This window comes from Nocardia sp. NPDC049526, from assembly GCF_044465765.1.
Taxonomy (GTDB): domain Bacteria; phylum Actinomycetota; class Actinomycetes; order Mycobacteriales; family Mycobacteriaceae; genus Nocardia.
Genome location: NZ_JBITMA010000003.1, coordinates 168,911 through 399,596 on the forward strand (window position 1 = coordinate 168,911; position 230,686 = coordinate 399,596).

Sequence of the window (230,686 nt, forward strand, 5' to 3'; positions counted from 1 at the left end):
TTCCGGGACCGAGATCCAGCTGCCCGCGGGCGGATCACCGGTGTGTACCCGCGCGAACAGCGCTTCGGCCGGTATCACCCCCGCCTGCGCCTGTGCCGCCGCGGCGACCACCTCGATGGCCTCGATTTCCGGTGCGGCCGCGCGCACCGCATCCTCCACCGCCAGTTCCAGGGTCACCGACGATGAAGGGCACGTGCGACAGCTACCGGACAACTCGAGCTGCACGACACCGTCGGCGACGTCGATGAGCGTCACATCGCCGCCGTGCGAGCCGAGGTAGGGGCGGACGCTGTCCAGCGCCGTCGCGACCCTTGTTCGCACGTCGTGCGGGTGCAGGCCGTGTACCAACAGCAGGCTCGCGACCAGATCGTCGCGGGTCAGCTCCTCGACGGTCCGGTCGTCGAGCACGGCCATGACCCGGTCGAGTGCCGCGCCGTAGAGGTCGACGACCTCACGCAGGAGACGCTCGGCGCGCTCGCGCGCCACCGGGCCGCCTGCCGAACAGGCGTCCAGCAGGGTGTCGATGCGATCACCCGCGCCCCGCCACTGGTTGTCGTCGATCGGTCTGGCTCGCTGCTGCGGGCGACCGTCCACGCTGTGCCTCCCGTCGTCGGCCCGGCCTGTCATTCCGCGGTGAGCGCCTGCGTCGGTGAATGGACCTTGTCCAGGGTGACGCCGTTGCCCAGATACATGTGCACCCCGCAGGGCAGGCACGGATCGAAGCTGCGCACCGTGCGCATGATGTCGATGCCCTTGAAGTGCTCCCGGTCGTTCTCCTCGAAGATCGGCTGGCCCTGGACCGCGTCCTCGTAAGGCCCCGGCGTACCGAAGGAGTCACGCGGACTGGCGTTCCACGGCGTCGGCGGATACGGGTGGTAGTTGGCGATCTTGCCGTCCCGGATGACCATGTGGTGCGACAGCACACCGCGCACCGCCTCGGTGAAACCACAGCCGATGCCCTCGTCGGGCACCTCGAAGTGTTCCCAGGTCTTGGTATGGCCCGCTCGGATCTCACCGAGCGCCTGCTCGGCGAAGTGCACCGCACATGCCGCCGCGTAGGCCTGGAAGTAGGTCCGCGCCCGGTCGCGTTCGATCGTGTTGCTGCCGTGCGCCGGAATCTTCCATTCCAAGGTGACCGGGCCCTTCAACGCGGTCTTGGGCAGGTTGATCTGCACGCTGGATCCGGTGGATTTGACGTAACCGATGTCCACCAGCCCGGCCAGCGCCGTCGTCCACAGGCGAGCCAGGGGCCCACCTCCGGTGTCGAGTGCGAGATGGTCCTTGCCATCGAACCAGCGGGGGGACATCACCCAGCTGTACTTGTCGTCCAGGTCGCGCTTCTGCGGTCTCGGGTTGGTGTGCTGATTCCATGGGTGGCGCCGGTCGACCGGATTGCCGAGCGGATCGGTCGTGACGAACATTTCCTGATCGGTCCAGTCCTCGTAATACGAACTGCCCAACAGGATCCGGAGGCCGAGATTGATATCGACCAGCGAGGTGGTGATCAGCTTCCCGTCCACGACGACGCCAGGGGTGACGAACATCTCCCGGCCCCACTGCTCCATGTCCTTGTACTCGAAGTTGCATACCGCTGGATCCTGGAACGATCCCCAGCAGCCGAGCAGTGTGCGGCGCAGACCCACCTGCTCGTAGCCCGGCAGCGCCTCGTAGAAGAAGTCGAACAGGTCGTCGTGCATCGGCACGACCTTCTTCATGAACTCCACGTACCGCATCAGCCGCGACATGTAGTCGGTCATCAGCTGGATCGTCGCGACCGTGCCGACCCCACCGGGATACAGCGTCGACGGGTGCACGTGCCTGCCCTCCATCAGGGAGAACATTTCGCGCGTGTACCGGCTGACCTGCAGCGCCTCCCGGTAGAACTCGCCGGTGAACGGATTGAGCGCCCGCATGATGTCGGCGACAGTGCGGTAGCCGTGGTCACCGGCGTGCGGAGCCTCGGTGCGCTCGGCGAGTTCGAGCACGCCCGGGTTGGTCTCGGCGACCATCTTCTCGCAGAAATCCACCCCGACCAGGTTCTCCTGGAAAATGTTGTGGTCGAACATGTACTCGGCGGCCTCGCCGAGGTTGACGATCCACTCGCCGATAGGCGGTGGTTTGACCCCGTAGGCCATGTTCTGGCAGTAGCACGAGCAGGTCGCGTGGTTGTCACCGCAGATGCCGCAGATGCGGCTGGTGATGAAGTGCGCGTCGCGCGGGTCCTTGCCCTTCATGAAAATCGAATAGCCGCGGAAGATCGACGAGGTGCTGTGGCACTCGACGACCTCGCGACTGGAAAAGTCGATCTTGGTGTAGATGCCCAGGCTGCCGACGATGCGGGTGATCGGATCCCAGGCCATCTCCACCAAGGAGTCGGGTTCGATCTTGCGCAGCGACGGATCGGGAATGATCTCTGTCATCGAAATGTCTCCCTACCAGGTGCGTGTCGCGCCGGATTCGAGCTTCCCGCCCTTGTGCCGCCAGCGCGGTTCCTTGTCGACGGTACGGCCGGTGATGTGGCGAAGGCTGCGGATCACCGACCCGTACAGCCCGGAAGCGGTCGAGGAGATCTTGCCGCCCGGCGGTTCGTCCATGAACGGCATGAACTTGTCCGGGAATCCCGGCATCGTGCAGCCGATGCAGATGCCACCCACATTCGGGCACCCGCCCACGCCGTTGACCCAGCCGCGCTTGGGCACGTTGCACTTGACGACCGGACCCCAACAGCCCAGCTTCACAATGCATTTCGGTGATCCGTACTCTTCGGCGAAATCACCCTGCTCGTAGTAGCCCGCTCGGTCGCAACCTTCGTGCACGGTGGCGCCGAACAACCACTTCGGGCGCAGCGCATCGTCGAGCGGAATCATCGGCGCCTGGCCCGTGGCCATATAGAGAAGGTAGGTAAGGGTCTCGGACAGATTGTCGGGCTGGATCGGGCAGCCGGGCACGCAGACGATCGGGATGCCCGCTTTGCTCTTCCAATCCCAGCCGAGATAGTCCGGGACACCCATCGCGCCGGTCGGATTTCCCGCCATCGCGTGGATACCGCCGTACGTCGCGCATGTGCCCGCGGCGACCACTGCGGTCGCTTTGGGCGCCAGCCGATCGAGCCATTCGCTCGTCGTCATCGGCTGACCGGTCGCAGGGTTGTTGCCGAAGCCGCACCAGTAACCCTCGTCGTGCAACTGCTCATTGGGGATCGACCCCTCGACGACCAGAACGAACGGATCGAGTTCGCCCCGATCTCCCTTGAAGAACCACTCCAGGAAATCGTCCGCGCCGCCGGTCGGACCGCATTCGAAATCGATGAGCGGCCAATGCACGGCAATCTTCGGCAATCCCGGGAGTGATCCGAGTGCGATCTCTTCGATGCTCGGCTGGGTGGCGGCGGTGAGGGCCACCGAATCGCCGTCACAGCTGAGTCCCGCATTGATCCAGAGGACGTGGATCAGTGTGTCTTCGGCTTTTACTGCTTCCTGAGTTGGCATTGGACTGCCACCTTCCGCAGCGGGGGCACGCGGTATGTCTCCGGTCAGCTCAACCGACCCGTCCGCGTGTGACTCTGATCACATGAGTCTAGGTCTGAGAGCCAACGGCTTTCAAGGTATTCGGTATGCCGACGGTTAGCCTGGCGCTGAGCCAGTCGTACCAAAGGGCTAGTCCATCGCCCGTGGTCGCCGATACCGGAAGGATCTTTACGCCGGGATTCACCGACTGCGCGTACTCCACGCATCGCGCTGAATCGAAGTCCACATACGGCAGCAGATCGGTCTTATTGATCAACACCAGCTCCGCCGCGGCAAACATGTGCGGGTATTTCAACGGCTTGTCGGTGCCCTCGGTGACCGAGATGATCACGACCTTGCCCGCCTCGCCGAGATCGAACAATGCCGGACAGACCAGATTGCCCACATTCTCCACGAACAGCAGGCTGCCCGGCCCCGGATCCAGCGCGTCGAGAGCGCGCCGCATCATGTCCGCGTCGAGATGGCAGCCCGCGCCGGTATTCACCTGCACGACCTTGCAGCCGGTTGCCTCGATGCGCTGCGCATCCAACACGGTTTCCTGATCGCCCTCGATGACGGCCACCGGAACCGAGTCGAACTCGCGAATCGTCCGCTCGATCAGGGTCGTTTTCCCCGCGCCGGGCGAACTGGTCATATTCAGCGCCAAGATCCCGCGTTCACGCAATCGCGCACGGTTCGCCGCGGCGAGCTCGTCGTTCTTGGCCAGCACCTTCTGTTCGAGGGTCAGCGTGGTCAGAGCGTGTTCGTGGTGGTGCTCGTGTTCATGCCCGGGACCATGCTCATGGTGACCATGATCGTGCGGGTGTTCGTGGTCCTGATGTCCGACGGTGATCACAGCGACCCCGTCGCCCTCGCATCCGCAGGTTGCGCACATCGCTCACTCACCTCCATCGATACGATTCGAAGTTCCCGCCCCGCAGTTATCTCGACATCGGCGCTGCCGCAACGACACAGCACGATGAGGTCGGGCAGAACGAATTCCGCCCCGCAGTTCCGGCAGCGCGCCGTCCCTTCGACAATGCGCAGGTCCAGCTTTGCTCCCTCAGCGATCGTTCCCTCGGTGGCAAGCTCGAAACAGAACTGCATCGACTCGGGCACCACAGCGCACAGCGTGCCGACCTCGACCGTCACGTCATGCACCACGCGCCCTTGCGCATGCTCGCAGACGGCGTCGACAAGGTACTGGGTTATCGCCATTTCATGCATCCCGACCTCGCCTTTCGACAAGCCCCGGGATGAATCCTACGCCGCGGGCGAACTCGCCTCGGCAATATTCTGCTGCCGGGCCGATCGGCAGCGGTGAACCTACCTACAGCGCCATCGCCGCCGCGGGTGGCACGGACGCGCCGGTAGCCGGAACTCTCCCGCCGCTGCTGAATACCTTGCAGGCCAAGCGGATTGTTGCGGCGGATCTGCCGCTGTCCACGAAACCGGACAGCAAGAACAATCCGTATCGCTTCCGGCTTCTCCTCAGCGAGAATCAGGCTTTTGCAAGACCACCCGCTCGAGTGCGCGCAGGTCTGCATCCAGCTTGCGGAACAACCAATAAGCGGCGACGAACGCCAGCCCAGAGGCCGCGCACAACCCCACAACCGAATCGCGCACGAGCGGAAGCTCCTCGGGTTCGAGGGCGGTGAATCCGGCCAGCACCCCGACCAGCGGCACCGACGCCGTCACCGCAAGATAGGCCGTGAGTCTGCGACGCAGTGCACGCAGGTAAGCGGCGTCGTGCGCCGATGTGCGGCCGTGGCGCAGGTAGATGGGATAGACGCAGCGGACGACGTAGAACGTGGAAAGGAAGAATGTATAGGCAACGGAGATGGTGCCCGCCACCAGAACGGTTGCCGCGGCATGAACTATCAGCCGCGCCGGTAGGTCGGTAAACCAGCGAAGCAACATCACCCCCGTCACGGTTGCGCAAACCGCGAACAGCAGGGTGTTCATTGCACACAGGTCGCCCCAGAACAGTGTTCGCGACCGCACGCGCGCGAGCACTGCCTCGTCGTAGCGTCTGCCGGCGCGCAAGCCGCGAGGAACCGCGAGCAAATTACGCGACATGTATGCGTAGATGAGGATGGCAGGTGGCGACGCGCAGAGGATGAAAACGATGACACCCTTGTCCAGCTGCGCGTTGGTGGCATCGGAGAGCTGCTCTCTGATCAGTTCCTGGACGTGCACAGCCAGGTAGACCGTAGCCAGGGTCACCCCGACCAGCGAAGATACCCACAGGACGGGGGTGGGCCAGCGCGAAAGTCGGGCCCGCCAACTGTTCGGCGGCGGATAGACAAGGTCGCGGGCCAGTTCCTCGAGGCACAAGTCGAACTGCTGGACCAATTCCGAACCGCAGGCGTAGCGGTCTTCGCGGTCGGGTGACAGGCACTTCAGCAGCACACGGCGTAACGCCACGGGACAATCCGGCGGAAGCTCCGACAGGAACGTCGATTCGACGGGTCTGCGCCGCAGTTCGAGCATGCGGGCCAGCGAGGTCTCCGATTCGCCCGCGGAGGTTTCGTCTGCGAATGGCCGGTGGCCCGTCAGCAACTCCCACAGCATGACAGCCAGCGCGTAGATGTCGCTTCGAGTATCGAGGTCGGCGGCGGTCGCCGGGAGGTCCGGATGGCAGGCTTCGAGCTGTTCGGGTGACATGTACGCCAGTGATCCGCCGAAGTACGCGAGGGGACTTGTCCCCTTGAGGTGTTTGCTGGAGCTGACATTGAAGTCGGCCAGCTTCGGGATTCCCTCGGCGCTCAGCAGCACGTTCGCGGGTTTGATGTCTCGATGCAATACCCCTCGGTCGGACGCGTGCTGCAGTGCGTCCGCGAGTCGGCGGCCCAGCCAGGCGACGGTCTCCGGCCACGTCAGTGCGGCGGTCCGTGTCCGAACCGCTGATTCCGTCGGCCGAACCTCGCCCTTATCGGCGAGCACCTTGTCGATGGCATCGAGCAGCAGTTGCCCACTGCGGTATTCCGGCGGCCTCGAGCGCTGTAGGCGCAGCACGTCGAGCAGCGTTCCCCCGGGTAGGTACTGCATGTACAGCAGCTTCAGCTCGCCGTCGGCGATGAGTCGCTGGTCGAAGATGCGCACGATGTATTCGTGGTCCAATTGCGCGAGGGTCTGCGGCTCGTTGCCGTGGTTATGGGAAATCTTGACCGCGACCAGTCGCTGCATTGATTGTTGCCGCGCGAGATACACCTGGGCGAAGGCGCCGGCCCCGATCCTCATCAGGAGGTCGAAATCGTCGATATGGTGGCCGACATCTATGGCGTCGAGAACCATTTGGGCACTCGGACGAGCAATCATCGTGCTGCGGTAGTCGCTCGTGAGCTGTGCGAGATCGGGACCGGCCGCCGTGGCGGTGGCCTCGGCGAGGGTAGCCGCATCGGCTGCGTGCGAACCGCGGCGCAGGGCGTGGAACTCCTCGTAGACCAGTTCGGCCGGAAGCGGACCATCTTGCAGCTCTACGAATTCCGCACGGTATTCGATCAGTCGTTTGGGAAAGTGATAGCGAAGCCAGCGGAATTCGAGATCGATCTTGATCAGTTCGATCAGTATCGTGCGCCGCTCAGCCGGTTCGCGGGGCAGGTACGCCGACAGGTCTGGTGGGGACCCGGACGCCCAAGCCTTGGAAAACCGTGCCACCACAGCGGCAAGTGCTGTGCGGGTTCGCTCAGCTGGATCGACCAGATCGGTCGGCTCGTACATCGGTCGCTCGGAGATCAGCGCCAGGCGCTCAGCCGGCGGCTAGGCGCGATACGGCCTATGTCGTAGTTGCCCCACATTATTTCCTTTCCGCCAAACCTCCCTGCCCAAGGGTATCGCCCCGATACGAGGGCGTGGTCGACAAAATCGTCGAGCCGAGCATGGTGTGCGCGAGCCAGGGAGGTGCGATATTGGAGGTGAAGCGACACAGTCCCCACTGAATCTGGAGGGCAGTGCGAATGCCGTCGAAAACCTGGAACATCTCCATCGCCATCGAAGAACTCGACCGCCTGACCAAGGTAAAGGCCCAGCTGATCGGCCGCGGAGATGAGCCGTTGATCGCGGCCGGGTCAGCTCACACCAATCCCGCCGACCAGAACGTTCCCGCCATCGGCGATGAGCTCGCGTGTGCCCGTGCACTGCAAGATCTGGCCCACCAACTGCTCCACGCGGCAATAACAGATATCGAAGCCCACACGCACAAACCGGTTCAGGGCTTGCAAGGCTGACATCTGACCTGAAACCTCAGTGGTCGACCGACGGTCTTGGCCACCGCATGCAAATGCCCTGATCGCGCGGGCGGGGGTAAACCTGGACCGGGGTCGCGTCACGAGCGTTCTGCGGTTCCGCCTTCGGTGTCGCGCGTTTCGATAGCCTTGACGGTCTTGTCGAGGGCCTGCTTCAGGACGCGTTTGCCGACGGTCCCGACCACGACTCCGAGGACCCGTCCCTTGAGGTTCTTGCCCTCGCGCACCACGACGACATCCAGATCGGTCTTCCCGTCAGGTCGGCGCGTGAAGGTATAGGTGTGACCCGAGTGGCCGCCCCATACGTTCGAATCGGTGGTTGTCATGACGACGCGGTCGGGGTTCGACCAGTCGTAGTGCAGGCGTTCCCAGATGCCATGCGAGCCCTCGGTGACGTCGGCATCACGTCGGCCCCTGTCGTGCACCTCGAGGTATTGGTCGGTGCTGTTGCCGAACACCTGCGAGCGGCCCGGCCCGAAATCGGTGAGCGCCGCCACGAACTGCTCCGGTGTCGAGCTGGTGGTCTCCTTGAAGTGGATGGTGGACATTGTTTGCTCCTTTGCTTCAGGGGTGGCGGGTCAGGGCCGCTGTTCGGGCGTCGTGTCCGCAGCAGTCGAGACCCTGGGCGGCTGGCAGGCCCGTGTTGTTCCGTCGGTATCGACGGCGCTGGTTCAAAGCCAGGAGGGTGAGAACGATCTGCGCGAGGTCCTCCTCGGGGTATTCGCGCACGCCGTAGAGCACGCCGGCACCGTCCGCCGGAGGTATATCGGACCGAATGATCGCCCTCGACGTGCGCGGTGTTCCTATTGATGAAGCATGAGCTTCGGGCACATGCCGGCGCAAGGCCGCCCGCGATGGCATCGAGTCCAGCTCGACAGAATGCTGCCGGTGCCGGGGTTGCGGGTGGTCACGGTCAGGGTGTCGGACACAAACAGTGACCCCGAAGATGCGCGGCAGGTCGTCTCGGTAGCGCTCGAACTGCGCGAACTTCTCGAGCATCGGCACCAGCGTGCGGGACCATCGGCGTGGCGGTGTCGAAGACGATTGTCACCTGATGGCAAGACCGGCGGACGTATGATTTCCACTGGCATCGTTTTGGGCCGGTGCCTTTTGCAGTGTGTCGCCGACGCCGCGCGGGACTCGTCGGCTGGCCATTTCAGGTAGTGCTACGACCGTGACAGGGCGCTGCTGGCACCGTATTTGCAGGCGATCGCAGCGTCGATGGCATCCAGCGTTGGCCGATTACCGTTCGAGAATTGTCGGCGTCGCTGGCTCGGTCGCTGCGGTGAGGTCCCCGACGCTCCCCAGGAAAAGCGAGGATACCGATGTCTACTCATCAGGCTGTTCACGTGCAGTCCGCCGGTGCGGCGCTGAAACTGGTCGATGTCGAGACGGACGCACCGGCGCGCGACCACGTGCGCCTCGCGGTCTCGGCATGCGGGATCTGCGGCACCGACCGCGCGTTCGTCAACGGAGCATTTCCCGGCATGTCGTGGCCGCTGACACCGGGGCATGAGATCGCAGGCACCATCGCCGAACTCGGTGCAGGCGTCGACAACTACGCCGTCGGTGACCGCGTTGCCGTGGGCTGGTTCGGTGGGCATTGCGGCAAGTGCGTGCCGTGCCGCGAAGGTGACTTCATCCACTGCCAGAACATGCAGGTCCCCAGCTGGCAGTATCCGGGCGGATACGCCGAGTCGGTGACCGTACCGGCCAATGCGCTGGCCCGCATCCCGGACGCGCTTTCCCTGGCCGAGGCCGCGCCGATGGGTTGTGCCGGGGTTACCACCTACCACGCGCTTCGCGAAACCCGGGCGGTACCCGGCGACCGCGTCGCCGTTCTGGGAGTCGGCGGATTGGGCCACCTCGGCGTGCAGTTCGCCCACGCGATGGGTTTCGAAACGATCGCGATCGCGCGCGGCACCGGCAAAGCCGAGGACGCCCGCGCGCTCGGCGCTCACCACTACATCGACTCGACCGCCGGCGAGGTCAGCCGAGCGCTGCGGGGACTCGGCGGTGTGTCGGTTGTTCTGGGGACCGTGGGCAACGCCGAAGCCATGGCCGAAACCGTCGATGGGCTGCTACCGCGCGGTGAGCTCATCGCCATCGGGGTCTCCGCCGAACCGCTGCCGATCAGCCCGATGCAGCTGATCGGCCGCGGACTCAGCGTCACCGGCCACGCCTCCGGCACCGCCCGCGATATCGAGGAAACAATGCAATTCGCGGTCCAGTCCGGCGTGCGCACACGGATCCAACAACGGCCGCTGGATGACGCGGCCGAGGCATACAGCGCAATGGAACAGGGACGGGCCCGATACCGCATGGTTCTCACGGTCTGACTGATCAGGGTTGGCCGCACCGCGATGCTGATCCGGCAGCAACGGAAGTCGTCGGCATCCACGCTGTATCGATAGCTGTGTAGTCGCAGGTCATCAGGCCTGTTCGGAGGCGCTGGCGGGCGATTTGATCTGAACGAATCCAGGGCAGCGCCTTCCCTTGTGACGTACCATCGATTAATGTGTCGTTATATAGCGGTACGTTAATTAAGGGGAAGATGACTCATGGAGATCGCGACGAAGTTCTGGACGGTGCGTCGTGTGGTGGTCGCGACGCTGTTCAGCATCGCGCTGGTGCTGCTGACGATCGCCTCGCCGCACCTGTTCGCGGCCTCGGCCGGGCCGCGGGATTCGCACAGTCCCGGGGGCGGTCACGGCTACGGCTCGGGAACGCGTCCCAACAGTACTGACCACAGTCAGCACAACAGTGGTTACGGCTACGGAGCGCGCTCCAACAGCGACGGCCACGATCAGTACCGGGGCCGCACCGAGAACCCTTGCCAGTACACCCCAACGGGGACGTGCGGAGCGCGCTGACAACGAGGTCGACGCGCTACCTGCCACGCCTTCAGGTCTGGATCGCAGCGGGCGGTCGTCGGTTTCGTCGAGCCGCCGCCGGGCGGTAGCGGACCGACAACGGGAACGGCGCACTTCGACGATCTGACCTCAGGTCGGTGCCTGCAGGCTGTGCAGGACCCAATGGCCCTTTTCGTTGGTTTTCGCGTAGTAGAGGCTGGCGTCGGCGGCGTCGAGCAGGGATTCGGCATTGGCGCCTGCGATCGGTGTGATCACCGCACCGATGCTGGCGGCGACTTTCAGTTGCTGGCCGTCGATGGTGATGGGGTCGGGAAATACCGACAACAGTTGGTCTGCGATACCCGTTACCTGGTCAGTGGTGGCTGGTGGCGGGATCAGGACGACGAATTCGTCGCCGCCGAGCCGGGAAACGAGGCAGTCGTATCCATGCAGTTTGTCATGCAAACGGGCGGCCACCGCAGCGAGGACTTTATCGCCGGTTCCGTGGCCGAAGCGGTCGTTGACATGTTTGAAGTGATCCAGATCGGCGAAACACAGTCCGGCCCGGTCGCTTTCGTCGGCGGTCGCGATGAGTTCTTCGATCCGCTCGAGCAGGTAGCGTCGGTTCGGGAGGCCGGTGAGGGGATCATGTCGGGCCTGCTTATGCAGTTCGAGTTGGAGCCGGTGTTCTTCGGTGATGTCGGCTCCGATGGCCAGCAGGTAGTCGGGTTGTCCGTCTATGCCTTTGACGTAGGAGATGGCGAATGACATCCAACCGACGCTGCCGTCGGCGCGTACCAGTCGACGTTCGAGTCTGACCGTGCCTTCCCCGGCGGGAACAAGCTTGTCGTAGAGCACGGCGCGGATATCGTCGCGGTCATCGGGATGGGCGAAGTCGTACACCGATATCCCACGCAGCGCCTCGATCGGTACGCCGATCATGTCGGCCAAGCCCCGATTGGCTTCCAGCAGTGTGCCGTTGGTGTCGCCGATGGCGATCGCGACGGCCGTATTGTCGAACAGGATGCGATATCGCGCATCCTGCTCGTCGCGGTCGTTCTGCTCGGCTGAATAGTGCTGTGCACGAGACTGATGGCCTTGTCCGAGAGCGGCCAGCAGGCCGGCGAGGCGTTGCCGGGCATCGGGTCGATCGGAGTAGTCGGCCAGCCGGTACAACACCTGTGCCGATACCGCGGGCACCCGCTCCTGGGCCAGCTGCGCAGCCGATAGCGCCGCCCCGACTCGGCTGCCCACGGTCACGTCGAAGGGTTCGGCCTCGATGGCTGCTGAAAGGTCGTCGATCAGGCCGGATAACTGGTTGTAACCGAAGTCATCGGGCATACGCATGCCGTCGGCGGCGGCAAGTGTTTGCCACCAGGTTCGAGCCAGTGCACCACACTGGGAGTCGTCCACCACAACCCTTCGATACCTTGCGCCGCTCGACAACCCCTGACCGAGAGCGGCGTTGCGTTCAACCGAACGATAGACCGTGTAGACCGTTTCGTGTGGAAATTTCCGGGTTGGGCAACATTCACCAGAGACGGTTTTCGCCGAAGATCGACGTCCCCTTATATCTGAGCGTTGTTTTCTGCCATACCCAGGTGGCTTGCACACACCCGAGCAGGTCCTCGATATGGGCCGATACCGGTTCGGCGACGGATCTGTCGGTGATCTCCCCGCACTGGCGATCGATCCTGGCTCGAATCCTGCGGAATTCGGTCAGGCGGTCGCGCACGAGTCGTGCGGCGTCGTGCACAGCGTCGGCAAGGGTGGCACCCGGGGTGTTCAGCAGGCAGACCGGGATCAGATTGAAATCAGCGCGGTCATGGATGCATTCCTTTTCGAAGGAGAACATATCGTTCATCAGCGCTCCGATCTCTACGGTCGAGCGCCGTAACTGCCGCAGATCGGCGTCGAGCCCGACGGCGCGAATCCGATCCCACGGCAGATACTCGTCGCGGCCGAACTCGCATAGTGCGATTGCTGGATACATACCCGACACCTGCGCACGCAGGTCGATGTAGTCCGCTACGGTGAGCAACTCGCCGCGCGCACGAGCGTTCTGATCCTGGATCGCCGGACGCAGATGGTCGATGGTCGAATCGAGGAACCGATTCAGCCAGTCCGGGTCCGCCCAAGCCCCCACCCGCTCCACGAATTCCGCTGTCGCGACCTCCACCGGAGTCGGATTCGTTGCGGCACAACGTGTATCGAGCAGTCGGCACAGGTGTTCCACGGTCGCGCGAGCCTGGTGCTTTTCGGCTTCGGTCAGGTGGGCGAACTTCTCACGGCCGACAGTATCGTTGAGCCAGAACAGGATCGCGTTGTAGATCCCGATGACGGTCATCCGCTCGGCGGTGACAGCATGTGGATGCAGGTATGGAGTCATGCTGTTGTAGTGCGCGCCCCCGGCGTCCAACCAAATCCCGTACCGGCGGCAGAACTGTTCCACCTCCGCACATGCCTGCTCCCCGAACGGATTCGGCGCGAAACCCGCACAGAAATCGACGATGTCGCAGTCGGGCGTACCGAACAGCTCCCGCAGCGACCATCCCTGCCGTGACCGGACCAACGCCGCATACTCTGCCTGCATCGTGGCGAGCTGCGCCTCGATCACCGGCGTGTACTCGCCAACCACAGAGAAACTCCCTCCCCGACCACACTGCGTCCCACCTCGACAGAGTGCCGGACCGAATCCAGCATTGGCCGGATCCGGTCATTGAATGATAAACGACCGCAAGCCAGATAGCTCTACTCGATTATCTGGTGAAAGGTCTTGTCGGAGAACGGGTGTACTTCGAGGTGCAGCTCGGGGCGTTCGCGAGTGGATGGCGCCGCCGTAGCTGAAATCGACGGCGACTTCACCGCGTGAGGTCGATACGACGACGTGCAGGTCGAGCTGATAGCTCGCGACGTCGACGAGGTCGACACGGGTGATCTGCTCGCCGGACGATCGGGCCCGCAGGGTGCCCCTGCCCGAAGGGACATCGACGATCACGGTCGTGATTCCGCACGGGTCGTGGGCGACTCGTCCGGTCTGCACCGCACATACCGCCAGGGGCCGGCCCCAGTTACATCACGACCCGGGACTTGGCGCTCGTCGGCGATACGCTGAGCATTAGCGAAAGGTAAGCGCATGTTGCCTGGTGACCGAAGACATGTCGGTAGTGAGAGCATTCGACAGGTAGAGCAGCGCCACGGCTTCGCGGTCGGTGAGACGGGCCGGCAGTCCGATTCGATTGTCGAGAATCGACACCAGGATCCACTGACGAGGGGATGGCGCCCGCTGCCGGCGGCCGGCGCCATGGACAGTGGTGGCAATCTGCCGCTCGAGCTGAACACTTTCGTCGGTCGACGCACCGAGTTGTCGGCGGTAAAGAATCTGCTGTCCACGTCCCGGCTGATCACCTTTACCGGAGTCGGGGGTGTCGGCAAGACGCGGCTGGCGCTGCGGGCGGCTTCGCAGGCGCAGCGGGATTTCGCCGACGGGGTGTGGTTGGTCGAACTGGCCGAGGTCTCCGATGCCGCCCTCCTGGTCGATGTCGCGGCGGCCACGCTGGGTTTGCGGGACGAGTCGCCCGGTCGTTTGCGCGATGTTCTGCTCAAGTTTCTGAGCTCGCGGGAAATATTGCTCGTTCTGGACAACTGCGAGCACATGGTGGATGCCGTGGCGAAGTTGAGCGAGGCGTTGCTGCGAACTTGCCCGGAACTGCGGATTCTCGCCACCAGCCGGGAAGCGTTGAATATCTCGGGGGAGGCGGTGCTGCGGGTGGCGCCGCTGACCCTCCCGGATCAGGACCGGGAGCCGACGCTGACGGGGCTGCCCCGTTTCGACGCGGTGACGCTGTTCGCCGACCGTGCCGCGGCAGCCGTGCCGGGATTCGAACTCGACGAGAACAACGTGGCTGTCGTGACCCGGATCTGTGCCCGGCTGGATGGGTTGCCGCTGGCGATCGAACTGGCGGCGGCTCGGATGCGCGCGATGTCACCCGAGCAGATACTGCAACGCCTCGATGATCGGTTTGCGCTGCTCACCCGTGGCAGTCGTACCGCGCCGACCCGGCAGCAGACGCTGCGATGGTGTGTCGACTGGGGCTACGAGTTGTGTACCCCGGCCGAACAGCGCCTGTGGGCCCGGTTGTCGGTATTCGCCGTGAGTTGCGAACTCGACGCCGCAGAACAGGTATGCGGTGCCGACCTGGCACCGCACAGCCTGCTCGATGTGCTGTCCTCTCTGGTGGACAAGTCGATTCTGATCCGGGAGGAATCGCACACCATCGTGCGTTTCCGAATGCTCGAGACAATGCGTGACTACGGTCGGCAAAGGCTGCAGGAGTCCGGCGAAGACACCGAGCTGCGCCGACGGCACCGCGACTGGTACCAACAATTGGCGCTGGACGCCCAAGCGGGGTGGATCAGCGACCGGCAGACCTACTGGATCGCCCGCCTCGAACGCGAGCTGCCCAACCTACGCGACGCGCTCGAATCCTGCCTGTCCGAGGACACCGACGAGGCAGCCGAGGCCGGGCTGCGAACCGCCGCCGCGCTGCACGAATTCTGGGTCCTTCGCGGAATGTACGGAGAAGGCCGAACCTGGCTCGACCGCGTTCTCGGCCACCCCCGCGCGCGATCGATACCCGACCGCATCAGTGCGCTACGCGCGGGCTGCGAGGTTGCCGCACCACAGGGGGATTTCCGAGCTGCCGCCGCCTTTCTGGAGGAGGGGCGGCTGCTTGCCGAACAGGCATCGACCCCCGCCATCGAAGGACAGCTCGCCTACGCTGCCGCCATCGTCGCACTCGCCGGCGGCGCGGCGGTCGAGGCGTCCTCCTTCCTGGAACGAGCTGTCGCACTGCTCAGCTCGGACCCGACTGGAGAGCTCTACATCAGTGCGCTGACCATCCTTGCCTGGTCATACGAACTGCGCGGCCACATGGACCGAGCGACCGAGCATTACCGCCGAGTACTCTCCATCACCGAAGGGCAGGGCGAATTGCTCTATCGTTCTGTTGCGTTGCGTGGCTTGGGTGTTTCCGCATGGCTGCAAGGCGAACTGGACCGTGCCCAACGGTTGCTCGAGGCGGCATTGCGAATCAACCGGCGACCGAATAGTCCGGTGTTCACCGCGTTCAGTCTCGAGGCGCTGGCCTGGATTGCCGCCGACCAGGGCAATGCCGAGCGCGCGGCCGTGCTTATGGGGGCAGCCCAGGGAAAATGGCTGGTGAGCAACAGTGTGCGGGCCGTCCTGCGGAATATGTCGCGCTTTCACGAGGAATGCGATCGGACGACGCGTCAGACTCTCGGCGCTCGCAGATTCGATGGGGCCCTTCGGCAAGGCCGGGAGATGAGTATGGATGCCGCGATCGCATACGCGCTCGGGGAACAACCCGTCGAGGCGGCTCCGGCGTCGGAGGCTTCCACGAAATTGACCAAACGTGAGCGGCAGGTCGCCGACCTCATCGCCCAAGGACTCACCAACAGGCAGATCGCCGCCGAGCTGGTGATCGCGCAACGTACCGCCGAAGGTCACGTCGAACACATCCTGACCAAGCTCGGATTCAACTCCCGCGCTCAGATCGCGGCCTGGACAGCGGAGCAAACCAAACAGTACTGATACTTGCGTTAACCGACAGTACCTGGACCGTACCGCCGATTTCCGCGCGGCAGGTGACCTGGTCTGCGGCGGCGGAATCGACCCCGAGGCGCATCCCACTACGGCGATTTCATCAGTGCCGCAGTGGGATTCAGGGCTGCGCATTTCTAGTCTGGTGAGTTCGGGCCGCCGTCGCTGCCCTGCCGAACGCACGCCGGTCCGCTAGTTTGGTGGTCGATACCCGTTCGGCGATCAGGAGATGCGATGGAGCTCAAAGCGGTGCTGGGGCCTGTTGCGCGCGGATTCAACGCGGGCGTCATGGCGTTGACCAAGGCGCCATGGATCGGGCCCCGGGTGAGCCGGGCGATCACCGAGATCACTTACGTCGGCCGACGTTCCGGACACACCATCAGCACACCGGTGGGCTTTCGACGCTCTGGCGACGAGATCACCATCGCGGTCGGCATGCCGGACCAGAAGTCGTGGTGGCGCAACTTTCTCGGCGCGGGTGGCCCCATCTCGTTGAAGCTGGACGGCGCCGAACGATCCGGGCACGCCGTCGCCCGACGCGATGACAAGGGCCGCGTCAGCGTCATCGTGCACTTGAACGAGGTCGGTTAGCCCGCAGCAACGGTGTTCTCCGCGGTCGCGAACGCTGGCACGAACCCGTGATTCAAGGACGTTCGTAGAAGGCATCTATGCGGGCTCGGGCGAGGGACCGTCCGGCCGTGCGGTTTCGCGGATGTTGGTGGTCGAGTTCGCGCGATTCTGCACCGGCACAGGCCTGGTTGCCTGGTGAAGTCGGCCGAATACCTTTACCAGCGCACCGGCGGCGGTGCCATCGCGAGCTCCCCCCGTCGGGCGGCCCGCCACCCCCGCTGTCCGGAGTCGATGGCACGCCGGATCCTGCGCACAGTCGGTACCTGTGTGAGCAGGTGTAGCTGATATCGCCACGGCATTTGTGGTCCGTGCCGAGCCGCCATCGCATAGGCGAACTGCACGGCGCTGCGGTCGAGATACCGGTCGGCGTGTTCGAACCAGATCATGCTGGTACGGGCGGCGGCCTGGATCGGGCGCAGCGCAGCGCGCCGCTGCGCATCGTAGTTCTCCAGCGCGTCGGCGACCTCGGCATGCTCGTACAGATTCTGTGCGAGCACGACGGCGTCGACGATTGCCAACCGGGTGCCCGAACCGATGGTGAAGTGCGTCGTGTGCGCTGCATCGCCGAGCAGCGCCACGTTGTCGTGATACCAGGTCTTGTTGGTTATCTCGGGAAAGCGGCTCCACCTTGCGAACTCGCCTCGTGTCTTGCTGATCAACGAGTGACCGTCGAGAAGGCGCGCGAATATGTTCTCCAGAACACGCAAGTTCTCCAGGTTGTCCAAGGAATCGAATCCCAGTCCATGCCAAGTCTGCGGTTGGCACTCAACGATGCAGGTGCTGATTTTTTCGGCAACCGAAGGGTAGGCATGGAACCAGATCCAACCGGCCGAGGTGTGTTCGAAGGCGAAGGTAAATCGGGTGAAGACCTTGTCCGTCCCGAGCCAGATATATCGATTCTCGCCGAGTGTGACGGACGTGCCGAAACGGTGATTACCCAGCTGCCGTACCCGGCTGTTCGCGCCGTCGGAGGCGACGATGAGATCGGTGTCGTCGAAGCCGGACAGATCGTGGACCTCTCGCCCGTGCTGGACATCGACGCCCAGGTCGCACGCCCGTCGGGAAAGTACGTCGAGCAGTGCCGCGCGCCCCGTGCTGAACCCGTAGCCCCCGAAATGTGCGGTCTGGTCGTCGCGCACATGGATTGCCTGTTCACGCCATAGGACCGACTCGGCACGCACCGCCTGGGCGCTGTCGGGGTCATTCCGATACAGAATGTCGAGCAGGTCGTCCCAATACACGACGCCCCAGCCATAGGTGGACCCGGGAGGATCACGGTCGATCACCGTGATGTCATGGGCCGGGTCGCGCCGCTTCATCGAAATAGCGAAGTACAAACCGGCCGGCCCGCCACCGACACACACGATCTTCATCTCGTCACCAGCTCCAGCCCGGTCGGTCGAACCTGGCTTCACATGATCGGTACTCGATGCAACCGAGCCCGGCACGCTGTGCGTGTCCGGGCTCGGTCACCGGCGCTAGAAGCTGCCCCAGCCGCCGAACGGGTTCCACCAGCCGGGATTCCATCCCCAACCGCCGCCGTTACCCCAACCCCAACCCCCGCCACCCCAACCCCCGCCCCAGCCACCCCAACCGCCGCCGTGACCCCAGCCACCCCAACCCCCGCCCCAGCCACCCCAACCGCCGCCGTGACCCCAGCCACCCCAGCCGCCGCCGTGACCCCAGCCGCCGCCGTGGCCCCAGCCGCCGCCGTGACCCCAGCCTGGGCCGTCGACGAGTTGGGTTGCAGACGTGGGTGTCGTTGCGCGCGCGGTAGGCGCTTGCGCCGCGGCTGCGACGACCGGAATCGCGGCAACTGCGGCTATACCGGCGGCAGCCGCCAACCGGGCGAACTTCGTGTGTGAATTCTTTCTTTCGGTCATGATAGGGCTCCAAATGCTGTCCCGACCTGCTCGAATTCTACGCGGTTTCGCCGAACTCCATAAGTCGCCGCGTTGACCCATCTATAATTCCCGCCACATTCCCCACCGGTGCCCGATCCCAGGATGCGCGTACTCCGTGGCGGAGGGAGCCGGTGGTGAAGGTCGCAAAAGGGTCGTCGTGCGCCAAATGCCTTGGTAGGTACCGGAATTCTTCACCGGCAACCCGATCCAGACTGTCGATGTTCGGACATGCCGCCGGTTGCCGGCCGCAACGCGTATCCCGGCGCTTGGCTTACCAGCACGGTGGCCGGCGAGCGGGGCAGCCGATCCGGCTCGAGGAGCTTGCGCAAGTGCGAAATGTAGGCCTGCAACGCGCCGAGTGCGCGCGGCGGCGGCTCACCGCGCCAGAGATCGTCGATCAGCCGGTCGATCGGGACGACCGCGCCGCGGGCCACGATCAGAAGGGCGAGCACACCGCGCCGGCGTGGGCCGCCCAGATCGACGCTGCCGCGCTCCGTCTGCGCGGCCAGCGAGCCGAGCACCTGAATCCGCACCATGAGCGGCCAAGTCTATTGCAAGTGCGCTACAAGCGGATCGACACACAGTGAGAACCATGAACACCCAGACCATCGAACGCCCCGATACCGCTGACATGGTGCTTGTCCACCGCGCCTTCCGCCGCCACTTCGACGCGCTGCCCGGTCTCGTCGGCGGTGTCGCCGACGGCGACACCGCCCCCGCGGGCCGCATCGTCGAGTTCCTTACCGAACTCGATACCGGCCTGCATCACCACCACGCAGCCGAGGACGAGTTGATGTGGCCATTGCTGCTCGGGCGGGCGAAGACCGATGGCGCACTGATTCTGCGGATGGAGGAACAGCATGAGCGAATCGCCGAACTGATCGCCCGCGCGGGCCGACAGCGCCGAGGAATTCGCCGCATCGACGCATCCTGAAGCGCGCAGGCATCTCGCGGCCACGCTGTCGTCGCTCGCCGCCGCTCTCGACGAGCATATGGCCGAGGAGGAGGCACTCATCCTGCCGCTCGCCGGACGCGTCATGACCGCCGGCGAATGGGCGGCACTCGGCGAACGGGGCCGCGCCGCCGTGCCCAAGGACCGGCAGTTGGTCTTCCTAGGATTCATCCTGCAAGGGGTACCGCACGCCGAACGCCGAAAGTTCCTCGCCGACATGCCGTTCGCCGCCGGACTCGCCTGGCGCCTGCTCGGCCGCCGCGCCTTCGCCAAGGAGTACCGCTCCATCTATGGGACAGATCCCGAATAGATCTTCGCGCGGACTGGGCGCCTACAGCCCGATGATCATCGGGCTAAGCGGTCTGGGGCGCCCAACTGCTGGTGAAAGCGATGCCCCGGAGTTTCTGGTAGCCCAGCGGCGATTGGATACTGCGTTCCAGAAGGGTTTGAGCGCGATGGTGGCGCCGGTGGATGTGCCAGCGCCAACCGGCGGAACACTTACGAGCGACCACACGTAACTGGGTGGCCCGCGGATGGTGCTGGCCCACCCGTTTGCGCAGGGGTACCTGTGAGCTCCGGCCATCCGGCGGCGCGGGCCGCCTCGGCGTTGGCCGTGTTGATGTGATCGTGCGCACTCATGTAGTCGATGGTGCGTCAGAGCACCGACAGAGTTGGTTCCCGTCATGCATGGCGGGGGGATTGCCCAGGGTATTTACTAAAGAGGACGGCCGAGTTCTCCGAGGCTCGCCGATGGCCGTTCGAGGTATGTATGCCGGTATGGCGACTACGCGAGTTCCGTGACGAAGATCTGGATCAGGGGATCCAGATCTGGGAGCAGAGCCGTGTGCCTGGTGTCGGCGAGCCGGTCTTCGCGCTGGCGGAGGTGATGGCGGCTGCGCGCGCGGGGCAGTCGGCGGTAGTGGCCGAGGTCGGCGGCGAGATGGTCGGGATGGCGGTCGCCCAGACCTATGGCGAGCGGGCCTGGGTCCTGCTGGTGGCGCTGGCGGCAAGGTGGCGGCGGCGCGGTATCGGCAGTGCCCTGCTTGCCGAACTGGAGCGGCGGCTGCGGTCCAACGGTGTGCGGCGGATCTGCACGCTCGTACCCGAGGGCGCCACTGGATCTGTGGCGTTCGAGAATTCCGGGTACTTGCGCCGCGCCGGCCTGGTCTACTACGAGCTGCTGGAACCGTTGGCCCCCGCGCAGTCCACCCTGCTGACCGAACTGGGCGGGCGGCTGCTTCCACCGGGACTGTGGCAGTCGATGGCTGGGATGGACCGAGAGAAGGGGATCATCGAACGCCGGGTCGTGTTGCCTTTGGAGAATCCCGATATGGCCGAACGTTATCGGGTTTTGCCACCCAAGAGCGTCATCCTGTTCGGGCCGCCGGGGACCGGCAAGACCAGCTTCGCGAAAGCGGTTGCGTCCCGACTCGGCTGGCCGTTCGTCGAATTGTTTCCCTCCCGGTTGGCCGCCGCGGGGGCGGGCGGGCTCGCGGCGTCATTGCGCGAGGTATTCGCCGACCTGGCCGAACTCGACGAGCTGCTGCTGTTCATCGATGAGGTGGAGGAGATCGCGGGCACGCGGTCGGGCACGGCGACAAGCCCTGCGCACGGAGTCACCAACGAGCTGCTCAAGCTGATACCGACGTTCCGGGAAAACTACAGTCGCCTGCTGATCTGCGCGACGAACTCGGTCCGCTCATTGGACTCGGCATTCCTGCGGCCCGGTCGATTCGACTATGTGATTCCGGTCGGCCCGCCGGACACACTGGCACGGAACGCGATCTGGCGACGATATCTCGGCCCCGCTGCCGAAACCATCGACCTCGACCGTTTGGTGTGCGCCACAGCGCAATTCACCCCCGCCGACATCGAATATGCGGCCCGTGCAGGCGCGCAGTCCGCGTTCGAACGCGCAATGCGCGACGACACACGCGTACCCGCGACCACCGAGGACTACCTGACCGCCGTCGCCGATACCCGCCCGACCCTGACACCGGAAATCCTGAGCGCGTTCGAGCAGGACCAGCAGGACTACACCCGACTGTGAGAAGCCGACATCAGGTAGCCAATTCAGCTGTTGCTCAATTTGTTTCGATGGTTCGGGTCGGCCGGGGCGGGGACCGCGCCGGGTAGATCGGACCCGAAATTCACCGGTCCACACTTGATGCAAACCGCCGCTGGCGCGATCGCTGATCATCATCAGCGATCGGCGGCTACACCACATCTACAAAGGAGCCGGATAGAACTTCCTCGACGACCTCGAGGGCACCACCAGCCACCGCACGCGACGGCTGGGCATCATCACCTACGGGTTCACCATGGCCCGATACGCCAAGATGTAGTCGGGCAGGGGGGTGCATGGGACTTGATGAGTGCGGTCAGCAGCGGCCCCGCAGGATCAAGTCGCCGTCGAGTGTTTCGTCGTAGCTGTGCAGGGACTGTGGTGCCCCATGTGCTTCGGCGGGCTCGCCTGCGGGTGAAGAACTCCGAGGTTCGGGATGGCGGCGGCTTGTTCGGCCGCGGAAATCATCGCCGGGCCCGAGTCTGTAGGGGCAGTTGGATCCGGGCACCGAACGACGCGCGGACAAGTGCCGCCGGTCGGGGCACGATCTTTGATGAGGTTGGAATCTGGTCGGCTCCTGTGTGTGCAAGGGCACTCGCACACAGAGCACGGATTTCTGTCACGTTGACGTGAATCCGTGCGCAAGAGGGGAATCGATCACCGATCCGCAACAATATTGGTGCAGATGTGTGCACGAGTGGTTCTATTGTGCTTTGCTGAAGCGTAGTACAGGCTCGGCGGTAACGCACTGATGTCTGTATTCCATTGAGCTGCAATGATTTTCAGTACTTCAGTGGAAGTAGCTGGATGGGAGACCGTCGTCGTATTCTGACGATTGGTTCGGCTTTGGTCCTGTACCCGGTCGCAAACATGTTGCGGTATGGGCGAAATCGTGGACCGGACGCTGTCCGGGTGGTGCCGTGAATCTCTCGATAAGTCCGAAGACTTACGAAATCCAGGACGAATCAAGCTATCCGATGTGTTTCGACTGAACGCTGTGCGTCTGTTTTCGACTGAGTGTTTTGCTTTCCCCTGCGGGATGCAAAGGGCTAGGCGCGCAGTCGGTATCGCGTCATCATGCATTCGTCCTCGTGGTCGATGAGGTGGCAATGCCAGACGTAGCCCTGCATCATCATGTGGTGGCCGGTGTGGAACACCGCGTCGGGATCGAAGCCCAGCTCGTCGGCGGTGGGGAAGGTGATCGATACTCGCGTGACCATGCCGGCCGGGCAGATGACGGTATCTTTGGCGCCGGTTTCCCACGGATGCGGCGGTTCGGGGGCGCCGTTGAGGAATTGGTCCGGCTCGGGCGCCCAGAACGTGCCTATCGGAGGCGCCGGATTCGCCGCGAGATATCCGACGGCATCGAGTGGTTGGCGATCGAGGATGCGCATGTGAACCAGGTGTAGGTGCATCGGATGGGAGTCGGGGGAGACGTTGACGAATTCCCAGATTTCGGTGCTGCCCTGCCGTGGTTCGGGTATCGGATCGTCGTGGTAGCACAGGTTGTTCATGACGTTGGTGAAAGGCGGCCACGTCGTCGCCGGCCACTGGCTGAGGGTAACGATGCGGCGCCGGTCCGCGGTGTGCACGAGTGGCAGAGCGGGAGACTGTTTCTGCCCGCCTCGCAGTGTGACCGGCGGTGCGGCGGTGAAGCCTGTGGTTCCAGTGCCGATGAACCGCATAAGACTGCTGATGGTCTGGGCGCCGATGATTTCGGCTTCACCCCGTGGATACTCGTACGTGTTCATCAACTCGACGGTGTCGCCCGCGCCGAGACCGGTGAAGTCGGCGACGATGTCGAGCCGTTCGCCCGGCGCGATCGCTGCTTCGTCGATGTACGCGGGTTCATCGAGTAGACCGCTGTCATTGCCGATGACCCAGAACCGAGTCCGGCTGGAGAACGAGAGCTGGTATTCGCGGAAGTTGGATGCGTTGAGTACACGGAACCGGTACATGCCGCGCGCCACCGACAAACGGGGATGGACCACACCGTTGACTGTGATCAGGTCGCCGAACATGCCGCCTTCCCAGCGGCCCTCTTGAATCCAGCGCACGGTCTTGAAGCGCAGTGAGCCGTCCTCGTTGAAACGGCGGTCGGCAATCGCCAGCGGTATTTCGAACTCGCCGCTGGGCAGTCCGAGGGTGTTGGCGGCGGTGCCGGTGTCGTACTCGTTGCGCAGCAGATAGAAGGCGGCCAGGCCTGCTACCACGTTCAGGCGGGTGATGCCCATCGCGTGGTCGTGGTACCAGAGAGTGGCGGCGTCTTGGCGATTGTGGTGGCGGTAGATTTTCGTTTCGCCGGGGCGGAAGGTGTCTTCGGGGTGACCGTCCATGTCCGGTGGGGTGACCGCGCCGTGCAGGTGCACCGCGACGCGGGGTGCGACCCGGTCCTGGTCGGTGGTTCCGTCCAGCGCGGTGTCGACCTCGCTCGCGAACAGATGTGCGCCGAGGGTATTGGTGAAGGTCAGCTCGATCGCCTCGCCGACCTGCGCTTCGATAGTTGGTCCGAGGTAGGGTGCATCGCCGTACGACCAGGTCTGGGCGACACCGAGATCGCGGTGAAAGCGGTGGGTGCCGGCGCCGACAGTCAGGGTCTGGTTGCCGCGCACGACAGCTGGGACGGGCAACTCGTCGACGAACGGCTCTACCCTGGGTGAGGGCGGCGCGTCGACGTCGACTGTTGGTTCTGGTTGCGGGACAAGAGGATCCGCCCCTGAGCCCGCTGCGCGGGTCGCCATCCATCCGCCGGTCGCCGCTGCGGCGGTCGCGGCCAGAAGACGTCGACGTCCCAGGTGGTAGCGCTGGCTGGTCACGAAGTCTCCTCGGTGCGGTGGTGAGCGGCACGGGTGGGTGCCGTGGGGTCGGCGACGAGAAGCGCGGGCCGGGCGAACCGCGACCGGGCGGCGCGGGGAATGAGCAGGCAGGACGAGCTGGCTTCTCGAACTCGAGCCATGCCGGGTTCCGGAGACTGTGCGCTGAGCATAATAAGGGTCACAGTGTGACCGTTATTACGGTAGGTGTCAAACCGGGCGAACCCTGGACGTTCGGGAAGAAGGAGCCGCTGGTCCGAGCTGTGACGGCGCGAGTGTGGCGCATGCGAGGTGGGGGAGTACGCCGCGGCGAACCTCGAGCACAGAATTGAGGACCGAATCCGTGGCCTTATCGGATTCGGTCCCCATCTCCGTTGCCTACGGCCTCATGGCCGTCGGTATTTCACGTGACGGGTTCGGATCGGGGAGTTGTGTGGGGGGTACCGGATTTGCGGCCGATGAAGGGGTGGATGAGACAGCGGCTACTGAACTCAGTGCGGTTTCTTTCGCTGATTCGTCGACTTCTTTCGCGGTGTCGGACGGCGGGGCTGCCTTGGTCTTCTTGCGTGCCCACCGGCGCATGATCGGCTTGTCCACCAGGTGGTAGAGCGCGGCCGCCAGTGGTAGCTGAATGACGAAGGTCAAGGCGGTGATGAACAGATAGCCCTGGAAACCCCAGCTGTGTCCAGCAATGATGTTGCGCTGCAAGAACAGCTGGACGGGATATCCCACCATGTAGAACGCGAAAGATACGTCGCCCAACCATACTCCGAGCCTGCTGCTGTATATGCCCTTGATGCCGCGGAGATCCCGCGCCGCATAGGTCGCGATGAGTGCTGCGAGGGGCAGCATCATCACTATGGATGTCTTGAACGCCATCGGTACGTAATAGGTCAGCGCGTAGGCCCCGGCGCAGGCGACCAGCGGCCAGCCGAGGTTGGTGTTGCGCCACATTCCCGATTTCACCAGGCGGCAGAACATGACGCCGACAAAGAATTCCAGCAGGCGGGTGGGCGGGAATTGGTAGGACAGCCATGCGCTGGTCGGCATCGTAAATGTTCCTGAACTACCGCCCGACCCGGGGGACATGGGCATACCAGGGGACGCGGACATGGCGGCCGAATAATCGTAGCCCGACCAGGTTATGTCCGGCGATTTCTGCAGGGGTGGATACATCGACGTCATGCTCGAAATGTCGAAGGGAGGATAGGCGAAATGGATTATCAGGTGTATCGCCAGCAGGATTCCGGAGAGAATTCCGATGGTCCACCAGATCGCTCGTCCGCGGATCCGGTTGACGAGCGGCACCAGGAATGGGAAGAGGAAGTAGAACAGCATTTCGGAGCAGAGGCTCCACGACGGGCTGTTCAATTCCGCACTGGTGCCCCAATCCTGCGACCAGGTATGGATAAGCAGGAAGTTCGGGATCTGACCGGCCAGTTCGGCGAGTGGGAAACCGAGCAGGACCACTACGATGAGGGCGGTGATCAGATGCGACGGAAAGATTTTGAATACCCGTCGCCGAAGAAATGCGCGGATGGTGTCCTTGGCGCTGTCGTATGACCAGTCGATGATGAATCCCGACAACAGGAAGAAAAATGCGACGCCGGTTGCGCCGAGTTGCAGCGGGACCACGTCCGACAGCTTTTTCGAGGCGTCCGAGGTCGAGAACGGAAATAGTTGGACCAGAAATCCCGAGTGCAAGAGAAATACCGCGAAGGCGGCAATAAATCTCAACCCGGTAAGGGAAGGTAGCGCGGGTAAACGGCCTTTCGTGGAAGCTATTTCCACAGCGGGTGCAGACATGGAAAGGTAACCACCTCTCGGGCGGGAGTGTAGTCGGTGAAATGTGGTGACACGTCGATTCGCCGCTGAGTGAAGTCCGGCTCGGTGTCCGTTCTCAGGCTAAGTCAAACTTGCATACCTCGGCAAGTTTGCACAGCCTGGCAAAATGCTAAGAGTCTGCTCCGGGTTGGTTCAGAGCAGGTCGCAGGCGCTCGAACGCCTCGCGCAGCAGCTCCTCGAAGTCGCGCCCGGATCCCTTGTCCGCCAACGCTACTGCGGCTTCGACCGCCGCCTCCGAAGCCGCGACCACGAGCATCGGATACAGATCGGTGGCGGCGTCGGTGCCGGTTCGCCGCGCGACGACCTGCGCCAGCCGCTGCTTATCGTCCATGCGGGCGAGGGTGTACCTGGCCATCATGGCGGGCGTCGATTCGACGGTCCGAATCATGGCGGTGACTCCATCGATGCCACCGGGTACCGCTTCGAACATTTCGAGAGTGACGGCCAGCAGCGCGTCCCACGCACCCTCCTCGGCGGGCCGGGTGGCCAGTGCCGAGACCATGTCGTCGAAGCTGCTGCGGACGGCGTGCTCGACGGCTGCTTCCTTGCTCGTGAAGTAGTTGTGAAAGGTGCGGACCGAGACGTCGGCGGCTTCGGCGATAGCGTCGATCGTGACCTTGTCCAAACCGATCTCGTTAGTCAGTGCCGCGGCGGCCTGGGCGATCGCGGTGCGGGTGGCAGCCTTCTTCCGTTCCCGCAACCCCGGTCGTGTACTCATTTCTCCCAGCTTAAGGCCGTTGCCAGGCGCTCGGATGCGCGGCGCGCGATCCCGCGTGGCGAGTTCTGTCCAACACAGTTGTACTGCATATGCAGTATTGCCAATAGCCTGCATGTGCACGATGTCGACTACGGATCCGCCCAGCGACGATCGACGTCGTGGCTGAATTCCTCGACCGACTGGGTCGGTTCTGCTTCGAAAAGCGGCGTATGGTCGTGCTGCTCTGGGTGGGTTTGCCGGCCGCGCTGGTGTTCGGCGCGGCAAGAGCCCCCGAGGCGGCCGAGAGCGAGATGTCGATTGCCGGCACGGAATCGCAGCAGGCTTTCGACCTGCTCGATCAACGGTTCCCGGGGGCAAATCCGATGGCGCCGACGCGCACATCGTTTTCGTGGCGCCGCCGGGTCAGCAGATCACTGCCGCCGGGAACCAGGCCGCGGTCGAAAAGGTGGTGGCCGATGTCGCACATGGCCCCCAGGTGGCGAACGCGCTCAACCCCTTTCGAGTAGGTGCGATCAGTAAGGACGGGATGATGGGTGTCGGCCTCGCCGCGGCGGTCTTCTTCGACGCGTTCATCGTGCGGATGACCATCGTCCCGGCCGTGCTGGCACTGCTCGGCGACAAGGCGTGGTGGCTGCCGCGTCGGCTGCAGCAGATCTTGCCGCACGTGGATGTCGAGGGCGAGCGCTTACGTCATCTCGATGTGCCCGAATTGGCCCCCACCCGCGTTTGAGCTGACCGGCGAGCGGTAGGCCACTGCCGGGTGGCCTACCGCATTCGCCTGGTTCAGCGGATTACCTCCGACACGACGACATGGAGATGGTCGGCGTCGCGGGAACCGGCAGACAGGCTCTGGAAGTCGTACGAGCCACGAAACCCGATGTCGCACTGATGGATATCCGCATGCCCGAACTCGACGGACTCGCCGCCACCCAGGAGATCTGCCGCGACGAGTCCCTGGCCACGCGCATCCTCGTCCTCACCACCTTCGAACTCGACGAGTACGTCGCGCGAGCCCTGCGCGCCGGTGCCGGCGGCTTCCTCGGCAAAGATGTCGGACCGCAGGAACTGCTCAGCGCCATCCGCGCGATCGCCGCCGGAGACACCCTGCTCTCCCCAACTGCCACAAAGGCTCTCATCGCCCGCTTCCTCACGCACCCTGAACAGCACACCGCACCCGCCGAATCTCTCGACGTGCTCACCGCGCGCGAACGCGAGGTCGTCGTGCAGGTGGCGCAGGGATTGTCCAACGACGAGATCGCCGAGCGAATGTATGTGAGCCCGTTGACTATTCGCACCCACGTTCAGCGTGCCATGACAAAACTCGGCGCTCGGCATCGCGCACAACTCGTGGTCATCGCATTCCAGACAGGTCTGGTACGCGTCGAACCGCGAGGCTGAGGTCTGATCACTTCGTACCTGCGGTGAGAGCGCCGCATAGTATTGACGAAATCGTCATCAAAGGTCGCCGGCTCGATGGCTGCAGACCAGGAAGGAGCGTGCGTGCCGATGACCTCGGCGTCCAGTGGTCTACTGCAGTGGGTGCGAGAGCTCGCCCCGGCGGATCCGGCGGCGCTGCGTCGCTCGATGCTGCCGCCGGAGAAGGTCGCGGAGTTCGCCGCCCAGGTAGGGACCGGTGCTGCCGGGTACGCCGTTGAGCTCGGTCAGGCGATGGCGGCACATATCCTGGTCGAGATCCCCGAGCTGGATGTGGACGGCATCGTGCAGATGGTGCGCGGCGGCTGCGAAGCGGTGGCGTTGGAAGCCGTCGGGGCGATCGCGGGTGTCAAGGACTTCACGGTCGAGGCTGCCCCTGGCGTCTTGCTGGGACCCGCCGAGGTGGTGAGCCGCGGCGTCGGCATCGAACATATGCTGCGCAGCATTCAGGTGGGCCATTCGATGGTCGTCGAGTACATCCTCGACGTCGCCGAACAACTCGTGCCCGCACCGCAACGGTTCGCGGAAATGCGGCGTATCACCGCACTGTCGTTCGGCATCGCCGATCGGCTCACGAGCGAGATGGCACAGGCATACGGCGATGCGCATGAGGCGTGGGTGGCGAGTTCGGCCGCGGCGCGGATGGAGCTGATCCAGGAGATCCTGCGCGGTGACCCGGTGCCGTTCGATCGGGCATTGCGCCTGCTGGGCTATGACCTGACCAGGCAGCATCTCGCTGTGATCGGTTGGTCCGACGAGCATGTCCCCATTGGTGCAACGCGGCTCGAAGACATGGCCGCAGGCTTGCTGGAATCGGCTGGATGCTCGTCGACGCTGGTGATACCGGTTGGAGGTCGCCGGGTGTGGGCGTGGGGTGCGAGCGTTCGCCGACCTCCGGCCATACCCGACCCGGCACAGCAGCAGCCGGCGGACGGTGTCCGCGTGGCGGTGGGCTTGCCGGCTGCGGGCGTTCGAGGGTTCGTCACCAGCCATCAACAGGCATTGGAGGTCGCCCACGTGGGCATGCTGGGTTCCGGCGAGCGCTGGCTGTTCGATTACGGCGAGCTCGATCTGGTCGCGATGCTCGGTAGCCGTTCGGACCGGGCCCGCGAATTCGTGCTCCGTGAGCTGGGTGCGCTGGCGGATCGGGGGGAGGCCACGGCTGTTCTTCGCGCGACGCTCAAGTGCTATCTCGATGTCGAACGCAGCCTCAGCGCGGCTGCGGAAAGGCTGCACGTAGCACGGAACACCGTCGCCTACCGCGTGCAGCGTGCGGAACAAATGCGAGGTCGCAAGATCGGTGATCGGCGCATGCAGTTGCAAGCCGCGCTCGCGCTGGCCGAGGAGTTGGGTGCGGTGGTTCTCGACGATGAGTGACCGGTCGCCATGCTGACTGCGGCTCTGCCTGTTGTATGGGTTCGGGTCCAAAGTGCCGACGAGTCTTTGCATGGCAGTCCAAGCGCCTCAGGGGCGCCCCGGGGTTGGCTGATGGGTATTACATATCCGTGTCCGGCACCGCTTCGGCGGAACATCGGTGCCCCTTTCGGGAGACCTGGTTGTCCGTGAATCCGGCGGCCGAGGCCCTCGAACGCATCGAGCAACGCGGTCGACCGAGAGGACAAGACACCATGACTCATGAGGCCACCCCGAATTCCACCAACCCGGCCGCACCCGACCTACTGGCCCACTGGGTGGTCAAGACCGCCCGAAGCAAAGAGATGATCGCTTGGTACGGCGCGGTTTTCGGAGCCCGCGTCGTGCATGAGGACAAGCAGATCGCATTCCTGGTCTGGGACCACGAAAGCCACCGCCTCGCGCTGATCAAAGTGCCGCGGGTGCTGCGCTACCTGTTTCCGCTGGCGCGTTTCCGCCGCAAGTTCTACGGAGTCGACCATCTGGCACTCACTTTCGGCTCCCTGGAACGTCTCCTGGTGAATTACGAACGCTTGAAGAAGATCGGGATCCGCCCGGTCTGGTCCATCAACCACGGACCGACCACCTCGCTGTATTACGAAGACCCCGACGGCATTCGACTGGAGTTCCAGACCGAGAACTTCGCCACGGCCGCCGCCACAGCCGACTACTTGGCCGGTAGTGCCTTCGCCGCCAACCCGGTCGGCGTCGAATTCGACCCCGATTACCTTCTGGAGCGACTGCGTTCCGGCGACGACCCCTCGACGCTGCTCGAACAGGGGGCAGGCACCCGTCCCGGTACGACATCGCGCAGCAACAAGACGACCATCACATGGAAGACGTTGTAGTCACGACGCCTTGGTGCTCGGGCGCCCGATTTCAACGCTCGGGTGCCGCGACCGGCGGAGTGGCCGCGTTGTCCAGGGGGTTCGATGGGCGCCCGTCGCCGGTCAGCAGATGGCGGCGCTCCGAACACACCGCGAAGTAGAACCGACTGCTACGCATCGAAGCCGAGCGCGGCCGAGCCGAGTACGCCGGAACATCCGGGCTCGCACCTCAGTTCGCGACCGGTGTATAGCGGCGAGGGCGCTTATGGTGCGACGCCTTCCTCGCCGGTGGAGATCACTGAGCCGCTGACCGTCTGCTCCAGCTCTACTGCGGCGGTAGTGGCGTCGGCCATGGTGCGCCAGACCACGTGCCCGTCGGGCCGGACCAGCACGGCGCCGTGTTCGCCGACCTCGAACAGGTCGAGCACCTGTTGCCGGTTCGAGGCAATCGCGGCGTCCAGACCCACCACCGTGACGGGCATCGTGGTGGGGACGGTGGTACGCCAGGCCTGTGGGGCGGGTGTGAACAGGGTGTAGTCACGCAGGTCGAGCAGGTCGTGTGTGGATACGGCGTCGCCGGCACCGGCCAGCCACGTGTGCGGTACGCGGGCACCGGGCCATGTCGTCGGCACGTAGTCCACCACGCCGTCGTCGTTCATCGGCTGCGGCGTCGGCTCGGTCCGGATGAGCGCCCCCGAGTAGGCGTAGCCGAATTCGAGTCCGGTGGAGGCGAAATGCTGTAACTGGGCCGGTATTCGGGATCCGACCGTGGCGCGTCGGTCGCGCGCCGCGGCGCTGTCGCCCAGCAGTTTCGCGGTCGGCCGCATCGCCAGGTTCATCATGGCGTCAGCGATGCGCTCCACGATCCCCGCCGAGCGGCGATCGACGGCAGGATGGGCGAAAGCGCGGGTTACCCGGGCGAGAGCGCGGTTGCCCGGGGCCAGCCCAGCCATGACCTCGTCGAGCAGGAAGTGGTTCTCGACGCTTTGTTCGGCGAACCGTTCCACGACAGGTCGCCGTTCCGGCTCGTAGCTGTCCAGTAGCGCGGTCGGCGCGCGATCTTCGAGAATGGCGGCGAGTTTCCAGGCAAGATTGTGCGCGTCCTGCACGCCGCTGTTGAGACCGAAACCGCCGGTGTGCGGAAACCGGTGGGCGGCGTCACCTGCGAGGATCACGTTGGCACGGGTGAAGGTCTCGGCGGTTTGGCTGGTCATCGTCCAGGTGCCGGTGGAATGCATTTGGAAGGGGACGTCGTGTCCGATCACTCGCGGTAGCGTCCGGGCCCAGAACGCGCGGCCGTCACGAGCGATCTCCTGGTGCTCGCTCAGGAACGGGGTCATGAGCACGTAGTCGTCGTCGGCGTGTGCTATCAGCACCCCGCACAGCGCGGGGGAGTAGATCCAGCTCAGCAGTGGGCGGATGCCGTCGGTGAACAGCTCGGCGTTGAAGAAGACGCTGCCCATGTTGGCCAGCACCGGCCCGCGCATCGCGATACCCGAAGCCGCACGCACCGCACTGTTGGCGCCGTCGGTGCCGACCATGAATCGCGAGGAAATCTCGGTCGTGCCGCCGCGCGGACCGGCCACATGCGCCGTGGTATGCGATGGCGTCATCGTCACGTCGCGAACTTCGACGCCGCGACGGAAGTCGACATGTGGATCCGCTTCGATGGCATCCCAGAGCACCGGCATGAGCTGGTGTTGGCCGATGTGCGAGATGAGGTACCGGCTGTGGTTCTGCACGCGTTCCACCTGCTCAGGGAAGGCCAGCAGGTCGATGTCACCGAGTGGCGCGGCGTTCAGTTCACTGAACCAGCGGATCACACTGACCTGCTCGGCCGGTGGCGCCAGCGCGCTGATCTGCTTGGCCAGCTCCGGGGAGGCGTGGTGCCAGATTTCCTGGGACCGGGCATTGATGACATGCGCGGCCGGATGGTTCAACGGGTCGGTCCGGCGTTCCAGGACGGTGCTGGCGATGCCGTAGCGCGACAGCAGCAGCGCCAGAGTGCATCCGGTCGCGCCGGCGCCGACGATGGTTACCTCGGACACGGCGGCGCCTCGAGGTTGGCCGGTGGTGTGGTCTCGGACATCGCTCGTTCTCCGTGGTTTCTCGGTCAACGCACGGTGTTGCGCTGCGTGCCGAGGTCGAGTGCGCCATCGTCGGTGCGGATGGACGCCGTGACGATGTCTCCGGGCGCGAGGTAGGCGGGGTTGCGGGACTGCATCCGTATGAACAGGTCCCACTTCTTTGCCTCGGGCAGCAGTCCGGCGAGGCGCTGCACGATCGGCTTGGGCGGGTGGATGGCCACCCCGCCGGGGGTGCCGGTGAGCAACAAGTCACCCACCGCGAAGTCCTCCAGCAGAGAGAACTCCGTGAGAGTTTCCGCGGGTGTGAAGACCATGTCGCCGGCCAGCGCCATCTGCCGGGTCTCGCCGTTGACCGCGAGGCTGAGCCGCAGGTCCTTCCACCTGTGCACCTCGCCGGGGTCCGGCACGCAGAGGTAGGGACCGACCGGGCAGAAGGTGCGGTAGCTCTTGCCCTTGTAGTACTGCCCCTGGGACAGCTGAACATCCCGGGCGCTGACGTCGTTTCCGACGACGAAAGCCCCGACGTAGTCCTCGAGGTTCGCCGCGGACACGGTCACGGGGCCGGCGATCGCCTTGCCGATGACGATCCCCAGTTCGATCTCGTAGTCCAGCAGCCGTACGTGTGGCGGAGTGACGATGTCGTCGTGCGCACCGGTAAGCGATCCCGTGGACTTGGTGAAAAACAGGTTGAACGGTTGGTCGGGGTCCATTCCGGTCTCGGCCATGTGCGCTCGGTAGTTCGTGCCCTGGCAGTTGACCTTCGCTCCGGGCAGTGGGTTGAGCGCAGTGACGCTTGCCATCTCGATGCCGGGATCACCGGATTCCGTCAGCAGGCGTCGAGCTACCGCGGCGCCTTCCTGAAGCACCTCGGTGGGGGTCGGGTACTCGCCGGGCAGCGGCAGTACTCGCTCACCACGAACGACGCCCCAACCAGTGGCGCCCGATTCGGTGGAGTAGCGGAGGAGGTTGATGCTCACCCCACCGAGTCAACCCGCGCCGGCCGGCCCCGCGCTTGGACCGCGCGCCAAATCGAAGCCGTCGATTTGGACTCTGATGCAATATCGATCGGCGGCACTTGGGTCGTGCTGGACATGCGGTCGTCCAATGTGCTGGCCGACCGAGTGTGCTCACCGCGGCCTGCACTTCCTGGTCGCGCACGGCCAACACTTCGTCGTTCGGCCGCACGCTGTTCGCCGAGAAATTGAATCCGCTGGACCCACTAGATCCGGCCTCGGTCCGCGCCCACGTGGAATTCATCGCCGATATTGTCGTCGCGGGGTTGCGCGCCCGGGGCGCCTGCCCGACGCCTGACCCGGAAGACACCATCACCGAGACCGGAGTCCAAGCGTCGCAGAGTGTTTCGGGCAGAACCACGGTGTTCAGCTCGAACTCTCGGGTCCTACCCGCACCAAGACGACCCCGTGTGGCGGGATGTCGTGGGCGGTGATCGGGCCCGTTGTCGTTGTGGTCGTGTGTGCCCATGGATCGCGGACCCGGTATCGCTCTGACGGTGCGAGTCCCGTTGCCGCGGTGGTGGTTTCGATGGTGGCGGGACTATCGGTGTCGTTGAACAGTGCCACCCCGACGGAGCCGTCGCCGAGTGGTTTGACGATGATGCGATGGTCATCCGGCAAGGCGGCACCCTGCGCGTCCGTCGGGTCCTGGTCGATGGCTATGACCTCGCGATTGGTGAGGATGTCGCGGGTTTCGGCGGACATGGTCCGCACGTCGTTGCCAGCGATCAGTGGTGCGCCGAGCATGGCCCACAGCGTGAAGTGGGCGCGTTGTTCGGCGATGGTCAGACTGTCCTGTCGGCGGAGCAGGTCGAGCAACTGCGGGGAAATGCGGAAACCGGTACCGAGACGTGCGGCGTCCTCGGCGGACAACGCACCCTGTTTCGCCGCCATGGCGGGCATGCCGTCGGTGTGCGCGCCCAAGAACTCGGCCATGGTGATCCCGACGACCAGCATGTCCGGATCGCGACCCGTCTGACTTCCGTGCGCGATTGTCGTCGCGAATTCATCCATGACGCCGACGAATCCGCGGGTGTCGAAGTCGCCGATCTTCGTTGCCGGTAGATCATTGCGCCACAACGGGATCAGGTCGCCGGTGCTACGCGTCAGATCGGCGATCTGTGACCAGTCGTAGGTGGTGCCTGCGTCGGTGTCCTCGGAACTGTTGGGGTTGATGCTGTAGACCACCGCGCGGCCGGTGGCGCGCAACGCGTCTCGCATCGCGGTGAATACCCTGACCTGTTCGTTGTGGTCGGCGTCGGCGCGGCACCAGTCGTACTTGAGGTAATCCACACCCCATGTGGCGAATTGGCGCGCGTCCTGGTCCTCGTGGCCGAGGCCGGCTGTGGCGAGTGTCTGCCCGCAGGTCTGGTTGTAGGGACTGGAGTACAAACCCAGGGACATACCGCGGTCGTGGATGTAGTCGGCGAGTGCGGCGATGCCGTGCGGGAACTTGTCCGGATCGGCCTGTAGGTCGCCGTGCGAATCTCGCTGGGGTGCCGCCCAGCCGGCATCGAGATTGATATACCGGTAGCCGGCATCGCGCATACCGGAGGCGATCATGGCATCGACTGTTTCCCGGATTGTGTTCTCGTTCAATGGAATTCCGGAATTCCAGCTATTCCAGCCCATCGTCGGGGTGGGGACGGCGTCGGGCTCGGCCGGGGACGCGAGCGCCGGTGCCGCCGCCCCGGCCAGGACCGTAGCTGCAACAAATGCTGCGAAAGTCATTCGCCGCCGCATCACCGCTCCGATACTTCCAGGGAAACCCGCTGGTAGATGCCTGCGGTACTGCTGACCATGACTGTCTCCTCTCGGGTTGTGGGTCACATGTGGACCGTCGGCGTCTCCGAATCGCTTTGTTCGAGAACACCGCGGCGGTACAGCAGAGCGGTGACGACCATGCCGGCGACGAGGATGGCGGCCGACCACCAGTAGGCGGTGGCGTAGCTGGTGAGCTGAGCGTTGGTTAGTACATCGGGACCGACGGGGCCGTGGGATGCCAGGTAGTCGTTGGCTGCGCTGGTCGACATGGTGGTGAGGAACGCGGTTCCGATCGAGCCGCCCACCTGCTGTGCGGCATTCACGGTCGCGGACGCGGCACCGGAGTCGGCGGCCGCGACTCCGAGGGTGGCGGCGCTCATGGCCGGCGCCACGATCAAGCCCATACCGAAACCGGCGACGAACAGTGCGGGCAGCACGTGGGTGAGGAACGCGCTGCTCACGTCGAAGGTGGTCATCCACACGAGTGCGATCGCGACGATCGCCATACCGGGTGGCACGACGAGTTTGGGGGTGATCCGGGGGATCAGAACATTGTTGGCCACCATGGCGGCGATCATCAGACCCACGACCATCGGCATGAACGCCAGGCCGGTACGGATCGGTGTGTAGCCGAGATCGAGTTGCAGGTAGTAGGTGAAGTACAGGAAGATGCCGAACATCCCCGCGCCGCTGATGAAGATCGCGGCCAGCGAGGCGGCGCGGGTGCGGTCGGTCACGATTCGCAACGGCAGGACGGGGTGGTCGGTCTTGGTCTGCCACCACACGAAGCCTGCCAAAAGGACGGCGCTGGCCACCAGCAACCCCCAGGCCGACACGTCCGCCCAGCCGTCGGTCTGCGCGTTGGTACAGCCGTAGACGAGACTGAACAAACCTGTCGACACCAATGCGATGCCGGGCAAGTCGAGCCGTGCGGTGCGGTCGCGGCGGGTACGCGGGAGCATCACGACCGCGCCGACGGCGGCCACGAGCGCGAAGGCCAGGTTGACGAACAGCGTCCACCGCCAGGTCAATGTCTCGGTGAGCACACCGCCGAGCAGCAGCCCGATCGCGCTACCCGCACCCGACACCGCGCCGTACACGCTGAAAGCGGTCGCCCGTTCCTTCCCCTCACTGAAGATGGTCGTCAGCAGCGACAACGCGGCCGGGGCCAGCAGTGCGGCGAAGAGGCCCTGTCCGGCCCGGGCCGCGACCAGCATTTCGAAACTGGGTGCGGCACCACCGACCGCGGATGCGACGGCGAAGCCGATCAGGCCGACGAGAAATGTGGCTTTGCGGCCGAACAGGTCGGCGATGCGGCCGCCGAGCAGCAGCAAGCTGCCGAACGCGAGGGCATATGCGGTGACCACCCACTGGCGCTGACCGTCGGTGAAACCGAGGTCGTGCTGCGCCGATGGCAGCGCGATGTTCACGATGGTCGCGTCGAGGACCACCATCAGCTGGGCGAGAGCGATGACGATGAGCAGCAACCACCGCGTGCCGCTAGGGCTTCGGGATGAACCTTCGGGAAAGCTCGGGCCGTTTTTGGACAGCGTGATAGTCGTGTGCTCCGGCATTGACCGCGCCTCTCGTATAGTACGAAGTCGTTCTATAAGAAGATTGGCAGCAGTATGGGAGAAACGCAACCGTACTATTTGAAGTGTGAGGTGCGTCTCACCGCTACGGCTCCGAGACGGTCCCTACCGAGGTGAACCGGATGTGGTCAATGAGAGCCGTAGTGCAATGCGGGTAGCAGGATGTCGTCGATGAAGCGGATGAGGTAATCGGTGTCGGCGAAGGAACCGTCGAAGACCGGTCGCGTGACGAAGACGCCGAACAAGAAGGGGGACAGTAACTCTGCGGCGGGGGGCCGGGTGGGCAATTCTCCGCGTTCTACCGCTCGGTCGATGAAGCGGGCGAGATCGGCGGTGTCGGGTTCGAGCAGGACGGTTCGGAGCGTGGTTGCCAAATCGGGATGAGTCAATACCGCGTGATTGAGGGCCGCGATCAGTGCGGTGTCCGGCTGTGCCCGCGGCACGAACCGTTCGGCCATGGCCACCAGGTCGCCCCGCAGGCTTCCGGTATCGATATCTTTTGCGTCGGTCGGCCCGGTGGCGCGCAGGGCGGCGGCGATCAGCTGTGGTTTGTTCGGCCACATCCGATACAGCGTCGCCTTGCTGCAATGTGCCCGCGCCGCAAGGGTATCCATCGACAACCCCTCGTAGCCGACCTCGCGAAGCAGATCCAGCGCCGCGGTCAGCAGCTCGTACTCGCGAGCAGGCGTCATGCGCGGCCGCCGAATGCGTGCGGTCTCGGTCACGTCGGATCCTCCCTGGGAAGTACGGTTCAGTACTTACCATAGTGGTCCGCTCGCTCGGGGGTACGTGCGCCTGGTTCGAGTCGCATTCGGCGAAGCGTCACCGCTGCCGAGGGCGTGGCCTGCACGCCCTCGGCGGATTGCGTCGGATCGGCCTGCTGCTCAGATGAGCGGTGTGATGTGTTCCGGGATGCCGAGCAGAGCCTTGCCGTAGGTTTCCATCGAGACGTGCGGCAGGGTCACCGCGTGCCGCGCGGCAACGTTGGAATCGCGCCAAATCCGCTGCATGGCATTGACTTCGGCGAACGATGCGGCGCCGTGCGCGTCGAGCAGGATGTTCAGCGCCTCGTTGATACTGCGCAAGGTGATCGCGACATCACCGCGAATCCGGGCGCGGGCGATGAGCTCCGGGAACACTCCGGCGTCCGCGTGCGCCTGGACGTCATCGGCTGCCCGGTAGGCGTGCAGGTGGGCGGTTTCGATCTTCATCGCGGCCTCGGCGACCAGCATCTGGAAGGCGACGGAGTCGGCTTGCCGAGTGACCGTGGTGTACGCCAGTGCCTTTTCCGCCGCCTTGGTGCGGACCAGGTCCAGCGCGGCCCGGCCGAGACCCAACTGCGGTCCCGTGACCGCCGTGTTCAGAAACGACGTCAAGGCCCCCCGGTAGAGGGGCGCATCGGGATGGGCGCAGATGTGCTCACCAGCCAGGTACGGGCCGAGCGAAGCAACGCGATGTTCGGGGACGAACACGTCCTCGACGACGATGGTGTTGCTGCCGGACGCGCGCATTCCCGCGACATACCAGGTGTCCTCGACCCGGAAGTCTGCCCGGGGGATCGCCACCGCGACCTGGTCGAGCACCTGATCGTTGTCGTCGACCAGTAGTGCCCCGTTGGTAGTCCAATCGGCGTGCAGACTGGCCGAGGCGTATGGCCAGCGTCCGTCCACCCGGTAGCCGCCGGGCACCTTACGAACTTTGCCCGAGGGTGCCAGCACGCCGGAGACAATCGTGTCGGGACCGTCGGCGAACGCCTCGTCGAGGCCGCGACCGGGATGCAGGGAAGTGGTCCAGACATTGGTGTTCGACAGCATGACTACCCATGCCGCGCCGCCGTCGGCCTCGGCGACCGCCGACGACACATCCAGCAGTGAGCGCAAGCCGGCCTCCAGGCCACCGAAACGTCGTGGCGCCACGACGCGGAACGCTCCGGCTTCCTTCAGCGCCGCGATCGTCTCCTCGGATACTCGCCGGTCCGATTCGCTGGCAGCGGCATTCTTCCGGATCAGCGGCGCCAATTCGGCGATGCGCGTGAGCACATCCTCGATGGTCTCGGTCCGGTCGTTCTCTACGGTGGTCATGCGTACTCCAAAATTACTGTGGTGGTCGAAAATTCGGCAGGTTCACGCCGGATCGGCGGCGACGATGGGGTTTCGCAGTTCGCCGACACCGTCGATCCGGCTGATCAGGGTCTGGCCGGGCTCCAGGAAGCGCGGCGGATTCATCGCGCTGCCGATGCCGGCGGGTGTGCCGGTGAACAGCAGGTCACCCGGCAGCAGTGGGAGCAAGGCCGACAACCGTGAGATCAGCTGCGGCACTGGGAAGATCATGTCTTTGGTACTTGTCTTCTGCACTTCCTCTCCGTTGAGCGTGCAGGTCATGTGCAGGTCGTCGGGATCGGGCAGCTCGTCGGGGGTGACCAACCAGGGGCCGATCGGGCCGTAGCCGGGAAGAGATTTGCCGAGGCTGAATTGCGGTGCGGGACCTCGAAATTGGACGGAGCGCTCGGAGATGTCCTGGGCCACCGCGACGCCGGCGACATGCTCCCAGGCGCGGTCGGCCGAGACGTTGCGGGCACCGACACCGATCACGACCGCCAGCTCGATCTCCCAGTCGGCGGTTCCGTCGGTCGGTACGGGAATGCTGCTGTGGGCACCGGTCAGGCAGCTCGCGAACTTGGTGAACACGAGCGGGTCGCTCGGCAGGTCGAGACCGGACTCGGCGGCGTGCTGTCGGTAGTTCAGTCCGATGGCGAAGATCTGTGGTGGGCGTGGAGCCGGAGGGCGCAGGAGTGTGGGGTCCAACGGCTCGGCGGCGGACAGGTCGGCGCTGTGTGCCCACTCCCGGAACGCGGTCCAGCGCTCGTACACTGCTTGCGGCTCGGCGGCGAAACGCCCGCCGCTGGCGCGTTCGACGTCGACGGCTCCGGCTGCCGTCACGATGACCAGGCGATCACCGAGGTTACCGATCTTCATTGTCGCTCCTTGGATGAAAGATGGTGTGGTACTGCTGAATTCGATCTCCGTCAAGTGGTGATACGGCGATACCGCGAGCCGTGGAAAACGAGGGGGCGTGCGGTGGGATGTGCGTGCAGGCCGCGGATGGCGAGCACGACGATCGTGTGATCGCCTGCGCGGAACTCGTCGTGCAGGGCGCAGTCCAGCCAGGCTGTCGCGCCGGATAGCAACACGGCGCCCTCGGCGGTGCACTCGTATTCCACGTCCGCGAACCGATCCGGGGAGCGCGACGCCAATTGCCGGCACGTCGGCTCCTGCTCGTCACCGAGGATGCTGAGCCCCAGCCTGGGCGCATCGCGCAGCGACGCCCAGGTCTGGGAACTGTTCATAATGCAGATCGACACCAGCGCTGGGTCCAGCGACACCGAGGTGAACGAGCTGACCACCATGCCTGCGGGCCGTTGGTTGCGCATTGCGCAGACCGCGATAACGCCACTGGGGAAGCAACCGAACGCCAGCCGCAGTTGGTCCGGACCGCTGGGCGTGGTCAACGCTGACGGCGTGGCTTCGGTCCCGAAGCTGTTGCTCATCCAATAACTCCACGAGAACCCTGGGGGTTGGGCATCCATGGTCGCCTCCTTGTGCGATCCGCCCTGACCGGCGCACGGCAACGGTGCGACGTAGCCGTCCTGCTACCGCGGCGGGCGGGTGATTCGGGCCACATCATGTGCCCTGGTAAGCAGGGTAGCCATTTGATTGATTTCATGTCAATGACTTGAAATCAACTTGTCTTTTCCCAGGTCGACGGGCACTATCGGGCGGAGAGGTGTTCGGCGATGGAGGGCGCAATGACTAAGACGACCGATAAGAGCCGACTGACCTCGCGCGCCGCGCAGGCCGCCGAAACCCGGCAGCGCCTCGTCGATGCCGCGGTCGAGTTGTTCGCCGAGCGCAGTTATGACGAGGTGGCCGTGGCTGACATCTGCCGGGCAGCCGATGCCGCCCATGGGCTGGTGTTCCATTACTTCGGCACCAAGCGTGGCCTCTATTTGGAGGTGATACGGGACACGTCGAATCGCATCTTGCGGACCCACGTGCTGCGTCCCGAAATGTCGCCGGTCGAGCAGATTCGCAGCGCGTTCACCGCGCAGTTCAGGTTTTTGGCCGCACATCGGGGGCTTGCATTGCGCCTGGTGCTGGGTGGTCGGGGCGCTGATCCCGAGGCCTGGGAGGTGCTCGAGGCAGGCCGGTGGCAGACCATCGAGGCCTGGATCTCGCTGCTGGGGCTCGACCCGCAGAATCAGGCCTTGCGCATGATGATCCGGTCGATTGCCGGCGCGATCGACGAGGCCGCCGTCTATTGGCTACAGAACGATGAACCGTTCGACGTCGACGCTGTGGTCGACTGCCTCATGCAACTGACGCTGGCGGCGCTGCGTTCGGCCGCTGCGCTCGACCCCACCCTCGAAGTGGAAGCGGCGCTCGAGCCGTTCCTTGATGAGCTCTCTGGATACTGAAGTTCAGCAAGGGTTTCCGTATATCTCGTCGAGTGGGTGACTCCGCGCTGGTGGAGCTGAACTCCGTAGCGGCGGCATTCAGTCAATTCGTCGACGGGCGGGTGCGGCAGCTGCGTCGTGGATGGTGGCGGCCGCTCTCGGCAGCGAGTCGATACTGACGAAATATTCAGTTTGCTTGACCGATTAAGCCTTCATGATTGACGATATCGTCAGGAGATTGAAGGGAGAGTGGAAACCGATGCCGCCGATGACGGCCCACGAGGAGCTCTGGCCCCGCTACGAATTGCCGGCAGATCTGCTCGACATCGAATCGGTGCCGCTTGCCGAGCGCGGACTGCCCGAATCGACCTACGCTCTGCTCACGCGGGCAGCAGAGTTGTGGCCTGACAAAACAGCGTGCACGGTGCTGCCCGATGCGGCGCGCTGGCGTGAACCCACGCACCGCGGTTATGCGCACTTGCTTGCCGATGTGCACCGGTGTGCAAACCTGTTGCACGCCCTCGGTATTCGACGCACCGATGCGGTGGCGTTGATCGCTCCCAATTGCGCGGAGCTGATATCTGCGACACTGGCCGCTCAGTTGGCGGGTATAGCCGCTCCGATCAACAGCGGCTTGTCCCGGGAACACATCGCGCAGCTACTCGAGCGGTCCGGGGCCCGCGTGCTGATCGCGGGCGGACCCGAATTAGCCACTGGCACATGGGAATCCATATGTACTTTGGCTGCCGATGGATTGCTGGACGCGGTGCTGATACTGCGCCCGACCGCTGCGACAGGTGCACCGCCGCCGCTCGCGGAGATCAAGGGTGTGCGTGTCGCCTACCTCGGTGAGCTTGCGGCCGAATACGATTCGGCGCGGTTCACGGGCGATCCGCCTGCGGCAGGCGATCTGGCAGCACTCTTTCACACCGGTGGGACCACCGGTGTGCCGAAGTTGGCTGCGCACACGCACTGCGCCGAGGTCGCCAATGCCTGGATGATCGCGGCGAATTCGCTGCTCGACGAGGAGGCCGTGGTGTTCGCGGCGCTGCCGCTGTTCCACGTGAATGCGCTGGTGGTTACGCTGCTCGCACCGCTGTTCAAGGGACAGTCGGTGGTTTGGGCGGGTCCGCTCGGCTACCGGGATTTCGTGCTGTACAGCGAATTCTGGAACATCGTCGAGCACTACCGAATTTCGGCCATGAGCGCGGTGCCCACGGTGTACGCGGTGCTGGCCCAAGTGCCGCTCACCGCCGACATCTCCAGCCTGCGCTACGCCATGGTCGGAGCGTCACCATTGCCGCCCGCGGTCCGGCAGAATTTCCACGCCCACACCGGCGTAACCCTGGTCGAAGGCTACGGCCTCACCGAGGCGACCTGCGCCAGCGCGCGCAGCTTCCCCGAACGGCCGCGCCCCGGCGCGGTCGGCCAGCGCCTGCCCTATCAGCAGGTGAAGGTCGTTCGTATCGAAGCGGACGGCTCCTGGACCGACCTGCCCTACGGCCAGACCGGCGTCTTGGCGATCAGCGGCCCAACGGTTTTCCCGGGTTACGTAGTGGATCGTGGCGAGCACGGCTATGTGCTGGACGGGCTGGGCAAGCTGGTCGACGGTTGGCTGGACACCGGGGATCTCGCCCATCTCGACGCCGAGGGGTTCATCCATTTGCACGGTCGTGCCAAGGATCTCATCATCCGCGGCGGGCACAACATCGATCCCGCGGTGATCGAGGATGCGCTGCTGTCGCATCCGCAGGTCACCGCCGCCGGTGCCGTTGGCAGGCCTGACATGCACGCGGGTGAAGTGCCGGTCGCGTACGTCACCCTCGTGACCGGCGCCGCGATCACTGCCACGGAGCTGGAGGAGTGGGCGCGGGCGCGGGTCGCCGAGCGCGCTGCCGCGCCCAAGACGGTGACCGTGCTCGACGCGCTGCCGGTCACTGATTGGGCAAGCCCTACAAACTCGGTTTGCGCGCGGACGCGACCCGCCGCGAATTGACCGACGCGCTCGCCGAAGTCGCCGGCGTGCGCGACGTCGCCACCACAGTCACCGCCGGTGCTGTCGTCGCGACCATCGAACTCGCCCGGCGCCGACAAGGTGCTCGGTGGTTGGAGTGCTGGGCCGCTACGCAATCGAATGGAAGGTAGGTGTGGGTCGGTGACAGTCGCATCCGTCGTGTTCGCCGTGCTGTTGGCGATCGGGTTTCTGCCGCTCGGGGTAGTGAAGGTGCTTGCTGTGGCGGACATGCGTCGGCGTGCCGAACATTTCGGTTACTCGGTGAGCGCCTTCCGCGGCATCGGCGTGCTCGAGATTGCCGGGGCGCTGGGTGTGCTGGCGGGCTTGGTGTGGTGGCCGCTCGGGGTGGCGGCCGGAATCGGGTTGGTGTTGTTGATGATCGGCGCTGTCATCACTCATGTGAAGGCCGGTGACGGTGTGGGCGAGTACGCGCCGTCGATCGGCTCCGGTGTGCTGGCCCTGGCCTATGTCGTGACTGTATTCGGTGCGCATCTGTGACCGCGCGAAAAGAGGTTGTGATGCGTAATCGAGCCGACGTCCCTGTCTACCGGCCCGATATCTATTCGCGCCAGGGCATTCTCGACCCTTATCCGCAGTATGCGCGGTTGCGCGAACTGGGGCCGGTGGTGTGGCTGGCCAAGCAACGCGTCTATGCGCTGCCGCGTTATGCCGAATGCAAGACCGTCCTGCTCGATGATCGGACATTTGTCTCCGGGGCCGGTGTCGGTTTGAACCCGGTGGCCAATCGGCTCTCGAAGGGCACCACGCTCAATAGCGACGGTGAGGATCACAACCGTCGCCGCGCGTTGCTCGCCCGTCGGCTGGCCCCGCGGGCACTGCGCGCGATGCGCGAATCGATCGACCGGCAGGCGGTCGCGGCTGTCGAGCGGGCGGTCGCGCGGGGGCGTATTGATGGTGTCGAATTGGCGGCCGCGCTGCCGATGTCGGTCGTGCCGGATCTGATCGGCTGGCCCCAGCACGGTCGGGACCATTTGCTGCGGTGGGCGGGAGCGACATTCGACGCGCTCGGGCCACTGAATCGGCAGTCTGTTTGCACCGCGCCGTCGGGCATCGGGATGATGCAGTTCACCCGACGGCTCGCCCGCGAGCGGGACCTGCTTCCGGGCAGTGTCGGGGAGGAGGTGCTGCAGGCCACCGACGACGGCAAGCTTTCCGACACCGAATGCCCTGCCCTGCTGATCGATTACCTGGCCCCGTCGTTGGATACCACGATCAGCGCGATAGCCAGCGCGATGTATCTTTTCGCGCGCCATCCCGAGCAGTGGCAGCTGCTGAGGGATGAGCCCACCAGGATTCCGAATGCGGTGAACGAGGTCGTGCGTTTCGAATCACCGCTACGTGGTTTCTCCCGCAAGACAATTCGTGATGCCGAGATTGCCGGAACCCCCATCCCGGCGGGTTCACGGGTGGTGGTGATCTACTCCTCGGCCAACCGTGACGCGCTGGAATGGGACGACCCCGACACCTTCGACATCGGCCGCGACGCGACCCGTCAACTCGGTTTCGGTCACGGCGTACACGGTTGCGCCGGTCAAGGTCTCGCACGGTTGGAAACCCAGGCCATGCTCGCCGCGCTCGTCGAGCGTGTCGATCGCATCGAGATCGCCGGTGCACCCGAATGGGCGATCAACAACATCATCCACCGCTTCGAACATCTTCCGCTGCAACTCAATCCAGCCTGATAGAAGGAATCCATCATGAAGATCTCCGTCGACTACCCCCGGTGTGAAGGGCACGGCATGTGCGCCGCGCAAGCGCCCGAGGTGTTCAGCCTCGATGACGACGCCGAGCTCGTCTACCGTTTCGACGGCGCCGAGGTACCCGGCGATCTGGTGACCGTCGCCCATACGGCCGTGAACTCCTGCCCGGTCGCCGCCCTGCGAGAGATCTCATAACCCCGCCGCTGTCGAAATGCGCTACCCGGTTCGGGGTCGAATGACCCGTGCGGCGGCTTCTATTGCACTTGCGCGGCGGTGCGCGATCACCGCCGGGTTGTCGGTGAGCGTGGTCGGGTCGGGCCATTGCGCCCAGGAAAGTCCGATGCCGAAGAGCATGACGAGCAGCTCGAGCGGGTCCCACACCGGATCGACAAGGTTTCGCTGTTGGGCTTGCTCGATCGCGGCGAGGGTCTGCGCGGGGATCGGTTTGCCTGCAGCCTGAGGTTCGTCGAGAGTCAACCCTTCCAGGTGGGCCCAAGTGATCATGCGCAGGAAGTCGGGTCGCTGACGGGCGAGATCGTAGAGCTTGCCGACGAATTCGGGGACGTCGTCGGGCTCGAGAGTGACTATCTGGAAGAACTCGGCGCCGTCTCGGGACGCCACTTCCCGGAACAACGCGGCCTTGTCGCCGAAGTGGGCGTACAGGCGTTCCTTGCTGGCGTGGGCGGCGTGCGCGATGCGGTCGATACGCGCACCGGCCAGGCCGTACCGCGCGAACTCGTCCCGGGCGGCGGACATGATCGCTTCGCGCAATTCGGTCGTGCTTCGCATCGGCTGAGCATAGGCTGAGAACAGTCAGAAGAACTAGTTCGTTTGTTAGCCTGGTCTCATCAGACGTGACGAGTCGCTTTCCAGAGGATGGCAAATGACGGATGCAAGTGAAGTCGAGTCGGCGATCGCCGCTATGCCGCGAGGTGGGCCGAATGCGTCATGGCTGGATCGGCGGATGCAGACCGATGTGTTGGAGTACACCGACCGCTACGACATTCCGGACGCGCTCAAACAGAAGGTCATCACGAGCCTGGATCGCGTGGGAACACTAGAAAAGGCGCATGAGAAGAGTGCGCGTGCGGCGCTGCGGGTGGTCTCGCATATACCCGCGCCGCGCATACTCGAGATCGGCGCCGGCCATGGGAAGCTTTCCGCCAAGATCGTGGAGTACCACCCCCAGGCCGCCGTCACCGTGAGCGACCTGGACCCCACCTCGGTCGCCAACATCGCCGCCGGCGAATTGGGCGCACACCCGCGGGTGCGCACGCAAGTAGTCGATGCGACCGCGATAGATGCCCCCGACGACAGCTACGACCTTGTCGTTTTCGCTAGGTCGTTTCATCACTTGCCGCCGGTTGTGGCCTACAAGGCGATCGCCGAAGCCACTCGGGTGGGGAAGCGATTCCTGGTCATCGACCTCGATCGGCCGTCGCCGAGCAGACTTGCGCTGGCTCTGATTCTGACGCTCCCTCTGTGGGTCGTTGCTCTCCTCCCGCCGGTGCGCCCGCTGCTGCACGACGGATTCATCAGCATGTTGCGTGCCTACAGCCAGTCGGCATTGACGACACTCGGCCGGGCCGCCGACCCACGGATGCGCATCGAATTCTTCCCCGCTCTGTCGCGGTTCGGGCCGCCGTCGACAACCGTTTTGTTTTCGCGCCCGGACGTCACGCCGGATCAGTAACCCACTGCCACGAGGCTGCGCGCCATCGAGGGGCGGTTCTGCGATGCGGCCGAGCAGGGCGGCCCCGAGCTGGATTCATGTGCAGATAGCTTTCTACCTGGTAATTAATTCGGCTATGGTGTAGCCGAATAATCTCGGCAAAATAACGGCAACAATGTTGCTGAAACCTGTTGACGGCTCCGGTGATAGCGGTCACACTGTATCCATTATGAGTGGACGAGCTACTGTCGAGGACCAGATCGACCCGGAATCCGCTCTTCGTGATCAGCGTGTCCACGGCAGCTCCGAGGGGGTGGAGTCGCAAGAGACCGACGCGGTGAACGCCCGGGCGCGAGGCGCGCTGCGCACACGCGCCGCGCTGATCCAATCAGGCCGTCAGGCATTGGGTAGCGGCCGGGCCGAGCGGCTCGGTATCGCCGATCTGGCACGTCACGCCGGCGTCGCGGCCGGATCCTTCTACAACCACTTCCGTGGCAAAGATGAGTTGCTCGACCTGGTTATCGCCGAGGTGGTCGAGGACCTTGCCCGGATCCTGGACAACGCTGCCGCGGGCATCGATGAGCCGGTCGAGCTCGTCCGGGCGCAGGTGCGGGCACTCGGTGCGCTCGGCGTCGCCGATCCCGACACCGCCGCGATTGTCCTCGCGGCGCGATACCGAATTCTCGACAACCCCGACATCCGCTCACGCCTGGCGTCCGGCATTCGAGCAGGGCTATCGGCGGGGTGCTTCCACGTCCACGATGTGGGAGCCGCTCTGGATCTGACATGCGGGGTCGTTCTGGCGATCCTGCGAACTTCGCGGCGTGATCCGGCCGCTGTGACAGCCGAGTGGATCGAGACCCTCGCCCAGCAGGTGCTCTTCACCCTGGGACATCCGGTATGCGAGAGCATCCCGAGCGAAAGATAGATTGTTTTGACTCTGGCACCCAACGTGTCGATCGAACAGCGCAAAGATTCATCCGCGCTGCGAATCGTGCGAGCAAATTTCTCCGATACCGTTGTATCGGGCTTACGCACCTGGGGACGGACGGTCGATCTCGCGATCGAGTCCGTCCGGGAGGGGCTGTTGGATCTGGTGCGTGGCCGATTCCAGTGGCGAGAGATGCTGCATCAAGCGTGGTACATGGTCACGGTCACGGCATTGCCCGCGATCCTGATGGCGGTTCCGTTCGGTGTGATCGTCTCGGTACAGATCGGCAACATGATCCGAGAATTGGGCGGTGACTCGCTGCTGGGGGCGGCGAGCGGGCTCGGAGTCATCAAGCAGGGCGCCCCGATCGCGACGGGACTGCTACTCGGCGGTGCCGGCGCCGCGGCGATCGCCGCGGACCTGGGCGCACGCACGATCCGCGAGGAAGTGGACGCGCTGCGGGTCATGGGCGTGAGTCCGGTCCGCCGCCTGGTGATTCCGCGCATTGCCGCGATGGTGTTGGTCGCACCGCTGTTGAACGTGCTGATCATCTTCACCGGTGTGGCCGCGGGTTACATCGTCGCGATCAGCGCGCAGGGCGTGACCTCGGGAAGTTATTGGGCGACTTTCGGTTCCTTCACCACGGTCACCGATGTGGGGATCTCGCTGCTGGAGGCGATCCTTTTCGGGTTCATCGTGGCGGTCATCGGCTGCCAGCGGGGGCTGGAGGCCAGGGGCGGGCCCCGCGGCGTGGCCGATGGCGTGAATGCCTCGGTGGTGCTGTCGGTGGTGTCGGTGCTTGTCGTCAATCTCGTTGTCAGTCAATTGGTTCAGATGTTCGTACCGACGAGGATGGCCTGATGACCGCGACGCCGTACGCGCCGAAAGGACTGCGCTGGGCGTATCGGGTGATCCGTCGGCGGCAACGGCTGCTGCTACCGATCGACTCGATCGGGTTCATGTTGTCGTTCTGCTGGCAGGTGCTGTCGGCGATCCCGTTGACGCTCAAGCACTATCGGACCCAAACTATTCGCGCCATCAGCGAAACGACCTGGGGAAGAGGCTCGCTGATCGTCGGCGGCGGCACGGTGCCGATGCTGATCGTGCTGGGTATGGTGCTCGGCGCGGCTGTGGGTATCCAGTCGTACGGCACGTTGAACATGATCGGGCTCGGCCCGCTGACCGGGATCGTCTCGTCGTTCGCGAGCACTCGGGAGCTGGCGCCGATCATCGCGGGTATCGGATTCGCGGCGCAGGCCGGGTGCCGGATGACCGCGGAGATCGGGTCGATGCGCATCTCCGAGGAGATCGACGCGATCGAATGTCTCGGTCTGCGGTCGATTCCGTTCGTGGTGACCACCCGGGTGATTGCCGGCGTGGTCGCGATCGTGCCCACCTTTCTGATCACACTGATCCTCAGCTATCTGTCCTGTGCATTGGTCGTCGTCGGCGTCCACGGCCAGGCATCGGGGGTCTACCAGCACTATTTCAGCCAATTCGTCAGTGGTCCCGATATTGCCGCTGCCGTGCTGAAGGTGATGGTTTTCGGAATCGCGGTGATCCTGATCCATTGCTATCAGGGGTTTTTCGCGACCGGTGGACCGGAAGGCGTCGGTATCGCCTCCGGACGTGCGGTGCGAGCCAGTTTCGTCGCGATCATCACTTTGGACATGCTGTTGAGCCTGGTCATCTGGGGTTTCAGCGCGACGATCACATTCACGGGGTAGCGAGAATGCCAACGTATGGGTTGCCAGGGGCGGCCACCACCGGGAAGTCCGCACGGCGGACGGGCGTGATCGCGCTCGCCGTTGTAGCGGTCGTGGCCGCGGTCTGGGCCGGGGCTCAGGCGGTGCGCGCGGATGATCGAATGCGGGTAACGCTGCGCACCGAGCAGATCGGCGACGGCATTGTCACCGGAGCGCGAGTGCGGCTGGACGGGGTGAATATCGGTGAAGTCACCGGCATCGAAAGTGCCGGGGCGGGGCAGCAGCAGATCACGCTGCGGTTGGATAAGTCCCAGCTCACCGGACTCACCGACGCACTCGTCCTCGACTATGCGCCGTCGAACCTGTTCGGCATCAGCGAGGTCGAGTTGCGCCGCGGCCAGGGCGGTGTCCCGTTACACGAGGGCGGGAACGTCGATCTCACCGGCGCGTCGGCGTCTCGGGTCTCGAATGCCACGATGGGCACACTGATCCGGTCGCTGGGGCAAACCACCGACCGGGTACTGACGCCACAGCTGGCCGATGTGCTGACCGCTCTGGCCACCGATGCCAAGGCCTTCACCCCGATCTTGGAAGCCGTCGTGATGCTGAGCCGTGCGGTCGCCGAAACCCAGCGCTACGATCCGTCCTTTCTGATCGGGCAGTACGCCTCCACACTGCATGGAACGGCCGAATTCGCCGGTGCCACTATCGATCTGCTCGACCACATCAACAACATCGAAGTCCTGCGCACCGACCAGCCGCTATTCGACTCCGGAGTCGATATGATCGCCAACAAGCTGTTCCCCGCGATCACGAACCTGGGTTACACCGGGCAGCGGCACTACACCGGCTACAGCGACATGCTGACACCGTTGCTGAACGTCACGGCTCAGATGGTGCCCACCCCACAGCGGTCGAGTGCGGAACTGCGAACCCTGTTGGAACGCATCGATAATTCGTTCGTCGACACCCCCGAGGGCCCGGTTCTGCGACTCGAGCTCACCTTGCGTGGGTTTCCGGCGCTGGCCGCCCCACTGCTCGGCGCAGTGGGCAAGGGAGTCGCTGTCGCGACGCCTGCACCGGGCGATCCCGCCGCGATTCCGGGAGGTACACGATGAAGTCGACTGTCGGCGTGGTTTTGCGGCTCGTGGCATTCGCGGCAGTGATGGCGGTGCTGTTGGCCACGGTGGTGGCAGCGATCCAGCGGCCGGTCTCCGGGAACACCGACTCGTTCCGCGTAATTTTCACCGACGCCAATGGTTTGAAGGCCGGCGACGATGTGCGGATGTACGGCGTGCAAGTCGGCAAGGTACTGACAATCGCGTTGGATCAGGGACGAGCCTCGGTAGGTGTGAGCGTGCAACGCGACCACCCGGTGTTCGAGACGAGCACCTTCGCGATCCGCTACCAGACGCTGACCGGCCAGCGGTATATCGACCTACGTCAACCCGCCGCGCCGGGGGAGAGGCTGGCGGCGGGCGCGACCGTCGCGCCCGAGCACACGATCCCGTCCTTCGACATCACCACCCTGTTCAATGGGCTGCAACCGGTACTTCGGGAGTTTTCGCCCAGTGCCCTCAACCAACTCGCCGAAAGCGTCCTCGCGTTGATCCAGGGCAACGGCACCGGTTTGGGGCCGGCGCTGGACGCGGTGGAACAGCTGAGCCGCTATGCCGTCGATCGGCAGGTCGTGATCTCCACGCTGGTCCGCAACCTGCATGCCATCGACGACCGGGTCGGCGGTAAGTCGCCGTATCTGGAAACTCTGATCCAGGGGCTGACCGACCTGTTCACCGTGCTGGAGGACAAACTGAAAGGCCTTGTCGACTTCGCCCTTGCCGCACCGCCGGTGCTCGGCCCCATCGACGATATGCTCGCGACCCTCGGATTCACCCCCGACACCAATCCCGACCTCGAAAATGCCTTGCACGCCGCGTTTCCCGATCCGCAGGCGGCGACCGAAGTATTGGGCAAACTCCCCGGACTACTGCAGGCGTTCGATGCGATGTTGCCTGCGGCCGGACCCGAAATGAACGGGACCTGTTCGAAAGGAAATGCGCCGGTGCCAGCGCAGCTGCGGGTATTCATCGGCGGTCAGAGGATCGAGCTATGCAACCGTTGATTTCAGGACTCCGCAAACGGATTCGCCTCGCCGGCGATCGCCCCGTCGCCGACGACCGATCGGTGCGCCGCCGCGAGCTGCGACTGGGCCTGATCGGCGCGGCCGCGGTGGTGCTGGTACTGGCTGCCTGTGGCGTCCTGTACGCGATGCCACCGGGCCGGGCGGAATACGGCGCCGATATGACCGAGGCCGGAGCCATCCGCGCCGGTGAGGACATACGCATGGCGGGCATCACCGTCGGAACGGTCAAATCGCTGGAACTGCACGACGATCGGGTGCACATGACCTTCACGGTTGATTCCGATGTATTCGTCGGCGATCAGTCCACCCTCGACATCCGCATGCTCACCATCGCGGGCGGCCACTATGTGGCACTGACATCGGCTGGTTCGAAACCGTTGCGCCACAAAGTGATTGCGAAAGATCGGGTGCGCCTTCCATATACGCTCGGTCAGGCATTCCAGGACGCGGTGACCCCGATCCGCGAGGTCGATGGTGAAACCCTGCGGCAGAATCTCGGCGAGCTGCAGACGGCACTCGTCCGGAGCCCGGACGGCCTGCGACAGCTGGGACGTGCGGTGGATTCCGTCGTCGATATCCTCGACAGACAGAATGCGGACGTCTCACGGGCACTGGCGGTTTCGCAGGAGTATTTGTCTGCGATCAGCGGCAACACCGCGCTGTACGGTCGACTCAATCGCGAACTCAACCTCACTACCGACATTCTCGTCGGCAAGCGGGCCGAGCTATACGCATCATTGGATCTGCTCGAACGGATGCTGTCGCGCCTCGCCGCGGCCGAACCGGCTTACGACAGCTCGCTGAAACCCATGCTCGACAAACTCGCCGAGGTGGTCCCCGAGCTGGAGAGGCTCACCGGCCGACTCGACCAGGTCGTGGCCACCGTCGAGCACTTGGGGCAGCAGCTGCAGCAGATCGCCGGTGGACCGAATGGTCCCGCCATAGACCGATCCGCGACAACTGTGCCCGCGCCCGCACTGTGCATTCCGGTGCCGGGGAGGTCTTGCTGATGCGCCGATTTCTTGCTTCCCGCGGATTCATGTCGGTTTCGGCCGTCCTGGTCATCGTCGTGCTCGCGGCCGCCGGGTACGTCGTGTTGACCGGCGCCGATAAGCCGATGCGCTCGTACTGCGCGATGATGCCGGACGCGGCGGGGCTCTACCTGGGCAGCCACGTCACCATGCTCGGCATCCCGGTCGGCTCGGTGACCCGGATCGAACCGTCCGGTGACGGGGTGCGGGTCGACTTCCGAGTCGAGTCCGATCACCCGCTGCGCGGCGACGTTTCAGCGGTGACCCTGTCCGACACCCTGGTCGCCGACCGTAACCTCGCGATGCTGTCGGCACCGCAACCCGCGCCGAAGTGGGACTCCGGTCGATGCATCACCCGCGCACTCACTCCGAAGAGCATGACCCAGACGCTGGACGCCCTGTCGAAACTCGCGACCGAGATGAGCGCTCCGGACGACCCGGCCCGACAGGGCACGGTCAGCGGCGGTGTTTCGGCCCTGGATACCGCCGTGTCGGGCACCGGCCCCGCACTCAACGAGTTGCTGTTCACGCTCGGTGACGCACTGAAATCACCGGACGCCGCGATCGGACGCATCGGCGAACTGATCGATGCGATCAACACACTCGCCGCGGCGATGAAGAACAACTGGGGCGATCTCGAACATATGCTCACCCGCCTGGCCGGCATGTTGGACCAAGCCAACAACGAGGTCATCGCGCCGTTCGTCGGGATCATCGACGCGCTGCGGGTACTGCTGCCCTGGTTCAACGACATCACCACGAAATTCGGGCGGCCGCTGCTGAACCTCGTGCGGGCGAGCGTGCCGCTGGTCCGCTGGGTCGGCGCGAATGTCGGCACACTCGAGCAGTTGGTCGACATGATTCCGACGCTGACCGACGCCTTCCGAAGGTCGGTCGATCCCGGCACCGGACAGGTCGCACTCGCCTACGCCGCCCCCAAAGTGGCGCTCGCCCAACCGGATGCCGATCAGCTGTGTGCGGCGATCAACGTCGCTGTTCCCGGCCGGTGTCGCAGCGCCGAGCACGGTTTGGCCGATGTCGATCTGGTTTCGCTGGTACTGGCCATCGCGGGAACGAAATGAGGACCGGGTTGCCGCTGTCGAAAACTTCGCTCTGCAACCGCGGAAGGCGCTGGGGTGCAATGAAACTCACGACGAAGCTGCTCGCGTTCGCGGTGACGGGATGCACGCTGGGAGGCTGCGCACTCGATCCGTCGGCCATTACGGTCCCGGGCATGGGCCGTGGCGACGGTTACCGGGTGCATGTCGAGTTCGCCAACGCGCTCAACCTGCCGGGGCAGGCGAAGGTGATGGCCAACGGCGTACAGGTCGGTGACCTCGCGAAAGTGCGCGTAGTGGATCCCGCGGCCACCGCCGCAGGCCATGTGATCGCGGATGTCGATATCGATCGCGCGGTGAAACTGCCCACTGCCACCACCGCACAACTGCGGCAGAACACCCTGTTGGGTGATGTTTTCATCGAGTTGACCACACCGCCGAACGGGTTCGACAAAACCATCGCCGACGGCGGCACCATCCCGATCGCACAGACGAAACCAGCTGTACAGGTGGAAGACGTCATGGCCGGGCTGGCGACATTCGTTCAGGGCGGTGCGGTGCAGCAGTTCCAGGACCTGGTGAATCGCATGAATGCGGTATTGCCCGAACAGCCTGCCGACAGCGCGCATATCGCGCAGGTCATCGGCGCGGACTTCACCGATGTCGCACGGCATCTCGGCGAGGTCGACAACTTCCTCGACGGTATGGAAGCCAATGTGGCCATGGTGCTCGACCGCGATCGAGCACTGAGCGGGCTGCTGAATGAGCAGGGCGCCACACATGTCACCTCGGCGCTGAAATCCCTGATCCTCGTGCTCGGGCTGGCCGGTGCTATGGGCGACATCGCCCACGCCCTGACCTGGATGACGCCGCTGGTGACGGCGGGCGACGCCGCGGCGAAAGCTTTTGTGCCATTGTTGTTCACCGATCGGCCACTGGACCTGAACGCGCCATCGAACCTCAACCGACTCGTGTCACTGCTTCGAGACCAGATCATCCCGTTCGTCGAGCACGGGCCCAAAGTGGACATCACCGGTGTCGACACCGGAAATGGAGTCCCCGCGCAGGAACAAACCGGTCGGATCATCGACACGTTGCGCATGATCGGAGCAGTGCGTTGAAATCACGAATCCTCGGTCCCGCACTGTCATTGAGCAGCATCGCCGCGGTAGCACTGCTCGCTCTTGCCTACCTCACGTTCGACGTAGTCGGCGTCGACTGGTTTACCAGCTATTCCAAACTGACGATGACACTGACCAATTCGGGCAGCCTCGGTCCGGCATCACCGGTATTGCTGTCCGGGGTTCGCGTGGGGAAGGTCGTGTCCGTGCGCAACGGCGACGGCGGCGTCCAGGTCAGCATGCGAGTACGCGACGATTACCACATCCCGGTGGCAAGCACGGTCAGCATCGAAAACCTCTCCGCGCTCGGCGAACCACAGGTCCAATTCACGCCCGTAAAGGACGCGGCCGCCCCGTATCTGCGCGACGGACAGCACATCGACACTCGGGCCATCCGGACGCCGACCTCGATACCCGAGGTGGCCCGGCAGGTGACCCATCTGATGGAACAGCTGGACCCGCAGGCGATCGGTGACCTCGTCGATACCTTCACCCGAGGACTGGCGGGCACCGAAGTGATCGTGCCGCAGCTGGCTCGATCCACCAGCCTGCTCGCCGCCACCCTGCTGTCCCGCACCGACGCCATACACAGCATGCTCATCGACCTGCAGGCGTTGGGCGCGGATATGGATTGGACCGGCCCGGCGATGAGCGCTGCCGCACCGGGCTGGAACCAGGTCGGTGCATCGGCGGACAACCTCGCGCAATCCATCGAGAGACTCGTCCGGATCGGACGGACGCCGGACATGTATGTCCAAGACACCGGCCTCATCCCGTTCGCCGCCGAATTCACCGACTACCTCGAGCAGATGGGTCCCGACATGGCGAAGCTGGTGCCGGTGCTCACTCCATTGACCACGCATGCCACCGGGCAGCTGAGTCGCGTCGACCTCAGCGCGCTGATTTCGCAAGCACTCGCCGAAACCGGGGACGGCGCCTTGCGTTTGCAGATCAACGTCAAATAACCGGCGAACAGATCGAAAACAACACCCCAGGAGCACACATGACCATCGATGCCAACGAACGAATCGACGAAGAAACGACAACTGACCGACCGGCACGGGCTGAGGACAACTCCGTAGCGACCGGGCGCGCATCGGGGACGGTGTCGATAAGACTGTCCGCCATCGCACTCGGAGCCGCGATTATCGCTCTGGTGGCGGCAACGGGCGTATTCGCCGCGCTGTGGCTTTCGGCTCGCGGTCAGCTCAGCGACCGTGACGCCACCGCCGCCGCCGACCGCCGTGCCGAGCAAGTCGCCACGGATTACGCGGTCGGCGCCTCCACCATCAACTTTCAGGACTACAACGCGTGGATCGCCAAGCTCAAGGCGAATACCAGCCCGCAGTTGGCGAATAAATTCGATGCCACCGCACCGAAACTGCAGGAAATCTTGGTGCCGTTGAAATGGTCCTCGACCGCAACACCGGTCAGTGCCGTGGTCACCTCGGAGACCGGCGGCGTATACAAGGTGAACGTCTTCCTGAATGTCAACTCCACCAACGCCCAGACTCCCGACGGAGGCCAAACGACGGTGACGTATAACGTCACCGTCGACTCGGGTGCGGGATGGAAGATTACCGATGTCGGCGGTATGGACGGCGCTCTACCGCTGAAATGAGCCTATTTTTGCTGCTGGAAGAGACTGGTGAGATGCTCTTCCAGGGTCGTCATATGGAACGACGGCGCATAGGCTCCGACAGTATTCTCCGATGCGACGGAGCCGTGGCTGTCCCAGTAACGAACCAGGGGAATGATCGATGAGAGTCGGTGTCCACGCCAGCGGAAATAAGGAAGGGCTGCCAGGAAAAGGTAATAGGTGGGGAACCGCGGCGACGCTTTGACCGTGCGGCCCGCCGCTGTCGTCAGCAATTGCTCGACCTCGTGGACGGCGTAACTTCGTGGTGCGACGAAGTCGATATCCCCATTCACCACACGATCCTTGCAGACCAACTCTTGCACGATGAACGGGGCCACGTCTTTTTGACTCACATAGCTGATGTGGCGCGACTTGTCGATAGGCAACAAGAACCTGCCCTTGTTGAGCAAATCCAGTCGCGGGTCGAAAACATCTTCCATATATGATCCGCATCGCAGCACGCTGTAGCCGATGCCACTCGACGCCAACAAGCGTTCGACCTCGAACTTGGCATCGAGAACACCGACGCCGGTGTTCCGGCCTGCTCCGAGCGCAGAGGTGTAGATCAGGTGCTCGAGTTCGGCCGCCTTGGCGCCGGCGATCACAGCGTTCGCTGCCTCGAACTCCGTCGACGGGTCATTCTGCCGCGCGATCGGTGTCAAGAAGAATGCCGCATCCGCGCCGTCCGCTGCCCGCGCGACATCGTCCGCGTTCATCATGCTGCCAGCGACGATCGTCGCTTCGGGATAGCGACGCGCAAGCGTATCGGCGTCGCGGGCGAGGAGACGGACCGAGACTCCTTGGGCCAGCAGGCCGCGTACGAAGACTTCGGCCACTTGGCCCGAACACCCGATCGCGGCAATGGTTTTCCTTGGCTCGTTCAATCGAACCACCTTTCTGGTACGACCGAATCTGTCCCGAACCGCGGGCCATAAACGGCGCGCGGTGCGGCGGACAGATATCAGGCGACGAGCCCCTGAGCCTTTTTCAGCGATTTGTCGAGGGCGCTGACGAGCGAGTTCTTGAAGACCCCGCCCATGGGGCCGTCGATCATCCCGCCGTCGATACTGGCTGTTAACTCGACCGTGGTGGTCTCGGCCTCGCCTCGCAGGCTGATGGCGAGTGCTAGTTTGACGCCGGCCCTTGTGGTTCCGCCCATGGCGATCGAGCGTGGCGCGTCGACATTCTCGAAAGTCCAGTCGATGGTGACCGGCATGTTCATCACGCTCGCACTTGCGGTAGCGGTGTCGCCGCTGGCGAGCTGGGCTGGGACGGCGCTCTTCCACGATTTGTGAATCACAAGCCAATCGCCCCAGCGCGACGGATCGCCGAGGACCTTCCAGACCTCGTCGGGACTGGCCTTGTAGCTGGCGCTGGTTTGCACGGTACGCATGCGATTCTCCTGTTCTCGGCACACTCGCGATCTCGCGCACGACGGCTGTCGCCGCGCGGAGTCCGGGTATCTAATTCGGCTACAGCGTATCCGAATTAAAACCGAGCGCCAAGATGGATCGAAAGCAGCGGCATCCGAACGAATCAGGTGGGGTCCACTGCGTCGGCCGCCGCGTCGTGCAGCGGCACGAGGCCCGCGACGAGTAGCTGCAGACCGAAGCGGAATTCACTTTCCAGAGTTTGCCTCGGCAGACAATCGGCGACCGCGATCGTGGCGGGGAATCGCGCCGGATCGAGTTGGCGATAGAGCGCGGTGAGTGGGGCGGGGTCGATGTTGGCTTCGGTGTCGTGGCCCTGTAGCTGTGCGGCGAAGCCGACGGCATAGCGGGCAATGGTGGCGTATACAAGCGCCGCGGACTTCGGGGGGAAGCCGTTGGCGAGCAGCATGGCCAAGACTCGCTCGCGCAACATGAGCGAATTGGGTCCGATCGGTACCTGCTCGATGATCAGGGGCGCGATCCCCCGGTGATGGTGCAGAACCGAGAAAATGGCCTCTGCGGCGGCGATGCATGCGCGCTGCCAGTCGTCATCGGGCGCGGTGTCGTCGATTTCGATCTCGCCGAGCACCGAGTCGACCACGTGGGCGATGAGTTCGGCACGGTTGGCGACTGCTCGGTAGAGCACGGCGGTGCCCGTTTCGAGACGTTGGGCGAGCGTGCGCATCGACAGTGCGTCGGCACCTTCCTCGTCGACAATGCGCAGCGCGGTCGTCACAATCCGGTCGAAGGGCACCCGTGGGCGGCCGGGGGAGCGGCGAGCCGGGGTCTCGGCGGCGTCTGAATCGGCGGTGGTCACACTCGCATTGTTGCGCATCGACAGGCTGGACACGTGATCATTATATAGTGGTCACATTGTTGCCATTATCACTTGACCTGCGGTCATGTACCGGCAACACTGTAACCATTATGAGTAGACGAGCAGTCGCCGATGATTACATCGACCCTGATTCGCGCTTCGCGATCGTCGAGGGCCGTAACCTCCACTACAAGCGGGCCGGGACGGGGCCCTCGGTGTTGCTTCTGCACGGCAGCGGCTCCTCGCTGCACTGCTTCGACGAGGTGGCCGCGGCGTTATCGTCGTCGTTCGATGTGATTCGCCCGGACCTGCCGGGCTTCGGTCTCACCGGCCCGCGCGCCGACCGGGACTATCGGATACAGACCTACGCCAAGACGGTCGCCGCCTTCTTGGACTCCATCGGGGTCTCCAAGGCTTCGGTGGTCGGCAATTCCCTCGGCGGCAATATCGCCTGGAACTTCACGCTGGATTACCCGCAGCGGGTGGATCGGCTGGTGTTGATCAATGCCACCGGTTACCCGGGCAAATCGTTGCCGTTGGCGCTGCGCCTGGCACGCAACCCGATCGGTCGCGTGTTGGTACGGAATTTGGCGTCTCGCTCGGCCACCGAACGCAATCTGCGCTCGGCGGTCGGGTCGCGCCCTTCGGTGGTGGATGACGCAATGGTCGACCGGGTGCACGCGATGCTGACCCGGCCCGGCAACCAAGAGGCGTTCATCGACTTCGCCAACACCGACCAGATCGACCGCACCGCCGAGATTGCCGCCATCGCCGCGCCCACACTGGTACTGCGCAGCGCGTCCGTCGACGGACAGTATTTCACTCGCGATATCCCCGGCAGCCTCGAACGGATTCACTCCTCCGGCGGCCACCTACTCCCCGACGAAGATCCCGAATGGGTGGCCAGCGCGGTGCTGAACTTCTTGACCGCCGAGGCGAACTCGCCGAAGAAGGGAAAGTAATGAAGTATTTCGTGGTGCCCGGCGAGACCCGCCAGTTGGACCAGGCCACACGTGCCGAGTTGCGCGGTGACTTCATCGAATGCGGCGACGGGATCACGCATTACGAGATGGCCGGGCCCGAGGGCGGAGAGGTCGTCGTGTTCGCGGGTAGTCTGACCACCCCGCTGTTCTACTGGGATCAACTCGCCGGTGAGCTGCATTCGCGCGGATTCCGCACGGTTGCCTACAGTCCGTACGGGCGCGGCTATTCCGATCGCGTACGGGCCACCTACGATGAGGCCCTGTTCGTGCGGCAAATCGCGGATTTGACCCAGCGTCTGGATCTGACCGAACCCTTCCATCTCGTCGGAGCTTCGATGGGTGCGTTGGTGTCGATGGCTTTCGCTCAACAGCACACCGACCGGATCGCCACCTTTACCTTGGCCGGCCCCGCCGGGCTGCAGCCCGCGCCCGCCTTCGTCCCCTTGCTGCGCCAGGAGATGTTGGGCACCTTTGTGGCAAAGAAGCTGGGTAGCAAAATGCTCGACCGGCACCTGTCCCACAATGTCCGGGATCCGCAGCAGTCCGCGGCGCTCACGGCGATGGTGCGGGAGTGTTATCAGTTCGAAGGCTCGGTCTACGCCTTGGCCGCAACGATCGCCTCCTTCCCGCTGGGCGGTCGTCAGGACCTCTACCGGCGAACCGGGACACTTCCGTTCCCGAGGTTGTTGCTGTGGGGCGACGAAGATCAAGTCACCCCGATCACGAGCTTCGACGAGGTGCGCCAGTTCTTGGCGCCCGTGGAGTCGCACGTTATCTCGCCATGCGGGCACATGGTCCCCTACGAGGAGCCCGCCCGGATGAGTCTGCTGTTCACCGCGTTTGTCGAAGCTGCCAGGAAAGGGTCGTCACGATGAAGACAGAGTCGAGCACTCGACTGATCGACGTTCTCGTCGTCGGCGGCGGGCCGACCGGCACCGCCTTGGCGATCGATCTGACCCGCCGCGGACTGGCGGTGCGGATCATCGACAAAGCCGCGAGGTCTTTCGATGGTTCGCGCGCCAAGGGAGTCCAGCCGCGCAGTCTGGAAGTGCTCGAGGATCTGGGCGTCCTCGACGATATCCGCGCCGGCGGCGCCGAGTACCCTCTGTTGGGCATTCATGCGGGTCCGCTGACTATTCCGTGGCATATGATCTCCCGCAACGAGCTGACATCCGATGTGCCGCACCCGAATACGTGGTTGATTCCCCAGTTCCGCACCGATGCCGCGCTGCGCGCCGGACTGCAGCGGCTGGGCGTGACAGTCGAATCGAAACGTGAACTCGTCGGATTCGAGCAACACCGGGACGCGGTCGTGGCGACGGTCGCCGGTCGCGACGGTGTCGAAGAGATCGGCGCCCGCTACCTTGTCGGCGCGGATGGTGGGGCGAGCACGGTCCGCAAAACAGCGGACATCGGCTTCGAGGGCTCGACGGACGAATCCGATCGGATGATCATCGTCGACGCCGTGGTGGAGGGTCTTTCCCGGGATCGCTGGCATGTGTGGCCGCGTCCGGGCGGCCGGTTCGTCGGTGCGTGCCCGCTGCCGCACTCTGATGTCTTTCAGGTGATGATCCGTCTGCAACCCGGTGAGGAGCCCGCTCTCGACGAGGACAGCCTGAATGCGCGCATCCGCAAACAGACCGGCGACAACCGCCTCCGCTTGTCGAACATCGGCTGGACATCGGTATTTCGCCCCAACATTCGACTGGCGGACCGGTACCGATCGGGACGGGTATTCATTGCCGGTGACGCCGCTCATGTACATCCTCCCGCGGGCGCGCAAGGACTCAATACCGGTCTGCAGGATGCCTACAACCTGGGCTGGAAACTCGGCCAGGTGCTCGCTGGGGCGCCGGAGAGCCTGCTCGACACTTATGAGGCCGAGCGGCAGCCGATCGCGGCCGGGGTCTTGGGGTTGGCGACCAAGAAGTACGAGGGCTTGGCCAAACTCGACCCGGCGTCGATCAAGCGCGGCGATGACGAACGCCAGCTCGGCCTGCACTACCGCGGCGGCCCACTGGTAACGGCCGATGCCGAACAAACCGCTGCGCTGCGGGTCGGCGACCGTGCGCCGGACGCGAAATTGCTGGACGCGGCCGGGGGAGCGCAGCGACTGTTCGACCTCTTTTCCGGACCGCATTTCACCGCAATCGGCTATGGTCCCGCGGCCGTCGAGGAACTGGCCGCATTGGCGTGGCCGGCGGCGGGCGCGGGACTGAAAAGGATCGCCATCAATGGCGGTGAGCAGGTGGACGCCGATGTCGTGCTCGTCGATATCACCGATTCCTTCGCTCGGATCTACGGCGTGGCCGACTCCGCACTCCTGTTGATCCGCCCTGACGGCTACATCGGCTCCATCGCCACCACCGACATGGCGCGGGTAACCCTGGCACACGCCGCCGCGATGACCCCGGCCGTCGATGCCCCCGCCGTACCCAATGTCGGGGGAAAAGGGTGAGCCGCGACAACGTCCTGCGTGGAATGGCTGCGTCGCGACCTGACGAGCTTCGGACACCGAATGCTCGAAGAAGATCGGGCTGGCGTCAGCGCCGCTGAGGGCGTTTTATCAGTTTGGAAATGCGATGATGTGGCACCTGATGGTCGATTTCGGTATCGGTTCACCATTGCATTTCGTTGCCTCCTACGAGGCGGCCGTAACGTTCGCGCGGGAGGCCATCGAAGGGGGTTGGGCTCGGGCCGTCGCTGTCGATGATCGGGTGGACCAGAGTTATCCGGTTATGCCGTGCCAATGCCTGTTTTCGACGCCGAGCGGGCCGAATCCCGCAGACATGTTCAAAAACGCCGGTTGACGGCTGCCCGGGGGACACCAGGGCAGCCGTTCAGCCAACGTTGTTCAATGCGAGCGTCGGCGATGCTCGGCCAGACTGTCCAGCCCGAAATCCGAACGCGGGTTACGCCATACGGAGTGTGCGTGGTTGGCGTGGCGCTGGGTGTTGTCGTACTCGATGAGCAGTTCCGGGCCCTGGATGCGGTAGTAATGCGGTTCTCCCGCCCGCAGGCTGCCCGCCCATCCGAAATGGATCTCGTCGAGTACGTCATCGGCCGCGTAGTGCGCCGAGTGGGCTTCGGCTAGTGCGCTCGGCGCGCGTCCGCTGTACAGATCGATCAGTTGTCGGAGAATGTGGCGCTGTCCCGGGGCGAGGTCGCGCGCGGATAGGCCGGTGGGGGGAACGGAGATGGCCATGGCCGCGTGGTCGGCTTCGGTGTATCCGCTGCCTTCTTCGGCACGCCGGTCGACATCATCGACCAGATCCCGCAGTGCCGGGTCGCTGAACCTGCCGCGCCACAAATCCTGCATGTGCATCATCGTGTCGCCGTGTGCGATGGTCGGCCGGTTACCGGAGACGATGTCGGATATCGCGCTCTCGTGCAATAACGCCACGCGGTATCGGTCCGGGTCCAGCGACCGTGCCAATTCCCGCGCGGCCTCTTCTGGTCCGCCCAGCGGCCGTAGCGCTGAACCGAGTAGTGCGGTACTGGCCGGATCGGCTCCGATGAAGCACGGCGTCGTCGAGACGATGCGGCCGCCGACGATCAGGTTGTTCAGCGAGATGTGGTGGCCGCCGAAACGCCATGCCCAGACCGGGTCGCCCGGTCGGCCGAACAATCTGAGCCAGTAGAGGCCCGGATCCCGGCCCCGTTCCCGTCCCCAATTGACGTGCCATCCTTCGACCTGATCGAGGACATTCTCCAGCCCCATCACCGTTGAGACGGTGGCATATCCGGCCTCTGACAGGCCTGAGGCGACCAGCTGCATTGCCAAGCCCTGCTGGCGTGCGGTCTGGTCGCGAAGGGCGAGTCCACCGTGATCGGTGGGTGTGTAGAACCACTGGAGGCGTTCGGCCTCCGCGTCCGGAGCGAGTGGGGAGGCGAATTGCGCCTGAACTCGCTGTTCGTGAGTCAGGGTCGCGAGCCACGCTGTCGCACGCTCGGCCATGTCGGTGGCGACCAGCTCGCGGACGGTGACGTCATTCGGCGACATCGAGCATCACCTTGATGGCGTTGTCTCGTCGTCCGGCGTAGGTATCGAAAGCTTCGGCGATGTCCGCGAGCGGGAAATGATGTGTCACCAGGTCGGCGGTGTGCAGTCGGCCGTGGGATGCCAGCGACAGGGCCCTGGCTACCGAGCCCGCGCCTTCGCCGCGGACGGTGTGGATCGAAATCCCGTTCATGACAGCGTGATTGAGGTCGGCAGACACCGGCTGTTCGAAGAATCCGGCCAAAACGACCTTGCCGGAGCGTTTGGCCATGTGGATCGCGTCGTCGACCGCGCTCGCAGCGCCCGAGCACTCGACGACGACGTCGGCGCCCAGACCGCCGGTAACCTCCCGGACCGCGGCGACGGCATCTTGCTCGCGGACATTGAACAGGTGATCGGCCCCGAACTGCTTTCCGATTTCCAGCCGCTCGGGGCGGGTACCGGCAAGCGTCACAAGGTCCGCCCCTAGCTGGCGGGCTACCTGCACAGCCAACAGTCCGATGGGACCGGGGCCTATCACCGCGACGGTGGCACCGACCAGGAGCGAGTCGAGCACGTCGTAGACATGCATCACGGTGCCGGCGGTGGTCAGCATGACCGCCGAGTCGAAGTCGATGTGATCGGGCAGCCGATACAGCGTCGAGACATGATTGACGACATATTCGGCGAAGCCGCCGTTGACCGTCATACCCACGACCCGATGCCCTTTGGTCGCATTGCCGTAGTTCAGGCAGTCCGTATAGCAACCGGACAGGCAGTTGGCGCAGCGCATGCAACCCCGATGTGCCTCCGTGACAACACGATCGCCGACCGCGAATTCGTCGACAGCACTGCCGACCGCTGCCACGACGCCGGCATATTCGTGACCGGGAACGAATGTGCCCGGCGCCGGGCCTGCGTCGCCGAAGAAGCGTCGGCTACGGACCTTGAGGTCGGTGCCGCACAACGACGCCCGGTGCACTCGCACGAGAACGTCTTCCGGCCCCGGGCGCGGCACCGGCACAGTTTTGGTTTCGATAATTCCTGGCTCGCCGATTACGGCCGCGAGCATCGTATCCGGAATAGACACAACACCGCCTTTCGTTGGCTATTGATGAATTATCAGTACGCTACGTGAAGGAAATCTCTTTTGTCCAAGTGTCATTTTGCGACGATTGCGTGGCTCTTTTTGTCGATGGGGCGCTGAACTGGGCGTATAAGTTTTGCCTATAGAGGGCGGCGAATATTCCTATTGGGCGCGGACAGCTCCGTGATGTACGGTTCGGAACATATGTAATTACCGGATTCATGAAAAACGCCGGATTATCATCGGGCCTGCGGTCGAGGAGTCAACATTGGATCTTGGGATTGGCAGCAGAACTGCACTGGTGCTGGGCGGAGGTGGCGGCCTCGGCGGTGCGATCGCGGAAAGACTTGCGGCCGAGGGCGCCAACGTGGTCGTCGCTGATATTCATCTCGAAGCCGCCGAATCACGCCGCGACGCGATCGTCGACCGGGTCGGCCGGGCCATGGCAATGGGTTGGGATATTGCTGACCTCGACGTCATCGAAGGCAATGTCGACGCGATCGAGCAGACCTTCGGTCCGGTCGACATCTTGGTGAACAACACCGGTGGGCCCGCGCCGGGGCCGGTTCTCGGCCAGCCCCCTGCGCTGTGGCTCGACAGTTTCCGTTCCATGGTGCTGTCTGTGATCGCGATCAGCGACAGACTCGTCCCCGGCATGCAGACGCGCGGGTGGGGGCGCGTCATCACCAGCACCAGTTCGGGGGTTGTCGCACCCATTCCCAACCTCGGCCTGTCGAACAGCCTTCGTGCCGCACTGCTCGGCTGGTCCAAGACGCTGGCTCGTGAGGTCGCCGCGGACGGCGTCACCTGCAACGTCGTCGTGCCGGGACGGATCGGCACCCAGCGCGTCGAGCGTCTCGACCAGATCAAGGCCGAGGCGCAAGGCAGAACCGTCGAACAGATCGCGGCCGACAGTGTGGCCACCATCCCGATCGGCCGCTACGGCGAACCACACGAGTACGCGTCGACCGTGGCGTTCCTGGCGAGCAATGCGGCGTCGTACATCACCGGCTCGGTGGTGCGCGTCGACGGCGGGCTCATTCCCAGCCTCTGAAACCGAAAACCCCACAGCCACAAGGACATCAGCCATGGCCCTGCTCACCCGCGAGGCAAAGGGCGTCTTCGCCATTTCGCCCACACCCTTCGACGAGGACGGCGCGGTGGACTTCGACTCACTGCGTCGACTCGTCGATTTCTACGAATCCGTCGGTGTCACCGGGATTACCCTGCTCGGCCAGATGGGCGAGGCACCGAAACTGTCCCACGACGAAGCAACACGAATCGTGAGCCAAGTGCTGCAGTGGACCCGGCTGCCGGTAGTCGTCGGCGTCTCCGCCCCGGGTTATGCGGCGATGCGCGAACTCACCTCCGATGTCATGGCGGCTGGCGCGGCGGGTGTCATGGTGGCACCACCCAACACACTGCGCACCGATGACCAGATCGTGGGTTATTACGAGGGCGTCGCGGCCGCGCTCGGCGATTCGGTCCCCCTTGTCTTGCAGGATTACCCGTTGTCGTTCTCGGTTGTCATGAGCCCCAAGGTCGTCGCACGCATCGCCCGCGCCGTCCCCAGCTGTGTAATGCTGAAGCACGAGGACTGGCCGGGGCTGGAGAAGATCAGCGCATTGCGCGATTTCGAAGCCGCGGGCGAAATGCCCCGTCTCTCGATTCTGTGCGGTAACGGCGGCCTCTTCCTCGATTTCGAGGTCGAGCGCGGGGCAGACGGCGCCATGACCGGATATTGCTTTCCGGAAATGCTGGTCGACGTGGTTACCGGTGCCGACCGTATCGAGGAAAGTCATGACATCTTCGACGCACACCTACCGTTGTTGCGGTACGAACAGCAACCGGGTATCGGACTGGCTGTACGCAAGTACGTCATGAAGCGGCGCGGACTGCTCGCCTCCGATGCTCAGCGGGCGCCACGCGGCGTGCTGTCGAGCCGAGCGCGGGCAGAAATCGACTATTTGCTCGCCCGGCTCGGTCGCTTGGATAAGCGAGCGAATCTGGTCGCGTGATTTCCCTGTTTCTCCACGTTTGCAGCGGCGGGGACGGCGGTAACGTCATCTGATGCGACTGCGCCAACTGGAGTATTTTATCGCCGTCTGGGAAAGCGGGTCCTTCAGTGCTGCCGGGGGACGGCTATATGTCTCGCAGCCCTCGCTGTCCCAGCAGATACGTTCGCTGGAGAAAGAACTCGGCGCGGAATTGCTCGAACGCGGACGACATGGTCTTGCCCTCACACCCGCCGGACGCGTCTTCCTGCCCAGAGCCCAACTTGTGTTGCAGGCCGCCGAAGAAGCGGCGGATGCGGTACACCAGGTTGTCGAGGGACGAAGCGGTGACGTGCACGTGCTCACCGTCCGATCGATCGCCTCCGGGATACTGCCCCCGAGCGCGGTGCGATGGCACGCGCTGTTCCCGACCGCTGTCCTTCGGGTGCACGATTTCTCGCATCGCCGCGCCCTCGAGGACGCCGTTCGCAGCGGGCAGGGCGATGTCGCGGTCGGTCCGCGACCCGAACCGTGGGACGGACCGGTCGTCTCACTCGGTTACGAGGAGATGGTGCTGGTCGGCCCGGCGGGACGAAATATGGGTTCCGCAGTGGGAGCCGAAGAACTCGCCTCGGCCGATTGGATCCTTTACGAGGCCGAACAAGGCATGAGTGAGATCGCCGACCGGGTAGCCACCAGCCTCGGATTCACCCCTCGTGCCGTGGCTCGCACCGGACAGGTGACCGCCGCATTGCTGTTCGCGATGGAAGGCCTGGGCGTAGCACTTGTGCCCAATAATGTCGTGCCCGGCGGCTGGGTACAGCACACCAGACGGATCGGCCCCGGTGTCTACCGCGAGATCGTCGCCTACAGCCGCAGCGCGCCGACCCAACTGGCCCAACGGTATCGGGACTTACTCGTCTCCCTCGAGCTTCCGCTCACCGCGGCGAGGGATCTTCCGGCAGATGCGCTGCGCTGTTAGCGGCCACGGTTCATGTGCGCGCGGTCAGTAGGAGGCAAGCAGGCGGGTGCTCTCGGTTCCCGGGTGGGCGAGGATGAGACGGCCTCGGATCTCGAGGTCGAGCTTGGGGCGGACCATGTCGAGTGGAGCCGCGAAGCCATAGGCGGACAGGTCGATCCGCGCGGTCGTCGCGGCAACGATTTCGGGGCCGTCCTGTTCGAGCTCGACCTCGAGGCGCATTTCGGTCGTGGTGCCGCGAACTGTCAGCTTGCCGACTACCGCGAGTCGCCCTGGGCCGCGACCGACGGCGTCGCCATGGAATGAGATCAGTGGGTGGGTTTGCACGTCCAGGAACTCGGGCGCGCACAGATGCCGGTCTCGGAATGCGAGACCGGTCGCGATGCTAGCGGCGTGAAGTTCCAGCAGTACCGTGGCCGATCCATCCTGACCCCAGGTCATCGAGCCGGATGCTCGACGAAAGCGGCCGGTTACCGGGAGCAGTCCCCAGAGCCCGCGGGCGAAGAACCTGATGTCCGCGGTTGCGGGATCGAGTTTCCAGACACCGGTTCGCTCGACCGCCTCGGTGTGTTCCTGAGCAGCCGATTCATTTGATATGTGCGGCATCAACTTCCTCAGCGTTTTTTCGAGCGCATTCGACGAGGGATTCGCGCAGACATAGTGGTCGGGACGGAGTACGACGAATGGCTGTCGCCTGAAGTATGGACGGGCCAGCTCATGAAGGTCTTCGAGGATCTGGGTCGGCGAACCACGATGGACGGGGCGCTGCCCCGGCGAGATCAGCGTTACATAGGTCGCGCCCAAGACGTCTTCGGCGATGCGGCGGCCGTTTTTCGATAGCACTTCGCGTGGATCGGCGTCCCAGCCGATGATGCGCCAGCCAGAGCCCGAGATGTCATCGAGGCGGTGCTCCGCGCCGCTGAACGTCCGCACGATCGGCTGCGGAAATAGGCGGCCAACCGGCGAGCGCAGCGATGGTGGTGCCAAAAGCAAGCCGCGGCGGTACCGGGCCGGCGGCCGCCAGCGGCCTTGGCGAACGCGTTCCCGTAATGGCGGGACACGCAGGAGCGTTCCGGCCGCCGCGTCGCGAAACGTCGCCGCCCAGCGCGATTGCATCGTGACCAGATGGCCGGCCCGGACCGACAGCTTGGTTATCGCGTCGGCGTGCGGCCGCCGCTCGGCTTCGTAGGAGTCGAGGATCTGCAGTGGCGCGCTGGCGTTCACCACGGCCGCGATTTTCCAGGTGAGGTTCGTGACATCCCGGATTCCCGAGTTCAGGCCCTGGCCGATCATCGGAGGCATCAGGTGGGCGGCGTCGCCGCACAGCAACACCCTCCCGACGCGCCAATGCTCGGCGCTCTTGGCTCGGAAGGTGTAGATGAGATGGCGCAGGATCTCGGCGGTGTCGGGGTCCGCATCCTCAGCGATCACTCGCCGCGCGGCCCGGGGTGTAAGGATTTCCTCTTGGTCCTCCCACGGCATTACCTTGCGTTCCCAGCGGTGCCCACCAGCGGCGAGTCGGCCGGTCAGGCGGGGCGCCGCCGGGTCCAGCGTCATCTGAAAGTACGGAAGGTGGGTGACCGGCTCCGGCAGCTTCGCATCGAGGATGAGCCACGTGTCGGTATATGCGGATCCGACGAGCTGGACGCCGATCGCTTCGCGGGTGGCGCTATTGGCGCCATCGCAGCCGACAACGAAGCGTGTGCGCGCGTTACCGGTCCCGCCGTCGACATCACGAAACGTGAGTTCGACGCCTTCGTCGTCCTGGGTCAACCCGGTTAGCCGGTGCCCCAGTCGGATATCGACATCCGGGTACTCCGCAAGGGCCGCCCGAAGTTGCTTATCCAGCAACGGCTGGTAGATCGCCGATATCCACGGATGCCCCTGGAGTTGTTCCGTTGGCAGTGTCGTCGCGACGACCTTGCCGCGAGCCGACACCCACTGGGCGCCGGCCCCGAGGAGCATGTCTGGAACGGCGCGCTTGTACACCCCCGCCTTCTGCAGCGTGCGCAGCGCTTCTCCGTCGAGAACGCCGACGCGCGGATTGGGGTACACGTCGCTCTCGCGCTCGAGTGCCAATACCGTCAACCCCGCACGCGCCAGCAGCAGCGCCGCCAGCTCACCGACGGGACCCAGGCCGATCACGGCAACGTCGAACGTGATCATGACAGGTGTCGGCAACCCGTGAAAAGGATGTCGGTAGCTCGCGAACGACTCACGAGGCCAGCCGCCGAACTTTCGAGGTGCTGCAATACCGATTCGATGTCCACGCCGAGCAGTCGGCCATCGCGCTTGACGATTCGTCCGTCCACGATCACGGTGTCGACGTTGCTGGTGTCCATATGCTGTACGACGGCGCCCGGCGCGTGATTTACCGGTCCGGCATTGAGTGTGCGTGCGTTCAATGCGATGACGTCCGCCCGTTTGCCCGGGGTGAGGGACCCGACGAGATGGTCGAGATGAGCCCCTTGGGCTCCGCCGATTGTTGCCATTCGGAGTATGTCTCGCACCGTGACCGGCTGAACCTCGGGTGAGTTGCTCTGCATCGCTACTTGGATTCGGCTGCGCTGCCACTGGTAGGCCGCACGCATCTGGGAGAAGAAGTCGACGGGTGCGATGCCGACCGTGTCCGTGCCGAAACTTGTTGGGATGCCATGTTCGAGGGCCGTTTGCAGCGCCGGTTGGCCCATGGCGAGCGATTGCTCCGCGCTGGTGGAGACCGATACCTTGCCACCGGTCCGTTCGATAGCTCGCCATGCGGCGTCCTCGATACCGAGGCAGTGGATGTAGGTGATCCAGGGGCCGAGCAGTCCCTCCTCCTCGAACTGTTCGAGCACGTAACCCCAGCTGGTGTCATTGACATGCGCGAACATGGGCAGACCGAGGTCTCGCGCAAGCTGGAACAAGTCCTCATCGACGTGATAGCCCAGTGCCAGGCGGACGAGTGTTCCGTCGTGCACCTCACCGGTCGTTTCGATGAGGCGACGGATGTCTTCCGGATGGGCATACGACGGGTCCGGCTCGTGATCGCCGAGTGACGGCGAGAAGCTGAAGACGCACCGGATTCCGGATCGGCGGATTCCTTCGAGCGCGGCGTCGGTGTGTTCGGGGGTATACGAGCATTGCGACGTGTCGACGACGGTCGTCGTTCCCGCGGCCAGATTTTCCAGTGCCCCACCGAATTGTCCCCAGTAGACGTCCTCCGGCGTGTACTGGTGGAACAACGCGTCGGCTCCGGCCCGGGATTGCATGAAGTAGTCCATGTCGAGGGCATCGGCCCAGTACGAGCGCAGGGCGGTCTGGAACATGTGGTGATGCGAGTTCACGAAGCCGGGAAGGACGATCTTGCCCGCGCAGTCGAGCACCTGCGCGTCGGCCTGTAAATCCTGCCCCACCTCGACGATCCTGCCGTCCTCGATGAGGACATCGCCGCGTTCATGATCACCCAGCTTCTCGTCCATCGTGAGGACGATTCCGCCGCGCAGCAGCAAGCGCCCGTCGGAATTCATGACCGCCTCCAATTGGACACACAAGGTGGGTTGCAAAGCGCCTTTGTCATAATGGACACAGTGTTGCCGTTATTATGCTCGGTGTCAATGGATATCGGCGCCACCTCGGCAACGGAGACGGCGGCAATCGCGTAGGCCCGCGCGCGTCGAAGTCGGCGGGACGCTGTGCACCCTCGGTACCGGACGCGATGACGAGCGATAAGGGCTTGGCCTGATGTCTGTTTCAATGCTGCTCGCTACTGGACTGCGGCACCACGGCAGGTGAGGTCGGGGCCGAAGCCGGTCCGGGATCCGACGTCGCGGCGCGAACGGTGCCGAGCAATGACACCGTGGCCACGGCGCCGAGGATTGCTCCGAAGACGATGCCGATGTGGGAAAGGTTCCAGTGCTGGGCGGCCAATCCCACGCCCAAGACGGGAACGGAGATCGCGAAATAGGCCACGACGAAGTAACTGGAGGCGATCTCGCCCCGCTGCGATGGCGGAGCCGCTTCCACTACCGCGCCCAGTCCCTTGCTGAAGCTCGTGCCCTGTCCGACACCGGCGATCACCGCGGCCGCGATGAGGATCAGTACCGACTGGGCGCTGAGAGCCGCACCGACCAGTGCGGCGCTGATTATCAGGGCCGCACAACCGAGGATCATGGCGTTGGGAACGGGCAGCGTCCTGGTGAGGGCTTGGGCAGCCGCGGACGCGGCGAACGTCAAGGAAACCAGCAATCCGGCAACGGCCTTGTTGTGAACGTGCAGAGATTGATTCAGGAAGGTCGGCACGACCGACGCGAATAGGCCGATCACGCAGAACCCGGCGAAGGCCGCCGGCGCCGCACGAATGAACGCCTGCCTTGCCTCGGGCGGAATTGAGAACCGCTGCACGGTGAGCCGAGCCCGCGGCTGTGCCGCAATGGTCTCGTCCGCATTCCTGATAGCCGGCACCGCCAACCCGACCATCACCAGGTGCACCGCGAAAACACATCGCAGCGGCCACGGGCCGTATTGCACCAGCACGCCCGACAGCGTCGGCCCTATACCCAATCCGCCGATGTTCGCGACACCGGCGACCACGTGGGCTCGGGTTTTCCATGTCGCGGGTGCGGCTTCGACGATCATGGCGGTCGCGGTACCGGTGAAGATACCGGCCGACAGCCCCGACAGCGCTCGCCCGAGCAGCAACTGCCACACCGGCCCCGCGGTGAGGAACACCAGCGAACTGGCTGCGGAAAAGGCCAGTCCGGCCATGAGCAGCGGTCGACGTCCGAGCGCGTCCGACCACCGGCCGAACAGAATCAGTGCCGCGACGACTCCGGCGGCGTAAATGGCGAAAATCGCTGTGGACGTGCTGATGGAGAATCCGAGCTCGGCGGCATACAAGGTGTACATCGGCGTCGGCATCGTCGTACCGAGCATGACCACAGCGAAGGCGTAACCAACCTGCACCATCGACCTATCGCGCCGACCGCGCGCGCCTGTGAGGCGCAAATCTGTCTTGACCGCTAATCGAGTCTCCATAATGGCAACAGCGTCGACGCTATCGTCGCTAATGTCCAGCTATATCGGCAACGATGTGGCCGATATTACTCGGAGCGGTATCGAAGCGGTCGACGCAGATCGGTGCCAACCGGAATTTGCGCCGGACCTGAGCTCGAGCAGGATTTCACACCCAAGATCTCCCCTCCTCCAGGCGAGCCGCGCCGACGCTTCGTAAGCGGTGGCCCACGCGTCGGACGTCACGAGCATCTATAGGTGTTGCCTATGCGTGTCTCGCGCTTCTGGTCTTGGACTTGCCGACGACGGGGCCAACACAATCGAGGACCAACCGGTTTTCTGCTCGAATTTCAACTGAAAGGTTGCAGATGCCCTCTGAGACAATGTTGGCTGCCGTACTCGGCGAGCCCGGGACGATCGCAACCACGCGGTTGCCTGTGCCCGAGGTGGGACCGGACGACGTCCTGGTCCAGGTCCGCCGGGCATCGCTGTGCGGTTCGGACCTCAAGATTCGAAGTCGGAAGTTCTTCGCCGGTGACGGACCGCCTCCGGGAACCTTTGTCCCCGGGCACGAGTACGCGGGCGTGGTGGCTGCGGTGGGGAGCAGCGTCGACGAGTTTTCGGTTGGTGACCGGGTCGTGACCGAGGCGCATCGCGGCTGTATGCGATGCGTCAACTGTCTCTCGGGTTCCTACACCGATTGCCTGAACTCCGGCAAGCGGGAGAAAGGGCATCGGTCACAGGGGATGACGGTCAACGGCGGGTTCGCCGAATATGTGGTCAATCATGTGTCCACCCTGCATCGGCTGCCGGATTCCGTTGATTTCGACGCGGCGGTAGTTCTCACCACTGTCGGCTCGGTTATGCACGCCTTCGATGTCCTCGGCTCCCTCGTTGTCGGCGCGAGTGTCGCCGTGATCGGCCCCGGGCCCATCGGGCTGCTGGCCGTTCAGGTCGCCCGCCAACTCGGAGCCGACCCGGTGGCTCTGGTGGGTACCAGGTCAAGCCGGTTGGCGCTCGGCAAGCAGTTCGGCGCCGACGTGGTGCTCAACTCGCGCGCGATGGACGCCGTCGCCGCGGTACGCGATCTCACCGGTGGGCGCGGCGCCGATATCGTCCTCGAGTGCTCGGGCGCCGCGCCCGCTGTCGATCAGGCGATCCATATGGCCAAGCGGTCCGGCAAAGTCGTGCTCGTGGGATTTTTCGAGCAGCCGGTGCTGGCCGACCTCAACCATGCCGTCATGAACGGAATCTCATTGCAGACGGTTCGTGGCGAAGGAACGGGCTCTGTTGCACGAGCCGTTTCCCTGGCAAGCCAGGGAAGACTGAACACCGACCCACTCGTGACACACCATTTCGCACTCGGCGACATCGGTGAAGCGTTCGACACCTACGCCGAACGCAGAGGCGATGCCATCAAGGTGATGCTCGATGTGTCCGACGATGGGGAACCGATCCATGGTCGGTAGCGTCCCGGATTCGGTGATGTCGGCTGCGATTGACGAACCACGGCAGGCAGTGGCCGCCGCGATGGCGAGCGCCGCCACGGCATGGCTGGACGCACTGACCTCCGGTCAGCGTGCCGCCGCGCTGTTCGATTCCCCGCTGGTGCCCGATGCCGAAGCGGAGCGAGTGCGGTGGTACTACACGCCGACCGACCATGGCGGGCTCGCGCTACGTCACCAGCTGGCGCATCAGCAGAGCCTGGCGATGCAGTTGGTGGCGTCGGGACTGTCCGAGGCCGGGTACGCCACTGTCGCGACCGTGGTCGGTCTAGAGAACGTCCTGGACCAGGTCGAAGGTTGGAAGGCTCGCTGGGCCCGGCAACGGGGTCGCGATCCCGGACTGTACTGGCTCAGGGTGTTCGGCGTGCCGGGCGACCCGGTTTGGGGTTGGCGCTTCGGAGGTCATCACATCTCGCTCAACAACCTCATCGTCGGCGGCCGTCTCGTATCGACGACACCCTGCTTCATCGGCGCCGACCCAGCGAGCACTTCGTTACTGGGTGGGGCGCCGCTACGGCCGCTCGGCGGGATCGAGGATGTCGCACGGAACCTCGTCGGGTCCTTCAACGCGGAACAGCGCGAACACGCATTGCTGCACGAGTCCGCGATATCGGACATCGTGTCCGGCAACCGAGCCCGCGTGACACATGGCGACACCATGATGCATATGCAGGATCTATGGCGCGGCCAGTTCTCGGACCCTGCGCTGAACAAGCTTGTCGATGACGTCGACCGGAACGCGGAAGAGGCCAGCGGGTACACCGAGGCCGATCACGCTGCCCTGGCGATTTCCGTTCCGCCCAAGGGGATCAGTGCGCGCAACCTCGATCACACGCAGCGCGACGAGCTGCGACGACTGATCGCGCTGTACACCGGCCGTGTATCGGCCGCGATGGCAGAGGTACACGCCGCGCGCTACGCAACCGACGCGGTGCTCGACGTCACCTGGTTCGGCTGGGCGGGTGGTATGGCACCCGATGATCCCCACTACTACCGGATACAAGGCCCGGACCTGCTCATCGAGTACGACAACACGCAGCGTCAGGCGAATCACGCGCACGCCGTATGGCGGGATCTGTCCGCTGACTTCGGCTTCGACACCCTTGCCGAACATCGAAACAATCACTCCCATTAAGGGGGCACTATGACAAGAAATTCGACAACAAGCGCGACAGGATTCGCTGAGCGGTTACGGTCCGGGCGACAGACCATCGGCTACTGGGTGGTGTGCGACAACCCGGTGGCCACCGAACGGATCGCCATGTCCGGCTACGACTATGTCTGTCTCGACGCCCAGCACGGCCTGATCGAATATCGGGGCCTGCTGGCCGGAATCACCGCGATCGACGCCGCGGGCACCGGCACGGCAGCGCTTGTCCGGGTGCAAGCCAACGATCCGTTCTGGATTGCCCAGGCTCTCGACGCGGGTGCCCGCGGCGTCGTCGTGCCGATGGTCGATACGGCGGCTGAGGCCGAAGCCGCGGTGGCGGCCTGTCGCTTCCCTCCGGTAGGCCACCGTAGTAACGGGGCCCTGCGCGCGGGGCTGCGAATCGGGCCGTCGCCGGCCCGAGCCAACGCCGAGATCGCCTGCATGGTGATGATCGAGACCGTATCCGGACTACGCAATGCCGCCGAGATCGCGTCGGTTCCCGGCGTCGACGCGATCTACATCGGACCATCGGATCTGCGCCTCGCACTCGGCGGCGCCACCCCCACCGACCCCGCGGTCGACGCCGAATTCGACGACGCCCTCCGCACCGTGCTGAAGGCTGCCGAAGCGGCAGGAAAAGCAGTAGGCATCCATTGCCCGGACGGCGTCACCGCCGCGCGCCGACTAGCCGAAGGCTTCAACTACGTCAGCATCGCCAACGACCTGGTGCACCTGGAACAGGCTGTCAAAAGCCACCTCGCGCAGGTGCCTGACGGATCCGACTAGCCAATGTGCCGAATCACTCCAACCCTGAGACTGAGACCCAGGCCCATATAGACAAAGCCGATGGGGGCTCGTAGCGTGCGGACTCGTGAATCTACGACGGCTTCAATACTTTGTGGCGGTCTGTGAGCTGAAGTCGTTCACCATGGCGGCCGAGCGGCTTTTCATCGCTCAACCTTCACTTTCCCAGCAGATAAAGCGTCTGGAAACAGACCTGAAGGTCACGCTGCTCGATCGCACGGCGCAGGGTATCCGGCCCACTCCCGCGGGCCGGGCACTGCTGCCCGTGGCGCGAGATATTCTCGCCGTCGTCGAGCGAGCCGAACAAGCAGTTGATGATGCGCGGACCGGTCGACGAGGCGATCTCGAGGTGCTCACCGTCCGATCGGTGGCCAACGCCATCCTTCCCTCGGGCATCGCCGTCTGGCACGAAAGGTTTCCCGAGGTCGTGCTCGAGATCAAGGACTACCCGCATGCCACAGCGATGGAGGCCGCGTTCCGTGATGGTGAAGGCGATCTGGCGATCGGTCCTCGAACGGGGTTATCCGGCGCCGATGTGGCCTCCATCGGATTCGAAGAACTGGTCCTTGTCGCCGGGCCCGACAGCGGCGTATCGACCGACGCGCCGCTGTCATTGGCGGATCTGAAGGGCCATCAGTGGGTGCTGTTCGACAAGGAGAACGGGCTGACGCGGGTGATCAGAACGCTCTGCGCCGCAGCAGGATTCGAACCGCTCGCCGCGGTCTGGACCATGCAGGTCCAGGCCGCATTGGAGCTGGCATCCAGCGGTGTGGCGGTTACGCTGGTCCCCGATAATGCGGTACAGGGGGAATATCGTCGCTTCGCCCGGTCGTTGACACCGCCGATTTACCGCGAAATCTGCGCGTACTCCCGACCCGGTTCCCGGTACATGTCCGATGCTTACGTCGACATCCTCTGCCGAGCCCAGTCGCAACTGTTGGTGCGAGCTGATCTCCCGCAGTCCTGTTCCCTCACCTGAGCCGACCACTTGCGGGCGCGCGAGGCTGTCCCAGGCTTCGATGTGGTCTCACCGTGAATCGGGTTGACGTTCGTCCTGCGCGGCACTGGCCAGTGCGGCGACCAGTGGATTGATGCGGTAGTCGACCAGTTCGCGCATAACCAGTGCGGTACTGGTGCGTTTAACGCCTTTGATGTCGAGGATCTGACCAGCCACCCGGTAGAGGTCATCCGCGTCGCGGGCTGCCACATGAATGAGCAGATCGGCGACACCGCTGAGTCCGTGTACTTCGAGGACTTCCGGAATGTCGGCGAGTGCCGCCGCGACAGCGGCGAGTTTGCGCTGGGTGACGTTGGTGAGGACAAATGCTTGCAGTGGGTAGCCCAGCGCCAGCGGATTGATGCGCCGCTCGAACGAGTGCAGCGAGCCCGCGGCGTCGAGCTTGCTCAGGCGCGCCTGCACAGTGTTTCGTGACAGTCCGGTCTCGGCGGCAAGAGCCAGCACGGTCGCCCGCGGAGCGTCGGCGAGCGCGAGCAGGATCCGCGCGTCGATCTGGTCGACGGTGTGCGTGCTTGGCATTGTGATAACCCCGGTCTAGTCGGAACGGATCCCTCGGATGCAATCTGATCAACTCGAGGTACAAGTATTGCGCAGAAGACGCTGAGTTGCTGCACTTGACGGCAGTTCTGCACAACAGGACGGTCATAGGAGGGCGATCCGCCCGATTCCCGGCTGAATCCCGATTCGGACGCACAACGTCCATGAGCAATCCGGATCCGGTCACTGTGTGCCCCCGACCGAGAGTTCGAATGCGCATGGCCGCAACAAATTTGGTGCGAGGAGAAGTCCCGATGAACGCCCCGGCCGTCGATCCTGAAGCCCAGAGCTTCGGTGCGCCCCCTCCCGAAGCGCTCGAGGCGATTCAGCAACGAGTGCTGTGGCTGTCCACGGCGATGATCCACCATGCCAATCGGGTACGCCCCAACCCGAGTGGGCTCAAGGTCGGGGGCCATCAAGCGTCGTGCGCGTCGATGGTGTCGATCATGACCGCACTGTGGTTCGAGCACCTCCGGCCAGGTGACCGCGTGTCGGTCAAGCCCCACGCGTCCCCGGTCCTGCACAGCATCAACTATCTGCTGGGCGAACTCGACGAGTCGTACATGACCGCATTGCGCGAGTTCGGTGGATTGCAGTCCTACCCGAGCCGGGCCAAAGACCCCGACCCCGTCGACTACTCGACCGGATCGGTCGGAATCGGAGCAACCGCTCCGATTTGGGGAGCGATGGCGCGCCGGTATGTCAATACCATCGGCGGTGACGCCGGCACCGGTCGCCAGTACTCCCTGGTCGGCGACGCCGAACTCGACGAAGGCGCGGTGTGGGAAGCCATCCTCGATCCCGGCATAGTCGATTTGGGCGAGGTAGTGTGGATCGTCGATCTCAACCGGCAATCTCTCGATCGTGTGGTACCCAACATCGCCGCACGCAGGCTCGAGAAGATGTTCGATGCCGCGGGCTGGCAAGTGATCACCGTAAAATTCGGGCAGCTGCTCGATACGCTGTTCGCCCGACCCGGCGGATCCGAGCTCCGGGACCGGATCCTGGATATGCCGAATCCGGAATACCAACGGCTGCTGCGCTGCAACGCCGACGAACTGCGTACCCGGCTGCCCGGCACCGGGAACGGGAGCACCGAAATCACAGAGCTGATCGCCGGAATCGACGACCAAACCTTGACCGCGGCGATCCGCAACCTCGGCGGCCACGACCTCGCGGCGTTGTCCGCGGCGTACCGGCAGATCGATGACACACGGCCGACCATCATCTTCGCCTACACCATCAAAGGTTACGGACTGCCCATCCAGGGCCACCCCCAAAACCACTCGTCACTACTGAGCGTCGACGAGTACGCCCAGCTGGCAAGCGAATTGGGCATGGACCCCCACAAACCCTGGCAGCGATTCGACGACGGCACCGCATCCGGACGCGTCTGCGCTATGGTCGCGCAACGGCTGCGCCGCGACCCGATCAGCACTGCCCGACCCGCGACGATTCCGTCCGATTTCGGCCGCACTCCCAAGAGCACGGCGACCACGCAATCAGCGCTCGGGCGGGTGTTGCTCGACTTGACCCGGGCGGCGCCCGACGCGGCCAAACGTGTTGTCACAGTGAGTCCGGACGTGAGTTCGACGACCAACCTCGCCGGGTGGGTGAACAAGGTCGGGGTGTGGTCGTCGGCAGAACGGCACAACTGGTTCGCCGACGACGCCGAGACAATCCTGCATTGGCGCGAAAAGCCCACCGGCCAGCACATGGAACTGGGCATCGCGGAAACGAACCTCGTCGGCCTGATCGGTGAACTCGGCGCAACCTGGAGTCGATGGGGACAGCCGCTGCTGCCCATTGGAGTTCTCTACGATCCTTTCGTCGAACGCGCGCTCGAACCCTGGTCGTATGGCATCTACGCCGGTGGCCAATCCATACTTGTCGGCACTCCCTCCGGCGTCACCCTGGCCGCCGAGGGCGGAGCACACCAATCCATCAAGACACCCTCGATCGGCCTCGAACAACCGGGCTGTGTCAGCTACGAACCCGCATTCTCCATCGACGTCGAGTGGACGTTGCTCGCTTGTCTGTCCCGCCTCGGGCGGCCGGACGGCTCCTCGGCCTACCTGCGCCTGTCGACCCGGCCTGTCGACCAGACGCTGGCAGCAGTCCCATCGGACCCCGCTGCACGCGAACGCCGCCGCCGACAGGTCGTCGCCGGTGGCTACCCACTGGTCCGTCACGACGACGCCAAGGTGACCATCGCGGCAATGGGCGCGATGATGACCGAGGCCCTCGCCGCCGCAGCACGTCTCACGCACACAGGTGTCCCCGCTGACGTCCTCTGCATCACCAGCCCCGGCCTGCTGTTCCAAGCAATCCAGGCACGCCGAGGCCGAGGCACCGGCGAGACCTGGATTCTCGATCAGCTCTTCCCTTCCGATCGCGCCACCCCGCTGCTCACGGTCCTCGACGGCCACCCACACACGCTGGCTTTCCTGTCCGGGATCAATCGGGTGCGCCACACCGCATTGGGTGTCTCACGGTTCGGGCAGGTCGGCTCCCTCGACGATGTCTACCGCTATCACGGCATCGACTCCGACAGCATTGTGCGCGCCGCTCTCGATCTACTTTGACAGGTGTCGCAAGGGTGCGTCGGCTGAAGCGTCGTTTGAAGCAGTCGCCGGCGCAGGCGTGGCGAGCGAGGTCCACCGATTTTCCGGGCGAGGGCGCTCTCGGCTGAAAGCCGACAAGGGCGGCCCGTGCACTGTGGTCGGCGATACGCTGGGCATTGTCGAAAGGTAAGCGCATGGTGCCCGATGTTCGTGCACGTATGGAGTGGATTGCCCACCGCTGATGGTCGGTGATGATTCACCGCGGACCCAACGTGACGTGAATATGCCCGTCTCGGTGGAGTTGAGCGCGTCCGGATTCGAGGACGCCGAAGAGATCGGCCGCGGTGGTTTCGGGGTGGTCTATCGGTGCACGCAGGTGGCCTTGGACCGCACGGTTGCGGTGAAGGTGCTGACCGCCGAGCTGGACGAAGACAACCAGACGCGGTTTTTACGCGAGCAGAAGGCGATGGGTCGGTTGACCGGGCATCCGAACATCGTCACGGTGCTCCAAGCGGGTGTCACCGCGAGCGCGCGGCCCTATCTGGTGATGCCGTATCACCCGTTGGATTCGCTGGACACGTGGGTTCGTCGGCAGGGGCCGATGCCGGTGCAAACCGTGCTGTGGATCGGAGTGAAGATCGCCGGTGCGCTCGAGAGCGCGCATCGGCTCGGTATCGTGCATCGGGATGTGAAGCCGGGCAATATTCTGCTCACCGATTACGGTGAGCCCGCGCTGACCGATTTCGGTATCGCCCGCATTGTCGGCGGATTCGAGACGGCCACGGGTACCTTGACCGCTTCTCCGGCGTTCACCGCACCGGAGGTGCTCGGCGGCGAGACGCCGACCGCGGCGGCGGATGTCTACGGTCTGGGTGCGACCTTGTTCTGCGCGTTGACCGGGCATGCCGCCTTCGAGCGTCGGAGCGGTGAGCAGGTGGTGGCACAGTTCTTACGGATCACCAGCCAGCCGGTGCCGGACCTGCGTGCGGGCGGAATTCCCGATGACGTGGCGGCGGTGGTGGAATCGGCGATGAACCGAGATCCGACGAAGCGGCCGTCGGCGGCGGAGATCGGCGAGGCGATCCGGCAGGTACAACACCACCACGGATACCAGGTGGGCGAGATGGCTCTGCACGGGAAACCGGTTGCAGCCCAAGGGGTGTGGGACCACATGCCGGATTCGGCTCCGCGGCGGATCGAAGAGGGTCGCGGTAGCACTGGTGAGCTGCCGCTCGAGTTGACCAGTTTCGTCGACCGTCGCACTGAGACGGCGGAGATCAAGAACCTGCTGTCGGTGTCGCGGTTGGTGACGTTGGCGGGGATCGGTGGTGTCGGCAAGACCCGGCTGGCGCTGCGGGCGGCGTCGAATGCTCGACGCGATTTCGCCGATGGGGTGCGGATGATCGAGCTGGCCGACGTGCGGGACCCGGTGTTGCTGGTCGATGTCGTGGCGGCCGGTATCGGCCTGCGCGACGATTCGGCTCGGCCGATGCGGCAGGTGCTGCTCGGGTTCCTGCGTTCCCGGGAGATGCTGCTTGTTCTGGACAACGGCGAGCAGATTGTGCGGGCGTTGGCGGAGCTGGTCGAGGAGTTGTTGCTGGGGTGTCCGGGTGTGCGGATTCTGGTCACCAGCCGTGAGCCGTTGGATGTCGCCGGGGAAGTGGTGTTGCGGGTGCGGCCGTTGGCCGTTCCTGGCGCTGGCGGTGCGCTGACGCTGCGGGGATTGCCCAAATACGATGCGGTGAGTTTGTTCGCCGATCGCGCTGCGGCGGCCGTGCCGGGGTTCGCGGTCACCGAGGACAATAAGGCCGCGGTGGTCGGGATCTGTGCCCGGTTGGACGGGTTGCCGTTGGCGATCGAGCTCGCCGCGGCTCGGATGCGCGCCATGTCGCCTGAGCAGATCCTGGAGCGGCTGAGCGACCGGTACGCGCTGCTCACCCGCGGTATGCGCAGCGCGCCTAGGCGGCAGCAGACGTTGCAGTGGTGCATCGACTGGAGCTACCAATTGTGCACGCCGGTCGAGCAGCGGTTGTGGGCCCGGTCGTCGGTGTTCGCCAGCGGTTTCGAACTCGATGCCGCCGAACAGGTGTGCGGCGCCGACCTTGCGCCGGAGAATCTGCTGGATGCCTTGTCCTCCCTGGTCGACAAATCGATTGTGAACCGCGACGAAGTGGATGGCGTCGTGCGCTTCCGGATGCTCGAGACCATGCGCGACTACGGGCGCGAGCAGTTGCAAGAGTCCGGCGAAGACCGGGATCTACGTCGACGACACCGCGACTGGTGCCAGCGGTTGGTGCTGGATTCGGTGGCGGACTGGTTCAGTGACCGCCAGCCCGACTGGCTGGCACGCGTCGATCGCGAGCAGCCGAATCTGCGGGCTGCCCTCGAGTTCTCCCTCTCCGAGGACAGTGCGGACTCGGCCGATGCCGGGCTGCGCACCGCCAATGCGCTATTCGGGTTCTGGAGCTTTCGGGGTCGGTACGGTGAAGGTCGACGGTGGCTCGACCGTGCCCTGACCAACCCGGACGCGGGCTCGATATCCGACCGTGTCAAGGCGCTCGAGGCCAGCATTATCATGGCCACGGCGCAGCGGGACCTTCGATCGGCAGCGTCATTACTGGAGCAGGCGCGCGCCCTCGCCGAACAGGATCCCACTCCCATGAACCAGGCGCTGATCGCCTACGCCGACGGCATGCTGGCGCTTTATCGAGACGACCCCGCTCGCGCAGTCTCCTTCTTCGAGCGTGCCGTGGAGGCGTTCAGCTCGAATAGGCGAGGGTACCTATACATTTCCGCGTTGATGCTGCTCGGTGGGGCCTATACAGCGCAGGGCGATATACCGCGGGCAATCGAATGTCACGAGCAAATCCTGTCTATTACCGAAGAATGCGGTGAATCACTTTATCGGTCGAGTGCGCTGTGGGGGTTGGGCCTTGCAACATGGCTGCAAGGCGAGGGGTCTCACGCGCAGCAGTTGCTGCAGGAATCGCTGCGAGTCAACCAGCGCATGCGCAGCCCAGTCGTAGCGGCGCTCGATCTCGAGGGACTGGCCTGGACCGTCGCCGATGAGGACGGTGAGCGCGCGGCCGTGCTGATGGGTGCCGCGGAGAATCTTCTGCGGTCCGCCGCGTCTGGGTTTGCTGTCTTCCCGGGGGCGACCCACGTTCACGACGAATGCGAGCGCACGGTGCGTCGCACGCTCGGCGAACGACGATTCGATACGGCCTTCCGGCGCGGCCAGGCCATGGAACACAACGCCGCAGTGACCTACGCACTGGGTGAGGCGCCGACCGCCACCGCGCTCGCTTCGCAACTGACATTGACCAAGCGCGAACGGCAGGTCGCAGACCTTATTGCCCAGGGACTCACCAACAAGCAGATCGCCGCGAAATTGGTGATCTCGCAGCGCACCGCGGACGGGCATGTCGAACATATCCTGAGCAAACTCGGATTCACCTCCCGCGCGCAAATTGCGGCCTGGATCGCGGACGAGGCCCAGCGCGAGCCTTCCTGACCGCACTGATAAAGATCTCGGGCGGTGGTCGTCTTCGCTCCGCGAAAACCTTGGCCGCCGGGTGCGTGGGCATACGAACCACCACCTTCAGCGGAGGGGCTGCGGGTGAGGCTTGAAACCGTGATCGGGAGTTCAAAGACGTTCCTGAATCTCAGGGTGTGACCCGCTGTTGACACCGGCCGCAATAACGGTAACATCGTTGCCGATATGGTGGTTCGGATTCGCAACTCGTCTGGCTGGAGCGACTGTTCGAAAATCCGTCGACGCAGTCGCTGTCAGGGTCGACCTGGCTGGTGTTGACCCGGCTGCATGTGGCGGGCCGCAACGCCCCTGTCTCGATGAGAGTCTTGGAACAGTGAAATATGTTGTCGCCATGCCATTTTCGGAATGCATTCAGGCACGCACAGGTTCATCGGATCGGTTGTTCGCATGAGCACTGGTGATCGAGCGCACACCGGGATGGTGGTTCGCGCTGGTGTCTGGAAACTCGACCCGACAACCGCGGACATCGGGTTCTCCGCCCGCGGGCTCTGGGGGCTGCTCCCGGTCTGCGGCCGCTTTCGCCGAGCTTCCGGCTCGATAACCTGGAGTCAGGATGGAACAGCCACGGTTCTGCTGGAACTGCACGCCGCTAGCGTCACCACCGGTATGCGGATGCGAGACCGGCATCTGTGCGGGCCCGAGTTCCTGGACGCGCGAACGCACCCGGTGATTTCGTTCCATGGTCATGCCGTCAGTCGCGGACGCACGCGACTCGAGGTGCAAGGCAAGCTGACCGTTCGCGATGCCACGACCGAAATGCAACTCGATGTCGAGCTTGCACCGGACGGCCCCGAACTCGTCGCCGCGACGGCCGCGCGGGTGGACCTGTCCGCCTATGGTATCGGGCCACGATTCGGCATCGTCCGCCGCAATATCGACCTCGAGATCCGAGGCCGCCTCATCCCCGCCGCCACGTCGATGCTCACACCGCGTATGCAGCCGACCCGTACCGACGATGGAGTGCTCGACCTCGGCGCGCAGCACAACACCGAGCGTTGACCCAGAGAACCGGAGAACAAAGATGTCTCAGTCGACCCCCCCGACCCGGCACGGCTCAGTAGACCACACCCGAGAAGATCAACGTCGAGACGCTGCCATGCCCCAGGTGACCATCGTCGGCGCGGGCTCGACCGGATGCACCTTGGCATTACTACTGGCCCGCTACGGTATCGCCAGCACCGTCCTGGAACGCCGTACCGAGGTGTTGAACCACCCGGCCGCGACGATTTTGAACGCCCGCTCACAGGAAATTTGGCACCACGCCTCCCCGGAGCTGGCCGGGCGGATCGCCGCCCTGGCACCGCCGCCCGAGGAGATCGCCACGATCCGGTGGTACACCGATCTGAGCAGCCCGCGACTGGGTGAGATCGACCTGCTGGCCTTCACCGAGCGGGTGGAGCGCGTCAAGAGCCACAGCCGGTTCCTCATCTCACACATCGGCCAGCAGCAGCTCATGGCGGTCCTCTGGGACGTCGTCGACGCTGATCCCCTCGTGAACGTCCGGCGAGGCGTCCAGGTACAGCGCGTCAGTACGACGCCATCGGGCGCGACGGTGCGGGCGGTAGCCGCAGACGGTGCCACCGAGGAGATTTCGTCGCGGTTCGTGGTCGCCGCCGACGGCGCGAACAGCGCTGTGCGCGACGCGCTGGGCATCGCGATGCGCGGGCCGGTGCTGGCCAACATGGCCAGCGTCTTCTTCAACGCCAAGCTGTTCTCCGACGGCACCCGCCCGCTGCTCAGCTTCATCTACTCCCCGGCGTTCTGCGGCATTTTGGTAGCACACGCTGACGACAACTACGTGTTGATGACCCCGTACCTGAGCGAAAAGCAGGAGATCGCCCGGGACGGGCGCGGGTTCTGGGCGCGGACGCTGCCGCGGGTGATCGGGCGTGAGGAACCGTTTCGGATACATTCCACCGGCACCTGGACAATGACCAGCCAGATGGCCGAGACCTTCACCAGCGGCAATGTGATCCTGGCCGGTGACGCGGCCCACCGGTTCCCGCATACCGGCGGGTTCGGCCTCAACAGCGGTGTGCAGGACGCGCACAATCTCGCCTGGAAACTGGCCGCGGTATTCGAGGGCCGCGCACCGGCCACGTTGCTGGACAGCTACGAACCCGAACGACGGCCCGTGGTGGAACGCTTCGCCGCGCAAAGCGTCGCCAACCACTTCAATCTCGACGATGTCATGGATGGACTGACCTCGGGCAACCGCACCCTTGCCCGGGTCACCCGCACTTTTGCACACCCTCTCGTCGATCGGCTCCCTGCGATGATCACACGGCGCGTCGCCGACGGCATGATGAAGCTTGCGATCCGGCCGACCGCGAAACTATTGGGAGACAGCGCATCTGCGCGCGACCGGCGCGAGGCAGTCGAACGCCGGATACCGGGCCAGATGGAAGAGTTCGCATCCACTGGGCTCGAGTTCGGCTACGCCTACTGCGGGGGTCTCATCCGGACCGAGCCGACGCCACAGCCGATGCACGGTGAAGGCGTAATGGAATACCGGCCGACGACGTGGCCCGGTGCCCGTCTGCCGCACGCCTGGCTGGCCGGTGACGGCGGCGTCGTGTCCACCCACGACCTGCTCGACCTGCGTGACTACACGCTGTTCACCCCGGAGCCGCAGACCTGGCGCACCGCTGTCCCCGCCGCGATGCCCGTCACCGTGGTGGGCCTGGACGCCGCAATTGCCGACCGGCAGCAGATGCTCGACCTGTTCGAGGTCGGCGAGCACGGTGCCGTCCTGGTCCGACCCGACGGGCACGTCGCCTGGCGCACCACGGCCCGCGCATCGTCCGGCGTCGCGGAACTCGAGCAGACGGTCAGCGACCTAACGATCTCCACCGCGCCGGAAAGCGCCGCACTCTGATCACTCTCGGCCCGCGATTCGCACCTCAGCTGCGATAGGTATTGTGCGAGCCACGGAGATCCCGCGTGCCGCCGCCTGCATCGCCGAAATGACTGTTCGGGCTTCGTCGTCATTGGGCACGACTGCCGGCAACGCCGCCACGACCCGCCCACTGTCAATGGCAGGCGAATCGCCGATGTCCAGGTCTGCTTGGTGTCGTTGCCGGAAGGGGATGCGGAAGTAGCCGCCGGTAACGTGTGCGGTGCCGAGATCGGTGGCGTGGATGAGCGGATGCCGTCGTATGGCAGCGGATTGCGAGGCGGGGTGCCGCTGGTCCAGTCGAGTGCGTCGAGTACTGCGCGGTCGTGGATGCGTCCGGCGGTGCCGAGGGTGCACATGCTGTAGACGATGCCGGGGGCGTTGGGCGTCGCGACCTGTTGTGGTGCGGTGCGTAGTTCGTGCACGGGTGTTTGTGGTGGGATGACCGGTGCGATCAGCACGACAGCCACCACCCGTCGGCAGTGCCGAGGTGTTTGGTTCAGGTTTCCAGCGCTCCGAGCGTAGATCCGAGTCAGGGACTCGAGCCACAGCGTGGCCGCAGGAGGTCGCCTGAGTTGCCGCAACCAGGATTGGGTCGGCATTCCTCGACGCGCTCATGCCCTCACGTGTTGCGCCCTGGCCTCGGCCGAGCTCGGCCGAGGCGTGCGGCGGTACACCACGGCGCGGCCCTTCTTCGCGGGCACCAGCGCAACACCGCGGAAGTGCGTGCGCTCATCCGGTGCGGCGGTCGGCTCGAGCGTGAAATCCCGTAGCAGCGTGCGCAATACGACATTCATCTCCATGGTGGCGAAGGCCGCGCCGATGCAACGCCTGGCGCCGCCGCCGAATGGAATCCAGCTGAAGGTGCCCGGTCGGACACCGACGAAACGATCCGGATCGAAGGCGCGGGCATTCGGGAACAGCTCCTCGTTGTCGTGCATGAGCCGAATGCTGATCAGCACATTCTGTCCCTCGGGCAGGGTCCACCGCCCCAACTGCATCGACTCCGCGCGGATCTGGCGGGGCGTCAGCCCGATGACCGGACGCACCCGCTGTACCTCCAGCAGGGTGGCTTCGCGCAGTGCCGAACCGCCTTCGTCGGCCTCGGCGACCAAGCGCCGCAACACTTCCGGATGCCTGCGCAACCGCTCGATGGTCCACGACAGGGTGGTCGCCGTGGTCTCGTGGCCCGCGGAGAGCAGGGTGAGCAGTTCGTCGGCGATCTCGCTGCGGGTCATCGCGGTGCCGTCGTCGTAGCGGGCCTGCAGCATCATTGCCAGCACGTCGTCGCGGTCTGCGAGCTGTTCGTCGGTGGCGGCGCGGTCGATGAGCCTGCCGACGATTTCGTCGTAGTCGCGGCGGTATGCGGCGAAGCGGCCCCACGGGCCGTATCGCCCCAAGAAGTTCGGCGGCGTCGGCAGCGCCGCGAGCGCCGAGCCGACCAGCACCAGTTTGGGCAGCAGTTCGCGCAGTTCGTCGAATTCCTTGCCCTCGGCGCCGAATACGGCGCGCAGGATCACATTCAGGGTGATCCGCATCATCGAATCCATGGTCGCGAACTCCCGGCCCTGCGGCCAGGTGGCCAGCTCACGCACCGTCTCCTCCTCGACCAGCTCCTCATATACCGCGAGGCGGCGACCGTGGAACGGCGGGGTCAGCAATTTTCGCTGCTTGCGGTGTTCGGCGCCGCGCAGCGAGAACAGCGAACCGGGACCGAGGAACTGCCCGAGGTTGACATCGGCGACATCGGACACGTCCGAGGTCGCGGTGAACAGTGCCTTCACCTCGGTCGGTTCGGATATCATCACCGTCCGCCCGAAGCGGGGTAGGTACACCGTGAATGCCGAGCCGTACCGCTCGTGCAGTCGGCGCCACGCACGGTCGCGGCCCGCCATCAGTTGGATGGCCTGTAACAAGGCCGGAGTATTCGGTCCGTCGGGCAGTTTCACCGTGGCCATGCGGCACCTCCAGTGTGGTACATCTATGTACCATCAGCACGGTACGCTCACGTACCGGGGTGTGGCAAGGGTCACTATCGGAATTGCCGCCCGCGTCGGTGGTGCGGCTGGCGGCGCCCACCATCCATGGCAGCGTGGATCGTCAGGGAAAATTGGATTCCCGGTCGCGGCGTGTGCGAGGCACCCCGTGCGGCAGGGCGGAATTGGATCGAGCATCGGGATTCGGCGGTGTCGGGGGCGATTCTGGCTCGGTGACTACATTCTGTGAGGTGACCCAGCAGCGCAAAGCGCGTAGTGATTCCGCGCAACGACGCAAGCAGCTCGCGGTGGCTGCCCTGCATGTTTTGGGTGAGCAGGGCATGCGTGGTTTCACCCACCGGGCAGTTGACGCCGCAGCCGATCTGCCTACCGGTTCTGTCAACTATCACGCGCCGACCCGGGAGCGGTTGCTCGAACTCGCGGTCGAGGAGTTGTTCGTTCAGGACATGGCCGTCGCGCAGGAGTTGTTTTCTGGCGGACAGCAATGGTCGGCGGCGGCGATCACCGCAGCAGTGACCCAGTTCATCGATGCGATGACCAGAGCGCAGGCTCGCTATCGTGTGGTCGCGCGTCACCACTTGGTGGGCGCGAGCCGGACCAACCCGGTTCTGCGCGACAAATTCGAGCAGCAGCGCGCGGCGTTCGTACGGTTCGTCCAGGATCGTTTCGCCGATGTCGGGCATCGGCCGAACGCCGCCGCGGCTGAATTGTGTGTGATCGTCATCGAGGGACTTATCGATCGACAGGTTCACTTCGAACAGTCGGCACTGGATCCGGCAACCATCACATCGATCGTCGAAATGGTCGAAACTTCACTGCCCTAGAACGGTCATGCTCGAGCTTCGTGATCGACCGCGACATCGCCACCTGCCGATATTGGCGCGCTCATATGAGCGGCGTGATGTGTTCTGGCACGCCGAGCAGCGCTTTTCCGTAGGTGTCCGCGGCAGGATGACCGCGGGCCGGGCGGCCACGTCGGAGTCACGCCCTCGCTGCGCCAGCGGTGCGAAGGCCGCTGTGAGTGCGATCTTTCACAAGTTGAATCTAGGTCAATGAAATAGAATCAATTTGTTTCTGGATCGGGAGGACGCCGATCGGGGAGGGCAAGGACCCGGCGGAGGGGAAGGATGTCGATGGCCGCCACACGGGCCGGTACTCGCGGAACAGCGCGAGCTGCGCAAGCCGGTGAAACCCGCCAACGGTTACTCGATGCGGCGGTACGGCTGTTCGCCGAGCGCGGCTACGACGAGGTCGCCGTCGCCGACATCGCTGAGGCCGCGGGGGTCGCCCACGGCCTGCTGTATCACCACTTCGGCAACAAGCGCGAGATCTACCTCGCGGTTATGCGTCAGACCGCCGAAGAACTGAACGCTTCGTTGGTGCTGCGGCCGGACCTGCCCCCGCAGCGCCAGATCCGGGAGGCGCTGGCGTCGCATCTGCGCTATCTCGCTGCGCACAAAGGTTTGTCACTGCGGTTGATTCTCGGTGGTCGCGGCGCCGACCCCGAGGCGTGGGCAACGTTCGAGGATGCACGGTGGCGGGCCATCGAGTGGCTCGCCGCGGTAGCCGGGATGGACCCCCAGCGTCCCGCGGTGCGCATGACCGGGCGCGCGATCGTGGCGGCCATCGACGAGGGTGCCGCGTACTGGTTGGACGACGGCGAAACCTTCGCGGTCGAGACCATAGTCGAATGGATCATCCAGCTTGCGACATCGGCCGCACGGGCTGCGGCCTTACTGGATCCGAGCCTGGACATCGATGCCGCCCTGGCGAAGGTTTTCGTTCATCCGATGTTGTGAGACCTGCCCGGTCGGTCACGCGGCGGTGACGCGCCCGCCGCGTCGATACCGTCGAGTCGCCTCACCCGGCGCATTCCCAGCCGTCGATCTGCCGGCTGCTTCTAGGCGGCGATGGCGATACCGCTGTTACGCCGCGTAGCTGCCGGTCCCGTGCTGGCGCTGCCCACGCTCGCCGGTGATCATCTACTCGCTTCGCGAGCGTTGTGAAACGTCACAGCATGTGGTTTCCCGCCGCGCTACTCATTGACTTGGATTCAATCACCTGCAAGTCTCAGCAGGCGTTGAGACTTTGCTTGCTCACATCACTTCGAGGCCCGGGATTCCAAGCGTCCGACGGTCGGTAGGTCCGACCGTTCGGGCCCGCACTCATGAGCCTCACGCATTGCGACTACTGGAAGAAATGGTGCATATGGACGACAAGCCGGCTTTCGGGGATGAATTGTCGCGGCCGCGGTGGCCGTATTCGGACGCCTTGATTACCGCGGAGAGTCGAGGGTTGCGATTCGGCGGGAAGTATGCCGATGTCGTGGCGCTGAGTACCGGCGACCCTGCGGCGCTGCGGCCCTATATCGACGACGAGACGCGTCGCCGCGTCGCGGCGATGCCGTCGACGCGAAAGCCGAACGCCCTCGTATTCGGTGCCAACGGATTTGTGGGTGCTCACCTGGTCGGTCGGCTGAGCCGGGACCCTTCCATAGACGTCGTCCGGGCCGTCGTGCGACCGCAGGGCGACGAGTCCGCCTACGACCGGTTGCAGCGCACGCTGGCCCATTACGAGATCGACGTCGATATAGCCAAGCTCCGAATTGTGGAGGGGACGCCGACGCAACGGCGTTTCGGGCTGAGTAGTGCGCGGTATCGGGAACTGGCCGAGGAAATCGGCCAAGTATTCAACTGTGCGAGCTCGACCGACTATACCGACACTTACTTGGAGCTGCGCAACGACTGGTTCCTCGGTCTGCTCCGCATGCTGGAATTTTCTATTACCTCCTGCCGGAAACATGTCACCTATGTCGGCAGTATCGGTTCGCATCTTTATCAAAAGCCCGACGACTTTCGGCGCGATGACTCGTGGTGGTACTCCGGGTATGCGCAAATGAAGTGGGTGAACGCCACGTTGCTCGGGTGGCTCGCACGCTCGGATACCTACTCGATTACATTGTGCGAGGCGCCCTATATCCTCGGAAGCACCGATCGAGGCTTGGATCCCGGGCGGGTTTATACGTTCTGGCGGATCATCGAGCTGGCACTCGCGGTCGGTGCGATCTGGGACGGTCCCGGCATGAACTACATCCCCGTAGATGTGATGTGTGAAGTTCTCACTACCAATGCTCTTCAAGAACATCCGCAACCGCGACTGTTGCCGAGTAATCCGCATGGCTATGGTCACGACCTCTACGCGGAGTTGCTCGGGTTGGAATTGGTTACATGGGATCAATTTGTCGACCGTGTGAGTTCGCGCATTTCACCGAAGTTCGCCGACACCATGTTGTCCGATAATATCGACAAACTGATGCGGCTGGTACACAAGTCAGAAGTGATCTTCCCGCCCGGGTACGACACTTCATGGTGTGACAACCGGCGGCTGTTCAAGCTCTATTTCGAGAAAGCGCAACTGAAGACAGCAGCTCCTCTCGCGCTGGTATGACGTGGAATACGAAAACGAACCGGCATCCGTTCGGCTACGTGAGGTGCTCCGGGACGGCGAACTTGCCAACTTCACGCTCTCGCTCGGCTTCTACGGAGTATGCGCGCTGATCGGTCTGTTGCCGAGGGGCATTCGCGCACGACCGCTGGGTGCATTCGTCAGTTGGTCGGAGCGAGTGGACGAAAGTCGATATTGATGAGCCTACATTCCACACGGGCGATCGCTGCGTCGGTGGTCGCGCTGACCGGCGGATTGGGCGCCGCATTCGTCTATTGGCGCGTGCGGTTCTTCTTCCGCGATCCCGAGCGCACGCCCCCGGCCGATCCGAGGGCTGTCGTCGCCCCAGCCGATGGCGTGGTCACCTACGTCAAACCGATCCAGAGTGGTGCGATTCCGGACGCGGTCAAGAAGGGGCGCACGATCACCCTCACGGAGTTCGCCGGGCTGGGGACGGTATCGGAGGGCTATCTCATCGGGATCTATATGACCGAGTACTCGGTGCACCGAAACCGTGCGCCGATCGCCGGAACCATTTGCTTCCGCCAGCACCGCGCCGCCGCACCGTTCAATCGCTCGATGGCGCGAATGAGCGCCAACCTCATCGCTCGTCAGACCCCCTACGATGACGGCTGCGACTACCTGCTGACCAACGAACGCCTGACGATCGGCATCCGGCATGCCGGCGGAGCGATAGTCACGGTGACCCAGATAGCGGACCTATGGGTCAACCGGATAGTCGCCCGCGTGAAAACCGGAGACCACGTCACCCGCGGCCAGCAGTACGGGATGATCCGCTTCGGTTCCCAGTGCGACGTGTTCCTACCCGATGAACTGGTCGCAGATATCGACGTCCGTCCCGGGCAGTACGTCTTCGCCGGGAAAACCAGGCTGGGCACAGCACGAGTATCAGTCTGCGACGATCGAGTTCACGGGGAGGCGACATGATCACTGTCCACGCAGTGCTGACCCGCCCCGACTGGGACGAATTCCGTGCAATTTCCCGAGGAATCTATCGAGACGACCCGTTCCCGGCGCCCGACGATTCGATCGACATCGACCGCGTCTTGATCCGACCGCCGACATCGGTAGCGGCCACCAGACGGATCCAAGCGTTCGTGGCCCGGGCCCAGGGAATTCCGGTCGGGCGCATCGCGGCGATCCATGATCTGGGGTTTACCGAATACACCGAGGAGAGCATCGGATTCTTCGGATTTTACGAAGCCATCGATCACCAGGATGTCGCGGACGCATTGCTGGATGCCGCGTCCGCCTGGCTTGCCGACCAGAATTTGACCAGCATGTGCGGGCCGTTCAGCCCGTCGATGTTCTACAGCGCCGGTGTCGTTGTCGGCGCCGCGCCCGAGCGGCCGTTGGTGGGAATGCCGCACAACCCCGCCTACTACGGCGGACAGTTCGAAAAATGGGGGCTCGTCGGAGTCAAGGACTTCTACAGCTACCAGTTCGACGACCCCTACATCCTGTTCACCAACCCCGCCTTCGCACGTCACCGGCAGATGTATGAACGGGTGCGTGCCAGGTCCGACGTGACGTTTCGAACGATGAAATACCGAACGATCCGCCGTGACGCGAAGATCGTCGCCGCCTTGTACAACAAGGCGTTCGTCGACTTCTGGGGCTATTCACCGTTGTCCGCGGCGGAGTTGTTCGACCTGTTGAAACTCATGCTGCCCATCCTGGACCGCGAGCTTGTCCTGCTCGCGGAATTGGATGGAAAGCCCGTCGGATTCCTGATGGCGATACCCGACGCAAATCAGGCCGCAGCACACGCGGCGCGATTGCCCTTCCGATCGGCTCGGGATCTCGCCACGGTGTGGCACCTCAAGCGGCCTGGTCGGCACAAAATCGTCGACACCGTCCGCGTCGACATGCTTTTCGTCGACCCCGAATGCCCGGATCGGGCGGTAGCACCATTACTGATCATGGAATTGAGTCAACGGATGAAGGACAAGCGTTATCAGAATGTCGAGGCGGCACCGGTTCTCGACGACAGCGCATGGATGAAAGGCTCGTTCCTGACTCGCATCGACAAGGCGCCGCACCGGGTGTACCGCATCTATGGTCGTGACCTCGAACCGAATGTCGAGGACTGATGCTCGATACCATCACAGGAGACGACCGCGGCACAGGTTCGCCGCCTTTCGGCTACTACTGGGGCCGCCGCGTCGCCCGCTATCGCTGGTTCGTCGTCGGGGTATGGGCGCTCATTTCGATCGGTTCGGCGTTGTTGTATCCGGTGCTGCAGAACAGCTTGGTGGGTGTCGACTTCTCGGTCCCCGGAACGGAATCGAGTCGCTCCGACGAGCTCGTGACGCGGCATTTCCAATCATTCGGTTCCGAGCAACTGGTCCTTACTTTCACCTCCGCAGTGGTGACCGTCGACGGTGAATCGTTCCGCTCCGCGGTCGAATCCGTAGTGGCGGCGGTGCGTGCCGACGATCAGGTGGTGGGGGTCATCGCTCCTTATCAACCGCTGGGGTCACAGCTGATCTCCGCGGACAAGACCGCCGCGGTGGCGTTGGTCGGGATCAGCGGAGGGCCGCGTGAGCGAGTGGAGGTGTCCGAACGGCTCCAGCGCCTTCTCGCCGATCGGGTCACCGGCGAAGTGACGGTGGCGCTGACCGGCTATTCACCGATGACAGTGGATCTGACCACGGTGGAATCCGAGGATGCCACGCGTGCGGAGAGTATCGGCCTTCCGATCGCCCTGGCAGTGCTGATCCTCGCTCTCGGTGGGTTGGTCGCGGGTTTCGTGCCGCTGGTGGCCACCGGCCTCGGTCTGCTCGCGGCGTTCGGGTTGTTCGCGTTGATGTCGAACCTCATGAGTTTCGATGCCCTGGTCACCACGGTCTCATCGATGATCGGGCTCGGACTGGGGATCGATTATTCGCTGTTCGTGGTCAGCCGGTTCCGTGAGGAACTCCGCAAATTCGATGTCGAATCACGGCGGGAGCGGGTCGACCACGCGGTCGCAGTGGCAATGGGGACAGCCGGGCATACGATCGCGATCTCCGGTCTGGTGGTGATGATCGCGCTGGGTGCCCTGACCATCGTCGATGTCCCCGCCGTACGCAGCATTTCCCTTGTCGTGGCTGTGACGGTGGTGTGTGTGCTGCTCGTAGCCTGGACGCTACTGCCTGCGGTGCTGGCGATCCTCGGACCGCGGGTGAACTTCCTCGCGCTACCCGTACGATTCCAGCCCTCGGAGTCGACCACCGGACCAGCAGCTACGAGTTGGTGGTCGCGTTGGGCCAGCCATGTCACAGCTCGCGCGTGGCGATACACCGCGCTGGCGACATTGCTGCTGGTGCTGTGCGCGATCCCCCTCGGATCGATTCGCTACGGCGTGGATATCGGAGCGGGCGCGCTCGCCGAGCAGTCCAGCGGACGAGCCAACAAGATCCTGACCGAGAAGTTCGCCCCTGGCACCATCTCGCCGATCACTATCGTCCTGACCGGCCCCCACGATTCCCCTCTTACCGAAACACAATTGCTGCAAGCCGCGCATTTCGCGGATCAGGTGCGAAGCGACCCCCGGGTCGCCTACACCCAAACCCAACAAAAGGACGGCCGCCGACTGCTCGTCGTCATCGCCTCGGTTCCGATCGACTCGAATGCGGCAAATGAGCTGATCGGCTCGCTCAGAGACTCCGCCACCCAGCTGGCCGCCAATCAAGGACCTGAGGCGGCGGTGGGCGCAACGACGGCACTGGTTGTCGATGCATCAGCGGAAATATCGGCGAAAATGCCCTGGGTCATCGCCATGATCCTCGGCTTCTCGTTCGTCTATCTCGCGGTCGTGCTGCATAGCATCGTCATCCCCGCCAAGGCAGTACTGATGAACCTGCTGGTCACCGGCGCGGCGCTCGGACTGACGGTCGCGGTGTTCCAGTGGGGATGGGCCTCGGACCTGCTTGGCTTCCACAGCACCGGCTTCATCCAGGTGTACCTGCCCGTCACCGTCTTCGCGGTCGTGTTCGGGCTGTCGATGGACTACGAAGTATTTCTCATCGGCAGAATGCGCGAAGAGTTCCGGCGCACAAGCAACAACGACACCGCGATCGTCGACGGTATCGAGCACACCGCCCGCCCCATCACCGCTGCCGCCGCGATCATGATCGCGGTATTCGCCAGTTTCATCACCGCCGATGTCCTCGAACTCAAACAATTCGGCTTCGCTTTGGCCGTAGCCGTCTTCTTCGACGCGATCGTGGTTCGGATGATGCTGGTACCGGCCATGATGAAGCTGTTCGGGGCACGCAACTGGTGGCCTGGCACCCGCTCGGGCAAGGCAGCGGTGCCGTAAACGAACGTGTGGGCGCGAAGTCTTTGCTCAACTCCCGGGCGCGGTTTGCTGCCCCGGCGGCGAGTCCGGTCGTTCGATCAGGACGCTTTGTTCCGGGCGGTGTATCTCCAAGTGCGGCGTCGCAGTTTCTCGGCGAAAACGGGGTCGTCCCTGGTGATTCCGACCATGTCCTGTGGATGCCTCGCGTGTTCCGAGCACCATCGCACCAGTGCCTCGAATCCGTTGATTGATGCCACGAACGGGCGATGCTAGTGAGGCCCCCAGCCGGTGGCGAATTCGTCGAGCATGCCGTCCTGGGGCCGCGCGTCGCCCACCCGGCGGCGCTGGAGATCCTGTCGGGCTGCGCCGGACCCGAAGGGATCCGCGCTGCGGGCAGACGCCTGAGACGATCGCGTGCGCGAGCGATCCCTCGCGCACCCAGCGCGAGAGGGGAATCGATCACCGATCCGCAACAATATTGGTGCAAATATGTGCACGAGTACTTCTAGCGAGCTAACTCTCGCGAGGTCCAGGTGACCGCTTGCTCCGAGATCGACCGGCAGCGCCGCGTCGGGAACGGCCTACAGGTCGAGGGTGATGCGCGGGGTCTGTGACCGGGAGACGCAGATCATCATGGTCGCGCCGGTGGCTTGCTCCTGCGGGGTCAGGATGCTGTCGCGATGGTCGACATCGCCGGCGAGGACGCGGGTTTCGCAGGTGCCGCATATGCCCTCGGTGCAGTAGTACGGGACGTCCACGCCCGCGGCCAGCAGAGCAGACAGGATCGACTCGTCCGCCGCAATGGGCAAGATCCGGCGCGAGCGCGCGAGTTCGACCTCGAAGGCGGCGTTGACGGAGTCGGATGCCACGCGTGCCGTGAAGCGCTCTGTGCGCAGGGACGCCGCGGGAACGATGGACTCGATTGCCTCGAGCAGTGCGGCGGGGCCACAGGCATAGACGAGCTCGCCCGGGCGCAGATCCGCGAGGTAACCGTGCAGATCGAGGAGGCCCTCGTGGAGGAAGATGCGACCGGAACCGTGACGGGACGTCAGCTCCTCGGTGAAGGCCATTGTGCTGTGCGAGCGCCCGCCGTAGAGCAGCGTCCACGGTGCTGGGCAGGCGTAGTCGAGCATGGGGAGAATGGGGGTTATGCCGATGCCGCCTGCTATGAAACGGTAGGCGGGCGCGACTTCGAGGGGAAAGTGATTCCGCGGACCGCGGCCCCGTACCCGTGCTCCGGGTAGGAGAGTCGTGTGAACGAACTCGGATCCGCCGCGGCCGTTCGGTTCGCGCAGAACGGCGATGCGCCAGGAGTGCGAGTCGCCGCCGCACAGGGAGTACTGGCGCTCGAGACCAGGTGCCAGCTCGATGTCGATGTGGGCACCGGGTTCCCAGCCAGGCAACGGATGGCCCCCGGCGGCACGCAGGACCAGGGATACGACGTCGGCGGCCTCTTGGCGGCGATCAGCGACAACGAGGTCGATCATGTCGGTCATGGGCGGATCCTTTGTGGGTGTCCGTGGCGGGGCGCCGGAGCGCTGACGGGATCGCGGAAAGTTGGGGTCGTGGATTTCGTCGTCACCTGTCGGAGCGGGGGCGGATATCGTGTGGCACCGGTGTGGTGTGGTCGACCCTGTGGGCTGTCGGTCGGGGAAGGGCCTCGAACACGTCTGGTGTGACGCTGAGGGTCAGCGACCTGCTGTAGCTGTCTGCGATCCACGCACCGAACAACGTCATGACGCCTGTGATGTCCTTGCTGACGGCGCCGAGGACCACGACGACGAAGAGCGTGATGAAGGTAGGTGGGTTGATCAGGACGAATGCCGCGGTCGCCCGAACGGTCCGCGCGAGCGAGCCAGGCGTTTCGTGACGGTGGATCGCGGTACCCGCTACAACGAAGAGTGTGATGACCACCCCGGTGTCCAGCACCGTGCCGAAGCCCAGGTAGGCGGGGCCGAATTCCCGGAAGCTCGACCAGGCGATCACGGTCGCTCCGATAAGGCCGATACTGGTCCAGACGACGACGCGACTGGTCGACGTGGCGCGGCTTCGTCCATCAAGAGCGACGATGGATATGTCGGCGCCGTGGGGCAGGAACCACACGGCCAGGGCGAAGGCGATGCTCCCCACGCCTGCCCCGATAACTGTCATAGCACGCCAAGCGCCGTCGACCGCGAGTTCGCCCATGATGGGTGGGGTAACGATGCCTACCACCGGCATTCCGAACAGCGCGATTCCGAACGCCCATTTGTTTTTGGCGGCGGCGTCCTTGGCGAATCCCAGTATCAAGACAATGGCGGCACCCATGCCGATTCCGGCGAGCATTCTGAGAAACCCCAGCTGCCAGGGGGCGGTGGCCAGCGCGCATGCCCCCGACGAGAGTGTCGACCACAGGACCGCGGCGAGTGTGGCCCGGCGACGCCCGAGACGCCGCGCCAGCGGCACGGCGGTGGTGGCGCCTGCCAGCATTCCGAGGAATACCGTGCTCCCGATCAACCCGGCATCGCGCGGGGACAAATGCCACCCGGGCTCGGTGAGCAGGGCCTGGAGAAAGCTTGGGAACACGATGATCTGGAAACTCTGTGCGGCCACCAGAATCACTCCGAGCAGAGCCAGGCTGCGGCTTATCGGGTGTGGGACAGTGCCAGACGACACGACGGGGGCCTCCAGACGAAGTGCAGGAAACGTCGGACCGGCACCGGGTCGCAGTGCAGAGGTTCCTGCGCTCGGACGAGCCCGGCCGAATTCCGATAAAGCTGCAGGGCAGGGGCTGAGTCACGCGATCCTGCAGACGAGTTGCTGAACAGCCCGGACACGGGCCGCCAGGGCGTGTGACCCTGGCGGCTCGTGGCTGCGCCGGGTGGCTCAGGCGCCGAGTATGGCGGCGTCGAGTTCTGCGGCGGTGGTCCAGGTGCCGTGGAATCCCATGGGAACCCGATGGTTGAGCTTGATCCGGGCGATCGGGGCGGCGGTGAAGTCCCGCGCGTCCTGGACGATGACTTCGCTGCGGTCGGCGGCGGGATCCCACCAGATCGAAAGCAGCCAGCCGTCGTCTTCGGTCGTGGCACCGGGACGGGGCACGAATTGGGGTTCGCTGGGGGAGGTCAGTGAACCATCGAGGGTTTGGATCGCGGTCTCGCCGGTGTGGTAGTCGTGTTTGGCCAGGCCATCGGTGAACCAGTCGCCGGCGCCCCGGGTGGTGGCGTAGTAGCCGTACCGGTGTGACAGGCCGGTGCGTTGTTCGTTGATCTGGGGGAATTCGCCGAGGATGTCGGTGGCCTGGCTGTCCTTCATCGTCCCGGTCGCGAGGTCGAGTTCCCAGCGCCAGGGCGTGGCGACCAATTGCTTGAACCACCAGTTCCAGTCCCCGCCCGGCGGTCCTGACTCGATTTCTTGCTTGGTGGGGCCGAAGCGGTCGGTGCGGAGTCCGTCGACGACGATCGTGGTGCCGTCTTGGTAGGCGTTGAGGAAGTGGGTTGGGGCGTAAGCGTCGGGGGCTTCGAACCAGCGCACCGCACCGGTTTTGCGGTGCAGGACAGCCCAGCGGCAGGTGTCCAATGTCTCGGGTTCCCAGACCGTCGAGGGCAGGCCCTGGAAGACATTCTCCATTCGGACCATCGATGGGTTGGCCAGGAAGATCGCGTAGTCGGTGGTGACAGCGTAGTCATGGACGAAGGTCGGGACACCGAGGTCGACCTGGTGGCGGTCGAGGACTTTGCCCTGTTTGTCGGCCCGGTACCAGGTGACGGTGCCGGCCATGGTGACGAAGAACAGCATGTCGCCGTTGGCGGGATCGATCTTGTAGTGGGCCGTCATGGGTCCGACGACCTCGCCACCGAAGTCGTAGCACTGGCTGGTCGTGGCCAAAGTGTCCGGTCGCAGCTCGTGTGGGGGGGCGGCTTCGCACAGGACCAGCAGGCGGTTGTCGTAGACGGCGACGTGGGTGTTGGCGGGGTTTTTCGGGAATACTCCCTCGGGCAGCGGGGTGTCGCTGCCGTGCATGAAGCTGCCGAAGATCGCCTTGCCCTGCTGGCGCTCGAGCTGTAGTCCGGCGGTTGCCACGTACCGGTTGCGGTAGCTCGCCCTGCCCTCGCGCAGGAAAACAGCGTGGACCATGCCGTCACCGTCGAACCAGTGATACCGGCTCGGATCACTGGGGCGGTACGCCTGGCTGGTGCCGACCCGGTAGAGGGCACCGCTCAGCTCGGGTGGCAGCTCCCCCTCGATTTCCAGGTCGAACGCTTCACCTTCCTCGTGCCAAGGCGTGTACGGCCCGTTGAGAAACAAGTTCGTGGGGTCCCACATGGACACCCTCCTCACTGCTTGCTGTCCTGAAATTCAGGACTTATATTTGTTATTCGGGACTCTATGGCGACGATATAGTCACATCTCAAAGAGGTCAACTATCCCTGTCGCGGGCCGTCGGTCGCGAAACCTCTCGTCCGCGCGCTATTGCCAGGCGCTCGGTTTGGGATTAGTGTCCCTAATGACAGGACATTCATCCTGATATTTGGAGAACCATATGTCTGAAGCTGTTGTCCGTTCTGTATCCCCTCCCAACGGCGAGAGCCCGGCAGCCCCGCTGAATCCGTTCGCCGGCCTGCAGGACGTCGTGTCTGTCAGGGACAAGTTGACGCAGGAGTATCACGACGCAGTCCTCGAGAAGGTCTTCCGTCCGTCGTGGTTCCTCGTCGGAAACGTCAACGACGTGCCGGAGTCGGGTAGCTACTTTGTCCTGGACGTGCCCACGTTCAATACCTCGGTCCTGGTACAGCGAGGCCGAGACGGGGAGGTACGCGCGTTCCACAACGTGTGTCGCCATCGCGGCAAGAAAGTGATCGCCACGGCCTGCGGTTTCGCCGAAGGGGCGTCGCCCGCGCACACCTGCTGGTTCCACGGCTGGTCGTACACCAGCGAGGGAACTCTGCGCTCGGTGCCCGACGAGGAGCAGTTCCGCTCCGTCGACAAGTCCCGCCTCGGGCTGGTACCGATCCGCGTCGAGGTCCGGTCCGGATTGATCTATGCCCACTTCGGTGACAACCCCGAGCCGCTGGCCGAATGGCTGGGGGAAGTCGCCGAGGGCTTCGACGGCTACTACAGCGAGATGGAGAAGATCAGCTGCTTCTCCATCGACGTCCGGGCCAACTGGAACATCGCCATGGACTCCTTCTCAGAGGGTTACCACACCGTCTTCCTACATCGGCGAACCCAGCCGAAGCTGGCAGGCAAGAGCAATCCGATGCGGCACAAGCCCGTGATCGACATGTACAGCCGCCACATCCGCACCAGTAATCCGGCCAACCCCGACTACGTCAGCCCACCCGTCGAGGGTGCGCTGTACGGCCTCGGGCGCAAGCTCGCACCGGCGGTCGAGACCGACTTCTCCATGCTGCCGCCGGGGGTGAACCGCACCCACCACAGTCCGTGGTTCTTCGACATCGTGTGGCAATTCCCCAATGTGGCCATCCTCAACGGCTCGCACTGGTACACCGTCGTCACCGTCTGGCCGATCGACCCCAGCCACACCCGCATCATCTTCGACGGCTACGCCCGAAAGGCCCGGCACGCCGGCGATCGCCTGGCCCAGGCGTACACGCGGGCCCTGAATTACACGGTCTCCAGGGAGGACCTGGCCGCCATGGAGGACGTGCAGCGCGGCCTCGAGTCGGGTGCCATCGACGATGTCTATCTCTCTATGCAGGAGTTCGCGCTGCAGCACCGCTACGGACTCGTCAACGAGCTGATCGGAGATCGGTAATGGAACTCCCCGCTGAATTCGCCGACTTGGAGCCCTTGCTGGGCCGGTGGCGCCTGCGCAACTCACCGGAGCGGATGGCGGCGATGGCCGCCGCCGACATGGCGGAGCTGAGCGAGCTGTGCGACGTCGTGCTCCCTCGCATCGAGGCAATCGTGCGCCATCTGAACGCCTTCCCCCTCGACGACATGCCGCCGCAGGAGCAGGCCCTCTACGAGCTGGCCATGACCTTCGCCGAGGTCAGCCACCCGGTCGACCTCGGCTGGGCCACGCCAGAGGTCAGTGACCTGTTCCCGGGCGACCGGATGAATCTGATCGGTCCCTCCAGTGCGTGGTGAGCACGCGAACCACCCGATCCCGCACAGAGATGGATGCTTCAATGACTGACACCTTCGCCGAACTGACGCAGGTCGGCGCCGACAGTCCGACCGGAGAGTTCTTTCGCCAGGCCAGGCGGCCGATCGCCAGGTCCGAGGAGTTCTACGCCGCGATCGGGGAGCTTCCGGCTACCGTGGACGACCCCCGGGTCAGCCGCCGCCTCATGGCGAGTGGCGGCTACGTCTCCTCGGGCACCGATCGGGTGCGGTACAACCGGGACGTGGCCGAAGCGGTGGGCGCCGATCGCGGCATCCTGGAGCGCGCCGAGGCCGCCGACAGCGAGTCTGCCGACGGGGTCCTGGCATGACCGCGAAGAGTTACCCGATGCTGTCCTTGGCCGCCCGGGACCTGCGCTGGCAGCGCACTCGTGTCTTCATGCAGGAGAAGGACATCGAATGCCTGCTCGTCTTCGGCCTCAAGGGCCGTGAACGGTACGAGGGTTACCTTGCCAACGAGATCCTCGACGGCGTGGTCGTGTTCTTCGCCGACCGCGACCCCGTCCACCTCACCTGGACCCACCACCGGTACACCCGCCGCCTGGCCGCGAACATGCGGGACGTGCACTTCTGGATCGACGACGTTCGCATCGGCCCGTTCGGCCGCGGGGTCGTCGACGCGATCACCGAATCGGGACTGACGTCGAGCCGTATCGGCGTGGTCAGCCTGACCGGGAGCTCGGCAGGGGAAATGGAGGGGCTGATCACCTACATGATGTGGGACTACGTCCTGAAGAACCTGCCCGCCGCCGAATTCGAGGACGTGTCCATCGCCTTCGCCCAGACGATGCTGCCGAAGACCCCGCAGGAATTGGAACTGGTCCGCTTCTCCGCCCAAGCGGCCGAGGAAGCGTGCCAGACCATGCTGGAGATCACCCGGCCCGGCGTGCGCGAGGCCGAGATCTACGCGGCCATCGTGGAGGTCCTGCACCGCAACTCGTGCGTCACCACCTACCCGCACGTCATCATGAGCGTCGGTGCCGACGACCCGGGCTGGGCGCCACCCCACTGGACCTACGCCGGCGGACCCTCCCGGGTAGTTCAGCCCGGTGACCTGGTCCAAGCCGAGATCATGTCCTGCTACGGCGGATTCGAGACGCAGGTTCAGATGTCGGTCGCCGTCGAGCCGGTGCCGCAAGTGCTGCACATGCTTCACGACGTCGCCCTCGACTGCTACGACGCCGGACTCGCGGCCTTGCGTCCGGGAACCACTTTCCTCGATGCGGCCAGGGCCATGAGTGAACCGCTCCTGAAGGCCGACCTCTACAACATGACGCCCCTCGTGCATAGTCTCGCCCCGGCGGCCTTCGTGGGACATATTGCCCTGAACGCCGTACAGATCCCAGGTCAGGACGCCAACCGGGTGTTCCACACCATCGAGCCGACGCAGGATCTCGAACTCGTCCCCGGTATGACGTTCGCCTTCGAACCCAATGCGTGCACCGGACAACATCGCGTCAACATCGGAGGCACGGTCGTCGTCGGTGAGAGCGAACCGGAGGAGTTCAACACCCTCCCATGTCGCATGAGCATCGTGTCCTGACGGGCGCTCGCCACCCTTCGCCGTGGCCAGATCGCGTTGATCTAGCTCGTTCTGCTGCGGCATTCCGTCGTCGCCTACGCCCGTCGGGGTTCGGGACCGGTCGCCGTGTCTGGTTGTACGCCGGGCCGGAACCACCGTCGGGCCAGCCAGGCCGTAATCGCGGTCATCGCACCAACCAGGAGGCACCGTGACCCAGCACAACTATTCGATGACCGTGAACGGAAAGGATGTCCATACCAGTGACACCTTCGGGGTGGAAAACCCCGCCACCGGCCGAGTCTTCGCCCAGGCGCCCGACTGCTCACCGGCCCAACTGGACGATGCGCTGCAGGCGGCCACCGACGCTTTCCCGCGCTGGCGCGAGGACATCGCCACTCGGCGCACCGCGCTGCTCGCCGCCGCCGCGCGCATAGAAGAGGTCGCCGAGGAAATCGCGTCCCTGCTGACCCTCGAGCAGGGCAAGCCGTTGCCCGATGCCCGGTTCGAGCTCCAAGTGGTCGCGCTGAGCCTGCGCAGCACGGCCGCCCTCGACGTGCCACAGCAGGTGATTTCGGACGACGACGCGCAGCGGATCGAGTTGCTGGCCCAGCCGATGGGGGTGGTGGCGTTGATCACTCCCTGGAACTTCCCGTTGGGCCTCGCCGCGCTCAAACTCGCGCCCGCCCTGCTGGCCGGAAACACGGTGGTACTCAAGCCTTCTCCCTACACACCCTTGTCGTCCCTCGCGCTCGGAGTCGCCCTCCGCGATGTGTTGCCGCCGGGCGTGTTCAATGTCATCACCGGTCGTGACCCGCTGGGCGCACGGCTCGTCGTACACCCCGTTCCCCGCAAGGTGTCGTTCACGGGTTCCATCGCCACCGGTAAGCGTGTCGCGCTGGCGGCTGTGTCCGACCTCAAGCGCCTCACCCTGGAGCTGGGCGGCAACGATGCGGCCATCCTCCTCGACGACATCGACCTCGACCTGTACGCCGATCACATCTTCTGGGCTGCGTTCGCCAACAACGGGCAGCTATGTGTGGCGATAAAGCGGCTCTACGTCCCACGTGCCCGGTACGCCGAGGTCGTCGACGCAATGGCGGACCGGGCGCGGTCGGTCGAAGTCGCCGACGGGATGTCGCCTGGTGCGCAGCTGGGGCCGCTCGCGACCGCGCCGCAGTTCGCCCGTGTTCAAGAGTTGGTGGCAGAGGCGCTGGCCAATGGGGCCACTGCGGCAGCCGGTGGGCGACCTCTGGACGGTGACGGCTACTTCTTCGCGCCGACCATTCTGAGGGACCTCGACGCCGGGGTACGGGTCGTCGACGAGGAGCAGTTCGGGCCCGTCCTGCCGGTGATGCCGTACGACGACGTCGAGGACGCGTTGGCCCGGGCCAACGCAACCTGCTACGGGCTGAACGGCTCGGTGTGGAGCGCGGATCCGGAACGGGCCGCGGCGCTCGCCACACGACTGGAATGCGGTACGTCCTGGGTCAACACGCATGGCGTACTGAGGCCCGACGTGCCCATGGGCGGGCACAAGTTGAGCGGGCTGGGCGTGGAGGGCGGACTGCCCGGCTTGTTGTCGTTCACTCAGGCCAAGGTGCTCCACATCATGCGCCCTTCGATGACCTGAACACGCCCCAAACCGCTTATACCCCCAACCATCGACGCAGCTACGGAGAAAACCATGGCAATCACCGGACTCGGCCACACCGGCTTCTGGGTCGACGACCTCGAGAAGATGCGCGACTTCTACACACGTGTACTCGGTCTCACCGTGACCGACGAGGACGAGGAACTCGGCATCGTCTTCCTCTCCGCGCGACCCGAGGAGGAGCACCACGAATTCGTGCTGCAGCGCGGCCGGACCGCGCCTGCGGGAGCCAAACTCACCCACCAGGTCTCCTGGCGGGTCGACTCGCTCGAGACCGTCATCGAGTTCCACCACCGTTTCCGCGACGAGGGCATTCCTGTCCAGCAGGAAGTGACCCACGGCAACGCCATCGGGATCTACTTCTTCGACCCCGAAGGCAACCGCAACGAGGTCTACCTCCGCGTGGACCGCGACGTGCGCCAGCCCTTCCGTAAGACGCTCAACCTCGATCAGGAGCCCGAGGCTGTCTTCGCCGACGTGGAGCGACTGCTCACCGAGGGGGGTCCTGCATATCAGCCTGTCCAGTAACCCCGTGCCATCGGAGGCCATTTCATGAGCAACGCATCCGGCCCCCCGGCCAGCATGCTCCCCCAGGTGCTGATCGTGGGAGCCGGCCCGACTGGTCTCACCGCGGCCAACCTACTCGGCGCGTACGGAGTGCGCGTCCTGCTCATCGAGCGCAACCCCGGAACCAGCGACGCCGCCAAAGCCATCAGCATCGACGACGAGTCGTTGCGCACGCTGCAGATCGCCGGGCTCGACGGCCCGCTGTCCGAGATCATCGTCCCCGGCACCGGGACCAAGTACTTCGGCGCTGACGGACGCCCGCTCGTCCATGCCCGGGGCCCTGGTGATCTGCGCCACGGCCACCCCTTCAAGAATCCTTTCGCCCAACCCGACCTGGAGCGCCTGCTGCGCACCGCGCTGGACCGCTACCCGCACGTGCAGACCAGGTTCAGTACCTCGCTGACCGGCCTGTCGCAGGACGCCGACGGAGTGCGCGCCATCCTCACGCCCGCAGCGGGCAGTGACGAACAGGTCAGCGTCGCGTACTTGTTCGGCTGCGACGGCGGGCGCAGTACGGTGCGCGAACTGCTCGGTGTCCCGATGGACGGACGCAGCTTCCCGGAGGACGTCTGGCTGGTCGTCGACACCCTCGGCGACCCGCACGATGAACGCTATGGCATGCACCTGGGCGACCCGGCCCGGCCCACCGTGATCGTCCCCGGCCGCGATGGCAGATGCCGTTACGAATTCCGGCTGAGACCGGGGGAGTGCGCGGCAGGCGCGCCGCCGGGCTTCGACCTCGTCCAGCGGCTGCTGTCGCCGCACCGGGAGGTCGACTCCGACCAGGTGGAGCGTGCGGTGGTGTACACCTTTCACGCGTTACTCGCCGAGCGGCTGCGTGCGGGGCGGTGCTTCTTGCTCGGCGACGCCGCGCACATGATGCCTCCGTTCGCTGGGCAGGGCCTCAACTCCGGCCTGCGCGACGCCGTCAACCTCTGCTGGAAGATCGCTCACGCACTGGACGGGCGAGCGGGCGAGGCACTGCTCGACACCTACGAGTGTGAGCGCCGCCCACACGCCCGAGCCTCGATCGAGCTCTCGGTGCGGCTCGGCAGGATCGTCATGACCACCGACGTTCGCCGTGCCCGGCTGCGCGACCTGCTCGTCCGGGCGGCTATGCGCACCAAGTCGGGTCGCCGCTACCTCACCGAGATGCGCTACCGCCCGTCTACTCGGGTGAGCTCGGGCGCCGTCATCCGTTTCGACGGCCGCGCCCATCCGCTGGTTGGTACTCCACTGCCGCAGCCGCGGGTCCTGCACGGGCCGCACACCAAGATGACCCGGCTGGATGATGTCCTCGGCCCGGGCTGGAGCCTGCTCGGGGTCGGGGTGACCGACGCCGACTGGCACCGCGCCGGCCGCGCCGCGCTGCCCGAAGGCATCCGGGTCGAAGTGGTGCTCGGCGACCGCGTTCCGCGTCCCGGCTCTGGCCGTACCGCTGTCGCCGACTACGACGGCCGCCTCGATGCCCTCTTCGGCGAGCTGGCCGGGAGCTTCGTGCTGGTCCGTCCCGATCGCCTGGTGGCGGCCGTCTTCGCCCCTGCCGAGGCCGAACGCGTCGGTGACCGGCTCGGGCGCTTCGTGGTCCCCGTACCCGCCCCAGCGTCCGGCGGGGCGGCTGACACGCCGTTCACCGCCTATCTTCCTGCCCTCGACAGCAAAGGAATCCGCCCATGAGGCTCAGTACTATTCGCACCGCAAACAACGGCACCGCAGCTGCCCGCCAGCAGGGTAGCGAATTCGTTGTGCTGCCCTATGCCGACGTTCGCGCCTTGCTAGCCTCCGGCGAGGACTGGGCGGAACGGGCCACGGCGGTTGACGGGACACGGATTCCGCTGGCGGCCGCGTCCCTCGCCCCCTTGGTCCCGCATCCCAACAAGATTATTTGCCTTGGTCTCAACTATGCGAGCCACATCAAGGAGATGGGCCGCCCTACGCCGCAATACCCGACGCTGTTCGCGAAGTACGACGGGTCGCTCATCGGCGCCCACGACGACATCCACATGCCGACGGTCAGTGACGATGTCGACTGGGAGGCCGAACTAGGCGTTGTGATCGGCCGCCCAGCCCGCAACGTACCCGAATCCGATGCGCTGGCTCACGTCGCCGGTTACACGGTCATCAACGACGTCACCGTCCGCGACTGGCAGCACCGCACCCGGGAGTTCCTCTCCGGCAAGACCTTCGAGGCCACCACCCCCGTTGGTCCCGTCCTGGTCACCCCGGACGAACTCCCGCGCGGTGCCGCGGGGCTGAACATCGAATGCAGTGTCGACGGGTCCACCATGCAGAAGTCCAACACGACCGACCTGCTCTTCGGCGTGGCACGCATCATCGCCTACATCAGCACCATCATCACGCTGCTGCCGGGCGACCTGATCGCCACCGGAACCCCCGGCGGTGTCGGAGCGGGCCGCGACCCCAAGGTCTTCCTGCGGCCGGGTCAGCAACTCGTCACCGTCGTCGAGGGTATCGGCGAGCTACGCAATGGCGTGGTCAAGGATCCCGCCGTGACGACGCAGACCATCGGTTAGTTGCCGGTGTAAGTGCGGCGCGGATCGGGGGCGTCGTGGCTGATAAGCTCGGTTGGTCCTTGTGAGGCGCCACCACGGGCTCGGCGGATAGTCCTCAGAGGTGGCGCTCTCTCGCGGGCCGCGAAGACGTGTTCGCCGAGGCCGGTGCGAGCCCGGGACGCTCGACCACGACGTAGCGTCGTGCAGGTGCGTGCTCGGCGAAGTCGTGCATCCGCACGGGCACCAAGACGTGAAGGCCGGGCTGTCGTCGACAGCCCGGCCTTCACGTCTTGTAGTGGGCGGTGCACAGCCCGCCCGTGCCGCCCCGAAGGGCGGCTACGTTCAGAACGGATAGCCGGGGATCTCGCTCCGGACAGTGACCCACTGCTGCTCGGTGAACGCCTCGAGGTTGGCGGAGGTACCTCCGTGGCGGGAGCCGTTGCCCGAGTCGCCGACTCCGCCGAACGGGACGGTCGCTTCGTCGTTCACGGTCTGGTCGTTGATGTGCACCAGCCCGCTCGGGATACGGTCGGCCAGCGCCAACCCCTTGGCCACGTCGCGGGTCAGGATGCCGAGGGAGAGTCCGTACTCGGTGTCCGAGGCCAGCCGGGCGGCCTCGTCGAGATCGTGGAACGCGACTACAGGCGCGACCGGGCCGAAGATTTCTTCCGCGTAGGCGCGGGCGGTGAGCGGCACGTCAGCTAGGACTGTGGGCCGGTAGAACAGTCCCTCGTAGGTACCACCCGCAGCGAGTCGTGCCCCGGCGGCCAGGCTGTCGGAGACGACGGCATGGGTGGCCTGCAGCTGACGCTGGTCGATCATGGGGCCCATGGCGACCTCGCCTGTCATCGGATCGCCCACGGCCACCGCGTCGGCACGCTCGGCGAGGCGGGCGGTGTACTCCTCGGCGATCGAGGCGTGCACGAGATGGCGGCTGGCGGCCATGCAGATCTGCCCGGAGTGGTGGAAGGAGCCGAAGGCGCCGGCGGACACGGCCTTGTCCAGATCGGAGTCGTCCAGGACGATCAATGCCGAGTTGCCGCCCAGCTCCAGGTGTACTCGCTTCAGCCGTTGCGCGGCTGCCGTTGCGATCGCCTTTCCCGCCCGGGTCGACCCGGTGAAGGCGATGACGGGGACACGCGGGTCGTCCACCAGCGTCGCACCTACGTCGGCGCCCCCGGACAGGACGTGCAGGAGGTTATCGGGAAGCCCTGCCTCCTCGAAGACACGTGCGATGGTGACTCCGCCGCAGATCGAGGTGCGCGGATCGGGCTTGAGGACCACGGCGTTACCGAGGGCCAGTGCCGGGGCGACCGCCCGCATGGCCAGCATCATCGGCGCATTGAAGGGGGAGATGACCCCCACCACACCCACCGGGCGCCGGCGCGAGAACGAGAGGCGGTCCTCGATCGACCGGAGTACTTCACCGTAGGGAGCCGCGGCGAGCGCTGCGGCCTCGTAGCATTCTTCCGCCGCACCGATCGAGGTCTGGACGTCCGCGAATGGCCGCAGGGCGCCCGACTCGCGCACGATCCATTCCGCTATTTCCGCGTGATGCTTCTCGAACAAGGCGGCGGCGCGCCGCAGGATCTGGGCCCGCTCGACGTAGCGGAGCGACGCCCATCCACGCTGGGCCTGTGCTGCTTGCGCGACGGCCCGGTCCACATCGGCAGGCGTGGCTGCGCCGACGCGGCCCAGCGTCTTACCGGTCGCCGGCTCGGTGGAGTCGTGCGGCTCACCTGCGCCCTTGACCCACCCGCCCGAGAAGATCCGCCCTTGCCAGTCGGCTCCGTCCAGAAGAGTCATGAGGTTCCGTTCTATATGGTTCGAATGGGAGGAGTCAGCGGTGGCTCGGCGCTTACGAGTTGACTGGTGTGTTTGTGCGCAGCGTATTTCCGAGCGGCCCGGCGCCGACACCGCCCCAAGTCGCTCGAGACGGCGGCCACGACGATGCTCGGCGCAGCTGTCCTGGCATATGGGACTTGAGACTTATATTACAGGACTTCGTCAGGGGCGATGCGGCAGTGTCGACACCGATGTGATCGCAGTAGGAAAGAATCGCGAGCCGATCCACGACACGGTCGGAGCTGACCGTGAAGGAGGGGGACCGGCGGTCGGGCCGCCCGTGCTATGGCAGCCGGTGTCTCCGGTCGCCGATCAGTCCGTGACGGAGCTCAACCTGTCGCCTATTTCCTGTGCCGTCTTCAGGAGCTTTTGGGCGATCTCCGTCTCGGCTTCGGAGAACACCCGCGACGATAGGGAGGTGAAGCTCACTGCGGCGACCACCTGTTGTCGGTCGTTGCGGATGGGTGCGGCGATGCCGATGACGTCGGGATCGAGTTCGCCACGGGTGACCGAGTAGCCGGAGCGCCGGATGTGGGCGAGCCGCCTTATGAGGGTGTCGACATCGGTGAGAGTGGCGGGAGTGAAGCGTTGGAGGTCTGCGGTTTCCAGGAGCCGTCGAGCCTCTTCTTCGGGGATCCAGGCGAGCAGGACGAGCGCGGACGCGCCCGCATTGAGAGGGAGTGTGCTGCCTCGCTCATAGGTGATGCGCACGGCGCCCGACGCGGATTCCGCCCGGTCGACGCATACGACGAGCCCTTCGGTGCGCCGGGTCAGCAGAATGGTCCCGCCGATGTCGTCGGCGAGCGCGGTCATCGCCGGCAGCGCCACTTCCGACAGGCCGTAGCTGCGCCGTGCCAGCCTGGCGATCTCCAGGACGCGCAGCCCGAGACGGAAGCCGCCGCCTGGCGCCTCTTCCAGGAACCGGCTGTTCACCAGACTTTGCAGGTAGCGGTACGCGGTGGAGCGGGCCACGCCGAGCCGCTCGGCCACGGCGTTGCCGGAGACGACGAGCTGGGCATCGGTGAACATGAGAAGGATGTCCAACGCCCGGTCGGCCGTGGAGTTGCGCTCACGGTAATTGGGGGACACTGATCCTGACATGCGCACACTCTAATCGGTCGGAGAGCCGCCACGCGTCCACGGGCGCGGACTCATGACGGCCAGAATGGTGCGGCCCTCTGGCGAAGACCAGGCTGAATCGTTGAAGGCAAGGGCATGGGAGTCGGACTCCGTTACGTGTGTCGTGGAGCCGGGTGAGGCGTTCAAGGGGGAATGTCAGCCCGGATCTCCTGCCGCGTCTCGTGCCGCCTGCGCTTACGCAGACCCAAAAGCGCGACGCTGATCGCCACGCTCACCTTGCGGGGGTCACGGGCATCGGTGCTTGACACGGTCGAACCCCTGCGCTTCAATCTGTCCTATATTACAGCATATTGATCCGGAATATCAGGACTTGATGGAGAGCTGATGGCGAGGTCGTTCCCAGATGACGCGAGCAATCCGTCGGATCGAGAAGGGGGCCTGAACCCGACCTCCAGCGCCTCGCGGCGGACATTCAGCCGCGCCGCGCCGTCGCCGAATTGCTGGACTGAATTATGACTTTCCTGGAAGGAATCGAAATGCACGTGGGAATGGCCACCGGAGCTCAGCATTATGGCCCGGATGGCGAGTACGTCGAGCGGACGAGCCGGCCCGCGGCCAGCAGTGTCGACGGGGATGTGATGGGTGGCTCGGCGGCCGCCATCGGTGCGAGGCCGCGATGACAACTTTCGGATCGAATAGTGTGAGCGGCCTTGATGGGACATGGTTCCGGCCGGAAGCGATCGCGCCCGAAACAGTCGAGTTCAACCAGCAGTTTCGCGAGCTGGTGAAGGGCCGGGCTGGTCTCGGCGCGGGCGGCGGCCTTCCGGTGCCTCCCACGCTGCCTTCGGAGCGCGCGTACACGATCCGGATAACGGGACAGGGCGGCCACGAACTGGCTTTGCGGGTCATCGCTCCGGACCACCCCACGGGCGTCTACCTGCACTTCCACGGCGGTGGGTTCGTTCATGGCAGAGAGGGGCAGTCGGATCCGGTGCTGGAGCGGATCGCGCGGAATGCAAATCTCGCCTGCATTGGCGTGGACTACAGGCTCGCGCCGATGCACCCGCACCCGGCGGCATGGGACGATGCCGAATCCGCAGCGATGTGGCTGATCGAGAATGCCGAGTCACTGTTCGGAACCGATGCGCTCGCGATCGGCGGCGAGTCGGCGGGTGCGAACCTCGCGGCCGCCGTTCTGGTCCGGCTGCGCGAGCGGTGTGGATCCACCGGGTTCCAGGCGGCGAACCTCGTCTTCGGAACTTTCGACCTCTCGATGACCCCGAGTCAGACGCTGATCGGCGCCGACGCGATACCGGTTCCGACGGAGGTCATCCGAACCTGTACCGATGCGGTTGCGCCCCGAATCGAACAACGACAGGACCCGGATCTGTCGCCCCTATACGCGAATCTGCGGGATCTCCCGTCCGCGTTGTTCACGGTGGGCACCCTGGATCCGTTCCTGGACGACTCGTTGTTCATGCACATCCGCTGGGTCGCGGCCGGCAGCCCGGCTGCGTTGGCTGTCTATCCCGGCGGCGTGCATGGATTCACCTCATACCCCTTCCCCCTCGCGGATCAGGCAAACGATCGCATCGATGCCTTTCTCCAACGGGTTGGGCGGGGTCGGCCGAGCCCCCGATGACGATTGTGAACTCCCACTAATCACAGCTCTTCGAACGATCCCGCTCTCGCCGGATTCGAAATAGGTTGCGCTGCAGCCAAACTCGAAGTCGAAACAGCGCGACGCGCACGCAGAGCGCTGTCGGCATCGCCTGCCGTAGCCGGTAGAGCGTGCTGGTAGGCCGGTGCTCGGTTGTCTTGCCGTGTTGTGACGCGGTGCTATGCGTCTGTTTTCGGCGTCTTCGGGGCGCCCTGGTCCGGGTTTTCTCCAAGGGTGACCAGATCGGCGGTCAGTCCGTGGGCCAAGCGCAGGCAGCCCGTGCCGTCGCTGGTTCACCCCTGCCGACAGACTCGGTTGCGGTTCCAGCCCTATACCCGACGGCCTGTACTCGGCCGGCGCGGTCGAGGCCGCCGATCTCGGTTGGAAGCGGAAACCTCTCCTCGTGTCGCGAGGAGAGGTTTCCGCCAGTATCGTCAGGGCCGCGGTGCCGCCGGAGCGTGGCCGCTTTGGATCTCGTTGAACTTCTGCGCGGTCACGGCCAAGCCGACCGGCAGGCCGACGGCGACGGTGCCGATCATGCTGCCGAATGCGGCGGTGGTCGCCGCACCCGCGAGGCAGCCTCCGACCATCCCCGGCACCGTCAGCACTGCCGCGGACATCACGGTTGCCAGGCTGCCGAGAGTGACCGCGCCGAGCGGGCAGCCGACCGCCGCACCGATCAATGCGCCCGCCGTGGCGCCGACGCTCGTGGCCAGCCCGGTGTATGGGCCCGCCGCGCGCCATGCCAGATTCAGATCGCCGACAACGTCCCCGGAGCCGCCGACCGGCACGGGCGCCGCTGCCGTTTCCGCCACCTGGACATTGCCTGCGACCGACTCGATCGGGGTACCGAGCACGTGGCGCTGGTCGGCGTCGCGCACATCGACCTGCCCGGCACGGGTGGTGACAGACCCGGCCGAGGTGACCAGGACCGAAGAACCGTCCACCGTCGACCCGGTGAATGTCACGCCGGGCGCGACCGGAACGGACACCTCGTCGGTGCTGGAAGGCGGCGCCGCGTCTTGGACATTCGAATCGGCGTGCGCTGCGCCGCCGGCGATCGCAAGGGCGACGGCGGTCAGCGCCGTGACCGCAAGGGCCTGAGTGGTGTGCTTCATTGCAGAACTCTTTTCGCGGTGGATCGGTTAGCGGTTGTCGGTGTTCAGCGGCGCGGCGATCAGGCCCTGTGCGTGCAGCCGGTTGTATTGCCGGCCTGCGGCGTCGGCGAGAGCCGGGAAGCCGGTGAGCGCCCCAGCGAAGATGCCGCCCAGGCCGCCGAGGGTCGTCCCGCCGAGGATGCAGCCGCCGACGACGCCCACCGGAGTCAACATGCCGGCGGAAACCAAGGCCGTCAGAGTGCCGCCGGTGAGCGCGCCCAGTGGGCAGCCGATGACGACGCCGATGGCGGTACCGACCAAGCTGCCGTCGTGGTTGGCGTTGGAGAACGCGCCTGCCATCGCGCCTATCGCCTGGTCGTACTCGGCTTGCGGATCGACCTGCGCCGGAACCGGATTCGGGTCCGCGGCACTGATGTCGGGAACGGCGCGGCCGGGATCGCCGATGGCCGACTGCGTCACCGACGCCGGAGCCTCGACGGGCGCGGCCGAGGCGATACTTACCGCACTTGCAGTGGTGAGCACGGCCAAGGTGGCGATCGCCGTGATTCGGGAGATGCTGTGCATAACTCCTCATCTCTTTCTTTCTGATCCCGGTCCGATACGACCGGGAAGATTCTCGAGTCCCCCCGAATGAGCTGCTGCCGACGGGTTTTCGCCGAAGCGCCGCAGCCTCAGCGGATCAAGCGCCTATGAGGAGCGGGACGTCCAGCCGCTCGCGAAGGTCCTCGACCGAACTCCCGAAGGTCTGGAGAACGCGGAGCCCATGGGGCGTGATGTCGAACAGCGCATGCTTGCGGCGTAGTTGACCACCGAGGCCCGCGACGATCAGCAGTGCGCCTACTTGCGGCGGACGCGTGCGGCCGACCGACCATGCCGGTGGCCGCTCGAGGACGACCATGGGGATCGCGAAGTCGGCCGTGATCCAGGCCAGTTGGACGCTGGTGGATCGGAACTCCTGCTGGAGGGTGCCGTTCAGCGCGACGAGCAGCTAGTACTCCGGCTCGCGAGAGGAGAACGGCGCAGCAGTTGGCGACCATCGTGGCGAGGTAGCCGTGCTTGTGTTCAGCAGTCTGCGTCATTGCGGACTTTCCTACTTTGTCGATGGGCCGGGCGATTCGGTTCGACCGCTTCGACGCCGTTCTGGACCTGTTTGTGTCGATGGGCTACGCGACAACGACGGTCGACGCCATAGCGCCGGCAGCGGCGGCGACCCGCCAGTTCCGGGGTTTCGTCGCGATGGCCGAGCTGGGTCACGTGTCACGGAACTGACAACCCGGGCTTGGGTGTCGAACGACGAGATGCTGGAAGTCCTCGCCGAGAGTTGGTTCGCACGATCGGGCACCACTGAACGCGCCTACATCGACCCGCTCCCTCGGACTCCCCGGGTGACGCGCGGTCAAAGCCTCGCTGCGCCGAGGTCGGTGCCCTTGTCATCGGAGTGCCCGCGCCGGCGGGTCTGTGGTCGTGGGAGCCCCGCTCCTTCGGACCGTTCGTACCCGCACCGGGATGCTCTCCCACGCACGGAGGGTGTTGTTATGGTGCCGTTTCGTCGGACCGGCGAGTTCGATGGTCTGCGCTCGCTCGGCCAAGGCGGTGAGTAGAGCTTCGGCTTCGAGCCGCGCCACATGCTGGCCGACGCACTGATGGAGACCCATCCCGAAGCCGACATGGCCCGAAGGGTCGCGGGTCAGGTCGAAGGAGTCGGGATTGGTCCAGCGCCGGGGGGCGCGGTTGGCGGCGCCGAGGAACATCAGTATCTTGTGCCCGTCCGGAACGATGTGGTCGCCGACCCGGATATCGGTTGTTGCGGTGCGGAAAAAGGTTTGAACAGGCGATTCCCATCGAACCGCCTCGTCGAAGGCGGCGCGGATCGAAGCTGGTTCGTGCCGCAACCGCAGCCACTGGTCGGGGTGGGTGGCGAGGGCGTACAGGACGGCGGAGAGGCCGTGCACTGTGGTGTCGACACCCGCCGACAACAGTGAGCGTACGACGAGGGGCGCTTGCTCGTGGGTGATGTCTCCGCGGTCGGCGGCGGCCCAGATATGTGCACCGAATCCGTTGTCGGTGAGGGCATCACGGGCGCACTGGCCGCTGACCCAGGCAGAGAGTTCACCTACATGTGGGCTCCCTTCCGCGACCAGATCATTCTGGGGGCCGAATGCGTTGAACAGATGGTCGCCATATGGGAGCAGGTTTTCGCGACCCGTCTTGGGGATACCGACCGCATCGGGGAAGACGCGGAGTGGAAAGGCGGCGGCCAGGGATGGGACAGCGTCGAATTCGTCTCCGTCCATGAGTAGGTGATCGACGAGCTCCTCGGCGTCGGTCAGCCACTGTCTCCGCAGCTTGTGCAGGGATCTCGGGCCGAGCACCTTGCTCAGCACCCGCCGGGGCGCGTCATGCCTGGGTGGGTCGGCTTCCAGGAGCAGACTTGGTGGCCGCCAAGGCTTTTCGAAGCGGAAGTTGGACAGGCCGACACCGGCAGCGGACTGGAATCCTTGCCAATCGACGAGCGCGGCATGTACCTGCTCGTACCTGGCAAAGGCGTAGATGTCGTACTTCGGGAGATATACAACCGGACCGGCGTCCCGGAGTGCGGTGTGCAGTGGCTGGGGGTTTTCCAATACGTCGTGGCTGAAAGGGTCGGTGTCGTTGGTGGGTGTTGTGGACCCGAGAGTCGTTGACATGTTCGGAGCCTTCGTGGGGGTATCAGAGATCGAGGACGAGATAGTCACTGCGCGAACGTGATACGCAGATGAACATGCAGTCGCCTGCTGCACGCTCGTAGTCCTCCAGTACCGCGTCCCGATGGTCCGGGTGTCCGGACAGGACTGTCGTTTCGCAGGTCCCGCAGGTGCCTTGTCGGCAGGAGGACAGTACGTCGACACCGACGGTGCGGACGGCGTCCAGAATCGTTTGGTCGGGCGTGACGCGGACGGTGCGGCCGGTGCGGGCGAGTTCGACCCGAAACGCGGTCTTCGGCGCGGGTTCGCTGGTCTGTCCGGTGAAGCGTTCGACTCGTAACGTGAATGGCGGCCACGCGGTGCAGGTTTCCGCTATGGCGGCCAGCAGCGGTGCAGGACCGCAGGAGTAGATCCGGACGCCGGGACGTGGTGCTCCGAGGAATCCGGTCAGGTTGAGCAATCCGCATTCGTCTTGTGGAACCACCTGTATGCGATCGTCGAAGCGAGCCAACACGTCTAGGAATGCCATGGAGGCGCGGCTGCGGCCGCCGTAGAGCAGTCGCCAGTCGGCGCCCAGCATTTCGGCCTGTTCGATCATCGGGAGGATGGGGGTGATTCCGATTCCGCCTGCGACGAACAGATATTGGTCCGACGGCACCATGGCGAAGTTGTTGCGCGGACCGCCCACGCCGACGACATCCCCGACTTCGAGTTCGTCATGAATGAACGCAGATCCGCCGCGACCGTCCTGTTCGCGCAGTACGCCGATGCGATAGGTGTAGGGATCCCACCGGTCCCCGCATAGCGAGTATTGACGGGTCATGCCGTTCGGAAGAGCAAGATCGATGTGCGAGCCAGGTGTCCAGTCCGGCAATCTTTTTCGATGCGCCGCTGCCAGCTCCAGTGCGATGACGTTGGTCGCCACAAGACGTTTATCGGTGACACAGACCTCAGCGACCTCGCTCGGCGCCGAAATGTGCTGAATATCGGCTGGTGTCGGCGTGTTCATCGGATGGACCTCCTCGTCAAAGGAAGCGTGACGTGATGACACCCCGGCGGTGAAGTGTTCTCTCAATGGATGAGAGCCCGGCCTATCTCCGTACGGTCATATTGTTTTTTCGGTGTAGCAGCTGGTGGATTGCGAAAGCCGGGGACGCAGGCTCACCGGCTGAAGTCCATATCGGACGTGCTGAGCATCCGGGAGATCCCGCGTGCCGCCGCCTGCATCGCCGGAATGACTGTTCGGGCTTCGTCGTCATTGGGCACTACTACCGACAAAGCCGCCACGACCTGCCCGCCGCCGGTGCACAGCGGCACCGCCAAACCGGTTGCGCGCTCGTCTAAGAACCCGGGGCAACACGCGACCCGGGTGCGTCGGATCTCGCTCAGCAGCACCCGCAATGCTCGGGGGTCGGTGATCGTTTTCGTGGTGCATCGACGCAGCGGTCCGGTGAGCACTGCCTCCTGTACCTGTGCTGGTGCGTGCGCCAGCAATACCAGTCCGCTCGACGAAACATGAAGCGGTAATCGACCGGCGATGCGACTGATGTTGTACACCGCGCCCGGCGTGGACAACCGCTCGAGTACCAGGACTTCGCGATCGTGCAGCACTGACAGCTGGACGTGTTGACCTGTGGTTGCGTGGAGATCCTCCATGAAGGGCATCGCCGCCTGCCTCAGGCCGACTGCCGGCGCGGCGCGAGACGCCAATTCCCACAACCGCATTCCGATGTGGAGCCGTCGCTGTTCATCGCGGTGCAGTAGTCCCTGGGCGATCATTTCGTTGGCCAGCCGCGACACCGTCGGCAACGGCAGGCCGCTGGCCCGGGCCAGGTCCGACACAGTTATCGCCGGTGTGTCGGGATCGAACTGCTCCAGAATCCGCAGCACGCGCGACAGCACAGACTCGCCGTTGGAAACACGTGCCATCTACGGCTCCTTCCTCATCGGAGGAGCATCAACGTACACCCATGTGACCAGGCAGTCATGGAGTCTGCATTCTCGGACAGCCTGGATGGCGACAACGTCTCGAACCGGCAGTGTTCATCGGTTTCGACAAGTTTCTTGGTCGGTCCCAAACCCGGTGCGGTGCAATCAGGCCGCGAAGAACGATTCCCATGCGTGGTGCGATCCGAGGCTTTGCCAAAGTGGTCCGACGAGGTGTTTTACAGTGGCTCGGGGGTCGTTGATCAAGTCGACTGGTCGACGCTTCAGTGGCTCGTTCATAGGCAGGTTCGGAGTACGGCGCGGTGTTGCTGGCGAAGATGTCGTTACTGAGCTCGAACGATTTAGCGTCGCGCAGTCCTATGAGCAGCAGGCCGAACCGCCATGAACCGGTAAAGCCGAACGACTGGGAGACGGCGGCGGTCAGGCGCACCAGAAGTTTCGTGTGCCCGAGGATCAACGTCTCGAACACGACCTCGGCCGGCGGAGGTGTTGGGACGACGAGGCGGGTCCATGAACAGACGCCACGTTCCGAGGCAAGGAACAGCCTGCCGTTCTCCTTGAACTCGATCTGGGCTGTCCGGTCCTCGCCGTCCCCACCTCGGCCGTCGTACGTGCCAGCGGTGACCGCGACACCGTGCGCGCGGCGGCCGAAACCAGGGCTCTCGACCAGCCTTGCGGTCCGGCAACGCAACAGACTGGACCAGATCGAGAACGACGGCTTGCCAACGGCGTCGACGAGTACAGCCCCAGCAGGGCGCTGGTACCGGTGACGATCAAGCCATCCTGCACGAACCGGCCGCACGAACCGGCCGCGGTTCGGCGGCTCGGTGTCGATCCAGCTGGAGGAATTCGCAGGAGTCTACGGCCGGAACGCCCGTCTGTGTCGCCCGTGACCATGCTCGTCACCGGATGGCATTCGGGAACAGGAGACGAGCGAATTCAGCTCCGGTCAGCCGTATTCGACCGCTGCGGTGGTGGCGCGGAGTTGGCGGACACGTTCCGTGCGCAGGGCAAACCAGGATGCTGATGCGAGCAATGCGTGTATTCTGTTGAGCTGTAATGGTTTTCGGGTACTTCGGCGGAAGTAGCTGAGTGGGGGACCGTCGTCGCGTTGTGTCGATTGGTTTGGTTTCGGTCTGTCGCCTGCTTCAAATGGGTTGTGGCATAGGCGGAATCATCGATCGGAATGTGGTCCATTGTGGTGCCGGTCGCATGTTGTGGGCGACCGGCACCGTGGTTGTCAGGGGTGAGGGAGTTGGGGTTCGGCGGTGAGTAGTGAACGGACCCGACGGGTCGGGAGACTTTGATTCGATGGTTCGGGTCGGTCGGGGCTGGGACCGTGCCGTGTAGGTCGGACCCGGAAACTTCACCGGTCCACCTATACGCGAAGCGCTACCGACTGCCAACGAGCGCGAATCTGCTTGCGAAGCAGAAGTTCTAGGCGTCGTGGTCATCGCAGCTCCATTCGGCGAGTTCGATCGGGAGACGAATTTGCCGGCTTGGGTGGCCGCGGTCGGCTTTTGGTTACCAGCTTTGCCGCGCCCGACGGCGGCGGGGTCGGGGTCGGCTGATGTAGTGGCGCCAGCCGCGTCCGGAACCGCCCCCGATTCCCGTGAACATCAGTACTGCTCCGATGAGGAGGATTGCGATCCCCGCGGTGACGAGAAGGGAAATGCCGAGCAGGAATCCGGTCACGAGTAGGGCGGCTCCGAGGATCAGGACGGTCATGTCAGCTACCTGGTTTCAGTGAATAAGTCGGGGGCAGAACAACATCGGTTAGGCGTAGCCTGCGCGTGGGGTGTCGACCGGTGGCGAGAGTCAGTGTTGGAGGACGTTTTTCGCCTCGTCTGCTGCCTGTGGGGTGGACTTGTTCCCGGACCGGCCGGGACGGCGGGGGATTCGGCGCGCGAGGTGCGTGCGCCGGCGGTCGGCTAGTAGCAGCCCCAGCTCGACGAGCCCGATGACGCCGACAGTGATGCCCCAGATCACTATGACGTCTGCGGTGTCGGTGACGTGATAGCCGAACAAGGTCACGTCTCCGGTCAGTGCGTGGGCATCACCGCCGGTGGAGAGCAAGGCCGCGGCCCCGGCGATGATGGCGGTGATCAGAATGAACATGCCGATGACGATGACCATGATGGGGAACCCCGAGCGGCCGGATTGGAACTTGTAGATCTCCAGTAGACGCCGCCCAGAACGCGGTGTCAACAATGTAGGCCTACGATCGAGACATGCAATGTTAACCCCCATGGAGGGGCTGGGGACGCCGTCGTAGCGCGCCGCGGAGGGGGCTGAGCACGATTCCCGCGCCGGTTACGGCCATCCCGGTCGGAAGCGGGTAGAAGACGAGTCGTTCGGTGATTCCGACTTGCAGGCCGATCGTCAGCAGGGCCATGCCGGTGATTCCGGTCGTCGCGCAGAAGACCGACCCAGAAACGATTCCCGACCGCTGGTTGGTCAACCTGATCGCATCGACATGCGGGAGATGTACGCGGAACCGAGGCGTCGTGAGGGTGTCGTCGGTCCGGGTGTCCGGAGATCAATCGGCTGGGGGTGGGCGGTCGTCGAGGGCTTGCTGGAGGTTGGTGTTGATGCGTTGGGCCTCGGCGAGTTGGTCCTCGAGGATGACGATGCGGCAGGCCGCCTCGAGGGGGTTACCGGCGTCGACGAGTTCGCGGACGCGGGCGGCAATGCGCAGTTGGTAGCGCGAGTAGCGGCGGTGCCCGCCGGGGGAGCGTTGCGGGGCCAGTAGTTCGGCGGCGTCGAGGCCGCGCAGAAATGCTTGGGTGACGCCGAGTATTTCCGCGGCACGGCCCATGCTGTAGGCGGCGTAGTCGTCGTCATCGAGTTTGTCGGCGGCGCTGGGGCCGTCGTCGGTGGGGTTTGTGTCGGTTTGCTGCACAGCACCTCTCGGGTGTTCAACGCTGGGAGGCCCCGGCGCGCTGGGCGCCGGGGCCTGGAATACGAAGGGGGATTGACTTCAGTACTGTCCACCGGCCGTGCGGGCCGATGTCCTACACCGCACCCGACACTTCCCGGGACGCGGAACTGCTAGGTGACTACTCAGTGACCACCTCCTGGATTGCCGGACTTGCTTGTTGACCTTGTTCTTCAACCTGATCTTCTTCGTCCCCTCCGGCGGTCCGGCCGATTGCACCGGATTCTCGTCTCCGCCGGAGGGGACGGTGGAACCTCATGTTCCGGGCAGTTCACCTGCCCGGCCACTGGACTTCTCTATTCGAACGACAGTGACTGTATATCGGCACCTGAAGAATGTCTACACCTGCAACGGTATATTTTCTCCTTCCATCGCACCGGCTTACTTCCCGCGCCGTCACCGAGGCGGTGTGTGTGATCAGGACCGCGTGTTCGGGTCATATCGGGGTCGTCGGTCAGTGCCATCAGCGTTGAGAAGTCAGCTTCCTCGGCCTTCGTCAGCTGGTCCGCGATGACACCCAGCGCACTGGTTGCGTTCGGCTGCGCAGGGCCTGGTGCGGGTAAACCTGTTGAGGGTTCGGCGTCGAGTTCGTGGGTCGCGCATGGAATGAAAACATTCATCTGCCAGCGCACTATTCGGTCATCCACCGAGCCTGGGGGGACTCCTCTCAGCGACAACCACTGTTCGCATGGGCTGGGGCGCAGGCGGACTCGCGCGGCAGCGGTTCACGTCGCGCGCCGACGCTGGCGCGTCAGTCCGATGACGTCGATCGCTGGCCGGTGTTGACGTTTTCGCCCGCGTCCTTCAGGTTGGCCTTGGACTGGTCGGCCTATCTCGTCACACACGCTGGCGCTCAGCCGAACTGTTCGACCACGAATTGGCGCAAGTCCGCGCCCTGGCAGCAGTGGCCCGTGGTCGCGGTGGGCTTGTGGAAGGCATCACACGGAAGAGGACGGCGTGCCATCCGTGCTCGCGCTGGTCGCTGACCCGTTGGCCTGCGGTTTGGCCCGGCAGTGAGCAACAGAGCGTCCCCATGCTCTTCGCGGCGGGGTGATCCCGCTCGTCACCATCGAAGTTGATGGTCCACCGGGCTGAACACTGTAGTTCGAGGGTGTAGACCTACATTGTTGACACCACGTGACCGGAGCTGTGTACTTGAAGGACCAACAGATCCGAGGCTCGACATGATCGTCATCATCGCCCTGATCGCCGGCGTAGTCATCGGCGCCACCGGAATGGCTGTGCTCAGCCATCTATCGCGAGATGTCCAGCGTCCCGCCCTCGGCAGCGCCGCGCGCTTTCTCGGCCGGTCGCGTCCTGAAGATACTGCGCTGAGCCGCGACATCAATGAACACGCCGGCGGCTCCCGGCATATCCGCACCAACCCGAGTTGGCGGGATCGACTCGAGTAACCGGACGACCCTCGGCTTCGCCTTCGAGCCCCGGCGCCCGCCCGCTGTCCACATCGGGATATCGCAGCGTCCGGAATATGTGTCGAATGGCGCTCCGGATCCCGAAATCTGCACCAGCAGTGAGACATTTGACTAAATGGAGATAAGGAAATGAGAGATACCTACGCAAACGACACCAGGAGAATGCGCGGAGGTCGTCGTTCGAGAATGACCAGCGTCCTCATAGTGCTGGTGTTCGTGTGGCTGATCATCGGCGCGATCGCTGCTGGGCAACGACACTACTTCGGGAGCACACCGGAGAACTGTGCGAGTGTTGGAACTATCGCGGCAACTATCGTCGCCGGGCCGCTCAACTACCTCGGCATGAATCCGAAAGTCGATAACTGCCACGTCGATGTGCCGCAACCTAGTCCGTAATCGCCATATGGTCGGCGTATCAGTTGCGGGCCGTATAAAATTGTTCACCCTTCGCAGTAAGCGCGCAATGGACCACGATGATGAGTGCACCGCAAAGACTCGACGCGACTACCCCATCAGCACCGGAAAGATCTCTGCCGGACGACGTGATGAGCCTGCCGCAGGTTATTTCCGTGGCGACTGGTTGGGCGCCAGGAGGTAGTGACAGACTGGCTGCACACCTAAGTCGATCAGCTGACCGGGGTGGAGCCGTACACGAAATGTAAGTACCGCGCCTACATCGTCAACGACATCGCCCCGTTCATGGGACACCTGCCTCTCGAAGCCGTCACCCAGTTGACCGACGCCGCATGGGTTTTGCATCTGGAGTGTCCGCTGCGTCCGAGTTATGAGTAGGTCGCATCCCAGAGCGTGCCAGAACAGGGTATCGGGATGCGGGCATACGGTGGGGCGTCCGATTTCCACAGGAACCGACCCCTTGACGTGTTCAGCCAAGGGGTCGGTGGTATCAGGGCTGACGCGGTCGACGATCAGCTCTGCTTCCACTCGAACTGCTTGCCTTCGGACTTGCCGTCGTGGACGGTGTACTCGAACATGACCGCGATCCCGTTGAGACGGCTCAGTTCTTCACCGCTGGTCTCGTAGAAGACCGCGCCTCTCCAGCTGACCGTCCCGGGGCCGGTGAACCTGCCGACGCCCGTACCCCGGAACGTGGCCGTCTGCCCGCTCGCGGTGACGACGAACCCGGTGCCTTCACCGGTGAGCGTGCCGTTGGGGCGCATCGTGCCGACGTAGGTCACCGTGCTGTCGATCTGAACGCCGCAGAGTGTGCCGACTTGATGGTCGGTCACCTCGGTTCGCGGGCCGAGTCCGATATCTCCCAGAACCCGTGTGCTGATTGTTTGACCATTGACTTCTCCGACTTGGTCACCAGGCATGGTGAATCTCCTTGGAGCTGTCGTCATTTTCCTTTCGGATGGTCGCCTTCCACCGTGCTGAACGACGGTGTCCGACCGGCTCCTCAATTCTCGAGGGCGGCCTCGGGTCGCCCGGGCGCGCCCGGCGTGTCGACTAGGGAAACGCTGCCGACATAAAAATCGTAGGTGAGTCCGGTTCTGCGTGGGAGCATGAGCTGGTGGTGGGCATCCGAACCACGACCCGGCACCTTGCGACTCCCTCGAGAGCGGCAGTGCTCAGCGGATCGACCTCGCCATCGAGTTGGGGCACGTCGGGGTCGATGAGCCGTCGCTCGCGAGTAAGGCAGTCAGGTCAAGGACAGTCGATGTGCGCAACCACGATGTTGCCGTCGGACGGCGCCGCAACGCTGACGCGCTGTTGTTACACACTGGTCGTGGGAATTCCGATCCGTGCGGCCTACTCCTCTGGGCGAGCCAGCAGCACACACGACTCCAAACAGGTCAACTCCAGGCGAGCGCCCGGCCGCCAACCCAGGGTGGCAAAGGCATGCTTGTCCAGCACGCGGCCCGCCTCCCCGACGGTGCACATCCCGTAGACGACGTCACCGGTCGGCGACACGAACCGTGTGGTTCGCAAGCATGGGTCCGTGGATGAGTTCCTGCAACGGTGACTGCGGCGGGACGACGGGCGCGATCATCACCGATCACCTCCGCCAGCAAACTCTCCGGAGATCGCCGACGACGTGGAATCCGGCGGATACGCCACCGGTGAGCTCCTCGAGCCGATCGACACTCGCCGAACCGCCCTCGGAGATGAGCGCGCGTACCAACGCCAGCGATGTCGCGGTCGCGCCCTGAAATACCCGGACAAGTAGATCGACGTCCCAGATAGCCCATTCGACCTCGCGCCCGCGGCCGACGTTGACCCGCACGGTCAGCGGATCCGACGGTACTGGCGTGGGTTTGGCGCTCGATGGAAACCGTGGTTCGACCATCGGGAACAGGCTGATCCACCGATCTTTCTCCTCGGAATTCTCATATAGCAGCCGTGCGGTGGTCTCGCTGCCCGGCACCACCTGGGTCTCGACCGTGACCAGATGGCCATATGGCTTGGAGCCGGCGGCGGTGGTGAAGCTGTGCGACACCGCAGTGACAACCAGTTCCAACGTGTTGCCGGGACCGTCGAAAACCAGCTCCTCACCCACCCGCGGCAGCGCCATCGAAGTCGCGACGAAACTCGAGGACGCATCATCGCTTTCGTCGTAGGGTGCGGCCGGAACATCGACAAACACCACGTACCGCATCCAACCGTAGGGAACGGGCACCGAGACCTCAGACATGTTGCCGGACAATACAATCCGGATGCAGTGCACGGATCACCTTCGGCTACATTTCGGGGTGTGGGGTCACTGACGGGCGGCGGCGACCACGGGGCGCGAGGAACATGTGTCAGCAACGTCCCTTCAGGGTGCCTTCTACGCATAGGGTTTCTCTGTTGATCAGTACACGCCACATTCCACTCGAGAAGGGGTACCCATGATTCACCGAACCGCGGCCGCTGCGCTGGCCGGACTGTTCACCCTTGCCGCGCTCGGCACCGCTGCCGGTGTCGCCGCGGCGACACCACCAGGGGCCGGCCACGTTCCGGGCGGCGGCATAGTGCTGATCCAGGACAAGAAGGACGGCACCAGCACGGACGGCGGGAAGGGCGGTAAGGGCGAGAAGGGCGGCAATGGCAAGAAGAAGTGGGACGGCAAGAAGGGCGGCGGGAAGGGCAAAGGCAAGAACGGCCCTGCATGAGGACAGCAACGCCGAACCCGACGACAACGACAAGCCCCGATCGCGACGCCGGTCGGCGATCGGCTCGCGGTCCTCGTCGTCCGGGTGGAAGAACCTCTCCGGCTCACCCTCGACAACGCCGGGAACCGGCCGTACTCGACCGCGCCCTCACCACGCACAGCCGCACATGAAACCACCAGCGGCGCAACGGTGCTCGGCATTCCACCGAATCAACAGAACAAACGATCGGTCCGTCGAAACGGTTGCTGAGCGTGACTTTCTCGTCACGCGCCACATCGCGGCGTGAGCCGATCCCGCAGCGTCTGTGAGTGAGCCACTGCCCTCGTTGGAATCGGAATCGCGTCCGGTTGGGGTACACCCCCGGCGTCACACCTGCACGACGACAAAGGCGCGTCAGAATAGGCCCGACTACCAGTGCTTTCCTGACACCTGTCAGGCTGCTCCTCAGACCTCTCACCCTGACACCCGATGGTCGGGGCGTCGCCCCGCCCGAAATTCGGCGAGTTCTAGCGGAACCCCTACTCGATAGCGACGGAAAAGCCCTGGAGCGCATCGCTTCAGAGCTTCGTCCAGAACGGTCAGCTCGTGGCCGGCGCGGCGAGACCCGCGCCCTTGAGGGGGTAGCGGTAGCATCGGCCGAATTTCGGGCGGATATGGGGGAGGCCAATGTTGATTTGCCGGGTCTGCAGAATCCGGTCCAGTGGGGGTGGCGAGCTTGGTTTACTTGATCTTGGAGATTCGCCCTGGACGACGACTACGAGATCAGCGCAGCGTGTACCGGCGGTTCGAGGCTCGGTGGCGGTGCGCTCACACAGTGAGGACGCGAACCATGGCTGATTTGACCGAAGGCACGTACCAGATCTACAACCTAGGCACCACCGACCACGCCATGAATGTAGAAGACGGGGGCGTGACCGTGTGTTTTTCTATGGGCGTGGCGGAGCAGTACTGGACGCTGACGACGGCGAACGGTACTTTCCAGATCACCAACAAACGCACGGGCACTCAGCTCGCACTCCCTGCAGTTGAGAGAGGTGCCCTCGCCGTATGTGATGGCCATAAGGCGACGAACTGGGAGATCCCTGGTGACCCTGATAAGGGAACAACCGTGGGCATACCTGGCACTGACCTGTACCTCGGCCCGGCCCTTCAGGATAAGCCGTGGTGGATCCAGCTCCAGGTACCTGGAGCATTTGTAGACAGCAATCTCATATTGTGGCGCTTCCAGCGTGTGTAAACGTCGCGGCCAACACACGCCGGAGAGGAAACACTGACTGGGCAGGCCCGCGGCGCGCGGTCGGTTCCGGCTCAGCCGCACTGAAACCGCATGGACGGCGGCCAGTAGCGCCAGGGGTGGGATGATCGCACCTGCTGCGGCTACCGCTGGGAGGGCGGTGTTGTGCAGGAGGGCTTGGGTGGCGTTGCCGGTGGCTGCTGCCGTGAGCACGGTCCAGAAGAAGGCGTGTGCACGCGGCTGGCGGGCGGTCGGTGCTGGCCGTGCGGTGTGCACGCCGCCGTGAGGCGAGTCGATGGATGCGTCAGGCATGGAACAGCTTCCTTGTGCGACGTGTTCAGCGTGCGGACGGACTGTGTGCGCTGGGCTGGTGTGCGGGCACGAGCGGGTGCGGTTCGCCGGTCATGACCGACAGTGCGGCGGCTACTTCCTGTAGGTAGGACTTGACGTAGGTGGCGGTGGTGCCGCTGTTCTTGCCTCGGTGTCCGGCGTACTCGCGGGCGACGGCGTAGCTGAATGTGCGTTCGACCCAGGTGAGGGTGGTATGGCGTAGCCAGTGCATGCCGATGCCCTGGGTAGCGACCCACGGCAGGACCTCGCCGACCCGGCGCCAGATGTAGTCGAAACGCCGTGCGGTGATGGGCTTTCCGTTGCGGTAGCGCAGCAGTTGCCCCGACTGGGGGCTGTTGCGGTGGGCGGCGTGGTCGAGCAGATGTCGCATCAAGGTCACCGACACCGGTTGCCACCGGCCTGTGCCGTCCTTCTCCCGCAGATACACCAGGCATTGGTCGGGGTCGAGGTCGTGTGGGCGCAGCGCGAGCGCACCGCCTTGGCGGCAGGCGGTTTCGATATGCAGACGCAGGATCAGGGCGTCGAGTTCGGGGTCGTCACCGGTGGTGGCCGCGGTCTGGCAGATCTGGGCCAGCTGGCCTGAGGGGATCGCGTATCGGTGGGAGGGGCGTCGCACCGGGATCGTGAGTTGGCGGGCGGGGTTGTCGCACGGGCGGATCCACCCGTGGTCCTCGGCGTAGCGGTACACGCAGCGCACGGCGCTGATGAAGTGCTCGACCGCGCTCGCGCCGCCGCGGGACGCGCGGTTGACGCGGGCGCCGAGTTGGATGGCGCGTGCCATCTCGTCGAGGTCGGGTTTGGTCACCTCGTCGAGGTGTCGGTCTGGCCACTGCTGTTCCAGCCGGCCGAGGTGGGTGCCGTAGGTGCGTTTGGTGCCCGCCTCGAGTGTTTCGCGGACGCGGGGAACGACCTCGGCGAATGTCGGCACCGTGGCGCCGACGGTGACGAGGTCGGCGGGGGAGACACCCATCTGGGTCAGCAGCAGCCGTGCCGCTGCGACGGTTTCCGTACTGGCGGGCGGTGTGTTCATCGGCGCACCGCCTCGAGCAGTCGCAGACTCGCCGCGCACAACTCGTCGAGCGCCGCGGGCGAATGGATCAGCAACTGGTTGCGGGTGCGATGCCCGATCAACAAGGTGCGGTCGCCGACGAACAAGCTCACCTGCCGTCGCAGCCGATACGGGATACGGAAGTACCCACCCGCGGCGATGGTGGTCTGTCCGTCGAAGGCGGGTCGGGCCAGCAGCACTCCAGCATCGAGGTGGGTCAGTTCCAAGCGCCTGCCCGGTCGCCAGCCGAGGGCGGCGAAGCCGAGCTTGTCGAGGACGCGGCCGCCGTCGCCGACGGTGCAGATCCCGTAGACGACATCACCGTCGGCAGGGCGCACCGTCGGGGTTGTCGGGAGGGCACCGTGGATGAGTTCCTGGGGCGGGATGACGGACGCGATCATCGGCGATCACCCGCGCCAGCAAACTTCCCCGAGGGGGTAGAAATGACGGATTCTGGCAGATCTGCCAATAATCGGTGCAGGTCAGAACGTATTTCCACTGGTCGGCTCCCGTGTGTGCAAGGGCACTCGCACACAGAGCACGGATTTCTGTCACGTTTGACGTGAATCTGTGCGCGAGAGGGGACTTGAACCCCTACGTCCGTGGACACCAGAACCTAAATCTGGCGCGTCTGCCAATTTCGCCACTCGCGCTTGGTGGTACGACCGTCCAAACTCTACCGGGCTCGACCGCCATCGCGAAGCGCAGCCCCGGCATGTCGTACTCGCCGGTAACTCCACCTGGCATTATAACGATTCGGTAACGGTCAACATGAGGAGTACTCATGTTTCGTACGCGTTAGTAACCGGGTGGACCAGCGGCTTTGAACATGAGGGAGGGTCATGTTTCTGAGCATTCTGGTACGGGGGTGCGGGAATACTCGGCGGTAAGCGGGGATTCCGAGAGCAAACGTGAGGATTTCCTCATGATTTTCTGGAATCCTTGCAGTCATCAGGGCTCATTGGTGAGGAACACCTGCGCACCGGAGGGAGCGGCGTGTCTCAACGGCATGTCGCCAGGAGAAGGAAGTCGAAGCGTCTTGACGATCAATGAGAGCACTGCGGCCGGAACCGGACAGAGCCCGAAAGTGGTTGGGGCGCCACAGCAGGGGGGTTCGAGGACCCCGCTGCTGGATCGACTGCTGGGCGGAACGCCCTACGCACTTGCCTTTGGTGGGCAGGGTGCGCGTTGGCTCGGTGAATTGGAGGAGATCGGGCGCGACGCCGCACTGGAGCCCGAGCTGACCGCATTGGTCAACGAAGCAGCGACGCTGCTGGAACCCGTTGCGGCACAACTACTTGTCGTGCGACCGGTGGGCTTCGACCCGATCGGCTGGATGCTCGAGAACGAGCTCGCCGACGGTGACGAGGCGGAGGTTTCCGCTGCGCCTTCGGAGCAGGTGCTCCGTTCGGCCGTGGTGTCGATGCCGGGCGTATTCCTGACGCAGGTGGCTGCCGTGCGCGCGCTGCGGCTGCAGGGTTTGGATGCCAACGAGCACGCGCCGGTCGCGGTCGTCGGCCACTCGCAGGGCCGCCTCGCCGCGACCTCGGTGCAGGCCGGTGGACAGCGTGACGCCGAACTGCTCGCCATCGCCCAAATGATCGGCGCCGCAGCGGGTTTGGTTGCCCGGCGGCGCGGTCTTATGCCGGTGGGCGAGCGTTCGTCGATGGTCGCGGTATCGAATGTCGATCCCGAGCATCTGCGCACGGTGGTTGCCGAGGTGTCCGCGGGCGTGGATCCTGCCGCGGCCGCGGTGGTTTCGATTCGCAACGGTCGGCGGCGCGTGGTGCTTTCCGGTACGCCGACCCAGTTGGAGCGGGTGCGTCAGCGTTGCGCCCAGATCCATGACGAGCAGACTCGCGAGCGCGATGCGAAGTCGCGCGGTGGCGCGGTGTTCGCGCCGGTCTTCGAGGATCTGGCCGTCGATGTCGCCTTCCATCACCCCGCGCTCGCCGACACGGTCGACATCGTGAGCGGCTGGGCGTCCCAGTGTGGTCTGGATGCGGAGCTTGCGGGTTCGCTGGCCAAGGAGATCCTCGTCGACCCGATCGACTGGGTCGAGGAGGTCGACGGCGTCGTCGCCGCCGGTGCGCAGTGGATTCTCGATCTGGGCCCGGGCGATCTGCTCAGTCGGCTCACCAGCGGCTCGCTCAAGGGCACCGGTGTCGGCATCCTCGCGGCCGCGACCCGCGCGGGTCAGCGCAGCCTGCTGACCCCCGGCGCCGCACCCGAGGTGGCTCAGCCGTGGTCGGCCTTCGCGCCGCGCCCGGTGCGTCTGCCGAGCGGACGCATCGTGGTCGAGACCTCGTTCACCAAGCTGACGGGTCGTTCGCCGATCCTGCTCGCGGGCATGACCCCGACCACCGTCGACGCGAAAATTGTCGCGGCGGCGGCGAATGCGGGCCACTGGGCGGAACTGGCCGGTGGTGGTCAGGTCACCGAGCAGATCTTCGCCGACCGGGTGGCCGAGCTGAAGACGCTGCTGCATCCGGGCCGCGCGGTGCAGTTCAACTCGCTTTTCCTCGACCCGTACCTGTGGAAGCTGCAGCTCGGCGGTAAGCGCCTGGTGCAGAAGGCCCGTACGGCGGGAGCGCCGTTCGACGGTGTCGTCGTCACCGCGGGCATTCCGGAGCTGGAAGAGGCCGTCGCGCTGATCGCGGAGCTGACCGAGGTCGGTATCACGCATGTGGCGTTCAAGCCGGGCACCGTCGCCCAGATCCGCGCGGTACTGCGCATTGCCGACGAGGTGCCCGACTACCCGGTGATCATGCACATCGAGGGCGGCCGGGCCGGTGGACATCACTCTTGGGAGGACCTGGACGACCTGCTGCTGGAGACCTACTCCGAGCTGCGCAACCGCGACAATGTGGTGGTCTGCGTCGGCGGTGGCATCGGTACCCCGGAGCGTGCCACCGAATACCTGACCGGTGAATGGGCTGTGCCGCACGGCTATCCGGTAATGCCGCTCGATGGCGTGCTGGTCGGCACCGCCGCCATGGCGACGCTCGAGGCCACCACCGCACCCGAGGTCAAGCAGCTGCTCGTCGATACCCCCGGTACCCCGAACTGGGTCGGCGCGGGCACCGCGACCGGCGGAATGGCTTCCGGCCGTAGCCAATTGGGCGCCGATATCCATGAGATCGACAATGCGGCCTCGCGCACCGGCCGCCTGCTCGACGAGGTCGCCGGTGACGCCGACGCGGTCGCCGAGCGTCGCGACGAGATCATCGCCGCACTGAATGCCACGGCCAAGCCGTACTTCGGCGATGTCACGACCATGACCTACCTCGAGTGGCTGGAACGCTACGTCGAGCTGGCTGTCGGCTTGGACCGCCGCAAGGACTTCGACTGCGGCAGCGACCTCGGCGACGCCATCCTGGACGCCACCCGTTCGGTCTGGATCGACATCACGTGGCGGGACCGATTCGCGGAGATGATGCGCCGCACCGAATCCCGGTTGCATCCGGCCGACCGCGGTGAGATCCCGACGCTGTTCGAATCCGACGCGGTCTTCGAGAACCCGGTCGAGGCGCTGTGCACGCTGAAGCAGCAGTACCCGGCGGCCGAGCAGACCCTGCTGCACCCGGCGGATGTGCCGTTCTTCGTCAGCCTGTGCAAGACCCCGGGTAAGCCGGTCAACTTCGTGCCCGTGGTGGACGGCGACGTGCGCCGCTGGTGGCGTTCGGATTCGCTGTGGCAGGCCCATGATCCGCGTTACTCGGCCGATCAGGTCTGTGTCATTCCGGGCACGGTCTCGGTCGCCGGTATCACCCGCGTCGACGAGCCCGTCGGCGAATTGCTCGATCGCTTCGAGCAGGACACGGCGTACGCGCTGGTTCGCGCCGGTGTGTCGCCGGTCGCGGTCGACGCGCGCCGCTCCGCCGGTGTCACCGAGGGACCGGTCGACGCGGTGCTGGCCGCGCCGGATGTCGAATGGTCCGGCCGCACCACGGTCAACCCGATCCACCGCCTCGGCGACCTCGCCGAATGGACCGTCGACGACAAGGGCGCCATCCATCCGCCGACCGGTGCGACGATCACCGAAACCACCGGACCGGATGCCGATCACGCCTACGTCGAGCTCACGGTGCCGCTGTTCGGCGGTGATGCCGTGCGCATCCGCCTGCGGATCACCGTGCCGGCCTCCCTTTACAACGGCGGCGCACCGGTCATCACCGAAACCGACGCCGACACCGCCATGTCCGCGCTGCTCGCGGTCGCCGCGGGCCAGGCGCTGCCGGAGGTGAAGGGCAAGATCGCACACCTCAATGTCGCCTGGACCCCGGACCTCATCGCCGACCATGCCGGCGTCACCGGTTCGGGCCTGCCCGGCGCACTGAGCACGCTCGGACGCAGCGTGCCCGATGTGCTCGTCGGTGCGTGCTGGCCCGCCGTCTTCGCGGTGCTCGGCGCCGCGCGCAGCGCCGACGGCGACAGTGTCATCGAGGGCATGCTCGATCTGGTCCACCTCGATCACCAGATCGCACTCGACCGCGATCTGCCGCACGACACCAGCATTCTCGTTGTCCGCGCCGAATCGGGTGACGTTGTCGACACCGACCTGGGACGCGTCGTCGAGGTGCGGGTGTCGGTCGGTGAGATGCGGGATCAGGGCCTCGACGTGGTGCCGCTGGCGACGCTGACCGAACGCTTCGCCATCCGCGGGCGCAACGGCGCGGGCGAGCTGACCGATCCGCCGCGCGCGGCGGGTGTGGTCTCGGATGCGGCCACCGATACCCCGCGTCGCCGCCGCCGCGACGTCACCATGCTGGCGCCGCGCACCATGCGTGCCTTCGCCGCGGTCTCCGGTGACTACAACCCGATCCACACCAGTGATTCGGCCGCCAAGCTGGCCGGACTCGGCAGCCCGATCGTGCACGGCATGTGGCTTTCGGCCGCCGCGCAGCACGCGGTGTCCGCGGTGGATCCCGAAAGCTCCACTCCGGCACGGACTTTGACGGCGTGGACCACCCGCTTCCTCGGCATGGTCCGCCCGGGCGCGGAAATCGACGTGCGCGTCGAGCGGATCGCGGTCGACTCGGGTAGCGAGATCGTGGAGGTCTCCTGCCGCGCCGACGGGGATCTGGTGATGACCGCAACCGGTCGCACCGCCGCCCCGAAGACCGTCTACGCCTTCCCGGGCCAGGGCATTCAGCGCAAGGGCATGGGCCTGGACGCCCGTGCCCGCTCCAAGGCCGCCAAGGAGATCTGGGAGCGCGCCGATAAGCACACCCGTGCGGCACTTGGCTTTTCGATCCTGGCCGTGGTCCGGGACAACCCGACCTACCTCAAGGCGCGCGGTGTCGAACACCGGCACCCGGACGGCGTGCTGCACTTGACCCAGTTCACCCAGGTCGCCATGGCGGTGCTCGGTGTGGCCCAGGTCGCCGAGTTGCGCGAGGCCGGCGCCTATGTCGAGGGCGCCATGCTGGCCGGACATTCGGTCGGTGAATACAACGCGCTCGCAGCCGTCGCCGGGGTGCTGCCGCTGGAGGCGGTGCTGGAGGTCGTCTTCCAGCGCGGTTCTGCCATGCACGAGCTGGTACCCCGGGATGCGCAGGGGCGCAGCGACTATCGGATGGCCGCCATCCGGCCGTCGCAGATCGGTCTGCCCGATGACGAGGTGATCGACTTCGTGAAGGGTGTCGGCGAGAGCGTCGGAGAATTCCTCGAGGTCGTCAACCTGAACCTGCGCGGTTCGCAGTACGCGATCGCCGGCACGGTCAAGGGCCTCGATGCGCTGGAGATCGAAATCGACCGCCGCCGTGCCGAATTCGGCGGCAAGCGGGCGTTCATCCTGGTCCCGGGCATCGATGTGCCGTTCCACTCCACCGTGCTCCGCGAGGGCGTGCCGGAGTTCCGGCAGAAGCTCGAACAGCTGCTGCCCGCGGACCTGCACCCGGAAATCCTGGTCGGACGCTACATTCCGAACCTGGTGCCCAAGCCGTTCTCGCTGGAGCGCGCGTTCATCCAGGAGATCGCCGATCTGGTGCCCTCGGAGCCGCTGGCCACCGTGCTCGCCGACTTCGACAACTGGGCCGCGCGACCGACCGAACTGTGCCGCGTGGTGCTGATCGAGCTGCTGGCCTGGCAGTTCGCCAGCCCGGTGCGCTGGATCGAGACCCAGGATCTGCTGTTCACCGATGTCGCCGACGGCGGACTCGGGGTGGAGCGTTTCGTCGAAATCGGTTTGGGCGCAACGCCGACGGTGGCGAATCTGGCCAGCCAGACGCTGAAGCTGCCCGCCTTCGGCACGGTCACCGTCGAGGTGCTGAATATCGAGCGTGAGGCCGCGGTCGTCTACTCGACCGATACCGATCCCGCGCCGGTCGACGAGCCCGCCGACGAGCCGGTCGAAACCGCTTCGACCGCGACGCCGGTCGCGGCGGCCCCGGTGGCCGCTCCGGTCGCGAGCTCGGGTGGTCCGCGTCCGGATGACATCGCGTTCACCGCCGCCGACGCCACCCGCGTACTCATCGCGCTGTGGACCAAGCTGCGGCTGGATCAGATCGGCCCGGTCGACACCATCGAGGGCCTCTGCGACGGCGTCTCGTCGCGGCGCAATCAGCTGCTCGTCGACCTCGGCTCCGAGCTGTCGCTCGGTGCGATCGACGGTGCCGCCGACGCCGATATGGGTGCGCTCTCGGCCACCGTCGAGCGACTTGCCCGTACCTACAAGCCTTTTGGTTCGGTGCTCTCCGATGCCATCGGCGATCACCTGCGCAAGGTCTTCGGTCCGTCCGGTAAGCGGCCCGCCGCGATCGCCGAGCGGGTCAAGAAGGTCTGGGAGCTGGGCGACGGCTGGGCCAACCATGTCACCGCCGAGGTTTCGCTCGGCACCCGCGAGGGCGTCAGCGTGCGCGGTGGCGATCTCGGCGGGCTGGTCGCGAGTGTGAGCGACGCGGCATCGGTCGATGCGGCCATCGACGCCGCCGTGCAGGCCGTCGCGGCCCGGCGCGGTGTCGCGGTATCGCTGCCGAGCGCGGGCGGCGGTGGCGGCGCCACCGTGGACGCCGCGGCGCTGGGTGAGTTCACCGAACAGATCACCGGTCGCGACGGCGTGCTGGCCACGGCCGCCCGGGTGGTGCTCGAACAGCTCGGCCTGACCGATCAGGCCTCCGCGCCGGAGGCCTCGGATGACACCCTGGTCGATCTCGTCTCGGCCGAATTGGGTTCGGACTGGCCGCGTTTGGTCGCGCCCGCCTTCGACGGCCGCAAGGCCGTGCTGATCGACGACCGCTGGGCGACCGCACGCGAGGATCTGGCCAAGCTCTGGTTGCTCGATGACATCGGCTCCGGTGAGGAGTCGGTGGACGGCTTCCTCGGCGCCGGTGAAGCCGTTGCGGCACAGGCGAACTGGTGGCGCGAGAAGGCCAAGCGCGAGGCCCGCTCGGTGCTCGCCGGACGGTACGAGCGCATCGCCGAGGCGGCGCTGAACACCGACGAGCCCGGCCCGTGGTCCTCGGATATCGCCGTGATCACCGGTGCCAGTAAGGGTTCCATCGCCGCGGCGGCCACCGGTCGACTGCTCGGCGGCGGCGCCACGGTGGTGGTCACCACCTCGAGCCTCGATGACGCGCGGCTCGGCTTCTACCGCAAGCTTTACCGCGAGAATGCGCGCCATGGTGCCGCGCTGTGGGTCGTGCCCGCGAATATGGCGTCCTACCAGGACGTCGACGCGCTGATCGACTGGATCGGCAGCGAGCAGGTCGACAATGCGGGCGGTGCCAAGGTCAAGATCAAGGACGCGATGACCCCGACCTTGCTGCTGCCGTTCGCGGCACCGCGGGTCGCCGGTGATCTCGCCGATGCCGGTGCCCGCGCCGAAATGGAGATGCGGGTCCTGCTCTGGTCGGTCGAGCGGCTGATCGGTGGGCTGTCCAAGATCGGCGTCGACCACGATGTCGACGCGAAACTGCATGTGGTGCTTCCCGGTTCGCCCAACCGCGGCATGTTCGGCGGCGACGGCGCCTACGGTGAGTCCAAGGCCGCACTCGACGCGGTGGTCGCCAAGTGGCGGGCCGAGAAGTCGTGGTCGACCCGCGTCACCCTGGTGCACGCCCTCATCGGCTGGGTGCGCGGCACTGGGCTCATGGGCCACAACGATCCGATGGTGACCGCGGTCGAGAAGGCCGGTGTGCACACCTGGTCCACCGCCGAGATGGCCGATGAGCTGCTCAAGTGGTGCACCTCGCGGGCCCGTCAGGTGACTGCCACCGGACCGCAGCAGATCGACCTCACCGGCGGACTCGCCAGGGTCAAGCTCGATCTGCCCGCACTGGCCAAGCAGGCTCAGGAGGCCGCCGCGACCGAGACCGAGGAAGCCGTTGCGGCGGGGACGATTTCGGCGCTGCCCGCACCGCCGACCATGAGTTCGGCGCTGCCGGTGCCCGAATGGGGTTCGGTGACCGCCGATCTCGCCGATATGGTCGTGATCGTCGGTGCCGGTGAGCTCGGTCCGTACGGTTCGGCGCGCACCCGGTTCGAGATGGAGGTCTCCGACGAGCTCTCGGCCGCCGGCGTGCTCGAACTCGCCTGGACCACCGGCCTGGTCGGCTGGGAGAACGATCCCAAGCCCGGCTGGTACGACACCGAATCCGGTGACTATGTCCCCGAACACGAGCTGGCCGAGAAGTACCACGACGCGGTCGTCGCGCGCTGCGGTGTGCGCCGCTACGAGGACGACGGCGCCATGATCGACAATGCCGCACCGCTGATGACCTCGGTCTTCCTGGACCAGGATCTGACCTTCACGGTCGGCGGCGAAGCCGAGGCACGCGCCTTCTACGCCGCGGATCCGGAGCACACGGTGATCACCCCGGTCGCCGATTCCGGTGACTGGCAGGTGATCCGCAAGGCGGGCACCGAGATCCGGGTGCCGCGCAAGGCCAAGCTGTCGCGCACCGTCGGCGGTCAGATCCCGACCGGCTGGGATCCCACCATCTGGGGCATCTCCGCCGATATGGCGGCCTCGGTGGACCGGGTCGCGCTGTGGAATATCGTCTGCACCGTCGACGCGTTCATCAGCTCCGGGTTCAGCCCGGCCGAGCTGATGAGCTGGGTGCACCCGAGCCTGGTCGCCAACACCCAGGGCACCGGTATGGGCGGCATGTCCTCGATGCGCTCGCTCTACATCGACAACCTGCTCGGTGAGTCGCGCCCGAACGACATCCTGCAGGAGGCGCTGCCGAACGTCGCGCTCGCGCATGTGGTGCAGTCCTACGTCGGCAGCTACGGTGCGATGGTGCATCCGGTGGCGGCCTGCGCGACTGCCGCGGTGTCGGTCGAGGAGGGCGTCGACAAGATCCGTTTGGGCAAAGCCGATCTGGTGGTCGCCGGTGGCTTCGACGATCTCGGTATCGAGGGCATCGTCGGCTTCGGTGATATGTCCGCGACCGCGGATTCTGCGGCCATGAGCGCCAAGGGCATCAGCGACCGGTACTTCTCCCGCGCCAACGACCGCCGTCGCGGCGGCTTCGTGGAATCGCAGGGTGGCGGCACCGTGCTGCTGGCGCGCGGCGACGTGGCGGTGGAAATGGGCCTGCCGGTGCTCGGTGTGGTCGCCTTCGCGCAGTCCTTCGCCGACGGCGTGCACACCTCCATCCCGGCGCCCGGCCTCGGCGCGCTGGGTGCGGGACGTGGCGGTCGCGAATCCAAGTTCGCCGCCGAACTGCGCAAACTCGGTGTGGCGCCGGACGATATCGCGGTCATCTCCAAGCACGACACCTCGACCGCGGCCAATGATCCGAACGAGTCCGAACTGCACGAGCGATTGGCCACGGCCGTCGGACGCTCCGAAGGCGCGCCGCTGTTCGTGGTTTCGCAGAAGAGCCTGACCGGACATGCCAAGGGTGGCGCGGCCGCCTTCCAGCTCATCGGCCTGTGCCAGGTGCTGGAAAACGGTGTGGTGCCGCCGAATCGGAGCCTGGACTGCGTCGACGACAAGATGCAGGCCTACCCGCATCTGGTCTGGGCGCGCGAACCGCTGCGCTTCGGCGAGCGCTTCCCGCTCAAGGCCGGTCTGCTGACCTCGCTCGGCTTCGGCCACGTCTCGGGCCTGCTCGCGGTGGTGCATCCGGAGGCGTTCATCCAGGCGATCGAGCCGGGTCGGCGCGAGGACTACCAGCGCCGGTCGCAGCAGCGTCAGCTCGCGGGACGGCAGCGGTTCACCGAGGCCATGTGCGGTGGCGCCCCGCTGTACGAGCGGCCGGCCGATCGGCGCCTCGGTGCCGACGGCACGCCGTCGGAGCAGAAGCGGCAACTGGAGGCCGCCGTGCTGCTCTCGCCGGAGGCGCGGCTGTCTGGCGACGGCACCTACCGGGCCGACGGCGCGGGTTGTGGTACCGGGGCAGTGATTCTCGGGCAACTCGAGGCCGGCGGCTCTATGGCATAGCGGCTTCGGCCATTACCGTGCAGAGTGCGGTCGCTACGGCGGCCGCACTCTGACTTTTCATTGAGCTCGAAGGCTGAGGAGCGGCGACGCATTGACCATCCTGGGTATCGGCTTGGACTTGGTGACCATCTCCGAGTTCGCCGAACAGTTGCAACGGTCCGGAACCACCATGCTCCGGGAGAGTTTCACCGCCGGTGAGCGGCGCTACTGTCAGAGCAAGGGCACCGACCCGGCACGCAGTTACGCGGCGCGCTGGGCGGCCAAAGAGGCAGTGCTGAAGGCATGGGCGTCTTCGCGTTTCGCGCGCCGCCCGCAGATCGGCGACAACCCGTACCCCCTCATCGAGGTGGTCAACGACGCATGGGGCCGCCCGAGCATCAAACTGCACGGCCTGGCCGCCGAATTCCTGCCCCGCGCAAGGGTTCACCTGTCCCTGACGCACGACGGCGACACCGCCGCCGCCATGGTCGTCCTCGAGGATCCGGGTGAACTCGCCGACCTGATCGAAGGTCGCGAAGCGCAGTAGCCGAATCCCATGTTCGAGCCGGGCGCCCCGTACTCGAGGTGCCCGGCCCGAACGCGGATTGCCGAGAGTTAGCGCTGGCCGCCCGTTCGGGATTCCTTTTCGGCAACCATGAGGTATGCGACCATCAGCCGTTTGAGTTCGGAGACCGCTTCGGTGTTGCTCTGGTCGTCTTGCACGGAGAAGTTCAGCATCGAGTAGACGACGTGCACCAGGACTTCGGCCATCATGGTGCGACGCGCGCGCGGGGTGCGCGGGGTCAGCGGCCGCAGCATTTGCGAGACGACCTCGGCGAATTCCTTTTCGTGGATCGCGCCGGTGGCTCGGGTGGACGGAGTGGACTGCATTGCCAGCCATACCTCGCGCCGGGACGGGTCGGTCATCCACAGATTCGCCAGATGGTCGACGAACTGGTTCATATGTCGCAACCAGTCCAATGATGGGATTTCGCCGTGGAAATCGGCGAGTTCCTGGGAAACCGCAACCAGGTCTTGGCGATTCAGCTCGCAGACGATGACGTATTTGTTGGCGAAGAACTGATACAGCGTGCCGATCGGCACTTCGGCCCGTGCCGCCACCTCTTCACAGGTGAACGATTCGAACCCGACCTCGACGAGCAATTCCCGGGACGCCTGCAAGAGGGCATCGAACTTGCGTTTACTGCGTTCCTGAGTCGGCCTGCGCCGCGGCATGAGCTCCTGCGGGTCGTCCTGCAGGTCCAACGCAGGGTCCAGACGTCGCTGCTTCGACCTGGCCTCCGTGCGTACATCCACGTATCAAGGCTAGCGGTATCGACACATGTGCGACACGCGCACCGTATCTGCGTGTTAAGGACTGTCACATTTCATCACCCATCCAAGCCCGAGATGGCGCCGAACACATAACCGAGCGTGCGTGCATCTCGACGCACGTTTCGTGCCGGGGAATCCAAGGGGCTCAGGGGTTTCGGCAAGCTCGTGAGCTCGGTAATTGCACTGGGAAGGCGTGATCAGTGGGAGCTCGATCCGTGGTATCTCTAGGCGTTTCCACCGAACGCGGCGCCGTTCACGCGGTAGCCCTCGCCGACAGCGGCGAGAAGCTATCCGAGCAGGTGCTGCTGCAGCGGGTGGTGAAAACTCGAGGCGATTCGAAGGCGGACCTGGCGGTTGCGGTCCAGACGGCGATGGACACACTAGCGGCAGAGCTGGAGTCGGAGCGGGAGATCGTGGGTGCGGCGGTCACCTATCGCGATGCCGCCGAGCGGCGTGCCATCGTCACAAAATTGGCGTCCGGCCCGTGGCATACTGCCTCGCTGGTATCGGCCAAGTCGGCACATCTGAGTGTGGCCGGGATCATGACCTGGCTCGATGAATTCGACGATCTGCTCATCTGCGAGGTGGTCCCAGGGCATCAGGCGTTCACGCTGATCGACCGCAAGCGCAATCGGGTGCTGGCCGCGACGAGTCAGTCCGGCAGTGCGACCGCCGAGGCGCTCGACGTCGCGGTGTCGGATGCGTGGGATCAGTTCGAAGCGGCAATGGTTCGGCCGGATGCGGTGGTGCTGATCGGGTCGGCCGCGGACGGCGCGGTGGTGGCCACGGCGATGGACGGCTTCGGCGCTCCGGTGCTGCCGTGCAAGATCGCGACCTCCGCCTCGGCGGTCGGTGCGGCGCTGTTCGCGATGAGCGATGCGACCGTTGTGAGCGAGCCGGTCGAGCGGGTGCGAAGTACGCGCGGTCACACGGCCATGTTCGCCGCGGCCAGTGTGCTGGCGGGCGGACTGGTCGCGGGCGGTTTGTACGTGACAACGCGTACGGGGGCAGTCGTCGCTGACGCACGGGTCACCGCGGATGCCCGCGTGGTCGACGGTGATACCGGATCGGCCAGCGGCTCCACCGCGGGCTCCTCGGTGCAGCCGAATATCACCCCGTTCGATCATCCGGAGGCCCGGCAACCCGCGGCCGCCGGCAACACCGCAGGCTCGCCGGTGGGTGACTTCGATCTGGACAACCTTCCGCAGTACAACGAACACTGGGGCGCTGAGCTACCGGTATTGGTCTCTCCGGATGCACACGAGCACGGAAACGGGGCGGCCGGATTCCCTGAGCAGCTTCCGGGCACCGGAACCCCGGGGCCGACTACCAAAGTCGGTGCTCCGAACGACGCCATGCTCTTCCCGGGTGAGGCTCCGCCGCCGGCGGCCTTCACCCCCGAGTTCTACCACTGGTGGGACAACCACGTCCGCATGCTCATGCAATGGGCGGCCCAGCAGTTGCAGCCCACCTAGGAGAAAATCTTCGAGAGGTCCGGTGCCCCCAGTGGCTCCGGACCTTTCGCTTATGCGCCTTCGACCTGGACGAAATCCGTTGGAGGGGAACCCGACCTGCGCTCGGCGTCTACACCGACAGGTCGCGGCGAAGTTTGGCTACGTGGCCGGTGGCGCGGACGTTGTATTGCGCCACTTCGATTTCGCCCTTTTCGTCGACCAGGAATGTGGAGCGGATAACGCCGGTGACGGTCTTGCCGTACATGGTCTTCTCACCGAAGGCGCCCCATGTGGTGAGGACGGATTTGTCCGGATCCGAGAGCAGCGGGAAGGTGAGCTTTTCGTTGTCGCGGAACTTGGCCAATTTGGCGGGCTTATCGGGCGAGATGCCGATGACCTCGATGCCCGCACCCTCGAGGTCGGCGAGGTTGTCGCGGAAATCGCAGGCCTGTTTGGTGCAGCCGGGGGTGCTCGCAGCGGGGTAGAAGTAGACGATCACCTTGCGGCCGCGGTAGTCGGACAGCGACACGTCCTTGCCGTCGGCGTCTGGCAGGGTGAATTCGGGGGCGGCATCGCCGGGGGAGAGTCGTTGGTTGTCGGTCACCTCTTGCACGGTAATCGAATGCCCCGACAATGCGGCCGCACCGTCGCAGCCCGGCTGGCTAGACTCGTCGGCAGCGCGGTTCGCGGCATATTGAATACAGGAGGATATACGTGGCTAGGGATACCGAGCGGATCGAACGGGAGATCGAGGCCGCACGGACACGGCTCGCGAGCACGCTCGACGAAATCGCCGTACGGGCCGATCCGCAGCGCATCGCCGATGACACCAAGCACATGGTGCTGGCGAAGCTCAACCAGCCGAAGGTGAAGTACAGCCTGATCGGCGCGGCCGCGGTGGTCGTCGGGTTGGTGCTGGTCAAGATCTTCCGCTGAGCCGTAAACGTGGAACACCCGGTGTGGCCAGCCACACCGGGTGTTCTGCGTTCAGGACTATCAGACCGTCGGGCAGGCGAAACCGTCGCCGTCCGGATCCAAATGCGGGCCGTAGCCCGGTTCCCCGCGGAACAGCGGTGCCCGACCGGCCGCGCGGGCCTCGTCGCAGTTGGCGAATGCGCCACCGGCCGAGCCGGTCTGGGACATGCCTGCCGAACCGGTCGCGGCCGATCCGGTATCGATGGCGGATGAGCCTGTTCCCGCGGAACCGGTAGGGACGTCGGCCAGGGCTGCGGGCGCCGCTAGGAAAGCGAGTCCCGCGGCGGCAACGCTGACGGTGAGCCGGCGAACGTTCATATATTCCTCTGTTTGTGTGCTGCGGTGGAGTAGCGTCCAGGGGGAGACGCCGCATCCACTGTTGTGACGGGCCGCGTACTTGTCAACCGCGCAGCAAAACAATTAGGGGCATTAGGGGACCGCGCCCCTTCGTTCGTTATTCGCCCAAACGCCTGCCCGCCAGATGTTCGGCCGGGATATTGCCCATGCGTCCGGCCTGGTAATCCGCCATGGCCTGGATGATTTCGGCGCGGGTGTTCATGACGAACGGACCATATTGCACCACAGGCTCTTTGATCGGCAGGCCGCCGAGCAGCAGCACCTCCAGGTCGCCGGTTCGGTTGTGTTGCAATGCATCAGCGGTGACGGTGATCGAGTCGCCGGGGCCGAATACCGCGAGTTGGCCTTCGCTGATCGGCCGGCGCTCGGCGCCCACTGTTCCGCTGCCGGACAGTACATACGCCATCGCGGTAAACCGTTGCGGCCATGGGGTTTCCAGCTGGCCGCCCGGGGTGATGGAGGCGTGTGCGTAGGCGATCGGGGTATAGGTCGAACCCGGACCCTCGAAGCCGCCCATCTCGCCCGAGATAATGCGCACCAGTGCGCCACCGTCGTGCGAACTGACCAGCGTCAATTCACTGCCGCGCAGATCCTGATAGCGCGGTGTGGCCATCTTCTGCGCGCGCGGCAGATTGACCCACAGTTGGATGCCGTGGAACCAGCCGCCCGCGATGACCAATTCCTCGGCGGGCAGCTCATCGTGCAGAATGCCGGAACCGGCCGTCATCCACTGGGTATCGCCCTCGCTGATGACGCCACCGCCGCCATTGGAATCGTGATGCACCATGGTGCCGTCCATGACGTAGGTGACAGTCTCGAAGCCGCGATGCGGATGCCATGGCGCGCCCTTGGCCTCGTACGGCTCATAGGCGACCGGACCCATCTGGTCGAGCAGGATGAACGGATCGGCCGAGCGCAGGTCCATGCTCGGGAACGGCCTGCGCACCTCGAAGCCCGCGCCTTCGCGCTGCTGATGTGCGGTGCTGATGCTGCTCACCTTGCGTTCCCGCGTCGGATCCGTGGGTCGAGGGAGTCGCGGCAGCACCATGATGTCGGGGACGGTGATGGCCGGCATGGGCACCTCCTGAATAGTTGGTGTCCATGTCAACCAATCGCTGGCTAGGATCATTCCCGTGGTGCGTTGGTTGAGCGATGACGAGCAGCAGACCTGGCAGGCCTTCATCCGGCTGCGCCAGCGCCTGGATGCGGCGCTATCGGCCGGTCTGGCCCAGGACGGCCTGTCCACCGCCGATTACGAGCTGCTGGTGCCGTTGTCGGCCGCGCCCGGCGGCTGTCTGCGCGCCAAGGAATTGGCCGCCGAGGTCTGCTGGGAGAAGAGCAGGCTCTCGAAACATTTGGCGCGCATGGCCGCTCGCGGACTCGTCGACCGCCGAACGGCAAAGGACGACGCCAGGGGGATTCTGGTCGAACTCACACCCGAGGGACGCAAGGTGCTCGAGAAGGCGGCGCCGAACCATGTCGAACTGGTGCGCCGGATCTTCGTCGATCCGATGACGCCCGCCGAGGCGCGTGCGCTGCGCTCGCTGGCCGACAAGGTGGTCGTCGAGGCCGAGAGCGAGTCCGAACTCGGTTACTGAATCACCACGGGGTGATCGGCGGCTTCACCCACAGCAGCTTCTCGTCGCTGTTATTGCGCTGTGCCGCAGGATGATTCGGATGACGAGCGGCCCAGGTGTCCTTCTCGTCGAGCAGCTTGGCCACAGTCGTCCACGTCTCGTCGGTGCTCGGTGGATTCGTTTCGGCCGCGCGTGCCAGCTTCCGGCGGACCGCCGCGGGCATATCCAGCAGTTCCGTTCCGGTGATGCCGCGATCCCAGATAAAGGTGGCGAGGCGGCGCGCCTTTTCGGCGCGACTCTTCGACGCGTGGTCGGAGTGGGCGTAATCGGTCATGGCGGAATCCGCATCGGTGGTGGTCGGTCCTGGTGACCCTACGACAATGCCTCCCCGCCATCGGGCGGGGAGGCATTGTTCAGCAGTCGCGGATCAGTACGCCGAGTTGACGTTATCCATCGAGCCGTAGCGGTGGGCCGCGTAGTTGCAGGCCGCGGTGATGTTGGCGACCGGGTCCCAGATATCCCAGGCGGTGCCTTCGACGTGGTAGGCGTTGAAGGTCGGGTCGATCACCTGGAGCAGACCCTTGGACGGGATGCCGGCGGCGGCGTTGGAGTCCCAGAGGTTGATGGCCTGGGGGTTGCCGCCCGACTCGCGCATGATGTTGCGGTAGATGCCGTTGTAGCTACCCGGGATGCCCTGCGAGGCCATGATGTCCAGGGCGTGGTGGATCCAGCCGTCGAGGTTGTCCTCGTAGACCGGGGCCGGGGGCGGCGGCAGGGGCAGGCCGGGGACCGGCGGCAGCTCCGGCAGCGCGGGCAGAGCGGGAAGGAGCGGGGCATCGACCGGCGTGGCCGCCGCATCGACCGGCGCGGCCGCGGGTGCGGGCTGCTGCTCAGCGACCATGGCAATGCGCGACGGAACGCTGTCGTCGGCCAGCGCGACTACGGAGGAGGTGCCGACGGCGATGACACCGGCCGCGGCCACAGCGAGGGTGACACTGTCACGCAGCGATAGGCGGCGGAAAGAGGGGAGGCGTTTGTCGAGCATTTCGAAATCAGTTCCTTGATCGTGTCCAGAGAGGCGATCCGGCCCGGTTCAGGCAGCGCGGATCTCCGACGGGGCACCCGGTGGGAAGGCCCGCCTGAATCGGTTCGTATGCTGTTTTCGGGTTTTGTTGTGAAGGCCAGGCGAGCCCTGGCGCGCGACGCGGTGTTAGCCACCCGGGGTCGGTTCCCGGCGGGTGCCGCTGTCGAGCGGGGAGATTGCGGTCACGGGCTGTGGTGCCGCTGATATCTCCAGCGACCGCGGCGGGTGAAACCCATCTGCCGTTGCGGTCGTTTTCCGACTGTGTGTGGATCGCTCCACGGTGTAACCAAACTGTAGGTCTGTTTGCGACCTGATCTCAGCTTGGTCACGGTCGGTTAACGCAACATGAACGAATAGTGAATGGCAGGGGTTGCCGATCTTGGAAAGCCCAGGTCGGGGTTCTCGAAACCCCATCTATGCTGGGAGTTTGCTGTCAAACCTGATGTGACGCAGGTCACGGAAATTTCAGGGTAACGCAGGCCACTTTGTCTCGTTTTGGTCACCAAGAGGCCGGACGGACCCTTCCGGGGGGCACCACGCGGGTCAAACTGTTACGCAATTCGGCCACCGCAGAATCGCCCAGAACGGACGCCCACTGGTCGGCGAATCCGGCCGCGGCGGCATCGGCCGCGCGGGTGCAGGCCCACCCTTTCGCGGTCAATGTGATCAATCGTGCGCGCGCGTCGTCCGGATGCGCGTTGCGCTCGGCGTAACCCTTGCGTACGAGTTCGTCCACCAGCTGACTGGCGGCCTGTTTGGTCACTCCCAGATGGTCGGCCAACTCGCCGACTGTCGCGCCGTTCGGCGCCAGCCGCACGAATGCGAACCCGTGTGTGGGCCGCACATCGGCGAACCCAGCCGCGACCACCCCGGCGTGAATGGCGTCGGTGGCGGCCGCCCCGGCGGCGAGCAGCAGCAGTGCCAGATCCTGGCCGGGTCGCAGGGGCGAAGCGGGTTTCAAATCCGGCATGACTGACATCTTGACATAGATAGGCAAGTTGCTTGACTATATAGTCAAGCTGCTTGACCAAATGAAGGAGTTAAGACATGCCAGTAACCCGTGCCGCCGATGCCGAAGTCCACGAAATGCACGGCACCCGATTCACCTCCTACATCCGTCCCGGCACCGGCAGCGCCGAACTGTGCGTCTGGCAGATCCAGGTGTCGGCGGAGACGGAAGGCGTGCCGCACAAGGTGTTGCGCGAGGAGGCATTCGTAGTGATCCGCGGAGCGGTGACGATCACGATCGATGGGCAGGCGGAGGCGCTGGTGGCCGGTGACGCCGCGGTGGCGCCCGCGAATTCGATGATCTCCCTGACGAATTCGGCCGCCGAGCCGGCCGTGCTCGTCGTGACGGTCCCAGTCGGATTCCAGGGTGAGCTGCTCGACGGCACCGTGATCAACCCGCCCTGGGTCGGCTGAGCCGCGATGCCTCCGCGTGGTGGACCGGGTGACGAACAACACACCCGGCGTTATCGCTTCGATGGCCGTGCGTAACCGGATTGATGAAACGAAAATCCCCGTCGGAGGTTCTGCCTCCGAAGGGGATTTTGCTCTTGTGCGCCATCAGGGATTCGAACCCCGAACCCGCTGATGAAGAGTTCCGGTCGATGTGCCGGAATTGTTCTCCATGCGGTGTCCTGCCAGCGGGGGCGGCGAGCTCGTCGGCGCTCGTGCCGGACGGTGAGTCCGACCGCGTCACTGAGGTAATCGAGTGGAGTGCTCGTGGTGGAGACGGTACCGGCCGAACATCGGCGGGCCGTAGCCCTGGTGCCCGTGGCTGTTGTACTTGCCCGGTGGCACGCGTGCCGATGTAGGTTGCGCACCATGCCAAGTGATGCTCAGTTGAAGATCCAGAACGCCATTCACCGTGCCTTGCTCAAAGCAAGCGGCGGGAGGTTGGGCAGGACGATCGTGGGGATGCCGACCCTCGAGCTCACCACGATCGGTCGCAAATCCGGTCAGCCGCGGAAGGTCATGCTGACCGCGCCGGTCATCGATGGCGAGATGATCGTGGTCGTGGCCTCGCGCGGTGGTGATCCCACCCATCCCGCGTGGTTTCTGAACCTGCGTGACCATCCCGATGTCGAGGTGGCGCTGCAGAGTGGTCCCAAGCAACCGATGGCGGCCCGTGTGGCCACCGTGGAAGAACGCGCGGCGTTGTGGCCCAGAGTCGTCGCGGCGTACGACGGCTACGCCGGCTATCAGCGCAAGACCACCCGTGAGATCCCGCTGGTGCTGTTGACGCCGAATCGGTGAGGTGTTTTTCTTGGCGGACTCCTCGCCGGCCCAGTCGGCGTGTGGCGATCTGATTGCGGTTGGCGACCCGCCCGCTGTCGGGTAGCGGCGGTCCCAGCGGACCGCCGGGCTCTCGATAACTACGACACTGAACCGTCGCCACATCTGATGGCAGCTCGGAGTTGGTGTCGACCTCGATGGCCTTGGTAGAACTTGATGTTCTCGCTGTGGGCCGGCGAGATGTGCGCTCACATGTCGGCGCTGGCGCTCGTGGCACCCGAGCCCCGTAACCGTGAATGCGTCACCCGCAGTTCCGCGGGTATTGCAGTGTTGACATACGCTGCCGAACTGCAACGGGACCGGCCGCTTTTGCAGGTAGCGGGAATACCGGTGCGGGGGAGAGAATAGATGCTTGATGTTATGTGCACCATCAATATTGGGGTATGTCCCTGACATGCGCCGTGTCCGTTCAGCGGGGTGCCCGAAGCGGGCGGTGCGTTGTGAGTGAACCCTTCGCGCCCTTTTTGTTGGAATACGGGCAGCCTCCCGAAATCTCTGCCTCGATATCCGATTCGTGACCAGGGGACTCGATGAAACCCACGGTAACGATCAGCCCGGCATCTGTGGAGCGAGCCGACCTCGGGTCGCCGCCACGTACTCTGGAATGTCCATGACCGATACCACCGCTTCGGTCATCGAAAAGCCGAGCCAGGCTATGCCGCATCGCTGGGGCTTCGGCATCGACGTGGGCGGTAGCGGCGTGAAGGGCGGCGTCGTCGATCTCGGCACCGGGCAGCTGATCGGTGACCGCTTCAAACTCCCGACCCCGCAGCCGGCTATTCCGGAGGCTCTCGCCGACACGATCCGCGAGGTGGTGAGGCACTTCCAGTGGGACGCGCCGCTTGGCGTCACCTATCCAGGTGTGGTCAGCGGCGGCGTAGCCCGTACCGCCGCGCACCTCGACAAGTCCTGGATCGGAGTGAACGCCCAAGAGGTGATCAGCGCTGAACTCGGCGGACAGCCGGTGACCCTGCTCAATGACGCCGACGCGGCGGGATTGGCCGAAGTCGAGTTCGGCGCCGGCAAGGACAACGACGGCGTCATTGTGCTGCTGACGTTCGGCACCGGCATCGGTTCGGCGGTGATCCATAACGGGGTGTTGTTGCCCAACACTGAATTCGGTCACATCGAGGTCGGCGGAATGGAGGCCGAGCGTCGGGGCGCCACGTCGGTCAAGGAAAGGCACAACTGGAGCTACAAGCGGTGGGCCCCGGAGGTGACGAAGGTGCTGGTCGCCATCGAAAACGCGATTTCGCCCGACCTGTTCATCGCCGGTGGCGGGATCAGCCGCAAGGGCGACAAATGGATTCCGTTGCTGAAGAACCGCACACCGGTGGTGGCCGCCGCGTTGCAGAACACCGCGGGGATCGTAGGGGCAGCAGTGGCTGCGCGTTCCGATCCAACGCGCGCAACCAGCCCGCTCGGCGGCAGCGGTGGTCTTCGCTGGGCTTGATCAGCGGGGCCCGGCCGTGGTGGCGGCGGATGTTGAACCAGAGAAAGTCACATCCCTGGGCTCCTCGATACGCGATCGACCCGGATGAGTGGGGCGCTTTTCTGCGTATGGCCGAGAATCGGCGGCGTAGTGTTCCCCAGCTGAGGCCGACCAGGTACTCCACGGATTTGGCCGGGCACACATGGCGGCCTGGCGCTCCACGCCAGATGCGAGCAATTGGCCTGTGTAAACCGTCACGGGTAAGGGACCGGCTTCGGTGTCAGCTGTGCTCAGCCACAGTGGGAGGGCTTCGACTCCCAGTTGTTGGCCGACGCCCCCGGGGTACCGCCTCCCCAAATGATGCACTTGCCGCGGGCACTGACCTTCACAGGGCCGGCGTAGTACTCGTACGCGTTGTCGTCCCTCTTGTAGGTGCTGTCATCGTTGGCGATCTGGATGGTAGCCGCCACCGCCGTCTTTGTTCCGACCCAGCGCGTCTTCCACGTGACGACACAGTTCGTACTCCCGTTGTAGAGCAGGTAGACGGTTGATTCAGGCAATTCTCGCTGGTCGATAACGTGATAGCTCCCGCCGCCGCATGCCTCGATTGGGGATGACGCTGCATTCGCCTGGCCGGCGGTTGCCAGCGATCCGGCGAGAACCACTCCAACGGCGAAGGCTGGCCCGACCAGCTTCTCGAGCATACGCAATTTTCAATCCTGTTCTGTGTAAATGAATCCAGCACCCCGAGGCGCCGCACAACTGCGGTATCGGGAGCGGACAACGATCAGAGTTTGGCCCTATAGGTAGGCGCCTCACATCGGTAGGTCCCAGCGAATTTCTCGGCGGTCGGTGCGTGAGTCCAGGTTGCCGCCAAGCGCGGCAAGCCTCTATTCCCGCTGTCATGCCCGTGGCCCGCAGACATGCAAATGATCCGCTATCGGCTCGTCGCACGGCCGGAACGACGCTGCGGCCGACCGGCCGCGCGACGGGTCAGTGTCAACTCCGGTCGAATCGTGGGTCAGGCACAGTTTGCGTGATCGACCCGGCTCGGAATACGAACGGGCGCTTGATGATCGGTCATGTTTGCCGGTGTTCTGATCTTGGACCGTTGGCGGTGCTGTTCCCGCATCTGGTTGGGCTGCAAAGCGATGGGGTGGACTCGGCAGGGCTTCTGGTGCGGCTCGACGTGAGCACCCGTGAGTGGCAGCTGCCTGCCCAGACTGCGGAATATTGTCCCGTCGAGTCCACAGTCGCTACCAACGGCGATGTCCGACACCGCGATCACCGGGCGGGAGGTGTTGATCCAGTTGCTGGTGAGGCGGTTGTTCTGCGACTACTCCGATTGCGGGAGAGGGACTTTCGCCGAGCAGGTGTCGGGACTGGCGGTGCGTTATGCCCGGCGCACGAACATTCTGCAGCGCTTGCTACTGCGTGGAACGGTCCCCCCGACGGTGGATGGGCACCGAGGTCAGAACTGGACGCTGGCGTGCATTTCCCAGACCAGGATCTCGGCGGGCTCGCTCGCGGTGACCTGCTGACCGCCGGTAGCGGTGAAGCGCACCGCGTCGCCGGTATGCAGCGGGCCGGCACCCTCCAGTGTCACCGCGCCGCGGGCCACGAACAGGTGCAGGAACGGCGCGTCGGGCAGGTGCACCGACTGTCCTGGGGCGAGCCGCGCGGCGTACAGGGCCGCGTGCGAGTTCCGGATCCGGATCGCGGCGTGGCCGTCATGTTTGCGCATACCCGAGGCGACCGGCAGCAGGCTGCCGGACAGCAGTTCCGCCTCGATCTCCAGCTGCTCGTAACCGGGGGTAATACCGGCCTCGTCGGGTACCACCCACATCTGCACGAAGTGCACCGGGGCCTGGTGGACGTCGCCGCTGAGCCGCCACGAGTCGTTCTTCTCCGAATGCAGGATGCCGGTGCCGGCGCTCATGCGTTGGGCCAGGCCGGGGTAGATCACGCCGTTGTGGCCGGTGGAGTCCTGGTGGACCAGCGAGCCCTCCAGCACCCACGTGACGATCTCCATGTCGCGGTGCGGATGGGTGTCGAACCCCGTACCGGGATCGACGATGTCATCGTTGTTGACCAGCAGCAGCCCATGATGAGTGTTGTCCTGGTCGAAATGGTGGCCGAAGGAGAACGAGTGCTTGGAATCCAGCCAGCCGAAGTCGGACTTGAACCGGTCCTCGGCGCGGCGGATGTCGACGGTGGGAGTCAAGTCGATGGTGCTCATGGGGTGCTCTCCTCCAAGATCGGTGTCGGCCTGATCGCCGACCGCAATTTGGTTTCCATGGAAACTAACCCGCGTAGGGGCGGAACTATTTCCACGGCGAAACCCACCAGGTGGGCTCGCGGAAGTTCGAAGACATCCATCAGTCCGATGAGGTCCGAAACCAGGTCACGGAGGATGGCCGTCGCCGACCATCGCCACGACCGTCAGTGGGCGGTGCCGCCGGTGGCCGGTGCGCGGCCGTGCTTCATCACCAGCGCGAGCGAGAGCGCGAGCATCGAGGCGGCCGCGCAGACCCAGAAACCCAACTGGTAGCCGTGGTCACCGAACAGGTCGGGTAGCGGGGTAGCTGGTTGGGCTTGCCCGCCGACGCTCACCAGGGCGCTCATGCCGTTGTTGCGTAGGAAGGCGGTGATGACGGCCAGGCCGATCGCGACACCCATGGATTGCATGACGCCGAGCATGCCGAGGCTGATGCCCTGTTGTTCCTGTGGAACCGCCTCGACCAGCAGGATCGGCATGCAGGCGTAGTACATCCCGAATCCGATGCTGAAGATCGAGTTCACGATCAGGAAGTTGGTGGTGGTCAGCGGCAGCACCGCGAAGGCGATCCCGGCACCGGCGAAGATGCACAGGGCGACGACCAGCGGTAATCGGGCGCCGATCCGCTTGGCCAGCACGCCTGCCACTGCGCCGAAGATCATCGTGATCAGCGAACCGAGCAGCGCGATCCGGAGGGCGAACTCGAGCAGGGTGTACCCACTGCCGTAGGCGTAGCCGGGATCGAGACCGACTTGCACGGCCTCGGGCGGCAGTGCCTGACCCGTCATCTCTTGAATCTTGGCCAGCGTGCCCAGCTGGACGCGGGCGACGACGGTCGACTCGGGTGGGGTCTGGGCCATGTAGGCGATGGCGTAGGAGACGATGCCGATTTGCACGGATGCGAAGAGCGCACCGGCGAGCACCAGCGCGACGCGCGGATGGAACAGCAGTTTCATGTCCATGATCGGTGTCGAGACACGTTTTTCGACAGCGACGAACAGTACGAGCAGCGCGATGCCCGCGATCAGCCAGGCCAGCGTGGTCGGCTTTGCCCAACCCCAGTCATGACTCTTGTCGACGTAGATCAGGGTGAGCGCGGCACCGCCGGACAGCAGCGCGGCGCCGATGACGTCGATCCGCTCGGAAACCCGCAGCTTGGATTCGGGCACGATCAGCCACACCATCGGCAGCATCACCAAGCTGAACGAAGCGAGTACCCAGAAGATCGCACGCCAGCTGTAGTTGTCGACCAGATAGCCGCCCAAGATCGGCCCCGCGATGGAGGCGACACCGAAACCGGTGGCCGTGAAACCGAGTGCGAGGGGCACCATGTTGCGCGGCATCAGATCTCGGATGAGGCCGTAGGCGATCACCGCGGTCGCGATGGCGGTGGCCTGCAGGCAGCGACCGAACAGGAAGACGGCCCAGTTCGAGGTGGTCGCGTCGAGCACACAGCCGATGACGAACAGCGCACCGCAGATGAGGAACATCCGCTTCTTGCCCCATACGTCACTCATCTTGCCGATCAATGGAGACGCGGCCGCGCCGACCAACCCGAAAACGATGATGGCCCAGTTGATGTCGGCCCCGACGCCGGGGAAGCTCGGCGCGATCTTCTGTAGTGCCGCCGCGACGATCGTGTACTGCATCGGGGCGATCTCGGAGAACAGGACGATCACCGCTAGGACCGTGAAAATCCTTGTGCGCGAGGCACCGTCGAGCCGACCGGTGTCATCGTCGTTGTCGAGTTGAGAGGTACTGGTGGACATGGCCACGCTCCGTTGTTCGGGAACTGCGTTCGAGATGGTCGTGCAGAAGGGTCAGTAGATATAGGCGGTGTGGGGGAGATCGGCGACCGAGGTGCCTACCTGCGCGGTGAACTCGCCGGGCTCGATCTCCCAGCCGGCTGGTCCCCAATGCTGGAAGGCGCGCTCGGGCAAGGGGATCGCTACGTTCCGGGATTCGCCGGGCGCCAGGGTGACGGCGGTGAAGCCGGCCAGCCAGCGGACCGGTCGATCCACGGCACTGTCCGGGCGCGAGAGGTAGACCTGGACGACCTGTTTGCCTTCGCGATCTCCGGTGTTGGTCACCGTGATCGAGACGGTGCGCCCGTCGACGACCAGATCCTCGGTCGACCAGGTCGTGTAGCCGAGGCCGTGGCCGAAGGGGTAGGCGGGTTCGGTCCCTGCCCGCAGCCACGCGCGGTAACCGATGTGGATACCTTCGGCGTAGTCGAGGACGCCGTCGACGGGTGCGGTGTTCAGGACCGGGACGTCGGCCATGGTCTTCGGCCAGGTGGTCGGCAGTCGGCCGCCGGGTTCGGCGGTGCCGGTGAGCACGTCGGCCAGCGCCGCGCCGAACTCCTGGCCCGGGAACCAGGCCAGCAGCACCGCGGCGACCTTGTCACGCCACGGCATCTCCACCGGCGCACCGGAATTCACCACCACGACGGTGCGCGGGTTCACCGCCGCGACGGCGGCGACGAGGTCGTCCTGACGGCCGGGCAGTCGCAGGGAGGTGCGGTCGACGCCCTCGCTCTCGATCTGCTCGGTGGTGCCGACCACGACCACGGCCACCTCGGCCGCGCGCGCCAGTTCGATCGCGGCCGCGAACTCCTCGTCGTCATCGCGCTGCGGACGCCGGATACCGAGGGTCGCGCCGAGAATGATGCCGAGGCCGGGCATCGCTTCCTCGATGCTGGTCACGAGCCGTACCTCGACCTCGTCGCCGACGGCGAGCGTGCGAGTCACGTGACGCTGGGGCGGGTTGAGCAGCGCCGCCGCCGGATCGCCGGAATCCAGGGCCACGTTCTCGTCCAGTACGGTCTCGCCGTCGATGTCGAGCCGGATGTGGCCGACGCCGCCGAAACCGATCTGCCAGTCACCGGCCATGTCGGCACGCAGCCAGGTGCGCATCTCGACCATGTTCGACCGCGCGGCCAGCGGTTCGCCGAGCAGCACGAGGCGGCTCGTGGAGCGGTGCTGGGTGCCGAGCACGGTGCCACCCTTCAGATACCGCGCCGACAGTCCCGGTTCGCCGGTCTCAGGATCGGTCATGATCGCCAACGGGGCGGGAATCAGGTCCTCGGACAGGTGGACCCCCGCGGTGTGGGTCACCGGAAGCCGGCCGGTCAGGCCCTCTACCGGGGTGGTCGTGTGGCCGGGGATCACGGTCGCGCTGCCCCCGCCGAGGAAGCGAGGTTCACCCGCCGACAGTCCGAGCAGGGCAACGGTCGTGTCCGGTGCCAGCGGCAGGACACTGTCGTTGCGCACCAGAACCATTGCCTGGGCGGCAACCCGGCGGACCAGGTCCTGCGCTTGCTCGTCGCTGAAAACCGGTGTGGGCTGCGGGGTTCCGTCCAGCGCGCCGACGCGCTGGGCGAAACGCAGGATGCGGCGCACCTTGTCGTCGATGGCCGACTCGGCGATCTCGCCGGCGCGGACGGCGGCGGCAAGTGGCTCACCCCAGAGATAGGGCGGGCCGGGCATGCACAGGTCGGTGCCTTCGGCCGCGCTTTCGGTGGTGCGGACAGCGGTCCAGTCCGAGACCACCACGCCGTCGAATCCCCATGTGCCCTTGAGTGGTTCGTCGAGCAGAGGGTTCTCGGTCATGGTGGTGCCATTGACGGCGTTGTAGGCGTCCATGATCATCCACGCCCCCGCCTCGACGGTGCGCTCGAACGGGTAGAGGTACAGCTCACGCAGTGCCCGGTCGCCGACGCGGACGTCGACGGTGAAGCGATCGGTCTCGGAATCGTTGGCCACGTAGTGCTTCGGGCACGCGCTGACCCCATGCGCCTGCACGGCTCGCACGTAGGCGTCGGCCATCTCGGCGGTGAGCAGCGGATCTTCGGAGAAGCACTCGAAATGCCTGCCGCCCAGCGGGGAACGGTGCAGGTTCATCGTCGGGCCGAGCACCGCGTAGACGTTTTTGCGGCGGGCTTCGGCGGCGATAAGCGCGCCGATCTCGGTGAGCAGGGCCGGGTCCCAGGTCGCGGCGATCGCGGTGCCCGAGGGCAGGCTCACCGACGGATCGCGTTCGTCCCAGTTCTCGCCCCGCACCCCGGACGGGCCATCGGACACCGGCATCTCGGCGAGTCCGATCGCGGGGTCACCGGCCATCCGGAACAGGCTCGCGCCGGAGATCAGCCGCAGCTTGCCGTCCAGATCCAGCTTGGCGAGTAGTTCCTCGATGTGGTCTTGCATGGAGAAGGCAGCCTTTCGTCGGTCAGCGGGTGATAGTGCTGGCCTGGTCGGACCAGTGCGGGTTGTGCAGGAGTTCGCCGGTGCCGGCCGAAAACGCGCCGCGGGCGGCCGCATCCCCGCGCAGCCGGTCCATGAACCAGGCGGTGAGATAGCCGAGGTAGCGGTAGACGCCCTCGGTACAGCTGTAGTTGGTGCAGTCCGGCTGGCCCTGGATGTCGTTGTGCTGGGCGCCCACCACCGCGGCGCGGGCCTTGGGCAGGCCGGCGGGCAGCGCGTTGTAGTACGCCTGCATCGATTGCGCACCGATCAGCTCCGGCGGCAGCGGCTGGGTCGCGGGCGAGATGCCGTCGGCCGAACCGTTGATCAGCAGTACCGAGCCCGTGGTCACCGCGGTCGGGTCGACGCAGGCGTTCTGGCCGTTGACGGACGGCAGCGACGTACAGACCGCCGACAGCGGCATCTCGACGGTCACAGCGGTGCTGACGGCGCCGTCGCCGCGCGCGAGCGCGTTCAACGCGCCGAGGCCGCCCTGCGAATGCCCCGCCGCCCCGGCCGCGGTGTCGATCTTGCCTCTGAAGGTGCTGTTCGGGTCGCTGTCCTGGCGGGCCAGGTACCGCACCGCGTCGAGCATCTGAATGCCGGTTCCGGTGTCGGTCCGGTCGGCGGCGATGACCACGAATCCCCACGACGCGAGGTGCGAGAGCAAGTACGCGTATTCGCGCGGGTGGGCCATTGTGCCGTTGCCCCAGGTGATGACCGGGTGGACGCCGCCCGCCCCGAGATCGGCCGGATACCAGATGTCATAGCTCTCGCCGGTCGACGTGCAGCAGTCGACACCGGTCCGCTCGGCCACCGCCCAGGGGCCCGGCGCGTAATAGGTGGCTTCGACTTGGCCGACGGGCTGGTAGGACGGCGTCGCCGCCGCCGGTGTCATCCCGGTTTCTGCGGCGACGATCAGCGCGAGGAAGGTCAGCGCAACCCGGGCGCTGTTGCGCGGGCGCCGATCGGACAAGACGGTGTTGTTGCTCACGATGTCGGACGATAGGGAGACGAACAGCTACGTAAGGCGACCCGCGCGGTCTTGCAGACTCTTTGCAGACACCCAGGCAGGGGAAACCGGCGACGTATTCTCGAAGCGATGAACGAGTCGACCCGCACTGTCGCGGATCTCGCATGAGCGAGGTCGGCTCGGCGCTGCGTGTCGCACGAACGGCTGCGGGGATCAGCCTGCAAGGCATGGCTGCGCGCACGAACTATTCCAAGCCGTACCTGGGCCAGCTCGAGACCGGGGCCCGCGCGGTGCGCGCCGAGCACGTAGCCGCCTATGAGTCGGCGCTGGATCTGCCGCTGGATCACCTGCGCGACCGGCTGACCGTCGAATCGGTCAGCGGGCTCGACGACCTGCCCAGCCAACTGTCGTCGCTGCTGTTGCCGCCCGTCGCGCATACACGCGGTCGGCGCCCCACCTTCGCTGTGACCGAGCTGGCGGCCGCCGAGCAGCTCGTGACCTGGGCGCGTGGCAGGCAATGGGGCGACGGGCAGGCGCCGCGCCGCGCCGTCACGGCGTGGCTGGCCGCGAATCTTCCTCGATTGCAGCAGCTTTCGGACTCGAACAGGTATGGACGCGCCCTACGGGTCGGCGCGGAGCTGGCCGATATCGCCGCCGCCATGAGCTGGGACGTGGAGGACATCACCGCCGCGCGCCGGTACTCGGTCGCCGCCGCGCGGCTGGCCCACGCCGCGGGGGACTCGGTGCTGACCGCCGCGATCCTCACCGAGTCGACCTGGCAGCTCCTCGACAGCGGCAGGCCGGCGGAGGGACTGGAGGTGGCCGAGCTCGCCCAGTATCTGGCGCGGCGCACGGCGACGCCCCTGCTGCGGGTCGCCCTCGCCGAGCTGGAGGCGTACGCGCACGGCATTCTCGGCGAGCAGGCCGCGTTCCAGCGCGCGATCGTCGTGGCCGCGGAATGCCGTTGCGAAGCCGCCGAGACCGCGGCCGGTGATCGCGCCGCCGACCGCAGCCTCACCGCGGCCACCATCGGCATGCTCCTCGGACCACGCCGGGACTGGCCGGGGCCGGGGGAGCAGTGGCGGCTCCTCGGCAGAAGCTACCGTCAGCTCATCGCCACCCGACCCGACCTGGCACGGATCGCCTTCGGTGATGTTCACCCGCCCGTGCCACAGGAATTCGTGACACCGGCGATGGCTGCGATCTCCTCGGCCCGCCTGCAGTTGATGCTCGGCGAGCCCGACCACGCGGCCGAGCAGGTCGGTCTGGCGCTGTCGCTGGACGGCCGCCCGACCGGCCGCACGGCCGCACGGCTGTCGGACTTCTGGCACGAGTCGGTCGAATTCGCCACGGTCCCGGCAGTCGGCGAGGTGCGCACCACGATCCGCGAGCTGGTCGCGCCCGCTTGAGTTCGGTACTCAGCTGGTCGCTGTCGCGCCGCGCCGGGTGATCAGCAGACCGATGATCCCGGACTCCTGGCTCTGGGTGCTGATCATGTCGCGGGCCGCCTGTTCGACCGGGCCGCCCGTGGACAACTCGTCGAACGTCTGGGCCATGGTGACGCCGCCCTGGTGGTGGCGATACATCAGGCGAAGAAACAGTGTTTCGGCTTCGGCGCCGCGTGCCCGGGCGAGGGCGTCGAGGTCTGCGCGGGTAGCCATGCCGGGCATGGTCGTCGGTGCGGCGGTGTGGTGACCGGTGGGCATCCACGACATCGGGTGCGGGTTGGTCGGGGTTGCCCCGGCCAACCGGAGCCAGCCGAGCATCATGCCGATCTCCAGGCGCTGGGCATCGGCGATCTGGTCGGCCAGCCGCCGTACGGTGGGGTCGACATCGGGGGCGAGGCGCTCGACCAGGATCAGCGCCTGCTGATGGTGGCCGGTCATGTCCTGCACGAAGCCGATCTCGGCGGGAGTCAATACCGGTGCGGCAGTGGCGGTGTCGGAGACCACCAGCGGTCGCATGGCCGCGCCGAGCACCAGCAGGAGCAGGATCGACGCGGCGGCCGCGACGCCGAGCAGCATTCGTCGGCTCATGAGCCGACCGTCGAGTGCTGGTCGGCGGGTGGGGTGTACACCTCGGGGGACAACTCCAGGGTGAGCAGGCCGTTGTCGGCGCAGGCGGCCCACAGCTGATTGCCGCGCCACTCGGGGGCGGAGAAGCACCAATCGGTGGAGAGGTCACCGAAGGCCACGTCGCCGGTGCGCGAGCTCTGTGCCTGCTCGGGATCGAAGGCGCCCGCCTCGACGGCCTGCATCACCGAGGGCGCGCTGAGCAGCGGAACACCGATTATCGAGGCGAGCGCGTGCGGGGAGTTCCACAGCTCGCTGTTCTGACCGGTGCGCGCGGGCGGGTTGTAGTAGGCGATCTCGCGCATATGGAGCGGGTCGCGCACGTCGAACACCCGAATGCCGGAGGAGATCCAGCCACATGCGAGCGCGGTGGGGTTGACCGGGCGGTCGGCGGAGCAGTAGTGGGCGTCGTAGGCGAACAGTGAGCCGCCCATGCTGGATGCCATCGCACTGTCGCGGTGCTGTGGCAGGTTGATCTCCAGCTTGATCGTGTTCGCTACGCGCGGATGTGTGTCGTCGGAGATGTCGATGAGTTTGACGCCGCCGGATCCGGCCTCGTCGGCGCTGAACAGGTAGGGGACGCCGTGATAGGTGACGGGGACGTTCTGCTGGGTCGCCCAGCCGTCGGTCCAGGTCAGCTGGGCAATGATCGGCACTTGCGGATCGGGGTCGCGTCGCTGCACCGCGGAGGTGTCCAAAATGGTCAGCCCGCCCATGTTGTCGGCGAGGTACAGGCGGTTGCCGTCGGCGCGCAGGCCCATGCCGTGCATGGACTGGCCCGGCATGCCCTGCCAGATCACGCGGGGGTCGGCCGGATCGGTCAGGTCGACGGCGCTGACGATCCCGGGGATGACGCCCGAGGCCCAATAGGTGCGGCCGTCGGGAGAGAATCCGCCTTCGTGTGCCGTGATCGGGACCGGCAGGCTCAGATCGGTGCCGGGTCCCGGGTTGAGCAGACGCGGGTGCGCGCAGTCGGAGAGGTCGTAGACCGAGATCAGCCCGGCTCCGGTGAATGCGGGTACTCCGGTGCCCACCAGCAACTTTCGCGCGGCGTTGGCCTTGAGGCTCTCCCAGGTTCCCGCCAGCATGGCCGGTTCGGTGAGCGTAGCGGTGAGCACCGGGTTCGCCGGATCGGCGACGTCGACCACCTGCACGCCCTGCGCGGGACCGAGCAGGTTGCCGGGGAAGAAGCTGCCCAGATAGACGCAGTGCTCGAACTGTGTCGAGGTGATCCCGGCGCCGCGGCCCGCATAGCCGCCGATGCGGCTGATGTTGCACCGGTAACCATGTGTGCTGCTGCGGCTGTCGCGTTCGCCGGCGGGCACGTCGCCTTGCAGGCCGGGTTCGGGTAGCGCGTCGCCCGCGCCGGTGGCGCGGGCGACGGCGGTCTCGGCGATGTCGCGGTTTTCCAGCACGCCCCCCGCGGAGTCGGGCTGTGCGATGCCGCTGGCGGCGGGCACCAGCAGCACGGCCGCCGCCGCGGCGAGCATGCGGCGATAGGAAGTTCTCATGTCGTACTTTCGTGGTGGACGGCCAGGGTGACCAGTGCCGCGGCGGTCTGGCGGCAGAATTGTTCGCCGTCCTCGTCGCCGCGGGTGAGGGCGCGCAGTAGCGTTGCGCCGCGCAGGAATTCGAAGATCAGGTCGGGATCGCAGCCCGGGGGGACCTGACCGGATTCGATCGCCGCGTCGATGGTGGCGCGCAGGGCCACTCGCGCCAGGCCCTCGCCGCGTTCGCGCAGCCGCCGGTAGCTCTGCTCGTCGTCGTGGTAGGCCGAGAGCAGACCTGGGATGCCGGAGCGAGCCGCGGGGTGGGTTGCGGCGGCGAAGAACAACTGGGTCCACGCGAGCAGGTCGGCGCCGATATCGCCGGTGGGCTGCGGGACTACCCCGGTGTCGAGAGCGAAGATCGCGTCCTCGACGAGGTGGATCTTGTTCGGCCACCGACGGTAGATCGAGGTGGCGACCACCCCGGCCCGGCGTGCGACGCCCTGGATCGTCGTGGCCTGGAAACCCTGTTCCACCAACAGTTCCTGAGTGGCGCGCAGCACCTGCTCGTCCAGTTGCCGGTCACGCGGGCGGCCGGGGCCTTGCCGGGCCTCGCTTTGTTCGGTCACCGATCACACCTCCTTCGATGAGGGCAGAGCATAGCCGAACTGGGAGTTTTTGAAAAACGCTTCATCGCGTATTCAAATTCGATAAATTGAAACCCGTTCTACTCTCGCTCTCGAAGGAAATGCCGTGCTGACTCCCCAGGACGAACTGCTCTGCCATCAACTGCCAACGACCTTCGACCACGTCGCCCAGAGCGATCTGCGCTGGACCGAGCGCATCGTGCTCTATGGATTCGACACCACCGGGCGGGTCAGCGTCATGACCGGCATGGCGCGCTATCCCAACCGCAACGTCATGGACGCCTACGCCATGGTGACCGTGGACGGCAAAGCGCACGTGGCGCGCCTGTCGCGCGAGATCGGCGGCAACTACGACGATCTCGGCGCCTGGCAGATCGGGCCCTACCGTTACGAGATCACCGAACCGCTGCGCGGTGTGCGCGCCACCCTCGACGACAACGACCACGGCGTGCGTCTCGAGCTGAACTTCCGCGGTCGGTTCCCGGCCTACGAGCAGGAGCCCGCGTTCTTCCGCACCAGGGGCCGGGTCCGCGAGGATGCGCGCCGCTACTACCAGAACGGCCAGATCTCGGGCTGGCTCGAAGTCGACGGCGAGCGCATCGACATCGACCCCGACACCTGGTGGTTCGGCCGCGACCATTCCTGGGGTACCCGCCACGGTGGCGGTGGCGGCAGCCTCGGCGAGGGCGCGGGTCTGCAGCCTTCGGAGATCCCGGATGGCGTCCTGTACTTCATGGGCATCTTCGAGTTCGACGACGAGCTGGTGCATTTCGCGCAGCGCGAGACCGCCGACGGGCAGCGCTGGCATTTCGAGGGCTCCATCCAGCAGCCGATCGAGGCGCAGGCGGCGATTGTGCCGATCGTCAGCGTGACCCACGACCTGCGGTTCCGGGACGACTTCCGGATCGTGTCCGAGGGTTCCTTCAACACGAACGCCGCCGACGGCAGTACCCGCACCTTCACGGTCACCGCGCTACAGGACTTCTGGCCGGGACTGGCGGGCTACGACATGTACCGCGGATACGCGTCGGGTATCTGGAAGGGCCCGTCCTACAGCGACGGCTTCACCGTCGACCTGAACGACACCGACGAACTGCGCCAGGTCAGCATGCTCACCGAGACCTTCTGCAAGATCGAGAGCAGCGACGGCAAGGTCGGCTACGGGCTGGTGGAGATGGTGTTCATGGGGCGCAACGCCCGCTACGGATACGAGGGCTACTGATGACCGCTCGACCCACGGCAGCGGATCTGCCGACCGCGGTCGTCCCTGTGCTGCGCGCCGGATTTCCCGGCGCCGACTCCGTCCAGGTGGCGAACTGGTCGGCCAGCCCGCGCGGGCTGGCGACCGAGACCTTCCTGTTCGACCTCGAATGCGATGACGCCGAGCCGGTGTCGCTGGTGCTGCGCCGCCCGCCCGAGGTGGCGTTGTTTCCGGATTACGATCTGCTGCGACAGGTGCTGGTCATGCGCCGGCTCGCCGACACTGCCCTCGCGGTTCCCACCGTACGTTGGCTGGATCGCGGCACCGAAGCCCTCGGCAGTCCGTACTTCGTGATGGACCGGATCGAGGGCAGCGCGCCCGGTGACCTTCCGTCCTACCACTCGGCCGGGCTGTACTTCGACGCCGAGCCTGCCCAGCGGGCGAAGATGTGGTGGGGCTGTGTCGACACCATCGCCGAGATCCACCGGCTCGGCTGGCGCACACTGAATTTGGACTTCCTGTCGTTTCCGCAATTCGGTGCCACGCCGCTCGAGCAGGTGATCGGTTACGTCGACGCCGCGCTCGACTGGGCGTCGACCACGCAGCCGCCCGCGCTGCGCCGGGCCGTGGACTGGCTGCGCGCCGATCTGTACGAACCCGAGCACGTCACGCTGTGCTGGGGCGACGCCCGCATGTCGAACATCCTCTACGACAGCGAATTCCGGGTCACCGGTGTCCTCGACTGGGAGATCGCCTACATCGGCGACCACGAGGCCGACCTCGCCTGGATGCTGTTCCTGGATTGGGCGTGCTCGGAATTCCAGGACACCGAACGACTTCCGGGAACGCCCACCCGGGAGGAGACGATCGCACGCTACGAGGAACGTAGTGGGATGACGGTGCGCAACCTGCGCTACAACGAGATACTGGCGGCCGTCCTGCTCAGTATCCCGTTGCTGCGGATGGCGCACCGGCTACAGCTGCCGCCGGAGATCGATGTGACCGCGTTCTGCGTCGCACGGATCGAGCAGCTTCTCGTCGACGTGTAGGTGCGACCGCGGATTGTGGCGGGGCAGAATAACATTACAGGTTACTATGTAATAGTGACTTCGCAGACCTCGCCGCGCCCCGGTCGGCCGCGTGATGCCGACAAAGACCTCGCCGTGCTCATCGCGGCTCGGCAGTTGCTGGCCGAAGTGGGATATCCGCAGACCACGGTCGTGGCGATCGCCAAGCGTGCCGGGGTGAACACGCCGGCGATCTATCGACGCTGGCCGACTCGGCAGGCCCTGCTGGAGGAGGCCATTCACGGTCCGGGCGGGTACGCGCCGCCCGAGCCGACCGGGGACCTGCGGGCCGACCTGGCGACCTGGGTGCGCATCTTCCTCGCTCGCGCGGACAGTCCCGCCGCGCGAGCCGGAGTGCCCGGCCTGCTGGCCGATTCGCAGACAGAGGAGGCGCGGCGGCGGCTGCTGGCGATCGGGGCCCCGGTGCGCAAGGCGTTCGCCGAGCTGCTCGGCGGCGCGGTCGACGACGGCCGGATCGCGCCCGGCTCCGATGCGGAACTCGTCTTCGAGATACTCGCGGGGACAACGACATTCCACGCGCTCTCGCGTGGCAGTGAAGAGGCCGAGCTGTTCGTGTCGAGGATGGCCGATGCGCTGTACGCGCTCGTGGCCGCGGGTGGGGTGGCGGAACGATGAAGATCGATCTCCAGCTGAACGGTCGCCCCGACGAAGCCGTCTCGCGGGCAGCCGAATTGATCGCGTGCGGCGCCGACGGACTGTTCACCTTCGAGGGCCCCCACGATGTCTTCCTGCCGCTGACCCTGGCGGCGACCGGTGCCGAACCCGTCGACCTGATGACCAATGTCGCCATCGCCCTCCCACGCAGCCCGGTGCACCTGGCGCATGCGGCCTACGACCTGCATCTGCTCAGCCGCGGCCGGTTCCGGCTGGGCCTGGGTTCGCAGACCCGCGCGCACATCGACAAGCGGTACGGCGGCCAGTGGTCGCGGCCTGCGGCACGGATGCGGGAAGCGGTGCTGGCGGTCAAGGCCATCCTCGGCTCCTGGCAGCACGGCACGCCGCTGCGCTTCGAGGGCGAATTCACCCGGCACACCCTGATGCCGCCCACCTTCGACCCCGGTCCCAATCCCTATGGGGTGCCGGAGATCTGCCTCGGCGCGCTCGGCCCGATCATGACCAGAACCGCGGCCGAGGTGGCCGACGGGCTACTGGTCATGCCGTTCAACAGTGCCCGGCATTTCGCCGAGCGCACCCAGCCTGCCATCGCCGAGGGCCTGGCGCGCGCCGATCGCGATGCCGCGGAGCTGGCGATCTATCCGCAGGTGATCGTTGCGATGGGCCGGACCGCCGGCGAACTCGAGGCCGCCGCCGTCGGTGTCCGCCGGCTGCTCGCCTTCTACGGATCGACGCCCGCCTACCGTCCGGTCCTCGATGTCGAGGGCTGGGGTGAGCTCCAGCCCGAACTGAACATGCTGTCCAAGCGCGGCCAGGTCGCCGCGATGACCGAACTGATCGATCACCGGATGCTGGAGACACTCGCCGTCTACGGCACGCCCGAAGAATGCGCCGCCGAGATCATGGCGCGCTTCGGTGCGGTCGCCGACCGGATCTGTTGCTATTTCCCGGGTTACGCCGGCACAGACGCGCACATCAGGGACCTGGTCGCCGAATTGCAGGTCGCATGAGCGGCGTGCGGATCGACATCGCCGACGGCGTCGCGGTGGTGACATTGGACCGGCCCGAGCGCCGCAATGCCTTCACCGCCGCCATGGGCCGCGCGCTCGGCCGGGCGTACCGCGATCTGAATGCCGACGACGCGGTCCGGGTCATCGTGCTGACCGGCGCCGCCCCGGCCTTCTGCGCCGGAGCGGATCTGGGCCGCGGTGCGACGACGTTCGAAAAGCCCGACAGCGCGGCATTTTCCGCGTCACCGGTCGACCCGCCCGCCTTCGCCCTGCGAAAACCGGTGATCGCCGCGGTGAACGGGCACGCGATCGGCATCGGGCTGACCCTGGCGATGCAGGCCGACATCCGCGTGGTCGCCGATGCCGCCCGCTACGCCATTCCCCAGGTGCGCTTCGGCGTCGTGCCCGACGCGATGGCGCACTGGACCGTGGCCAAGGTCGCGGGAATGTCGGTCGCGGCCGACATCCTGTTGTCGGGACGCACATTCGACGGCCCGGAAGCAGTGCGACTCGGCCTCGCCACCCGCTGCCTACCCGCCGCCGACGTGCTGCCCGCCGCCCTCGCGATGGCCGCCGACATGGCCGCCAATGTCGCACCGATGTCCGCGGCATTGAGCAAACGACTACTGTGGGACACCGCGATCCACGGCTACGACCCCACCCGCGTCGCCGAGCTCGAAACCGAACTGCACCTGCGGGTCATGGGCACCCCTGACGCCGCGGAAGGAATGCGCGCCCGGCTCGGCCGCCGCAAACCGGCGTGGTCTGCCCGGCTGTCGAGTGAGTGGCAGGACTTGCCGAAGTTCTGAGGCGAACGCGAACGCCTAGGCCGATCCTCGGCTCCGGATTGCACCCAGCAGAAGCGCTGGCGACGTCCTGGGACCAGTTCGACCTCGAAGCCGACCGGGCACCTACACCGTGGCGGCGACGGTCGTCAGCCTCGTTTCCCCGGCCGGGGTGGAGTGCTGTGCGATCCGCACAACTTCAACAGGACATGGCGGGACGCACGCGGCACTCTGTACAAGGATGTGACTCAGTACACATTCCGGAAGACGGTCGCAACGCTGATTGCTGAGGCATCGGATTCGAAGACGGCTGCGAAGCAGTTGGGGCATTCTCGTGAGGGCATCACGGAGCGGTATTACATCGTCTCGCCAGAGCGGGCACCGGACTCATCGGCCGTGCTGGAGCCGGGGCTGGGCACGGCCAGCTGAGGAACCATTGGTGGTGACTTTTTGGTGTTCTTTTGGTGACGGTCCGGTACAGCGAAACAAGCCCGATCATGAAATCGGGCCTGACCTGCTAATTTGAGTGCGCCATCAGGGACTCGAACCCCGAACCCGCTGATTAAGAGTCAGCTGCTCTGCCAATTGAGCTAATGGCGCGTGTCTTGCTGCGCTCCGTGTTCCGGTGCGGGACAAACATTAACAGGCCGAGTACCCAGAAGTGAAATCGGTTTCTGACCGGGGGCGATGGAGAGTTCGCGATGGGTGTTAACACCCGACGGGGTGCGGATGATCTAACCGGTGGAACTCGCCTGTGGCGGAGTGATTTCCAATTGGACCGGACCCGTTGCGCTGGCAGAATGTCTGGAGCGTGGTCCGGACCGAACTCCGTCGGCGTTGCGGGAGGAGCGTGGTCGGGTTGGATCCGAAGCCGTCGGGTGCCCTGGCCGCATCGGGACTTGAAACGGGGTTGGTAATGAGTGTTGGTCAGGGTCGACATCGGTCGATGAGAAAGATCACGGGACCGGTGATCGTATGCGCGGTGTTGGGGCTGGCTTTGACGGCGTGTTCGTCGTCCAACGCCACCGACGCCTCGACGGTGGCCATCGACCGTAATCCGATCACGGAACTGATGAAGCCCAAGCTGTTGTCGCCGGTCAAGGACGGTGACATGGGAGTTTCGCCGGGCGTGCCGCTGACCTTCAAGGTCGACGACGGCAAGTTCACCACCGTGACATTGACCAGCCCCCAGGGTGTTCCGGTCGCGGGCAAGCTGGCCGCGGACGGCCGGACCTGGGAGAACACCGAGGTACTCGGATACGGCAAGACCTACAAGCTGAAGGCCGACGCGATCGGTCTGGGCGGCGCGAACTCCACGATGTTGAGCTTCACCACCAGCTCCCCGGACAGCCAGACCAAACCGTATCTGCTGCCGGGTGAGGGCGAAGTGGTCGGCATCGGCCAGCCGGTGGCCGTGCAGTTCGACGAGAACATCCCGGACCGCATGGCCGCGCAGAAGGCAATCAAGATCACCACCGAGCCGCCGGTCGAGGGCGCCTTCTACTGGGTGAACAAGCGCGAAGTCCGGTGGCGGCCGGAGCATTTCTGGGCGCCGGGCACCAAGGTCACCATCGATGTGAACGTCTACGGCCGTGATCTCGGCAGCGGGCTGTTCGGTCAGGACAATATCCACTCGTTCTTCACCGTCGGCGACCCGACGATCTTCACCGCGGACGACAACACCAAGCAGGTGACGGTGGAGATGAACGGTCAGGTGGTGCGGACCATGCCCACCTCGATGGGTAAGGACAGCACCCCCACCGATAACGGCATCTACATCGTCGGCGACCGCTTCGACCGCATCATCATGGACTCCTCGACCTACGGCGTCGCGGTGAGTTCGCCGAACGGCTACAAGACGCCGGTCGACTACGCGACCCGACTTTCCTACTCCGGCATCTTCTTTCACTCCGCGCCGTGGTCGGTCGGTGCGCAGGGCTCCTCGAATACCAGCCACGGCTGCCTGAACCTGAGCCCCGCGAACGCGCTGTGGGTTTTGCAGAACGCCAAGCGCGGCGATATCACCATCGTCAAGAACACTGTGGGCGGCACGCTTTCGGGCGTCGACGGACTCGGTGACTGGAACATTCCGTGGCCGGAGTGGAAGGCGGGCAACGCCGACAATCGCTAGGCAATCGCCTATGCGCAACTGAGCGTCGCCCCGGCGGCGCTCCCGAGCGCGGCGCACAGCAGCGGCCCGCCGAACAGCAGATTCTCGAAGCCGGACATCGCGGCACCGGCCGAGCCGGTGCCCGAGGAGCCGGTGGTGGTGACACCGCCGGCCGATCCGGTGGTGACCGAACTCGAACCCGTGCTGGATCCGGTGCCCGGTTCGATCGCGATATCCGCGGTTGCGGTACCGGTGGCGCCTGCGAGCAGGGTTGTGCCGACGAAAGCTGCGATTACCGCGGAACGCATCACGAACTTGGTGTCTCTCTGATCAGCTGGGGTGGCGTCCCGGTGACACCGCCCCTGATGCCCGCAGTCTACGGAGTGAAACAGTGATCTGTCAGATAATCGGTGATAGTAAGCGGCTATCGGCAAGGGGTTGATATGCCAAGCTGTGAAGGTGAGGCTCGAGGGCGTTGAGCTGCGTCGGTTGGGCCTTCCGCTACGCAGCCCATTTCGGACCTCGTTCGGGGTCGAATTGTGGCGCGACATTCTGCTGCTGCGGGTGGTTGCCTCGAACGCCGAGGGCTGGGGCGAGTGCGTAGCCCTGCCGTCTCCGAGTTTTTCCTCCGAGTACATCGATGGCGCCGCTGACGTCATCCGCCGGTTTCTGTTGCCGGCGCTGGCCCGCCGCGATCTCGACCCGGAAGATGTAGCGCCCACGCTTGCCCGGTTCAGTGGTCATCGAATGGCCAAGGCCGCGTTGGAGATGGCGATCCTCGACGCCTGGCTGCGGTCCCGACGACGGTCTTACGCCGGATATCTCGGCGCGACTCGCACGTCGGTGGCCGCGGGTGTCTCGATCGGGATCATGGACGAGATACCCGAACTGCTGGATACCGTCGTGGAATATCTGGAACAGGGCTACCAGCGGATCAAGCTCAAGATCGAGCCAGGATGGGATATCGCGCCGGTACGGGCGGTACGGGAGCGCTTCGGCGACGCTCTCGAGCTGCAGGTCGACGCGAACGGCGCCTATACATCGGCCGATGCGGACCACCTCGCCGGTCTCGACGAGTTCGGACTCGAAATGCTGGAACAGCCTCTTGCCGAGGATTGCTGCCGCGATCACATCATGCTCGCCCGTCGCTTGCGTACGCCGATCTGCCTGGACGAATCGATTCTCTCGGCCCGGGGCGCTGCCGACGCGATCGAGCTCGGGGCGTGCTCGGTGGTGAATATCAAAGCCGGACGTGTCGGTGGCTATCTCGAGGCACGCTCGACGCACGATGTCTGTGCGGCGCACGGCGTACCGGCATTTTGCGGTGGAATGCTGGAAACCGGGCTCGGTCAGGCGGCGAATCTGGCGGTAGCGGCGCTACCCGGTTGTACGTTGCCCGCGGACATCGTGGCCTCGGATCGCTATTACGAACGAGACATCATCGAACCGCTGCGGCTGGAAGCCGGATACATCACGGTGCCTGACGGGCCCGGCCTCGGTGTAGACCCGTTGCCGGATGCGCTGAAGGCGGCAACGACGAGCACGGAATGGTTGTCGCCGATATGAACCGCACGGCACTGTCGAGTAGACAACGGGCGAGGTCGGAGCTGATGTGCTCCGACCTGGCCCGCTTCGGGGTCCCGCGCGATGTGAATCCCCTTGGCGCGGGCATTCGTAGAATCCTGTGTCGCGAGTCGATCGGGCGCCGGGGCGAATTCGGAGGTCCTCGACCACGGCGACCGCATCGTCATACCGCGCTTGGCGGTATCGCGGACGCGCATTGCTGGGCTGCTGATGATGGTTGGCTGCTGCCACCGGGCATTCTCGACGGGGTCGGACTACCGCAGTACTTCCTCCATGCGCACGGGCCGGCGCTCCTTGGCGGACAACGTCGCAGCCTCGGCGACCCACGTCGTCATCAGCGCGTCTTCGAGGGGGCATGGCGACTCAGCGGCGCCGGTGGCGACCTCACAGAAAATCGCGAGTTCGCGCCGGAAAGCGTCCGCGAGACGGTCCATGAAAAATGTGTGCGGCGGCCCGGCCGGCCAGGTGATGCCGGGCTGTGTCGCGCGGAGGGGAAGACCCTCGTCGAAGCCTGCGGCGACGGAGTCGTCACTGCCGTGGACCTCGAGCCGAACGTCGTAGCCGCGGGCGTTGGTGCGGGTATTCGAGATGACTCCGATCGTCCCGTCGTCCATCGTGAGTAGGGTCGAGGCGCTCGAGAAGTCGCCGTTGGCGAGGTACATCTCCTCGGGTGCGGAGGGGTCGATCGTCCCGACCGCGTAGACCTCGGCGACCTCTCGACCGGTGACCCAGCGAACCGCGTCGAAGTCGTGGACTGCGCAGTCGTGGAAGATGCCGCCCGATCCGGCGAGGTAGGCGGCGGGCGGTGGGGCCGGATCCATGGTCGTCGACCGCACAGTGTGGACTCGCCCCAGCACGCCGCTCTGGAGTGCCTCGCGGGCGGCGACGAAGGCGGGGTCGAAGCGTCGTGGATAGCCGATCTGAACGGGGACCCCCGCACTGCCGATTCGTTCGCGGACCTTTATGGCCTCGTCGACGGTGCCTGCGATGGGTTTCTCGCAGAAAGTGGGGATGCCGTGTTCCACCGATGCCAGCAGGAGTTCGGCGTGCATGGTGGTCGACGCGGCGATGATGACGCCGTCGAGCCCCGCGTCGAGCATCGCCTCGGGGGAGGCGACGCCACGGGCCTTGGGGATCCGCTCGGTGACCGCTTGTACCGCAGTGCCGAGGAAATCGGTAACGATCAACTCCTCGACGCGGGGCAGCCCGGCGAGGGTGTCCGCGTGGAAGGCCCCGATACGGCCGAGTCCGATGAGTCCGATGCGCATGGTTGGTGACACTCCTGGATATTGTGGATGTTCTGCTACGCGGCCTGGCCCACGCCGGCGTTCCCTTGGTGTGGTTGCCTCTTCGTTCAGGACAGCCGACTCGCACCGAGTTCTGTCGTCGCGACGACCGCACCCTCCTCGACGAGCCGAGCCGCGATGTCCGTGTCCGGATCCAGTCCACCCAGCTCGTGGCTGAGCTCGGCCAACTCCTCGCCGCCGGACATCTCGGCGATGAGACATCGCCGGTAGATCCTGGCGACACATCGGTCGACTGTGAACGCCCCAGTGCGCTGGAGAGCCGTTCCCGGCCGCGACATGTACGGCCGTGTTCTGTTGAACCTTGTTATCTGAATGTTGTTGTCTCAGTGGGGATCAGCGTGTGCACCGTCCGCGAGCTCATCGCTTTCGAGTAGCTGTCCGGTTCATCGGCACCGCTGCGATATGACATCGCCATCCGCAGTCTCGCGAGTTCGCCGGGAGCGATCGAGATCCATCCCGTCGACGGCAGTGAGTGGTTGCGGTCATAGCACCAGTCTTGCTGTGATGTGCACCTCAATCAACATGGAATTTCCATCAAATTAACCTCAGGAATGGCGGTGACGCCATTCCCTTCGGCGACCGTACGACTGCAGGACCCCGCGTACCGCGATCGGAACCTCACCACACTCGCAATCGAACTCGGCTTCAGCTCCGCCAGCGCATTCAGTACCGCCTTCCGGCATCGTTTCGGCACCAGTCCTCGCGATATCCGTCGCGCGTGAACGCACGGATCTCGATGCGGCACAACACCTTCCGACGCTCATTCAGTCAGGTCGACCGACGATCGCGTTGTGACGCGCTCGAATGAACACAGCAACACGCTGGGCAGACTGCGGCAACCGAAACGCCGGTATCACGGCGGCCTCGGCACCCATCGACAGGTCCGGGGAGGGACAAAACCCGCGTCGCGGTGGGGGTGCTACCGCCCGGTGTGACCGGCTCGTTGGGACTCGGCTCGTAGTCGAAGAAGTCGAGTCCGGGCTCGGGCTGACCTGGGCCCGGTCCGCCTCCGGTCAGTGAATCTGTGTGTGAGACACGTGGTCCCGCGGGCAGTGAGCAACAGCGTTTCGCACGCTACGAGTCCCCGCGCAGCGCTGCAACCGGGCGCGGACAATGGTCGAACCTCCATTTGCGGGCGGTCGAGCTGCCACACCGGTCGGCCATGTCACGACTTCGTGCGGGAACAGGCCGGGTGCACGGCCGATCGTGACAGACTGAGGATCTGGAGTTCGGACGGAGTCGTGGCCCGGCATCGCTATGCGTGGGCGGTATGCAATTTGCACTGCGTGTCGACTGGATGGGAGGCATCCATGACCGCTGAAGCGCAATATTCCTCGAAGGAAACCGCGCTCCTGATTGTCGACCCTTACAACGACTTCCTCTCGGAGGGAGGGAAGCTGTGGCCGAGGGCCAACGAGGTAGCAGAGGGTGTCGGCCTCCTCGACCATATGCGCACCATGCTCGCCACGGCGCGCAGCCAGGGCTTGCGTGTCTTCATCGTGCCCCATCACCAGACGACGCCGAGCGCATATGTCACGTGGGATTTCCTGTCGTCGACCCAGCAGCGCATCGTGGCGCAGCAGACCTTCGCGGCGGGCAGTTGGGGCGCCGAGTGGCATCCCGACTTCCAGCCTCGCGAGGGCGAGTTCATCGTGCGCCAGCACTGGGCTTCGAGCGGCTTCGCGAATACCGATCTCGACTTCATGCTCAAGCAGCACGGCATCCGCAAGATCGTGCTCATCGGCATGCGAGCCAACACCTGTGTGGACACGACAGCGCGCTTCGGCCAGGAGCTCGGGTATCACGTGACCCTCATCCGTGACGCGATCGCATCCTTCAGCTGGGAGGAGATGACAGCGACGTTCGAGCTCAACGCGCCCCTGTATGCGCACGCCATCCTCACAACCGAGGAGTTCGTCAAGTTGGCGGATCGGGTTCCCGACGAGGGCTCCTCGTGAGAGTCCGGGGCACAAGCGCCGGCGGAAGCAACACCTGGGCCGGCGAATGCGCGGACGGTCCCGCCCGGCAATTGGGGAGTGCAGTGGACAGATGCCTGGACGACTGTGAGGTGATGCCGATGACGCGTTGGCGAGCGGAAGGAAGCGGAAGGACAGAGGCCGAGCATGAAGGTGGTGACGACTTGTGAGCGAGTCCGAAGGAGCCGGAGCGGGCCGACGACTGGCCGGTCAGACGGTCGTAGTAGTGGGGGGCAGCGCGGGCATGGGCCTGGAGACCGCCCGGCAGGTGCGGGCGGCCGGCGGCCAAGTGGTGCTCGCGGCCCGGAACCCCGAACGCCTGGAGCAGGCGGCACGTGAGCTGAACCCGCTGAGCACGGCGGCGTTCGACGCCCGGGACACCGACCGTCTGGAGCGCTTCCTTGCGGAGCTGCCCGGGCAGGTCGACCACGTGATGGTCACAGCGGGCACTCCCACGTACACGCCGCTCGACGAAATGAACCTGGCCGACGCCGGGCGGGAATTCGGCGGGCGCATCGCGATGACACTGGCCGTGGCGCGGGCGAGCCGCCGGAAGGTCAGGGCCGGCGGGACCCTGCTCTTCATCGGCGGGACCGGTGGCCGGCGGCCGGCGATCGGCATGTCCGTGATGGGCGCCGTCACCGCGGCGCTGCCGGCGCTGACCGCCAACCTGGCCCTGGAGATCGCCCCGGTCCGGGTCAACCTCATCGCGGCCGGGTTCGTGGACACTCCGCTGTCGGCCTCCCTGCTCGGCGACCAACTCGACGCCCGTCGGGAGCATTTGCGCAAGACGCTGCCCATCCGCCGGGTCGTCGGACCCGAGGACGTCGCCGCCCTCGCAGTGCACATCATGGTCAACGACGCCCTCACCGGGGCCACTTACGACATCGACGGCGGCCAGCAGTTCGTCAATGACTGACAGACCGGATGTAGGTGAGCACCTCCCGCCGGAATCTGTCCGACGGCCTGACTATGGGTCCTCAACGGGGTCGGTCGGCCTGGGCGGAGGTGCTCGTGTGCATCCACCGGGTGTGGCGTCAGTGACTTCATAGGAGCCTGGCCAGAGGGCCGCCTTTGCCGTGGCGCTCGAGTTCCACTATTCGTCCACCTTCGGCGAGTAGCCACGCGCCGGCGGCCGCCGCCCATCTCGATCGCGGCGGCCAAGTCCGCGTTCCGATCAGCCAGACGACTCGGCGTGAATCAGCCGCGCAGCGGCACGCGATCCACCAGCGTCCCGGCATCGTCGATGCTCCGGGCGACGGAGGCGGGAAGTTCGGCATCAGTGATGATCCGGCTGAGCCGATGCAGCGGCGCTACCTTGAATCGCTCGAAGGTGCCGAACTTCGTGCTGTCCGCCAACAGCACGGTGTCGGTGGCATTGGCCATCGCCGTCTGCTTCAGTGTCACCTTGTCGGTCTGCGGGGTGGTCACCCCATGCTCGATATCCCAGGTTCCCGTGCTCAGGAACGTGAGGTCGAGGTTGACCGAGTGCACGGTCGCCGCCGCAAGGGGGCCGCTGCTGGAGCCGCTGGAGACGTCGACGGATCCCCCGGTGTGAATCGTCTCGATCGACGGATGCTCGAAAAGCGCCTTCACCGTGAAGAAGTCATTGGTGACCACGGTGAGGTCGCTACGTGCGGCGAGGAATGGGACGACCGATTCGCAGGTCGTTCCCGCGTCGAGGAAGATGGCCATCCCGTCTTCGACCAACGCCGCGGCCTCTTCCGCGATCGCCCGCTTGCGCGGGAGCTCCAAGTGGGCGCGTGATTCGCGCTCCCGCGGCGGCGAGATCTGGCTCCATTCCGCGAGCCGCACCCCGCCCTGCACCGAGATGACCTGCCCCGCGTCTTCGAGGCTCGCGATATCCCGTCGCACGGTCATGTGTGAGACGTCCATCAGTTCGGTCAGGGTTCGGATGCTGAGCACGCCCGCACTGCGTAAGAGGCGCATCAACTCCTGCTGGCGTTGCTCGGGGATAAGAGGGGCGCTCACCGGGCCAGTGTATCCATCCCGCACAATATGTCACAAAGAATCACACAACTTGTGAATACTCGTGATATCGTGGGCGATCATGTTAACCAAGTTCGAAGTCCTCGACAGCATCGTCCACACCGGGGCGCTGCTTATCGTGCGACTGGACAGCGCAGCGGAAGCGCTCGCCGTATCGCGCGCCGCCATCGCCGGCGGAATGCGAGCACTCGAGATCACCCTCTCTGTGCCGGGCGCGCTCGACGTGATCCGAACCCTGTCCGACGAGTACGAAGAGCAGGGTGTGGCGATCGGGGCAGGCACCGTGCTGGACGCTGCCGCCGCCTTCGCTTGCATCCAGGCCGGAGCGCGCATTTTGGTGAGCCCCAACCTCGACCGCGACATGATCGCCGCAGCCAACCGCTACGGCGTCGTTTCCGTGAGCGGCGCATTCACACCCACCGAAATTGTCGACACAATGGCGGCAGGCGCCGACATCGTCAAACTGTTCCCGACCGAGATCGCGGGACCGTCGTACGTCCGGACCATCAAGGCCCCACTGCCGCAGGCCCCGATCCTCCCCGCCGGCGGCGTGACCCTCGGCAACGTCGCCGACTGGTTCGACGCGGGCGTCACCGCGGTCGGCGTGGGCAGTTTCGTCACCAAAGCCGCCCGCGAAGACGGCGACTACCACCGCGTGACCGCGGCGGCGGCTGCGTTCCTCGCGGCCATCGATAACGCAAAGAAGTAACCGCGACCACGGTCGCACGGCACCCGCCAGCGTGCCAGCTCACAAAGGAGTGCAGCAATGACCCGACAAGAAGCCGTTCGCAGGGTCGTCGCAGACGAGCCACCGAGGACTGTCCGGATCCGATGGTTCCTCGTGGCCCTGCTCGTTATCGGCGGGGTCGTCAACTACCTCGATCGCAGCAATCTCAGCGTCGCGAATACCACGATCGCCGCGGAGTTCGACCTGAGCGCTATCCAAATGGGCCTGCTCCTGTCCGCGTTCTCCTGGCCATACGCGATCGCCAACCTGCCGGCCGGATATCTGGTCGACCGGTTCGGCCCCAAAAAGATGTACGCCTGGGCCGCCGGTCTCTGGTCCCTGGTCTCGATGGTCTCGGCCACCGCCAACTCTTTCGGCTTCCTCTATGCCGCTCGAGTGGCGCTAGGTGTGGCCGAGTCGCCGTTCTTCACCTCGAGTCTGAAGGTCACCGAACGCTGGTACAACCAAACCGAGCGCGCGCTGCCGGTATCGATTGTGAACACCGGTTCGCAGATCGCCAACGCCATCGCGCCGCCGCTGCTGACATTCCTGCTGATCACGATGACCTGGCGCGGCATGTTCCTGTTCATCGGCGCACTCGGCATCGTCGTGGTGCTGGTCTGGCTGCGGGTGTATCGCGACCCGAATATCCGGGAGCAAATGTTCATCAATGGGACGGCGCGCGAAGACGACGCCGACGAGCGGAAGGTCGAGCAGGTCGGTTGGGGCGAACTGTTCAAGCACCGCAACACCTGGTTCATGATCCTCGGCGCGTTCGGCATCTTCTACACGGTGTGGGTGTACCTCACCTGGCTACCCAGCTATCTGCAGACCGCGCGCGGGTTCAGCCTGAAGGACAGCAGCTGGCTGGCGGCCCTGCCGTTCCTGTGCGGCATTGTCGGCGTGCTCTTCGGCGGCTATCTGTCCAGCAGGCTCGTGAAATCGGGCATGAACGCCGTACTCGCCCGCAAAGTCCCGATCGTCGGCGGTGCGGTGCTCGCTGCGGCAGCCGTGCTGCCCGTTGCGTACGTCGATAACACTCCGCTGGCGATCACACTGTTGTCGATCGGATACTTCGCGTCGCAGGTTCCGATCGGGTGCTTGTGGACCCTCGCGGCCGACATCGCCAAGCCGAACCAGGTCGCCTCGCTCGGCGCCATCCAGAACTTCGGCGGATTCCTCGGCGCGGCCGTCGCCCCCGTAGTGACGGGCGCGATCCTCACCGCCACCGACGGAAGCTACACCTTCGTCTTCCTCGTCGGCGGTGTGCTGCTACTGGTCGGGGCGGCCGCGTACGCGTTCTTCGTGAAGGACCGGATGCACACGAGGGAGGCAACGGCGTGACCGCGATGACGGCTCCCGGACGGGCGGCAATCCCCACATGACCACGAAACTCTTCTTTGTGATCGGGCCTGCGGGCTCGGGCAAGTCGACCACGAGCGCTCTCATCGCGCAACGAATCGGCGCCGCCTACATCGACAAGGACAGTGTGGCAACGGCATTCACCGAAGCTCTGCTCGAAGCGGCGGGAACCGATAAGAACGAGCGCGACAACAACGAGTACTACCAGAGCGTCGTTATGGACCTGGAGTATGCGACGCTGCTGCGCATCGCGGGCGACAACCTCCGGCTCGGCATCTCCGTCGTGCTCGACGCCCCGTTCGTCAGGTACTTCCCGGAAGCGGACTATCTGGAACGGGCCGCCGTCGACCACGACTGGCCCCCGGACGCCGAGAGGATCGTCGTACACGTCACCGCCGACGGCAACCGGGTGCGAACCCGCATCAGCCATCGCGGGTACGAGCGCGACGCGTGGAAACTCGATCATTGGGACGAGTTCTGGACGAGAACCCAGACCGCAGAATGCTGCTGGAGAGGAGCACGCCACGTGTTCTTCGACAACAGCGCTGAGGGTGTGTCGCGCGACGCGCTCGACCGAGCCATCACCACGCCCGACTAGCGTCGACGCAGTCGAACCGACATCCGGCGCAAGGATTTGACCGTGGGGCTGTCGACTCCGCCTGATGGCCCCGGAGTCATTCAAGGCGGGATCGTGTTCATGGTCGCCTAGCGAACACGGTGCCGTCGCCGCACAACTCATTGCGGTAGGGCGGTTTTCGGGTCTTTCCGGCGTCGAATGTCGCGGGCTACCCGGTTGGCTCGAAGCGCACGGACAGGGCCTGCACTCCACCCGGAGCATTCCAGATGAGATCGACACCCTCGATTTCGGATCCCGCACCGCAGGCGGAATCACCGAACAGGTAGGCCCGGTCGCTGGTGCCGTTCTCGAAACGCACTGTGGCATCCTGCAATTGGATACAGGCGCCGCTGTCGGGTCGTTCGATCGACAAGATCTTTCCCGCCGTGGTGACGTAGGAGGCCCGGCCGATGGCCGCCTGTGCGGTACCGGGCAGCAGCGCGAGCAGTGCGAGCGCCGCGATGCCCGCACCGGCGGCCTTGCCGAATGCACTTGGCAATCCCATGATTTCCCTCTCTCAGCCGCCGCCCGGCCGACTACACTGATCGATCCCGCTCGAGCGTTTTGTCAAATATGTTGGGAGACAAAGGCTGTCAATAGTATGACTGATGCCGGGAACCGGTAGCGACCGTAGATCACTCGGCTAGCGCTGTTCTGGGGCATCGCTCGGCGTGGCGGGATGTTCGATCTGCTCGCGGAGGATGCCGCCGTGGCCGGCGTGACGTACGAAGTCCTCGATCGCGAGCAGATATATAACTCGGAGGCTGCTTATGAACTGCTTAGTAGGTGGCGAGCCGCACCGCGTCCCGCCGAGATGATTTCCCGACGCGATTCTGCGGCAGATCCGCCCCGGTGAACAGGTATTCGGGCCAATTGAATTGGGAAAGTCCGCCGTAAGGCCGGCGGGACCGGGGTGCTCCCGCATGCGTAACCGACGAACAGTGACGGTCGATTCGCGCAGTTGAACTTGCTCGGGCCCGCGGGTCAGGGCTGCCGGTTCCGAACGCGGACGGGGGCGTCGGCTGCTGAGGTCGGGACGCGATTCTCCGATTGAATTATTTCCGGTTCGGCACCTCGAACCTAGCCGTGCACGCTCTCGACAAGAAGCAGTTTCCTGAACTAAGTTCATTTCATGATCTACCTGATCGGGGACACTTACGCGACGGTCGACAGTGGCAGGTTGCAGGATGCGACGGTGTTGGACGCCGAATTCGCGATGGTCCTGTCCACGGGAGTCGATCGGGACCCTGGGCGTGCGGCAAGTTTCGACTAGCGGACTGGTACTCGGCCGCGCCACCCGGCAGGGGAGTTCGAGGCGTCACTCGACGCGACCGCGCAGGTCGAGGCCGACGGAGCGGTAGGGCGCCTGCTCATCGCGCGGACTCCGGAGGTCGCGCTCGCGTGCCGACCGGTCGCGTGGTCAATCAGACAGAAGGGTCATCTATGAATCGTCAACTGTGCCTGGCGCGTCGACCGGTCGGAAAGCTGAGCGGCGCCGACCTCACCCTCGTCGAGACGCCGATACCACCGCTGGAGCCTGGCGAGGTGCTGATACGCAACACCTGGCTGTCTATCGACCCGTCCATACGGATCCGGCTGGCGGAGTCGACGCCGGACGGGTATCTGCCCCCGCTACAACCTGGTGACGCGCTCACCGGGCTCGCGCTCGGCACAGTCGTCGAGACCCACAATCCCAGTTTCGTCGCCGGTGACCTGGTGTCCCACACCCTCGGGTACCGGGAGTTCGCGATCGTGGGGCCGGATGCGCGGACCATCGGCGGCTACGGTGCCCCGACTCGGATCGACTCCGGGGCCCTGCCCCCGCAGTGGTTCCTCGGCCCCCTCGGCAGCGCCGGCCTGACCGCCTATGTGGGTCTGTTCGAGATCTTGGAACTGACCTCGGCGGACACCCTGTGGGTCTCGTCGGCCGCCGGCGCCGTCGGCTTGCTGGCCGCGCAACTCGCGAAACTGCGCGGCGCCACGGTCATCGGTTCGGCGGGCAGCCCGGAGAAGGTCGCTTTCCTGCGGGATGAGCTCGGTATATCCGCGTTCGATTACCACGACGCCCCCTTATCGGATTCCCTCGCCAGGCTCGCGTCCGGGGGGATCGATGCCTATTTCGACAATGTCGGCGGCGACCATCTCACCGCGGCCCTCGACGCCTTGTGCCCGCAGGGCCGGATCGCCCTCTGCGGCGCGGTATCCGGATACGACGGCGCCGCCCCGGCGGGTCCGCCGAACCTGTTCACCATGGTGTCGAAAGGGTTGCGAATGCGCGGTTTTCGCGCCGGTTCGTTCAACCATCTCCAGGAACCGATGCGACAGGAGGTAGCCGGTTATCTCGCGGACGGCCGACTGAGCTATCGGGAATCGGTCTTCGACGGTATTGAGCAGGCGAGTGCCGCGCTGGTGGCGATGCTGTCCGGCGCGACCACCGGCAAGACACTGTGCAGGCTCCACTCGGCGTGAGGTAGTCGGTCGGTTCCGGCGGCAGTCATCGGCTGCGTCCGGTCCTGCGTTCGGCGGCGATGGTGAGGTATTCGCCGAGTCCGCGCATCGTGTTCAGTATTCGAGGTGTTTCGGCGATCTCGTCATTGGAGCCAGGGAGCCAGCTGGGGTCGTGCTCGTCCACGATATGTTTCTTGGCCGCCGTGATGAGCAGGCAATACACGGTGCCGGAACTGTACGGCAGGGTCAGCGCGTTGCGGACTCCGGCGTGATCGGTGTCGAGCCCTCGAACGAAGCGATGCAGGTGTGGAAGATCATCTGCCGAGACGGTAGACATCCGCGAGTTCAATTGTGCACCAAGGTGTTCAGTGAGCACCTCTGCAAACGAAGTGACATGCGCTGCGGTGGCCTCGAGATGTGGGCAGCTGGCGAGGAACTGCTCGAGCTTGATCTGTGCGTCGTCGGTGAGGTTGTCGGGGTGTCGCAATATCGACGAAGTTATACGTCGCACTTTCGGTGTGGACGGTGGTGCTGAACCCATTCTGCGGAAGGGGCGGAGGTAATCGCGGACGGCGCTGTAGCTGCCGCGACACCCCGATGCTCGAAGTTCTTCGCAGAGTGCAGCAGCGGAGGTATGGCTGTCGCGACCCGTCGATCTGCTCGGCAAAGGTGCCGTCGCGGGCAGTCGGTGGTCGGGCACAGGAACCGGCGCGCCCCGCAGCACTAGAAAGTGGGCCGGAACCAGTTTGCAACCGTCGTTGACAGTCCGCTCATCCGCGGAAGGAAGACGATGACGAGGGCGCTGCTGCGAAGGTGTTCATGGCTTCTACACTCGTCGATACGAGATTGCCGCGGCCGGTGGATCGCGCGAAGACCCGCTGTCCTATGGGTTGTTCGCTACTGAGCATGTCGCGCGTTGCGACATCGCCGTCGATGGAGTTGGCGAGGAAGCGCCGGCCGTCTTCAAGTCTCCCGACAACGATGCCGGTCTGGTCCGTGCGGCCGTACTTGGTGGTGTAGCTTTCGACTACAGCCCATCCGTCAGCCGTGTCAACTGCTGAGATGCTCAGTGCCGCATCGAGTCTTGTTTGGATCTCTGTGCTGTGACTGTCACGCCATTCCACTGGCTTGGTCGAATAGACGCCGACGGAGTACTTGCTGAGGTAGCCCCCGTTAGCGCCCACAAGACCGAACGAGCCGGGCGCAGATCGCAGCCGGGTGACCGTTTCGGCGATTGCGTGCATCGAATAGTTGTTGCCGGCACCTCCGAAGAAGGGCAGGCCACCGCTTGCGGTGAGACACCGCGGATCGGTGGGGCTCAGTCCGAGTCCGTCGCAGATATTGAAGACCGCGATCGGGAAGCAGCTGTAGAGGTCGATCGATGAAAGCTGTGCGGCCCCGATACCAGCGACATCCAAGGCATGGCTGGTAGCCGCGATGGCTGCCGGGCTCGTGCTGAGGTCCGGGCGGTCCAGGAGATCCTTTTCGCGAAGGTCTGCGTGACCATGAAGGAAAACCCATTTCGATTCCGGTATGCCGAGACTCCTTGCAGTGCCGACAGACATGATGAGTAGGGCCGCGCCTTGATTGACCTGATCTCGCGAAACCATGAACCGCGGATATGGATCGGCGATTATGCGATTGCGCTCGGTGACCGTGGCCAGCTCTGCCGCGGTACGTTCGGTCGGGGCCGCCGCATGCACGTTTCTCGCCGCAACTGAGGTGAACGGTTCGAAGAGTCGCCCCATGGACAGCGCGTAGTCGGTGCGCGTTTGTTCGAGCCGAGCACGACGAGCGTTTTCGAACAGGGCGTATCGAGGCGGTGCGCCGATGAGTCCGTGCTTCGCCTCGGACTCCGACACCAGGCCTTCCAATCCGTAGCCGCGATCCTCGAGCTGTCCTCCGCGGTGCTCGGTGAAGTCGGGTCGTCGCTCGGCCTGGACGAGATGGCGGACTGTGGAGATTGCCTCGGCCCCGAAGATCAGGGTTACTCCAGAACCTGTCCGTGCGATGGTGCGGGCCATCTCGTTTACCAGCTGTTGGGGAGCTTGGCCGCCGCTGACTTCCAGGATTGCGCGCCGCGGATCTGCGCCGATCCGATCCGCGACCGATCTGGGATAGTTGTCTGATCGACCCAACGGTGCGAGTGCGATGGGCGTTGAGTTCTCGAATTGCCTTATGCCGGCCACGGTATCGATCTGCTCGGTGATCGACCGGGGATCTGCACCACAATCCGCTATCGCGGCTCTGGAAGCTTCCGCCGCCAGCTCCACGGGACTCAACTGTCGGTAGTTCGGTCGATCGATGCGGTCGGACACTTGGCCCACCCCCACCATGACTGGGGTATGAGGGTCTAGGTCGTGCACAAGAGCCATCCTTCCCGGGATGCTGAGTTCGTGAAATCCGGTCAGGACAGGAACAATTTTTCCCATTGCCGGGAGTACTCTTTGATCCGATCCGGCGTCAGGTCGGCCGTATTTGGCGACTGGATGTCTTGCGCGCGTGCAACTGCTCCCGGGATATCGGGCAGTGTCGCGGCATACCCGTTGTTCAGCGCCGTTTGGCCTTCCTGGGTGACCATGAAATCAGCAAGCACCTGGGCTGCGTTCGGGTGCGGCGCCACTTTGAGAACATGGCTGTACCACGGTGTCCCCCAGGGGTTTTCAGGGAGAGTCCAGCCCACTGGCGCCCCGGCGGCGATCTCTGCCACCAATGGCTGGACCGCTGGCGCGACGACGACTTCGCCGGATGCCAATGCTTGACCGATTGCGATTGCGCTGGGGAAGACACGCGGCTTCAGGGCCGCCAGTTTCTCCCAATAGTCTTCGCCGAAAGTTTTGGAATAGTATCGGTATAGATCGACGTAAGATGCAATTCCGGCCGGGTTCACTATGCCGATTTTGCCGGTGTATTCTGGTTTGAGAATATCTCGAGGACTCTTCAGTCCCTGTGGAACGCTTGTGGCGTTCCAGCCGAGCGCGAAGACTGCGGCGCTGGTGAGGAAAAAGCGATTGTTTATCACGCTTTTTCCGGGCCCGTAAGCAGGACTCCCGAGGCTTGGCCCGATCAATTCCGTCGAGTATGCGCCCGAATCGGATGCGGTCTTGATCCATGCCGCATCCGTCAGCATGTGAACGTCGGCTACTCCCTTCTTGATCCGATTCTCGATCTCTACGCGGGGGTTGATGTCGGCGTCTGTGCCGCGGACGAATTCCATGCTGATCTGCGGGTATTTCGCCTCGAAGGACGCCTTCAGTGCTTCTAGGTTGGCAGGCTTCTGGCTCGAATAGAGCAGTACGCTGCCTTCCCTGTTCGCGGCTGCGACGACGTCGTCCCAGCTCCCGTCTGTCGGCCTGGTCGACGACGTGCCGGTACCACACGCCGCCAGGCTCAACGAGGTGAGAATCGCGGTGGCAATGGTAAATGTTCTGAATCGAGTTTTCATTCTTCAGTCCTTCTCGAGATTCGATCTGTTACACATTGCTGGTCCACCTTTCTCAGATGGGCGATGATTCATTTCCCTGCCCAGATGGGTGACCGCTTTTCGGCAAAGGCGCGGACTCCCTCGGCGGAGTCTTCGCTACTCATCACTCCGTGTGCTTCATGCTTTGTCCGTGTCCATGAGTGAGCTTCTGTTTCATAGGAGCCGTTGCCGATCGCTCTGGCTATCCGCTTGGTTGCTCGGACTGCGAGTGGAGCGTTCGCGCTGATGCGTTCGGCGATCTCCAGCGCGGTTTCGAGTAGTTTGTCGGCCGGCACCACTCGGTTGGCCAGACCTAGCTCCAGTGCCCGCGCTGCTGTGATGTGCTCACCTGTCAGTGCCAGTTCGAGGGCTACTTTTGGTGGGATCTGCGCGGCGAGACGGAAGGCGCCACCCGCGCCGGCGATCACCCCGCGGGTCACCTCGGGCAGGCCGAACGTCGCTGTATCGGAGGCGACCAGAAGATCACTGGCCAAAGCTATTTCGGTGCCACCGCCCAACGCGAAACCGTTGACCGCAGCAATAGTCGGCACCGAGACAGCGTGACGAACGTACCCGGCGAATCCCCACGGGCCATCGGAACCGATTTCCTCGCCGCGGGCAAGGGCTTTGAGATCGGCACCGGCGCAGAATGCCTTGTTTCCTGCCCCGGTCACGATGATCGCGCGGATGTCGTGATCGCTGTCTGCGTCGGCCAGTGCCCGGCCCAGCTCGTCCGCGACGGTCTTGTTGATGGCGTTGCGTGCCTCTGGTCGATTGATGGTCAGTATGAGCACGTGCCCGCGACGTTCCTCGAGTAGTGGCGTAGGCAGGCTTCCCGCATTCGGAGTGTGCTCAGTGCTCGGTGTTGTCATGCGTTGTCACTTCCTGTTGTGTGAGTTCGGGTTTCACGCGATGTATGCGTCACGGTTCGCTGGCGGTGGCACGTTCTCTTCGAGGACCCCGGCGGCGAGGAGTTCGTCTACCTGGTTGGGTGTCAGATTGAGCAACCGTTCGGCGATCGCGCGTGTCTGTTGGCCGAGTAGCGGAGCCGGACGTAGCTCTACATCGGGGATATTCGTGAAATGGCCAGGGGTGTTCTCACATGGCAACGGGCGGTCGACCAGAGGGTGTGACGCCACAGTGAATGCGCCTCTGTCGAGCAGGTGTTCGTCGTCGAGAAGATCAGCAACCCGCAGCATCATGCCTGCCGGGACACCAGCGCGCTGCAGTGCCACAGTGGCCTCGCGTGAAGTCCGGGATTTCGTCCATCGGGTGACGAGCCCGTCGATGATCGTGCGGTTGGCTACTCTGCGTTCGGCCCTGTCGAATCGGGGATCTCGGGCGAGTGCAGGACGGCCGAGACTCTCGACCAATCTTTTCCAGTCGGTGGAATCACGGATGTCGATGACGAGCCACTCGTCGTCGCCGGATGCGGGATATACACCGCGCGGAGCATCGGCGGCCCGCCCGTCCCGATAGCGAACTGCGCTACCGGGCAAGAGGAATTCCAACGCCAAGAGGTCGGCGCTCTGCGACAGGATCACCTCTGCCTGCGCGATGTCGACTTTCCCACCACGTCCGGTCCGTCGACGTCGGATCAGTAATGACACGACTCCGAGTGCTGTGACGCGAGCGGACGCGTGGTCGGGGTATGTAGTCGCCGTGTCCGAGAAGCCGTCCACCCCATCGTCGTACCGCCACAAGGCGCTCAATCCCGTTGCGGCTCGTACGAGAGGGCCGTATCCGAGCCGCCCACGCCACGGTCCCTCACGTCCGAAGGCGCTGGACTGGGCCACGACGATCCGCGGATTGACCCTTGCGAGCTCGGCATATGACAGTCCGAGCTTGTCCATCGTGCCAGGCTTGAAGTTCGACAGAATGACGTCGGACGTCGCGACCAACTGCTTCATCAATTGCCGACCCGCGGCCGAGCGAAGGTTGATTCCGATGCTCTGCTTGTTGCGGTGGCCGCGGGCCACCACGGGACTGACGAGATCGCCTGTGGTGGATTGCCTGCTGCCATCGGGAAACAGCGAACTTTCGATCTTGATGACCTCTGCGCCCATATCAGCGAGCAGTCGGCCGGCCTCACCTCCGGCAACGATTACCCCCAGGTCGAGTACGCGGATGCCTTCGAGCGGACGTCGCTGCCTCTTCGACATCGGAGATGGGAACTCATCGGTCTCCAGTTCGGCCAAGGCGGTGAGGATCTCGGTGTTGTGCTCGCCGTGACTGGGTGCGGGGGTACGAACCCCCATCCGCCGACCGTCGAACTCGATCAGGCCATTGGGAACACGCAGGACAGCCTCTGCGGTTTCGATATCAACGAAGGTGTCCCGTGCTCGGTAGTGCTCTGCTTCGAACACCTCGCCGACGTCGAGAAGCGCTGTGCAGGGCACGCCGAATTGCTGACCTTCGGCGACTACGGCGTCGCGAGTCTTCGGTGCGACGAAGTCGGAAATGATCGAATACAGCTGCGCTGCAATGGAATAACGCTCTTCTAGACGTGCCAGCGCAGGATCGGACAGTGCCGCCGGCCTACCCAGCCATTCGAATACACCACGCCATTGACGCGGACTCAGAATGCACAACCGGACATACCCGTCGGCGCACGCAAAGATGGGATAGCGGTGTCCGACATCCGGCCGGCCGCGTGATTCATCCGAGGGCGACATTCCACCCGCAGCCGAACCGGCCATCCCGTAGCCCGGGTCGATAATTTGAACGGTACTTTCAAGAACTGATATATCGACGTCGTCTCCCACGCCGGAGTGCAGACGGTTGTAGTACGCAAGGACTGCGGCCCATGCGGCCGTCAGTGCGGCAGACTCCGTTGCCATCGCCCCTGGAGGCAACAGCGGTTGACGGCCGGGAAACCCAGACCGCGACAGCAGGCCGCTCAGGGCATAGTGGACAGCATCCGTGCCGACCCAGGTCCGGTACGGTCCACTGCGCCCGAAGTCACTGATCGAGACGATCACAAGACTTGGAAAGCGATGTCGTAGAGACCCCAGGTGAACCCCCAGTTCCTCGAGCCTGGCGGTGCCCAGACCCTCGATGAGAATGTGGGCACTTTGCACGAGTCGCTGAAAGTGGTTCTGCCCCGCTGGGTGGGTCAGATCAAGTGCTACCCCGCGTTTGTTGAGATTGTGCGTTTCGAAGTAGATGCTCATCGCGCCGAACAAAGGTTGCTGGGTACGAGAGAGCGCGCCGGTAGCGGGCTCGACTCTGACAACGTCCGCACCCATGTCCGCGAGAAGCCGTGCCGCGGTCTCTCCGGAGCCGTCTGTGAGCTCGATGACTCTGACCTCGGACAAAGGCAGGGGATCGATCCCTGCGGATTGCTGCGTGGAAGTCATGAGTGAACTGTCGCAGCCGAATTTGGACTTGAACATCGCTGTTTACAACACGATCAGGTTCGCCAGAACGCATCGTGGTTCTGGCCCATTGACGACCACGATGACGGACTCCATGCTTTGATCGTGGATTTACCCCAATTGCGGTGCTTCGTCACAGTCGCCGAGGAACTGCACTTCGCCAGGGCCGCCGAACGACTGCACCTGACACCGTCGCCGGTCAGTCGCATGGTGAAGGACCTCGAACACAAACTGGGCGGCGCACTGTTTGTCCGGCGGCATCACGAGGTTCAGTTGACCGCGTTCGGTGAAGCCCTTGTGGTGCGGGTCCGAAAGATTCTGATGGACGTCGACGAACTGAACACGATCGCGGACACCTTCAAAGACGTTCCCCCGACCGTGCGAATCGGCGGAACACATCTGTCGCCGCCTGCGTTGGCCGACCGGTTCATCGAGGTGACCGAAGCTGCGGTACCCGATGCGTCGGTACTGTACCGCTCGGCGCGATCCGTTGATCTTCTTCCGCTCCTCGAGCGGGGCGAGCTTTCGGCAGCACTGGTTCACTTGCCACTGAACAGCCCAGCGCTGGACAGCATCGTGATCAGCCGTTACGAGCTAATGGTGGCGATGCGCGCAGATGACCCGCTTGCGCAGCGCGATGAACTCACCTTGGCGGATCTGGCGGAGCGCACGATCGTCCTGCGACCGGCCACCCCTCAGCCGTTGGCGCTGAACAGGCTTCATCAGCAGCTTGCCGAAGCCGGTATTCGCAACTTCCACCGGATGGACGAGAATGATCCAGCCATGCTCGCGAGCTACATTCGTCATAGCCGCGGACTCGCACTTACCTACGATCCCGCAACCGGTGGGGCAGCGAGCGTATTTGCAGATCCCGCCTTCAGCGTGATTCCACTGGCCAGCGGAGAACTCGAGTTCTCGTCAGGGATCGCGTGGAACATCGAAGCGGCCGGGGACGACCCCGTCATCGCTGCGATCGTCGACGCGATACGCACTGAGTGGTCGCACCTCTCGGCAACCTGGGAGTCCGAGTCGCTCAGCCATCGACCTTCCCGAGCGGTTACGTGACGTAATTCACACCGGAACCGATAGTGAGACGAAGGCGTTGCTCGAGGAGCTGGTTGCTCGGGTAATGATTACTGCCCCAGATCGGCTGGTCCCGGTCTTCCGAATTCCGGTGGACAAATACCGCTGACAGTGAGGATCTGCTGATCACAGTGCGCGAACCGCCCTTGGGGACGGTTCGCGCACCGAGACGTTTGGGGTGAGTGACGGGACTCGAACCCGCGACAGCCAGGATCACAACCTGGTGCTCTACCAACTGAACTACACTCACCATCGCCGGTGAATCACCGGCGCGGTCGATATTAGCGTGTCAACCCCTCGAGTCCCTAATCGGTTTCTGACGTCCCGTTATGCTCGGCCGTCTTGCCGCCACCGCTCAGTTCGTTCGCAACGGCGGTGATCTCTGCGGTCGACGGGCCGGGGGCGGCGACGAAGGCCGTGCGTCGGTAGTACCCGAGTTCGCGGATGGATTCCTTGATATCGGCCAGGGCGCGGTGGGTCAGGCCCTTCTCCGGCTGGCCGAAGTAGATACGTGGGTACCAGCGGCGGCACAGCTCCTTGATGGAACTCACATCGATCATCCGGTAGTGCAGATGCGCATCGAGTGCGGGCATATCGCGGGCGATGAAGCCGCGGTCGGTTGCGATGGAATTGCCGGCCAGTGGGACCGTGCCCGCGGTCGGGGCGTATTCGCGGACGTAGTCGAGTACCTGTTTTTCGGCATCGGCGAGGGTGACCGTGGAGCGGCGCACTTCCTCGGTCAGGCCCGAACGTGCGTGCATATCGGCGACCACCTGCGGCATGGCGGCCAGGGCCGCGTCGTCGGCATGGATGACGATGTCCACGCCCTCACCGAGAATATTGAGGTCGCTGTCGGTCACGAGCGCGGCCACTTCGATCAGCTTGTCGCTGTCGAGGCGCAGGCCGGTCATCTCACAATCCATCCACACCACGTATTTGTCGCTCACTGGACACACAGTAGCCGTTTGGTCGTGACCGACGGGGCTCACCCGGCTGCGTTGTCGCAGCGTAGGCCGTGTATCAAAAACGCCGAATTCGACACCACGTATTTGTCGGACACCCCGGCAACATAGCTGTATTTATCGGCGATGCCTTCGGCATCGCGTGTACGCGGCCCTCGGATGTCTCCCATCCGAGCGGCCGAGACTCGCCGACTGCGTCGCATGCGCTTCGGCCACTCGGATGCGAGACGGGCTGCGAACGGCGCATGCTCTATTTGCTCGAGGCCGGGTGCTGGTTGCGTACGAGTGCATGTCACCACTGGGTGAGCCGTCTCAGCGGGAGCAGCGGCGATAGAGTTTGCGGGAGATCGGCGTATGCGTTTTCGGCACGACAGCTAACACTGCGGACCAGACGGAGGACGCGCGATGACAACCCCTCAGGAGAAGGCGGCTGCAGCACGGAAGGCGGCCGAGGAGGCGGCGCGCGTGGCCGCGGAAGCCGCCGCCGCGGCCGAAGCCGCCGAACGCGAGTTGGCCGAGCAGGAGGCGGCGGCCGCGAGCGCGGATCCGAATGCGGCGAATGCGGTGGCGCAGGCCGAGGCCGCGCAATCCAAGGCAGCCGCGACGGCGGAGACCGCGGTCGCCAGCGCTGCCGCGGCGGAATCCGCGCAGTTGGCGGCGACCCAGACCGCGCAGGCCGCGGAACAGTCGGTGGCGCAGCAGATCGCTGCCGGATACGCGTTCGACGGAGCAGCACTGGAATTGGGCACAGTTGTCGTGGACGGTGCCGTGGATTCGACTGCGCGCGTGCGGATTCCGATGCGCACCATGAATCGGCACGGGCTGGTCGCCGGTGCGACCGGCACCGGTAAGACGAAAACACTGCAGGGCATCGCCGAACAGCTTTCGCGGGCCGGGGTTCCGGTGGTACTCGCCGATATCAAGGGCGACCTGTCGGGGCTCGCACAGCAGGGGCAAGCCGATGAAAAGCTCAGCGCCAGGGCCGCCGAGACCGGTGCGCCGGACTGGGGGCCGACCGGTTATCCGACCGAATTCGTCTCGCTCGGCACCGGTGGTGTCGGGGTGCCGATCCGCGCGACCATCACCGCATTCGGGCCGGTGCTGCTCAGTAAAGTGTTGGAGCTCAACGAAACTCAGGAGTCCACGCTCGGTCTGATTTTCCACTGGGCGGACAAGGCGGGTCTCGGTCTGCTGGATCTGAAGGATCTGCGCGCGGTCATCACCCACCTCACGAGTCCGGAGGGTAAGGAGGATCTCAAGGGCATAGGCGGGGTCTCGGCGGCCACCGCGGGGGTGATCCTGCGCGCGCTGGTGAATCTCGAGGCCGACGGTGGCGACACCTTCTTCGGTGAGCCCGAACTGGATCCGGCCGATCTGCTGCGCACCGCGGGTGGTCAGGGCGTGATCACGCTGTTCGAACTCGGTGCGCAGGCGGCGCGACCGGTGATGTTCTCGACCTTTCTGATGTGGGTGCTCGCCGATCTGTTCCAGACGCTGCCCGAGGTCGGTGATGTCGAAAAGCCGAAGCTGGTCTTCATTTTCGACGAGGCGCACCTGTTGTTCGCGGATGCCTCGAAGGCTTTCCTGGAGCAGGTGGAGCAGACGGTCAAGCTGATCCGGTCCAAGGGTGTCGGCGTATTCTTCTGCACCCAGCTGCCCACCGATATCCCGAATCCGGTGCTCTCCCAACTGGGTGCGCGCATCCAGCACGCGCTGCGTGCCTTCACGCCCGACGATCAGAAGGCCCTGTCCAAGACAGTGCGTACCTATCCGAAGACCGGCGTCTACGACCTGGAGCAGGCGCTCACCTCGCTGGGGACCGGGGAGGCGATCGTGACGGTGCTCTCGGAGAAGGGCGCGCCAACTCCCGTGGCGTGGACCAGGATTCAGCCGCCGCGCTCGCTGATGGATACCATCGGGGAGGATCAGATCAGGTCGCGGGCGCTGTCCAGCGCGCTGGCCGCCAAATACGGCCAGACCATCGATCGTGAGTCGGCCTATGAGATCATGGCCGCGAAAGCCGCTGCGGCACAACAGGAACCGGAGGCGGCTCCGGCTCCGGGGCGTTCGAAAGCCGCCCCCGAGGAGGAATCCGCCGCCGAGCGCATCATGAAGAATCCAGCGGTGAAGAGCTTCCTGCGCTCGGCCGCGACCGCTGCGGGCCGCGAGATCAGCCGCAGCATTTTCGGCACCCGCAAGCGCTGAGCGCGAGCACCGATGACGACGATCCCGGGCAGTGCCGGGCGGTGCTGGTCTGCGGATCAGGGAGACGGTGGACCTTCAATGGGCCCGCCGACCACGGCGCCGACGTCATCTTGTGCAGTTGGGGTCCGGCCGATGGACTCTGGTTCCAGCCGGATGATACGGCGCACACTCAGCTCGTGCCGGGGCCGCAGTGAGGATCAGGTAGCGCTGCGCAGCGAGCGCTCCACCATCGCGAAACCGTAGTCGAGCATTTCGGTTTCGTAGGCGTGGACCGCGTCGCGCAGTGAACCGGTCCGCTCGGTAATGCGGCGGCAGAGCAGGGCGGCGTCGCGTAGGGCTGTGCCCGCGCTGCTTCCGGCGGGGATCATGGTGTGGATGGCGTCGCCCATCAGTGTGACCGGCCCGGTTTCCCAGTGCGGCAACGGTTTTGCCGTCCGGATCGTGGTGTTGTGGACGGATTCCGGGTCGGCATGGCGCACTAGTGCGGCGAGATTCTCGGGCCAGTCGGCGATCAGTTCCATGGCGATTTTCTGTAGTTGCCGCTTGTCCATTGCGGACAGGTCGGCCGGAATCGTTGCGGTCGGTGCGGCGACCACCCACATCACGTAGTCATCGCCGTCGCCGGAGGCGAATTCGTGGGCGGCCAGCGACATGAACCGGCCGTCGGTACCGGCGATCACGCTGAATCCGTCCAGTGCGGCGTCGGGTGTCAGCGCGCGGATCTGGTCGGTCAGCGCTGTCTTGCCGTAGATCTCAGCTTGGCCGGTTTCGATTACCTCGGCGTTCGGCAGCCATTGGGCGCGGATGCGGGAATGGGTGCCGTCGGCGGCGACCAGCAGATCCGCATCGGTGACCGTGCCTTCGTCGAAGTAGGTCCGGACCCGGCCGTCGTCGAGCAGTTCGAAGCGCCGGAAGGATGCGCCGTGATGGACGTCGATGCCGGTGAGCAGGATCTCGCGCAGTGTGAGCCGGTCGACGGTCTGATGCCGTCCGTGCACATCCTCATCGGCCCTCGGCGGCACCAGCATCTCTCGAACCACGCGCAGTTGCGGGTCGAGGAACCGCACCCCCGTACCGCGCTTGCCTGCGGTGGCGAGGATTCGTTCGTAGCGGTCCGACGGCAGACAGCTGCGCAACGCGAGGTCGCCCTCCGGATCGAGGGAGATGCGAAAGCCCTGGCTGTGCTGACCCACGGCTTCGCGTTCGTAGAGCTCGACGGTGATTCCGGCTCGGTGCAGGCCCTGTGCGAGCAGGGGGCCTGCCAGCCCGGCTCCCACGATGACAATCTTCATGGTTCAAAACTATCTGAATTCAGACGATCTGTCATCGGATATAGTTTGCCCGTGGCGGATACTTCGGAGCAGCTCGGCGCCCAGATCGGTGGTCAGCTCTATCTGGCGCACCGCTATGCGCGTGCGGCGGCCAATCGTGCACTGCGGGAACAGCGGCTCGAACTGCGTCACCTCGGGGTGCTCGGCTGTCTGGCCGAGGTGGGGCCACTCAGTCAGCGCGCGTTGGTCGACCGGCTGCAGCTGGACAAGTCGTCGATGGTCTACATCATCGATGAGCTGGAGCGGCAGGGGCTGGCGGAGCGGCGCAAGGATGAGCGGGATCGTCGCAGCTATGCCGTGCACATCACGCCGAGCGGGCGGGAGCGGTTGACGGCTGCCAATCGCACCGCCGATGCGGCGGTGGTCGAATTGCTCGTGCCGTTCTCGGAGGCCGAACGCCGACAGTTGCACGAACTGCTCGGCCGGTTCATCGAGCACGCCGCCGGACAGGCCTGAGATCGGCCCGTCAGTTGCCGATATCGCGGGCGAGTAGATCGTCGGTGGTTTCGCGGCGGATCAGCTGGCGGGCGCGTCCGGCGCGTACCGCGATGACCGGTGGCCGACCGACGCTGTTGTAGGACGAGGCGAGGCTGTGGTGGTAGGCGCCGGTGCACGGCACCGCGAGCACCTCGCCGGGGCGCAGGTCGGCCGGGAGCCGGATATCGGTGGCCAGCACATCGCCCGCCTCGCAGTAGCGACCGGCCACCGTTGCGGTCATCTGTGGGCCGCAGGGATGCCGATTGGCAATGACCACTTCGTAATTCGCGCCGTACAGCGCGACGCGGGCGTTATCGCCCATGCCGCCGTCGACGGTGACGTAGGTCCGTCCGCCATCGATATGCTTGACCGACAGCACGCGATACAGCGTCACGCCTGCGCGCGCGACGATGGCGCGACCCGGCTCCAAGGCGATATTCGGGCGCGGGAAGTGGTTCCGCGCGCAGGCCGCGTCCAGGGCGTCGTCGATGATGTCGGCGAGTTCGGTCAGATTCATCTCGGCGTCCCCGCTGCGGTAGGCGACCGCATGTCCGCCGCCGAGGTCGAGATCGGTGAGTATGCGGCCGTGATCTGCACGGACCCTTGCCATTTCGGCGATCATCCGGCGCACGGCCTCGCCGTAGTGGTCCGGATCGTAGATCTGCGAACCGATGTGGCAGTGGAAGCCGATCAGCTCGAGGTTCGGCTGGCGCATAATGCGTTCGACCGCCTCGGCGGCCATATCGCTGCCGAGCGGGAAACCGAATTTCTGGTCCAGCACACCGGTTTTCACGGCCGGATGCCCGTGCACATCGATGCCGGGCGACAGTCGGAGCAGGACCTGTTGGGGTCGGGTGGCCAGTGCGGAAAGCAGGGTGATCTCGGTCATCGAATCGATCACGATCCGGCCGACACCGCTTTGCACGGCCGCTTCGAGTTCGTCGAAGGATTTGCCGTTGCCGTGCAACACGATTCGCTTCGGGTCGACACCGGCCGCGATGGCGATGGCGAGTTCACCAGCCGAACATACGTCGACCGAAAGTCCTTCCTGGGTAACCCATTCCGCGACCGCGCGGATCATCAGCGCCTTGCCCGCATAGATGATCTCGGCCTCCGGGAAGGCCTTCTTGTAGGCGCGGCAGCGAGTGCGGACCTCGTGCTCGTCGAGCACATAGGTGGCGGTGCCGTACTGGTCGGCGATATCGGCGAGAGCGACCCCGCCGAGGGTGATTCGGCCGTCGTCGTCGTAATGGGTGTCCTGCGGCCAGACCGCGGAGTCGAGGCGCGAAGGCATTCCCGACCGCAGCGACGGGAAGATCTCGAGCAGCGTCACGTGGTTCTCCTGGGTGCGCCCCCGCTTTCTCGGCATGCGGGGCCGATATCAGGACTACGCCGGTTCGTACTGATCATGGGCGATGCTGACGGATCCTTGACGCACCCGAAACATTTCCTGACGGGTTGCTGACCGGCACTCCAATGCGGCCCATGCTCGCGCTGACCTGGGCCGATTCCGGCGTCAGTGTTGGTGGATGGTTCGGCGACCTGCTGCCCGAAAGCCGCTGTTGGACGCGATGCGCACGGAATTGATCGCGGGATCGGCCACGGTGGATCCGACCGCCGTGGTGGCTCGCGCGGGGTGCCGACCGGTGGCGTGAATCACCATTTTCGGCTTCTACCGGTCAGCCGCCGAGCTTCTTGTAGAACGCACCGGCGACTGGGGCGGTGAGGGCGCGGGGGCCGTATTGGCCTGCGACGCTCATACCCTTGCTGATCAGGCCGGGGACTACCCGCATCTTGTTGCGGACCAGGGCGTCGATGGAGATCTTGGCCGTGTATTCGGAGGTGACCCACATGAAGTCGGGCACCATGCGGTCGACGATGGAGGCGTCGGCAAGATCGGGGGTTTCGGTGCGGACCGGACCCGGAGCGAGCAGGGTGACGTGCACGCCGGAGCCCTTCAATTCGCCGCGCAGCGATTCGGAGAAGGTATTGGCGAACGCTTTGCTCGCCGCATAGGTGGCATTGTTCGGAATCGGCATATTGCCCGCCGCCGAACCGCTGATCAGGATGCCGCCACCACCCCTGGCAATCATGCCGGGCAGTACGGCCAAGGTGAGGTCGTGCACCGCAACGGCATTGAGCTCCATCTGGGCCCGCTCATACGCGGGATCCAATTCGGCGACCGCGCCGAAGGTCGCGATACCGGCGTTATTGCACAGGATCGCAATATCGCGAGCCGCCAACTCCTCGACCAGCGCCCCGCGCGCCGTTCGATCGGCCAGATCGACCGCCCGCACCTCCGCGGTGATCCCATGCGCCAACGTCAACCGCTGCGCAAGCTCGGTCAGCACCTCCCCGCGCCGCGCAACCAGGATCAACGAATACCCGCGAGCAGCAAGCTCAGCAGCAAGCGCCGTCCCGATACCAGAAGAGGCACCAGTAACAACTGCACGATTCTCAGAGGTAGCAGAGGGCAAACTCACGAGAGGAGCCTAGGCGATACATGCGGCCCAGCCTCGATGACATCCCGCCTCGCCGCGTCCCCCAGCCGGTTTGGCTCGAGAATGCAACCTTGGCGGGGCGTTCTCGACATTTGCCGCCACCAACATATGGTGATCAACGGTTCAGGCCGCACCGAAGGGTGGGCGGACTCGGGTCGAGGGCGCACGTACTCGTGGCTGGGTCGGCACCTCTGTCTGGTCCGACTAGATGCATCGACACAGCCGAGGGGAGCGGCGCGCCTTCGCCCGCGCCGCGCACGGAATCGCGGTGACGAAACGTGCGCGGTCCAGGCGGGGCCGCGGCGAGTGGCGTCGCTACAGGCGGGCTGCCAGGCGGGTGCCTTGGTCGATCGCGCGTTTGGCGTCCAATTCGGCGGCTATGTCGGCGCCGCCGATGAGGTGGACGCCAGCGCCGGCGGCGCGGAGGGGTTCTTCGAGTTCGCGTACGGATTCCTGGCCTGCGCAGATGATGACGTTGTCGACCGGGATCAGTTGGGGGCGTTGGCGTTTCTCGCCGAAGCTGATGTGCAGGCCGTTGTCGTCGATGCGTTCGTAGTTGACGCCGCCTACGTGCTCGACGCCTTTTGCCGCGAGCGCCGCGCGGTGCACCCAGCCGGAGGTCTTGCCGAGATCTTTACCGAACGGAGTCGACTTGCGTTGCAGCAGAACGACTTCGCGGGCGGCTGGTGCCGGTTTGGGTTTGGTGAGCTGGCCGCGGGCCTGTTCGTCGGCGGAGTCGACGCCCCACTCTTCCTTCCACTCGTCGAGTTTGAGGGTGGGATGTCCTTCGACGGTGAGGAATTCGGCGACGTCGTAGCCGATGCCGCCCGCACCGATGACGGCGACGCGTTTGCCGACGGGCCGCTCCGCACGGACCAGTTCGGCGTAGGACAACACCATCGGGTGGTCGATGCCGGGGATATTCGGAATGCGCGGGCGCACACCGGTGGCCAGCACAATCTCGTCGTAGCGGGCCTCGAGCAGCTCCACCGCGGTGACCCGCTTGTTCAAGTGCACGGTCACGCCGGTTACCTCCAGCATTCTGGTGTAGTAGCGGATCGACTCGTTGAACTCTTCCTTGCCCGGAATGCGGCGAGCGATATCGAACTGCCCGCCGATCTTGTCGTCGGCCTCGAAAAGGTCCACCCGGTGCCCGCGTTCGGCGAGATTGACTGCCGCCGACAGTCCGGCCGGGCCTGCGCCGACGACCGCGATGCGCTTGGTGCGCCGAGTCGGGAGCAGCTTCAGCTCGGTTTCGTGACCCGCCCGTGGGTTCAGCAGGCAGGACACGGTCTTGTGCTGGAACGCATGGTCCAGGCAGGCCTGGTTGCAGGCGATGCAGGTGTTGATCTCGTCGACCCGGTTGGCGGCAGCCTTGTTCACCCATTCCGGATCGGTGAGGAACGGCCGGGCCAGCGAAACCAGTTGCGCGTCACCGCGAGTGAGGATCTCCTCGGCGATCTCGGGCATATTGATCCGGTTGGACGCGCAGACCGGAATGTTCACCTGCTCGGTGATCTTCGCGGTGAATTCGACGAATGCCGCCCGTGGCACGGAGGTGACGATGGTCGGCACCCGCGCCTCGTGCCAGCCGATATCGGTATTCAGAATGCTTGCGCCCGCCGCTTCGAGTTCCTTTGCCAGCGCGATGATTTCGTCGAAGGTCTGCCCGTTCTCGACCAATTCGGCCATCGACAAACGGAATACGATGATGAAGTCGGGCCCGACCGCCGCGCGGGTGCGGCGCACGATCTCCACCGCGAGCCTGCGCCGGTTCTCCGGCGAGCCGCCCCACTTGTCGGTGCGCTTATTCGTGCGCGGTGCGAGGAACTGGTTGATGAAATAGCCTTCACCGCCCATGATTTCGCAACCGTCGTAGCCTGCGAACTGGGCGAGCTTCGCACAGCGGGCGTAGTCGTCGATGGTCTGCTCGACCCCGCGCGCGGAGAGCTTGCGCGGCCGAAAGGGATTGATCGGAGCCTTGATCGAGGATGCCGAAACACTGCCCGGCATATAGGAATAGCGGCCCGCGTGCAGGATCTGGATGGCGATCTTGCCACCCGCTTCGTGCACGGCCTTGGTGATCACCCGGTGCCGGTAGGCTTCGGACTTATTGGTGAGTTTGGCGCCGAACGGCAGCAGCCAGCCGGTGCGGTTCGGGGCGTAGCCGCCGGTGATGATGAGACCGACACCGCCGCGGGCGCGCTCGGCGAAATAGGCGGCGAGCCGGTTGGTGTCCCATGCGCGATCCTCCAGGCCGGTATGCATCGACCCCATGATCACGCGATTGCGCAGCGTGGTGAAGCCGAGATCGAGGGGCTCGAAAAGACGGGGGAACGAACTCATCGCTGAGTCTCACCTTTCTTCGGGTCCGCGTGCGGGGCTGTTGCACGTGGTTGCAGGGCTTGCAGTACTTCGTCGCACCATTCGACTGATCCGGACTCGAAGCGGATGCCCGCGCGCAGCACGAGGTACTGGTGCAGTGGGGTACCGGAGAGCTGATCGGGAGTAGGGAAGTCGCGTTTCTCGATGAGCCGGAACAGCTCGAGGCGCTGATTGTGCTGCTCGCGATGGCGGACGACCTCGTCGCAGAGCGCGCCGATATCGCCGTGCGCGGCGGCGCGAATCTTCACCCCGAGCTCGTTGCGCGGCATCGAGGTATCGGTCGGTGCGGCGATCCAGCGCGCCAGCTCTGCCCGGCCCGCCTCGTTCACCGAGTAGACCTTCTTATCCGGCCTGCCCTCCTGGGTCACCGCCGCACTGGTGAGCCAGCCGGACTCCTCCATGCGCTTGAGCACGCGATAGATCTGCTGATGGGTGGCGCGCCAGAAGAAGCCGATGGACTTGTCGAAGCGGCGCGCCAGCTCATAACCCGAACCGGCGCGCTCGGTCAGCGATACCAGCAGCGCATGTTCGAGTGCCATGGCGCCAGGTTATCGTTACACCCGGTACTATGCAACTGAGTGCATAGTCGCCACGGTATCGAGTGTTGGCCCGCCCGACGGTGGAATCCGCACTAGGCTGCGCCCATGAGTGCCGCATCGCGCAGCGGATTCGATGAGGGTGGTGGCCGGGTGACCGATGAGCCGGAGGTGGATGCGCTGGCGACTGTCGGGCAGGCGGCCGGGCGCGGGCAAGTGGTGGCGTGGGGGTTGTGGGACTGGGGATCCTCGGCATTCAATGCCGTGATCTTGACCTTCGTATTCTCGGTGTACCTCACCGATAAGGTCGGGGACGATCTGCCGGGCGGGGTGTCACCGAGCGCATGGCTCGGCTGGGCCCTCGGCATCGCGGGTTTCGTGGTCGCACTCACCGCGCCGATCAGCGGCCAGCGCTTCGACGCGAACGCGAAACGTAAACGCTCACTTGGCGTATTGACCGCGCTGACCATTCTGACGATGACATTGATGTTCTTCGTCCACGACGACTACCACCACTTCTGGTTCGGCTTGGTCCTGCTCGGCTTCGGTTCCGCATTCATCGAATTGGCGGGCGTGCCCTACAACGCCATGCTGCGCCAGGTCTCCACCCCGGCCGATGTCGGGCGGGTGTCCGGATTCGGCTGGGCCATGGGCTATTTCGGCGGCATCTTCATCCTGCTGATCAGCTACTTCGGCTTCATCTCCGGCCACGGTGACAACCGTGGCCTGCTCGGCGTGCCCATCGATGACGGTACGAATATCCGATTGGTCGCGATGCTGGCCGCGGTGTGGTTCGCCGCCTTCGCACTGCCGGTGCTGTTCGCCGTGCCCGAATTACCGCCCACCAGTGCCGATCCCGGTGCGGCCAAGGCCGGATTCTTCGGCTCGTACCGGGTGCTGTGGCGGGATCTGCGCGAGCTGTGGGCGGTGGATCGACGCACCGTCGGGTTCCTGATCGCCAGCGCGATCTTCCGCGACGGTCTGGCCGGGGTATTCACCTTCGGTGCGATCCTGGCCGTGCGGGTCTACGGCATCGCCGACTCCGACGTGCTGCTGTTCGGCATTGCCGCGAATGTTGTTGCCGCACTCGGCGCGGTGACCGCAGGCCGGTTCGATGATCGCCTCGGCCCGAAAATCGTGATTGTGATATCGCTGGTCGCCATGGTGATCTGTGGCACCGCGCTGTTGATCGTGTCCGGTCCGGTCATGTTCTGGATCTTCGGCCTACTGCTCACCATCTTCGTCGGCCCCGCCCAATCCGCCGCCCGCTCCTTCCTCACCCGCCTGGCCCCACCCGGCCGCGAAGGCCAGATGTTCGGCCTCTACACCACCACCGGTCGCGCCGTATCCTTCCTCGCCCCAGTGCTTTTCGGCTTCTTCGTCTGGGCCTTCGATGCCGACCGTGCGGGTATTGTCGGCATTCTGGTAGTCCTCGCCGTCGGTTTGGTGGCGTTGCTCCCGGTTCGCAAGCCGGATCGCGCGGTTGAGCCCGCCGAGTGAGGCCGTGCCGCGAGATCGGTTGTCTAGCATTGGATTGTGGCTGTTTCGTATGTGGTGACCGGCGGTGGCCGGGGGATCGGGCGGGCGATCGTGCAAAGCCTGCTCGGCACCGAGAACACGGTCGTGGCTATCGAGCGTGACGCGGCGGCGCTGGCATGGGCGGGCGACCGGGTGCTCGCCGTGATCGGCGACGCATCGTCGGTCGAGACCGCAGAGCGCGCCGCGGATCTCGCGCAGGCGGTAGGCCCGCTGGTGGGATGGGTGAACAACGCGGCGATTTTCCGGGATGCCGCGGTGCATACCGCGCCCGCGCCGCAGGTGCTCGAGCTGATCAATGCCAACCTGGCACCCGCCGTCATCGGCTGCACGACAGCGGTGCGCCGGTTCCTCGCGGCGGGAGCTAGGGGCGCGATCGTGAATGTCACTTCGCACCAAGCACAGCGGGCGGTGCCGGGTGCACTGCCCTACAGCACGGCGAAGGCGGCGATCGAAGGGCTGACCCGGGCCATCGCGGTCGAGTACGGGCGCAACGACATTCGGTGCAACGCGGTCGCTCCGGGCTCGGTGGATACCGAAAGGTATGCCGAATTCCTTGCCGGACTGACGCCTTCGGCATCGGCGAAGGTAGAGCGGGAAATGGCTGCGCTGCATCCGATCGGGCGGGTGGCCACGACCGGGGAAGTCGCGGCAGCGGTTGCCTTTCTCTTATCGGCGGATGCGAGCTTCATCAACGGGGCGGTGGTCCCGGTGGACGGTGGCCGCTCGGTGCTCGCACTCGATCCGGAAGCCGGCTAGCGCTCCTTGGCGGGCCACCAGGCGGCCATGCCGAGTGCGATGAGACGGACCTGGCGGATGGTGCGGTCGATGATCGCGGGTTGGTCGCGCGGGGTGGCGGCGACGTAGTCGGCAATGCAGTCGGCGACCGTCGAGACGATCAGATCGGCGGCCAATTCGAGGTCGTCGTGGGACCAGGAGTCCAGGTCCGGAATGCGGGACAGGTCGACGACCAGTTCGCGGACGATCAATTGCAGTTCGAGTGCGATGGCGTGTTGCAGGGCGGCCGAGCCGCCCCGGCGTTCGCGGGTGATGAAACCGAAGAGTTCGCGCTTGGTGGCGACCTGATCAAAAACAAACCGCACGGTCTCCGAGAGTCGGGCGTCGGGCGTGCGGCGCAGTTGACGCAGGGCCAGGCGCAGCGCTCGGACGCCCTCGTCGACCAAGGCCGCGCCGAGATCGTCGAGTGAGGCGAAATGCCGATAGAACGCGGTCGGCACAATGCCCGCGGAGCGGGCGATCTCCCGCAGGCTCAGCGCGCCGAAGCCACGCTCGGCGGCCAGCGTGAGCGTGCCGTCGAGCAGGGCCTGCCTGGTGCGCTCCTTGCGCTCGCCCCGGGTAGCTGCGGTCTCGGTCATCGCAGTGAGCATACAGCCGTTCACCATTCGTCTATTCCTAGGATGTAGTTCGGGTCACATCAGTTCCTGGTTGACACTGGACCCGGTCCATCGGTCACACTAGTTGAGTGTACAGGCGTGCACTGAAATCTTCGCCGATGAGGGTTCAGGAGCACGCCGCGGCCCGAAAGCAGAGGCAACCGCATGGTGGGACTCATCGACCTGGTGCAAACCCTGACCACACCGCACCCGCTCGACCGCTACCTGGAACTCGTCCGCCCCACGCTGACGGTTCGGGAGTTGCGGGCGGAGATCACCCACGTCCGCCGCTCGGTGCCGGGTTCGGTGACGCTGACGCTGCGCCCCACCTGGCAGTGGCGCGGCCACGTCGCGGGGCAATATGTGCAGATCGGCGTCGTGATCGACGGCATCCGGCACATCAGGTGCTACTCACCGGTCAATCCGGCGGGTCAGCGCGACCGGCACCTGCAACTGACGGTCAAGGCGCATCCGGACGGCCTGGTATCGCAATACCTCTACCGCAACGCCGTACCCGGCATGGTGGTCAGCTTGGAACCGGCCGCCGGTGTCTTCCAACTGCCCGAACCGCGCCCCGAGCGGGTGCTGCTGATCAGCGGCGGCAGCGGCATCACCCCGGTGCTGTCCATGCTGCGCACGCTGGCGGATGAGGGCTATCCGGGCGAACTCGCCTTCCTGCACTATGCGAAATCACCGGAGACGGTGCCGCATCGGGCGGAACTGGAGGCGATTGCGCAGACGCACAAGAACTTCCGCATCGAACTGCGCTATCCCAGCGACGGCTCCGGTCATTTCGACTACGACCAACTCGAATCTGTCGCACCCTGGTTCGCCGACGGCGAGACCTACGTCTGCGGGCCCCAGGGCCTGATGGACGCGGTGCGCAAGATCTTCGAGGCAGAGCGGTTGGACGCGCGGCTGCACACCGAGGAATTCACCCTGTCCAGCACCCCCGTCGACGCCGACGAGGCCTTCGGCACGGTCAGCTTCTCGGCCAGCGGACGCAGCGCCGAGAACAACGGTGCGGTCCTGCTGGAGCAGGCCGAGGCCGTCGGGCTGACACCGGAGTACGGCTGCCGGATGGGTATCTGCTTCTCCTGCACCGCAGTTCGGCGCAGCGGCTGCACCCGCAATGTGCGCACCGGCGAAACCGACAGCGATCCGGATCAGCCCATCCAGCTCTGCATCAATGCGCCCGTCGGCGACGTCGACATCGATATCTGACAAAGCAAGGGGACCACAGCAATGACGATTCTGACCGAAACGAAAGATGGCCCGCTGGTATTGAGCCCGGACCAGGTCGAGGAACTCGGCCGGGCCCTCGACGACCTGCGCGCCCGCGTCGTCGCCGATCTCGGCGATGCCGACCGCGAATACATCTACTCGATCATCAAGGCGCAGCGCGGTTTCGAGGTCGCCGGGCGCGGCCTGATGTATCTCGGCTTCCTGCCGCCGTTCTGGCTGGCCGCGGTGGCCGCGCTGAGTGTGTCGAAGATCCTGGACAATATGGAGATCGGCCACAATGTCATGCACGGCCAGTACGACTGGATGCGCGAGCGCGGCCTGAATTCCCGCGAGTTCGAATGGGATACGGTCTGCCCGGCGGACCAGTGGAAGCATTCGCACAACTACATGCACCACACCTTCACCAATATCCACGGCATGGACCGCGACATCGGCTACGGCATCCTGCGCATGGACGAGGGGCAGCAGTGGAATCCGCTGCGACTCGGCCAGCCGCTCTACGCCTTCGCGCTGATGGTGCTGTTCGAATGGGGCGTGATGGGCCATGACCTGGAGGTGGAGAACATCATCCGGGGCAGGAAGAGTTGGTCGGACATCAAACGATTGCTGAAGGGCCAGTGGCGCAAGGCCGGTCGGCAGGTGCTCAAGGACTACCTCGTCTTCCCGGCACTGACCGGTCCGCTGTTCGTCAGCACCCTCGCCGGAAATACCGCCGCCAATCTGGTGCGCAACCTCTGGGCCTTCTCCATCATTTTCTGCGGCCACTTCCCCACGGGCGTACAGACGTTCACCGAAGAGGAGACCGCCGAGGAGACTCGCGGTGAGTGGTACGTCCGGCAGATGCTCGGCTCGGCCAACATCACCGGCAGCAAGCTGTTCCACATCATGTCCGGGAATTTGTCGCATCAGATCGAGCACCACCTCTTCCCGGATCTGCCCGCGAACCGCTATCCGCAGATCGCGCCGGAGGTTCGGGAACTGTGCGAGAAGTATGGATTGCCGTACAACACCGGTTCGCTCGGTAAGCAAGTCGGATCGGTCTGGCTGAAGATTTTCAAGCTGGCACTGCCGCCGTTCTTGGTCGGGAAGGAGTCCACGCCCGGTGTTATCGTGATGCGACAGCGGAACACAACCGAAGTGGGCGTGTGAATGATCGGGAAATTCGAAAGTAACAAGGATCTAATTCAAGAATTGACTTCCTCTGGTGCGCGACATGTCGGAAATATTGCGAACATCATCACCGGCACTGTCGCGGAAGTCACCCGGGAGATCGGTGAATGGATCACCGACGCCATCGAGATGAACGAGGCCGCGGCCGCCGCGCGCAAGGATGCCGCGGCGCAGCACGGGAACGATCTCGTCGACGAGGCCGATGTGTCCTATGACGCGGAGGTCGAGCCGAGCGCGCCGTACGTCGAGGCAGAGGTGGTCGAGCCGGAGGTGGAAAACCCCCGGTGATCACCACACCGGCAGCCTGCGCCGGTGCTCGGTCACATCGGTGATCAGGTCCTTGTACCCGTCGGCCAGTTCGGCCAATCGGCTCCACTGCAGCTGGGCGTCATCGTCCAGCTGCAGTGGATGCGGCGGCCCGGCCGGTGCCGATATACCCAATGCATGTTGTGCCGCAACCCATTTCGCCGCCATTCGATCGATGACTGCGCCCAGCGTCTCGGTGTGCAGCGAGGCGCCGGCGCGGTGCTCCACATTGCCGGCGACCCAATTGTCGATCTGGCCGACCAGTTCGGTTCGGTGTGTGTCGAGGTCGTCGACGAGTTGCAGGCACCGTGCCACGCGGCCGCTCGGCGCGTCCGGCGCATGCGCCGCCTGCAGGGCATTGCGCCTGCGTTCATGACATTCGACCAGTGCGCGTCCCGCGGCCAGGACAGGGTGCCGGTGTTGATTCGGATCGTGGGGTTCGCGAAATGCGCGCAGTAGCGCCGAGGGCGATGGCAGCTCTTCGGCTTCGATACGACCTGCTGCGTATTCGGTGGTCATGATGCACGCCCCTGCGGTGGCGATGGGTGTGTATTTGGATGCGCCAGGGCCGAGGAGGATTTCGGGGAGGGGCACCCCTCGGCTCCGGCGCAGCCCCGCACCCGGATCGCCTCCACACAGTCCACCAGCACGGCCAAGAAACCGGGAAATCCGCGACGATGCGATGAGGAAGACGGCCCGAGGAAATCGGGACCTTTTCAGGAAAGCGCGATAGTCGAATCGGCGCAATAGAATGGTGTAGAAACAGATGAGCTGCCGGGAAATCGTTATGATCCGTTACGGATCGGTCACATAACCGCCGACTTTCCTACCTTAGTGAAATCGCTGAGCGCATGGGCAGCAACCACTTCCGGCGAGGCGCGCGCACGACACTGTTCGATCGACTAGCCTCGGTGTTTGTGCCCGCCTATGTGTCTTCGCCCGAGTTGACGTTCGGGTTCATGTTCGCGCTGGAAGATCCGGAGCGAATCGCCGAGGTCGTGCGCACGCTCATCCTCCGCAAGACGGTGTCGGTGTTTCGACTCGCGCGCCTGTCCGACGACGACGGACCGCCCGAACGCTATGTCGTGAACTGGGCGGTGATTCCGCAGATCTCGATCACCACCAGCGCCCCCGACCCGGATGAGCTGGAGGCCGGGCAGATCATGCTGGTGAACGCCTTCCTCGGTGAGGAGGGCGAGGTCAGTCTGTACTCGGCCCAGGGGCAGGCGCCGAGCTGAGGCCTGCGGCAGGGTCGTTGCGGCACTGCGCGATTCGCCACGACGGTGGCCACCTTTTCGTTGGCGAGTCGGTATCGGAACGTGGTCTGACCGAAGGTCCGATACGGGACAATCGGGACATTCCACTCGTTGTCGAGGCATCGAAGCACCTGGAAGGAGCATCGATCATGGAGCCCGAGAACACCGTCGCCGTCGCTACCGCGGCCAATCCGGTTCGTGTCCGAGGAGATCTCGATCCCGCGCTATCGCGCTGGATGTGGCTGGTCAAATGGATCCTGGCCATCCCGCACGCCATCATTCTGGTATTCCTGTACATCGCGTACGTGGTCGTCTCGGTGGTCGCATTCTTCGCGATCCTGATCACCGGTAACTATCCGCGCGCACTGTTCGACTTCAATGTCGGCGTCATGCGGTGGGGTTGGCGGGTCGGCTTCTACGCCTACTCCGTGCTCGGCACCGATAGGTATCCGCCGTTCAGCCTGCAGTCGGATCCGGATTATCCGGCAGATCTGGAAATCGACTATCCCGAGCAGTTGAGTCGTGGTCTGGTGCTGGTGAAATGGTGGCTGCTGGCCATCCCGCACTATCTGATCGTCGGTGCGATATTCAGCGCGGGTATGGGCGGCAAGTACGGCTGGGGCGGATTCACGCTGGCCAATGTGCTGGTGCTGGTCGCAGTGGTGGCACTGCTGTTCACGGCGGTATATCCGAAGGCGGTGTTCGATTTCCTGCTCGGCCTGCACCGGTGGTCCATCCGAGTAGGCGCCTACGCCTCGCTGATGCGTGACGAATACCCGCCGTTCCGACTCGACCAGGGCGCTCGCGAACCCGAAAACAACTGAATATCAACCGATTCGGGAGCCGGACAGCGGTGTCGGGTCACCAGGCGGATTCATAGATCCGCCGGACCACGTCCTCGATGTCCGGCTCCTCTATGGACAGGTCGCGCACCTCGGCTCGATCGGAGACCGCGGCGAGAACCTGTGCGGCGGTGGTCGATTCGGCATCGAAGGCCAACCGCTGGCGCATGCCCCCGCCCTCGCTGGTCAACAGTTCGGCACTCGGCAGATCGTCGAGATTGCGGGTCGGTTCGGCCAGATCGACGACGAGCACCCGCCGGGCGCCCACCCGCACCGCCAGGCCGGTCAGTGAACCGTCGTACACCAGACTGCCGCGGTCGACGACGAGCACCCGGTCACAGAGCCGCTCGATATCGCCCATATCGTGCGTAGTGAGCAACAGCGTGGTGCCGCGCTCGGTGCGTTCAGCGCGTAGGAACTCACGTAGTCGCTGTTTCGACAGCACGTCGAGGCCGATGGTCGGTTCGTCGAGAATGATCAATTCGGGGGAGTGCAGCAGCGCCGCGGCGACCTCGGCCCGCATGCGCTGGCCGAGCGAGAGCTGGCGCACCGGAGTGTCGAGTGTCTCGGCCATCTCCAGTTGTTCGACCAACTCGTAGGTACGTTTTTGCGCGATATCGGATTCCAGCCGGTGGATCGCGGCTAGAATCGAAAACGATTCGCGCAGTGGAAGATCCCACCACAGCTGGGAGCGCTGCCCGAAAACCACCCCGATCCGGGCGGCGAGTTGGCGCCGCTGCCGCACCGGATCCAGGCCGCAGGTGCGCACGGTGCCCGAGGTGGGGACCAGGATGCCGGTCAGCATTTTGATGGTGGTCGACTTGCCCGCCCCGTTCGCGCCGATATAGCCCACCGCCGAGCCGCGTTCGATGCTGAACGTCATCCGGTCCACCGCGGTGAGCGTTTCGCGGCTGCGTCGCCAGCGCTGCCCGTTCCTCCGATACAGAATGAATTGCCTTGTCAGGTTCTCGATCTCGATGATCGAGTTCGATAACTCGCTGTCCGCCACGCTTATCCGCCGCCTCCCTGATAGTGCCGAGTGCCTAGTCGCCACAATCCCAACGCGAGCAGCCACACCCACAGCGCCGCCAACGGTGCGCACCAGGCCAGCCAGGGCGGCAGCAGTGGTGGGCCGGGTAGGTGCAGCAGTGCGATGGTCGGTAGATACGCCGTGAAGGCGACCGGAATGGCGAAGCCGAATACCAGCTTCAGCGATGTCGGAAACACCGAAGCCGGTTGCATGGCGGCGAAGGAGCCGCCGTAGGTGAAGCTGTTGGTCAGTTCCGCACCGTCGATCAGGTAGAACTGCGCGCCGGCGGCGCAGACGAACAGGCCGCCGAACAGGGCGATGCCGCTGAGCAGGGTCGTCACCAGCAGTGCGAGAGTTTGCGGACCCCAATCGAGATCATTGCGAACGAGGCCGAGTCCGAGCACGATGATCGCCACCGAGGCGCGGGCGAATCGGCGCAGCGAGATGTCACTAGTGATGAGCTGCAACAGGAGTGGCTGGGGTCGTAGATGATAGGCGTCGAGCACTCCGAGCCGGATGAGTGTCGGCAGTGAATCCAGGTGCCCGAACAGCACTTGGGCCAGTGCGAATCCGGAATTGCTCAGGCCGAACAGCAGGAGTGCGCCGTCCAGATCGAGCCCGCCGAGCATCCGGACATTGCGGTAGATGACCCACACCTCGGCGAATTCGACGATGCCGATCAGGAAGGCGCTGAATACCTCACTGGCGAAGGACAAGCGGTATGCGCGCTGGGCTTGCATCCGCGACCGCAGCACCGCCACGTAGGGGGTGAACCAGGTACCGGCCGGCACGAGCGTATACGGGGGCTCAGCCACCCTGCACCTCCAGCCTGCGGCGCCCGGCCACCAGCAGCGCCCGGCCCACCGCACCGACCGCGAGTACCCAGACCACCTGTGCGGCAACGACCGTCACGGCATCCATCCCGGTGACCCGACCCGACAGGATGTCGATCGGCGACTGCAAGATCGACGGGAACGGAGTGGCATGCGCGACGGCGCGCAGCCATGCCGGGAACATGTGGACCGGCACGAACAGCCCGGCCAGAAACGTGCCGCAAATCTGGTATAGCACTCGGAGCCCGCGGGTTTCCACTACCCAGAATCCGATCAATCCGACGGCGAAAAGGCATAGAAATGACAACGCTACGGCCAGCACCACGCTGACCAGCCCGAGTATGTAGGGCCCCGCTGTGCCGGGCATGGCGAGCCCGAAAGTGAGCACCCCGACCAGTACGCTCGGCACCCCGCGCGGCAGGATCGTGCACGACGCGCGACCGAGATCGATGGCGAGATAACTGAATTGGACATCGACCGGACGCAAGAAGTCGATTGCGATATCGCCGTTTTTGACCCGATCCACCAATTCCAGTGGTGGTCCCATGAATTGGGTCGCGCCCAGCAGGGCCTGGGACAGCCAGACGTAGGCGCCGATCGATCCCGCGTCGTAACCGCTGAAGCCGCCGGATGCGCGCACCGCGGCCATCATCACCGCCGCGCGCACGAATCCGAAGACGCAGTTGGTGAACAGGCCGGCGAACATCGCGAGTTTGTACTGGGATTGGCGCCGGAAACCGGCTCGGACGAGGTAGAGGTACAGCCGCGCGGTCCGGAGTACGTGCAGTGCGGCTAGCTGCGATCTGTTGCCCTCCACACTGCCGCGCACAAACGGTTAACTCTACGGTGCGTCGGGGGACGCGCGGTAGGTAAGCGCGCGATTTTTGGAAAAGTGCGACAAACCCGCTGCACCAATGTTAGAAACACAGTCACTTCAGATTTGCCCCGTGGGCGCTCGCGCACGACAGGAAGGATCGTCGATGACTGTCGCCGCTAGCGACTACTCGCAGGTCGCTCGAAACAGCACTGCGTTGACCGTTTTCGAGACGCTCGAGTCGAATGTGCGCGGGTACTGTCGGGCCTGGCCGACCGTCTTCGACACCGGCAGCGGCGCCTGGCTGCGCGACGAGAACGGCAAGGACTACCTCGACTTCTTCGCGGGGGCGGGCGCACTCAACTACGGCCACAACAATCCGGTGCTGAAGCGGGCGCTGCTGGACTACATCGTCGGCGACGGGATCACGCACAGCCTCGACATGTCGACCGTCGCCAAGCGACGGCTGCTGGAGGCCTTGCGCGACACGATCTTCGAGCCCCGCGGACTGGACTACAAGGTGCAATTTACCGGTCCGACCGGCGCGAACGCGGTCGAGGCGGCGTTGAAGCTGGCGCGCAAGGTCACCGGACGCCAGACCGTTCTCACCTTCACCAACGCCTTCCATGGGATGTCACTCGGCGCGTTATCGGTGACCGGCAATGCCGCCAAGCGCGCGGCTGCCGGTGTGCCACTGCCGCATGCGATGCCCATGCCCTATGACGGCTTCCTCGATGCATCCGACGACCTGCGCTGGATGCGGCGGGCCCTGGACGACTCGTCCTCGGGGTTGGACAAGCCCGCCGCGGTGATCGTGGAGACGGTGCAGGGCGAGGGCGGAGTGAATGTCGCACGCTCGCAATGGCTGCGGCAGCTGGCCGAATTGTGCCGAGCGCGCGGAATTCTGCTCATCGTCGACGATGTGCAGATGGGTTGCGGACGGACCGGTGGGTTTTTCTCGTTCGAGTTCGCGGGCATCACTCCCGACATCGTGACACTGTCGAAATCCATCGGCGGGTACGGGTTGCCCATGGCGCTGGTGCTTTTCAATCCCGAACTCGATCAGTGGGCGCCCGGTGAGCACAACGGCACCTTCCGCGGCAACAACGCGGCGTTCGTCACCGCGCGGGTTGCGCTCGAGCACTACTGGTCCGATAGCGCGCTGGAGATTTCGACGGTGGCCAAAGGGGAGCGCACGGCACGCGCACTCGCCGAAATCGCGGCGGCGTTTCCCGGTGTCTCGACGCGCGGGCGCGGGCTGGTGCAGGGCATCGTGTTCGAGGAAGCGTCGCGCGCGGGCAAGGTGTGCCAACTAGCCTTCGAGCGGGGGCTGCTCGTGGAGACCTCTGGTTCGGCCGACGAGGTGGTAAAGCTGTTGCCGCCGTTGACAATCAGCGAGGACGAATTGGATCAGGGTTTGTCGTTGCTCGCCGGTGCGGTGGAGGAAATCTGCGGATAGTCACTTGCTGCCGATATTGATCACCGGATGCGCGCTCGGATCGAGCCATCGCATAACGGCTTCGAGGTCGACAGCCGGGATCGATACGCATCCAGCGGTCGGGCGTCCGGTCTCGACATGGAGGAAGAAGGCCGAGCCCGCGCCCGCGACGACGGGCTGCCGGTTGTAGTCGATCACCACGGCGTGTTCGTACGCCGGACCTGCCTCGCCGAGGTTCTCGCTGGCATGCTCATCGAATTCGCAAGTGCCGGTGGCGCATTGCGCGTACCGGTTGTAACTCGGCGAGCCCGTATCGGAGACCCACCAGTCCTGTACGCCGACCTGGCGATAGGGGAGCCGGGTTCCGTTGTTCGGCGCGATCCCGAACGCCTCGCTCAGCGTCCACACACCGGTGGGCGTATGCGCCGAGTCCTCGCTGGCTCGACCGATGCCGTCGCGCCCGACGTAGGCCCGCAGCGGACCGATAGCGGCGCGCCAGCCACCTGAAATACGTTGCCACGCAGTCAGTGTCGCGGTGGTATCGGCGACGTGCTCGGCGACGACGGTGACGACTTGGTCGGCATCGCCGTGGTAGGGCAGGGGCAGATCGGACCTGGGTGTGCTGGTGCACGCGGCGACGCCGGCCAGCAGCACGATGAGCAGCGTTATGCGTTTCGACAAATGAAACCTCCCGACGGGCGTCGACCCTAATGCAGATTCCGCCCTTGCCACCGCAGGCGGATTCGAGTGTCCGCGCGCGGGTACGCGATGAGCATTTCCGCGATATACAGGAGGTCGAATGCCGATCCCGTCGGACACACTTTCTGCCTCATTTGGCTGTAGGGGCGGTCTGCGGGCTGGACCTGCGGGTTTATTCGTTTGTCTACGCAGCGCACGGGTATGACGCAGGTGACTGCCACAAACCGGCAGTCATGGAAATCAGTCGCACGAAACGGGCGCCTGTTCGGACGCCTGGTTCGGGAGAGGCAGTCACCATGGCCGCGCATCACGCGCAAACCTCAGCCGCGCATTGGACGTCGCTGCGCATCGCGGCGGCGGCGGTCGGCGCGGTGTTCCTGGTGGTCGGCGTGCTCGGCTTCATACCGGGCATCACCACGAATTACGACAGCATGGAATGGGCCGGACACAGCTCCGACGCCCAGCTCCTCGGGTTGTTCAACGTCTCGATCCTGCACAACATCGTCCACCTGGTGTTCGGCGTAGCCGGCTTGCTGGCATCGCGCACAGCGCTCGCATCCCGGGCGTTCCTGCTCGGCGGCGGCATCATCTACCTGGTGCTGTGGTTGTACGGGCTGGTCATCGACCAGCACAGCGATGCGAACTTCGTCCCGGTGAACACCGCCGACAACTGGCTGCACTTCGCCCTCGGCGTCGGCATGGTCGCCGTCGGAGCGGCGCTCGGGTGGTCGGGCAGTCGAGGCGTAACCGGGTCGCCGCGTCCGTCGGTTCAATAGGTATGAGCGATGAAGCCCGCTCGGATGTGCGCCGAGCGGGGGTTGTTCATGTTCCGGGTCCGCCGGTGCATCAACTGGCGAATCGGGGGAATGCCAGGGGTAGGAGTCGCGTTTGCTCGCGGGCTCCGTCGTAGGAGGTGATGGAGGTGTCGGAGTCGCCGACATGGCCGGTGCGGAGCTGGCGGATGCAGCCCTGGAATCCCAGTCCGCTGATGCGGGTCTCCGATCGGGTGGAAGGGTTCGTCCGCATTCTGGCCGTATTGGTGCTGCTGATCGCCGTGCCGACCGCCGCGGCGGCCGGCACCGCGGCCTATAGCTCGGCATCCGAGCGGATCCACACCGAAAACGCGACGAAAATCGTTGTGACAGGGACCATTATCGGTACCCCCGCCCGGGTCGCTGCACCCATCGCGGACCGCAACGGAACGGTGCGCGATCAGTTCGAGGCGCAGGTGTCCTGGACTCACGACGGCAAGTCCGGCACCGCGACCGTCGGTGTTTCCGACGGCGCGGAACCCGGCCAGCCCGTCCCCGTCTGGCTCGGCCCGGACGGAACACCGACCACCCCTCCCGAACGGTCCAGTGCCGCCGCCGTGCACGGCATCGGTGTCGGCATCGCCGTTCTGCTCGAAATCTGGTGCGGCGCAGCAGCAGTCGTCTGGTCCACCGCCTGGGCTCTGAACCATCGCCGCCACCTCCGCCTGGATCGGGAATGGCGGCAATTCAGCCATCCCACCGGTCAGGACAGCCTGTGATGCGCTCGGCGGGCAACCGGGCAGCGGACTACGATCCCTCGCGTGAGCGCACCGATACTTCGAGCATTCGATGCGAGCGGACGGACCCTGGCCGATCCGACCGACACCGAGGTGCACGACCTGTTCGCGGATCTGAACGCACGCTGGCCGTTCGCGATCGTGGAAAGGCTGGATCGCGAGCCGTCGGAGCAATTCTATTTCCAGATCCACCTGGATTACGTCGGTGACCAGGACCCGGACCTCGACGAGGAGGTCGATGTCGATTACGACGTCGAGTTCCGCGACGGTGGTCCGGACAAGCACTACCGTGCCAGGATTACCGGTCTGTACGGCTTCGCCGGGATGGATCTCGTGCACAAGGTGTATTGCGCATGGCGGGCCGAAGATCCCGGGCTGGCGGATCTGCTGTCATGGGAATTGCTGGAACTCGACGGCTGAGATACTCGAACGGTTCTAGCGTTCGATCACTTGCTCAGAGCCTTGGCGCCGTTCGGGGCCACCGCGAACCACGTTCCGCCGACACCCTGCCCGAGCAGATCACCCGGCTTGGTGTCTTTCGAGAAGTAGTACACGGGCCAACCGCCGATGGTGATTTGGCATGTGCCGTCGGCACGTTCGATGAATCCGACAAGTTGGGGGTCGACGCCCGCGGCGTAAAGGACTTGATCGCGGGTCACGGTCAGCGGCGGCCAGGTGACGGCACACTGCCCGGCGCAGTTCGATACCGACGGATTCGCCGTATCCTTGTCGAACCGGTACAGCGATCGGCCGGTTCCATCCGAAACATACTGTCCGACAGCAGGATTGCTGGTTACCCGGAGTTGCACCGCATTGGCGGTTCCGGCTGGGGTCGTGCCGTCGTAGATCTTCAGCCAGCCTTGCGTTTTCGCTACCACGGGCGCCTGGCCTGCGACGGGCACCGCGGCCGCGACAGTGGACGTTTGTGCCACCGCTTGGGCGGCTTTCTCGTCGCCACAGGCGCTGAGCAGACCCGCGAGCACGACAGCGGCGGCCGCGACCGGCACGGTGGCACGCTGAAAACGTTTGGCTGAACTCATCTTCGAACCCTTCGTCGCAATTCGACAAGGTGCACACCGCATCTCGTCCCCCGTACCACGAGCGACCGCGACCATTTGGTTCACCGGATGCGCCACCGTCGCGGTGTTTGCTATCTCACATTGGCGTTCTGGAACGAGTCCTGTACCGATGCCCGGCTCTCGAGCAGAGACGGCTGGTCCAGCTACGCCGATGAACCGTCCGGATCCATACTTACCTCGGCCTGGCTCACAGCGTTTCGATTAGCGCCGACACCTCGCGGGCGCAACCGTGGGCGATCGTGATGCCGGAGCCGCCGTGGCCGTAGTTGTGGATCACCGGAATCGATGACGAGTCGGCCTGGGCGATTTCGAGGCGGACTTCGGCGCGGCCCGGCCGTAGTCCGACGAGTGTTTCGATGACCTCGGCGCCGGTCAACTGCGGTACGAGATCTCGGCAGCGGCGCAGGATCGACTGTGTCAGTTGTGGATCGGGGGTCTGATCCCATGCTCCGGTCTCCAGTGAGCCACCGAGGATGCAGTCGTGGGTACGGGGGTGGACGTAGGCGCGCCCCAGTGGGTGTGCTTCGTCGCGCACCGACACCGAGACGCCCGGGTTGGTAATGCGCACGATCTGGCCGCGGATCGGGTAGACCTCGGCGTCGTCGGCCAGCGAACCGGCGCGCAGGCCCGCGCAGTTGACGATGACATCGGGCGCCAGGTCATCGAGTTCGTCCAGGCTCCGGACCGTCCGCCGAACCCAGTACGCGCCGGCCTGGCGAACCTGGGATTCCAGCCACGGCAGGAAGATCGGCATCTCGAGCAGTGGAACCGCGAACCGGAACCCGAATCGGTAGTGCGGCGGGAGTTCGTCCGGCCGCGCCCGCCGGAATCCACGTACCGCCGCCGACCAGGACGGTGTCGCTGGTTCGTCCCGATAGACGGCGAGCGACTCGCACATGCGGGCGCCCGGTACGTCCTCGTGTGCCAGTCGCGCCAGATGGGTGAACGTCTCGACGCTCCAGGCGGCCACGCGATCGGTCGGCCCGGCCGCGGTGGGGAACCACACCGCGGCGGCGAGAAATGACGTCGTCGAGTCGATGGGATCCGCACTCACCACCACGACGTGATGCCCGCTGCGCAGTAGCTCGTATGCCGTTGACAGGCCGACGATTCCGGATCCGACTACCACCGCTCGCACAGCGATAATTCTAACACTATTGAGTGTGCCGTTATTTGACGATACATTATTCAGCGATACGATTCGGGGAGTGCTGGAGGCCACGGTGACTGACGTATTGCGCGACGAGGACGCCGGGTATCAGAAGAGCCTTCGCCCACGTCAGCTACAGATGATCGCGATCGGCGGCGCCATCGGCACCGGACTGTTCCTCGGTGCCGGCGGTCGGTTGGCCAGCGCCGGTCCCGGACTGGTTTTGGTCTACGCCGTATGTGGAGTGTTCGTCTTCTTCGTGCTTCGCGCGCTGGGCGAGCTGGTATTGCACCGTCCGTCGTCGGGATCGTTCGTTTCCTACGCCCGCGAGTTCTACGGCGAGAAACTCGCGTATGCGGTCGGTTGGATGTATTTCTTCCACTGGTGCATGAGCGGCATCGTGGACATCACCGCCATCGCCACTTACGTCCACTATTGGTCGGCCTTCGGCGCGATTCCGCAGTGGGTCATCGCGCTGATCGCGCTGGCCGTGGTGGTGGCCATCAATCTGGTGTCGGTGCGCTGGTTCGGTGAGCTGGAGTTCTGGGCCGCGCTGATCAAAGTTATTGCGCTGGTGAGCTTTCTGGTGATCGGTACGGTCTTCCTCGTCGGCCGCTTCCGGATCGCGGGCGAAAGTACCGGGCCCGGTGTCCTGCGCGACCACGGCGGGTTGTTCCCGACCGGATTGCTGCCGTTGGTCGTCGTTACGACCGGTGTCGTATTCGCCTACTCCGCAGTGGAATTGGTGGGCACCGCCGCCGGAGAGGCGGAAAATCCCGAGAAGATCATGCCGCGCGCCATCAACTCGGTGATCGCACGCATTGCCGTGTTCTACGTCGGTTCGCTGGTCCTGCTCAGCCTGCTGCTGCCCTACACCGCCTTCCGTGCGGGGCAGAGTCCGTTCGTCACGTTCTTCGCCAAAATCGGTGTCGAGGGTGCGGATTCCGTCATGAACCTCGTGGTGCTGACGGCGGCATTCTCCAGCCTCAATGCGGGCCTGTATTCGACGGGCCGAATCCTGCGCTCCATGTCGATGAACGGCAGCGCCCCCGCCCGCGCCGCCAAGCTGTCGGCGAATGGCGTTCCGTACGTTGGAATTCTGGCTACCGGTGCGATCGCCCTGACCGGCGTCGGACTCAATGCGGTGGTCCCCGAGCAGGCATACGAGATCGTGCTGAATATGTCGGCCCTCGGCGTGATCACCGCGTGGGCGGCAATCGTGCTGTGCCAATTGCAGCTGTGGCGTTGGTGGCGCGACGGCCGCGTGGCCCGCCCCGCATTCCGCCTGATCGGCACCCCGTACACCAGCATCGCCACCTTGGTATTCCTCGCCGGTGTAGTGGCGCTGATGGCGAGCAGCGGGAGCGCAGAACAGCGCAGCGCGATCGTCGCCGTACCACTGATCATGGTTCCGGTGCTGGTCGGAGGTTGGTTCCTCAGGCGCCGCCGAAACACCACCGAGGAGGTCCAGACGGCGGCGGACTCCGAACCGTCGCATTAGGAACGCTCCGAAGCGAGCCGACCGCCTCCTACGCCGCAGCCGAAGGACCCGACAGATTGCTGATCGAGATATTCCAACCCGATCGCACCGCGATCCCCGTCGATCTCCATGAATTCTTCGGCCTGAGTTAGTACCGTCCTCGCGGATGCCTCGGGGGGCGAACAACTTCGGTCCAATACGCGTGTCGAATCGCATCCCACAGCCGTGATAGTTCGGGGAATTGCTCGCGCATCTGCACGAGGTCGGGGGCGGATGCTTGGGTGCACGAAACCAAGGGCTCCTCGGACCCGTTGCATACCAACATCATTCGAATCCGAGAGCGGTCGATTCGCCATTCGGCCAGCCAGCCGTCCACCTCGGTGCGGTACATGTCCGTTCGCGGATGTGGGCTACCGGGTGCGCGCATCGTCGGGGTCGTGCGCCAGGGACTCGAGCCGGTCCAGCACCTCTCGTAACGTCCCCAGGGTGGGGCCGCCGTGTCGCGGTTTGTCGGCCCCGGGTGTCGGTAGGTAGTCGATACCTCGTACGGCGGCGCGTTCGCGCGGGCTCAGCGACTGCGGGACCAGTCGACCGGCCATGACGAGTGTGTGCTGGGCCGCCGCTTTCCACACGCACTGATGGATACGGCACGCGCGATGCTGTTGCGACAGCGCGTGCGCCAGCTCCACGTCCGCGAAACCGCACAACGGCTGCGCCGCAACGAATATCTGCCGCTCGGCCGCGCGACCGATGTCATTGCGGTCGGCGACGATTTCCGGTTCGACTTCCCATCCCTCGTCGTCGACGAGAGACCATGCCCCATCGGCGCGTTCGAGATATCGCGGACTGTCCTCCGGTGCCATCGCCAATTTCCGGGCGTCCTCGTCATCGAGTCGCGCTGGTTCTTTCATCGCGTGCCCCCTTTACGTCCTCCGGTTGGTTGGCTCCCGCCGCCGAGGTGCCGAGGGTGCGGCATCGACCCGGCGGCGGGGCTACCGGAAGCGTCCCGGGTATCAGCGGATTCGCGCTAGCGTTGCACTGTGGCCAAAGCGTTGCCGAATGATCGGGCAACGTTGCAACGCTGCTCAGGGCGGTCGCGAGAGGGGGCTGGATGGAGGATTGGAAAGCTTTCGGAGCCGAACTGCGGCGGCTTCGGCTGCAGGCGAGGCTGTCGGTCAGAGAATTGGCGCGCATGCTCCGATACGACGCCGGCGCACTCTCCCGCTTCGAGAACGGCCGCCGCAAACCTCCTCCGGATATCGTTCAGAAGCTTGATCGCGCTCTCGAATCCGATGGGGTCCTCACAAGCATCTACGAGAATCTGGTCGTCGTGGCCGACGACGCCGCGCAGTCTCCACTGCTCTTACGTGAGTCGGCCGCCCTGGCGGAGCGGCGCTATATCGACCGCACCTTGGCCAAGGACCTGGCGGAATTGCTGTCGGAAACTCGGCGGCTGGAGGACCAAGTTGGTTCCAAACTCGTTCTGCCGCTGGGAGTTCGGCAAACTCGGGTGGCCTCCGCGCTGGCCGTGGAGGCTCGGCGGTCGGCCCGCGTCGATATGGTCGACGTCGCCGCTGGATGGCAGCAGTTCACCGGCTGGCTTCACGCCAACCTCGGCTACCATCCCGCCGCGGTTCAGCACTATCGCACCGCGCTCGAACTGGCCACCGAGAGCGGCAACCGCGACATGATTTCTACAGCGCTGTCCATGCGCGGCCATGTCGCCTGGATGGCGGGCGAGGTCGGACCGATGATCGGTTTGTCGCGGGCCGCGCAGCATGATGGCGATGCACTGAGCCCAACGGTTCTCGCACTCGCCGTCCAGCAGGAGGGGCGTGGACATGCGATCGAAGGTGACCTCGACGAGTTGGAGGCCAAACTCGAGCAGGCCGCAGAGTTGGTAACGCAGGGTGATTCCGATAAGCCTGATGCCCAGTACTTCTACTCCGACGCTTTCATCGAAATGCAGCGCGGCTTGGCCTATCGCTTGGCTCGACAGTGGGACAAGGCAGTCGTTTCGCTTAGTCGAGGCTTGGCGGGCTTCGATTCCGACCTACTCACATCCGAGTGGGCGACCTGGTATGTCGCAGAGTTGGCATGCGCGCTGGCCGGTGTCGGGGAACCCGAAGCTGCTGCCCAACGAGCCTCGGATGCGCTGCGAGTCGGGGTTGCGACGCCGGGGTCCAGGCTGACCAAATTCATTCGAGCCCTCCACCATGAGATGTCGGCGAAGTGGCCGACCAAGGACGCTGTCGCGGTCTTGGGGGAGGAGCTACGTCAGATCCGCTCGAAAGAAGCGAGAGCATAGATGCAGTTGGCCCGATCGTGAGTCGGCGGGCGCGATGGATCGGTCAGTTGTCTGACCGGAAGGACTGGTCGGAAGCTGGTTCCCCAGCAGCCGCCGAAACGTGCCGGAGGCCATCCGGATTGCGGCGGACTCCGAACCGTCTCATACCGGCTGGGGCTCGGCGAGTCGCTGAAGAAGTCTGGTTTACCCCGTTTAAGGGCTGCTCTGGTGTGGTACCTATCTCACGGCAGGCCGTGACCTCTGCATACTTCGGGCTATTCGGACGGGATATCGGTCACAGACGTGACAACTGAATCGGTGAGTTCCTTGGTGTGACTGAGGGACGACCCCTCGGACATGGATCCGCGTACGGTCGACAGAGGGTGAGGCGACGTGCGCGGTACCCGTCTGCCCGCACAAATGCGAACGGACGGGCTGCGTGGCGCCCCCGGCAGGAATCGAACCTGCGACCTAGGGATTAGAAGGCCCTTGCTCTATCCAACTGAGCTACGGAGGCAGTGGGTTCCACCATGGCCGACATTGGCCGTGCTGTCCAGCACAGCGATTATAGCGACCGTCCAGATGGCTAGGTTCTGAGCGTCAGCAACATTTCAGCCACCTGCGGTGTGCGGGCCAAGCGAGTCGCGGCATGATCGACATCGCACCTCCGATCCGTTAGCCACCATATCGGCCCAAACCCCGCCGGGCCACGCATTAAGGGCCGACTACGCTCAGTGCCATGTCGTCACCGCAGGACCCGTCCGTCGCACCCGAGCTCGAAGCGGGTAAGCCGGGCTCCGGGGCGACCTTTGCGACATTGACCGTGCTGGCCGGTGCGATCGCGGCGGTGGTCGCCGCGATGATCGTCGGACTGTCGGCGGCACAGGCGCTGAGTCTGCTCGGCATTCCGGATCCGGGACCGCTGACCATCTATGGTCTGCCCGCGGTGCGCGCACTCGCCGATCTGTCCGCGGCGCTGACCGTCGGCTCGCTGCTGCTCGCCGCATTCCTGGTACCGCCGCAGGCCAATGGGCTGCTCGATGTCGGCGGATATCGTGCACTGCGGCGTGCCTCGAACTTCGCATTGACCTGGGCATGCTGCGCGGTACTGCTGATACCGCTGACAGTGTCGGACACCACCGGGCAGCCGGTGGGGCAGATCTGGCGGCCGGAGCAGTTGTGGCACGCCATCGGTCAGGTGGAGTTGGCCCAGGCATGGCGGACAACGGCGGTGTTCGCGCTGATCGTCGCGGTGGGTTGCCGACTCGCGCTGCGTTGGGGATGGGCCCCGGTGCTGTTCGGTGGCGCGATCGTGACCATGATGCCGCTGGCGCTGACCGGGCATTCGTCCGCGGGTGGTGCGCACGACCTGGCAACCAACAGTTTGATCCTGCATCTGGTTTCGGCGGCGGTATGGGTCGGCGGCTTGTTCGCGGTGCTCGCGCATGCGCTGCGCGGCGGCGAACACACCGATGTCGCGACCAGGCGGTTCTCGCTCACCGCCACCATCGCCTTCGTCGTGATCGGCGTCAGCGGTGTGATCAATTCCTGGGTGCGGGTGCCGTGGAGCGATCTGTTCACCACCACCTACGGCCGACTCGTGCTCGCCAAGGCCGGTGCGCTGGCAGTGCTCGGCGTATTCGGATATCTGCAGCGCCGCGCCAGCCTCCCCGCGCTCGCGGCGAATCCGCGTGACCGCGCCGCGCTCATCCGATTCGGTGGGCTGGAGGTGCTGATCTTCGCGGCGACCATGGGTCTGGCCGTCGGGTTGGGCCGCACGCCGCCACCGCCGCCGACCAGCGTGCCGACACCGGCCGAGGTGGAACTCGGCTACAACCTCGACGGTCCACCGACGGCCTCGCGAATTCTGTTCGACTGGCGCTTCGACTTGATCTTCGGCACGCTGGCCATCGTGCTTGCCGTGCTGTACCTACTGGGGGTGCGGCGGTTGCGCGCGCGGGGCGATGCCTGGCCGGTCGGGCGGACCATCGCCTGGTTGTCGGCCTGCGCAATCCTGCTTTTCGCGACCTCGTCGGGAGTCGGGCGGTACTCGCCCGCGGTCTTCAGCGTGCACATGGGACAGCACATGGCGTTATCGATGCTTGCGCCGATTCTGTTCGCGCTCGGCGGTGCGGTCACCCTGGCGCTGCGGGCGTTGCCTGCGGCCGGGCGCGGCGGCGTTCCCGGGCCGCGGGAGTGGATTCTGGCGGCGGTGCACAACCCGGTCTCGCGTTTTCTGACCCATCCGATCGTCGCGTCGGTGATCTTCGTCGGCGGGTTCTACGCCCTGTACATGGGCGGCATCTACGACTCGTTCGTCGACTCCCATGCGGCGCATCTGATGATGAATCTGCATTTCCTGCTCAGCGGCTATCTGTTCTATTGGGTGGTCATAGGCATCGACCCCAAGCCGCGCGAGGTGCAGCCGCTGACCAAGCTGGGCATGGTGTTCGGATCCCTGCCCTTCCACGCCTTCTTCGGCATCGCGCTGATGAGCATGACCACCGTGATGGGCGGATGGTTCTTCCGCAGTCTTGCCCTCGGCTGGAACAGCGACCTGCTCGGTGATCAGCGCACCGGCGGTAGCCTGGCGTGGGCCAGCGGTGAGGTGCCGTTGGTCGTGGTGATGTTGGCGCTGCTCATCCAGTGGTCGCGCAGTGATGCGAAACTCGCGAAACGGACCGACCGGGCCGCCGATCGCGACCACGACGCGGAGCTGGCCGCCCACAACGCCATGTTCGCCGAACTGGCCAAGCGTGATCGAGGAATACGTCATTGAGCTCCCATCGAGGTGCAAGCGTGAGTGAGCGGAGTACCGCGGTGGTGGAGAACAGGCATGCCCGACGGGTTTATCGATCCGATGTGCGGGCGGCCCGCAGACGGCTGGCCGGTCAGGTGCGCAAGACGCCGGTATTCCATACCTCGATCATCGGACCGAACGGGCCGGTTCCGGTCACGCTGAAACTCGAGTACTTGCAGCACGGTGGGACATTCAAGGTGCGCGGCAGCTTCAACGCACTGCTGGAGTCCTCGGCTCGGGTCGACCACGTGGTCATCGCCTCCGGTGGGAACGCCGGGATCGCGGCCGCGCTGGCTGCGGCTCGTCTCAGCAAGACGTGCACGGTGGTGGTTCCGGAGTCGGCGCCGCACACCAAGGTGGCCGCGATGTGGTCCTACGGCGCCGAAGTGCTGTGGCACGGAACGACTTACGCGGAGGCCTACAAGTACGCGACCGAACTCGCCGAAGAGCGGGGGGCGCTGCAGCTGCACGCCTACGACCTGCCTGCCGTGGTCGCCGGTGCGGGCGTCGTCGGGCTGGAGTTGGAGGAGCAGGTGCGCGGGCGGCCGCCGGTGCTGGTCGCGGTCGGTGGCGGCGGGTTGGTCGCCGGGATCGCCGCGGCGTTGGGGCGGCGCCAGCAGGTGGTCGGGGTCGAACCGGAGGGCATTCCGACGCTGAACGCCGCGCTGCAAGCGGACCGTCCGGTGGATGTGAGCGTCCGCAGCATCGCGGCGGATTCCTTGGGCGCCAATCGAATCGGGGATATCGCGCTGGATGTCGCGCGACGCTATGAAGTCCGGTCGCTGCTGGTGACCGATGACGCCATCTCGACCGCTCGCGAATATCTGTGGCGCGAGTTCCGGGTCGTGGTGGAACTTGCCGGGGCGACGGCATTGGCCGCCGTGCAGAGCGGTGCGTATGTGCCTGCCGAGGGTGAGCGGCCGGTGATCGTGCTGTGTGGCGCCAATACCGATCTGGCGGTGCTTTAACTCGCTCGGGGATGTTTGAAGCGGCGACTGTCCACATGTGGCGAGGTTGTCCACATTCGGGAATCGGGTCGGCCGGAGGGGGCGCGGAGCCGTCAGGCTGAAAGGGCATCTCGGTGAGGGACCCGGGAGCCGGACGGATCGAAATGTAAAGGGGCGGAATGATGTATGAATCGATGGTTACCGTGATCGGGACCGTGGTGACCCATCCGGTCAAGCGCGATCTGACCAATGGCGAGCAGGTGGTGAGCTTCCGGATGGCAAGTAATTCCCGGCGGTTCAATCCGGAGACGGGTGAATGGGTCGACAGCGGGACCCTCTACCTCACCGTCAGCTGCTGGCGTCGTCTGGTCGCCGGTGTCGACGCCTCATTGCGGCGCGGGGATCCGGTCATCGCCTACGGTCAGCTGCGCACCCACGAGTACCGGGCCAGGGATGGCGTGGAGCGGCGTGATGTCGAGATGCGCGCCACCTCGATCGGTCCCGACCTGTCCCGCTGCACCGCACAGGTGGTCCGGCGCGCGGTTTCGGGCGCGGCCGCCGGACCCAGTACCCTGGCACGGAATAGTTGTGACCGATCCAGCGCTGATGATCGTGCACGTGTCGATGGGGAGGGACCGGGGGAGGACGCGACGTCCCTGACTTCCGCACCGCCCCGGCTCGCAGATACCGAGCCCGTCGACGCTTGACCGCAGGCCGGATACCCCCGGCGACAGTGGTGGCTCTGCTGCATTCCATCCATACCCACACCGATAGGCTTCCCTGTATGGCTGAGTTCATCTACCAAATGAAGAAGGTTCGCAAGGCGCACGGCGACAAGGTCGTGCTCGACGATGTCACCTTGAACTTCCTTCCCGGCGCGAAGATCGGCGTCGTCGGCCCCAATGGCGCGGGTAAATCCAGCGTGCTGAAGATCATGGCCGGACTGGACCAGCCGAACAACGGAGACGCCTTCATTTCGCCGGGTGCCACGGTAGGCATCCTGCAGCAGGAGCCGCCGCTGAACGAGGAGAAGACGGTCCGCGGCAATGTCGAGGAGGGCCTCGGCGAGGTCAAGGTGAAGCTGGATCGCTTCAACGAGATCGCCGAACTCATGGCCACCGACTACTCCGATGAGCTCATGGACGAAATGGGCAAGCTGCAGGAGTACCTCGATCACGCCGACGCCTGGGATGTCGACTCCCAGCTCGAGCAGGCCATGGACGCGCTGCGCTGCCCGCCGCCGGACGAGCCGGTCACCAACCTCTCCGGTGGTGAGCGCCGCCGCGTCGCACTGTGCAAGCTGCTGCTCAGCAAGCCCGACCTGCTGCTGCTCGACGAACCGACCAACCACCTCGACGCCGAGAGCGTGCTGTGGCTCGAGCAGCACTTGGCCTCCTACCAGGGCGCCGTCCTCGCCGTCACACACGACCGGTACTTCCTCGACAATGTCGCCGAGTGGATCCTCGAACTCGATCGCGGCCGCGCCTACCCCTACGAGGGCAACTACTCCACCTACCTGGAGAAGAAGGCCCAGCGTCTCGAGGTCCAGGGCAAGAAGGATCAGAAGCTGCAGAAGCGGCTCAAGGAAGAGCTGGCCTGGGTACGTTCCGGCGCCAAGGCCCGCCAGGCCAAGAACAAGGCTCGCCTCGGCCGGTACGAGGAGATGGCTGCCGAGGCCGAGAAGCACAGGAAGTTGGACTTCGAGGAGATCCAGATCCCGGCGGGTCCGCGCCTGGGCAGTGTGGTCGTCGAGGTCGAGCATCTGGACAAGGGCTTCGGCGATCGTCAGCTCATCAAGGATCTGTCGTTCACCTTGCCGCGCAACGGCATTGTCGGTGTCATCGGTCCGAACGGTGTCGGTAAGACCACGCTGTTCAAGACGATCGTCGGGCTCGAGTCGCCCGACAGCGGTGAGGTGAAGGTCGGCGAGACGGTCAAGCTGAGCTACGTCGACCAGAACCGCGCGGGCATCGACCCGAAGAAGAATGTCTGGCAGGTCGTTTCCGACGGGCTGGACTTCATCGAGGTCGGCAACCAGGAGATGCCCTCGCGTGCCTATGTCAGCGCGTTCGGCTTCAAGGGGCCGGATCAGCAGAAGCCGGCGGGGGTGCTCTCCGGTGGTGAGCGCAACCGCCTGAACCTGGCACTCACCCTCAAGCAGGGCGGCAACCTGATCCTGCTCGACGAGCCGACCAACGACCTCGACGTGGAAACGCTGGGTTCGCTGGAGAACGCGCTCGAGCAGTTCCCGGGCTGCGCCGTGGTCATCTCCCACGACCGCTGGTTCCTCGACCGCACCTGCACCCACATCCTGGCGTGGGAGGGTGATACCGACAACGAGGCGAAGTGGTTCTGGTTCGAGGGCAACTTCGAGGCGTACGAGGCCAATAAGATCGAGCGCCTCGGCCCGGAGGCGGCCCGCCCGCACCGGGTGACGCACCGCAAGCTCACCCGCGGCTGAGTCCGGCGTCGGCGGGGCGGTTGCCGTGTGCACTGCCCCGCCGGGCGCGCCGAGCGGTGGCTCAGTCGAGCCGCCACACCATGTTTCAGCGGGGGTCGAAGCGGTAAATGCGTCCGGTTTGCCTGCTGTCGCGGAGATAGCAGGCGCAGTCCGAGCAATCTACGATCCCCATTGCCGAACACCCTCCGGTGCCGAGCCGCCGCACCGAGTTGCGGACCGGTGCCGAGGCGATCACACCTGTGCATGACGATGTCGAATGGTCGTTCTGCCGAAGGAATTGCGGCGAGCAGGCACCGCGCAGTGTCTTCATCGAAGGAAATACGGTCGACACACGCCCTTCCAAAGATCTGACTATGGTGGGAACCGTGCATGCGCAGGCGCAGTCCGGGCATTGGGTCGCTACCACCGCGATTGCGTCTACCTGACGTTGCCGGTCCGATCGGGAGCTGTGCCGGGACCATCGGCCTCGGCTATCAAGCGGCGAACGCAGCGGTATCGGTGAACACCCTGCATTTAGAAGGGAATTCACCCACGCGTCAGCACGGCACAGCTACTCTCGGACCGGCGTCACTTTGTTGCGGAACCGAATCCGAGGAGTTGGCGAAAAAATGACGGTCTCGTCCGAATTGTCCAGTGCGGCGTGGGCCGCGAGTTTGCCGCAGTCGCTGCGCGGCGAGCTCGCAACCCTCGAGGAGGCGTATTTCCGCCACGTCGACGCGGGCGATGTGGACTGTGCGATCACCGGGATCACTCAGATCTTCCGGCGGCATATGGAACTCGCGATGACCCGCCCCGTCGGGCGGGCGCTGGTGCGGGTCTACCACCCCGACGACGGCTCCGGCCTCGGCGCCGCGGTGCAATTGGTCACCGACGATATGTCGCTGCTAGTGGAGTCGATCACCTCGTCGCTGAGCCGGATGGGCGTCAGCGTGAGCGAGGTGATCCACCCGATCTTCGAGGTGACGCGCGATCCGGACGGCCGGCTGACCAGCGCCGCACCGCACGAGGTCGACAGCAACGGCACCGACGGCGTGCGCGAATCGTGGATGCACCTGCAACTGCACCCGTCGACCAGTCCGGCCTTGCTGGGCCGGATCGAGCAGTCCATACCGGACGTCGTCGCGGATGTGCGTCAGGTCATCGGTGACACCGAGGCCATCAAACAGGTGCAGAGCAACCTGGCCGATGAACTGGAGGTGGCGGCGAAATCCGGCCACGCGCCGTTCTCCGCCACCGATCTCGTCGATACCGCGAATCTGTTGCGCTGGTTGGCCAGTGGCAATTTCACCGTGCTCGGCTATGCCCGCTACCGGCTCAGCGCCGATCAGGAACAGACGATCTCGAACCCGCTGCCCGGCACCTGCCTCGGCGTGCTGCGCCCGGATGTCGGCACCGACTTCCATGTGCCGATCAACGCTGGCGACCGCCAGCTGCTCATGCTCACCCAGGGCCTGGTGCCCGCCACCGTGCACCGCTCGGTGTACCCGTACTTCATCGGCGTCGCCGACTTCGACGAGTCCGGCACGATCGTCGGCGAGCATCTGTTCATCGGTGTCTTCACGGTGACCGCGGTGCATGAGAACGTCCTGGATATCCCGGTGATCGCGCGCCGGGTGCGTTCGGTGATCGAGGAGAGCGGCTTCGATCTGGATTCGTTCTCCGGACAGGCCATGCTCGAGGTCGTCCAGTCGTTCCCGCGCACCGAATTGTTCTCCTCCGATGTCGATACCATGCGTCGCACCGCGACCGCGGTGCTGAATGTCGGTCTGCGCCGACAGGTTCGGCTGTTCCTGCGCTCGGACGGCTACGGCCGGTTCGTCGCCTGCCTGGTTTATCTGCCTCGGGATCGCTACACCACGCGGGTGCGCTTGGAGATGCAGGAAATCCTGGTGCGCGAACTGGGCGGTGTCTCCATCGACTACTCCGCGCGGGTCAGCGAAAGTGAGCTGGCCAGTGTGTATTTCACGGTGCGCATGCCGGAGTCCGAGCTCGGGGTGCCGCGCGAATCGATGGCCCAGGCCGACACCTCCGAGGCCAATCGGCTGCGCATCCAGAACCTGCTCGCCGAGGCGACGAACACCTGGGACGACCGCCTCAACGATGCGGTGAGCACCTCGACCGTGCTGGATCCCGGGGTGGTGCAGCGCTACGCCGAGGCATTTCCGGAGGCGTACAAACAGGATTTCGCCGCGCAGCGCGCACTGGCCGATGTGGTCCGGCTGGAGGGGCTCGCTTCGGGTTCCATCGACCAATACCTGTATCGCCGCGCAGATTCGGTGCCGGGTTCCTGGCGGTTCTCGCTCTACATCGGCGGCAGCGGCATCTCGTTGAGCCAGGTGCTGCCGGTGCTGCAGAGCCTCGGTGTCGAGGTGGTCGACGAGCGGCCGTATCAGATTCTCTTGGATCCGGTGCTCGGCGATGACGGCGGGGAACGCTGGATCTACGACTTCGGCTTGCTGGCTCGCCCGGAACTGCTGCGCAGTTCGCTGGACCGGGATCTGGACGCCGAGCTGCTGGAGTCTTCGGCGAGAGCCGATGCGCTGGAATCGGAGGAGCGTGGGCTGCACGACCGTTTCACCGAGGCCTTCGAAGCGGTTTGGTTCGGGCGTGGCGAAGCCGACGGGCTCAATGAACTCGTGCTGCGCGCCCGGCTGACATGGCGGACAGTATCGATCTTGCGGATGTACGCGAAGTACCTGCAGCAGGCCGACTTCCCGTACAGCCAGGCGAATATCACCCGCGTGCTGCTCGCCTACCCGGATATCGCGCGGCTGTTCGTCGATCTGTTCGCGGCGCGGTTCGATCCGGATACCGAATCGGCCGAGCACGCCGCCGAATTGGAGACCCGGGTCCGTGGCCGCATCGATGAGGTCGTCAGCTTGGACGCCGACCGGATCCTGCGTGCGATCCTGTCGCTGGTCAAGGCGACGCTGCGGACGAACTACTACGTAACCGATGCCCAGGGCAATTCGCGCGGATACATCTCGGTGAAGGTGGAACCGCGCGAGATCGCCGAATTGCCCAAGCCGCGGCCGCAATTCGAGATCTTCGTGTACTCACCTCGGGTGGAGGGCGTGCATCTGCGCTTCGGTCCGGTGGCGCGTGGCGGGTTGCGCTGGTCGGACCGTCTGGAGGATTTCCGCACCGAGATCCTGGGCCTGGTGAAGGCGCAGGCGGTGAAGAACGCGGTGATCGTGCCGGTCGGTGCCAAGGGCGGATTCGTGGTGAAGCAGCCGCCCGCCGCCACCGGTGATCCGACCGCGGATCGGCAGGCGCTCGGCGCGGAGGGCGTCGAATGCTATCGGACCTTCATCTCGGGTCTGCTCGATGTCACCGACAATGTCGACCGCGCGACCGGTGCGGTACTGCCGCCCGAGCGGGTGATCCGCCGCGACGGCGATGACACCTACCTGGTGGTGGCCGCCGATAAGGGCACGGCGACCTTCTCCGATATCGCCAACGATGTGGCCCAGCGCTACGGCTTCTGGCTCGGTGACGCATTCGCCTCCGGTGGTTCTGCGGGTTACGACCACAAGGCGATGGGCATTACCGCCAAGGGCGCCTGGGAGAGCGTGAAGCGCCACTTCCAGGAGATGGATATCGACACGCAGACAACCGATTTCACCGTGGTCGGGGTCGGCGATATGAGCGGCGATGTCTTCGGCAACGGCATGCTGCTGTCCGAGCACATCCGCTTGGTCGCGGCCTTCGACCACCGGCACATCTTCCTGGACCCGAACCCCGATGCGGCTACCTCGTTCCGAGAGCGGCAGCGCATGTTCGCACTGCCGCGCTCGTCGTGGGCCGATTACGACACCTCGCTGATCAGTACCGGCGGTGGCGTCTGGGATCGCACCGTGAAGTCGGTGCCGATCAGCCCGCAAGCGCGAAAGGCATTGGGGCTGGCCGATGATGTGGTCGCGCTGTCACCGCCGGAGTTGGTGCGGGCGATTCTGCTCGCGCCGGTGCAGCTGCTGTGGAACGGCGGCATCGGCACCTACATCAAGGCGAGTACCGAGACCAATGCCGAGGTCGGCGACAAGTCCAATGACACGGTGCGGGTAAATGGAAATCAGCTGCGGGTCAAGGTGATCGGCGAGGGCGGCAATCTGGGTGCGACCGCGCTCGGCCGAATCGAGTTCTGCCGCAACGGCGGCAAGATGAACACCGACGCACTGGACAACTCCGCCGGTGTCGATTGCTCCGACCACGAGGTCAATATCAAGGTGCTGCTCGACGGCGTGGTCAGCGCGGGGGCACTGCCCGAGGCCGAACGCAATCCGCTGCTCGCCTCGATGACCGATGAGGTCGCCCGGATGGTGTTGCAGGACAACGTCTCCCAGAACTTCCTGATGGGCATTTCCCGGGCCGAGGCGCCCCGGATGCTGAATGTGCACCAGCGGCTCATCGAAGATCTGGAGGGGCGTCGCGGGGTGGAACGCGAGCTGGAGGCGCTGCCCTCGGAGGCGGAGATCAAGCGCAGGCTCGAAGAGGGCACGGGACTGGCGTCGCCGGAATTGTCCAATCTCATGGCGCACGTGAAGCTTTCGCTCAAGGCCGACCTGCTCGAGACCGATCTGCCGGATATCGCGTACTTCGCCACCCGGCTGCCGGAGTACTTCCCGACACCGCTGCGCGAGCGTTTCGGCACCGCCATCAAGCGGCACCGACTGCGTCGCGAGATCACCACCACGGTGGTGGTGAACGAGATGGTCGACTACAGCGGCATTACCTACGCCCATCGGCTGAACGAGGAGATCGGCGCCAGCTCGTCCGATGCCGTGCGCGCATTCGCGGCGGCCAGCGAGATCTTCGATCTGCACGATATGTGGGCGCGGATCCGGGCCACCGATGCCGCTGTGTCGGTGCGCGACGAACTCGAGCTGGAAACCAAGCGGACGTTGGACCGCGCCTCCCGTTGGTTGCTGAGCAACCGTCCGCAGCCGATCGCCGTCGGCGCGGAGATCAATCGGTACAGCCGGGG

At 65.0% G+C, this 230,686-nt stretch carries 202 protein-coding genes, 4 tRNA genes and 4 pseudogenes (2 of these 210 cut by a window edge); 110 read left to right on the top strand and 100 right to left on the bottom strand.

The window, feature by feature from the left end; translation table 11 throughout:
* The 6 genes from ACIBW7_RS10295 to ACIBW7_RS10320 all read right to left on the bottom strand — a co-directional run.
* Positions 1-594 carry the 5' portion of a NifU family protein gene (locus ACIBW7_RS10295; protein ID WP_397045982.1) on the bottom strand. It extends 321 nt beyond the left edge of the window, so only the first 594 of its 915 coding nucleotides appear in the window; the start codon lies at positions 592-594; its stop codon lies beyond the left edge, outside the window.
* A 29-nt stretch (positions 595-623) separates the two neighbouring features.
* Positions 624-2,420, bottom strand: a complete 1,797-nt coding sequence (locus ACIBW7_RS10300) for a nickel-dependent hydrogenase large subunit (RefSeq protein WP_397045983.1) — start codon at positions 2,418-2,420, stop codon at positions 624-626.
* A 12-nt stretch (positions 2,421-2,432) separates the two neighbouring features.
* On the bottom strand, positions 2,433-3,488 hold the full coding sequence (locus ACIBW7_RS10305) for a hydrogenase expression protein HypE (RefSeq protein ID WP_397045984.1): 1,056 nt from the start codon (positions 3,486-3,488) through the stop codon (positions 2,433-2,435).
* A gap of 88 nt (positions 3,489-3,576) precedes the next feature.
* Positions 3,577-4,401 (bottom strand): hydrogenase nickel incorporation protein HypB, encoded by an 825-nt coding sequence (hypB, locus tag ACIBW7_RS10310; protein ID WP_397045985.1) that lies wholly within the window; start codon positions 4,399-4,401, stop codon positions 3,577-3,579.
* A complete protein-coding gene (locus tag ACIBW7_RS10315) occupies positions 4,359-4,733 on the bottom strand; it encodes a hydrogenase maturation nickel metallochaperone HypA (RefSeq protein WP_397046542.1) in 375 nt (124 codons plus the stop codon). The genes hypB and ACIBW7_RS10315 overlap by 43 nt, the downstream gene beginning before the upstream one ends.
* A 264-nt stretch (positions 4,734-4,997) precedes the next feature.
* Entirely contained in the window at positions 4,998-7,229 is a 2,232-nt protein-coding gene (locus ACIBW7_RS10320) for a serine/threonine-protein kinase (protein ID WP_397045986.1), read from the bottom strand.
* Between the two features lie 236 nt (positions 7,230-7,465).
* On the opposite strand from ACIBW7_RS10320, the gene ACIBW7_RS10325 reads away from it, so the two are divergent.
* Entirely contained in the window at positions 7,466-7,735 is a 270-nt protein-coding gene (locus ACIBW7_RS10325; RefSeq protein WP_397045987.1) for a DUF1876 domain-containing protein, read from the top strand.
* Between the two features lie 98 nt (positions 7,736-7,833).
* Here the strand turns inward: ACIBW7_RS10325 and ACIBW7_RS10330 are convergent, their stop codons facing one another.
* A complete protein-coding gene (locus ACIBW7_RS10330; protein ID WP_397045988.1) occupies positions 7,834-8,301 on the bottom strand; it encodes a hypothetical protein in 468 nt (155 codons plus the stop codon).
* 16 nt (positions 8,302-8,317) lie between these two features.
* Positions 8,318-8,752 carry a hypothetical protein gene (locus ACIBW7_RS10335; RefSeq protein WP_397045989.1) on the bottom strand — a complete coding sequence of 145 codons (435 nt, stop codon included), beginning with the start codon at positions 8,750-8,752 and terminating at the stop codon, positions 8,318-8,320.
* Between the two features lie 326 nt (positions 8,753-9,078).
* Between ACIBW7_RS10335 and ACIBW7_RS10340 the strand changes: the two genes are divergently transcribed.
* The gene (locus ACIBW7_RS10340; RefSeq protein WP_397045990.1) at positions 9,079-10,092 is read left to right on the top strand and encodes an alcohol dehydrogenase catalytic domain-containing protein; all 1,014 of its coding nucleotides are present in this window, start codon (positions 9,079-9,081) and stop codon (positions 10,090-10,092) included.
* Between the two features lie 222 nt (positions 10,093-10,314).
* A complete protein-coding gene (locus tag ACIBW7_RS10345) occupies positions 10,315-10,626 on the top strand; it encodes a hypothetical protein (protein WP_397045991.1) in 312 nt (103 codons plus the stop codon).
* 129 nt (positions 10,627-10,755) lie between these two features.
* On the opposite strand, the gene ACIBW7_RS10350 is transcribed toward ACIBW7_RS10345, so the two are convergent.
* From ACIBW7_RS10350 to ACIBW7_RS10360, 3 genes are all read right to left on the bottom strand, one after another.
* On the bottom strand, positions 10,756-12,018 hold the full coding sequence (locus ACIBW7_RS10350; protein ID WP_397045992.1) for a diguanylate cyclase domain-containing protein: 1,263 nt from the start codon (positions 12,016-12,018) through the stop codon (positions 10,756-10,758).
* A 118-nt stretch (positions 12,019-12,136) separates the two neighbouring features.
* Positions 12,137-13,243 carry a terpene synthase family protein gene (locus ACIBW7_RS10355; protein WP_397045993.1) on the bottom strand — a complete coding sequence of 369 codons (1,107 nt, stop codon included), beginning with the start codon at positions 13,241-13,243 and terminating at the stop codon, positions 12,137-12,139.
* 78 nt (positions 13,244-13,321) lie between these two features.
* Entirely contained in the window at positions 13,322-13,648 is a 327-nt protein-coding gene (locus ACIBW7_RS10360; protein WP_397045994.1) for a proline racemase family protein, read from the bottom strand.
* A 261-nt stretch (positions 13,649-13,909) separates the two neighbouring features.
* Between ACIBW7_RS10360 and ACIBW7_RS10365 the strand changes: the two genes are divergently transcribed.
* Positions 13,910-16,219, top strand: coding sequence for an ATP-binding protein (locus ACIBW7_RS10365; RefSeq protein WP_397045995.1), 2,310 nt, complete (start codon positions 13,910-13,912; stop codon positions 16,217-16,219).
* A 243-nt stretch (positions 16,220-16,462) separates the two neighbouring features.
* The gene (locus tag ACIBW7_RS10370; protein ID WP_397045996.1) at positions 16,463-16,819 is read left to right on the top strand and encodes a nitroreductase/quinone reductase family protein; all 357 of its coding nucleotides are present in this window, start codon (positions 16,463-16,465) and stop codon (positions 16,817-16,819) included.
* A gap of 194 nt (positions 16,820-17,013) precedes the next feature.
* Here ACIBW7_RS10370 and ACIBW7_RS10375 read toward each other — a convergent pair whose 3' ends face one another.
* The 3 genes and pseudogenes from ACIBW7_RS10375 to ACIBW7_RS10385 form a co-directional block, all read right to left on the bottom strand.
* A complete protein-coding gene (locus tag ACIBW7_RS10375; protein ID WP_397045997.1) occupies positions 17,014-18,231 on the bottom strand; it encodes an FAD-dependent monooxygenase in 1,218 nt (405 codons plus the stop codon).
* A 105-nt stretch (positions 18,232-18,336) separates the two neighbouring features.
* Positions 18,337-18,741 carry a hypothetical protein gene (locus ACIBW7_RS10380; RefSeq protein ID WP_397045998.1) on the bottom strand — a complete coding sequence of 135 codons (405 nt, stop codon included), beginning with the start codon at positions 18,739-18,741 and terminating at the stop codon, positions 18,337-18,339.
* Positions 18,742-19,010: 269 nt separating this feature from the next.
* Positions 19,011-19,298, bottom strand: a pseudogene (locus ACIBW7_RS10385) (winged helix-turn-helix domain-containing protein); the annotation flags it as partial.
* A gap of 56 nt (positions 19,299-19,354) precedes the next feature.
* Between ACIBW7_RS10385 and ACIBW7_RS10390 the strand changes: the two are divergent.
* The 3 genes from ACIBW7_RS10390 (at position 19,355) to ACIBW7_RS10400 (ending at position 21,764) form a co-directional block, all read left to right on the top strand.
* Positions 19,355-19,696 (top strand): hemerythrin domain-containing protein, encoded by a 342-nt coding sequence (locus ACIBW7_RS10390; RefSeq protein WP_397045999.1) that lies wholly within the window; start codon positions 19,355-19,357, stop codon positions 19,694-19,696.
* A 58-nt stretch (positions 19,697-19,754) separates the two neighbouring features.
* Positions 19,755-20,024, top strand: a complete 270-nt coding sequence (locus ACIBW7_RS10395; RefSeq protein ID WP_397046000.1) for a hypothetical protein — start codon at positions 19,755-19,757, stop codon at positions 20,022-20,024.
* 459 nt (positions 20,025-20,483) lie between these two features.
* Entirely contained in the window at positions 20,484-21,764 is a 1,281-nt protein-coding gene (locus ACIBW7_RS10400) for an ATP-binding protein (RefSeq protein ID WP_397046001.1), read from the top strand.
* Between the two features lie 1,064 nt (positions 21,765-22,828).
* On the opposite strand, the gene ACIBW7_RS10405 is transcribed toward ACIBW7_RS10400, so the two are convergent.
* The 4 genes from ACIBW7_RS10405 to ACIBW7_RS10420 form a co-directional block, all read right to left on the bottom strand.
* Positions 22,829-24,595 carry a multicopper oxidase family protein gene (locus ACIBW7_RS10405; protein WP_397046002.1) on the bottom strand — a complete coding sequence of 589 codons (1,767 nt, stop codon included), beginning with the start codon at positions 24,593-24,595 and terminating at the stop codon, positions 22,829-22,831.
* A 375-nt stretch (positions 24,596-24,970) separates the two neighbouring features.
* Positions 24,971-26,398, bottom strand: a complete 1,428-nt coding sequence (locus ACIBW7_RS10410) for an acyltransferase family protein (RefSeq protein ID WP_397046003.1) — start codon at positions 26,396-26,398, stop codon at positions 24,971-24,973.
* A 148-nt stretch (positions 26,399-26,546) separates the two neighbouring features.
* On the bottom strand, positions 26,547-27,155 hold the full coding sequence (locus tag ACIBW7_RS10415) for a TetR/AcrR family transcriptional regulator (protein WP_397046004.1): 609 nt from the start codon (positions 27,153-27,155) through the stop codon (positions 26,547-26,549).
* Positions 27,156-27,283: 128 nt separating this feature from the next.
* Complete coding sequence (locus tag ACIBW7_RS10420) at positions 27,284-27,496, bottom strand: hypothetical protein (protein WP_397046005.1); 213 nt, start codon at positions 27,494-27,496, stop codon at positions 27,284-27,286.
* 185 nt (positions 27,497-27,681) lie between these two features.
* Here ACIBW7_RS10420 and ACIBW7_RS10425 point away from each other — a divergent pair.
* The 4 genes and pseudogenes from ACIBW7_RS10425 to ACIBW7_RS10440 all read left to right on the top strand — a co-directional run.
* Positions 27,682-27,885: pseudogene (locus ACIBW7_RS10425) on the top strand (MMPL family transporter); the annotation flags it as partial.
* A gap of 23 nt (positions 27,886-27,908) precedes the next feature.
* Positions 27,909-28,553 (top strand): response regulator, encoded by a 645-nt coding sequence (locus ACIBW7_RS10430; RefSeq protein ID WP_397046543.1) that lies wholly within the window; start codon positions 27,909-27,911, stop codon positions 28,551-28,553.
* Between the two features lie 108 nt (positions 28,554-28,661).
* The gene (locus tag ACIBW7_RS10435; RefSeq protein ID WP_397046006.1) at positions 28,662-29,966 is read left to right on the top strand and encodes a PucR family transcriptional regulator; all 1,305 of its coding nucleotides are present in this window, start codon (positions 28,662-28,664) and stop codon (positions 29,964-29,966) included.
* A 251-nt stretch (positions 29,967-30,217) separates the two neighbouring features.
* A complete protein-coding gene (locus ACIBW7_RS10440) occupies positions 30,218-30,850 on the top strand; it encodes a VOC family protein (RefSeq protein ID WP_397046007.1) in 633 nt (210 codons plus the stop codon).
* A gap of 242 nt (positions 30,851-31,092) precedes the next feature.
* Here ACIBW7_RS10440 and ACIBW7_RS10445 read toward each other — a convergent pair whose 3' ends face one another.
* From ACIBW7_RS10445 to ACIBW7_RS10480, 8 genes are all read right to left on the bottom strand, one after another.
* Positions 31,093-32,877 (bottom strand): FAD-dependent monooxygenase, encoded by a 1,785-nt coding sequence (locus ACIBW7_RS10445; protein WP_397046008.1) that lies wholly within the window; start codon positions 32,875-32,877, stop codon positions 31,093-31,095.
* 65 nt (positions 32,878-32,942) lie between these two features.
* The gene (locus tag ACIBW7_RS10450) at positions 32,943-33,893 is read right to left on the bottom strand and encodes a fumarylacetoacetate hydrolase family protein (protein WP_397046009.1); all 951 of its coding nucleotides are present in this window, start codon (positions 33,891-33,893) and stop codon (positions 32,943-32,945) included.
* A gap of 402 nt (positions 33,894-34,295) precedes the next feature.
* The gene (locus ACIBW7_RS10455; protein ID WP_397046010.1) at positions 34,296-35,660 is read right to left on the bottom strand and encodes a glycoside hydrolase family 27 protein; all 1,365 of its coding nucleotides are present in this window, start codon (positions 35,658-35,660) and stop codon (positions 34,296-34,298) included.
* Positions 35,661-35,755: 95 nt separating this feature from the next.
* Complete coding sequence (locus ACIBW7_RS10460) at positions 35,756-37,267, bottom strand: MFS transporter (RefSeq protein WP_397046011.1); 1,512 nt, start codon at positions 37,265-37,267, stop codon at positions 35,756-35,758.
* 146 nt (positions 37,268-37,413) lie between these two features.
* Positions 37,414-38,010, bottom strand: coding sequence for a TetR/AcrR family transcriptional regulator (locus ACIBW7_RS10465; protein ID WP_397046012.1), 597 nt, complete (start codon positions 38,008-38,010; stop codon positions 37,414-37,416).
* A 159-nt stretch (positions 38,011-38,169) separates the two neighbouring features.
* On the bottom strand, positions 38,170-39,366 hold the full coding sequence (locus ACIBW7_RS10470; RefSeq protein ID WP_397046013.1) for an oxidoreductase: 1,197 nt from the start codon (positions 39,364-39,366) through the stop codon (positions 38,170-38,172).
* Positions 39,367-39,408: 42 nt separating this feature from the next.
* Positions 39,409-40,260 (bottom strand): fumarylacetoacetate hydrolase family protein, encoded by an 852-nt coding sequence (locus ACIBW7_RS10475; protein WP_397046014.1) that lies wholly within the window; start codon positions 40,258-40,260, stop codon positions 39,409-39,411.
* A 50-nt stretch (positions 40,261-40,310) separates the two neighbouring features.
* Positions 40,311-40,832: a flavin reductase family protein gene (locus ACIBW7_RS10480; RefSeq protein WP_397046015.1), complete on the bottom strand. Its 522-nt coding sequence runs from the start codon at positions 40,830-40,832 to the stop codon at positions 40,311-40,313.
* Between the two features lie 246 nt (positions 40,833-41,078).
* On the opposite strand from ACIBW7_RS10480, the gene ACIBW7_RS10485 reads away from it, so the two are divergent.
* From ACIBW7_RS10485 to ACIBW7_RS10505, 5 genes and pseudogenes are all read left to right on the top strand, one after another.
* On the top strand, positions 41,079-41,759 hold the full coding sequence (locus ACIBW7_RS10485) for a TetR/AcrR family transcriptional regulator (protein WP_397046016.1): 681 nt from the start codon (positions 41,079-41,081) through the stop codon (positions 41,757-41,759).
* Positions 41,760-42,006: 247 nt separating this feature from the next.
* Positions 42,007-43,883 (top strand): annotated as a pseudogene (locus ACIBW7_RS10490) (acyl-CoA synthetase).
* 10 nt (positions 43,884-43,893) lie between these two features.
* The gene (locus ACIBW7_RS10495) at positions 43,894-44,250 is read left to right on the top strand and encodes a DoxX family protein (RefSeq protein WP_397045967.1); all 357 of its coding nucleotides are present in this window, start codon (positions 43,894-43,896) and stop codon (positions 44,248-44,250) included.
* A gap of 20 nt (positions 44,251-44,270) precedes the next feature.
* Positions 44,271-45,455 (top strand): cytochrome P450, encoded by a 1,185-nt coding sequence (locus tag ACIBW7_RS10500; protein WP_397045968.1) that lies wholly within the window; start codon positions 44,271-44,273, stop codon positions 45,453-45,455.
* A 15-nt stretch (positions 45,456-45,470) separates the two neighbouring features.
* Positions 45,471-45,668: a ferredoxin gene (locus ACIBW7_RS10505; protein WP_397045969.1), complete on the top strand. Its 198-nt coding sequence runs from the start codon at positions 45,471-45,473 to the stop codon at positions 45,666-45,668.
* Between the two features lie 21 nt (positions 45,669-45,689).
* On the opposite strand, the gene ACIBW7_RS10510 is transcribed toward ACIBW7_RS10505, so the two are convergent.
* Positions 45,690-46,262, bottom strand: a complete 573-nt coding sequence (locus ACIBW7_RS10510) for a TetR family transcriptional regulator (protein WP_387291845.1) — start codon at positions 46,260-46,262, stop codon at positions 45,690-45,692.
* A 94-nt stretch (positions 46,263-46,356) separates the two neighbouring features.
* On the opposite strand from ACIBW7_RS10510, the gene ACIBW7_RS10515 reads away from it, so the two are divergent.
* From ACIBW7_RS10515 to ACIBW7_RS10565, 11 genes are all read left to right on the top strand, one after another.
* Positions 46,357-47,166 (top strand): class I SAM-dependent methyltransferase, encoded by an 810-nt coding sequence (locus tag ACIBW7_RS10515; RefSeq protein WP_397046017.1) that lies wholly within the window; start codon positions 46,357-46,359, stop codon positions 47,164-47,166.
* A 208-nt stretch (positions 47,167-47,374) separates the two neighbouring features.
* Positions 47,375-48,073 carry a TetR/AcrR family transcriptional regulator gene (locus ACIBW7_RS10520; RefSeq protein WP_397046018.1) on the top strand — a complete coding sequence of 233 codons (699 nt, stop codon included), beginning with the start codon at positions 47,375-47,377 and terminating at the stop codon, positions 48,071-48,073.
* 6 nt (positions 48,074-48,079) lie between these two features.
* Complete coding sequence (locus ACIBW7_RS10525; protein WP_245567560.1) at positions 48,080-48,937, top strand: ABC transporter permease; 858 nt, start codon at positions 48,080-48,082, stop codon at positions 48,935-48,937.
* The gene (locus tag ACIBW7_RS10530) at positions 48,937-49,803 is read left to right on the top strand and encodes an ABC transporter permease (protein WP_040701171.1); all 867 of its coding nucleotides are present in this window, start codon (positions 48,937-48,939) and stop codon (positions 49,801-49,803) included. The genes ACIBW7_RS10525 and ACIBW7_RS10530 overlap by 1 nt, the downstream gene beginning before the upstream one ends.
* Positions 49,804-49,808: 5 nt before the next feature.
* Positions 49,809-50,900, top strand: coding sequence for an MlaD family protein (locus ACIBW7_RS10535; protein WP_397046019.1), 1,092 nt, complete (start codon positions 49,809-49,811; stop codon positions 50,898-50,900).
* Positions 50,897-51,904, top strand: a complete 1,008-nt coding sequence (locus ACIBW7_RS10540; protein ID WP_397046020.1) for an MlaD family protein — start codon at positions 50,897-50,899, stop codon at positions 51,902-51,904. Before ACIBW7_RS10535 ends, ACIBW7_RS10540 begins: the two co-directional genes overlap by 4 nt.
* Positions 51,892-52,935: an MlaD family protein gene (locus ACIBW7_RS10545; protein WP_397046021.1), complete on the top strand. Its 1,044-nt coding sequence runs from the start codon at positions 51,892-51,894 to the stop codon at positions 52,933-52,935. Before ACIBW7_RS10540 ends, ACIBW7_RS10545 begins: the two co-directional genes overlap by 13 nt.
* Positions 52,935-54,038: an MlaD family protein gene (locus ACIBW7_RS10550; protein WP_397046022.1), complete on the top strand. Its 1,104-nt coding sequence runs from the start codon at positions 52,935-52,937 to the stop codon at positions 54,036-54,038. The genes ACIBW7_RS10545 and ACIBW7_RS10550 overlap by 1 nt, the downstream gene beginning before the upstream one ends.
* Before the next feature lie 59 nt (positions 54,039-54,097).
* On the top strand, positions 54,098-55,135 hold the full coding sequence (locus ACIBW7_RS10555; protein WP_397046023.1) for an MlaD family protein: 1,038 nt from the start codon (positions 54,098-54,100) through the stop codon (positions 55,133-55,135).
* Positions 55,132-56,100 carry an MlaD family protein gene (locus tag ACIBW7_RS10560; RefSeq protein ID WP_397046024.1) on the top strand — a complete coding sequence of 323 codons (969 nt, stop codon included), beginning with the start codon at positions 55,132-55,134 and terminating at the stop codon, positions 56,098-56,100. Before ACIBW7_RS10555 ends, ACIBW7_RS10560 begins: the two co-directional genes overlap by 4 nt.
* 38 nt (positions 56,101-56,138) lie before the next feature.
* Complete coding sequence (locus ACIBW7_RS10565) at positions 56,139-56,756, top strand: hypothetical protein (RefSeq protein WP_397046025.1); 618 nt, start codon at positions 56,139-56,141, stop codon at positions 56,754-56,756.
* 2 nt (positions 56,757-56,758) lie between these two features.
* Here the strand turns inward: ACIBW7_RS10565 and ACIBW7_RS10570 are convergent, their stop codons facing one another.
* The 3 genes from ACIBW7_RS10570 to ACIBW7_RS10580 form a co-directional block, all read right to left on the bottom strand.
* Positions 56,759-57,658 (bottom strand): SDR family oxidoreductase, encoded by a 900-nt coding sequence (locus ACIBW7_RS10570; RefSeq protein WP_397046026.1) that lies wholly within the window; start codon positions 57,656-57,658, stop codon positions 56,759-56,761.
* A gap of 77 nt (positions 57,659-57,735) precedes the next feature.
* Complete coding sequence (locus tag ACIBW7_RS10575; protein WP_397046027.1) at positions 57,736-58,167, bottom strand: SRPBCC family protein; 432 nt, start codon at positions 58,165-58,167, stop codon at positions 57,736-57,738.
* A 143-nt stretch (positions 58,168-58,310) separates the two neighbouring features.
* A complete protein-coding gene (locus ACIBW7_RS10580) occupies positions 58,311-59,054 on the bottom strand; it encodes a TetR/AcrR family transcriptional regulator C-terminal domain-containing protein (RefSeq protein WP_397046028.1) in 744 nt (247 codons plus the stop codon).
* A gap of 77 nt (positions 59,055-59,131) precedes the next feature.
* On the opposite strand from ACIBW7_RS10580, the gene ACIBW7_RS10585 reads away from it, so the two are divergent.
* From ACIBW7_RS10585 to ACIBW7_RS10595, 3 genes are read left to right on the top strand one after another with little or no spacing between them, the layout of a single operon-like run.
* On the top strand, positions 59,132-59,983 hold the full coding sequence (locus tag ACIBW7_RS10585; RefSeq protein WP_397046029.1) for an alpha/beta fold hydrolase: 852 nt from the start codon (positions 59,132-59,134) through the stop codon (positions 59,981-59,983).
* A complete protein-coding gene (locus ACIBW7_RS10590; protein ID WP_397046030.1) occupies positions 59,983-60,879 on the top strand; it encodes an alpha/beta fold hydrolase in 897 nt (298 codons plus the stop codon). Before ACIBW7_RS10585 ends, ACIBW7_RS10590 begins: the two co-directional genes overlap by 1 nt.
* A complete protein-coding gene (locus ACIBW7_RS10595) occupies positions 60,876-62,462 on the top strand; it encodes an FAD-dependent oxidoreductase (protein WP_397046031.1) in 1,587 nt (528 codons plus the stop codon). The genes ACIBW7_RS10590 and ACIBW7_RS10595 overlap by 4 nt, the downstream gene beginning before the upstream one ends.
* A 396-nt stretch (positions 62,463-62,858) precedes the next feature.
* On the opposite strand, the gene ACIBW7_RS10600 is transcribed toward ACIBW7_RS10595, so the two are convergent.
* Together ACIBW7_RS10600 and ACIBW7_RS10605 are read right to left on the bottom strand one after the other, a co-directional pair.
* The gene (locus tag ACIBW7_RS10600) at positions 62,859-64,007 is read right to left on the bottom strand and encodes a DUF3500 domain-containing protein (protein WP_397046032.1); all 1,149 of its coding nucleotides are present in this window, start codon (positions 64,005-64,007) and stop codon (positions 62,859-62,861) included.
* Positions 63,994-65,073 carry a zinc-binding dehydrogenase gene (locus ACIBW7_RS10605; RefSeq protein ID WP_397046033.1) on the bottom strand — a complete coding sequence of 360 codons (1,080 nt, stop codon included), beginning with the start codon at positions 65,071-65,073 and terminating at the stop codon, positions 63,994-63,996. The genes ACIBW7_RS10600 and ACIBW7_RS10605 overlap by 14 nt, the downstream gene beginning before the upstream one ends.
* Before the next feature lie 265 nt (positions 65,074-65,338).
* On the opposite strand from ACIBW7_RS10605, the gene ACIBW7_RS10610 reads away from it, so the two are divergent.
* The 3 genes from ACIBW7_RS10610 to ACIBW7_RS10620 are packed head-to-tail and all read left to right on the top strand — an operon-like array spanning position 65,339 to position 68,046.
* A complete protein-coding gene (locus ACIBW7_RS10610) occupies positions 65,339-66,124 on the top strand; it encodes an SDR family oxidoreductase (protein WP_397046034.1) in 786 nt (261 codons plus the stop codon).
* A gap of 34 nt (positions 66,125-66,158) precedes the next feature.
* Positions 66,159-67,088: a dihydrodipicolinate synthase family protein gene (locus ACIBW7_RS10615; RefSeq protein ID WP_397046035.1), complete on the top strand. Its 930-nt coding sequence runs from the start codon at positions 66,159-66,161 to the stop codon at positions 67,086-67,088.
* Between the two features lie 52 nt (positions 67,089-67,140).
* A complete protein-coding gene (locus ACIBW7_RS10620; protein WP_397046036.1) occupies positions 67,141-68,046 on the top strand; it encodes a LysR substrate-binding domain-containing protein in 906 nt (301 codons plus the stop codon).
* Positions 68,047-68,070: 24 nt separating this feature from the next.
* Here ACIBW7_RS10620 and ACIBW7_RS10625 read toward each other — a convergent pair whose 3' ends face one another.
* The 3 genes from ACIBW7_RS10625 to ACIBW7_RS10635 all read right to left on the bottom strand — a co-directional run bounded on the left by ACIBW7_RS10625 (position 68,071) and on the right by ACIBW7_RS10635 (position 72,990).
* Complete coding sequence (locus ACIBW7_RS10625; protein ID WP_397046037.1) at positions 68,071-70,209, bottom strand: bifunctional 3-(3-hydroxy-phenyl)propionate/3-hydroxycinnamic acid hydroxylase; 2,139 nt, start codon at positions 70,207-70,209, stop codon at positions 68,071-68,073.
* Positions 70,206-71,552 (bottom strand): amidohydrolase family protein, encoded by a 1,347-nt coding sequence (locus ACIBW7_RS10630; RefSeq protein ID WP_397046038.1) that lies wholly within the window; start codon positions 71,550-71,552, stop codon positions 70,206-70,208. The genes ACIBW7_RS10625 and ACIBW7_RS10630 overlap by 4 nt, the downstream gene beginning before the upstream one ends.
* Before the next feature lie 223 nt (positions 71,553-71,775).
* The gene (locus ACIBW7_RS10635) at positions 71,776-72,990 is read right to left on the bottom strand and encodes an MFS transporter (protein WP_397046039.1); all 1,215 of its coding nucleotides are present in this window, start codon (positions 72,988-72,990) and stop codon (positions 71,776-71,778) included.
* A gap of 413 nt (positions 72,991-73,403) precedes the next feature.
* Between ACIBW7_RS10635 and ACIBW7_RS10640 the strand changes: the two genes are divergently transcribed.
* The 4 genes from ACIBW7_RS10640 to ACIBW7_RS10655 all read left to right on the top strand — a co-directional run bounded on the left by ACIBW7_RS10640 (position 73,404) and on the right by ACIBW7_RS10655 (position 77,473).
* On the top strand, positions 73,404-74,504 hold the full coding sequence (locus ACIBW7_RS10640; RefSeq protein ID WP_397046040.1) for a zinc-binding dehydrogenase: 1,101 nt from the start codon (positions 73,404-73,406) through the stop codon (positions 74,502-74,504).
* Positions 74,505-74,520: 16 nt separating this feature from the next.
* Positions 74,521-75,675, top strand: coding sequence for a DUF3500 domain-containing protein (locus ACIBW7_RS10645; RefSeq protein WP_397046041.1), 1,155 nt, complete (start codon positions 74,521-74,523; stop codon positions 75,673-75,675).
* Between the two features lie 9 nt (positions 75,676-75,684).
* Positions 75,685-76,476 (top strand): HpcH/HpaI aldolase/citrate lyase family protein, encoded by a 792-nt coding sequence (locus tag ACIBW7_RS10650; RefSeq protein ID WP_397046042.1) that lies wholly within the window; start codon positions 75,685-75,687, stop codon positions 76,474-76,476.
* Between the two features lie 85 nt (positions 76,477-76,561).
* The gene (locus ACIBW7_RS10655) at positions 76,562-77,473 is read left to right on the top strand and encodes a LysR family transcriptional regulator (RefSeq protein WP_397046043.1); all 912 of its coding nucleotides are present in this window, start codon (positions 76,562-76,564) and stop codon (positions 77,471-77,473) included.
* Between the two features lie 48 nt (positions 77,474-77,521).
* On the opposite strand, the gene ACIBW7_RS10660 is transcribed toward ACIBW7_RS10655, so the two are convergent.
* On the bottom strand, positions 77,522-78,031 hold the full coding sequence (locus ACIBW7_RS10660) for an Lrp/AsnC family transcriptional regulator (RefSeq protein ID WP_357474400.1): 510 nt from the start codon (positions 78,029-78,031) through the stop codon (positions 77,522-77,524).
* Between the two features lie 272 nt (positions 78,032-78,303).
* Between ACIBW7_RS10660 and ACIBW7_RS10665 the strand changes: the two genes are divergently transcribed.
* The 5 genes from ACIBW7_RS10665 (at position 78,304) to ACIBW7_RS10685 (ending at position 87,431) form a co-directional block, all read left to right on the top strand.
* Positions 78,304-80,634, top strand: coding sequence for a transketolase-like TK C-terminal-containing protein (locus tag ACIBW7_RS10665; RefSeq protein ID WP_397046044.1), 2,331 nt, complete (start codon positions 78,304-78,306; stop codon positions 80,632-80,634).
* 220 nt (positions 80,635-80,854) lie between these two features.
* Positions 80,855-84,127 (top strand): protein kinase, encoded by a 3,273-nt coding sequence (locus tag ACIBW7_RS10670; protein ID WP_397046045.1) that lies wholly within the window; start codon positions 80,855-80,857, stop codon positions 84,125-84,127.
* Between the two features lie 429 nt (positions 84,128-84,556).
* Entirely contained in the window at positions 84,557-85,168 is a 612-nt protein-coding gene (locus ACIBW7_RS10675; RefSeq protein ID WP_387291794.1) for a YceI family protein, read from the top strand.
* A 97-nt stretch (positions 85,169-85,265) separates the two neighbouring features.
* Positions 85,266-87,047 carry an FAD-dependent monooxygenase gene (locus ACIBW7_RS10680; RefSeq protein ID WP_397046046.1) on the top strand — a complete coding sequence of 594 codons (1,782 nt, stop codon included), beginning with the start codon at positions 85,266-85,268 and terminating at the stop codon, positions 87,045-87,047.
* 192 nt (positions 87,048-87,239) lie between these two features.
* A complete protein-coding gene (locus ACIBW7_RS10685; RefSeq protein ID WP_040699075.1) occupies positions 87,240-87,431 on the top strand; it encodes a hypothetical protein in 192 nt (63 codons plus the stop codon).
* A gap of 248 nt (positions 87,432-87,679) precedes the next feature.
* Here ACIBW7_RS10685 and ACIBW7_RS10690 read toward each other — a convergent pair whose 3' ends face one another.
* Positions 87,680-89,023, bottom strand: a complete 1,344-nt coding sequence (locus ACIBW7_RS10690; RefSeq protein ID WP_397046047.1) for a cytochrome P450 — start codon at positions 89,021-89,023, stop codon at positions 87,680-87,682.
* A 251-nt stretch (positions 89,024-89,274) separates the two neighbouring features.
* Here ACIBW7_RS10690 and ACIBW7_RS10695 point away from each other — a divergent pair, with 251 nt between their 5' ends.
* From ACIBW7_RS10695 to ACIBW7_RS10725, 7 genes and pseudogenes are all read left to right on the top strand, one after another.
* Positions 89,275-89,886 carry a TetR/AcrR family transcriptional regulator gene (locus tag ACIBW7_RS10695; protein WP_397046048.1) on the top strand — a complete coding sequence of 204 codons (612 nt, stop codon included), beginning with the start codon at positions 89,275-89,277 and terminating at the stop codon, positions 89,884-89,886.
* A gap of 309 nt (positions 89,887-90,195) precedes the next feature.
* Complete coding sequence (locus tag ACIBW7_RS10700) at positions 90,196-90,861, top strand: TetR/AcrR family transcriptional regulator (protein ID WP_397046049.1); 666 nt, start codon at positions 90,196-90,198, stop codon at positions 90,859-90,861.
* 382 nt (positions 90,862-91,243) lie between these two features.
* Positions 91,244-92,509, top strand: coding sequence for an SDR family oxidoreductase (locus ACIBW7_RS10705; protein ID WP_397046050.1), 1,266 nt, complete (start codon positions 91,244-91,246; stop codon positions 92,507-92,509).
* Between the two features lie 195 nt (positions 92,510-92,704).
* Positions 92,705-93,454, top strand: coding sequence for a phosphatidylserine decarboxylase (locus ACIBW7_RS10710; protein WP_397046051.1), 750 nt, complete (start codon positions 92,705-92,707; stop codon positions 93,452-93,454).
* Positions 93,451-94,620, top strand: a complete 1,170-nt coding sequence (locus tag ACIBW7_RS10715; protein ID WP_397046052.1) for a hypothetical protein — start codon at positions 93,451-93,453, stop codon at positions 94,618-94,620. The genes ACIBW7_RS10710 and ACIBW7_RS10715 overlap by 4 nt, the downstream gene beginning before the upstream one ends.
* The gene (locus ACIBW7_RS10720) at positions 94,620-96,833 is read left to right on the top strand and encodes an MMPL family transporter (protein ID WP_397046053.1); all 2,214 of its coding nucleotides are present in this window, start codon (positions 94,620-94,622) and stop codon (positions 96,831-96,833) included. Before ACIBW7_RS10715 ends, ACIBW7_RS10720 begins: the two co-directional genes overlap by 1 nt.
* Before the next feature lie 290 nt (positions 96,834-97,123).
* A pseudogene (locus tag ACIBW7_RS10725) lies at positions 97,124-97,252 on the top strand (IS110 family transposase); the annotation flags it as partial.
* Between the two features lie 141 nt (positions 97,253-97,393).
* Here ACIBW7_RS10725 and ACIBW7_RS10730 read toward each other — a convergent pair.
* The 3 genes from ACIBW7_RS10730 to ACIBW7_RS10740 form a co-directional block, all read right to left on the bottom strand.
* The gene (locus ACIBW7_RS10730) at positions 97,394-98,308 is read right to left on the bottom strand and encodes a PDR/VanB family oxidoreductase (protein ID WP_397046054.1); all 915 of its coding nucleotides are present in this window, start codon (positions 98,306-98,308) and stop codon (positions 97,394-97,396) included.
* A gap of 82 nt (positions 98,309-98,390) precedes the next feature.
* Complete coding sequence (locus tag ACIBW7_RS10735; protein WP_397046055.1) at positions 98,391-99,467, bottom strand: MFS transporter; 1,077 nt, start codon at positions 99,465-99,467, stop codon at positions 98,391-98,393.
* A gap of 210 nt (positions 99,468-99,677) precedes the next feature.
* Positions 99,678-101,117, bottom strand: a complete 1,440-nt coding sequence (locus tag ACIBW7_RS10740) for a carotenoid oxygenase family protein (RefSeq protein ID WP_397046056.1) — start codon at positions 101,115-101,117, stop codon at positions 99,678-99,680.
* Between the two features lie 217 nt (positions 101,118-101,334).
* Here ACIBW7_RS10740 and ACIBW7_RS10745 point away from each other — a divergent pair, with 217 nt between their 5' ends.
* The 8 genes from ACIBW7_RS10745 to ACIBW7_RS10780 all read left to right on the top strand — a co-directional run bounded on the left by ACIBW7_RS10745 (position 101,335) and on the right by ACIBW7_RS10780 (position 109,215).
* Entirely contained in the window at positions 101,335-102,570 is a 1,236-nt protein-coding gene (locus ACIBW7_RS10745) for an aromatic ring-hydroxylating dioxygenase subunit alpha (protein WP_397046057.1), read from the top strand.
* Positions 102,570-102,905: a hypothetical protein gene (locus tag ACIBW7_RS10750; protein ID WP_397046058.1), complete on the top strand. Its 336-nt coding sequence runs from the start codon at positions 102,570-102,572 to the stop codon at positions 102,903-102,905. The genes ACIBW7_RS10745 and ACIBW7_RS10750 overlap by 1 nt, the downstream gene beginning before the upstream one ends.
* Positions 102,906-102,946: 41 nt before the next feature.
* Positions 102,947-103,252, top strand: coding sequence for a hypothetical protein (locus ACIBW7_RS10755; protein WP_397046059.1), 306 nt, complete (start codon positions 102,947-102,949; stop codon positions 103,250-103,252).
* Entirely contained in the window at positions 103,249-104,484 is a 1,236-nt protein-coding gene (locus ACIBW7_RS10760) for a M24 family metallopeptidase (RefSeq protein WP_397046060.1), read from the top strand. Before ACIBW7_RS10755 ends, ACIBW7_RS10760 begins: the two co-directional genes overlap by 4 nt.
* A gap of 187 nt (positions 104,485-104,671) precedes the next feature.
* Complete coding sequence (locus ACIBW7_RS10765; protein WP_397046061.1) at positions 104,672-106,093, top strand: aldehyde dehydrogenase family protein; 1,422 nt, start codon at positions 104,672-104,674, stop codon at positions 106,091-106,093.
* Positions 106,094-106,147: 54 nt separating this feature from the next.
* A complete protein-coding gene (locus ACIBW7_RS10770) occupies positions 106,148-106,642 on the top strand; it encodes a VOC family protein (protein ID WP_397046062.1) in 495 nt (164 codons plus the stop codon).
* Positions 106,643-106,696: 54 nt separating this feature from the next.
* Positions 106,697-108,358, top strand: coding sequence for a bifunctional 3-(3-hydroxy-phenyl)propionate/3-hydroxycinnamic acid hydroxylase (locus ACIBW7_RS10775; RefSeq protein ID WP_397046544.1), 1,662 nt, complete (start codon positions 106,697-106,699; stop codon positions 108,356-108,358).
* Positions 108,355-109,215 (top strand): fumarylacetoacetate hydrolase family protein, encoded by an 861-nt coding sequence (locus tag ACIBW7_RS10780; RefSeq protein WP_357474340.1) that lies wholly within the window; start codon positions 108,355-108,357, stop codon positions 109,213-109,215. Before ACIBW7_RS10775 ends, ACIBW7_RS10780 begins: the two co-directional genes overlap by 4 nt.
* A gap of 321 nt (positions 109,216-109,536) precedes the next feature.
* Here the strand turns inward: ACIBW7_RS10780 and ACIBW7_RS10785 are convergent, their stop codons facing one another.
* Positions 109,537-111,000, bottom strand: coding sequence for an aldehyde dehydrogenase family protein (locus ACIBW7_RS10785; RefSeq protein ID WP_397046063.1), 1,464 nt, complete (start codon positions 110,998-111,000; stop codon positions 109,537-109,539).
* A 351-nt stretch (positions 111,001-111,351) separates the two neighbouring features.
* Entirely contained in the window at positions 111,352-112,140 is a 789-nt protein-coding gene (locus ACIBW7_RS10790; RefSeq protein ID WP_397046064.1) for an IclR family transcriptional regulator, read from the bottom strand.
* A gap of 679 nt (positions 112,141-112,819) precedes the next feature.
* On the opposite strand from ACIBW7_RS10790, the gene ACIBW7_RS10795 reads away from it, so the two are divergent.
* Entirely contained in the window at positions 112,820-113,761 is a 942-nt protein-coding gene (locus tag ACIBW7_RS10795) for an alpha/beta hydrolase (protein WP_397046065.1), read from the top strand.
* 452 nt (positions 113,762-114,213) lie between these two features.
* On the opposite strand, the gene ACIBW7_RS10800 is transcribed toward ACIBW7_RS10795, so the two are convergent.
* The 3 genes from ACIBW7_RS10800 to ACIBW7_RS10810 all read right to left on the bottom strand — a co-directional run bounded on the left by ACIBW7_RS10800 (position 114,214) and on the right by ACIBW7_RS10810 (position 115,795).
* Positions 114,214-114,897, bottom strand: coding sequence for a hypothetical protein (locus ACIBW7_RS10800; protein WP_364477302.1), 684 nt, complete (start codon positions 114,895-114,897; stop codon positions 114,214-114,216).
* 27 nt (positions 114,898-114,924) lie between these two features.
* A complete protein-coding gene (locus ACIBW7_RS10805; RefSeq protein WP_397046066.1) occupies positions 114,925-115,461 on the bottom strand; it encodes a hypothetical protein in 537 nt (178 codons plus the stop codon).
* A 115-nt stretch (positions 115,462-115,576) separates the two neighbouring features.
* A complete protein-coding gene (locus ACIBW7_RS10810; RefSeq protein WP_397046067.1) occupies positions 115,577-115,795 on the bottom strand; it encodes a hypothetical protein in 219 nt (72 codons plus the stop codon).
* A gap of 203 nt (positions 115,796-115,998) precedes the next feature.
* On the opposite strand from ACIBW7_RS10810, the gene ACIBW7_RS10815 reads away from it, so the two are divergent.
* Positions 115,999-116,166 carry a hypothetical protein gene (locus ACIBW7_RS10815; protein WP_397046068.1) on the top strand — a complete coding sequence of 56 codons (168 nt, stop codon included), beginning with the start codon at positions 115,999-116,001 and terminating at the stop codon, positions 116,164-116,166.
* 161 nt (positions 116,167-116,327) lie between these two features.
* On the opposite strand, the gene ACIBW7_RS10820 is transcribed toward ACIBW7_RS10815, so the two are convergent.
* The 6 genes from ACIBW7_RS10820 to ACIBW7_RS10845 all read right to left on the bottom strand — a co-directional run bounded on the left by ACIBW7_RS10820 (position 116,328) and on the right by ACIBW7_RS10845 (position 122,430).
* The gene (locus ACIBW7_RS10820) at positions 116,328-117,584 is read right to left on the bottom strand and encodes a cytochrome P450 (RefSeq protein ID WP_397046069.1); all 1,257 of its coding nucleotides are present in this window, start codon (positions 117,582-117,584) and stop codon (positions 116,328-116,330) included.
* Positions 117,585-117,606: 22 nt separating this feature from the next.
* On the bottom strand, positions 117,607-118,590 hold the full coding sequence (locus tag ACIBW7_RS10825) for a PDR/VanB family oxidoreductase (RefSeq protein WP_397046070.1): 984 nt from the start codon (positions 118,588-118,590) through the stop codon (positions 117,607-117,609).
* 152 nt (positions 118,591-118,742) lie between these two features.
* Entirely contained in the window at positions 118,743-119,510 is a 768-nt protein-coding gene (locus ACIBW7_RS10830) for an IclR family transcriptional regulator (protein WP_397046071.1), read from the bottom strand.
* Between the two features lie 1,542 nt (positions 119,511-121,052).
* On the bottom strand, positions 121,053-121,256 hold the full coding sequence (locus tag ACIBW7_RS10835) for a hypothetical protein (protein WP_397046072.1): 204 nt from the start codon (positions 121,254-121,256) through the stop codon (positions 121,053-121,055).
* A gap of 90 nt (positions 121,257-121,346) precedes the next feature.
* The gene (locus ACIBW7_RS10840) at positions 121,347-121,736 is read right to left on the bottom strand and encodes a hypothetical protein (protein WP_397046073.1); all 390 of its coding nucleotides are present in this window, start codon (positions 121,734-121,736) and stop codon (positions 121,347-121,349) included.
* A gap of 331 nt (positions 121,737-122,067) precedes the next feature.
* A complete protein-coding gene (locus ACIBW7_RS10845) occupies positions 122,068-122,430 on the bottom strand; it encodes a helix-turn-helix domain-containing protein (protein WP_357485255.1) in 363 nt (120 codons plus the stop codon).
* 1,220 nt (positions 122,431-123,650) lie between these two features.
* Here ACIBW7_RS10845 and ACIBW7_RS10850 point away from each other — a divergent pair.
* The 3 genes from ACIBW7_RS10850 to ACIBW7_RS10860 all read left to right on the top strand — a co-directional run bounded on the left by ACIBW7_RS10850 (position 123,651) and on the right by ACIBW7_RS10860 (position 124,691).
* The gene (locus tag ACIBW7_RS10850) at positions 123,651-123,878 is read left to right on the top strand and encodes a hypothetical protein (RefSeq protein ID WP_397046074.1); all 228 of its coding nucleotides are present in this window, start codon (positions 123,651-123,653) and stop codon (positions 123,876-123,878) included.
* Between the two features lie 207 nt (positions 123,879-124,085).
* Entirely contained in the window at positions 124,086-124,295 is a 210-nt protein-coding gene (locus ACIBW7_RS10855; protein ID WP_397046075.1) for a hypothetical protein, read from the top strand.
* Between the two features lie 243 nt (positions 124,296-124,538).
* The gene (locus ACIBW7_RS10860; protein ID WP_397046076.1) at positions 124,539-124,691 is read left to right on the top strand and encodes a hypothetical protein; all 153 of its coding nucleotides are present in this window, start codon (positions 124,539-124,541) and stop codon (positions 124,689-124,691) included.
* Between the two features lie 134 nt (positions 124,692-124,825).
* Here ACIBW7_RS10860 and ACIBW7_RS10865 read toward each other — a convergent pair whose 3' ends face one another.
* From ACIBW7_RS10865 to ACIBW7_RS10875, 3 genes are all read right to left on the bottom strand, one after another.
* Complete coding sequence (locus ACIBW7_RS10865) at positions 124,826-125,233, bottom strand: hypothetical protein (protein WP_397046077.1); 408 nt, start codon at positions 125,231-125,233, stop codon at positions 124,826-124,828.
* Positions 125,234-125,669: 436 nt separating this feature from the next.
* A complete protein-coding gene (locus ACIBW7_RS10870) occupies positions 125,670-125,849 on the bottom strand; it encodes a hypothetical protein (RefSeq protein ID WP_357485069.1) in 180 nt (59 codons plus the stop codon).
* Between the two features lie 67 nt (positions 125,850-125,916).
* A complete protein-coding gene (locus tag ACIBW7_RS10875; RefSeq protein ID WP_397046078.1) occupies positions 125,917-126,552 on the bottom strand; it encodes a hypothetical protein in 636 nt (211 codons plus the stop codon).
* Between the two features lie 196 nt (positions 126,553-126,748).
* On the opposite strand from ACIBW7_RS10875, the gene ACIBW7_RS10880 reads away from it, so the two are divergent.
* Positions 126,749-127,012 (top strand): hypothetical protein, encoded by a 264-nt coding sequence (locus ACIBW7_RS10880; RefSeq protein ID WP_397046079.1) that lies wholly within the window; start codon positions 126,749-126,751, stop codon positions 127,010-127,012.
* 829 nt (positions 127,013-127,841) lie between these two features.
* Positions 127,842-128,249, top strand: a complete 408-nt coding sequence (locus ACIBW7_RS10885; protein WP_397046080.1) for a hypothetical protein — start codon at positions 127,842-127,844, stop codon at positions 128,247-128,249.
* Between the two features lie 334 nt (positions 128,250-128,583).
* Here ACIBW7_RS10885 and ACIBW7_RS10890 read toward each other — a convergent pair whose 3' ends face one another.
* The 3 genes from ACIBW7_RS10890 to ACIBW7_RS10900 all read right to left on the bottom strand — a co-directional run bounded on the left by ACIBW7_RS10890 (position 128,584) and on the right by ACIBW7_RS10900 (position 130,298).
* On the bottom strand, positions 128,584-129,627 hold the full coding sequence (locus tag ACIBW7_RS10890) for a tyrosine-type recombinase/integrase (RefSeq protein ID WP_397046081.1): 1,044 nt from the start codon (positions 129,625-129,627) through the stop codon (positions 128,584-128,586).
* Positions 129,624-130,046 (bottom strand): hypothetical protein, encoded by a 423-nt coding sequence (locus tag ACIBW7_RS10895; protein ID WP_397046082.1) that lies wholly within the window; start codon positions 130,044-130,046, stop codon positions 129,624-129,626. The genes ACIBW7_RS10890 and ACIBW7_RS10895 overlap by 4 nt, the downstream gene beginning before the upstream one ends.
* A gap of 170 nt (positions 130,047-130,216) precedes the next feature.
* Positions 130,217-130,298 (bottom strand) — tRNA-Leu (locus ACIBW7_RS10900).
* Between the two features lie 386 nt (positions 130,299-130,684).
* Here ACIBW7_RS10900 and ACIBW7_RS10905 point away from each other — a divergent pair.
* Both ACIBW7_RS10905 and ACIBW7_RS10910 read left to right on the top strand, forming a co-directional pair.
* Complete coding sequence (locus tag ACIBW7_RS10905; protein WP_397046083.1) at positions 130,685-140,038, top strand: fatty acid synthase subunit beta domain-containing protein; 9,354 nt, start codon at positions 130,685-130,687, stop codon at positions 140,036-140,038.
* Positions 140,039-140,129: 91 nt separating this feature from the next.
* The gene (locus ACIBW7_RS10910) at positions 140,130-140,564 is read left to right on the top strand and encodes a holo-ACP synthase (protein WP_040687506.1); all 435 of its coding nucleotides are present in this window, start codon (positions 140,130-140,132) and stop codon (positions 140,562-140,564) included.
* A gap of 68 nt (positions 140,565-140,632) precedes the next feature.
* Here the strand turns inward: ACIBW7_RS10910 and ACIBW7_RS10915 are convergent, their stop codons facing one another.
* Positions 140,633-141,253, bottom strand: a complete 621-nt coding sequence (locus tag ACIBW7_RS10915; protein ID WP_245721387.1) for a TetR/AcrR family transcriptional regulator — start codon at positions 141,251-141,253, stop codon at positions 140,633-140,635.
* 314 nt (positions 141,254-141,567) lie between these two features.
* On the opposite strand from ACIBW7_RS10915, the gene ACIBW7_RS10920 reads away from it, so the two are divergent.
* Positions 141,568-142,827, top strand: a complete 1,260-nt coding sequence (locus ACIBW7_RS10920; protein WP_397046084.1) for a hypothetical protein — start codon at positions 141,568-141,570, stop codon at positions 142,825-142,827.
* A 109-nt stretch (positions 142,828-142,936) separates the two neighbouring features.
* On the opposite strand, the gene bcp is transcribed toward ACIBW7_RS10920, so the two are convergent.
* Positions 142,937-143,410, bottom strand: a complete 474-nt coding sequence (gene bcp / locus ACIBW7_RS10925; RefSeq protein ID WP_397046085.1) for a thioredoxin-dependent thiol peroxidase — start codon at positions 143,408-143,410, stop codon at positions 142,937-142,939.
* Positions 143,411-143,520: 110 nt separating this feature from the next.
* On the opposite strand from bcp, the gene ACIBW7_RS10930 reads away from it, so the two are divergent.
* Positions 143,521-143,742, top strand: a complete 222-nt coding sequence (locus tag ACIBW7_RS10930) for a DUF3618 domain-containing protein (protein WP_040687513.1) — start codon at positions 143,521-143,523, stop codon at positions 143,740-143,742.
* Positions 143,743-143,802: 60 nt separating this feature from the next.
* On the opposite strand, the gene ACIBW7_RS10935 is transcribed toward ACIBW7_RS10930, so the two are convergent.
* Both ACIBW7_RS10935 and ACIBW7_RS10940 read right to left on the bottom strand, forming a co-directional pair.
* A complete protein-coding gene (locus tag ACIBW7_RS10935) occupies positions 143,803-144,099 on the bottom strand; it encodes an excalibur calcium-binding domain-containing protein (RefSeq protein WP_040687515.1) in 297 nt (98 codons plus the stop codon).
* A 136-nt stretch (positions 144,100-144,235) separates the two neighbouring features.
* Complete coding sequence (locus ACIBW7_RS10940) at positions 144,236-145,213, bottom strand: pirin family protein (RefSeq protein WP_397046086.1); 978 nt, start codon at positions 145,211-145,213, stop codon at positions 144,236-144,238.
* Positions 145,214-145,271: 58 nt separating this feature from the next.
* Between ACIBW7_RS10940 and ACIBW7_RS10945 the strand changes: the two genes are divergently transcribed.
* Positions 145,272-145,736, top strand: coding sequence for a MarR family winged helix-turn-helix transcriptional regulator (locus tag ACIBW7_RS10945; RefSeq protein WP_397046087.1), 465 nt, complete (start codon positions 145,272-145,274; stop codon positions 145,734-145,736).
* A gap of 1 nt (position 145,737) precedes the next feature.
* Here ACIBW7_RS10945 and ACIBW7_RS10950 read toward each other — a convergent pair whose 3' ends face one another.
* The 3 genes from ACIBW7_RS10950 to ACIBW7_RS10960 all read right to left on the bottom strand — a co-directional run bounded on the left by ACIBW7_RS10950 (position 145,738) and on the right by ACIBW7_RS10960 (position 147,769).
* Positions 145,738-146,049, bottom strand: coding sequence for a hypothetical protein (locus ACIBW7_RS10950; RefSeq protein WP_040687518.1), 312 nt, complete (start codon positions 146,047-146,049; stop codon positions 145,738-145,740).
* A 93-nt stretch (positions 146,050-146,142) separates the two neighbouring features.
* Positions 146,143-146,760, bottom strand: coding sequence for a transglycosylase SLT domain-containing protein (locus ACIBW7_RS10955; RefSeq protein WP_397046088.1), 618 nt, complete (start codon positions 146,758-146,760; stop codon positions 146,143-146,145).
* A 538-nt stretch (positions 146,761-147,298) separates the two neighbouring features.
* Positions 147,299-147,769, bottom strand: coding sequence for a MarR family winged helix-turn-helix transcriptional regulator (locus tag ACIBW7_RS10960; protein ID WP_397046089.1), 471 nt, complete (start codon positions 147,767-147,769; stop codon positions 147,299-147,301).
* A 77-nt stretch (positions 147,770-147,846) separates the two neighbouring features.
* Here ACIBW7_RS10960 and ACIBW7_RS10965 point away from each other — a divergent pair, with 77 nt between their 5' ends.
* From ACIBW7_RS10965 to ppgK, 3 genes are all read left to right on the top strand, one after another.
* Positions 147,847-148,221 carry a cupin domain-containing protein gene (locus ACIBW7_RS10965; RefSeq protein WP_397046090.1) on the top strand — a complete coding sequence of 125 codons (375 nt, stop codon included), beginning with the start codon at positions 147,847-147,849 and terminating at the stop codon, positions 148,219-148,221.
* Between the two features lie 405 nt (positions 148,222-148,626).
* Entirely contained in the window at positions 148,627-149,058 is a 432-nt protein-coding gene (locus ACIBW7_RS10970) for a nitroreductase family deazaflavin-dependent oxidoreductase (protein ID WP_397046091.1), read from the top strand.
* Between the two features lie 643 nt (positions 149,059-149,701).
* Positions 149,702-150,550 carry a polyphosphate--glucose phosphotransferase gene (gene ppgK, locus ACIBW7_RS10975; protein ID WP_397046092.1) on the top strand — a complete coding sequence of 283 codons (849 nt, stop codon included), beginning with the start codon at positions 149,702-149,704 and terminating at the stop codon, positions 150,548-150,550.
* Positions 150,551-150,819: 269 nt separating this feature from the next.
* Here ppgK and ACIBW7_RS10980 read toward each other — a convergent pair whose 3' ends face one another.
* The 5 genes from ACIBW7_RS10980 to ACIBW7_RS11000 form a co-directional block, all read right to left on the bottom strand.
* Entirely contained in the window at positions 150,820-151,233 is a 414-nt protein-coding gene (locus ACIBW7_RS10980) for a hypothetical protein (RefSeq protein WP_397046093.1), read from the bottom strand.
* Between the two features lie 767 nt (positions 151,234-152,000).
* Positions 152,001-152,768, bottom strand: a complete 768-nt coding sequence (locus tag ACIBW7_RS10985) for a pirin family protein (RefSeq protein WP_397046094.1) — start codon at positions 152,766-152,768, stop codon at positions 152,001-152,003.
* A 203-nt stretch (positions 152,769-152,971) separates the two neighbouring features.
* Positions 152,972-154,576 (bottom strand): MFS transporter, encoded by a 1,605-nt coding sequence (locus tag ACIBW7_RS10990; RefSeq protein WP_397046095.1) that lies wholly within the window; start codon positions 154,574-154,576, stop codon positions 152,972-152,974.
* Between the two features lie 51 nt (positions 154,577-154,627).
* Entirely contained in the window at positions 154,628-157,012 is a 2,385-nt protein-coding gene (locus tag ACIBW7_RS10995; RefSeq protein ID WP_397046096.1) for a beta-glucosidase, read from the bottom strand.
* A 22-nt stretch (positions 157,013-157,034) separates the two neighbouring features.
* Positions 157,035-158,042: a hypothetical protein gene (locus ACIBW7_RS11000; RefSeq protein ID WP_397046097.1), complete on the bottom strand. Its 1,008-nt coding sequence runs from the start codon at positions 158,040-158,042 to the stop codon at positions 157,035-157,037.
* A 143-nt stretch (positions 158,043-158,185) separates the two neighbouring features.
* On the opposite strand from ACIBW7_RS11000, the gene ACIBW7_RS11005 reads away from it, so the two are divergent.
* Positions 158,186-159,430 carry a helix-turn-helix domain-containing protein gene (locus ACIBW7_RS11005; RefSeq protein WP_397046098.1) on the top strand — a complete coding sequence of 415 codons (1,245 nt, stop codon included), beginning with the start codon at positions 158,186-158,188 and terminating at the stop codon, positions 159,428-159,430.
* Between the two features lie 9 nt (positions 159,431-159,439).
* On the opposite strand, the gene ACIBW7_RS11010 is transcribed toward ACIBW7_RS11005, so the two are convergent.
* Genes ACIBW7_RS11010 through ACIBW7_RS11020 form a run of 3 tightly spaced genes read right to left on the bottom strand, consistent with a single transcriptional unit; the run spans position 159,440 to position 162,209 of the window.
* Entirely contained in the window at positions 159,440-160,057 is a 618-nt protein-coding gene (locus tag ACIBW7_RS11010) for a DUF305 domain-containing protein (RefSeq protein ID WP_397046099.1), read from the bottom strand.
* Complete coding sequence (locus tag ACIBW7_RS11015) at positions 160,054-161,604, bottom strand: LVIVD repeat-containing protein (protein ID WP_397046100.1); 1,551 nt, start codon at positions 161,602-161,604, stop codon at positions 160,054-160,056. The genes ACIBW7_RS11010 and ACIBW7_RS11015 overlap by 4 nt, the downstream gene beginning before the upstream one ends.
* Positions 161,601-162,209: a TetR/AcrR family transcriptional regulator gene (locus tag ACIBW7_RS11020; RefSeq protein WP_397046101.1), complete on the bottom strand. Its 609-nt coding sequence runs from the start codon at positions 162,207-162,209 to the stop codon at positions 161,601-161,603. Before ACIBW7_RS11020 ends, ACIBW7_RS11015 begins: the two co-directional genes overlap by 4 nt.
* Positions 162,210-162,333: 124 nt before the next feature.
* Between ACIBW7_RS11020 and ACIBW7_RS11025 the strand changes: the two genes are divergently transcribed.
* The 5 genes from ACIBW7_RS11025 to ACIBW7_RS11045 are packed head-to-tail and all read left to right on the top strand — an operon-like array spanning position 162,334 to position 166,950.
* A complete protein-coding gene (locus tag ACIBW7_RS11025; protein WP_397046102.1) occupies positions 162,334-163,449 on the top strand; it encodes a hypothetical protein in 1,116 nt (371 codons plus the stop codon).
* Positions 163,449-164,477, top strand: coding sequence for a phosphotransferase family protein (locus tag ACIBW7_RS11030; protein WP_397046103.1), 1,029 nt, complete (start codon positions 163,449-163,451; stop codon positions 164,475-164,477). Before ACIBW7_RS11025 ends, ACIBW7_RS11030 begins: the two co-directional genes overlap by 1 nt.
* A 54-nt stretch (positions 164,478-164,531) precedes the next feature.
* Positions 164,532-165,131 carry a TetR/AcrR family transcriptional regulator gene (locus ACIBW7_RS11035; RefSeq protein WP_397046104.1) on the top strand — a complete coding sequence of 200 codons (600 nt, stop codon included), beginning with the start codon at positions 164,532-164,534 and terminating at the stop codon, positions 165,129-165,131.
* Positions 165,128-166,141: a TIGR03617 family F420-dependent LLM class oxidoreductase gene (locus ACIBW7_RS11040; RefSeq protein WP_397046105.1), complete on the top strand. Its 1,014-nt coding sequence runs from the start codon at positions 165,128-165,130 to the stop codon at positions 166,139-166,141. Before ACIBW7_RS11035 ends, ACIBW7_RS11040 begins: the two co-directional genes overlap by 4 nt.
* The gene (locus tag ACIBW7_RS11045) at positions 166,138-166,950 is read left to right on the top strand and encodes an enoyl-CoA hydratase/isomerase family protein (RefSeq protein WP_397046106.1); all 813 of its coding nucleotides are present in this window, start codon (positions 166,138-166,140) and stop codon (positions 166,948-166,950) included. The genes ACIBW7_RS11040 and ACIBW7_RS11045 overlap by 4 nt, the downstream gene beginning before the upstream one ends.
* 503 nt (positions 166,951-167,453) lie before the next feature.
* Here the strand turns inward: ACIBW7_RS11045 and ACIBW7_RS11050 are convergent.
* Positions 167,454-167,526: transfer RNA gene (locus ACIBW7_RS11050), tRNA-Lys, on the bottom strand.
* Positions 167,527-167,842: 316 nt separating this feature from the next.
* Here ACIBW7_RS11050 and ACIBW7_RS11055 point away from each other — a divergent pair.
* Complete coding sequence (locus tag ACIBW7_RS11055; RefSeq protein WP_397046107.1) at positions 167,843-169,057, top strand: Ig-like domain-containing protein; 1,215 nt, start codon at positions 167,843-167,845, stop codon at positions 169,055-169,057.
* An 8-nt stretch (positions 169,058-169,065) separates the two neighbouring features.
* On the opposite strand, the gene ACIBW7_RS11060 is transcribed toward ACIBW7_RS11055, so the two are convergent.
* The gene (locus ACIBW7_RS11060) at positions 169,066-169,344 is read right to left on the bottom strand and encodes a hypothetical protein (RefSeq protein WP_397046108.1); all 279 of its coding nucleotides are present in this window, start codon (positions 169,342-169,344) and stop codon (positions 169,066-169,068) included.
* Positions 169,345-169,495: 151 nt separating this feature from the next.
* On the opposite strand from ACIBW7_RS11060, the gene menC reads away from it, so the two are divergent.
* Positions 169,496-170,602: an o-succinylbenzoate synthase gene (gene menC, locus ACIBW7_RS11065; RefSeq protein WP_397046109.1), complete on the top strand. Its 1,107-nt coding sequence runs from the start codon at positions 169,496-169,498 to the stop codon at positions 170,600-170,602.
* Positions 170,603-170,874: 272 nt separating this feature from the next.
* On the opposite strand, the gene ACIBW7_RS11070 is transcribed toward menC, so the two are convergent.
* Both ACIBW7_RS11070 and ACIBW7_RS11075 read right to left on the bottom strand, forming a co-directional pair.
* On the bottom strand, positions 170,875-171,888 hold the full coding sequence (locus tag ACIBW7_RS11070; RefSeq protein ID WP_397046110.1) for a Gfo/Idh/MocA family oxidoreductase: 1,014 nt from the start codon (positions 171,886-171,888) through the stop codon (positions 170,875-170,877).
* Positions 171,889-171,974: 86 nt separating this feature from the next.
* Entirely contained in the window at positions 171,975-172,112 is a 138-nt protein-coding gene (locus ACIBW7_RS11075; RefSeq protein ID WP_397046111.1) for a hypothetical protein, read from the bottom strand.
* A 366-nt stretch (positions 172,113-172,478) separates the two neighbouring features.
* Between ACIBW7_RS11075 and ACIBW7_RS11080 the strand changes: the two genes are divergently transcribed.
* From ACIBW7_RS11080 to ACIBW7_RS11090, 3 genes are all read left to right on the top strand, one after another.
* A complete protein-coding gene (locus ACIBW7_RS11080) occupies positions 172,479-172,649 on the top strand; it encodes a helix-turn-helix domain-containing protein (RefSeq protein ID WP_397046112.1) in 171 nt (56 codons plus the stop codon).
* A gap of 588 nt (positions 172,650-173,237) precedes the next feature.
* On the top strand, positions 173,238-173,885 hold the full coding sequence (locus tag ACIBW7_RS11085) for an isochorismatase family cysteine hydrolase (RefSeq protein ID WP_397046113.1): 648 nt from the start codon (positions 173,238-173,240) through the stop codon (positions 173,883-173,885).
* A gap of 184 nt (positions 173,886-174,069) precedes the next feature.
* Positions 174,070-174,822 (top strand): SDR family oxidoreductase, encoded by a 753-nt coding sequence (locus tag ACIBW7_RS11090; RefSeq protein WP_397046114.1) that lies wholly within the window; start codon positions 174,070-174,072, stop codon positions 174,820-174,822.
* A gap of 281 nt (positions 174,823-175,103) precedes the next feature.
* Here the strand turns inward: ACIBW7_RS11090 and ACIBW7_RS11095 are convergent, their stop codons facing one another.
* Positions 175,104-175,895: a DeoR/GlpR family DNA-binding transcription regulator gene (locus tag ACIBW7_RS11095; RefSeq protein ID WP_397046115.1), complete on the bottom strand. Its 792-nt coding sequence runs from the start codon at positions 175,893-175,895 to the stop codon at positions 175,104-175,106.
* Positions 175,896-175,956: 61 nt separating this feature from the next.
* Between ACIBW7_RS11095 and ACIBW7_RS11100 the strand changes: the two genes are divergently transcribed.
* From ACIBW7_RS11100 to ACIBW7_RS11110, 3 genes are read left to right on the top strand one after another with little or no spacing between them, the layout of a single operon-like run.
* Positions 175,957-176,622 (top strand): bifunctional 4-hydroxy-2-oxoglutarate aldolase/2-dehydro-3-deoxy-phosphogluconate aldolase, encoded by a 666-nt coding sequence (locus tag ACIBW7_RS11100; RefSeq protein ID WP_397046116.1) that lies wholly within the window; start codon positions 175,957-175,959, stop codon positions 176,620-176,622.
* 57 nt (positions 176,623-176,679) lie between these two features.
* Entirely contained in the window at positions 176,680-177,984 is a 1,305-nt protein-coding gene (locus ACIBW7_RS11105; RefSeq protein ID WP_397046117.1) for an MFS transporter, read from the top strand.
* Between the two features lie 37 nt (positions 177,985-178,021).
* Positions 178,022-178,600, top strand: a complete 579-nt coding sequence (locus ACIBW7_RS11110) for an AAA family ATPase (RefSeq protein WP_397046118.1) — start codon at positions 178,022-178,024, stop codon at positions 178,598-178,600.
* A 187-nt stretch (positions 178,601-178,787) separates the two neighbouring features.
* Here the strand turns inward: ACIBW7_RS11110 and ACIBW7_RS11115 are convergent, their stop codons facing one another.
* Positions 178,788-179,123 carry a hypothetical protein gene (locus ACIBW7_RS11115; protein WP_397046119.1) on the bottom strand — a complete coding sequence of 112 codons (336 nt, stop codon included), beginning with the start codon at positions 179,121-179,123 and terminating at the stop codon, positions 178,788-178,790.
* A 627-nt stretch (positions 179,124-179,750) separates the two neighbouring features.
* On the opposite strand from ACIBW7_RS11115, the gene ACIBW7_RS11120 reads away from it, so the two are divergent.
* Both ACIBW7_RS11120 and ACIBW7_RS11125 read left to right on the top strand, forming a co-directional pair.
* On the top strand, positions 179,751-179,891 hold the full coding sequence (locus tag ACIBW7_RS11120) for a hypothetical protein (RefSeq protein WP_397046120.1): 141 nt from the start codon (positions 179,751-179,753) through the stop codon (positions 179,889-179,891).
* A 170-nt stretch (positions 179,892-180,061) separates the two neighbouring features.
* On the top strand, positions 180,062-181,087 hold the full coding sequence (locus tag ACIBW7_RS11125) for an NADP-dependent oxidoreductase (RefSeq protein WP_397046121.1): 1,026 nt from the start codon (positions 180,062-180,064) through the stop codon (positions 181,085-181,087).
* Positions 181,088-181,112: 25 nt separating this feature from the next.
* On the opposite strand, the gene ACIBW7_RS11130 is transcribed toward ACIBW7_RS11125, so the two are convergent.
* The 5 genes from ACIBW7_RS11130 to ACIBW7_RS11150 form a co-directional block, all read right to left on the bottom strand.
* Positions 181,113-181,403 carry a hypothetical protein gene (locus ACIBW7_RS11130; protein ID WP_397046122.1) on the bottom strand — a complete coding sequence of 97 codons (291 nt, stop codon included), beginning with the start codon at positions 181,401-181,403 and terminating at the stop codon, positions 181,113-181,115.
* A gap of 433 nt (positions 181,404-181,836) precedes the next feature.
* A complete protein-coding gene (locus ACIBW7_RS11135) occupies positions 181,837-183,498 on the bottom strand; it encodes an acetyl-CoA acetyltransferase (protein WP_397046123.1) in 1,662 nt (553 codons plus the stop codon).
* Positions 183,474-184,511 carry an ABC transporter substrate-binding protein gene (locus ACIBW7_RS11140; protein ID WP_397046124.1) on the bottom strand — a complete coding sequence of 346 codons (1,038 nt, stop codon included), beginning with the start codon at positions 184,509-184,511 and terminating at the stop codon, positions 183,474-183,476. Before ACIBW7_RS11140 ends, ACIBW7_RS11135 begins: the two co-directional genes overlap by 25 nt.
* Before the next feature lie 68 nt (positions 184,512-184,579).
* Positions 184,580-185,401, bottom strand: coding sequence for a crotonase/enoyl-CoA hydratase family protein (locus ACIBW7_RS11145; protein ID WP_397046125.1), 822 nt, complete (start codon positions 185,399-185,401; stop codon positions 184,580-184,582).
* Between the two features lie 33 nt (positions 185,402-185,434).
* On the bottom strand, positions 185,435-187,924 hold the full coding sequence (locus ACIBW7_RS11150) for a CaiB/BaiF CoA transferase family protein (protein ID WP_397046126.1): 2,490 nt from the start codon (positions 187,922-187,924) through the stop codon (positions 185,435-185,437).
* An 87-nt stretch (positions 187,925-188,011) separates the two neighbouring features.
* Here ACIBW7_RS11150 and ACIBW7_RS11155 point away from each other — a divergent pair, with 87 nt between their 5' ends.
* Positions 188,012-188,971, top strand: a complete 960-nt coding sequence (locus ACIBW7_RS11155) for a LysR family transcriptional regulator (protein WP_397046127.1) — start codon at positions 188,012-188,014, stop codon at positions 188,969-188,971.
* Positions 188,972-189,163: 192 nt separating this feature from the next.
* On the opposite strand, the gene ACIBW7_RS11160 is transcribed toward ACIBW7_RS11155, so the two are convergent.
* Positions 189,164-189,239, bottom strand: a tRNA-His gene (locus ACIBW7_RS11160).
* 55 nt (positions 189,240-189,294) lie between these two features.
* Positions 189,295-189,936 (bottom strand): oligoribonuclease, encoded by a 642-nt coding sequence (gene orn, locus ACIBW7_RS11165; protein WP_397046128.1) that lies wholly within the window; start codon positions 189,934-189,936, stop codon positions 189,295-189,297.
* A 420-nt stretch (positions 189,937-190,356) separates the two neighbouring features.
* Between orn and ACIBW7_RS11170 the strand changes: the two genes are divergently transcribed.
* Positions 190,357-192,156 (top strand): helicase HerA-like domain-containing protein, encoded by a 1,800-nt coding sequence (locus ACIBW7_RS11170; protein ID WP_397046129.1) that lies wholly within the window; start codon positions 190,357-190,359, stop codon positions 192,154-192,156.
* A gap of 197 nt (positions 192,157-192,353) precedes the next feature.
* Here the strand turns inward: ACIBW7_RS11170 and ACIBW7_RS11175 are convergent, their stop codons facing one another.
* The gene (locus ACIBW7_RS11175; RefSeq protein WP_397046130.1) at positions 192,354-193,448 is read right to left on the bottom strand and encodes an FAD-dependent oxidoreductase; all 1,095 of its coding nucleotides are present in this window, start codon (positions 193,446-193,448) and stop codon (positions 192,354-192,356) included.
* A gap of 51 nt (positions 193,449-193,499) precedes the next feature.
* On the opposite strand from ACIBW7_RS11175, the gene ACIBW7_RS11180 reads away from it, so the two are divergent.
* Positions 193,500-193,943, top strand: coding sequence for a MarR family winged helix-turn-helix transcriptional regulator (locus ACIBW7_RS11180; RefSeq protein WP_397046131.1), 444 nt, complete (start codon positions 193,500-193,502; stop codon positions 193,941-193,943).
* Positions 193,944-193,953: 10 nt separating this feature from the next.
* Here ACIBW7_RS11180 and lysA read toward each other — a convergent pair whose 3' ends face one another.
* The 4 genes from lysA to ACIBW7_RS11200 form a co-directional block, all read right to left on the bottom strand.
* Complete coding sequence (gene lysA / locus ACIBW7_RS11185) at positions 193,954-195,297, bottom strand: diaminopimelate decarboxylase (RefSeq protein WP_397046545.1); 1,344 nt, start codon at positions 195,295-195,297, stop codon at positions 193,954-193,956.
* Between the two features lie 346 nt (positions 195,298-195,643).
* A complete protein-coding gene (cmrA, locus tag ACIBW7_RS11190) occupies positions 195,644-196,447 on the bottom strand; it encodes a mycolate reductase (protein WP_397046132.1) in 804 nt (267 codons plus the stop codon).
* Positions 196,448-196,780: 333 nt separating this feature from the next.
* Positions 196,781-198,811, bottom strand: coding sequence for an FAD-dependent oxidoreductase (locus ACIBW7_RS11195; RefSeq protein WP_397046133.1), 2,031 nt, complete (start codon positions 198,809-198,811; stop codon positions 196,781-196,783).
* Positions 198,808-199,389, bottom strand: a complete 582-nt coding sequence (locus ACIBW7_RS11200) for a PadR family transcriptional regulator (protein WP_397046134.1) — start codon at positions 199,387-199,389, stop codon at positions 198,808-198,810. The genes ACIBW7_RS11195 and ACIBW7_RS11200 overlap by 4 nt, the downstream gene beginning before the upstream one ends.
* A 105-nt stretch (positions 199,390-199,494) precedes the next feature.
* Here ACIBW7_RS11200 and ACIBW7_RS11205 point away from each other — a divergent pair, with 105 nt between their 5' ends.
* The gene (locus tag ACIBW7_RS11205) at positions 199,495-200,886 is read left to right on the top strand and encodes an MFS transporter (RefSeq protein ID WP_397046135.1); all 1,392 of its coding nucleotides are present in this window, start codon (positions 199,495-199,497) and stop codon (positions 200,884-200,886) included.
* A 36-nt stretch (positions 200,887-200,922) separates the two neighbouring features.
* The gene (locus tag ACIBW7_RS11210; protein WP_397046136.1) at positions 200,923-201,681 is read left to right on the top strand and encodes an SDR family NAD(P)-dependent oxidoreductase; all 759 of its coding nucleotides are present in this window, start codon (positions 200,923-200,925) and stop codon (positions 201,679-201,681) included.
* Here ACIBW7_RS11210 and ACIBW7_RS11215 read toward each other — a convergent pair.
* Complete coding sequence (locus ACIBW7_RS11215; protein WP_397046137.1) at positions 201,678-202,298, bottom strand: TetR family transcriptional regulator; 621 nt, start codon at positions 202,296-202,298, stop codon at positions 201,678-201,680. The genes ACIBW7_RS11210 and ACIBW7_RS11215 overlap by 4 nt on opposite strands.
* Before the next feature lie 183 nt (positions 202,299-202,481).
* Here ACIBW7_RS11215 and ACIBW7_RS11220 point away from each other — a divergent pair, with 183 nt between their 5' ends.
* Genes ACIBW7_RS11220 through ACIBW7_RS11230 form a run of 3 tightly spaced genes read left to right on the top strand, consistent with a single transcriptional unit; the run spans position 202,482 to position 205,019 of the window.
* The gene (locus tag ACIBW7_RS11220) at positions 202,482-203,540 is read left to right on the top strand and encodes a ferredoxin reductase (RefSeq protein WP_397046138.1); all 1,059 of its coding nucleotides are present in this window, start codon (positions 202,482-202,484) and stop codon (positions 203,538-203,540) included.
* 21 nt (positions 203,541-203,561) lie between these two features.
* On the top strand, positions 203,562-204,710 hold the full coding sequence (locus ACIBW7_RS11225; protein ID WP_397046139.1) for a fatty acid desaturase family protein: 1,149 nt from the start codon (positions 203,562-203,564) through the stop codon (positions 204,708-204,710).
* A 42-nt stretch (positions 204,711-204,752) separates the two neighbouring features.
* Positions 204,753-205,019, top strand: a complete 267-nt coding sequence (locus ACIBW7_RS11230) for a hypothetical protein (RefSeq protein WP_397046140.1) — start codon at positions 204,753-204,755, stop codon at positions 205,017-205,019.
* On the opposite strand, the gene ACIBW7_RS11235 is transcribed toward ACIBW7_RS11230, so the two are convergent.
* Positions 205,020-205,556 (bottom strand): DUF4254 domain-containing protein, encoded by a 537-nt coding sequence (locus tag ACIBW7_RS11235; protein ID WP_397046141.1) that lies wholly within the window; start codon positions 205,554-205,556, stop codon positions 205,020-205,022.
* Positions 205,557-205,996: 440 nt separating this feature from the next.
* On the opposite strand from ACIBW7_RS11235, the gene ACIBW7_RS11240 reads away from it, so the two are divergent.
* Positions 205,997-206,275, top strand: coding sequence for a hypothetical protein (locus ACIBW7_RS11240; RefSeq protein ID WP_397046142.1), 279 nt, complete (start codon positions 205,997-205,999; stop codon positions 206,273-206,275).
* 167 nt (positions 206,276-206,442) lie between these two features.
* Positions 206,443-207,117, top strand: a complete 675-nt coding sequence (locus tag ACIBW7_RS11245) for a DUF4389 domain-containing protein (protein WP_397046143.1) — start codon at positions 206,443-206,445, stop codon at positions 207,115-207,117.
* 37 nt (positions 207,118-207,154) lie between these two features.
* Here ACIBW7_RS11245 and ACIBW7_RS11250 read toward each other — a convergent pair whose 3' ends face one another.
* The 3 genes from ACIBW7_RS11250 to ACIBW7_RS11260 all read right to left on the bottom strand — a co-directional run bounded on the left by ACIBW7_RS11250 (position 207,155) and on the right by ACIBW7_RS11260 (position 209,827).
* Positions 207,155-208,018: an ATP-binding cassette domain-containing protein gene (locus ACIBW7_RS11250; RefSeq protein ID WP_397046546.1), complete on the bottom strand. Its 864-nt coding sequence runs from the start codon at positions 208,016-208,018 to the stop codon at positions 207,155-207,157.
* Between the two features lie 128 nt (positions 208,019-208,146).
* The gene (locus ACIBW7_RS11255; protein ID WP_397046144.1) at positions 208,147-208,980 is read right to left on the bottom strand and encodes an ABC transporter permease; all 834 of its coding nucleotides are present in this window, start codon (positions 208,978-208,980) and stop codon (positions 208,147-208,149) included.
* Complete coding sequence (locus tag ACIBW7_RS11260) at positions 208,973-209,827, bottom strand: ABC transporter permease (RefSeq protein ID WP_397046145.1); 855 nt, start codon at positions 209,825-209,827, stop codon at positions 208,973-208,975. The genes ACIBW7_RS11255 and ACIBW7_RS11260 overlap by 8 nt, the downstream gene beginning before the upstream one ends.
* Positions 209,828-209,978: 151 nt before the next feature.
* On the opposite strand from ACIBW7_RS11260, the gene ectB reads away from it, so the two are divergent.
* Positions 209,979-211,271: a diaminobutyrate--2-oxoglutarate transaminase gene (ectB, locus tag ACIBW7_RS11265; protein ID WP_397046146.1), complete on the top strand. Its 1,293-nt coding sequence runs from the start codon at positions 209,979-209,981 to the stop codon at positions 211,269-211,271.
* Here ectB and ACIBW7_RS11270 read toward each other — a convergent pair whose 3' ends face one another.
* The gene (locus tag ACIBW7_RS11270; RefSeq protein WP_397046147.1) at positions 211,272-211,931 is read right to left on the bottom strand and encodes a L,D-transpeptidase; all 660 of its coding nucleotides are present in this window, start codon (positions 211,929-211,931) and stop codon (positions 211,272-211,274) included.
* A 314-nt stretch (positions 211,932-212,245) separates the two neighbouring features.
* On the opposite strand from ACIBW7_RS11270, the gene ACIBW7_RS11275 reads away from it, so the two are divergent.
* The 3 genes from ACIBW7_RS11275 to ACIBW7_RS11285 all read left to right on the top strand — a co-directional run bounded on the left by ACIBW7_RS11275 (position 212,246) and on the right by ACIBW7_RS11285 (position 213,918).
* On the top strand, positions 212,246-212,725 hold the full coding sequence (locus ACIBW7_RS11275) for a DUF4383 domain-containing protein (protein WP_397046148.1): 480 nt from the start codon (positions 212,246-212,248) through the stop codon (positions 212,723-212,725).
* 185 nt (positions 212,726-212,910) lie between these two features.
* Positions 212,911-213,480 carry a hypothetical protein gene (locus ACIBW7_RS11280; RefSeq protein ID WP_397046149.1) on the top strand — a complete coding sequence of 190 codons (570 nt, stop codon included), beginning with the start codon at positions 212,911-212,913 and terminating at the stop codon, positions 213,478-213,480.
* Positions 213,481-213,522: 42 nt separating this feature from the next.
* Positions 213,523-213,918, top strand: coding sequence for a hypothetical protein (locus ACIBW7_RS11285; RefSeq protein WP_397046150.1), 396 nt, complete (start codon positions 213,523-213,525; stop codon positions 213,916-213,918).
* 26 nt (positions 213,919-213,944) lie between these two features.
* Here ACIBW7_RS11285 and ACIBW7_RS11290 read toward each other — a convergent pair whose 3' ends face one another.
* Together ACIBW7_RS11290 and ACIBW7_RS11295 are read right to left on the bottom strand one after the other, a co-directional pair.
* Entirely contained in the window at positions 213,945-214,538 is a 594-nt protein-coding gene (locus ACIBW7_RS11290) for a hypothetical protein (RefSeq protein WP_397046151.1), read from the bottom strand.
* A 226-nt stretch (positions 214,539-214,764) separates the two neighbouring features.
* Entirely contained in the window at positions 214,765-215,715 is a 951-nt protein-coding gene (locus ACIBW7_RS11295) for an FAD-dependent oxidoreductase (protein WP_397046152.1), read from the bottom strand.
* Between the two features lie 85 nt (positions 215,716-215,800).
* Here ACIBW7_RS11295 and ACIBW7_RS11300 point away from each other — a divergent pair, with 85 nt between their 5' ends.
* Positions 215,801-217,228: an amino acid permease gene (locus ACIBW7_RS11300; protein WP_397046153.1), complete on the top strand. Its 1,428-nt coding sequence runs from the start codon at positions 215,801-215,803 to the stop codon at positions 217,226-217,228.
* 389 nt (positions 217,229-217,617) lie between these two features.
* On the opposite strand, the gene ACIBW7_RS11305 is transcribed toward ACIBW7_RS11300, so the two are convergent.
* Positions 217,618-218,118, bottom strand: a complete 501-nt coding sequence (locus ACIBW7_RS11305) for a hypothetical protein (protein ID WP_397046154.1) — start codon at positions 218,116-218,118, stop codon at positions 217,618-217,620.
* Between the two features lie 200 nt (positions 218,119-218,318).
* Here ACIBW7_RS11305 and ACIBW7_RS11310 point away from each other — a divergent pair, with 200 nt between their 5' ends.
* Entirely contained in the window at positions 218,319-219,515 is a 1,197-nt protein-coding gene (locus ACIBW7_RS11310; RefSeq protein ID WP_397046155.1) for a helix-turn-helix domain-containing protein, read from the top strand.
* Positions 219,516-219,934: 419 nt separating this feature from the next.
* Here the strand turns inward: ACIBW7_RS11310 and ACIBW7_RS11315 are convergent.
* A tRNA-Arg gene (locus tag ACIBW7_RS11315) sits at positions 219,935-220,011 on the bottom strand.
* 222 nt (positions 220,012-220,233) lie between these two features.
* Between ACIBW7_RS11315 and ACIBW7_RS11320 the strand changes: the two genes are divergently transcribed.
* From ACIBW7_RS11320 to ACIBW7_RS11340, 5 genes are all read left to right on the top strand, one after another.
* Positions 220,234-222,273 (top strand): cytochrome c oxidase assembly protein, encoded by a 2,040-nt coding sequence (locus ACIBW7_RS11320; protein ID WP_397046156.1) that lies wholly within the window; start codon positions 220,234-220,236, stop codon positions 222,271-222,273.
* A 20-nt stretch (positions 222,274-222,293) separates the two neighbouring features.
* Positions 222,294-223,262 (top strand): threonine/serine dehydratase, encoded by a 969-nt coding sequence (locus ACIBW7_RS11325; protein WP_397046157.1) that lies wholly within the window; start codon positions 222,294-222,296, stop codon positions 223,260-223,262.
* 158 nt (positions 223,263-223,420) lie between these two features.
* Entirely contained in the window at positions 223,421-223,948 is a 528-nt protein-coding gene (locus tag ACIBW7_RS11330) for a single-stranded DNA-binding protein (RefSeq protein WP_397046158.1), read from the top strand.
* A 77-nt stretch (positions 223,949-224,025) separates the two neighbouring features.
* Positions 224,026-225,702, top strand: a complete 1,677-nt coding sequence (ettA, locus tag ACIBW7_RS11335) for an energy-dependent translational throttle protein EttA (protein ID WP_397046159.1) — start codon at positions 224,026-224,028, stop codon at positions 225,700-225,702.
* Positions 225,703-226,310: 608 nt separating this feature from the next.
* Positions 226,311-230,686, top strand: the 5' portion of a protein-coding gene (locus ACIBW7_RS11340) for an NAD-glutamate dehydrogenase (RefSeq protein WP_397046160.1). Its footprint extends 562 nt past the window's final position; 4,376 of the gene's 4,938 nt are visible here — the first part of the coding sequence; its start codon is at positions 226,311-226,313; its stop codon lies beyond the right edge, outside the window.

Coding starts and splice junctions, on each gene's coding strand:
- ACIBW7_RS10300 (WP_397045983.1), bottom strand. CDS start 2,420: ATGACAGAGATCATTCCCGATCCGTCGCTGCGCAAGATCGAACCCGAC.
- ACIBW7_RS10305 (WP_397045984.1), bottom strand. CDS start 3,488: ATGCCAACTCAGGAAGCAGTAAAAGCCGAAGACACACTGATCCACGTC.
- hypB (WP_397045985.1), bottom strand. CDS start 4,401: ATGTGCGCAACCTGCGGATGCGAGGGCGACGGGGTCGCTGTGATCACC.
- ACIBW7_RS10315 (WP_397046542.1), bottom strand. CDS start 4,733: ATGCATGAAATGGCGATAACCCAGTACCTTGTCGACGCCGTCTGCGAG.
- ACIBW7_RS10320 (WP_397045986.1), bottom strand. CDS start 7,229: ATGTACGAGCCGACCGATCTGGTCGATCCAGCTGAGCGAACCCGCACA.
- ACIBW7_RS10325 (WP_397045987.1), top strand. CDS start 7,466: ATGCCGTCGAAAACCTGGAACATCTCCATCGCCATCGAAGAACTCGAC.
- ACIBW7_RS10330 (WP_397045988.1), bottom strand. CDS start 8,301: ATGTCCACCATCCACTTCAAGGAGACCACCAGCTCGACACCGGAGCAG.
- ACIBW7_RS10335 (WP_397045989.1), bottom strand. CDS start 8,752: ATGCTCGAGAAGTTCGCGCAGTTCGAGCGCTACCGAGACGACCTGCCG.
- ACIBW7_RS10340 (WP_397045990.1), top strand. CDS start 9,079: ATGTCTACTCATCAGGCTGTTCACGTGCAGTCCGCCGGTGCGGCGCTG.
- ACIBW7_RS10345 (WP_397045991.1), top strand. CDS start 10,315: ATGGAGATCGCGACGAAGTTCTGGACGGTGCGTCGTGTGGTGGTCGCG.
- ACIBW7_RS10365 (WP_397045995.1), top strand. CDS start 13,910: ATGGACAGTGGTGGCAATCTGCCGCTCGAGCTGAACACTTTCGTCGGT.
- ACIBW7_RS10370 (WP_397045996.1), top strand. CDS start 16,463: ATGGAGCTCAAAGCGGTGCTGGGGCCTGTTGCGCGCGGATTCAACGCG.
- ACIBW7_RS10375 (WP_397045997.1), bottom strand. CDS start 18,231: ATGAAGATCGTGTGTGTCGGTGGCGGGCCGGCCGGTTTGTACTTCGCT.
- ACIBW7_RS10380 (WP_397045998.1), bottom strand. CDS start 18,741: ATGACCGAAAGAAAGAATTCACACACGAAGTTCGCCCGGTTGGCGGCT.
- ACIBW7_RS10390 (WP_397045999.1), top strand. CDS start 19,355: ATGAACACCCAGACCATCGAACGCCCCGATACCGCTGACATGGTGCTT.
- ACIBW7_RS10395 (WP_397046000.1), top strand. CDS start 19,755: ATGGCCGAGGAGGAGGCACTCATCCTGCCGCTCGCCGGACGCGTCATG.
- ACIBW7_RS10400 (WP_397046001.1), top strand. CDS start 20,484: ATGCCGGTATGGCGACTACGCGAGTTCCGTGACGAAGATCTGGATCAG.
- ACIBW7_RS10410 (WP_397046003.1), bottom strand. CDS start 26,398: ATGTCTGCACCCGCTGTGGAAATAGCTTCCACGAAAGGCCGTTTACCC.
- ACIBW7_RS10415 (WP_397046004.1), bottom strand. CDS start 27,155: ATGAGTACACGACCGGGGTTGCGGGAACGGAAGAAGGCTGCCACCCGC.
- ACIBW7_RS10435 (WP_397046006.1), top strand. CDS start 28,662: ATGACCTCGGCGTCCAGTGGTCTACTGCAGTGGGTGCGAGAGCTCGCC.
- ACIBW7_RS10440 (WP_397046007.1), top strand. CDS start 30,218: ATGACTCATGAGGCCACCCCGAATTCCACCAACCCGGCCGCACCCGAC.
- ACIBW7_RS10455 (WP_397046010.1), bottom strand. CDS start 35,660: ATGACTTTCGCAGCATTTGTTGCAGCTACGGTCCTGGCCGGGGCGGCG.
- ACIBW7_RS10460 (WP_397046011.1), bottom strand. CDS start 37,267: ATGCCGGAGCACACGACTATCACGCTGTCCAAAAACGGCCCGAGCTTT.
- ACIBW7_RS10470 (WP_397046013.1), bottom strand. CDS start 39,366: ATGACCACCGTAGAGAACGACCGGACCGAGACCATCGAGGATGTGCTC.
- ACIBW7_RS10475 (WP_397046014.1), bottom strand. CDS start 40,260: ATGAAGATCGGTAACCTCGGTGATCGCCTGGTCATCGTGACGGCAGCC.
- ACIBW7_RS10480 (WP_397046015.1), bottom strand. CDS start 40,832: ATGAGCAACAGCTTCGGGACCGAAGCCACGCCGTCAGCGTTGACCACG.
- ACIBW7_RS10485 (WP_397046016.1), top strand. CDS start 41,079: ATGGAGGGCGCAATGACTAAGACGACCGATAAGAGCCGACTGACCTCG.
- ACIBW7_RS10500 (WP_397045968.1), top strand. CDS start 44,271: ATGCGTAATCGAGCCGACGTCCCTGTCTACCGGCCCGATATCTATTCG.
- ACIBW7_RS10505 (WP_397045969.1), top strand. CDS start 45,471: ATGAAGATCTCCGTCGACTACCCCCGGTGTGAAGGGCACGGCATGTGC.
- ACIBW7_RS10510 (WP_387291845.1), bottom strand. CDS start 46,262: ATGCGAAGCACGACCGAATTGCGCGAAGCGATCATGTCCGCCGCCCGG.
- ACIBW7_RS10515 (WP_397046017.1), top strand. CDS start 46,357: ATGACGGATGCAAGTGAAGTCGAGTCGGCGATCGCCGCTATGCCGCGA.
- ACIBW7_RS10520 (WP_397046018.1), top strand. CDS start 47,375: ATGAGTGGACGAGCTACTGTCGAGGACCAGATCGACCCGGAATCCGCT.
- ACIBW7_RS10530 (WP_040701171.1), top strand. CDS start 48,937: ATGACCGCGACGCCGTACGCGCCGAAAGGACTGCGCTGGGCGTATCGG.
- ACIBW7_RS10535 (WP_397046019.1), top strand. CDS start 49,809: ATGCCAACGTATGGGTTGCCAGGGGCGGCCACCACCGGGAAGTCCGCA.
- ACIBW7_RS10540 (WP_397046020.1), top strand. CDS start 50,897: ATGAAGTCGACTGTCGGCGTGGTTTTGCGGCTCGTGGCATTCGCGGCA.
- ACIBW7_RS10545 (WP_397046021.1), top strand. CDS start 51,892: ATGCAACCGTTGATTTCAGGACTCCGCAAACGGATTCGCCTCGCCGGC.
- ACIBW7_RS10550 (WP_397046022.1), top strand. CDS start 52,935: ATGCGCCGATTTCTTGCTTCCCGCGGATTCATGTCGGTTTCGGCCGTC.
- ACIBW7_RS10555 (WP_397046023.1), top strand. CDS start 54,098: ATGAAACTCACGACGAAGCTGCTCGCGTTCGCGGTGACGGGATGCACG.
- ACIBW7_RS10565 (WP_397046025.1), top strand. CDS start 56,139: ATGACCATCGATGCCAACGAACGAATCGACGAAGAAACGACAACTGAC.
- ACIBW7_RS10575 (WP_397046027.1), bottom strand. CDS start 58,167: ATGCGTACCGTGCAAACCAGCGCCAGCTACAAGGCCAGTCCCGACGAG.
- ACIBW7_RS10585 (WP_397046029.1), top strand. CDS start 59,132: ATGAGTAGACGAGCAGTCGCCGATGATTACATCGACCCTGATTCGCGC.
- ACIBW7_RS10590 (WP_397046030.1), top strand. CDS start 59,983: ATGAAGTATTTCGTGGTGCCCGGCGAGACCCGCCAGTTGGACCAGGCC.
- ACIBW7_RS10595 (WP_397046031.1), top strand. CDS start 60,876: ATGAAGACAGAGTCGAGCACTCGACTGATCGACGTTCTCGTCGTCGGC.
- ACIBW7_RS10600 (WP_397046032.1), bottom strand. CDS start 64,007: ATGTCGCCGAATGACGTCACCGTCCGCGAGCTGGTCGCCACCGACATG.
- ACIBW7_RS10615 (WP_397046035.1), top strand. CDS start 66,159: ATGGCCCTGCTCACCCGCGAGGCAAAGGGCGTCTTCGCCATTTCGCCC.
- ACIBW7_RS10620 (WP_397046036.1), top strand. CDS start 67,141: ATGCGACTGCGCCAACTGGAGTATTTTATCGCCGTCTGGGAAAGCGGG.
- ACIBW7_RS10625 (WP_397046037.1), bottom strand. CDS start 70,209: ATGATCACGTTCGACGTTGCCGTGATCGGCCTGGGTCCCGTCGGTGAG.
- ACIBW7_RS10630 (WP_397046038.1), bottom strand. CDS start 71,552: ATGAATTCCGACGGGCGCTTGCTGCTGCGCGGCGGAATCGTCCTCACG.
- ACIBW7_RS10635 (WP_397046039.1), bottom strand. CDS start 72,990: ATGGTGCAGGTTGGTTACGCCTTCGCTGTGGTCATGCTCGGTACGACG.
- ACIBW7_RS10640 (WP_397046040.1), top strand. CDS start 73,404: ATGCCCTCTGAGACAATGTTGGCTGCCGTACTCGGCGAGCCCGGGACG.
- ACIBW7_RS10645 (WP_397046041.1), top strand. CDS start 74,521: ATGTCGGCTGCGATTGACGAACCACGGCAGGCAGTGGCCGCCGCGATG.
- ACIBW7_RS10650 (WP_397046042.1), top strand. CDS start 75,685: ATGACAAGAAATTCGACAACAAGCGCGACAGGATTCGCTGAGCGGTTA.
- ACIBW7_RS10660 (WP_357474400.1), bottom strand. CDS start 78,031: ATGCCAAGCACGCACACCGTCGACCAGATCGACGCGCGGATCCTGCTC.
- ACIBW7_RS10665 (WP_397046044.1), top strand. CDS start 78,304: ATGAACGCCCCGGCCGTCGATCCTGAAGCCCAGAGCTTCGGTGCGCCC.
- ACIBW7_RS10670 (WP_397046045.1), top strand. CDS start 80,855: ATGGTCGGTGATGATTCACCGCGGACCCAACGTGACGTGAATATGCCC.
- ACIBW7_RS10675 (WP_387291794.1), top strand. CDS start 84,557: ATGAGCACTGGTGATCGAGCGCACACCGGGATGGTGGTTCGCGCTGGT.
- ACIBW7_RS10680 (WP_397046046.1), top strand. CDS start 85,266: ATGCCCCAGGTGACCATCGTCGGCGCGGGCTCGACCGGATGCACCTTG.
- ACIBW7_RS10690 (WP_397046047.1), bottom strand. CDS start 89,023: ATGGCCACGGTGAAACTGCCCGACGGACCGAATACTCCGGCCTTGTTA.
- ACIBW7_RS10700 (WP_397046049.1), top strand. CDS start 90,196: ATGGCCGCCACACGGGCCGGTACTCGCGGAACAGCGCGAGCTGCGCAA.
- ACIBW7_RS10710 (WP_397046051.1), top strand. CDS start 92,705: ATGAGCCTACATTCCACACGGGCGATCGCTGCGTCGGTGGTCGCGCTG.
- ACIBW7_RS10715 (WP_397046052.1), top strand. CDS start 93,451: ATGATCACTGTCCACGCAGTGCTGACCCGCCCCGACTGGGACGAATTC.
- ACIBW7_RS10720 (WP_397046053.1), top strand. CDS start 94,620: ATGCTCGATACCATCACAGGAGACGACCGCGGCACAGGTTCGCCGCCT.
- ACIBW7_RS10730 (WP_397046054.1), bottom strand. CDS start 98,308: ATGACCGACATGATCGACCTCGTTGTCGCTGATCGCCGCCAAGAGGCC.
- ACIBW7_RS10740 (WP_397046056.1), bottom strand. CDS start 101,117: ATGTGGGACCCCACGAACTTGTTTCTCAACGGGCCGTACACGCCTTGG.
- ACIBW7_RS10745 (WP_397046057.1), top strand. CDS start 101,335: ATGTCTGAAGCTGTTGTCCGTTCTGTATCCCCTCCCAACGGCGAGAGC.
- ACIBW7_RS10750 (WP_397046058.1), top strand. CDS start 102,570: ATGGAACTCCCCGCTGAATTCGCCGACTTGGAGCCCTTGCTGGGCCGG.
- ACIBW7_RS10755 (WP_397046059.1), top strand. CDS start 102,947: ATGACTGACACCTTCGCCGAACTGACGCAGGTCGGCGCCGACAGTCCG.
- ACIBW7_RS10760 (WP_397046060.1), top strand. CDS start 103,249: ATGACCGCGAAGAGTTACCCGATGCTGTCCTTGGCCGCCCGGGACCTG.
- ACIBW7_RS10770 (WP_397046062.1), top strand. CDS start 106,148: ATGGCAATCACCGGACTCGGCCACACCGGCTTCTGGGTCGACGACCTC.
- ACIBW7_RS10775 (WP_397046544.1), top strand. CDS start 106,697: ATGCTCCCCCAGGTGCTGATCGTGGGAGCCGGCCCGACTGGTCTCACC.
- ACIBW7_RS10780 (WP_357474340.1), top strand. CDS start 108,355: ATGAGGCTCAGTACTATTCGCACCGCAAACAACGGCACCGCAGCTGCC.
- ACIBW7_RS10785 (WP_397046063.1), bottom strand. CDS start 111,000: ATGACTCTTCTGGACGGAGCCGACTGGCAAGGGCGGATCTTCTCGGGC.
- ACIBW7_RS10790 (WP_397046064.1), bottom strand. CDS start 112,140: ATGTCAGGATCAGTGTCCCCCAATTACCGTGAGCGCAACTCCACGGCC.
- ACIBW7_RS10800 (WP_364477302.1), bottom strand. CDS start 114,897: ATGAAGCACACCACTCAGGCCCTTGCGGTCACGGCGCTGACCGCCGTC.
- ACIBW7_RS10805 (WP_397046066.1), bottom strand. CDS start 115,461: ATGCACAGCATCTCCCGAATCACGGCGATCGCCACCTTGGCCGTGCTC.
- ACIBW7_RS10810 (WP_397046067.1), bottom strand. CDS start 115,795: ATGGTCGTCCTCGAGCGGCCACCGGCATGGTCGGTCGGCCGCACGCGT.
- ACIBW7_RS10815 (WP_397046068.1), top strand. CDS start 115,999: ATGGGCCGGGCGATTCGGTTCGACCGCTTCGACGCCGTTCTGGACCTG.
- ACIBW7_RS10820 (WP_397046069.1), bottom strand. CDS start 117,584: ATGTCAACGACTCTCGGGTCCACAACACCCACCAACGACACCGACCCT.
- ACIBW7_RS10825 (WP_397046070.1), bottom strand. CDS start 118,590: ATGAACACGCCGACACCAGCCGATATTCAGCACATTTCGGCGCCGAGC.
- ACIBW7_RS10830 (WP_397046071.1), bottom strand. CDS start 119,510: ATGGCACGTGTTTCCAACGGCGAGTCTGTGCTGTCGCGCGTGCTGCGG.
- ACIBW7_RS10835 (WP_397046072.1), bottom strand. CDS start 121,256: ATGACCGTCCTGATCCTCGGAGCCGCCCTACTCGTGACCGGATTCCTG.
- ACIBW7_RS10850 (WP_397046074.1), top strand. CDS start 123,651: ATGATCGTCATCATCGCCCTGATCGCCGGCGTAGTCATCGGCGCCACC.
- ACIBW7_RS10855 (WP_397046075.1), top strand. CDS start 124,086: ATGACCAGCGTCCTCATAGTGCTGGTGTTCGTGTGGCTGATCATCGGC.
- ACIBW7_RS10865 (WP_397046077.1), bottom strand. CDS start 125,233: ATGCCTGGTGACCAAGTCGGAGAAGTCAATGGTCAAACAATCAGCACA.
- ACIBW7_RS10875 (WP_397046078.1), bottom strand. CDS start 126,552: ATGTCTGAGGTCTCGGTGCCCGTTCCCTACGGTTGGATGCGGTACGTG.
- ACIBW7_RS10880 (WP_397046079.1), top strand. CDS start 126,749: ATGATTCACCGAACCGCGGCCGCTGCGCTGGCCGGACTGTTCACCCTT.
- ACIBW7_RS10885 (WP_397046080.1), top strand. CDS start 127,842: ATGGCTGATTTGACCGAAGGCACGTACCAGATCTACAACCTAGGCACC.
- ACIBW7_RS10890 (WP_397046081.1), bottom strand. CDS start 129,627: ATGAACACACCGCCCGCCAGTACGGAAACCGTCGCAGCGGCACGGCTG.
- ACIBW7_RS10895 (WP_397046082.1), bottom strand. CDS start 130,046: ATGATCGCGTCCGTCATCCCGCCCCAGGAACTCATCCACGGTGCCCTC.
- ACIBW7_RS10915 (WP_245721387.1), bottom strand. CDS start 141,253: ATGCCGCGGCGCAGGCCGACTCAGGAACGCAGTAAACGCAAGTTCGAT.
- ACIBW7_RS10935 (WP_040687515.1), bottom strand. CDS start 144,099: ATGAACGTTCGCCGGCTCACCGTCAGCGTTGCCGCCGCGGGACTCGCT.
- ACIBW7_RS10940 (WP_397046086.1), bottom strand. CDS start 145,213: ATGCCGGCCATCACCGTCCCCGACATCATGGTGCTGCCGCGACTCCCT.
- ACIBW7_RS10950 (WP_040687518.1), bottom strand. CDS start 146,049: ATGACCGATTACGCCCACTCCGACCACGCGTCGAAGAGTCGCGCCGAA.
- ACIBW7_RS10955 (WP_397046088.1), bottom strand. CDS start 146,760: ATGCTCGACAAACGCCTCCCCTCTTTCCGCCGCCTATCGCTGCGTGAC.
- ACIBW7_RS10960 (WP_397046089.1), bottom strand. CDS start 147,769: ATGCCGGATTTGAAACCCGCTTCGCCCCTGCGACCCGGCCAGGATCTG.
- ACIBW7_RS10965 (WP_397046090.1), top strand. CDS start 147,847: ATGCCAGTAACCCGTGCCGCCGATGCCGAAGTCCACGAAATGCACGGC.
- ACIBW7_RS10970 (WP_397046091.1), top strand. CDS start 148,627: ATGCCAAGTGATGCTCAGTTGAAGATCCAGAACGCCATTCACCGTGCC.
- ppgK (WP_397046092.1), top strand. CDS start 149,702: ATGTCCATGACCGATACCACCGCTTCGGTCATCGAAAAGCCGAGCCAG.
- ACIBW7_RS10980 (WP_397046093.1), bottom strand. CDS start 151,233: ATGCTCGAGAAGCTGGTCGGGCCAGCCTTCGCCGTTGGAGTGGTTCTC.
- ACIBW7_RS10985 (WP_397046094.1), bottom strand. CDS start 152,768: ATGAGCACCATCGACTTGACTCCCACCGTCGACATCCGCCGCGCCGAG.
- ACIBW7_RS10990 (WP_397046095.1), bottom strand. CDS start 154,576: ATGTCCACCAGTACCTCTCAACTCGACAACGACGATGACACCGGTCGG.
- ACIBW7_RS10995 (WP_397046096.1), bottom strand. CDS start 157,012: ATGCAAGACCACATCGAGGAACTACTCGCCAAGCTGGATCTGGACGGC.
- ACIBW7_RS11005 (WP_397046098.1), top strand. CDS start 158,186: ATGAGCGAGGTCGGCTCGGCGCTGCGTGTCGCACGAACGGCTGCGGGG.
- ACIBW7_RS11010 (WP_397046099.1), bottom strand. CDS start 160,057: ATGAGCCGACGAATGCTGCTCGGCGTCGCGGCCGCCGCGTCGATCCTG.
- ACIBW7_RS11015 (WP_397046100.1), bottom strand. CDS start 161,604: ATGAGAACTTCCTATCGCCGCATGCTCGCCGCGGCGGCGGCCGTGCTG.
- ACIBW7_RS11030 (WP_397046103.1), top strand. CDS start 163,449: ATGACCGCTCGACCCACGGCAGCGGATCTGCCGACCGCGGTCGTCCCT.
- ACIBW7_RS11040 (WP_397046105.1), top strand. CDS start 165,128: ATGAAGATCGATCTCCAGCTGAACGGTCGCCCCGACGAAGCCGTCTCG.
- ACIBW7_RS11045 (WP_397046106.1), top strand. CDS start 166,138: ATGAGCGGCGTGCGGATCGACATCGCCGACGGCGTCGCGGTGGTGACA.
- ACIBW7_RS11055 (WP_397046107.1), top strand. CDS start 167,843: ATGAGTGTTGGTCAGGGTCGACATCGGTCGATGAGAAAGATCACGGGA.
- ACIBW7_RS11060 (WP_397046108.1), bottom strand. CDS start 169,344: ATGCGTTCCGCGGTAATCGCAGCTTTCGTCGGCACAACCCTGCTCGCA.
- ACIBW7_RS11070 (WP_397046110.1), bottom strand. CDS start 171,888: ATGCGCATCGGACTCATCGGACTCGGCCGTATCGGGGCCTTCCACGCG.
- ACIBW7_RS11075 (WP_397046111.1), bottom strand. CDS start 172,112: ATGTCCGGCGGCGAGGAGTTGGCCGAGCTCAGCCACGAGCTGGGTGGA.
- ACIBW7_RS11080 (WP_397046112.1), top strand. CDS start 172,479: ATGGCGGTGACGCCATTCCCTTCGGCGACCGTACGACTGCAGGACCCC.
- ACIBW7_RS11085 (WP_397046113.1), top strand. CDS start 173,238: ATGACCGCTGAAGCGCAATATTCCTCGAAGGAAACCGCGCTCCTGATT.
- ACIBW7_RS11105 (WP_397046117.1), top strand. CDS start 176,680: ATGACCCGACAAGAAGCCGTTCGCAGGGTCGTCGCAGACGAGCCACCG.
- ACIBW7_RS11110 (WP_397046118.1), top strand. CDS start 178,022: ATGACCACGAAACTCTTCTTTGTGATCGGGCCTGCGGGCTCGGGCAAG.
- ACIBW7_RS11115 (WP_397046119.1), bottom strand. CDS start 179,123: ATGGGATTGCCAAGTGCATTCGGCAAGGCCGCCGGTGCGGGCATCGCG.
- ACIBW7_RS11120 (WP_397046120.1), top strand. CDS start 179,751: ATGATCTACCTGATCGGGGACACTTACGCGACGGTCGACAGTGGCAGG.
- ACIBW7_RS11125 (WP_397046121.1), top strand. CDS start 180,062: ATGAATCGTCAACTGTGCCTGGCGCGTCGACCGGTCGGAAAGCTGAGC.
- ACIBW7_RS11130 (WP_397046122.1), bottom strand. CDS start 181,403: ATGTCTACCGTCTCGGCAGATGATCTTCCACACCTGCATCGCTTCGTT.
- ACIBW7_RS11135 (WP_397046123.1), bottom strand. CDS start 183,498: ATGGGAAAAATTGTTCCTGTCCTGACCGGATTTCACGAACTCAGCATC.
- ACIBW7_RS11140 (WP_397046124.1), bottom strand. CDS start 184,511: ATGAAAACTCGATTCAGAACATTTACCATTGCCACCGCGATTCTCACC.
- ACIBW7_RS11145 (WP_397046125.1), bottom strand. CDS start 185,401: ATGACAACACCGAGCACTGAGCACACTCCGAATGCGGGAAGCCTGCCT.
- ACIBW7_RS11150 (WP_397046126.1), bottom strand. CDS start 187,924: ATGTTCAAGTCCAAATTCGGCTGCGACAGTTCACTCATGACTTCCACG.
- ACIBW7_RS11170 (WP_397046129.1), top strand. CDS start 190,357: ATGACAACCCCTCAGGAGAAGGCGGCTGCAGCACGGAAGGCGGCCGAG.
- ACIBW7_RS11175 (WP_397046130.1), bottom strand. CDS start 193,448: ATGAAGATTGTCATCGTGGGAGCCGGGCTGGCAGGCCCCCTGCTCGCA.
- ACIBW7_RS11195 (WP_397046133.1), bottom strand. CDS start 198,811: ATGAGTTCGTTCCCCCGTCTTTTCGAGCCCCTCGATCTCGGCTTCACC.
- ACIBW7_RS11200 (WP_397046134.1), bottom strand. CDS start 199,389: ATGGCACTCGAACATGCGCTGCTGGTATCGCTGACCGAGCGCGCCGGT.
- ACIBW7_RS11205 (WP_397046135.1), top strand. CDS start 199,495: ATGAGTGCCGCATCGCGCAGCGGATTCGATGAGGGTGGTGGCCGGGTG.
- ACIBW7_RS11215 (WP_397046137.1), bottom strand. CDS start 202,298: ATGACCGAGACCGCAGCTACCCGGGGCGAGCGCAAGGAGCGCACCAGG.
- ACIBW7_RS11220 (WP_397046138.1), top strand. CDS start 202,482: ATGGTGGGACTCATCGACCTGGTGCAAACCCTGACCACACCGCACCCG.
- ACIBW7_RS11225 (WP_397046139.1), top strand. CDS start 203,562: ATGACGATTCTGACCGAAACGAAAGATGGCCCGCTGGTATTGAGCCCG.
- ACIBW7_RS11235 (WP_397046141.1), bottom strand. CDS start 205,556: ATGACCACCGAATACGCAGCAGGTCGTATCGAAGCCGAAGAGCTGCCA.
- ACIBW7_RS11240 (WP_397046142.1), top strand. CDS start 205,997: ATGTTCGCGCTGGAAGATCCGGAGCGAATCGCCGAGGTCGTGCGCACG.
- ACIBW7_RS11245 (WP_397046143.1), top strand. CDS start 206,443: ATGGAGCCCGAGAACACCGTCGCCGTCGCTACCGCGGCCAATCCGGTT.
- ACIBW7_RS11250 (WP_397046546.1), bottom strand. CDS start 208,018: ATGACGTTCAGCATCGAACGCGGCTCGGCGGTGGGCTATATCGGCGCG.
- ectB (WP_397046146.1), top strand. CDS start 209,979: ATGACTGTCGCCGCTAGCGACTACTCGCAGGTCGCTCGAAACAGCACT.
- ACIBW7_RS11275 (WP_397046148.1), top strand. CDS start 212,246: ATGGCCGCGCATCACGCGCAAACCTCAGCCGCGCATTGGACGTCGCTG.
- ACIBW7_RS11280 (WP_397046149.1), top strand. CDS start 212,911: ATGCAGCCCTGGAATCCCAGTCCGCTGATGCGGGTCTCCGATCGGGTG.
- ACIBW7_RS11290 (WP_397046151.1), bottom strand. CDS start 214,538: ATGAGTTCAGCCAAACGTTTTCAGCGTGCCACCGTGCCGGTCGCGGCC.
- ACIBW7_RS11305 (WP_397046154.1), bottom strand. CDS start 218,118: ATGAAAGAACCAGCGCGACTCGATGACGAGGACGCCCGGAAATTGGCG.
- ACIBW7_RS11310 (WP_397046155.1), top strand. CDS start 218,319: ATGGAGGATTGGAAAGCTTTCGGAGCCGAACTGCGGCGGCTTCGGCTG.
- ACIBW7_RS11320 (WP_397046156.1), top strand. CDS start 220,234: ATGTCGTCACCGCAGGACCCGTCCGTCGCACCCGAGCTCGAAGCGGGT.
- ACIBW7_RS11330 (WP_397046158.1), top strand. CDS start 223,421: ATGATGTATGAATCGATGGTTACCGTGATCGGGACCGTGGTGACCCAT.
- ettA (WP_397046159.1), top strand. CDS start 224,026: ATGGCTGAGTTCATCTACCAAATGAAGAAGGTTCGCAAGGCGCACGGC.